At 70.5% G+C, this 229,915-nt stretch carries 210 protein-coding genes, 2 tRNA genes, 3 rRNA genes, 2 other RNA genes and 2 pseudogenes (2 of these 219 cut by a window edge); 84 read left to right on the top strand and 135 right to left on the bottom strand.

Translation table 11 applies throughout. The features are described from left to right. The 4 genes in view from MUY22_RS18895 to hutH are tightly spaced (at most 2 nt apart) and all read right to left on the bottom strand, a layout consistent with a single transcriptional unit that may run on beyond the window. On the bottom strand, positions 1-878 hold the 5' portion of the coding sequence (locus MUY22_RS18895) for a formimidoylglutamate deiminase (RefSeq protein ID WP_247061322.1). It extends 412 nt beyond the left edge of the window; only the first 878 of its 1,290 coding nucleotides appear in the window; it begins with the start codon at positions 876-878; its stop codon lies off the left edge, out of view. Then, the gene (locus tag MUY22_RS18890; RefSeq protein ID WP_247061321.1) at positions 875-2,071 is read right to left on the bottom strand and encodes an allantoate amidohydrolase; all 1,197 of its coding nucleotides are present in this window, start codon (positions 2,069-2,071) and stop codon (positions 875-877) included. Before MUY22_RS18890 ends, MUY22_RS18895 begins: the two co-directional genes overlap by 4 nt. Further along, positions 2,068-3,720: a urocanate hydratase gene (gene hutU / locus MUY22_RS18885; RefSeq protein WP_247061320.1), complete on the bottom strand. Its 1,653-nt coding sequence runs from the start codon at positions 3,718-3,720 to the stop codon at positions 2,068-2,070. The genes MUY22_RS18890 and hutU overlap by 4 nt, the downstream gene beginning before the upstream one ends. A gap of 2 nt (positions 3,721-3,722) precedes the next feature. Next, on the bottom strand, positions 3,723-5,249 hold the full coding sequence (gene hutH, locus MUY22_RS18880; RefSeq protein ID WP_247061319.1) for a histidine ammonia-lyase: 1,527 nt from the start codon (positions 5,247-5,249) through the stop codon (positions 3,723-3,725). 107 nt (positions 5,250-5,356) lie between these two features. Between hutH and MUY22_RS18875 the strand changes: the two genes are divergently transcribed. The 3 genes and pseudogenes from MUY22_RS18875 (at position 5,357) to MUY22_RS18865 (ending at position 8,848) form a co-directional block, all read left to right on the top strand. Beyond that, positions 5,357-6,139 (top strand): IclR family transcriptional regulator, encoded by a 783-nt coding sequence (locus MUY22_RS18875; protein WP_247061317.1) that lies wholly within the window; start codon positions 5,357-5,359, stop codon positions 6,137-6,139. Between the two features lie 169 nt (positions 6,140-6,308). Continuing rightward, a pseudogene (locus tag MUY22_RS18870) lies at positions 6,309-7,470 on the top strand (MFS transporter). A gap of 85 nt (positions 7,471-7,555) precedes the next feature. Continuing rightward, a complete protein-coding gene (locus tag MUY22_RS18865) occupies positions 7,556-8,848 on the top strand; it encodes a diguanylate cyclase (protein WP_247063992.1) in 1,293 nt (430 codons plus the stop codon). Between the two features lie 7 nt (positions 8,849-8,855). Here MUY22_RS18865 and MUY22_RS18860 read toward each other — a convergent pair whose 3' ends face one another. Further along, positions 8,856-9,077 (bottom strand): hypothetical protein, encoded by a 222-nt coding sequence (locus tag MUY22_RS18860; RefSeq protein WP_247061315.1) that lies wholly within the window; start codon positions 9,075-9,077, stop codon positions 8,856-8,858. Between the two features lie 900 nt (positions 9,078-9,977). Here MUY22_RS18860 and MUY22_RS18855 point away from each other — a divergent pair. After that, positions 9,978-10,229, top strand: a complete 252-nt coding sequence (locus MUY22_RS18855) for a resolvase (RefSeq protein ID WP_247061314.1) — start codon at positions 9,978-9,980, stop codon at positions 10,227-10,229. Positions 10,230-10,331: 102 nt separating this feature from the next. Here the strand turns inward: MUY22_RS18855 and MUY22_RS18850 are convergent, their stop codons facing one another. Both MUY22_RS18850 and MUY22_RS18845 read right to left on the bottom strand, forming a co-directional pair. Continuing rightward, the gene (locus MUY22_RS18850) at positions 10,332-10,604 is read right to left on the bottom strand and encodes a hypothetical protein (protein WP_247061313.1); all 273 of its coding nucleotides are present in this window, start codon (positions 10,602-10,604) and stop codon (positions 10,332-10,334) included. Between the two features lie 29 nt (positions 10,605-10,633). Continuing rightward, positions 10,634-10,882, bottom strand: a complete 249-nt coding sequence (locus MUY22_RS18845; RefSeq protein WP_247061312.1) for a DUF2188 domain-containing protein — start codon at positions 10,880-10,882, stop codon at positions 10,634-10,636. Positions 10,883-11,072: 190 nt separating this feature from the next. Between MUY22_RS18845 and MUY22_RS18840 the strand changes: the two genes are divergently transcribed. The 4 genes from MUY22_RS18840 to MUY22_RS18825 all read left to right on the top strand — a co-directional run bounded on the left by MUY22_RS18840 (position 11,073) and on the right by MUY22_RS18825 (position 13,769). Continuing rightward, positions 11,073-11,408, top strand: a complete 336-nt coding sequence (locus MUY22_RS18840) for a helix-turn-helix transcriptional regulator (protein WP_247061311.1) — start codon at positions 11,073-11,075, stop codon at positions 11,406-11,408. A 5-nt stretch (positions 11,409-11,413) separates the two neighbouring features. After that, positions 11,414-11,941: an ImmA/IrrE family metallo-endopeptidase gene (locus tag MUY22_RS18835; RefSeq protein ID WP_247061310.1), complete on the top strand. Its 528-nt coding sequence runs from the start codon at positions 11,414-11,416 to the stop codon at positions 11,939-11,941. Between the two features lie 392 nt (positions 11,942-12,333). Further along, positions 12,334-12,873: a hypothetical protein gene (locus MUY22_RS18830; RefSeq protein ID WP_247061309.1), complete on the top strand. Its 540-nt coding sequence runs from the start codon at positions 12,334-12,336 to the stop codon at positions 12,871-12,873. A 134-nt stretch (positions 12,874-13,007) separates the two neighbouring features. Then, positions 13,008-13,769: a hypothetical protein gene (locus MUY22_RS18825; protein ID WP_247061308.1), complete on the top strand. Its 762-nt coding sequence runs from the start codon at positions 13,008-13,010 to the stop codon at positions 13,767-13,769. Between the two features lie 46 nt (positions 13,770-13,815). Here the strand turns inward: MUY22_RS18825 and MUY22_RS18820 are convergent, their stop codons facing one another. Then, entirely contained in the window at positions 13,816-14,475 is a 660-nt protein-coding gene (locus MUY22_RS18820; RefSeq protein ID WP_247061307.1) for a hypothetical protein, read from the bottom strand. Positions 14,476-14,553: 78 nt separating this feature from the next. Next, complete coding sequence (locus tag MUY22_RS18815) at positions 14,554-14,751, bottom strand: hypothetical protein (protein WP_247061305.1); 198 nt, start codon at positions 14,749-14,751, stop codon at positions 14,554-14,556. Between the two features lie 376 nt (positions 14,752-15,127). On the opposite strand from MUY22_RS18815, the gene MUY22_RS18810 reads away from it, so the two are divergent. From MUY22_RS18810 to MUY22_RS18770, 10 genes and pseudogenes are all read left to right on the top strand, one after another. Next, the gene (locus MUY22_RS18810) at positions 15,128-15,367 is read left to right on the top strand and encodes a hypothetical protein (protein ID WP_247061303.1); all 240 of its coding nucleotides are present in this window, start codon (positions 15,128-15,130) and stop codon (positions 15,365-15,367) included. After that, positions 15,355-15,900 (top strand): DUF6879 family protein, encoded by a 546-nt coding sequence (locus tag MUY22_RS18805; protein WP_371827678.1) that lies wholly within the window; start codon positions 15,355-15,357, stop codon positions 15,898-15,900. Before MUY22_RS18810 ends, MUY22_RS18805 begins: the two co-directional genes overlap by 13 nt. Next, positions 15,875-16,744 carry a helix-turn-helix transcriptional regulator gene (locus MUY22_RS18800; RefSeq protein WP_247061299.1) on the top strand — a complete coding sequence of 290 codons (870 nt, stop codon included), beginning with the start codon at positions 15,875-15,877 and terminating at the stop codon, positions 16,742-16,744. The genes MUY22_RS18805 and MUY22_RS18800 overlap by 26 nt, the downstream gene beginning before the upstream one ends. A gap of 122 nt (positions 16,745-16,866) precedes the next feature. Further along, positions 16,867-18,015 (top strand): radical SAM protein, encoded by a 1,149-nt coding sequence (locus MUY22_RS18795; RefSeq protein WP_247061297.1) that lies wholly within the window; start codon positions 16,867-16,869, stop codon positions 18,013-18,015. Further along, positions 18,012-18,590 (top strand): exonuclease domain-containing protein, encoded by a 579-nt coding sequence (locus MUY22_RS18790; RefSeq protein ID WP_247061295.1) that lies wholly within the window; start codon positions 18,012-18,014, stop codon positions 18,588-18,590. The genes MUY22_RS18795 and MUY22_RS18790 overlap by 4 nt, the downstream gene beginning before the upstream one ends. Beyond that, a pseudogene (locus MUY22_RS49755) lies at positions 18,568-19,134 on the top strand (aldo/keto reductase); the annotation flags it as partial. The gene MUY22_RS18790 and the pseudogene MUY22_RS49755, both read left to right, overlap by 23 nt. A 100-nt stretch (positions 19,135-19,234) precedes the next feature. Next, a complete protein-coding gene (locus MUY22_RS49750; protein WP_371827677.1) occupies positions 19,235-19,432 on the top strand; it encodes an aldo/keto reductase in 198 nt (65 codons plus the stop codon). Beyond that, positions 19,429-20,079: a dTMP kinase gene (tmk, locus tag MUY22_RS18780; protein WP_371827676.1), complete on the top strand. Its 651-nt coding sequence runs from the start codon at positions 19,429-19,431 to the stop codon at positions 20,077-20,079. Before MUY22_RS49750 ends, tmk begins: the two co-directional genes overlap by 4 nt. Next, a complete protein-coding gene (locus MUY22_RS18775; protein WP_247061293.1) occupies positions 20,079-20,435 on the top strand; it encodes a hypothetical protein in 357 nt (118 codons plus the stop codon). Before tmk ends, MUY22_RS18775 begins: the two co-directional genes overlap by 1 nt. Further along, complete coding sequence (locus MUY22_RS18770; RefSeq protein WP_247061292.1) at positions 20,435-20,773, top strand: hypothetical protein; 339 nt, start codon at positions 20,435-20,437, stop codon at positions 20,771-20,773. The genes MUY22_RS18775 and MUY22_RS18770 overlap by 1 nt, the downstream gene beginning before the upstream one ends. Here MUY22_RS18770 and MUY22_RS18765 read toward each other — a convergent pair. Together MUY22_RS18765 and ssrA are read right to left on the bottom strand one after the other, a co-directional pair. Next, complete coding sequence (locus MUY22_RS18765) at positions 20,734-20,979, bottom strand: hypothetical protein (RefSeq protein ID WP_247061291.1); 246 nt, start codon at positions 20,977-20,979, stop codon at positions 20,734-20,736. The two genes, MUY22_RS18770 and MUY22_RS18765, sit on opposite strands and share 40 nt — an antisense overlap. 184 nt (positions 20,980-21,163) lie before the next feature. Continuing rightward, positions 21,164-21,531: a transfer-messenger RNA gene (gene ssrA / locus MUY22_RS18760) on the bottom strand. Positions 21,532-21,693: 162 nt separating this feature from the next. On the opposite strand from ssrA, the gene MUY22_RS18755 reads away from it, so the two are divergent. The 5 genes from MUY22_RS18755 (at position 21,694) to MUY22_RS18735 (ending at position 25,976) form a co-directional block, all read left to right on the top strand. Continuing rightward, on the top strand, positions 21,694-22,368 hold the full coding sequence (locus MUY22_RS18755; protein ID WP_247061290.1) for a sensor domain-containing protein: 675 nt from the start codon (positions 21,694-21,696) through the stop codon (positions 22,366-22,368). Then, the gene (locus MUY22_RS18750; protein WP_247061289.1) at positions 22,365-23,498 is read left to right on the top strand and encodes a sensor histidine kinase; all 1,134 of its coding nucleotides are present in this window, start codon (positions 22,365-22,367) and stop codon (positions 23,496-23,498) included. The genes MUY22_RS18755 and MUY22_RS18750 overlap by 4 nt, the downstream gene beginning before the upstream one ends. 39 nt (positions 23,499-23,537) lie before the next feature. Then, positions 23,538-24,179 carry a response regulator transcription factor gene (locus MUY22_RS18745; RefSeq protein WP_247061287.1) on the top strand — a complete coding sequence of 214 codons (642 nt, stop codon included), beginning with the start codon at positions 23,538-23,540 and terminating at the stop codon, positions 24,177-24,179. A 119-nt stretch (positions 24,180-24,298) separates the two neighbouring features. Further along, entirely contained in the window at positions 24,299-24,532 is a 234-nt protein-coding gene (locus tag MUY22_RS18740) for a hypothetical protein (RefSeq protein ID WP_247061285.1), read from the top strand. 109 nt (positions 24,533-24,641) lie between these two features. Then, positions 24,642-25,976, top strand: a complete 1,335-nt coding sequence (locus tag MUY22_RS18735; protein WP_247061283.1) for an acyltransferase — start codon at positions 24,642-24,644, stop codon at positions 25,974-25,976. Positions 25,977-26,038: 62 nt separating this feature from the next. Here the strand turns inward: MUY22_RS18735 and MUY22_RS18730 are convergent, their stop codons facing one another. The 8 genes from MUY22_RS18730 to MUY22_RS18695 all read right to left on the bottom strand — a co-directional run bounded on the left by MUY22_RS18730 (position 26,039) and on the right by MUY22_RS18695 (position 32,063). Further along, positions 26,039-26,935 (bottom strand): amidohydrolase family protein, encoded by an 897-nt coding sequence (locus MUY22_RS18730; RefSeq protein WP_247061281.1) that lies wholly within the window; start codon positions 26,933-26,935, stop codon positions 26,039-26,041. Further along, complete coding sequence (smpB, locus tag MUY22_RS18725) at positions 26,932-27,414, bottom strand: SsrA-binding protein SmpB (RefSeq protein ID WP_247061279.1); 483 nt, start codon at positions 27,412-27,414, stop codon at positions 26,932-26,934. The genes MUY22_RS18730 and smpB overlap by 4 nt, the downstream gene beginning before the upstream one ends. A 57-nt stretch (positions 27,415-27,471) precedes the next feature. Then, complete coding sequence (ftsX, locus tag MUY22_RS18720; RefSeq protein WP_247061277.1) at positions 27,472-28,365, bottom strand: permease-like cell division protein FtsX; 894 nt, start codon at positions 28,363-28,365, stop codon at positions 27,472-27,474. A gap of 45 nt (positions 28,366-28,410) precedes the next feature. Then, positions 28,411-29,100: a cell division ATP-binding protein FtsE gene (gene ftsE, locus MUY22_RS18715; RefSeq protein ID WP_247061275.1), complete on the bottom strand. Its 690-nt coding sequence runs from the start codon at positions 29,098-29,100 to the stop codon at positions 28,411-28,413. A 180-nt stretch (positions 29,101-29,280) separates the two neighbouring features. Continuing rightward, on the bottom strand, positions 29,281-30,384 hold the full coding sequence (gene prfB, locus MUY22_RS18710; RefSeq protein ID WP_247061274.1) for a peptide chain release factor 2: 1,104 nt from the start codon (positions 30,382-30,384) through the stop codon (positions 29,281-29,283). 64 nt (positions 30,385-30,448) lie between these two features. Next, positions 30,449-30,949, bottom strand: a complete 501-nt coding sequence (locus MUY22_RS18705) for a PadR family transcriptional regulator (RefSeq protein WP_247061271.1) — start codon at positions 30,947-30,949, stop codon at positions 30,449-30,451. 380 nt (positions 30,950-31,329) lie between these two features. Continuing rightward, positions 31,330-31,406: transfer RNA gene (locus tag MUY22_RS18700), tRNA-Met, on the bottom strand. Positions 31,407-31,484: 78 nt separating this feature from the next. Further along, complete coding sequence (locus tag MUY22_RS18695) at positions 31,485-32,063, bottom strand: TetR/AcrR family transcriptional regulator C-terminal domain-containing protein (protein ID WP_247061269.1); 579 nt, start codon at positions 32,061-32,063, stop codon at positions 31,485-31,487. A 92-nt stretch (positions 32,064-32,155) separates the two neighbouring features. On the opposite strand from MUY22_RS18695, the gene MUY22_RS18690 reads away from it, so the two are divergent. Further along, complete coding sequence (locus tag MUY22_RS18690) at positions 32,156-33,577, top strand: FAD-dependent monooxygenase (protein WP_247061267.1); 1,422 nt, start codon at positions 32,156-32,158, stop codon at positions 33,575-33,577. A 132-nt stretch (positions 33,578-33,709) separates the two neighbouring features. Here MUY22_RS18690 and MUY22_RS18685 read toward each other — a convergent pair. Together MUY22_RS18685 and MUY22_RS18680 are read right to left on the bottom strand one after the other, a co-directional pair. After that, positions 33,710-33,783: transfer RNA gene (locus MUY22_RS18685), tRNA-Met, on the bottom strand. A 66-nt stretch (positions 33,784-33,849) separates the two neighbouring features. Then, entirely contained in the window at positions 33,850-36,852 is a 3,003-nt protein-coding gene (locus MUY22_RS18680; protein ID WP_256475967.1) for a UPF0182 family protein, read from the bottom strand. A gap of 152 nt (positions 36,853-37,004) precedes the next feature. Between MUY22_RS18680 and MUY22_RS18675 the strand changes: the two genes are divergently transcribed. Continuing rightward, positions 37,005-37,556 (top strand): PPA1309 family protein, encoded by a 552-nt coding sequence (locus tag MUY22_RS18675; RefSeq protein ID WP_247061266.1) that lies wholly within the window; start codon positions 37,005-37,007, stop codon positions 37,554-37,556. Positions 37,557-37,578: 22 nt separating this feature from the next. Here MUY22_RS18675 and MUY22_RS18670 read toward each other — a convergent pair whose 3' ends face one another. Further along, a complete protein-coding gene (locus tag MUY22_RS18670) occupies positions 37,579-38,694 on the bottom strand; it encodes a PDZ domain-containing protein (protein ID WP_247061265.1) in 1,116 nt (371 codons plus the stop codon). 101 nt (positions 38,695-38,795) lie between these two features. On the opposite strand from MUY22_RS18670, the gene MUY22_RS18665 reads away from it, so the two are divergent. Beyond that, positions 38,796-40,160: a zinc-dependent metalloprotease gene (locus MUY22_RS18665; RefSeq protein WP_247061264.1), complete on the top strand. Its 1,365-nt coding sequence runs from the start codon at positions 38,796-38,798 to the stop codon at positions 40,158-40,160. Positions 40,161-40,466: 306 nt separating this feature from the next. Here the strand turns inward: MUY22_RS18665 and MUY22_RS18660 are convergent, their stop codons facing one another. After that, positions 40,467-40,976 (bottom strand): M48 family metallopeptidase, encoded by a 510-nt coding sequence (locus MUY22_RS18660; RefSeq protein ID WP_247061263.1) that lies wholly within the window; start codon positions 40,974-40,976, stop codon positions 40,467-40,469. Between the two features lie 230 nt (positions 40,977-41,206). Between MUY22_RS18660 and MUY22_RS18655 the strand changes: the two genes are divergently transcribed. From MUY22_RS18655 to MUY22_RS18645, 3 genes are all read left to right on the top strand, one after another. Next, on the top strand, positions 41,207-42,253 hold the full coding sequence (locus MUY22_RS18655) for a hypothetical protein (protein ID WP_247061262.1): 1,047 nt from the start codon (positions 41,207-41,209) through the stop codon (positions 42,251-42,253). Positions 42,254-42,313: 60 nt separating this feature from the next. Further along, on the top strand, positions 42,314-43,654 hold the full coding sequence (locus MUY22_RS18650; protein WP_247061261.1) for an AarF/ABC1/UbiB kinase family protein: 1,341 nt from the start codon (positions 42,314-42,316) through the stop codon (positions 43,652-43,654). 162 nt (positions 43,655-43,816) lie between these two features. Next, a complete protein-coding gene (locus tag MUY22_RS18645; protein WP_247063988.1) occupies positions 43,817-44,704 on the top strand; it encodes a hypothetical protein in 888 nt (295 codons plus the stop codon). Between the two features lie 509 nt (positions 44,705-45,213). Here the strand turns inward: MUY22_RS18645 and MUY22_RS18640 are convergent. The 6 genes from MUY22_RS18640 to MUY22_RS18615 all read right to left on the bottom strand — a co-directional run bounded on the left by MUY22_RS18640 (position 45,214) and on the right by MUY22_RS18615 (position 49,970). Further along, on the bottom strand, positions 45,214-45,399 hold the full coding sequence (locus MUY22_RS18640) for a hypothetical protein (RefSeq protein ID WP_247061260.1): 186 nt from the start codon (positions 45,397-45,399) through the stop codon (positions 45,214-45,216). Further along, a complete protein-coding gene (locus tag MUY22_RS18635; RefSeq protein ID WP_247061258.1) occupies positions 45,396-46,268 on the bottom strand; it encodes a bifunctional 2-polyprenyl-6-hydroxyphenol methylase/3-demethylubiquinol 3-O-methyltransferase UbiG in 873 nt (290 codons plus the stop codon). The genes MUY22_RS18640 and MUY22_RS18635 overlap by 4 nt, the downstream gene beginning before the upstream one ends. 363 nt (positions 46,269-46,631) lie before the next feature. After that, positions 46,632-46,883, bottom strand: a complete 252-nt coding sequence (locus tag MUY22_RS18630) for a hypothetical protein (RefSeq protein WP_247061256.1) — start codon at positions 46,881-46,883, stop codon at positions 46,632-46,634. Beyond that, entirely contained in the window at positions 46,880-47,233 is a 354-nt protein-coding gene (locus MUY22_RS18625) for a WhiB family transcriptional regulator (protein ID WP_247061254.1), read from the bottom strand. Before MUY22_RS18625 ends, MUY22_RS18630 begins: the two co-directional genes overlap by 4 nt. Before the next feature lie 150 nt (positions 47,234-47,383). Next, the gene (locus tag MUY22_RS18620) at positions 47,384-47,644 is read right to left on the bottom strand and encodes a hypothetical protein (protein ID WP_247061252.1); all 261 of its coding nucleotides are present in this window, start codon (positions 47,642-47,644) and stop codon (positions 47,384-47,386) included. A gap of 232 nt (positions 47,645-47,876) precedes the next feature. Then, on the bottom strand, positions 47,877-49,970 hold the full coding sequence (locus MUY22_RS18615; RefSeq protein ID WP_247061250.1) for an ATP-dependent DNA helicase UvrD2: 2,094 nt from the start codon (positions 49,968-49,970) through the stop codon (positions 47,877-47,879). Positions 49,971-50,026: 56 nt separating this feature from the next. Between MUY22_RS18615 and MUY22_RS18610 the strand changes: the two genes are divergently transcribed. Continuing rightward, the gene (locus MUY22_RS18610) at positions 50,027-50,755 is read left to right on the top strand and encodes a DUF4191 domain-containing protein (protein ID WP_247061248.1); all 729 of its coding nucleotides are present in this window, start codon (positions 50,027-50,029) and stop codon (positions 50,753-50,755) included. A 275-nt stretch (positions 50,756-51,030) separates the two neighbouring features. On the opposite strand, the gene MUY22_RS18605 is transcribed toward MUY22_RS18610, so the two are convergent. Beyond that, the gene (locus MUY22_RS18605; protein ID WP_371827675.1) at positions 51,031-51,420 is read right to left on the bottom strand and encodes an RDD family protein; all 390 of its coding nucleotides are present in this window, start codon (positions 51,418-51,420) and stop codon (positions 51,031-51,033) included. Positions 51,421-51,690: 270 nt separating this feature from the next. Here MUY22_RS18605 and glnA (MUY22_RS18600) point away from each other — a divergent pair, with 270 nt between their 5' ends. Continuing rightward, on the top strand, positions 51,691-53,115 hold the full coding sequence (glnA, locus tag MUY22_RS18600) for a type I glutamate--ammonia ligase (protein WP_247061245.1): 1,425 nt from the start codon (positions 51,691-51,693) through the stop codon (positions 53,113-53,115). A 635-nt stretch (positions 53,116-53,750) separates the two neighbouring features. Here glnA (MUY22_RS18600) and MUY22_RS18595 read toward each other — a convergent pair. From MUY22_RS18595 to MUY22_RS18575, 5 genes are all read right to left on the bottom strand, one after another. Then, positions 53,751-54,182: a thioesterase family protein gene (locus tag MUY22_RS18595; RefSeq protein WP_247061244.1), complete on the bottom strand. Its 432-nt coding sequence runs from the start codon at positions 54,180-54,182 to the stop codon at positions 53,751-53,753. A gap of 10 nt (positions 54,183-54,192) precedes the next feature. Beyond that, entirely contained in the window at positions 54,193-57,171 is a 2,979-nt protein-coding gene (locus MUY22_RS18590) for a bifunctional [glutamine synthetase] adenylyltransferase/[glutamine synthetase]-adenylyl-L-tyrosine phosphorylase (protein ID WP_247061243.1), read from the bottom strand. A 39-nt stretch (positions 57,172-57,210) separates the two neighbouring features. Further along, the gene (locus MUY22_RS18585) at positions 57,211-58,344 is read right to left on the bottom strand and encodes an inorganic phosphate transporter (protein WP_247061242.1); all 1,134 of its coding nucleotides are present in this window, start codon (positions 58,342-58,344) and stop codon (positions 57,211-57,213) included. Between the two features lie 94 nt (positions 58,345-58,438). Then, the gene (locus MUY22_RS18580; RefSeq protein WP_247061241.1) at positions 58,439-59,188 is read right to left on the bottom strand and encodes a type 1 glutamine amidotransferase; all 750 of its coding nucleotides are present in this window, start codon (positions 59,186-59,188) and stop codon (positions 58,439-58,441) included. 19 nt (positions 59,189-59,207) lie between these two features. Continuing rightward, positions 59,208-59,657 carry a rhodanese-like domain-containing protein gene (locus MUY22_RS18575; protein WP_247061240.1) on the bottom strand — a complete coding sequence of 150 codons (450 nt, stop codon included), beginning with the start codon at positions 59,655-59,657 and terminating at the stop codon, positions 59,208-59,210. Between the two features lie 112 nt (positions 59,658-59,769). On the opposite strand from MUY22_RS18575, the gene MUY22_RS18570 reads away from it, so the two are divergent. Then, positions 59,770-60,222: an Lrp/AsnC family transcriptional regulator gene (locus tag MUY22_RS18570; RefSeq protein WP_247061238.1), complete on the top strand. Its 453-nt coding sequence runs from the start codon at positions 59,770-59,772 to the stop codon at positions 60,220-60,222. A gap of 761 nt (positions 60,223-60,983) precedes the next feature. Here MUY22_RS18570 and rrf read toward each other — a convergent pair. The 6 genes from rrf to MUY22_RS18540 all read right to left on the bottom strand — a co-directional run bounded on the left by rrf (position 60,984) and on the right by MUY22_RS18540 (position 70,809). Further along, positions 60,984-61,100 (bottom strand): 5S ribosomal RNA (gene rrf / locus MUY22_RS18565). Positions 61,101-61,178: 78 nt separating this feature from the next. Beyond that, positions 61,179-64,301: ribosomal RNA gene (locus tag MUY22_RS18560) — 23S ribosomal RNA — on the bottom strand. Positions 64,302-64,627: 326 nt separating this feature from the next. After that, a 16S ribosomal RNA gene (locus MUY22_RS18555) occupies positions 64,628-66,143 on the bottom strand. The 16S, 23S and 5S rRNA genes sit together here, the layout of an rRNA operon. A 420-nt stretch (positions 66,144-66,563) precedes the next feature. Further along, positions 66,564-68,123, bottom strand: a complete 1,560-nt coding sequence (locus MUY22_RS18550; RefSeq protein WP_247061236.1) for an amidase — start codon at positions 68,121-68,123, stop codon at positions 66,564-66,566. Beyond that, the gene (gene glnA, locus MUY22_RS18545) at positions 68,123-69,466 is read right to left on the bottom strand and encodes a type I glutamate--ammonia ligase (protein WP_247061234.1); all 1,344 of its coding nucleotides are present in this window, start codon (positions 69,464-69,466) and stop codon (positions 68,123-68,125) included. Before glnA (MUY22_RS18545) ends, MUY22_RS18550 begins: the two co-directional genes overlap by 1 nt. Before the next feature lie 62 nt (positions 69,467-69,528). Further along, positions 69,529-70,809, bottom strand: a complete 1,281-nt coding sequence (locus MUY22_RS18540; RefSeq protein ID WP_247061232.1) for an MFS transporter — start codon at positions 70,807-70,809, stop codon at positions 69,529-69,531. A gap of 87 nt (positions 70,810-70,896) precedes the next feature. Here MUY22_RS18540 and MUY22_RS18535 point away from each other — a divergent pair, with 87 nt between their 5' ends. Then, positions 70,897-71,559, top strand: a complete 663-nt coding sequence (locus MUY22_RS18535) for an LppX_LprAFG lipoprotein (protein ID WP_247061230.1) — start codon at positions 70,897-70,899, stop codon at positions 71,557-71,559. Here MUY22_RS18535 and MUY22_RS18530 read toward each other — a convergent pair. Next, positions 71,556-73,046, bottom strand: a complete 1,491-nt coding sequence (locus tag MUY22_RS18530; RefSeq protein WP_247061228.1) for an alpha/beta hydrolase — start codon at positions 73,044-73,046, stop codon at positions 71,556-71,558. The two genes, MUY22_RS18535 and MUY22_RS18530, sit on opposite strands and share 4 nt — an antisense overlap. After that, on the bottom strand, positions 73,043-74,602 hold the full coding sequence (locus MUY22_RS18525) for an alpha/beta hydrolase (protein WP_247063986.1): 1,560 nt from the start codon (positions 74,600-74,602) through the stop codon (positions 73,043-73,045). The genes MUY22_RS18530 and MUY22_RS18525 overlap by 4 nt, the downstream gene beginning before the upstream one ends. A gap of 158 nt (positions 74,603-74,760) precedes the next feature. Here MUY22_RS18525 and secA2 point away from each other — a divergent pair, with 158 nt between their 5' ends. Next, positions 74,761-77,112, top strand: coding sequence for an accessory Sec system translocase SecA2 (gene secA2, locus MUY22_RS18520; RefSeq protein WP_247061226.1), 2,352 nt, complete (start codon positions 74,761-74,763; stop codon positions 77,110-77,112). A 77-nt stretch (positions 77,113-77,189) separates the two neighbouring features. Beyond that, positions 77,190-77,750 (top strand): DUF5565 family protein, encoded by a 561-nt coding sequence (locus MUY22_RS18515; protein ID WP_247061225.1) that lies wholly within the window; start codon positions 77,190-77,192, stop codon positions 77,748-77,750. Here the strand turns inward: MUY22_RS18515 and MUY22_RS18510 are convergent. Then, positions 77,734-78,330, bottom strand: a complete 597-nt coding sequence (locus tag MUY22_RS18510; RefSeq protein WP_247061224.1) for a hypothetical protein — start codon at positions 78,328-78,330, stop codon at positions 77,734-77,736. The two genes, MUY22_RS18515 and MUY22_RS18510, sit on opposite strands and share 17 nt — an antisense overlap. 158 nt (positions 78,331-78,488) lie before the next feature. Here MUY22_RS18510 and MUY22_RS18505 point away from each other — a divergent pair, with 158 nt between their 5' ends. Next, the gene (locus MUY22_RS18505) at positions 78,489-80,210 is read left to right on the top strand and encodes an NAD+ synthase (RefSeq protein ID WP_247061223.1); all 1,722 of its coding nucleotides are present in this window, start codon (positions 78,489-78,491) and stop codon (positions 80,208-80,210) included. Positions 80,211-80,283: 73 nt separating this feature from the next. Here the strand turns inward: MUY22_RS18505 and MUY22_RS18500 are convergent, their stop codons facing one another. Beyond that, on the bottom strand, positions 80,284-80,916 hold the full coding sequence (locus tag MUY22_RS18500; RefSeq protein WP_247061222.1) for a VOC family protein: 633 nt from the start codon (positions 80,914-80,916) through the stop codon (positions 80,284-80,286). Positions 80,917-80,978: 62 nt separating this feature from the next. Here MUY22_RS18500 and MUY22_RS18495 point away from each other — a divergent pair, with 62 nt between their 5' ends. After that, positions 80,979-81,512, top strand: a complete 534-nt coding sequence (locus MUY22_RS18495) for a methylated-DNA--[protein]-cysteine S-methyltransferase (RefSeq protein ID WP_247061221.1) — start codon at positions 80,979-80,981, stop codon at positions 81,510-81,512. A 132-nt stretch (positions 81,513-81,644) separates the two neighbouring features. On the opposite strand, the gene MUY22_RS18490 is transcribed toward MUY22_RS18495, so the two are convergent. The 3 genes from MUY22_RS18490 to lysX all read right to left on the bottom strand — a co-directional run bounded on the left by MUY22_RS18490 (position 81,645) and on the right by lysX (position 86,260). Further along, entirely contained in the window at positions 81,645-82,235 is a 591-nt protein-coding gene (locus MUY22_RS18490; protein WP_247061220.1) for a DinB family protein, read from the bottom strand. 67 nt (positions 82,236-82,302) lie between these two features. Then, positions 82,303-82,872, bottom strand: coding sequence for a hypothetical protein (locus tag MUY22_RS18485; RefSeq protein WP_247061219.1), 570 nt, complete (start codon positions 82,870-82,872; stop codon positions 82,303-82,305). Between the two features lie 64 nt (positions 82,873-82,936). Further along, the gene (gene lysX, locus MUY22_RS18480) at positions 82,937-86,260 is read right to left on the bottom strand and encodes a bifunctional lysylphosphatidylglycerol synthetase/lysine--tRNA ligase LysX (protein WP_247063984.1); all 3,324 of its coding nucleotides are present in this window, start codon (positions 86,258-86,260) and stop codon (positions 82,937-82,939) included. Between the two features lie 253 nt (positions 86,261-86,513). Between lysX and panB the strand changes: the two genes are divergently transcribed. Beyond that, entirely contained in the window at positions 86,514-87,398 is an 885-nt protein-coding gene (gene panB / locus MUY22_RS18475) for a 3-methyl-2-oxobutanoate hydroxymethyltransferase (protein WP_247061218.1), read from the top strand. Here the strand turns inward: panB and MUY22_RS18470 are convergent. After that, positions 87,395-88,264, bottom strand: a complete 870-nt coding sequence (locus tag MUY22_RS18470) for a cytochrome c oxidase assembly protein (RefSeq protein ID WP_247061216.1) — start codon at positions 88,262-88,264, stop codon at positions 87,395-87,397. The genes panB and MUY22_RS18470 overlap by 4 nt on opposite strands. A gap of 11 nt (positions 88,265-88,275) precedes the next feature. Beyond that, a complete protein-coding gene (locus MUY22_RS18465) occupies positions 88,276-89,202 on the bottom strand; it encodes an undecaprenyl-diphosphate phosphatase (protein WP_247061214.1) in 927 nt (308 codons plus the stop codon). A gap of 459 nt (positions 89,203-89,661) precedes the next feature. Here MUY22_RS18465 and pip point away from each other — a divergent pair, with 459 nt between their 5' ends. Both pip and MUY22_RS18455 read left to right on the top strand, forming a co-directional pair. Further along, positions 89,662-90,600 (top strand): prolyl aminopeptidase, encoded by a 939-nt coding sequence (pip, locus tag MUY22_RS18460; RefSeq protein WP_247061212.1) that lies wholly within the window; start codon positions 89,662-89,664, stop codon positions 90,598-90,600. Between the two features lie 43 nt (positions 90,601-90,643). After that, positions 90,644-91,165, top strand: a complete 522-nt coding sequence (locus tag MUY22_RS18455) for a hypothetical protein (protein WP_247061211.1) — start codon at positions 90,644-90,646, stop codon at positions 91,163-91,165. On the opposite strand, the gene MUY22_RS18450 is transcribed toward MUY22_RS18455, so the two are convergent. Genes MUY22_RS18450 through MUY22_RS18430 form a run of 5 tightly spaced genes read right to left on the bottom strand, consistent with a single transcriptional unit; the run spans position 91,160 to position 96,511 of the window. Next, the gene (locus tag MUY22_RS18450) at positions 91,160-91,942 is read right to left on the bottom strand and encodes an ABC transporter permease (protein ID WP_247063982.1); all 783 of its coding nucleotides are present in this window, start codon (positions 91,940-91,942) and stop codon (positions 91,160-91,162) included. The genes MUY22_RS18455 and MUY22_RS18450 overlap by 6 nt on opposite strands. A gap of 25 nt (positions 91,943-91,967) precedes the next feature. After that, positions 91,968-92,807, bottom strand: a complete 840-nt coding sequence (locus MUY22_RS18445) for an ABC transporter permease (protein WP_247061209.1) — start codon at positions 92,805-92,807, stop codon at positions 91,968-91,970. 1 nt (position 92,808) lies between these two features. Continuing rightward, positions 92,809-94,011, bottom strand: coding sequence for an ABC transporter substrate-binding protein (locus tag MUY22_RS18440; protein WP_247061207.1), 1,203 nt, complete (start codon positions 94,009-94,011; stop codon positions 92,809-92,811). After that, entirely contained in the window at positions 94,008-95,081 is a 1,074-nt protein-coding gene (locus tag MUY22_RS18435) for an ABC transporter ATP-binding protein (protein WP_247061205.1), read from the bottom strand. The genes MUY22_RS18440 and MUY22_RS18435 overlap by 4 nt, the downstream gene beginning before the upstream one ends. A gap of 8 nt (positions 95,082-95,089) precedes the next feature. Continuing rightward, entirely contained in the window at positions 95,090-96,511 is a 1,422-nt protein-coding gene (locus MUY22_RS18430) for a gamma-aminobutyraldehyde dehydrogenase (RefSeq protein WP_247061203.1), read from the bottom strand. Between the two features lie 112 nt (positions 96,512-96,623). Between MUY22_RS18430 and MUY22_RS18425 the strand changes: the two genes are divergently transcribed. Together MUY22_RS18425 and MUY22_RS18420 are read left to right on the top strand one after the other, a co-directional pair. Then, positions 96,624-97,352 carry a FadR/GntR family transcriptional regulator gene (locus MUY22_RS18425; RefSeq protein WP_247061200.1) on the top strand — a complete coding sequence of 243 codons (729 nt, stop codon included), beginning with the start codon at positions 96,624-96,626 and terminating at the stop codon, positions 97,350-97,352. Between the two features lie 33 nt (positions 97,353-97,385). After that, positions 97,386-98,093 (top strand): cache domain-containing protein, encoded by a 708-nt coding sequence (locus MUY22_RS18420; RefSeq protein ID WP_247061198.1) that lies wholly within the window; start codon positions 97,386-97,388, stop codon positions 98,091-98,093. Positions 98,094-98,122: 29 nt separating this feature from the next. Here the strand turns inward: MUY22_RS18420 and MUY22_RS18415 are convergent, their stop codons facing one another. Together MUY22_RS18415 and MUY22_RS18410 are read right to left on the bottom strand one after the other, a co-directional pair. Further along, on the bottom strand, positions 98,123-98,293 hold the full coding sequence (locus MUY22_RS18415; protein WP_247061196.1) for a hypothetical protein: 171 nt from the start codon (positions 98,291-98,293) through the stop codon (positions 98,123-98,125). A 46-nt stretch (positions 98,294-98,339) separates the two neighbouring features. After that, the gene (locus MUY22_RS18410; RefSeq protein WP_247061194.1) at positions 98,340-99,794 is read right to left on the bottom strand and encodes a PucR family transcriptional regulator ligand-binding domain-containing protein; all 1,455 of its coding nucleotides are present in this window, start codon (positions 99,792-99,794) and stop codon (positions 98,340-98,342) included. 102 nt (positions 99,795-99,896) lie between these two features. On the opposite strand from MUY22_RS18410, the gene gabT reads away from it, so the two are divergent. Further along, positions 99,897-101,252: a 4-aminobutyrate--2-oxoglutarate transaminase gene (gene gabT / locus MUY22_RS18405; RefSeq protein ID WP_247061192.1), complete on the top strand. Its 1,356-nt coding sequence runs from the start codon at positions 99,897-99,899 to the stop codon at positions 101,250-101,252. After that, entirely contained in the window at positions 101,249-102,676 is a 1,428-nt protein-coding gene (locus tag MUY22_RS18400) for an aldehyde dehydrogenase family protein (protein WP_247061191.1), read from the top strand. Before gabT ends, MUY22_RS18400 begins: the two co-directional genes overlap by 4 nt. A 52-nt stretch (positions 102,677-102,728) precedes the next feature. Here MUY22_RS18400 and MUY22_RS18395 read toward each other — a convergent pair whose 3' ends face one another. Together MUY22_RS18395 and MUY22_RS18390 are read right to left on the bottom strand one after the other, a co-directional pair. Then, positions 102,729-103,499, bottom strand: coding sequence for a helical backbone metal receptor (locus tag MUY22_RS18395; RefSeq protein WP_247061190.1), 771 nt, complete (start codon positions 103,497-103,499; stop codon positions 102,729-102,731). Next, positions 103,496-104,902 (bottom strand): RNB domain-containing ribonuclease, encoded by a 1,407-nt coding sequence (locus MUY22_RS18390; protein ID WP_247063980.1) that lies wholly within the window; start codon positions 104,900-104,902, stop codon positions 103,496-103,498. The genes MUY22_RS18395 and MUY22_RS18390 overlap by 4 nt, the downstream gene beginning before the upstream one ends. Before the next feature lie 129 nt (positions 104,903-105,031). Between MUY22_RS18390 and MUY22_RS18385 the strand changes: the two genes are divergently transcribed. Continuing rightward, positions 105,032-105,976, top strand: coding sequence for an AAA family ATPase (locus MUY22_RS18385; protein ID WP_247061189.1), 945 nt, complete (start codon positions 105,032-105,034; stop codon positions 105,974-105,976). Here the strand turns inward: MUY22_RS18385 and MUY22_RS18380 are convergent. The 11 genes from MUY22_RS18380 to MUY22_RS18330 all read right to left on the bottom strand — a co-directional run bounded on the left by MUY22_RS18380 (position 105,973) and on the right by MUY22_RS18330 (position 121,393). Further along, complete coding sequence (locus MUY22_RS18380; RefSeq protein WP_247061188.1) at positions 105,973-106,158, bottom strand: hypothetical protein; 186 nt, start codon at positions 106,156-106,158, stop codon at positions 105,973-105,975. The genes MUY22_RS18385 and MUY22_RS18380 overlap by 4 nt on opposite strands. A gap of 3,871 nt (positions 106,159-110,029) precedes the next feature. After that, positions 110,030-111,031: a C40 family peptidase gene (locus MUY22_RS18375; protein ID WP_247061187.1), complete on the bottom strand. Its 1,002-nt coding sequence runs from the start codon at positions 111,029-111,031 to the stop codon at positions 110,030-110,032. A 2-nt stretch (positions 111,032-111,033) separates the two neighbouring features. Next, positions 111,034-111,639, bottom strand: coding sequence for a hypothetical protein (locus MUY22_RS18370; RefSeq protein ID WP_247061186.1), 606 nt, complete (start codon positions 111,637-111,639; stop codon positions 111,034-111,036). Positions 111,640-111,642: 3 nt separating this feature from the next. After that, entirely contained in the window at positions 111,643-113,808 is a 2,166-nt protein-coding gene (locus MUY22_RS18365) for a magnesium transporter (protein ID WP_247061185.1), read from the bottom strand. Between the two features lie 88 nt (positions 113,809-113,896). After that, positions 113,897-116,878 carry an ATP-binding protein gene (locus MUY22_RS18360; RefSeq protein WP_247061184.1) on the bottom strand — a complete coding sequence of 994 codons (2,982 nt, stop codon included), beginning with the start codon at positions 116,876-116,878 and terminating at the stop codon, positions 113,897-113,899. A 3-nt stretch (positions 116,879-116,881) separates the two neighbouring features. Beyond that, positions 116,882-117,415 (bottom strand): hypothetical protein, encoded by a 534-nt coding sequence (locus tag MUY22_RS18355; RefSeq protein WP_247061183.1) that lies wholly within the window; start codon positions 117,413-117,415, stop codon positions 116,882-116,884. A 13-nt stretch (positions 117,416-117,428) separates the two neighbouring features. Further along, entirely contained in the window at positions 117,429-117,695 is a 267-nt protein-coding gene (locus tag MUY22_RS18350; RefSeq protein WP_247061182.1) for a hypothetical protein, read from the bottom strand. 455 nt (positions 117,696-118,150) lie between these two features. Next, complete coding sequence (locus MUY22_RS18345; protein ID WP_247061180.1) at positions 118,151-119,011, bottom strand: hypothetical protein; 861 nt, start codon at positions 119,009-119,011, stop codon at positions 118,151-118,153. 104 nt (positions 119,012-119,115) lie between these two features. Beyond that, positions 119,116-119,511: RNase P RNA component class A (gene rnpB / locus MUY22_RS18340), an RNA gene on the bottom strand. Positions 119,512-119,540: 29 nt separating this feature from the next. Then, complete coding sequence (locus MUY22_RS18335) at positions 119,541-120,797, bottom strand: NAD(P)/FAD-dependent oxidoreductase (protein ID WP_247061178.1); 1,257 nt, start codon at positions 120,795-120,797, stop codon at positions 119,541-119,543. Further along, complete coding sequence (locus MUY22_RS18330; protein WP_247061176.1) at positions 120,794-121,393, bottom strand: ferredoxin; 600 nt, start codon at positions 121,391-121,393, stop codon at positions 120,794-120,796. The genes MUY22_RS18335 and MUY22_RS18330 overlap by 4 nt, the downstream gene beginning before the upstream one ends. A 247-nt stretch (positions 121,394-121,640) precedes the next feature. Between MUY22_RS18330 and MUY22_RS18325 the strand changes: the two genes are divergently transcribed. The 5 genes from MUY22_RS18325 to MUY22_RS18305 all read left to right on the top strand — a co-directional run bounded on the left by MUY22_RS18325 (position 121,641) and on the right by MUY22_RS18305 (position 127,962). After that, positions 121,641-122,219 (top strand): sigma-70 family RNA polymerase sigma factor, encoded by a 579-nt coding sequence (locus tag MUY22_RS18325; RefSeq protein WP_247063978.1) that lies wholly within the window; start codon positions 121,641-121,643, stop codon positions 122,217-122,219. Beyond that, a complete protein-coding gene (locus MUY22_RS18320) occupies positions 122,216-122,635 on the top strand; it encodes a hypothetical protein (RefSeq protein ID WP_247061174.1) in 420 nt (139 codons plus the stop codon). The genes MUY22_RS18325 and MUY22_RS18320 overlap by 4 nt, the downstream gene beginning before the upstream one ends. A 31-nt stretch (positions 122,636-122,666) precedes the next feature. Then, positions 122,667-125,471, top strand: a complete 2,805-nt coding sequence (locus tag MUY22_RS18315; RefSeq protein ID WP_247061172.1) for an AAA family ATPase — start codon at positions 122,667-122,669, stop codon at positions 125,469-125,471. Positions 125,472-125,528: 57 nt separating this feature from the next. Then, positions 125,529-126,644: a dimethylsulfone monooxygenase SfnG gene (gene sfnG / locus MUY22_RS18310; protein WP_247061171.1), complete on the top strand. Its 1,116-nt coding sequence runs from the start codon at positions 125,529-125,531 to the stop codon at positions 126,642-126,644. 76 nt (positions 126,645-126,720) lie between these two features. Next, positions 126,721-127,962 carry an SLC13 family permease gene (locus MUY22_RS18305; RefSeq protein WP_247061170.1) on the top strand — a complete coding sequence of 414 codons (1,242 nt, stop codon included), beginning with the start codon at positions 126,721-126,723 and terminating at the stop codon, positions 127,960-127,962. Between the two features lie 141 nt (positions 127,963-128,103). Here MUY22_RS18305 and MUY22_RS18300 read toward each other — a convergent pair whose 3' ends face one another. The 4 genes from MUY22_RS18300 to MUY22_RS18285 all read right to left on the bottom strand — a co-directional run bounded on the left by MUY22_RS18300 (position 128,104) and on the right by MUY22_RS18285 (position 132,732). Continuing rightward, positions 128,104-129,849: a hypothetical protein gene (locus tag MUY22_RS18300; protein WP_247061169.1), complete on the bottom strand. Its 1,746-nt coding sequence runs from the start codon at positions 129,847-129,849 to the stop codon at positions 128,104-128,106. Positions 129,850-130,032: 183 nt separating this feature from the next. Then, positions 130,033-131,166: a bifunctional RNase H/acid phosphatase gene (locus MUY22_RS18295; RefSeq protein ID WP_247061168.1), complete on the bottom strand. Its 1,134-nt coding sequence runs from the start codon at positions 131,164-131,166 to the stop codon at positions 130,033-130,035. After that, positions 131,163-131,900 carry a zinc ribbon domain-containing protein gene (locus MUY22_RS18290; protein WP_247061167.1) on the bottom strand — a complete coding sequence of 246 codons (738 nt, stop codon included), beginning with the start codon at positions 131,898-131,900 and terminating at the stop codon, positions 131,163-131,165. Before MUY22_RS18290 ends, MUY22_RS18295 begins: the two co-directional genes overlap by 4 nt. Positions 131,901-131,910: 10 nt before the next feature. Then, entirely contained in the window at positions 131,911-132,732 is an 822-nt protein-coding gene (locus MUY22_RS18285) for a Nif3-like dinuclear metal center hexameric protein (RefSeq protein ID WP_247061166.1), read from the bottom strand. A 31-nt stretch (positions 132,733-132,763) separates the two neighbouring features. Here MUY22_RS18285 and MUY22_RS18280 point away from each other — a divergent pair, with 31 nt between their 5' ends. The 4 genes from MUY22_RS18280 to MUY22_RS18265 all read left to right on the top strand — a co-directional run bounded on the left by MUY22_RS18280 (position 132,764) and on the right by MUY22_RS18265 (position 135,607). After that, entirely contained in the window at positions 132,764-133,330 is a 567-nt protein-coding gene (locus MUY22_RS18280; protein WP_247061165.1) for a chorismate mutase, read from the top strand. Between the two features lie 235 nt (positions 133,331-133,565). Continuing rightward, complete coding sequence (locus tag MUY22_RS18275) at positions 133,566-134,027, top strand: low molecular weight protein-tyrosine-phosphatase (RefSeq protein ID WP_247061164.1); 462 nt, start codon at positions 133,566-133,568, stop codon at positions 134,025-134,027. A 60-nt stretch (positions 134,028-134,087) separates the two neighbouring features. Continuing rightward, entirely contained in the window at positions 134,088-134,933 is an 846-nt protein-coding gene (locus MUY22_RS18270; protein WP_247061162.1) for an SURF1 family protein, read from the top strand. Between the two features lie 50 nt (positions 134,934-134,983). Beyond that, positions 134,984-135,607 carry an FMN-binding negative transcriptional regulator gene (locus MUY22_RS18265; protein ID WP_247061160.1) on the top strand — a complete coding sequence of 208 codons (624 nt, stop codon included), beginning with the start codon at positions 134,984-134,986 and terminating at the stop codon, positions 135,605-135,607. A gap of 1 nt (position 135,608) precedes the next feature. On the opposite strand, the gene MUY22_RS18260 is transcribed toward MUY22_RS18265, so the two are convergent. Next, complete coding sequence (locus MUY22_RS18260) at positions 135,609-136,499, bottom strand: cobalamin biosynthesis protein (RefSeq protein WP_247061158.1); 891 nt, start codon at positions 136,497-136,499, stop codon at positions 135,609-135,611. Between the two features lie 291 nt (positions 136,500-136,790). Continuing rightward, the gene (locus tag MUY22_RS18255; protein WP_247061157.1) at positions 136,791-137,483 is read right to left on the bottom strand and encodes a FadR/GntR family transcriptional regulator; all 693 of its coding nucleotides are present in this window, start codon (positions 137,481-137,483) and stop codon (positions 136,791-136,793) included. 103 nt (positions 137,484-137,586) lie between these two features. On the opposite strand from MUY22_RS18255, the gene MUY22_RS18250 reads away from it, so the two are divergent. From MUY22_RS18250 to MUY22_RS18230, 5 genes are all read left to right on the top strand, one after another. Continuing rightward, positions 137,587-138,081: a gluconokinase gene (locus MUY22_RS18250; RefSeq protein ID WP_247061156.1), complete on the top strand. Its 495-nt coding sequence runs from the start codon at positions 137,587-137,589 to the stop codon at positions 138,079-138,081. Next, positions 138,078-139,445: a gluconate:H+ symporter gene (locus MUY22_RS18245; protein ID WP_247061155.1), complete on the top strand. Its 1,368-nt coding sequence runs from the start codon at positions 138,078-138,080 to the stop codon at positions 139,443-139,445. The genes MUY22_RS18250 and MUY22_RS18245 overlap by 4 nt, the downstream gene beginning before the upstream one ends. Before the next feature lie 69 nt (positions 139,446-139,514). Beyond that, positions 139,515-139,781, top strand: coding sequence for a DUF2510 domain-containing protein (locus MUY22_RS18240; RefSeq protein WP_247061154.1), 267 nt, complete (start codon positions 139,515-139,517; stop codon positions 139,779-139,781). A 298-nt stretch (positions 139,782-140,079) separates the two neighbouring features. Further along, positions 140,080-140,403, top strand: coding sequence for a helix-turn-helix transcriptional regulator (locus MUY22_RS18235; protein WP_247061153.1), 324 nt, complete (start codon positions 140,080-140,082; stop codon positions 140,401-140,403). Next, positions 140,400-140,906: an SRPBCC domain-containing protein gene (locus MUY22_RS18230; protein WP_247061151.1), complete on the top strand. Its 507-nt coding sequence runs from the start codon at positions 140,400-140,402 to the stop codon at positions 140,904-140,906. The genes MUY22_RS18235 and MUY22_RS18230 overlap by 4 nt, the downstream gene beginning before the upstream one ends. 51 nt (positions 140,907-140,957) lie before the next feature. On the opposite strand, the gene MUY22_RS18225 is transcribed toward MUY22_RS18230, so the two are convergent. The 11 genes from MUY22_RS18225 to MUY22_RS18175 all read right to left on the bottom strand — a co-directional run bounded on the left by MUY22_RS18225 (position 140,958) and on the right by MUY22_RS18175 (position 155,355). Next, on the bottom strand, positions 140,958-141,926 hold the full coding sequence (locus MUY22_RS18225; RefSeq protein ID WP_247061149.1) for an N-acetylglucosamine kinase: 969 nt from the start codon (positions 141,924-141,926) through the stop codon (positions 140,958-140,960). Continuing rightward, a complete protein-coding gene (locus tag MUY22_RS18220) occupies positions 141,923-143,188 on the bottom strand; it encodes a 6-phospho-beta-glucosidase (RefSeq protein WP_247061148.1) in 1,266 nt (421 codons plus the stop codon). Before MUY22_RS18220 ends, MUY22_RS18225 begins: the two co-directional genes overlap by 4 nt. Further along, on the bottom strand, positions 143,185-144,075 hold the full coding sequence (locus MUY22_RS18215) for a carbohydrate ABC transporter permease (RefSeq protein ID WP_247061147.1): 891 nt from the start codon (positions 144,073-144,075) through the stop codon (positions 143,185-143,187). Before MUY22_RS18215 ends, MUY22_RS18220 begins: the two co-directional genes overlap by 4 nt. Further along, on the bottom strand, positions 144,072-145,103 hold the full coding sequence (locus MUY22_RS18210; RefSeq protein ID WP_247061146.1) for a carbohydrate ABC transporter permease: 1,032 nt from the start codon (positions 145,101-145,103) through the stop codon (positions 144,072-144,074). Before MUY22_RS18210 ends, MUY22_RS18215 begins: the two co-directional genes overlap by 4 nt. After that, positions 145,100-146,464: an extracellular solute-binding protein gene (locus MUY22_RS18205; protein WP_247061144.1), complete on the bottom strand. Its 1,365-nt coding sequence runs from the start codon at positions 146,462-146,464 to the stop codon at positions 145,100-145,102. The genes MUY22_RS18210 and MUY22_RS18205 overlap by 4 nt, the downstream gene beginning before the upstream one ends. Before the next feature lie 23 nt (positions 146,465-146,487). Further along, positions 146,488-147,723 (bottom strand): ROK family transcriptional regulator, encoded by a 1,236-nt coding sequence (locus MUY22_RS18200; RefSeq protein ID WP_247063976.1) that lies wholly within the window; start codon positions 147,721-147,723, stop codon positions 146,488-146,490. A 540-nt stretch (positions 147,724-148,263) separates the two neighbouring features. Beyond that, on the bottom strand, positions 148,264-149,283 hold the full coding sequence (gene nudC / locus MUY22_RS18195; RefSeq protein ID WP_247061142.1) for an NAD(+) diphosphatase: 1,020 nt from the start codon (positions 149,281-149,283) through the stop codon (positions 148,264-148,266). Continuing rightward, the gene (locus MUY22_RS18190; protein WP_247061141.1) at positions 149,283-150,674 is read right to left on the bottom strand and encodes a pitrilysin family protein; all 1,392 of its coding nucleotides are present in this window, start codon (positions 150,672-150,674) and stop codon (positions 149,283-149,285) included. The genes nudC and MUY22_RS18190 overlap by 1 nt, the downstream gene beginning before the upstream one ends. Continuing rightward, positions 150,671-151,963, bottom strand: a complete 1,293-nt coding sequence (locus tag MUY22_RS18185) for a pitrilysin family protein (protein ID WP_247061140.1) — start codon at positions 151,961-151,963, stop codon at positions 150,671-150,673. The genes MUY22_RS18190 and MUY22_RS18185 overlap by 4 nt, the downstream gene beginning before the upstream one ends. A gap of 9 nt (positions 151,964-151,972) precedes the next feature. Continuing rightward, entirely contained in the window at positions 151,973-153,607 is a 1,635-nt protein-coding gene (locus tag MUY22_RS18180; protein WP_247061139.1) for a DUF2207 domain-containing protein, read from the bottom strand. Positions 153,608-153,609: 2 nt separating this feature from the next. Beyond that, on the bottom strand, positions 153,610-155,355 hold the full coding sequence (locus tag MUY22_RS18175) for a DUF2207 domain-containing protein (protein ID WP_247061138.1): 1,746 nt from the start codon (positions 155,353-155,355) through the stop codon (positions 153,610-153,612). 868 nt (positions 155,356-156,223) lie between these two features. On the opposite strand from MUY22_RS18175, the gene MUY22_RS18170 reads away from it, so the two are divergent. Beyond that, on the top strand, positions 156,224-157,309 hold the full coding sequence (locus tag MUY22_RS18170) for a neutral zinc metallopeptidase (protein WP_247061137.1): 1,086 nt from the start codon (positions 156,224-156,226) through the stop codon (positions 157,307-157,309). Between the two features lie 117 nt (positions 157,310-157,426). Here MUY22_RS18170 and MUY22_RS18165 read toward each other — a convergent pair whose 3' ends face one another. Continuing rightward, the gene (locus MUY22_RS18165) at positions 157,427-158,446 is read right to left on the bottom strand and encodes an RDD family protein (protein ID WP_247061136.1); all 1,020 of its coding nucleotides are present in this window, start codon (positions 158,444-158,446) and stop codon (positions 157,427-157,429) included. Between the two features lie 32 nt (positions 158,447-158,478). On the opposite strand from MUY22_RS18165, the gene MUY22_RS18160 reads away from it, so the two are divergent. Beyond that, on the top strand, positions 158,479-159,486 hold the full coding sequence (locus MUY22_RS18160; protein WP_247061135.1) for a stage II sporulation protein M: 1,008 nt from the start codon (positions 158,479-158,481) through the stop codon (positions 159,484-159,486). On the opposite strand, the gene MUY22_RS18155 is transcribed toward MUY22_RS18160, so the two are convergent. From MUY22_RS18155 to MUY22_RS18125, 6 genes are read right to left on the bottom strand one after another with little or no spacing between them, the layout of a single operon-like run. Then, positions 159,478-160,233: an RICIN domain-containing protein gene (locus MUY22_RS18155; protein WP_247061133.1), complete on the bottom strand. Its 756-nt coding sequence runs from the start codon at positions 160,231-160,233 to the stop codon at positions 159,478-159,480. The genes MUY22_RS18160 and MUY22_RS18155 overlap by 9 nt on opposite strands. Before the next feature lie 48 nt (positions 160,234-160,281). Next, a complete protein-coding gene (locus tag MUY22_RS18150; protein ID WP_247061131.1) occupies positions 160,282-161,574 on the bottom strand; it encodes a DUF58 domain-containing protein in 1,293 nt (430 codons plus the stop codon). 1 nt (position 161,575) lies between these two features. Continuing rightward, positions 161,576-162,547 carry a MoxR family ATPase gene (locus MUY22_RS49620; protein WP_305879373.1) on the bottom strand — a complete coding sequence of 324 codons (972 nt, stop codon included), beginning with the start codon at positions 162,545-162,547 and terminating at the stop codon, positions 161,576-161,578. Then, positions 162,544-163,683, bottom strand: coding sequence for a DUF4350 domain-containing protein (locus MUY22_RS18135; protein WP_247061130.1), 1,140 nt, complete (start codon positions 163,681-163,683; stop codon positions 162,544-162,546). Before MUY22_RS18135 ends, MUY22_RS49620 begins: the two co-directional genes overlap by 4 nt. Next, positions 163,680-164,321, bottom strand: coding sequence for a DUF4129 domain-containing protein (locus MUY22_RS18130; protein ID WP_247061129.1), 642 nt, complete (start codon positions 164,319-164,321; stop codon positions 163,680-163,682). Before MUY22_RS18130 ends, MUY22_RS18135 begins: the two co-directional genes overlap by 4 nt. Then, complete coding sequence (locus tag MUY22_RS18125) at positions 164,315-165,493, bottom strand: hypothetical protein (protein WP_247061128.1); 1,179 nt, start codon at positions 165,491-165,493, stop codon at positions 164,315-164,317. The genes MUY22_RS18130 and MUY22_RS18125 overlap by 7 nt, the downstream gene beginning before the upstream one ends. Positions 165,494-165,687: 194 nt before the next feature. Between MUY22_RS18125 and MUY22_RS18120 the strand changes: the two genes are divergently transcribed. Further along, positions 165,688-166,767 (top strand): neutral zinc metallopeptidase, encoded by a 1,080-nt coding sequence (locus MUY22_RS18120; protein ID WP_371827628.1) that lies wholly within the window; start codon positions 165,688-165,690, stop codon positions 166,765-166,767. On the opposite strand, the gene MUY22_RS18115 is transcribed toward MUY22_RS18120, so the two are convergent. Together MUY22_RS18115 and MUY22_RS18110 are read right to left on the bottom strand one after the other, a co-directional pair. Next, the gene (locus MUY22_RS18115; RefSeq protein ID WP_247063970.1) at positions 166,760-167,194 is read right to left on the bottom strand and encodes a hypothetical protein; all 435 of its coding nucleotides are present in this window, start codon (positions 167,192-167,194) and stop codon (positions 166,760-166,762) included. The genes MUY22_RS18120 and MUY22_RS18115 overlap by 8 nt on opposite strands. Before the next feature lie 115 nt (positions 167,195-167,309). Then, positions 167,310-168,389, bottom strand: coding sequence for a TrkA family potassium uptake protein (locus MUY22_RS18110; RefSeq protein ID WP_247061127.1), 1,080 nt, complete (start codon positions 168,387-168,389; stop codon positions 167,310-167,312). A 91-nt stretch (positions 168,390-168,480) separates the two neighbouring features. Between MUY22_RS18110 and MUY22_RS18105 the strand changes: the two genes are divergently transcribed. Further along, entirely contained in the window at positions 168,481-168,849 is a 369-nt protein-coding gene (locus MUY22_RS18105; RefSeq protein ID WP_247061126.1) for a hypothetical protein, read from the top strand. Positions 168,850-168,995: 146 nt separating this feature from the next. On the opposite strand, the gene MUY22_RS18100 is transcribed toward MUY22_RS18105, so the two are convergent. After that, on the bottom strand, positions 168,996-172,235 hold the full coding sequence (locus MUY22_RS18100; RefSeq protein ID WP_247061125.1) for an ATP-dependent DNA helicase: 3,240 nt from the start codon (positions 172,233-172,235) through the stop codon (positions 168,996-168,998). Next, positions 172,232-175,405 carry an ATP-dependent DNA helicase gene (locus MUY22_RS18095; protein ID WP_247063968.1) on the bottom strand — a complete coding sequence of 1,058 codons (3,174 nt, stop codon included), beginning with the start codon at positions 175,403-175,405 and terminating at the stop codon, positions 172,232-172,234. The genes MUY22_RS18100 and MUY22_RS18095 overlap by 4 nt, the downstream gene beginning before the upstream one ends. Positions 175,406-175,577: 172 nt before the next feature. Here MUY22_RS18095 and MUY22_RS18090 point away from each other — a divergent pair, with 172 nt between their 5' ends. From MUY22_RS18090 to MUY22_RS18060, 7 genes are all read left to right on the top strand, one after another. After that, positions 175,578-175,901, top strand: coding sequence for an MGMT family protein (locus MUY22_RS18090; protein WP_247061124.1), 324 nt, complete (start codon positions 175,578-175,580; stop codon positions 175,899-175,901). A gap of 28 nt (positions 175,902-175,929) precedes the next feature. Continuing rightward, complete coding sequence (locus tag MUY22_RS18085) at positions 175,930-176,781, top strand: siderophore-interacting protein (RefSeq protein ID WP_247061123.1); 852 nt, start codon at positions 175,930-175,932, stop codon at positions 176,779-176,781. Positions 176,782-176,864: 83 nt separating this feature from the next. Further along, on the top strand, positions 176,865-177,299 hold the full coding sequence (locus MUY22_RS18080; protein WP_247061121.1) for an SRPBCC domain-containing protein: 435 nt from the start codon (positions 176,865-176,867) through the stop codon (positions 177,297-177,299). Beyond that, entirely contained in the window at positions 177,299-177,628 is a 330-nt protein-coding gene (locus tag MUY22_RS18075) for a helix-turn-helix transcriptional regulator (RefSeq protein WP_247061119.1), read from the top strand. Before MUY22_RS18080 ends, MUY22_RS18075 begins: the two co-directional genes overlap by 1 nt. A gap of 21 nt (positions 177,629-177,649) precedes the next feature. Continuing rightward, complete coding sequence (locus tag MUY22_RS18070; RefSeq protein ID WP_247061117.1) at positions 177,650-178,999, top strand: MFS transporter; 1,350 nt, start codon at positions 177,650-177,652, stop codon at positions 178,997-178,999. Next, the gene (locus tag MUY22_RS18065) at positions 178,999-179,211 is read left to right on the top strand and encodes a DUF899 family protein (protein ID WP_247061115.1); all 213 of its coding nucleotides are present in this window, start codon (positions 178,999-179,001) and stop codon (positions 179,209-179,211) included. Before MUY22_RS18070 ends, MUY22_RS18065 begins: the two co-directional genes overlap by 1 nt. A 146-nt stretch (positions 179,212-179,357) precedes the next feature. Next, positions 179,358-179,603: a hypothetical protein gene (locus MUY22_RS18060; protein ID WP_305879372.1), complete on the top strand. Its 246-nt coding sequence runs from the start codon at positions 179,358-179,360 to the stop codon at positions 179,601-179,603. Here MUY22_RS18060 and MUY22_RS18055 read toward each other — a convergent pair. Together MUY22_RS18055 and MUY22_RS18050 are read right to left on the bottom strand one after the other, a co-directional pair. Further along, on the bottom strand, positions 179,563-180,399 hold the full coding sequence (locus MUY22_RS18055) for a uroporphyrinogen-III synthase (RefSeq protein WP_247061113.1): 837 nt from the start codon (positions 180,397-180,399) through the stop codon (positions 179,563-179,565). The genes MUY22_RS18060 and MUY22_RS18055 overlap by 41 nt on opposite strands. Then, on the bottom strand, positions 180,392-181,360 hold the full coding sequence (locus MUY22_RS18050; RefSeq protein WP_247061112.1) for a YafY family protein: 969 nt from the start codon (positions 181,358-181,360) through the stop codon (positions 180,392-180,394). The genes MUY22_RS18055 and MUY22_RS18050 overlap by 8 nt, the downstream gene beginning before the upstream one ends. A gap of 63 nt (positions 181,361-181,423) precedes the next feature. On the opposite strand from MUY22_RS18050, the gene MUY22_RS18045 reads away from it, so the two are divergent. From MUY22_RS18045 to MUY22_RS49475, 3 genes are read left to right on the top strand one after another with little or no spacing between them, the layout of a single operon-like run. Further along, entirely contained in the window at positions 181,424-181,819 is a 396-nt protein-coding gene (locus tag MUY22_RS18045) for a DUF3224 domain-containing protein (RefSeq protein ID WP_247061111.1), read from the top strand. Positions 181,820-181,831: 12 nt separating this feature from the next. Then, complete coding sequence (locus MUY22_RS18040; protein WP_247061110.1) at positions 181,832-182,935, top strand: DNA glycosylase AlkZ-like family protein; 1,104 nt, start codon at positions 181,832-181,834, stop codon at positions 182,933-182,935. A gap of 42 nt (positions 182,936-182,977) precedes the next feature. Then, positions 182,978-183,109, top strand: coding sequence for a hypothetical protein (locus MUY22_RS49475; protein WP_256475966.1), 132 nt, complete (start codon positions 182,978-182,980; stop codon positions 183,107-183,109). A 142-nt stretch (positions 183,110-183,251) separates the two neighbouring features. Here the strand turns inward: MUY22_RS49475 and MUY22_RS18035 are convergent, their stop codons facing one another. From MUY22_RS18035 to MUY22_RS17990, 10 genes are all read right to left on the bottom strand, one after another. Then, entirely contained in the window at positions 183,252-184,355 is a 1,104-nt protein-coding gene (locus MUY22_RS18035; RefSeq protein ID WP_247061109.1) for a uroporphyrinogen-III synthase, read from the bottom strand. Then, positions 184,352-184,696 (bottom strand): nitrite reductase small subunit NirD, encoded by a 345-nt coding sequence (gene nirD / locus MUY22_RS18030; protein WP_247061108.1) that lies wholly within the window; start codon positions 184,694-184,696, stop codon positions 184,352-184,354. The genes MUY22_RS18035 and nirD overlap by 4 nt, the downstream gene beginning before the upstream one ends. After that, positions 184,693-187,197, bottom strand: coding sequence for a nitrite reductase large subunit NirB (gene nirB, locus MUY22_RS18025; RefSeq protein ID WP_247061107.1), 2,505 nt, complete (start codon positions 187,195-187,197; stop codon positions 184,693-184,695). Before nirB ends, nirD begins: the two co-directional genes overlap by 4 nt. A gap of 1 nt (position 187,198) precedes the next feature. After that, complete coding sequence (locus MUY22_RS18020) at positions 187,199-188,554, bottom strand: NarK/NasA family nitrate transporter (protein WP_247061106.1); 1,356 nt, start codon at positions 188,552-188,554, stop codon at positions 187,199-187,201. Between the two features lie 25 nt (positions 188,555-188,579). Next, the gene (locus MUY22_RS18015) at positions 188,580-190,001 is read right to left on the bottom strand and encodes an FAD-dependent oxidoreductase (RefSeq protein ID WP_247061105.1); all 1,422 of its coding nucleotides are present in this window, start codon (positions 189,999-190,001) and stop codon (positions 188,580-188,582) included. Further along, complete coding sequence (locus MUY22_RS18010) at positions 189,998-192,040, bottom strand: molybdopterin oxidoreductase family protein (protein ID WP_247061104.1); 2,043 nt, start codon at positions 192,038-192,040, stop codon at positions 189,998-190,000. The genes MUY22_RS18015 and MUY22_RS18010 overlap by 4 nt, the downstream gene beginning before the upstream one ends. A gap of 121 nt (positions 192,041-192,161) precedes the next feature. Continuing rightward, positions 192,162-192,959, bottom strand: coding sequence for a TIGR02569 family protein (locus MUY22_RS18005; protein ID WP_247061103.1), 798 nt, complete (start codon positions 192,957-192,959; stop codon positions 192,162-192,164). A 144-nt stretch (positions 192,960-193,103) separates the two neighbouring features. Then, the gene (gene moeZ, locus MUY22_RS18000) at positions 193,104-194,279 is read right to left on the bottom strand and encodes an adenylyltransferase/sulfurtransferase MoeZ (RefSeq protein ID WP_247061102.1); all 1,176 of its coding nucleotides are present in this window, start codon (positions 194,277-194,279) and stop codon (positions 193,104-193,106) included. 184 nt (positions 194,280-194,463) lie between these two features. Further along, entirely contained in the window at positions 194,464-195,624 is a 1,161-nt protein-coding gene (locus tag MUY22_RS17995; protein WP_247061101.1) for a DUF3152 domain-containing protein, read from the bottom strand. A gap of 80 nt (positions 195,625-195,704) precedes the next feature. Then, on the bottom strand, positions 195,705-196,604 hold the full coding sequence (locus MUY22_RS17990) for an alpha/beta fold hydrolase (RefSeq protein WP_247063966.1): 900 nt from the start codon (positions 196,602-196,604) through the stop codon (positions 195,705-195,707). A gap of 213 nt (positions 196,605-196,817) precedes the next feature. Here MUY22_RS17990 and MUY22_RS17985 point away from each other — a divergent pair, with 213 nt between their 5' ends. Beyond that, on the top strand, positions 196,818-197,444 hold the full coding sequence (locus MUY22_RS17985; RefSeq protein ID WP_247061100.1) for a TetR/AcrR family transcriptional regulator: 627 nt from the start codon (positions 196,818-196,820) through the stop codon (positions 197,442-197,444). A 94-nt stretch (positions 197,445-197,538) separates the two neighbouring features. Here the strand turns inward: MUY22_RS17985 and MUY22_RS17980 are convergent, their stop codons facing one another. Continuing rightward, complete coding sequence (locus MUY22_RS17980) at positions 197,539-198,450, bottom strand: alpha/beta fold hydrolase (RefSeq protein ID WP_247061098.1); 912 nt, start codon at positions 198,448-198,450, stop codon at positions 197,539-197,541. Then, the gene (locus MUY22_RS17975; protein ID WP_247061097.1) at positions 198,447-199,355 is read right to left on the bottom strand and encodes a diiron oxygenase; all 909 of its coding nucleotides are present in this window, start codon (positions 199,353-199,355) and stop codon (positions 198,447-198,449) included. The genes MUY22_RS17980 and MUY22_RS17975 overlap by 4 nt, the downstream gene beginning before the upstream one ends. Positions 199,356-199,410: 55 nt before the next feature. Here MUY22_RS17975 and MUY22_RS17970 point away from each other — a divergent pair, with 55 nt between their 5' ends. Both MUY22_RS17970 and MUY22_RS17965 read left to right on the top strand, forming a co-directional pair. Next, positions 199,411-200,184: a TetR/AcrR family transcriptional regulator gene (locus tag MUY22_RS17970; RefSeq protein ID WP_247063964.1), complete on the top strand. Its 774-nt coding sequence runs from the start codon at positions 199,411-199,413 to the stop codon at positions 200,182-200,184. Further along, positions 200,181-200,498: a DUF4873 domain-containing protein gene (locus tag MUY22_RS17965; protein ID WP_247061095.1), complete on the top strand. Its 318-nt coding sequence runs from the start codon at positions 200,181-200,183 to the stop codon at positions 200,496-200,498. Before MUY22_RS17970 ends, MUY22_RS17965 begins: the two co-directional genes overlap by 4 nt. A 159-nt stretch (positions 200,499-200,657) precedes the next feature. Here MUY22_RS17965 and MUY22_RS17960 read toward each other — a convergent pair whose 3' ends face one another. The 5 genes from MUY22_RS17960 to MUY22_RS17940 form a co-directional block, all read right to left on the bottom strand. Next, positions 200,658-201,113: a pyridoxamine 5'-phosphate oxidase family protein gene (locus MUY22_RS17960; protein ID WP_247061093.1), complete on the bottom strand. Its 456-nt coding sequence runs from the start codon at positions 201,111-201,113 to the stop codon at positions 200,658-200,660. 58 nt (positions 201,114-201,171) lie between these two features. Continuing rightward, the gene (locus MUY22_RS17955; RefSeq protein ID WP_247061091.1) at positions 201,172-201,561 is read right to left on the bottom strand and encodes a DUF418 domain-containing protein; all 390 of its coding nucleotides are present in this window, start codon (positions 201,559-201,561) and stop codon (positions 201,172-201,174) included. A gap of 216 nt (positions 201,562-201,777) precedes the next feature. Beyond that, positions 201,778-202,047: a hypothetical protein gene (locus MUY22_RS17950; RefSeq protein WP_247061089.1), complete on the bottom strand. Its 270-nt coding sequence runs from the start codon at positions 202,045-202,047 to the stop codon at positions 201,778-201,780. A gap of 223 nt (positions 202,048-202,270) precedes the next feature. Next, positions 202,271-202,501: a DUF3107 domain-containing protein gene (locus MUY22_RS17945; protein ID WP_247063962.1), complete on the bottom strand. Its 231-nt coding sequence runs from the start codon at positions 202,499-202,501 to the stop codon at positions 202,271-202,273. 119 nt (positions 202,502-202,620) lie between these two features. Further along, a complete protein-coding gene (locus MUY22_RS17940) occupies positions 202,621-203,274 on the bottom strand; it encodes a ferritin-like fold-containing protein (RefSeq protein WP_247061088.1) in 654 nt (217 codons plus the stop codon). A gap of 439 nt (positions 203,275-203,713) precedes the next feature. On the opposite strand from MUY22_RS17940, the gene MUY22_RS17935 reads away from it, so the two are divergent. Both MUY22_RS17935 and MUY22_RS17930 read left to right on the top strand, forming a co-directional pair. Beyond that, positions 203,714-205,327: a DEAD/DEAH box helicase gene (locus MUY22_RS17935; RefSeq protein ID WP_247063959.1), complete on the top strand. Its 1,614-nt coding sequence runs from the start codon at positions 203,714-203,716 to the stop codon at positions 205,325-205,327. A 24-nt stretch (positions 205,328-205,351) separates the two neighbouring features. Continuing rightward, a complete protein-coding gene (locus MUY22_RS17930) occupies positions 205,352-206,692 on the top strand; it encodes a hypothetical protein (RefSeq protein ID WP_247061086.1) in 1,341 nt (446 codons plus the stop codon). Positions 206,693-206,823: 131 nt separating this feature from the next. Here the strand turns inward: MUY22_RS17930 and MUY22_RS17925 are convergent, their stop codons facing one another. The 7 genes from MUY22_RS17925 to MUY22_RS17895 form a co-directional block, all read right to left on the bottom strand. Further along, positions 206,824-207,507, bottom strand: a complete 684-nt coding sequence (locus tag MUY22_RS17925) for a hypothetical protein (protein ID WP_247061084.1) — start codon at positions 207,505-207,507, stop codon at positions 206,824-206,826. Between the two features lie 12 nt (positions 207,508-207,519). After that, positions 207,520-208,371, bottom strand: coding sequence for a PD-(D/E)XK nuclease family protein (locus MUY22_RS17920; RefSeq protein WP_247063957.1), 852 nt, complete (start codon positions 208,369-208,371; stop codon positions 207,520-207,522). 162 nt (positions 208,372-208,533) lie between these two features. Beyond that, positions 208,534-211,020 carry an alpha-L-rhamnosidase C-terminal domain-containing protein gene (locus MUY22_RS17915; RefSeq protein ID WP_247061082.1) on the bottom strand — a complete coding sequence of 829 codons (2,487 nt, stop codon included), beginning with the start codon at positions 211,018-211,020 and terminating at the stop codon, positions 208,534-208,536. Between the two features lie 128 nt (positions 211,021-211,148). Beyond that, positions 211,149-211,778, bottom strand: coding sequence for a MarC family protein (locus MUY22_RS17910; RefSeq protein WP_247061080.1), 630 nt, complete (start codon positions 211,776-211,778; stop codon positions 211,149-211,151). 1 nt (position 211,779) lies between these two features. Then, positions 211,780-212,643: a PHP domain-containing protein gene (locus MUY22_RS17905; RefSeq protein ID WP_371827627.1), complete on the bottom strand. Its 864-nt coding sequence runs from the start codon at positions 212,641-212,643 to the stop codon at positions 211,780-211,782. Positions 212,644-212,702: 59 nt separating this feature from the next. After that, on the bottom strand, positions 212,703-213,263 hold the full coding sequence (locus tag MUY22_RS17900; RefSeq protein ID WP_247061076.1) for a PH domain-containing protein: 561 nt from the start codon (positions 213,261-213,263) through the stop codon (positions 212,703-212,705). Positions 213,264-213,284: 21 nt separating this feature from the next. Further along, entirely contained in the window at positions 213,285-213,458 is a 174-nt protein-coding gene (locus MUY22_RS17895; RefSeq protein WP_086677219.1) for a hypothetical protein, read from the bottom strand. Positions 213,459-213,644: 186 nt separating this feature from the next. Here MUY22_RS17895 and MUY22_RS17890 point away from each other — a divergent pair, with 186 nt between their 5' ends. Continuing rightward, on the top strand, positions 213,645-214,058 hold the full coding sequence (locus MUY22_RS17890) for an NUDIX hydrolase (protein WP_247061074.1): 414 nt from the start codon (positions 213,645-213,647) through the stop codon (positions 214,056-214,058). Positions 214,059-214,520: 462 nt separating this feature from the next. Here the strand turns inward: MUY22_RS17890 and MUY22_RS17885 are convergent, their stop codons facing one another. Next, positions 214,521-215,627 (bottom strand): DUF2332 domain-containing protein, encoded by a 1,107-nt coding sequence (locus MUY22_RS17885; protein ID WP_247061072.1) that lies wholly within the window; start codon positions 215,625-215,627, stop codon positions 214,521-214,523. A 7-nt stretch (positions 215,628-215,634) separates the two neighbouring features. Continuing rightward, the gene (locus tag MUY22_RS17880; RefSeq protein ID WP_247061070.1) at positions 215,635-216,138 is read right to left on the bottom strand and encodes a MaoC family dehydratase; all 504 of its coding nucleotides are present in this window, start codon (positions 216,136-216,138) and stop codon (positions 215,635-215,637) included. A gap of 333 nt (positions 216,139-216,471) precedes the next feature. Here MUY22_RS17880 and corA point away from each other — a divergent pair, with 333 nt between their 5' ends. From corA to MUY22_RS17865, 3 genes are all read left to right on the top strand, one after another. Then, on the top strand, positions 216,472-217,560 hold the full coding sequence (gene corA / locus MUY22_RS17875) for a magnesium/cobalt transporter CorA (protein WP_247061068.1): 1,089 nt from the start codon (positions 216,472-216,474) through the stop codon (positions 217,558-217,560). Positions 217,561-217,739: 179 nt separating this feature from the next. Continuing rightward, entirely contained in the window at positions 217,740-218,390 is a 651-nt protein-coding gene (locus MUY22_RS17870) for a metallophosphoesterase (RefSeq protein ID WP_247061066.1), read from the top strand. Then, the gene (locus MUY22_RS17865; RefSeq protein ID WP_247061064.1) at positions 218,387-219,223 is read left to right on the top strand and encodes a chromosome partitioning protein ParB; all 837 of its coding nucleotides are present in this window, start codon (positions 218,387-218,389) and stop codon (positions 219,221-219,223) included. The genes MUY22_RS17870 and MUY22_RS17865 overlap by 4 nt, the downstream gene beginning before the upstream one ends. Here MUY22_RS17865 and MUY22_RS17860 read toward each other — a convergent pair. The 5 genes from MUY22_RS17860 to MUY22_RS17840 all read right to left on the bottom strand — a co-directional run bounded on the left by MUY22_RS17860 (position 219,220) and on the right by MUY22_RS17840 (position 224,792). Further along, complete coding sequence (locus MUY22_RS17860) at positions 219,220-220,014, bottom strand: hypothetical protein (RefSeq protein WP_247061063.1); 795 nt, start codon at positions 220,012-220,014, stop codon at positions 219,220-219,222. The genes MUY22_RS17865 and MUY22_RS17860 overlap by 4 nt on opposite strands. 41 nt (positions 220,015-220,055) lie before the next feature. Next, the gene (locus MUY22_RS17855) at positions 220,056-221,864 is read right to left on the bottom strand and encodes a diguanylate cyclase domain-containing protein (RefSeq protein ID WP_247061061.1); all 1,809 of its coding nucleotides are present in this window, start codon (positions 221,862-221,864) and stop codon (positions 220,056-220,058) included. A 95-nt stretch (positions 221,865-221,959) separates the two neighbouring features. Further along, on the bottom strand, positions 221,960-222,733 hold the full coding sequence (locus MUY22_RS17850; RefSeq protein WP_247061059.1) for a hypothetical protein: 774 nt from the start codon (positions 222,731-222,733) through the stop codon (positions 221,960-221,962). Continuing rightward, positions 222,733-223,227 carry a SigE family RNA polymerase sigma factor gene (locus MUY22_RS17845; protein ID WP_247061057.1) on the bottom strand — a complete coding sequence of 165 codons (495 nt, stop codon included), beginning with the start codon at positions 223,225-223,227 and terminating at the stop codon, positions 222,733-222,735. The genes MUY22_RS17850 and MUY22_RS17845 overlap by 1 nt, the downstream gene beginning before the upstream one ends. Before the next feature lie 65 nt (positions 223,228-223,292). Further along, positions 223,293-224,792 (bottom strand): MFS transporter, encoded by a 1,500-nt coding sequence (locus tag MUY22_RS17840; protein ID WP_247061055.1) that lies wholly within the window; start codon positions 224,790-224,792, stop codon positions 223,293-223,295. Positions 224,793-224,909: 117 nt separating this feature from the next. Here MUY22_RS17840 and MUY22_RS17835 point away from each other — a divergent pair, with 117 nt between their 5' ends. After that, the gene (locus MUY22_RS17835; protein ID WP_247061053.1) at positions 224,910-225,575 is read left to right on the top strand and encodes a TetR/AcrR family transcriptional regulator; all 666 of its coding nucleotides are present in this window, start codon (positions 224,910-224,912) and stop codon (positions 225,573-225,575) included. Between the two features lie 67 nt (positions 225,576-225,642). Here the strand turns inward: MUY22_RS17835 and MUY22_RS17830 are convergent, their stop codons facing one another. After that, positions 225,643-225,837, bottom strand: a complete 195-nt coding sequence (locus tag MUY22_RS17830) for a PspC domain-containing protein (protein WP_247061051.1) — start codon at positions 225,835-225,837, stop codon at positions 225,643-225,645. A 283-nt stretch (positions 225,838-226,120) separates the two neighbouring features. Between MUY22_RS17830 and MUY22_RS17825 the strand changes: the two genes are divergently transcribed. After that, positions 226,121-226,993, top strand: coding sequence for a hypothetical protein (locus tag MUY22_RS17825; RefSeq protein WP_247061049.1), 873 nt, complete (start codon positions 226,121-226,123; stop codon positions 226,991-226,993). A 64-nt stretch (positions 226,994-227,057) separates the two neighbouring features. Here MUY22_RS17825 and MUY22_RS17820 read toward each other — a convergent pair whose 3' ends face one another. The 3 genes in view from MUY22_RS17820 to MUY22_RS17810 are tightly spaced (at most 2 nt apart) and all read right to left on the bottom strand, a layout consistent with a single transcriptional unit that may run on beyond the window. Beyond that, entirely contained in the window at positions 227,058-228,239 is a 1,182-nt protein-coding gene (locus MUY22_RS17820) for an ABC transporter ATP-binding protein (RefSeq protein WP_247061048.1), read from the bottom strand. A 2-nt stretch (positions 228,240-228,241) separates the two neighbouring features. Further along, positions 228,242-229,081: a carbohydrate ABC transporter permease gene (locus tag MUY22_RS17815; protein ID WP_247061047.1), complete on the bottom strand. Its 840-nt coding sequence runs from the start codon at positions 229,079-229,081 to the stop codon at positions 228,242-228,244. Further along, a protein-coding gene (locus MUY22_RS17810) for a carbohydrate ABC transporter permease (RefSeq protein ID WP_305879371.1) crosses the window boundary here: on the bottom strand, positions 229,081-229,915 show its 3' portion. It continues 137 nt past the right edge of the window; the window shows 835 of its 972 coding nt (coding positions 138-972); the start codon falls outside the window, past its right edge; its stop codon occupies positions 229,081-229,083. The genes MUY22_RS17815 and MUY22_RS17810 overlap by 1 nt, the downstream gene beginning before the upstream one ends.

Here is a 229,915-nt window from a genome sequence, read left to right as displayed (position 1 = left end):
CGGGCCGGGCCGATGCCGTCGCCGAGGTCGCGTTCGGTGGTCGGGCAGAAGCACGCCCCGGCACGGGCGGCGCCGAGCCGGTCGATGTCGGACGTCGTCAGGTGCGTGGCGTGCACGGCGACCAGGCGATCGGTCAGCACGCCGTGGTCGTCGAGGAGTTCCGTCGGCGTACGGCCGTAGGCGGCCAGGCACTGCTCGTTCTCGGCGCGCTGCTCGGAGAGGTGGATGTGGACCACGCGAGCACTGTCCACAAGCGACAATTGGTCGGCCGGAACCGCGCGCACGGAATGAATGGCCGCGCCGACGCGGAACAGGTCGTCCTCTTTCAGCTCCCCCACTCGCGTAGCCCAAGCCGAAGCCGAGCCGTCGGAGAACCGCTGCTGGACCTCGTCCGGCGCGACGCCGATGCCTCCGGCGAGGTAGCACGTGTCGAGCAGGGTCAGCCGGATCCCGGCGTCCCGCGCGGCTTCCCGCAGCGCCTCCCCCATGGCGTTCGGCGTCGCGTACGGCGTGCCACCGGGCGCGTGGTGCAGGTAGTGGAACTCGCCGACGCTCGTGTAGCCACCCAGGACCATCTCGGCGTAGACCCCGCGGGCCAGCCGGTGGTACGAGTCCGGATCGAGCCGCGACGCGAGCGTGTACATCCGCGCACGCCACGTCCAGAAGGTGCCGCGCTCGTGGTGCGTCCGCCCGCGCAGCGCCCGGTGGAACGCGTGCGAGTGCCCGTTCGCGAACCCGGGCAACGTGAGTCCATTCAGGACGGTCCCAGTGCGCGGCGAGTCCGGCGTCACCGAGGTGATCTCTTGCCCCGACACGTCGATCCGCACCCCGCGCGCGATCCCGCCGGGCAGCCAAGCCTGCTCGCACCAGTACGTCATCGCGTCAGCTGCTCCAGCGCGGTGGCCAGCGCCTGCGCGCCCGCCTCGACGTCGGCGGCCTCGGCGAACTCCTCCGGCGAGTGGCTGATGCCGGTCGGGTTGCGCACGTAGAGCATCCCGGCCGGGACGAACCCGGCGAGGATCGCCGCGTCGTGACCGGCGCCGGTCGGCAGCTCCGGCACGCCGCCCAGCCAGCCGCCGAGGTCCCGGCGCAGCGCGTCGTCGAACACGACGTCGCCGGAGTACGACTCGCGCGTCACCCGGACCTGGCAGCCCTCTTCCGCCGCCGCGGCCGACGCGGCGCGGCTGATCTCGGCGACCAGCCCCGGGGTGCCCTCGCCGGGCACCCGCGCGTCGAGCCACAGGTCCACTGTGGACGCGATGACGTTGGTGCCGCCGGGCGTCGGCACGAGCCGGCCGACGGTCGCGCGCGCGTCCGGCACGCCCGAAGCGAGCCGGCGGACGGCGGTGACCGTCGCGGCGGCGGGCAGCATCGGGTCCGCGCGGTCGGCCAGCAACGTTGCCCCGGCGTGGTTTCCCTGTCCCTCGAAGGAAAACCGCCACCGGCCGTGCGCGATCACGGTGCTGCCGACGGCCACCGGCGCGCCGAGGTCGATCAGCCCGCGTCCCTGCTCGACGTGCAGTTCGAGGAACCGCCCGATCCGGTCGAGCCGCTCTTCGTCCGGTCCCATCCGCGCCGGGTCGATCCCGGCCTTCTTGGCCGCCTCGGCGAACGTGACGCCGTCGGCGTCCCGCAAGCCACGTGCCTTGTCGGCGTCGATGGTGCCGGTGAGCAGCCGCGAGCCGAGGCACGGGACGCCGAACCGGCCGCCCTCCTCCTCGGTGAACACGACGACCGCGAGCGGCTTGCGCGGCCGGAACCCCTTGGCCCGCAGGGTTTCCACGGCGGAGAGGGCGCTCGCGACGCCGAGCGGGCCGTCGAACGCGCCGCCGCCGGGCACCGAGTCGAGGTGGCTGCCGGTGACGACGGCGTTGCGTCCCGGCGGCCCCCACCAGGCCCAGATGTTGCCGTTGCGGTCGGTCTCGACGTCCAGCTCGAGCCCGAGCGCGCGGTCGACGAACCACTCACGCAGGTCGTGCTCCGGCGCGTCGAAGGCGTGGCGGGAGTAACCGCCCCGCTTCGGGTCGCGCCCGACGTCGTCGATCTCTCCCAGCATCCCGGAAGCGGTCACGCATCCCCCTGCATCGGCACCCGCACGCCCCGCTCGTCGGCGACGTCGGCCGCGCGATCGTAACCGGCGTCGACGTGCCGGATGACGCCCATTCCCGGGTCGTTGGTGAGCACGCGCTCGAGCTTCTGCGCGGCCAGGGCCGTCCCGTCGGCCACGCTGACCTGGCCCGCGTGGATCGAGCGGCCCATGCCGACGCCGCCGCCGTGGTGGATCGACACCCAGCTGGCGCCGGACGACGTGTTGACCAGCGCGTTCAGCAACGGCCAGTCGGCGATCGCGTCGGAGCCGTCGGCCATGCCCTCGGTCTCGCGGTACGGCGAGGCGACGCTGCCGGAGTCGAGGTGGTCACGGCCGATGACGACCGGGGCCTTCAGCTCGCCGCTGGCGACCATCTCGTTGAACCGCAGGCCGGCCAGGTGCCGCTCGCCGTACCCGAGCCAGCAGATGCGCGCCGGCAGGCCCTGGAACGCCACGCGCTCGCCGGCCAGCTTGATCCAGCGGGCCAGGGATTCGTTCTCCGGGAACAGTTCCAGCATCGCGCGGTCGGTCGCCGCGATGTCCTCGGGGTCACCGGACAGGGCCGCCCAGCGGAACGGGCCGTTGCCCTCGCAGAACAGCGGGCGGATGTAGGCAGGCACGAAACCGGGGAAGTCGAACGCGCGCTCGCAGCCGCCGAGCTTCGCTTCCCCGCGCAGGGAGTTGCCGTAGTCGAAGACCTCCACGCCCTTGTCGAGGAAGCCCAGCATGGCCTCGACGTGCTCGGCCATCGACTCGCGCGCGCGGTCGGTGAACTCGTCGGGCTTCTTGGCCGCGTAGTCGTGCCAGTCGGCCACGTCGACGCCCTTGGGCAGGTACGACAGCGGGTCGTGCGCGGACGTCTGGTCGGTGACGATGTCCACCTCGACGCCGCGGCGCAGCAGCTCCGGCAGCACCTCGGCGGCGTTGCCGACGACACCCACCGACAGCGGCCGCTTCTCCCGCCTCGCTTTGGTGACACGGGAAATCGCGTCGTCGAGGTCGTCGGCGACCTCGTCCAGGTAGCGCGTCTCGACGCGGCGGTGCGCGCGCTGCGGGTCGCACTCGATGACCAGCGCGACGCCGTCGTTCATGGTCACGGCGAGGGGCTGCGCGCCACCCATGCCGCCGAGGCCGGCGGTCACGGTGAGCGTGCCCTTCAGGGACCCGCCGAACTTCTTCTTCGCGACGGCGGCGAACGTCTCGTAGGTGCCCTGGAGGATGCCCTGGGTGCCGATGTAGATCCACGAGCCGGCCGTCATCTGGCCGTACATCGTGAGGCCCTGCTGTTCGAGGCGGCGGAACTCGGGCCAGGTGGCCCAGTCGCCGACGAGGTTCGAGTTCGCGATGAGCACGCGCGGCGCCCACTCGTGCGTGCGGAACACGCCGACCGGCTTGCCGGACTGCACCAGGAGCGTCTCGTCGACGTCCAAAGTGGTCAGTTCGCGGGTGATCGCGTCGAAGCTGGCCCAGTTGCGGGCGGCCTTGCCGGTGCCGCCGTAGACGACCAGGTCCTCGGGCCGCTCGGCGACGTCGGGGTCGAGGTTGTTGTGGAACATCCGCAGCGCGGCTTCGGTCTGCCACGACTTCGCGGTCAGCTGGGTGCCGCGGGCGGCACGGACGACACGGGACATGCTCAGACCTCCAGACGAGCGGCGTCGAGGACGGCGCCGGAGCGGACGAGTTCTTCGGCGGCCGCGATCTCGGGCGCCAGGTGCCGGTCGGGGCCGGGGCCCTCGACCTTGGTGCGGAGCAGGTCCCGGACGCGGCCGGTGACCGGCGACGGCTCGAGCGGCGCCCGGAAGTCGAGCGCCCGGGCGGCCGTCAGCAGCTCGATGGCGAGCACGGTCGTCAGGCCGTCGACGGCCTTGCGCAGCTTCCGCGCGGCCGACCAGCCCATGGAGACGTGGTCCTCCTGCATGGCACTGCTCGGGATCGAGTCGACCGACGCCGGGACGGCGAGCCGCTTGAGCTCGCTGACGATCGCGGCCTGCGTGTACTGGGCGATCATGTGCCCGGAGTCGACGCCGGGGTCGTACGCGAGGAACGGCGGCAGGCCGTGCGAGCGGGCCTTGTCGAGCATCCGGTCGGTGCGGCGCTCGGCGATGCTGGCCAGGTCGGCGATGGGGATGGCGAGGAAGTCCAGCACGTACGCGACGGGCGCGCCGTGGAAGTTGCCGTTGGACTCGACGCGGCCGTCGGCCAGCACGACGGGATTGTCCACAGCGGACGCCAGCTCCCGCTCGGCGACGAGCTCGGCGTGCGTGAGGCTGTCGCGCGCGGCGCCGTGGACCTGCGGGGCGCAGCGCAGCGAATAGGCGTCCTGGACGCGGTTGCAGTCCGGGCCGCGGTGGCTCTCGACGATCTTGGAGCCCTGCAGCGCCGTCCACATCCGCGCGGCGGATTTCGCCTGGCCGGGGTGCGGGCGCAGCGACTGCAGTTCGGCGGCGAACGCGCGGTCGGTGCCCAGCAGCGCCTCGACGCTCATCGCGGCGGTGAGGTCGGCGATGTCGAAGAGCCGGTGCAGGTCGGCGGCGGCGAGCAGGAGCATGCCGAGCATGCCGTCGGTGCCGTTGGTGAGGGCCAGGCCCTCCTTCTCGGCGAGCACGACCGGCTCGATCCCGGCGTGCTTGAGCGCTTCGCCGGCCGGCACGACCGCACCGCGGTACTCGACGTCACCCTCCCCCATCAGCGCCAGCGCGACGGCGGCCAAGGGCGCGAGGTCGCCGGAGCAGCCGAGGGAACCGTACTCGTGGACGATCGGCGTGATCCCGGCGTTGAGCAGGGCCGCAAGCGTTTGCGCGGTGCCCGGGCGGACGCCGGTGTAACCGCTGGCGAGGGTCCGCAGCCGCAGCAGCATCAGCCCGCGGACGACCTCGGTCTCGACGGCCGGCCCGGCGCCGGCGGCGTGCGAGCGGATCAGGCTGCGCTGCAGCGCGGTCCGGCTCTCGACGGGGATGTGGCGGGTGGCCAGCGCGCCGAAGCCGGTAGAGACGCCGTAGGTGGGCGTGACGGCGTGGGCGAGGCCCTCGATGTGCTGGCGGGTCGCGGCGAGGTTCTTCTCGGCCGCGTCCGTGAGCCCGACCGGCGCGTGGCCGCGGACGACGTCGACGACCTGGGCGGCGGTCATGGGTTCCGCACCCAGGAGCACTTTTTCCGGCATGGGCCCATTGGACAGCGTCTTTCCCGCTGGTGGGATGCCCCACGGAGTGGTTCCGTCTGGGATCCCAGACATCAGAGTTACGCTGGTCCCGAACGGGGAGGTGAGCGGTGGGCGAGAGCAGCGAGGTCCCGGCGCTGCGGCGCGGGCTGGCGGTGCTGCGGCTGCTGGCGACGCGCCCCGGCCCGGTCACGGCGTCGGCGATCGCCCGCGAGGCCGGCCTCCCCCGCTCGACGACCTACCACCTGCTCAACGAGCTGGAGACCGCCGGTTTTGTCGTGCACCTGCCCGCGGAACGCCGCTACGGCCTGGGCATCGCGGCGTTCGAGCTGGGCTCGGCGTACCTGCGCCACGACCCCCTGGAACGGCTGGCCGGGCCGTTGCTGCGCAAGCTCGTCGACCGCGCCGGGCACACCGCGCACCTCGGCGTCCTGCACGGCAACGAGTCGCTGTACCTGATCAAGGAGCGCCCGGCCCGGCCGGAGACGCTGGTGACGGAGGTCGGCGTCCGCCTGCCGGCCCAGCTGACGGCGTCCGGCCGCGCGATCCTCCGGCACCTGCCCGCCCCGCACGTCCGCGCACTGTTCCCGTCGGCCTCGACGTTCGTCCGCCGCACCGGCCGCGGCCCGGCCACCCTGGCCGACCTGCGCCGCACGCTCACCGCGGAACGCCGCCTGGGCTGGTCGATCGAAGACGGCCACGTCACGGCGGGTTTCGCCTCGGTGGCCAGCCCGGTCTTCGACCACGGCGCCCGCCCCCTGGCCGCGATCAGCGTGACGTTGCGCCACCACTGCACGACAGAGCCGTGCGAAGAGACGTGGCCGGAACTGGCGGCGGAGGTAGCGGCAACAGCAGCCGAACTGACCACCCGCATCGGCGGCCACCCGGGCTGACCTCCACCCGGCGGCGTCCCGGCTGGTGCGATCGGGGCAACTGTCACCGAACGCCTCGATTCCGCTCCGCTCGGTGATTACCGTGGTTGCGCAAGAGGACACCGGTCGTGGGGGCACGAGGGGAACCGGCGATGGACGACGGCGTGGCATCGTGGCAGCCGGGGCACCGATGGTGACCCGGGTGGGCTTCGGCGCGGTCCTGGCCGTCGCCGAGTTCCGGGCGATGTGGGCCGCCGAGCTGCTGTCCATCTGCGGCGACCAGCTCGCCCGCGTCGCACTCGCCGTCCTGGTGTTCCAGCGGACCGACTCGGCCGCGCTGACCGGCCTGACCTACGCGCTCACCTACGTCCCGTCGCTGCTCGGTGGCGTGCTGCTGGCCGGCGCGGGCGACCGGTGGCCGCGCCGGGACGTGATGATCGCGTCCGACCTGGCCCGGGCCGCGCTGGTCGCCGTCATCGCGATCCCCGGCGTCCCGCTGTGGGTGCTGTGCGTGCTGGTCGCGGTGATGACCGCGCTCGGCGGGCCGTTCAAGGCGGCGCAGCAGGCGCTGCTGCCCTCGGTCCTCGAAGGCGAGCGCTACCTCGTCGGGATGGCCCTGCGAAACGTGACGATCCAGGGCGCCCAGCTGGCCGGGTTCGCCGGCGGCGGGCTGCTGATCGCGGCCCTCGCCCCGACGGCCGCCCTGGCCCTGGACGCCGTGACCTTCCTGCTGTCGGCCGCGCTGCTGGCGTCCGGCGTGCGACGACGGCCGGCTGATCTGGCGCGATCCGGCGTTGCGGACGCTGGTCGCGCTCAACTGGCTGGCCGGCTTCTACATCGTCCCGGAGGCGCTGGCCGCGCCGTACGCGGCGGGTATCGGCGCGGGCGCGACGCTGGTCGGGCTGATCATGGCTGCGGACCCGGCGGGCAGCGTGCTCGGCGGGTTCGTCTTCGGCAAGTGGATCCCGGAAGCGACGCAGGTACGCGTGCTCGGCTGGCTGGGCGTCGCGGCCGGGCTGCCGCTGATCGTGTTCGTCGTCCGGCCGGGGCTCGTGCCGGCGGTGGTGCTGCTGGCCGCGTCCGGGCTACTGGCGACCGGCTACAACATCCAGGGCACGGTCTCGTTCATGCGGCGGGTGCCGGACGAGCACCGCGCGCAGTGCGCCGGCGTGAACTCCGCGGGCCTGATCACCGTGCAAGGGATGGGCGCGGCGGCCGCCGGTGTGCTGGCCGACGTGCTGAGCCCGGCGCACACCATCGCGGTGGCCGGCGCGGCGGGGGCCGCCGTGGCCGTGCCGATCGCGCGAGCGTGGCGCCGGGTCAGACTGCTGGACCCGAAGGGAGAGCGATGACATCAGTTGTCGCGACCGCACATGGCGCGCCTCCTTTCGCCGGCTCGACCCGTGCCGCCTGCGTCACCGGGCGGACACCATGAGTATGCGGAACGGCGATGGAGCATCGCGCGTTGTACCACGCTTTCGTGACGTCTTCGTCTCGCCACGGCGCTGGGCGCTGTGGCGGCAAGGCCCGCGCGTGGTCACGTACTGCCTGGTCAGCGAGGTGCTGGCGGTGGTGCTGACGCTGAAGCCGTCGCCCATCGAAGTCGATCGCCGGACGCTGGCGATCCTCGGGGTCCTGCTGGCGCTCGGCGTCCTGCAGTCGGAGACGGGCCGCCGGGTCGAGCGCATCCGCCGCCGCGTCTCGGGCACGCCGCACATCAACATGACGTCGGTCTGGACGTTCGCCGGAGTGCTGCTGTTGCCGCCGCTGCTGCTCGCGGTGCTGGTCGGCGGCTTGTACCTGCACCTGGCGCTGCGCAGCTGGTACCGCCTGCAGCGCGTCCCGGCCTCCCGGACGATCAGCAACGCGGCGATCATCCTGCTGTCCTGCTACGCGGCCCAGGGTGTGCTCCGCCTGGCCGGCCTCGACGACGTCCGCTCGGCGATGAGCCACCCGTGGCCGGGCACCTTCGCGGTAGCAGGAGCCGGCGCGACGTTCTTCGTGGTCAACGCGCTGCTGGTGCTGCCCGCGCGCCGGGAGATCGGCCGGACCTCGGAGGCGCTGTTCGGCACGTGGGCCGACAACGGCCTGGAGGTGGCCACGCTGTGCCTGGGCGCGTTGAACGCGGTGGCGATCGCGATGCTGCCGGGCCTGGTGGTCCTGGTCCTGCCCCCGCTGCTGTTGCTGCACCGCACCGTCCTGGTGAGACAGCTGGAGGTGGCGGCCCACCGGGACGACAAGACGGGCCTGTACAACACGAGCGGCTGGCACGCCCAGGCCGAGCGCACGCTGGCCGGCGCGGCCCGCCAGCGTGGCACGTTCGGGCTGTTGATGCTGGACCTGGACCATTTCAAGCAGGTCAACGACACATACGGCCACCTGGCCGGTGACGCGGTGCTCAAAGCGGTGGCCGAGGCGATCATCGCGGCGGTCCGCGGCCGCGGCGACGCGGTGGGCCGCTTCGGCGGCGAGGAGTTCGTCGTGCTGCTGCCCGGGATAGCCCACCCGGACATCAGCGCGGTGGCCGAGCGAATCCGCCGCGCGATCAGCGCACTGACAGTCCCGGTGGGCAAGCTGCGGGTCACGGGCCTGTCGGTATCGATAGGCATAGCCGCGTACCCCACAGCGGGAACGGCGTTACAACGACTACTGGACGCCGCGGACACCGCTCTCTACCACGCGAAAGCCACGGGCAGGAACAAGGTGGTCCACGTAGCGGACCTGGTCTAGCGGGAAATTATGAGGCGCGGACGAATCGACGCCGCCCGGAAGAGGCATCAAGCCCCAACATGGCGAGCAGTTCGGCACACTCGGTGACGTCCGAGGAGTGCCCGGCAACGGTGATGACGGCTTTGTCGTTCTGCTCGGCAAGCCGTTCGGCTTCTTCAGCCCGGATAACACCCATCCGGCTGTCTTCGTCGTTGGCGGTGGAGCTGCCATTGGATCGGGCCCAGGTCATCTGGCACCTACTTCCGGCACGGGCATCCCCGGCCGAGACTCGACCGGAACCCACGACCATTCGTCGACCCACAGCATGACACCCCGAGTGAAATCACCCACAAGGAGGTCCCCCACAGCACCCACAGTGAACGCTCCAACACGACAACCTGAGCCCCGGTACACCCACAAGAACGGCCCCCCACACCCCCACCAGAACCAGCCGCAAACACCCACACACCCAGCGCAACCACCACACGCCCAGCACGCCAGAAAGCACAACGAGCAGCCAAGTCGACGAGACAAGACCGGCCGCCCAACACAACCGGCCGGGACACCCGCAAACCCAGCGAGGCCAGGCCGACGCTCCAAGACCCCTACCGCAGCCGACGGGTGCCCCAAGACCGCCAACGCGGCCGAACCGACGACATGTTCGAGACGACTACGAAGCCGAGGCGTCGGCCTAGCCGGCCAACCAGATCAGCCTCGACCTGCGGGTATTCATCTATCGACTGCCAACGGGCGTTCCAAGAATCCCAGCAGCTAAACAGATGTCCCAGACCTCCCAGCGAAGCCAGACGGGAGCACCAAGACTCCCAGCGAGACCAGACGGGAGCACCAAGACACCCAGCGAAACCAGACGGGAGATCCAAGACGCCCAGCACAGCCAGACGGAACGTCCAAGACTCCCGAGACCACCAGACAGCGCACCAACACACCCGACTGAGCCGCGGCGGCAGGGGCAAGGGGCGGAGCCCCTTGGCGGGGGTCTGGGGGTCCGACCCCCAGAGACAATGGACGAAACCGAAGAGAAGGCCCAAGCTCCGAAGGAGCGAGAGCCTTCTCGAAGGTGGAGCTTCTCCGGCGTTATTCGAACCGCCCTGACCTCCTGGGACCGCTGGTCAGCGTCTTGCGGCGGGTCATGGAACCCGCCGAAGACGGTCACGAGAAGGTCACGACGATCGAGGGCAGGACAGCCTCACCTGGCTACGTCCGCACCGCCTTGACCGACAACCAAGTCGGCGAGGTCGTCGCCGCCTACAGGTCTGGTGAGACAGCCAAGGAGCTTGCGAGGCGCTACGACGTGCACGTCAACACGATCAAGCGAGCACTACGGAGGCGCGGAGTGCGGAAGCTCGCACTTCACACCAGGGACTCGGACACGTTGGACTGAACCATACGATCGGCCGTATCGGCCACTTCCTAGTCTCACTAGTCTTACAGAGACAAGCACCGCGCCGGCAGCAACGGCGCGGTGCTTTACCCTTTCAGGCCCCTACAGGTTCTTCTGAAGCCAGTCGGTAGCTTCAGCGGACAGTCCGAAACTTGCCCACCCGTCACCCGTCACGTTCATAACGAGCACCTCGTCGTTCGCATCTACGAGACGCTTGATCTCATCCCGCAACTGAGCTGTGGACTTGGAAGTCCTGACCATCCACGTGGAGTCCAGGCAGTGCCACCAGGTGCCTTCAGCCTTGAGAAACTTGATCAGCTCCTCGTAGTTCTGGCCCGGGCGATTCAGGTCATAGGCCACCAACAGCGTATTCACTTGAGTTCTCCAGTCTGCCGAGACCGCGACTACTTGCGGTCTTTCGGCGGGTTCGGGTCGTTGCCCGGCGCGATCGTGTCGGAGTCCCGGATCTTCCCGTTGGCGCCGTGGATGCGGAGCTCGCCACCTCCAGCGTTGTGGACGACCTGTCGGCCGCGGTCGATCGCGTCAGCCTGGGTACCGTGGTGGCTGCTCGCTCGCGAGGCACCTGGCGCCTTCACGTCCCAGCCCCCGCGCTGCTTGTTCGGGACAACGTCCCGATCGTTCTCGCCCGTCAAGCTACACTCCTTATGCAGGTCCAAGCCACGCATGTTGACTCAGACAAACTGTCTGGGCATCTGCCCGTTGGCGATCAACCTACCTCGGGTCACACTGTCCGCGCAAGCCAGTACGGCGCGCCACTCCGCCAGACCTAGAGTTTGCAGGACAAACATGCCAGTATGTGCTACACAAGAAGGGAGGCAAGGCATGGAATGGTCAGAAGCCCAGACGAACGAGTTTTACTCCGTCGTGGGCAACAAGATTAAAGAGATCCGAACCCGCGCAAAGGTTACGCAAACCGATCTCGCGAAGGCGCTCGGGCTCACGAGATCGTCAGTCGCCAATATCGAAGCAGGGCGTCAGCGTCTCCAACTTCACGGGCTTGTACAGGCGGCAACCGTCTTAAGGGTGCCAATCGACCACCTTGTTTATACGCCTGACTTCGACCAGAACAGCCTTGTCGCGATCGCTGACATCGACAAGCAACCCGCCACGACCGCGGACTTCCTTAGCGCGGTCGTCCGACGCGCTGGAAGTGCATAACAGAGATGTATAGGCGCCCGCGTGCAGTTGTAGAAGCTGAGCGGTTTCTTGAGCAATATGGAACGACATCACCCCCCGTTCCCGTAGAGGAGATTGCCGCCTGGCTGGGAATCCAAGTCGTGCGTGCACCCTCCAGCGGCTCCGAGTCAGCCTTCCTTGTAAGAGACGGAAGGAGGACGATCATTGGAGTCAACAGTCGTCAAACTCGCCGAAGGCAACGGTTTTCAATCGCGCATGAACTTGGGCATTGGCAGTTACACGACGGTCGCCCGCTGATTGTGGATCACACGATCAGGATTAACAAGCGGGATGACCTCTCCAGCGCCGCGACTGACATCGAGGAGATTGAGGCAAACTCCTTCGCAGCCGGCCTACTCATGCCTAAGAACTGGGTCCAAGCGTCAGCAGACCGCGAACAACTGCTCGGCGTTGTTGATCGCGACCAATTGACCCTAAGTCTTGCAAAAGAGTTTGATGTGAGCACCGAAGCCATACGCTTCAGGTTGATCAACCTGGGTATCTTTAGCGGCTAAGCTTTAAGGTCTCTCATATGAGCACCCGCCAGGTAACCTAGCTATCTACCAGGGACCATCACTCGCGGATGGCAGCCTTCCTGGTAGGCAGCACCAACTTAGACGCAAGGAAATTACATGGGTAGTTTTCTGATAGGGCTAATGTTGCAGTAGCCTCGGCGCTTGTTGCGTTGGTAGCACTCTGGCGCCTGTCACCAGGCCCACGTGCCTGCCGTGTGAGTAGTTGAAGCAGCTCGCCATACAATACCGACCGATCAGCCGCGCCACGTGATAATCGAGCGCAGCTGAGTTACGAGCACGACAAGGTGTCATGCACGGGAAGATCAGAGCGAGCGAAGGCGGGGACCATGACGAGAGATCCGAAGCTTGACGTAAACGTCAAGCAGTGGCAAGTGCCCGACAGCGTGATCAGCTTAATTCCGCATTCACGACTGATGAGCGACAACATTCTCTTGTTGCCAACGAAAGTGGAAGCTAATAACGTAGCCCTATATCTCGACCAAGACGCAGGGTTTGTCAAGTCTGTCCGCGCAGAGGGCGTCAACCTCTCAATGGCGACAGATAAAGACAAAAACCGGTACCTGAGCGAATACAGCGCAGGTGAAGTAATCGCTCAAATCCTACTTGGCGTAGTTGGCAACCTTTCTACCGACTACCTCAAGATGACCGTGATTGCCACGCGCGTGCGCATAGTATCAGTATTGGCGGGCTTTCCCCTAAACCGCAGCAAGGACAGAGTTCGGATCTCAATCGCCGAACTGAAAGTAACCGAGACAACCCGAGAAGCAAGTGGCGTCACACTAGAAATACCAGTCGGATATTTCACCGAAGGTGATGATACCGTTGCTAATATTCTCGCGCAAGCACTGGGCAAACCAGGCCAGTCGGTTGGGTCAAACCAGGTGATTGACGATCAAGGGGAAACAGCATGAGATTCTCTGCAAGAATACTAACCACCGGCGTGCCATTCCCACCCGCCGGTGGCGAGCTAAGGCGTTTGTTTCTAGCCCAAGAGGGGAGTCTCGCACTCAAAAGGGCCCGAAGACTCTACGGACAGTCGCTTCGAGTGATCACCACGCGTGCACCTCGGGGCCTTCTTAGTCTTCCCTCCAGGTACATTGAATTCGCCTCGTCAGGCGGCGATATTCAAACAAGAACAGATCGACTGCAAACTAGCTACCAGCGTTTTCGAGATACAGTCTCTGTCGAGGATAGCGATCGAGATTTGGCGGAACAACTCGCACGACAAGCCTTAGAAGTGTCCGTTAATGCAGTCAATCTCCTCGAAGATGATTCCCTCTGTCGCGTCGCACATGATCTGCTTCATGAGATTGGGGCGTATGTCGGCGGAATGTTCGGGTGCCAACTTGAGGCTGACGAGGAAGGCGCATATTGGGATAAATGCACAGTGAGCCTTGCACATCGCCGCTTCGGCTTCTCGGTTGGAATGAGTCACGACGTTCTATGCTCCATATGCCATGAGGACATTGACGAATGCGAGCATTTACTCGGCAGAACCTATACAGTTATAGCCGCAAAAAACGCCGAGAACAAATGTACTGCTTGCGGAAGCACTGAATGCCTGCACGAACCAGGCAGTGCCGTGGCCACTTACGCGCAACCGGTTCTATCTGAACCCACACTAAGAGAGGTGACGATCACGCCACGTCCCAGGGATCCGCTCGCACGTCTTGAAGCAGTCGAGATCGCAACTGACCTCCTTATAGAAAAGCTGGGTCGGAATCCCAAGGGGAAGGTTCTTCAGTGCATGAAGTGCCTAGAACCCTGTAGCGGTTTCACCGAAGCATCATTGGATGATGTCGAGTGAACAGCGGCAGCGGAGCCCTGAGAAGCAATTTTCAGGCTAAAACTCCTCATCGACCCGGCACCGCAGCCGGCTTGCCCCACTCCGGTTTCCATGAAGCTTTCTCGCAGCGTATATCAGTCGGCTTAGAGTAGCCGGTGTCAATGCGGAACGAGGTGTAGAAGCAGTACGTTTGCCCTGGCCACAGTGCACTTACGCGAAAATGCACTTTTGCAGGCTGAGCATCATCACGCGTTGCGAAGTGGTACCAATTCCAGCATTGTCCAGGAGCAGCGGCCGGCTGCCGGTGATCGATGTAGTCATCCCCGCTCTCATTCGTGCCATACACTCCCTCTATCGCGATGGCAGCTTGCGTTAGCGGGGTCGGATTAACCCAGCTGACCGTTAAGTCAACCCTTCCCGCCAGCTCTTGACTCGACGTAAAGGCGGAGCCCGCGACGGGCGGCGCCGCAAGTTGAGACTGATGTATGAGTAGTTCGTGAGCCTCGTCAAAGAGGCGAGGGCATTCGACAAGCGCGACATTTTGCTCGCCAGTCGAAGGTTCGTCCTTCAAGACCGTGAGCACGGCAACAACCGATAATGTAACGCATATCAGTACGATCAAGACCTTGTTAGTCAGCTTGGCCGGCTTCGCGAGCCAGTTGATAAAGCCGCCGAGGATAAACCCTAAGATCACAATAATGAGGTCAAGCCTGGTGGCGCCGGTCATCACGCGAGTATGCCACACGACAATCACTACTGGGTAGAAGCTAAGACCGCCGGGAGCCGTAGCACCCGGCGGGTGCGCTCAGCCTTCCCGATCCTTGCCCTTCGCGATCGCCAACCGTGCAAGTGCAACGGCGCACGTAAGGAGCAATACCCAGAAAGAAATGATCAGGAAAACCAGACTCTCATCAACCGGTTTGTCGGCCAGCTTGAGTGCCATCACCAGGCAACCAGCCGAAACGAAAATCGCAAGTAACACGGGCCAGTCTCGTAAACGCACGACGTTCTCCTCTACCGGAGAAACCTAGGCCGTAGGCATCGGGTTCACCCTGTCACAGGAGAACGGCTTGCATTCATATGATTATCTTTACATACTTTTTGACATAGAGTCAATAACTTAAAGGCTGGAGAAGTCGGTTTTGGCGGACTCAAACCCATGTTGCCCAGGCACCACAACGAAGGTGCGAGCAAGCAGTGCGCGAACGCCACGCTGACGACGTATAGCGCGAGCCAGACACGTCCAACCAATCATTCAATCGCCGTTTCCGCACGTCAGAGCAGTAATCACCAACCCCCTCGCCGTCTCTGTTGACGGACGCACCACCCTGCGTCACGATGGACGAGCAGTTTTCTCGAACTTCGAGCTAGGAGGCCCTGTGCGCGCCGAGTTTCTTGGCAAAGACCCCGAGTCCACCGAGGGTGCATCCCCCACGCTGTTCGCCACCGACCGGACTGACCGGGTGACCTACATCGCCCAGGGCTGGAAGGTGACCGACCCGCAGGTGCTCGCGGATGTCGGCCCCGTGCCCGACCACGAGACCCTGATCGAGATTCCCGAAGAGGTCCTGAAGTTCTACGCTCGCCGCTACGCGCAGGAGAAGGGATCGGACAACTGACCTTCATCGAGCCGGGCCCGGAGTTCGCCAAGCTCTTCGAGACCTTCGAGCACACGGCCTACCGGCTGGAGACGCGCGATCAGTACAACATCCCTCGTGAGGCTGAGCCGCTCCGGAAGTTCCTCACCGGAGAGCCGGACGTGTCGTACCACGAGAGCTGGTCGAACATGGTTCGTCAAGCAACGGCCGAAGGGCGCCAGTTCTCCCGTGTGCGGGTGGTGAGCTTCCCGCTTACCGACTACACCCGCTTCGCCATGTGGGTCGCCGGCTACACCCGCGAAGCGGGTGACGACATCCGCTACATCACCCGCGAGCAGGCAGCCAGCCTGCCGGATTACGACTACTGGCTGTTCGACTCCCGCAAGCTGCTCAAGATGCGCTTCACCGACGACGACCAGTTCCTCGGCGGGGAGGTCATCGAAGACCCTGCCGAGATCGTCCAGCACAACTACTGGCGTGATGCCGCTCAGCACCACGCCATCGACCGAGATGAGTTTGTCGCCAAGCATGAGCAACGGGACGACCGGCGTTGACGAAGCACGCAACGCGCTGGGCAAACGACTCCGCGAGCTTCGGATAGCCGCCAAGCTATCCGGTAAAGAGCTCGCGGAGTCTTTGTCATGGGTAGGCTCCAAAATCTCGAAGATCGAGAACGGCAAGCAGTCGCCGACCGATGACGACATCAGGGACTGGACGAGAGCCACAAAATCAGAAGATCAGACTTCAAGCCTTCTCGCCGCTCTCCATAACCTTGAGCTTCAACACGCCGAGTGGCAGCGAGTACTTAAGGCAGGCATGAAGTCCCACCAGCTCACGCTGTCGCAGCTGGACGAAAGGACCAAGTTCTACCGCGGATTCGAGAACACGGTCATTCCCGGACTTACCCAGACGCCCGAGTATGCCCGTGCTCGCTTCGCTCAGGTTGTCATGGTGCACAGGGTGCCTAACGACATTAACGAAGCGGTGAAGGTGCGGATGCAGCGCCAGGAGATGCTGTATCGGCCCGAAAAGCGCTTCCACTTCGTCATCACTGAAGCCGCACTGCGCTACCGGCTGGTCTCGCGGGACATCATGATTGGCCAGCTTGACCGGCTGATGGCCATGACCTCGATGCGTAACGTCAAGCTCGGGATCATCGACTTCAAGACCCAGTACGTCACCGATCCCCGACACGGCTTCTGGGTCTACGACGACCACCTTGTGCAGTTCGAGTCGTACTCGGCGGAGATCAACCTTCGCCAGCCGCAGGAGATCGAGCTGTACTCGGGCATCTTCGAGCACTTGGCAGCCGTCGCCAGCTACGGCAGCGAGGCACGGGCGATCATCAGCCGCGTCATGCACGAACTGGCCGGCGAGGCCGAAGACGCTGGCTCCTAATTTCCGCAGGTCGGACCAGGCAAATTTTTCGAGAAAAACCGAGCAAATTTCTGGCGGCACTGTATCGGCCTGCTTACTCTCCAGAAGCGTCCACCCCGCTGACCTCGGAGAAGAGCCGCCTGATGATCCCGGTACCCCTGCTGACCAAGGACCAAATCACCCGCCTGCCTGAGCGTGCCCGAGAGGTGGTCGAGTACCGCAAGAGCGGTCTGAGCTTGAACCACATCCAGGGCTGTTCGCTCGGGTGTGCCTACTGCATCCGGCACACGTACGGGTTGTGGGACGAGAACCAACCCGTTGCCCTCATGTCCGACGCCCAGGCCGTCGAAGAGCTGGTCAACCACCGCTACTTCCAGCCGCACGTCACGCCGATCCAGGTGTTCAACCGGGCTACCGAGCCCTTCTTGCCGAAGGTGCGGCCACACACCTTCACTGTGCTCGAGGAGCTGGACGCCCGCGAGCTGACCAACCACGTCCTCGTCATCACCCGGCACCAGCTCAAGCCGTACGACATCGACCGGCTGAACCAGCTCCGGCACCTCAAGGTGACGCTGCTGTTCACGTACTCCGGGATCGACAATCAGAAGATCGAGCCGTATCCGTCGCACGTGGCGGCCGACTCGCTGAAGCTCATGAGCGCGCCGTTCCTCAGAAAGTACCGGACAGTCCTCTACTGGCGTCCGCTCGTTCCGGGTCTGAACGACACGGACGAGCACCTGGCCGCTGCCCACGAGTTGAGCAAGCACGCCGACGCCACCGTCTTTACCGGCTTGTTCTACCGGGGCGAGATTGCCGACTACTACAAGGCCAACGGCATCCCCGAGCCTTACGAGGACACCGCCAGGCGGAAGATCGTGCCCGAGACGCTTGAACAGCGCGTGCTTGACACCTTCTCGAACTCGACTGCCCTGTTCCGCAAGACATCCTGTGCCGTCTCGTACGCGCACAACCTGCCGGACTACAACGGCCACTACGGCATCCGGGAACTCTGCGACATCTGCCCGCTGAGTCAGCTTGAACTCTGCGCCAACGCTCACCAGGTGCCGACCGCTGAAGACGTACACCAAGTGGCCCGCGTGTTGCCCGAAGCCGACAAGATTCAGGTCGTAGACATCAGCGAACGGGCGGCCATCGTGCGCGGCCTGGACGTCGAGCAGCCTCGGTATTTCCTTCAGCACGCGCTCGGCTTCCAGGTGCACGACCAACGCCACCCGCACCACGCGAACCGTCATGGACGCGCGGACATCGGATGGAAGGAAGCGACAGCATGACTCACTGGACTTCTCTGAACTACGTCGTCGTGGACGTCGAGGGCAACGGCCAACAGCCGCCCGACCTCGTGGAACTGGCCGCGGTGCCGATCGTGGACGGGGTCATCGGAGAGCCGAAGAGCTGGCTGGTCAAGCCGGACCTGCCGATCACACATTTCGCCAAGAGGATTCACGGAATCACCAACGAGCAGGTGGCCGACTCCCCAGTGTTCGCCTACATCGAAGCGGACGTACTGAAGGCGTTGGACGCCTCGGCACTCATCGCGCACAACGCACACGTCGATGTCGGCGTTCTTCAGCGCAAGCTCGGTGACTGGGAGTGCCCCGAGGTGTTCGACACGCTCAAGCTCGCCCGGCGCCTGCTGCCCGGAAGGAAGACGTACAAGCTCGGATCGCTCGTCGAGGAGTTCGAGCTTGATCACGGCCTCGACGGTGAAGACCGGCCGCACCGCGCTACGTACGACGCCATCGTGACAGCACGGCTGTTCGTTCATCTCGCAGGCCGGCGGAGCCTCGAAGAACTCAGGGATCAGCCGACAGGGGGTGATCGTGATGACGAACCAGCTCTTTTCTAGCTCGAACCGCATCGGCTTCGGCTCCATGCAGCTCACCGGCCCTGGCCATTGGGCCGCACCGGATAACCCGGAACAGGCCATGCAGGTACTCCGGGATGCGGTCGACGCGGGCGTGACGCACATCGACACCGCCGACGCCTACGGCCCGTTCACTGCGGAGAAGTACATCCGCAAGGCGTTGCATCCCTACCCCGAGGGCTTGGTCATCGCCACCAAGGGCGGTCTCACCCGCCAAGGTCCCGACCGGTGGGCACCGTGCGGGCGGCCGGAGTACCTGCGCCAGTGCGTTGAGATGAGTCTCAGGCGGCTTCAGGTCGAACGGATCGACCTGTACTACCTCCACCGCATCGACCCCACCGTTCCCTTGGAAGACCAGCTCGGCGTGCTGCGGGATATGCAGACTGAAGGAAAGATCCACCACATCGGATTGTCCAAGGTGGACCTTGGCCAGATCCGCAAGGCCAGCGAACTGGTCGACGTCACGGCGGTGCAGAACAAGCACAACGTGTCGAACCGGGTGTTCGAAGAGGTTCTTCACTACTGCGAAAACGCCAGCATCGTCTTTGTGCCGTACGCCCCGCTGGCATCAGGTCGGCTGGCAGAGCCTCAAGGCGTGCTTCACGAGCTGGCTTACCCAGTACAGCGTGACACCCGCCCAGCTCGCACTGGCGTGGCTGTTGCACCGGTCCCCGATGATGTTGCCGATCCCCGGAACCAGTTGCAGCGCACGTCTCAACGAGAACCTGGCGGCCCATCAGATCAACCTCACCCGCGAAGCTATGGCCGCTATCGAACTAGCGGCCACCAAGACCGTGCAGCCAGAAGTCGCGAAGGGGCGATGATGAACCTCCGGCCCTCTTCTGACCATCAACGCGGCTTGTTCGTTAGTGTCGACGGACCAGGCGGCGCGGGCAAGACCACGATCGTTCGGCATCTGGCTCAGCTGCTGCTTGCCGAGGGCTACCAGGTTCACGTGACTGCCGAGCCGTCGAGTGGATCTATCGGGAAGCTGGCGTCCGAGTTGACGCCGACCGTCACCGGTCACGCGCTCGCCTGCTTGTACGCGGCCGACCGCTACCACCACGTTGAAACGGAGATCAGGCCGCTCCTGAAGACAGGCCACCTCGTCATCTCGGACCGCTATGTGGCCTCCGGTTTGGTCGTCCAGCGCTTCGACGGTGTTGACCCCGTGTTCTTGTGGCAGCTCAACGAGGAAGCCGAACGGCCGGACCTCGCCGTAATCCTCGAAGCCGACCCGGAAGTGATCGCTGAGCGGCTGGAGGCACGCGGGCCGCACAACCGCTTCCAGCACACACCCGGCAGCAGCCACACCGAAGCCGTCTTCTACCGGCAGGCAACAGAAACGTTGGAAGAAGCTGGCTTCGCCGTGGTCACCGTGGACTGTTCCAGTCGTCCACCTGAGCAGTCCGCGGCGATCATCGCTGGAGAGCTGATGGCGTTGCTCACCCCCAGCGAACCGGTGAGCTGATGAACCAGCCGATCAACAACGAGAATGCCCTTCGTCGCTACCCGGAGCTTCAGCAGCTCGTCACCGTTCGCGAAGCCGGATGGGTCTTCCGCCCGATCCAGGACGACGGCGGTGAGCTGCAAGGCATAGCCGGAAGCTTCAGTCGCGACCAGTACACCGACGCCATCTTCATCTTCGACCGCACCAACGTCAGCGCGGTGCGCGTCCTCGATGACACCTACGGCGACGGGTGCGTCTGGTCGAAGGAAGGTTCCGACCTTCAGGAGGTTGTGTACGAGCTGCTTGGGCTGCCCGAGCCAGGTGAGCCGGGAGCGCCATACCTCGTCAAGCGTTCAAGTCTGCTGTGGACGCCGTGATGACCGCCATCGTTCAGACCAGCGGCGAGCTGCCCATTGAAGCCGAGGTCCCCAGGATGCGTGAACGGCCTCGGTTCTCGGCCGCGCTCGACTTGGTAGCGCTTCCTACGGCCGTCACGGTAGCTCGCATGTTCGTCTCGGATGCATTGCGTCGTTGGGGTGCGATGTTCATCGAGCCAGACATGGAAGAGGTGGCCGCCGAGCTGGTCGCTCTCTCCGTGGCCGCCACCGGGCCAGCCGAAGGAGCGAGCTGGACGGACATCATCGAACTCAACCCGATCACCCTGCGCCTGCTCGGCTACCAGCGACACATCGTCTCAAGGCCAAGCTCGCGGTGATCGAACGTGAGCGTGCAGAGATACAGAGCCAACTGGCCGATACGACCAGCAAGCTCGACACCGGCCGCCAGTTCTTCATGGCTGCGCTCGATCTCCTCGCCGACCCACAAGGCTTCTACCAGCGCGGCGGCAGCACCGTGAAGCGGGCGATCACGAAGGTCATCTTCAGCAAGCTTCATGTCGATGCTGAGGTCATCCAGGGGCACGACCTCACGGACGGCATCGCCGGACTGGTGGAGGCATGCACCCGATCGGGTGAACAGCGCGCGAGTGATGGAGATAACAAAACCGCCTCCACCCTCGATGAGGATGGAGGCGGTTTTGATCTTGCTACCGACGCGGACCTACTCTCCGTGGTCCTTTCGGACCACGGTTCAAGTAAGACCACGCTGGTGGAGGTGCCGGGAATTGAACCCGGGTCCTCTGGCGTATCGACAGGACTTCTCCGTGCGCAGTCCGCTTCGTCTCTACTCGGCCCCTTCAATCACGCGAACAAGCTGAAGTGACGGGCCCAGCCACTGTTTGCTTCACGGCAGGTCCCCGTGGCCGGGACTGCCGCTCAGCCTCCTAGCTGATGCCGGTACCCGGGTCGGAGGCACACCCGGGCCGACAGAGACGCACTCGCTCAGGCGGCGAGGGCGTACTCGCGCTGATTGGAATCGGCGCTTATTCGATTGCGATGACGCTTACGGTGGTCTCTCGCCTGCACCGGCACGCTTCTCCTGGCTCAACGTCCAAAGTCGAAACCGTTCACCCCCTTGGTGGGACACAACCCGTACAGCATAACGCGTGGCGCCAGTCCATTAGTCCAGGGCGGCGGTAGGGCCAGCCCTACCGGCGGGATGCCCGCGCGCACCATGTCGGCCGGCGGTCCGGCGAACGATGCTTGGGGGCATCGTGGGACTGAAGGGAGCCAGGTCATGGCTAGCGAGAGGCGGGATCCGCCGTTCGGCGGTTCGGTGGTTTTCCTGCTGATGAACCTGCCGTTGGGGGTGGCGGCGTTCACGGTCTTGACGTCGTTGACGGCGGCCGGGCTGGGGACGGTCGTGGTGTGGGTGGGGGTGCCGCTGCTGGCGTTGCTGGTGCTGGGGGTGCGGGGCGCGGCGCGGATGGAGCGGGCGCGGGTCTACGCGTTGCTGGACCGGCACGTCGATCTGCCGTACCTGCCGTTGCCGGCGGGGAAGCAGAGCCTGCGCTGGAAGGCGCGGCTGAAGGATCTGTCGACGTGGCGGGACCTGCTGTACTTCTTCGTGTTGTTCCCACTCGGGCTGATCGAGTTCACGCTGGTGACGGCGTTCTGGTCGACGAGCCTGGCGCTGGCGGGGCTGCCGGTCTACTTCCGGTGGCTGCCGGGTGGCGCGTACTACTTCCCGTCGGACGACCTGCGGTGGCTGACCGTGGACTCGACGGTGGAGGCGCTACCGTGGGCGGCGCTGGGGGTGCTGTTCATCGCGTTGTCCGTGGCGCTGACGAAGGCGCTGGCGGGGACGCACGCCCGGCTCGCGAACGCGCTGCTCGGCCCGACCGTGGCCCAGCGCCGTCGGATGGAGCGCTGGTGGGAAGAAGCCGAAGAGAAGCACCTGGTGGCGGGATGACGCCGGAGCAACGCCAGCTCGAGCACCCGCGGCCGCACCCGGCTCGCACGATCGGGTACATGCTCCTGAGCTTCGTCTTCCGGCTCCTGCAGTTCGTGCTGATCGTCACGGGGATCTCGGTGGGGGTCGGCACGGCGGTGGTGTGGGTCGGGTTCCCGATCCTGCTGGCGACGACGAGCTTCATCCGCTGGTCGGCGGATCGGGAGCGCGGCTGGGCCGGGCGGATGCTGCGGGTGCCGTTGCCGCCGGTGGAGCGGCGGGCCTACGACGGCGAGCCGGTGCTGCGGCGGTGGCTGATCCGGCTGAGCGACCCGACGACGTGGCGGGACCTGGCGTACCTGATGGCGGCGTTCCCGCTGGCGTGCGTGGAGTTCGCGATCGCGATCGCGTCGATCGTGCTGCTGCCGATGGCGATCTGGGTGACGCCGTGGCTGGGCTGGCTGCACGGGGAGCTGGCGATCGCGTTGCTGGGCCCGAACCGCACGAAGCGGCTGGAGCAGAAGGCCGAGCGGCTGCAGGCGTCGCGGGCCCGGGGGGTCGACGCCGCCGAGGCGGAACGCCGGCGCATCGAGCGTGACCTGCACGACGGCGCGCAGCAGCGGCTGGTGGCCGTCGCGATGAGCCTGGGCCGCGCGAAGTCGAAGTTCGACCACGATCCCGAGGGCGTGCGGGAGCTGATCGACGAGGCGCACGCGGACGCGAAGCTCGCGGTGTCGGAGCTGCGGGACCTGGCCCGCGGGATCTACCCGGCGGTGCTGGGCGACCGCGGCCTGGACGCGGCGCTGTCGGCGCAGGCGGCGAAGTCGCCGATCCCGGTGGACGTCACGGTGAACGTGGAGCCGCGGCCGCCGGCGGCGGTGGAGACGACGGCGTACTTCATCGTCGGCGAGACGCTGACGAACATCGCGAAGCACTCCGGCGCGAAGGAGGCCGAGGTGAAGGTGTGGCGCGACGACGCGCACGTCGTCGTCGAGATCACCGACAACGGCCACGGCGGCGCCGAGATGCGGCCCGGCGGCGGGCTGGCCGGTCTGGCCGACCGCGCCGCGACGATCGACGGCGTGATCACCGTCGTCAGCCCGGTCGGCGGACCGACCGTGATCCGGGCTGACCTCCCCTGTGAATGGTGAATAGGCTGGGCCCCGATCATCGGAGAACCTGGGGGCCGGATGCGGGTAGTGATCGCCGAGGACGCCGTGCTGCTGCGGGCCGGGGTCACCCGCCTGCTCGCCGACGAGGGCATCGAAACGGTGGCGGCCGTCGACAACGGCGACGAGCTGCTGGGCGCGGTCCTGGAACACCGTCCTGACCTGGCGATAGTCGACGTCCGGATGCCCCCGACGTTCACCGACGAAGGCCTGCGCGCCGCCCTCGCGGCCCGCAAGGAGGTGCCGGGCCTCCCGGTACTGGTGCTCTCGCAGTACGTCGAGGAGTCGTACGCGGTCGAGCTGCTCTCGGGTGGCGCCGGCGGCGTCGGCTACCTGCTGAAGGAGCGCGTGGCGGACGTCGCGGACTTCCTGGACGCGGTCCGCCGGGTGGCGAACGGCGGCACGGCGATCGACCCGGACGTCATCGCCCAGCTGATGGCCCGCGGCCGCCGCAACCCGCTGGACGCCCTGACCGCACGCGAGTCCGAGGTGCTCGGCCTGATGGCCCAGGGCCTGTCGAACACGGCGATCGCGAACTCGCTCGTGGTGTCGCACGGCGCGGTGGAGAAGCACATCGGCAACATCTTCTCGAAACTCGGCTTGGAGGCGAGCGCGGAGGAGCACCGTCGCGTTCGTGCTGTCCTCACCTATCTCGGCCGTTGAGTGGACGTTCAGTGACCAAAAGTCCCGTAAGGTGGACGCTGGGTCACCCGTTCTGACGGCGGCGTCCTCGAGTCCCCTCACCTACCATGAGCGGACCCGCCGACGAGAGGAGTGCGCGGATGTCCGACGAAACCCGCTGCGTCCGCTTCTTCGGCGGTCCGCTCGACGGCCGGGTCCAGGAGCTCGGGGAAACCGAGCCCGTGCCCGGCGCCGTCATCAAGCACATCCACCTCCACGACGGCCCGAAGATCGAGACGCGCTACGAGCTCGGCCTCACCGAGGACGGCTGGGAGTACCGGGTCGCCGCGTCGTCGCGCAGTGAGGCCGAACCCGACGGCATCCGGGAGTCCTGAGCCGTCCGGCGGTAGGGACAACCCCCGCTCCGGCTGGGGGTGAACAGGACCCCGAAGAGGGCGGTCAGCACCGCTGTTCCAGCAGGTCGAAGCGGCCAAGCTCTACTGCATGCAGACAAGCCAGGGGGTCGCACGAGGCGGCCGGGACAGGTTTCTCGACGTCGTCCGGGCGGGGGCCATCCTCGCCGTCATCGCCCAGCACTGGGTCATGCCGGTGCTCTCCTACTCCGGCGGGCAGCTCGCCACCGGAAACGCGCTGGCGACGCCGGGCTGGTGGGCAATTACTTGGTTTTCGCAGGTGATGCCGCTGGTCTTCTTCGCCGGGGGCGCCGCCAACCTCATCTCGCTGCGCCGCGCGGATTCCCCGCGCCAGTGGCTCGCCGCGCGGATCCGGCGCCTGATGGTGCCGGTGCTGCCGCTGCTGGCCGTCTGGCTGGTCGTGCCGGACTTCCTGCGCGGCCTGGGCATCCCGCCGCAACCGTTGCAGGTCGCCAGCGCGATCGCCGCGCAGCTGCTGTGGTTCCTCGCGGTGTACGTCCTGGTCGTGCTGCTCACGCCGGTGATGGTCGCCGCGCACCGCCGCTGGGGCCTCAAGGTGCCGCTGGTGATGGCGGTGGCGGGCGTGCTCGTCGACGTCGCGCGCTTCAACGACCTCGGCTACCTCGGTTACGCCAACGCGATCTTCGTCTGGGTCGCGGTGCACCAGCTCGGCTTCCACTACGTCGAAGGCCGGCTCGGTTCGCTGACCCGCCGCGGCGCGCTGACGCTGTCCGCGGCCGGCTTCGGCGTCACCGCGCTGATGGTCGCGTTCGGCCCGTACCCGGCCAGCATGATCGGCATGCCGGGTGCGCCGGTGTCGAACATGAGCCCGCCGACCGTGCTGCTCGCGTTCCTCGCCGTCGGCCAGATCGGCCTGTTGCTCGCCTTCCGCCCGCAGCTCAACGCGCTCGCCGAGCGACCGGGCGTCGGCTCCGCGCTCAGCTGGCTCGGCGCGCGGTTCATGACCGTCTACCTGTGGCACATGCCGGCGCTGATCGTGGTGGCGGGCGTGACGGTGTACGGCCTCGGTTACGAGACTCCCGCGCCGGGCACGGTGCTCTGGCTGGTCATGGCGCCCGCGTGGTTCGCGGTGTGCGGCCTGGTGCTGCTGGGCCTGCTGCGGCTGTTCGCCCACTTCGAGACCCAGCGCGACACGGTCGCGGTGACGGCGAAGCTGCCGCAGCTGATCGTGGCCGGGCTGATGGTGTCGGGTGGCCTGCTAGGCCTCGCCGCCCACGGTTTCGCACCGCTGTCGGACGGCATCGTGCACGGCCCGGTGCCGTGGGTGCTGCTCGCGACGGCCGGCTTTCTCTTGGCGGGCAAGCACATCCCGGCGACGGAACTGGGCACCCGCCTGCTGGGCCGCGCGGTGGCCGTCAGCGAACAGGCGACCATCAGGCGCTGAGGCCAAAGCCGTGAAGGCCTCCTTACCGGCTCTTATGGCCGGGAAGGAGGCCTTCACGGCTTTCAGGCGTTGAGCAGGCGCAGCGGGGTGTCGTGGAGGACGGCCCGCAGGAACGGCTCCCCCAGGCGATCGTCGGCCGCCCAGCCGGCGATCGCCTGCAGCTGTGTCGCGTAGGAGTACGGGATGTTCGGGAAGTCGGTACCCAGCACCACGCGGTCGGCGACGTCCGCCAGCCGCGACGTCCAGTCCGCCGGCAGCGGCGACATCGCCTGGGCGAACGGCACGCCGACCATCGTGGTGTCGAGGTGCACCCGCGGGTACTTGGCGAGCAGCTCGAACGCGGCGCCGAACTCCGGCATCGCCGCGTGCGCGAGCACCGCCGTCAGCCGCGGGTGCCGCGCCAGCACCTCTTCGAAGACCTGCAACCCGGTGAAGTCGCCCCGCAACGGACCGTGTCCACAGTGGACGACCACCGGCACGCCCGCGTCGGCCAGCGCGCCCCACACCGGCGTCAGGTGCTCGTCACGCGGGTCGTACGCGCCGACCTGGACGTGCGCCTTGAACACCTGCGCACCCGCCCGCAGCGCACCGTCCACAGCGGACCCCGCGCCCGGCTCCGGGTAGAACGTGCCGGTCGGTACCGCGTCCGGGACGCGCGACGCGAACTCGAGCGCCCACTCCGTCAGCCACTGCGCCATCCCCGGCTTGTGCGGGTAGACCAGCGGCGCGAACCGCTGGACCCCCAGCGTCTTCAGGGTGGCGATCCGGTCCTGCTCGTCGGTGCGGTAGTGCACCGGCCACTCGGTGCCGTAGTGCGTCGTGGCCCGGTCGAAGTACGCCCAGACCTTGTCCATCACCGGTTTCGGCAGGAAGTGGACGTGCAGGTCGACCAGGCCCGGCAGGCCGAGCGACGCCGTCCAGCGCGCGACGTCGGCGTCGTCGGCGGGCCCGGCCGTCACTCCGTGAACCGGCCCTTCAGCGCGCGGCCCATGGCCTTGCTGATGTCCCGCTCCGCGTCGCGCTTGGCGAGTGTTTGCCGCTTGTCGTAGGCCTTCTTGCCCTTCGCGAGGGCGATCTCGACCTTGACCTTGCCATCCTTGAAGTACATCGACAGCGGCACCAGCGAGAGCCCGCTCTCCTTGGTCTTGCCGATGAGCTTCTCGATCTCGCGGCGGTGCAGCAGCAGCTTCCGGGTGCGTCGCGGCGTGTGGTTGGTCCACGTGCCCTGCGTGTACTCCGGGATGTGCACGTTGCGCAGCCAGACCTCGCCGTCGTCGACGGTCGCGAACGCGTCGGCCAGCGACGCCTTGCCCTCGCGCAGGCTCTTGACCTCGGTGCCGACGAGCACGAGACCGCACTCGTAGGTGTCGAGGATGGAGTAATCGTGCCGAGCCTTGCGGTTCGACACGATCACCTTCTGGCCAAGTTCCTTGGGCATACGACCACTCTACGTGATGACCTGGGCAACAAGCAGCTGCCTTTTCGGACGGACGCGCTAGTGCCGGACGTACAGGCGCAGCGTCACGTAACCGGTGAGGGCGGAGATCAGCACGGACACCCCGAGCAGGATCGGCGCGACCGGGAACAGCAGTTCCAGCATGGTGATCTTCGGGAACACGTCGCCGGTGAACACCGAGTCCAGGAAGCCGGCCTTGGTGATGATCAGCATGATGATCCCGAGGATCGCGCCGACCGCGCCGGCGACCACCGCCTCCAGGAGGAACGGCAGCTGCGTGTACCACCGCGTCGCGCCGACGAGCCGCATGATGCCGACCTCCGTGCGCCGCGTGAACGCGGACACCTGGATCGTGTTGGCGATCAGCAGCAGGGCGGCGATGGCCATGATGAGCGCCGCGCCGAAGGCCATGTTCCGGACACCGTTGAAGGCGTTGAACACGCGGTCGAGGAACTTCTTCTGGTCGTCGACCTTCCGCACGCCCGGCTTGGTGCTGTAGGCCTGCACGATCGACTCGCTGCGGTCCGGGTCCTTCAGCTTCACGTGCAGTGACGCGGGCAGCGACTCGGGGCCGGTGAGGGCGACCAGCTCGGGCTGGCTCTCGAAGATCTTCTTGAACCGGTCGAAGGCCTGGTCGCGGTTCTCGAACACGACCGACTCGACGCCGTCGTTGCCCTGCAGGTCCGAGCGCAGCGACTCGCACAGCGACTGGGTGCAGTTCTTGTCGTTCGCGCTGATGTCGTCGGTGAGGTAGACCGAAACCTCGACGTCGGCGAGGAAGTTGGACTTCATCTTGTCGATCGTCCGCACGGCCAGCAGGCCGCCGCCGAGCATGGCGAGCGACACGGCCGTGGTCAGCATCATCGCGATGGTCATCGTGATGTTCCGGCGCAGGCCGGTGATTACCTCACTGAAGACGAAACTGGCGCGCATGTCGGGTGCAGGTCCTTGGGGTCGGGGGCGTGCGGGGGTGGGCGGTCAGCGGCCGATGCCGTAGACGCCGCGGGCGTCGTCGCGGACCACCCGGCCGAGCTGCAGCTCGACGACGCGGCGCCGCATGGAGTCGACGATGCCGTGGTCGTGGGTCGCCATCAGGACGGTCGTGCCGGTGCGGTTGATCCGCTCCAGCAGCAGCATGATGTCCTGACTGGTGTCGGGGTCCAGGTTCCCGGTCGGCTCGTCGGCGAGCAGCACCAGCGGCCGGTTCACGAACGCGCGAGCGATCGCCACGCGCTGTTGCTCACCACCGGAAAGCTCGTTGGGCAGCCGGTCCGCCTTGCCGTCGAGGCCGACGAGCTCCAGCACCTCGGGGACGACCTTCTTGATGGTCGGGCCGGGCTTGCCGATGACCTCGAGGGCGAACGCGACGTTCTCGGCGACGGTCTTGTTGGCCAGCAGGCGGAAGTCCTGGAACACGCAGCCGATGGTCTGCCGCAGGCGGGGAACCCGGCGGCGGGCCAGCTTGGCGACGTCGAAGTTGGACACCACCACGCGACCCTTGCTCGGCGTCTCTTCGCGCAGCAGCAACCGGAGGAAGGTCGACTTCCCCGATCCCGAGGGACCGATCAGGAAGACGAACTCACCCTTTTCGATGTCGACGGACACCCGCTCGAGCGCGGGCCGCGTCGAGGTCTTGTAGACCTTGGAAACCTCTTCGAGCCGGATCACGATTCGGCATACTACCCACCGGTCTCGTGAAGCCCCGGTTGCCCGGGCCACCCGGGTGGAGCAAGGGGCGTTTGCGCACTGTGCGTAGTGGGGTCGTACCCCACGCCCCACGCCGGGGGCTCCGCCACCCGGACCCCCGGAAAGCCCCTGTGAGCGGTCACGCGAACACCCCTTGCACCGTTAAACGGCCGCGGACTGCTTCCGCCAGCGGATGCCGGCGTCGAGGAAACCGTCGATCTCGCCGTCGAGCACCGCGGACGGGTTGCCGACCTCGAACTCGGTCCGCAGGTCCTTGACCATCTGGTACGGGTGCAGCACGTAGGAGCGCATCTGGTTGCCCCAGCTGGAGCCGCCGTCCTTGAGCGCGTCCATCTCGGCGCGCTCTTCTTCCTTCTTGCGCAGCATCAGCCGGGCCTGGAGGACCTTGAGCGCGGCGGCCTTGTTCTGCAGCTGCGACTTCTCGTTCTGGCAGGAGACGACGATGCCGGTCGGCAGGTGCGTGATGCGCACCGCGGAGTCGGTCGTGTTGACGCTCTGGCCGCCGGGGCCGGACGAGCGGTAGACGTCGACGCGGATGTCCTTCTCCGCGATGTCGACGTGGTCGACCTCTTCGACCTCGGGCAGCACCTCGACGTGCGCGAACGACGTCTGGCGGCGGCCCTGGTTGTCGAACGGCGAGATCCGGACGAGCCGGTGGGTGCCCTGCTCGACCGAGAGGGTGCCGTAGACGTAGGGGGCGGTCACGGTGAACGTCGCCGACTTGATGCCCGCCTCTTCGGCGTAGGAGATGTCGTAGACGTTGGTCGGGTAGCCGTGGCGCTCGGCCCAGCGCATGTACATCCGGAGCAGCATCTCGGCGAAGTCCGCGGCGTCGACGCCGCCGGCCTCGGACCGGATGGTGACGACGGCGTTGCGGTCGTCGTACTCGCCGGAGAGCAGGGTGCGGACCTCGAGGCCGTCGATGGCCTTGCCCAGCTCGGTCAGCTCGCCCTCGGCCTCGCCCATGCTGCCGGCGTCGCCCTCGTCGCCGGCGAGCTCGTACAGCACGCCCAGGTCGTCGAGCCGCTGGCGCAGGTCGTTGACCCGCCGCAGCTCGCTCTGCCGGTGGGAGAGCTGGCTGGTCACCTTCTGCGCCGCTTCGGGGTCGTCCCAGAGGTTGGGGCTCGAAGCCTGCTGCTCCAGGTCGGCCACCTGCGCGCGCAACGCGTCGAGGTCCATCACCGACTCGATCTGCGTCAGCTTGCCGGTCAGGTCCTTCAATGCCGCGTCGAACTCATCACTCACGTTTGTCGAGGTTACGGCAAAACCCACGACCGGTCGCGAGCACCGGTCGTGGGCGGGGTCGACCTCAGGCCGACGGGATGGCGTCGAGCAGCTTCAGGGCGGCCTTGGCCTGAGCCTGAGCGAACTCGGCGACGGCCTTTTCGTAGGGCCCTTCGGCCGACTTCGTGGCCGTCTTCGCGTCGTCGAGCTGCTGGCCGTAGCTGGTGCGCGCCGACTCGAGCAGCGACCCGCGCTGCTTGGCCGTCAGCGAACCGGCGTGCACGAGCCGCAGGATCAGCGGGCTGCGCAGGTGGTCGGGACCGGCCTCGGACGTCAGCCAGGTCTTGAAGGCCTTCTTGCCGGCGGCGGTGATCAGGTACTGCTGACTGGAGCGCGGGCCCTGCTTGCCGAGCCGGACGAGACCTTCCTTGGACAGCGCCGGGAGCTCCCGGTACACCTGGCTGCGGGTGACGCTGAAGAAGGCACCGAAGCGCTCACCGGCGCCCGCGACGAGCTGCCCGCCGGTGGCGGGACCGTCGTGGAGCAGACCGAGCAGGGCGGCGGCTGTTGCATTCAATTCGGACACGTCCTCTACATTCCCACTTATCGTCGCCTGTGTCCACAGTGGTCAGCGGATCTGTCCATTGTGGCTAGTGAGATCCCCTCGTTCGGCCCAATCCGCTCTGGTCCACAGTGGACCCCGGACACGCAGCGCAACCACGGTGACCACGCATTGGTCCGACCAGCCGCATCCGGACGGTGGTGACAACCACCAGGCAGGTGAGTTCGCCGGGCGGCCGTCCCCGCTTGGCCCACAGTGGACACGCACCGCAACCATCGGGCACGAGAGCCCGGCTGACGGAATCCGTAGCGATTCGACAGTTTCACGGAAAAGTCGGCGGCGAAAGTCGTACGAACATGACAAAAAGAGGCGCGTTCCCGGTTTCCCGAGAACGCGCCTCCTGGTGGTAGCGGGGACAGGATTTGAACCTGCGACCTCTGGGTTATGAGCCCAGCGAGCTACCGAGCTGCTCCACCCCGCGCCGTTGTGGTACTTGAGAAAGATTACACGGCGCGTTCGAGGCGTTTACAGGGGGGTCCTAAAACTCGCTGACCAGGCGTTATGCCAGCCCGAGCCAGCCGCAGGCGCCGCCGAGGACGATCTCCAGGCCGTCCTCGAACCGCGCGTCGACGTCGGTGAGCACCGAGCCGCCGGGCGCGCCCCGGTAGCGCTCGTCCAGCTGCCCCGGCATCGGGTAGACGGCCTGCTCTTCGATGGTGAACCCGACGACGAAGCTGTAGACGGTGAAGAGCACCTGGTCCGCCCGCCGCGCGTCCAGCCCGGCGTCGATGCTCCGGCGGAACGCGTGCTCGCCGACCAGGCTCAGGTCGCCGAGGTAGGTCCCGGCGAAGACCTTCCCGCCGTCGCGGTAGGCCAGCATCATCCGGCGCGCCGCCCGGGCCCGGTAGGCGACGGTCTCCCACTCCCCCAGCGGCTCCGGCGGCTCCCGGTCGGCGTCGGCGTACATCTGCGTCGCCATCTCGTCGAGCAGCTCCTGCTTGTTCTTCAGGTGCCAGTAGAGCGCCGGCGCCTTGACGCCGAGCTCGGTGGCGATGAGCCGCAGCGTGAGGCCGTTCAGGCCGACCTCGTTGAGCAGCCTGAGCCCGGCACGGGCGATATCCCGCCTGGTCAGGGCCATGTCCACGATCTCCTCAGTGTCCGAACTTGACAGCTTAACGATGTTAAGGGCATCCTCGGGGCACGTCAATTTAACGTTGTTAAGGGGATCTCATGGACGAGCTGACGACAGCGGTGGTCGTCGCCGGGGCGGGACCGACCGGGCTGATGCTGGCGAACGAGCTGGCACTGGCCGGAGTGGACGTCGTGGTGCTGGAGCGCCTGGCGGAGCGGACAGGGTTGTCGAAGGCCCTGAACCTCCAGCCGCGCACCGCGGAGGTGCTGGACCTGCGCGGCCTGCTGGGCCGGGCGGAGCGGCGGTCGTTCGCGACGGTGGGCGAAGGCCACTTCGCGATGATCCCGGTGAGCTACGCCGGCTGGGACACGCGCCACCCGTACCAGCTGGGCATCCCCCAGGCCCAAGTGGAAGCCGCCCTGGAGGAGCGCTTGGCGGAGCAGGGCGTGAAGGTCCTCAGAGGCCAGGAGCTGAAGGAGTTCACCCAGGACGAAGAGGCCGTCACGGTCACCACCACGACGACCCGGATCCGGGCGTCCTACCTGGTGGGCTGCGACGGCGGCCGAAGCGCGGTCCGCAAAGCGCTGAACCTCCCGTTCGAAGGGATCGACGGCCGCGGCCACGGCGTGGTGGCGGACGTCCGGTTCGCGGCCACCCCGGCAGGAGCCCAGAGCGAGTGGCGTTCGATGCGCAACATCGTCACCACGGACGGCATCGGCAAGTACACGGGCCTGATCCCGCTGTCGGAACCGAACCTGTACCGCCTGGCCTACGGAGACCGCCTGAACCGCCCGGCGAACCTCCGAGCGGAGGTGACGGACGAAGAGGTCCGCGACGTGATCACCAAGACGTACGGCGCGGAGACGAAGGTCGAAGAGATCCGCTGGGCATCCCGCTTCGGAGACGACTCGAGACTGGCCGCAAAGTACCGGGTAGGCCGTGCACTCCTGGCAGGCGACGCAGCCCACACACACTTCCCAGCCGGAGGCCAGGGCCTCAACCTAGGCGTCCAAGACGCCATGAACCTGGGCTGGAAACTAGCAGCAACCCTGAAAGGCACCGGCCACAAAGACCTACTGGACACCTACGAACAAGAGCGCCGCCCAGTAGCAGAGGCGGTAGTACAAAACGTAGCGGCCCAGTCAGCCCTGATCCCCTCGACCCCAGAACTGTTGGCGCTACGAACAGTCTTCCGAGCAATGTCCGAACTCCCACAAGCCCAGCACTACTTGTCAGGCTTGGTATCAGGCCTGAGCATCACCTACAAGACGGACGAAAACGCCCACCCGGCAACAGGAACCCGCCTACCAGACTTCAAAACCAAGACGGGCAAAGCAAGCGACTGGTTCCACAAAGGAAAGTTCGTCCTACTGACAACAACCCCAACAGAAACCCCCCACCCAGAAATCAAGGTGGCCGCAGTGGACAAACTCCCCTGGCCAGACGTAACCAGGGCTCTGATCCGCCCAGACGGCTACGTAGCAAACACAACAGGAGAAACAGAAGCCTGGCTGAAGTAGGACCCGACCACCCGAAGGGGGGTCCAGGGGCGGCGAAGCCCCCCTGGCGGGGGTCTGGGGGTTCGACCCCCAGGGCAAAATGCGAAGGAGGCCCGGTCGACGTTCTCCGTCGACACAGGCCTCCTGCATCCGTAGCGGGGACAGGATTTGAACCTGCGACCTCTGGGTTATGAGCCCAGCGAGCTACCGAGCTGCTCCACCCCGCGTCGTGTTCCCTACTTTACGCCCTGGTTTCGAAGGGGCGCAAAGCAGGGTCACTTAGGACGTCGACCTCACCCGCCGGGCTGGCTGGTGGGTGTGGTGCTGGGTGTCCCGCTGGGTGTGGTGGCCGGTTGTGCCTTGGCCGACTGGTAGGCCTTCGCGGCCGCGTCGAGGGCGGCCAGTGCCGCGCCTTGGTCGGCGAAGTTGCCGGATTTCTGGGCGGCTTGGAGTTTGACGATGGCCGACTCGATGTCGGCGGCGGCCTTGTCGAGGGCCGCGTTGCCGCCGCCGGTGTTGGGCGGTGTGGTCGTCGGCGTGGTCGGCGTGGTCGTCGTCGGCTGGCCGGACTGGGGCGGTGTGGTGGTGGCCGCTCCGGTGCCGGCGCCGAAGACCTGGTCGAGGGCTTCCTGGAGGGTCGCGCCGTAACCGACCTTGGGACCGTAGGAGACGAGGACGCGGGCCAGCTGTGGATAGCTGTTCTGGTTGCGCTGCCGGATGTAGACGGGTTCGACGTAGAGGAACCCTTCGGCGACCGGGAGCGTGATCAGGTTGCCGTAGATCGGGATGACGTTGGGGTTGTTGAACAGGGTCCGGTCCTGCGCGACGCGTGGATCGCTCTGGAACCGGTTCTGGACCTGGACCGGACCGTCGACCTGGGTGGCGCCGGTGGCCGCGCTGGGTAGCTGGAGGACGCGGATCTTGCCGTAGTCGACCGGGTCGGAGGACACCGACATCCAGGACGCGAGGTACTGGCGTTGGAGGCCGGTGAGGGAGCTGGTCAGCTGGAAGGTCGGCTGGGTCTGGCCCGGGGTGTCCGCGAGGACGTAGTACCCGGGCTGGTTGGCGGCGCCGGCCGCGGCGGGGTTGGCGCCGCCTTCCGCGGTCGGGTCCTGCGGGACGCTCCAGAAGGCCTGCTGGGAGTAGAACTCCTGCGGGTTGCTCACGTGGTAGCGGGACAGGAGCTCGCGCTGGATCTTGAAGAGGTCTTCGGGGTAGCGGAAGTGGGCCCGCAGGTCCTCGGAGATCGCGGAGCTGGGCTTCACGAGTCCGGGGAAGACCTTCTCCCAGGCGTTGAGGACCGGTTCCTTGTCGTCGATCGAATACAGGTTCACGGTGCCGTTGAAGGCGTCGACCGTGGCCTTGACCGAGTTCCGGATGTAGTTGATGGAGCTGTTGCCCTGGCGGGCGACGCCGTTGAGGGAGTCGTTGGTGGCCGCGCCGAGCTGCGTCTGCTGCGAGTACGGGAAGTTGTTGATGGTGGTGTAGCCGTCGATGATCCACTGGATCTTGCCGTCGACGACCGCCGGGTACGGGTCGCCGTCGAGGGTCAGCCACGGCGCGACCTTGCTGACGCGGTCACGCGGGTCGCGGTTGTACATGATCTTCGAGTTGTCGCCGATGGCGTCGGAGAACAGGATGTTCCGTTCGCCGTACTCGGCGGCGAAGGCCAGGCGGTTGAACCAGTTGTCGATCGAGACGCCGCCGGTGCCCTTGTACGTGTAGCGGTCGGTGGCGGTGTCGTACTCGCCGGGCGCGTTGCCCGAGGTGCCGCCGACGATGGCGTAGTCGGAGTCCGCGGCGGACAGCTCGCCGTAGTAGATGCGGGGTTCCTTGACCTCGATGCCGGGGGCGCCCCCGTTGGCGCCGGCGCCGGTCGGGTTCTGGGTGTCGCTGGTGGTGGCGATCGGGTAGCCGCCGTCGGAGTTGGCGTCCTTGACCGCGCGGTCGATCGTGTTGGCCGGCGCGGCGACGAAGCCGTTGCCGTGGGTGTAGACGAGGTGCTTGTTGATCCAGCTGGTCTGGTTGCCGGTCAGGCCCTCGGTCTTGATCTCCTTGGCCGCCACGATGTAGTCCTGCGTGGTGCCGCCGACGGTGTAGCGGTCGATGTCGAGCTTGGCCGGGAAGCCGTAGAAGTTCTCGCGGCCGACGCGCTGGGTGAAGGTGTCGGAGAGGACGTTCGGGTCGAGCAGCCGGATGTTCGACATCGTCCCGGTGTCGGACTTGACCTCGCTCGCGGTCGCGTCGGACTTGCCCGAGTACTGCTGGTACTGGACGTCGGTCAGGCCGAACGCCTTGCGGGTGGCGTCCATGTTGCGCTGGATGGACGTCGCTTCCTTCTCGTTCGCGTTCGGCTTCACCGAGAACTGGTCGAGGATTGCCGGCCAGGCGACGCCGACCAGGATGCTCGACAGGATCAGCAGGACGAGGGCGATGGCCGGCAGCTGCAGGTTGCGCAGGAACGCGCCGGCGAAGAACGCGATCGCGCAGATCACCGAGATGCACAGCAGGATCAGCTTCGCGGGCAGGACCGCGTTCAGGTCGGTGTAGGTGGCGCCGATGAACAGCGGCGCGCCCCGGTCGGACAACAGCAGATTGTACCGGTCGACGAAGTACTCCGCGGCCTTCAGCAGCACGAAGAGGCCGACCGTGATGGCGAGCTGCGCACGGGTCGGGCCGGCGAGCTGGCCGCCCTTGCCGGCGAGGCGGATGCCACCGAAGACGTAGTGCGAGATCAGCGCGCCGAAGAAGGAGATAACGACGGTGATGAACAGCCAGCCGAGCAGCCAGTTGAAGAACGGCAGGTCGAAGGCGTAGAAGCCGATGTCGTTGCCGAACTCGGGGTCGGTCTGGCCGAACGAGGTGCCGTTGAGGAACAGCTGCACGACCTGCCAGTCGCTTTGGGCCGACAGCCCGGCGATGAGGCCGGTGAGCACCGGAATGCCGATGCCGAAGAGGCGGATCCGGGCGACGATCGCGGAGCGGTAGCGCGCCAGCGGGTCGTCGGCGCCGGAGATCGGCACGAACACCGGCCGGGTGCGGTAGGCGATCATCAGGCTGATCGCGAGGGCCCCGCCGACGAGCAACCCGACGGCGAAGAAGAGCACGACGCGAGTGACCACCTGGGTGGTGAACACCGACCGCGCGCCGACTTCGCCGAACCACAGCCAGTCGACGTACGTGTCCAGCAGGCGGGCCCCCAGCAGCAGCGCGAGCACGATCACCGCGGCGATGATGAGGAGGATCCGGCTGCGCCGGGACAGCTTCGGCAGGCTCACCGGGGGCCGAGTCGCCACGGCGCACGCTCCTGTCTTCGTGAATGCTTGTTACACGGAGACGCGTGCGCCTCCTGATGACCTAACTCTACGGATGCCGCAGGAAGTTCCCGGGACCCGCCCAAACCGGACTCGCGACCGCGTCGCGCGGGGGCGCCTGCCACCATGTGCGCATGAACGAACCGCACCCGGCCGTCCCCGGTGTCGCCGCACTCGCCCGTGAGATCGAGGAGTTCATGGCCGCGGCCGGCTGGGACCAGCCGCCCCAGCTGTTCGCGCTGGTGCCGACGGCGGCCCTGCTCGACGAGCAGCCGGAGCTGGCCGGGCAGCTGGACCGGGCCAACCCGCTGACGCCGGTGGCGCAGGAGGCCCTGCCCGAGGGCGACCTCGCCGAGGCGCTGGGCCGGATCGCCTGGCCCGATCTGGTCATCGGGTGCGCGCTGGCGCAGGAGATCATCGTGCTGCCGCCGGGCTCGGAGTCGGAGCTGCCCGACGTCGCCGAGGCGGACGCGGACAGCCTGCGCCGCGCCGCCGCCGACCACCCCCAGCGGACCGAAGCCCGGCTGGTGGCCGCGGTGCTGCGCGAGGGCGGGCGCTCGTGCGTCATGCGCCTGCGCGGGATCGGCACGGCCGAAGACGGCGACGAGTCCGTCGACGAGATCGTCGAAAGCCCGGACCTGGCCCCGAATCTGATCGAAGCGCTGAAGGCGACACTGATGCCCTGACGGCCGCTGGGTGCCCGGCCGCTCAGCACGACGCGGTCGGCCGTCCCGCCTTGAGGTTGGCCAGCTGGGCGAGCGCGTCGTCCAGTGTGGACACCTTGATGAGGTTGAGCCCGGACGGCGCGGTCGTCTTCGCCTCGGCGCAGTTGTGCTCGGGCACGAGGAAGTCGGTGGCCCCCGCCTCCCGGGCGCCGACGACCTTGAAGGAGATCCCGCCGATCGGGTCGACCTCACCCGTCTCGGTGATCTCGCCGGTGCCGGCGATGTGCCGCCCGGCCGCCAGGTCACCGGGCCGGAGCCGGTCGATGATCGCCAGGGTGAACATCAGCCCGGCCGACGGGCCGCCGACGTCCTGCAGCGAGATCGTCACGTTGAACGGCGCGTCGGCCCGGTCGACCGCGGTGAGGCCGATGAAGCCCTCCTTGCGGTCGGGGCGCGAGGCGAGGGTGAGCGGCACGGTCCGCTCCGGCTGGCCGTCGGACTGGAAGGTGATCTGGACGGTCTGGCCGGGCAGGGTGCCGGCCAGCGCGGCCCGCACGTCCGCGGCCTCGACGATCTTCTTGTTGTTGACGGTGATCAGCTTGTCGCCGGGGGCCAGCACGTGGTCCGCGGGGCTGCCGGAGACGATCTCCTTCGCCAGCACCTTGACCGGGTAGCCGAGCTTGCGCAGCGCTGCGACCTGGGCGTTGGTCTGCGAGTCCTGCAGCTGCTGGATGTTCTCCTGCTTGACCTGCTCGTTGGTCTCGCCCGGCTTGAAGTACTCCTCGCGCGGCGCCAGCGCGTACCGGCCGCTCGCCCAGAAGCCGAGGCCCTGGAACAGGGTCACGCCGTCGTGCAGGGAGACGGTCGTCATCCGCAGCTCGCCGGTGGTCTGGAAGGTGTCGTGACCGGCGACCTGGATGACCGGGTTGCCCGCCGCGTCGCGACCGAGCGTGTCGTAGGTCGGGCCCGGGCTGATCGCCACGAACGGCACCGGCACGACCGAACCGAGCACCACGAACACCAGGAACAGCGAGCCGCTGACCACGAGCGTCCAGCCCCGGCGGGTCATCCGCCGGGCCTCCCCGGTCCGCTCCGGCGGAGTTTCCGGCGGGGTGGGCGCGGGGGCGGTCTCGGTGCTCTCCTCGGAGGACTTGGTCACGCCCGACAGCGTACGGTGACCGTGTTCGCTTCTCGGTGAAGGCCACGCACATGGGTCCGGTTGACGCGCTCCGGGGCGCCCGACCCGCGTACGGTGGACCCATGAGCAAACCCCCGTTCGGCTTCGGACCTTCCGATCCCGACAAACGAGGTGAGAACGACCCCTCGGAGGGCGGGCAGCAGTCCGGCGCCGAGGCCTTCAACCAGCTCGGTCAGATGCTGAGCCAACTGGGCCAGATGCTCAGTCAGGCCGGTACTTCCAGCGGGCCGGTGAACTACGATCTCGCCAAGCAGATCGCCCTGCAGAACCTGGGCAGCGCCGGCAACACCGGCGAGAGCCGGCTCGGTTTCTCCGGCAGTGACGACTCGAACGCCGCCGTGCGTGACGCGGCCCACCTAGCCGAGATGTGGCTCGACCCGGTGACGTTCCTGCCCGCGGGCGCGACGTCGACGGTCGCCTGGTCGCCGCGCACCTGGGTGGAGAAGACGCTCCCCACGTGGCAGCGGCTCTGCGACCCGGTCGCCCAGCGGATCTCGGGCGCCTGGATGGAGGCGCTGCCCGAGGAGGCCAAGCAGGCCGCCGGCCCGTTGATGCAGATGATGGGGCAGATGGGCGGGATGGCCTTCGGCTCCCAGCTCGGCAACGCGCTGGCGCAGCTCGCCTCGGAGATGCTGACGTCGTCCGAGATCGGCCTCCCGCTGGCGCCCCCGGGGACATCGGCGCTGCTGCCGGCGAACATCGAGAAGTTCGCCGAGGGCCTGGAGCTGCCGAACAGCGAGATCCTCGTCTTCCTGGCCGCTCGCGAGGCGGCCCACCAGCGGCTCTTCACGCACGTGCCGTGGCTGCGCCAGCGGCTGCTGGCGACGGTCGAGGAGTTCGCCCACGGGATCTCGGTCGACACGTCGGCGCTGGAGTCCCTGGCCGGCCAGATCGACCCGTCGAACCCGGCGAGCATCGAAGAGGCCATGTCGTCCGGGCTGCTGGAGCCGCAGACGACGGAGGAGCAGAAGGGTGCGCTGAACCGCCTGGAGACGTTGCTCGCCCTGGTCGAGGGCTGGGTCGACGTGGTCGTGGCCGAGGCCGTCGATGATCGGCTGCCGGGCGCGGACGCCCTGCGCGAGACCCTGCGCCGCCGCCGCGCGACGGGTGGTCCGGCCGAGCAGACGTTTGCCACCCTGGTGGGCCTGGAGCTGCGCCCCCGCCGCATGCGAGCGGCGTCGACGCTGTGGAACATGGTGGGCGAGCAGCACGGCATCGAGAAGCGCGACGCCCTGTGGTCCCATCCGGACCTGATGCCGACGGCCGAGGACCTCGACGAGCCCCTGGACTTCTCGGCCCGAGTAGGCCAGAGCGGCACGGCGGACGACCTGGACCCGATGGCCGAGCTGGAGCGCACAGAGCGCGAAGAGCGCGAAAAGGCCGCGCCCCCGTCCACCGACACTGACACCCCAGACGACAAGAGCTGAGCTTCACTCACCAGACCGGGCGCCCCGCACCAGCGAGGCGCCCGGTTCTGCATCCAGCCCCACGTCCACCGCGTCGCCCCAATCACCCGTGTCGACTCCCCCATCACGCGAGTCGACCTCCCAGTCACGCGAGCCGACCCTCCAATCACGCGAGCCGACCTCCTAGGCACGCCGACCGACCGTCCGAGCAGGGAAACCACCCCTCCAAGCCTCGAGTTCGCCAACCCCGACCGCCGCCACGCCTCAACGCAACCGGGGTGACCCGCACCTGCGGATCACCCCGATTCCGTCCAAACCGTCACCCGGTCAGTCCTCGGTGGAGAGCCCCCACCCGGCGGCCGCCGACAGTCCTTCCAGGTACCCCATCGCGCGCTCCGCTTTCGGGTACCGCTGCACCAGCGCCCAGAACGCCGCGTCGTGCCCGGGCTCGCGCAGGTGCGCCAGCTCGTGCACCAGGACGTAGTCCAGGACCCACGGCGGAACCTTCCGCAGCCGGTCGCTGACCCGGATGGTCGCGTCGACCGGCGTGCAGGACGCCCACCGCGTGCGCATCGGCGGCACCCAGCGGACGCTCGCCGGCACCGCGGTGCCGCCCAGGTACTTGCCCGACAGCTGCGCGCAGCGCGCCAGCAGGGCTTCGTCCGACGCCTTCGGGGACGCCGGCCGACGTGGTTCCGAGCGCTGCAGCTTGCGCTCCATCTCGGCGACCCAGTGTTTCTCCTCCGCCCTCGTCATCCGCGCCGGGATGAGCACGACGAGCGTGTCGTCGTTCCAGTACGCGGTGACCGTCCGGTGCCGGCGCTGGCTGCGCCGCACTTCGACCTTGTGTTCGGGTGTGTCCGACGAGGGGTTCTCGTCCCCTCGGCTCCTCAGTGAGGGCATCCGTGCTTCGACCACTCGACAACGGTAAGGCCACCCACCGACAACTCCGAGCGCCTTAAGGTCACAGACCCGAGTTATCCACAACTACCTCCACTTGTGGACAACTCGGCCGTTCCGGGGCCTTCCGAGGTCCGGGGGTCGCCGGCGGATGCGATTCTGCGGACATGCTGCTCTCCCCCGCGGACATGCCACCGGTCCCGCTGCCCGCCTTCCCGGCCCTGCTCCCGGGCCTGACCGTGCTGGAACGCGGCCCGGACGAGATCCAGATCGGCCTCGACCCGCGCCACGGCGTGGCCATCGAAGGCCTGCCCCCGAACCTCGTCACGCGGTTGCGGTTGCTCGACGGCCAGGCGCCCGTCGAGCGGATCCTGCTCGCCGAGAGCGAACACCGTGATCAGCTGCGCACGCTCCTGCTCCAGCTGACCGCCCTCGGCCTGGTCACCGAGGCCGGCGCGCCCGACAGCGCCGTGCTCCGCGGCGAGATCGGCCTGTGGTCGCTGCGGGCCCGCCACCACCAGGCCGCGCTGGCCGACCGGCGGCGCGCGACGGCGATAGCGGTCCAGGGTGACGGCCGCGTGGCGGTCGCCGTGGCCGTCCTGCTGGCCAACGCCGGGATCGGGCACGTCGAACCGCGGCTGCCCGGCGCGGTGACCGAGCACGACCTAGGCTCCGGCTTCACCGAGGCGGACCTGGGCCGGCCGCGGCGCCACGCGCTCGCCGACCTGATCCGCCGGATCGACGCGCGGGTGCGCGTCACGCGGCTCCACGACCGCTACCCCGATCTGGTGCTGCTCACCGACGCCATCGTGCCCGCGCCCGAGGTCGTCGCCGAGCTGATGGACGACGGCGTCCCCCACCTGGCGGTCCGCGTCCGCGACGGGACCGGCATCGTCGGGCCGCTGGTGGTGCCGGGCCGGAGTTCGTGCCTGCGCTGCGCCGACCTGCACCGGACCGACCTCGACCCGTGCTGGCCGCGCGTCGCCGGCCAGCTCGCCGGGCGGCACCAGCGGCCGGACCTCGGCGCGGTCCAGGCGTGCGCGTCGCTGGCCGTCGCGCAGTCCATGCGGCTGCTCTCCCCCGCCGAGCTGGCACCGCCGTCGTGGAACGCGACCCTCGAGATCGACGCCTTCGACGGCCGCATCCGCCACCGCGGCTGGCCGCCGCACCCGAGGTGCGGGTGCGGTCCACCCGCGGCGCAACAGGAGACGTAGGCCACTAAGACGCCGCGAGCAGGCTGCGCGCGGACGCGTGCGCAAGGCAGAATCGACGAGGTGACCGACTTCCGCGACGCCGCCGATCGTGACACCGCGATGCCGAGCAAGGGTGCGGCCCGCACCGCCAAGCTCGCCAGCCTTCCGCTCGGGATGGCCGGACGGGCGGTCAGCGGCTGGGGCAAGCGGCTGGCCGGCCAGAGCGCGGAGCAGGTGAACGCGACGCTGTCGGCCAAGGCCGCCGAGCAGCTGTTCGAGGTGCTCGGCACGCTCAAGGGCGGGGCCATGAAGTTCGGCCAGGCGCTGAGCGTGTTCGAGGCGGCGGTGCCGGACGACATGGCGAAGCCCTACCGCGAGGCGCTGACGAAGCTGCAGGCCGCGGCGCCGCCGATGGCGGCCCGGCAGACCCACCGGGTCCTCGCCGAGCAGCTGGGCCGGACCTGGGCCGGCCGCTTCACCTCGTTCGACGACGAGCCGGCGGCGGCCGCGAGCATCGGCCAGGTGCACCGCGCGGTCTGGCACGACGGCCGCGAGGTCGCCGTCAAGGTCCAGTACCCGGGGGCCGACGAGGCGCTGCGCAGCGACCTGCGGCAGCTGCAGCGGTTCAGCAGGCTGTTCCAGGCGTTCGTGCCCGGCACCGAGGTCAAGCCGCTGCTGGCCGAGCTCGCCGCGCGGATGAACGAGGAGCTCGACTACCAGGCCGAGGCCCAGCACCAGCGGGCCTTCGCGAAGGCGTTCGACGGCGACCCCGGCATCCTGGTGCCGCGCGTCGTCGCCAGCGCGCCGAAGGTCGTCGTGACGGAGTGGGTCACCGGCACACCGCTGTCGAAGGTGATCGCCGACGGCGACCGCGCGACGCGGAACCTGGCCGGCCGGCTGCTGGCGGAGTTCCACTACTCCTCACCCGAGCGCGTCCACCTGCTGCACTCGGACCCGCACCCGGGCAACTTCATGATCACCCCGGACGACAGGCTGTGCGTCATCGACTTCGGCGGCGTCGCGCGGCTGCCCGAGGGCATCCCCCGTCACCTGGGCGAGATGACCCGGCTGGCCCTCGACGGCGAGTCCGCCGAGCTGATGCGCCTGCTGCGGGAGAACCGCTTCATCCGGCCGGACAGCGACCTGACCGCGGACGAGGTGCTCGGCTACCTGGCGCCGTTCACCGAGCCGCTGGCCGAGCCGACGTTCCACTTCACGCGCAAGTGGATGCAGCGGCAGGCGTGGCGGGTCGGCGACAGCCGCGGCAACGACTTCAAGGTCGGCCGCTCGCTCAACCTGCCGCCCGAGTACCTGATGATCCACCGGGTCACCGCGGGCTCGACGGGCATCCTCTGCCAGCTCGACGCGGAGATCCCGGCGCGGGGCATCGTGGAGCGCTGGCAGGCCGGTTTCGCCGGCTGAGTTGTCCACAGGCCGGGCCGCGAACGGGCGGATTCCGGCGAGTTGTCCACAGCTCGGGGAAACGGGGTTCCACCCGGTTGGCGGAGCGTTCATGCTCGATGCATGACCGCTACGCATCGCACCGACCCACTCGCCCTCGGTAACCCTGGCGCCGGCGAGGTGATGAACCTCGAACAGCTACGCAGGGCCGGGGTGTCCGATCGAAGAACCCGGCGGCTCTGCGGCCCCGGCGGGCCGTGGCGCCGCCTGCACCCCGGTGTCGTCCTGCTGCGCAACACCACGCCGACGCGGCAGCACCTGCTGCACGCCGCGATCGCGCGTTACGGGTCGAAGGTGGTGATCAGCGGCGCCGACGCCCTGCGAGCCCACGGCGTGAAGTGCCCGGCGACCGGCGAGATCGAGCTGCTGGTGCCCGACTACTGCCGGGTGATGGCGAAGGCGGGAATCCACGCGACCCGCACGTCCCGGCTGCCGGACCCGGTGCTGGTCGACGGCCTGCCGTTCGCCCCACCGGCCCGCGCGGCGCTCGACCTGGCGCGGGCGGAACCCGACCCGGCGCAGATCCGGCAGCTGCTGACGCTGCCGCTCTACTGGGGCCTGTGCGACCGCCAGCAGCTGCTGGCGGAGCTGGAGGCGGGCCCGCAGCGCGGCTCGTCGGCGGTCCGCAAGGTACTGCGCCGCCTGGACGAAGGCCCGATCCGCGCGCACGGCCTGGCGGCGCGAGTGCTGGACACGGCCCTGCTCCCACCGCCGAGCTGGGACGTCACGATCTGCGACCGCCGAGGCCGCCGCATAGGCGAGGCCGACGCGTGGTGGGACGAGATCGGTTTGGCCTGGCAGTACCGCTGCGGCCCCAGCTCCACGGGCGGCTTCACCCACCTGGCCTTGGCGGCTACGGGAATCATCCTGGTCCGCTGCACGGTCCGGCAGCTACGCCAGGTCCCCCGCGACGTGGCGAAGGAGCTGGTCCAGGCCTACGGCGAAGCATCGAGAACACCACGCCCGCGAGTGCAGGTATTGACCACACCGCTGACCGGAGACGCGGCATGAACCGGGCCAAGACATCCACGCCACTCGAGACACGCCCGCGAGCCCAGCACAACTCCAGCCTCGACCGACGACGCAGCACGGGGCCCGCCAGAGGCATCGACGCCATTCGGGAACACGGCCCTCGTCCCAGCCACCTGCCTGGCCCTTGTCGACGACACGGCACAAGCCGACCGAAGGCATCCGCACCAGGCGCCGAACCGGGGACGAGTCCGAATCCTGCTCAAGCCGTCGGTCGTCAGGTCGGCGGCACGGCGGCATGGCAGGGCGGACGGCGCAGCAGCGCGAGCAGCGCGGCGGCGCAAGCAGTACGGGCAGCGCGAGCGGCGCGGCAGCGAAGCCGAGGCCACGTCTGCCGACCTGCTCGTTGATGATCTTCGCCGGCCCGGCGAAGGCGCATGAACCCGCCCCGATAGCCGGCCCGCCCGTCAGCGCGACTCAGCCAGCCGCCGAGTCAGCCGCTGCTGAACCGCACCAACCCGACAGCCGATTCCCGCGGAGGAACCTCGTGATCACCAGTACTCGTCAGGCAGCTTGCCCTCGATGTCGCGCACGTGCTGCCGCGCGCAGTCCGGGCACAGCCACCGCAGCGTGCCGCGCTCACGGGTGGACACCCAGGCGAGCGCCGTAGCCGGGTCGTCGTCGGCACCGCGGGTGCGCCCGCAGCGTGTGCACGCGGCCGGTTCCGGCGCGCTCACCGGGACCGTCCACTGTGGATCGCCTTGGCGCCCAGCAGGTACAGGTCCGCACGGTGGCCGAGGAAGTCCGGACCGGCTGGGTCGGTGAGGGCGGCGATCGTCGCGCGGTCGTCGGCGTCGAGGCGGTCGCCCGCCGACCCGGCGAGCCAGCCGACGCGGTGCACCACGTACTCGCGCAACAGGTCCGAGCCGGGCATCGGGTGGTCGATGAGCGCGCCGAACGACTCGACGTCCTCGAGCCCGGCCTCGCGAAGCGCGCGCGGCCAGCCGTAGGGCATGGCGACGCTGCCCGCGATGCCGGCCCGCATCCCGGCGAACCACTCGGCCCGCGCGGCGAGCAGCCGATGCTCCAGCCCGGGCCGTCCGATTCCGAGATCCCAAGGGAGGCAACGCATTTCGAGCCCGCCTTCGGAGATGGCGAGCACCGCACCCGGCCGCAGCAACCCGGCGAGCGTCCGCAGCGCGGCCTGCTGATCGCCGACGTGGTGCACCACCCCGGACGCCCACACGAGGTCGGCGGCCGGCACCCGGTCGGCCAGCTGAGGGTCGGCGAGATCACCGTGTACGCCGACGACCTCGACGCTCTCACCGGCGACCGCGGCCACAGCCCGCTGCGCTTCGGCGAGCAACGCGGGTGTGGCGTCGAGCAGCACGACGGTGCCCCCATCACCAAGGGCCAGCTCACGCGCGAAGTGCACGCTCATCCCGCCGGCCCCACACCCGACATCAACTACGGTCGGCCGACCGGCCGCCCCGGAAAGGAGCCGCCGCGCGACGGGCGCGAGTGCCTCGGCATCGAGGGCGTCGGCCATGCGCAGCTGGGCGAGGCGGTCCGCCCAGTCGATGTCGTCGTGGGTGTGTCCGGGCATCACCCCATTCAACACCGCCACCCGGCAGAAAGGCGCGCTCGAACAACCAGACACCAACCAGACGAGGTGGGGTGGGGGCGGGGCGGCGGGGGCGGGGGCGGGGGGGCGGGGGCGGGCCCCAGGGGGATCGTGTCTCCCCACTGATCAGCGCCCGACCCCACTCTCACCGGCGACCACCGGCTCGCACCGGCGACCACCGGCTAGCGCAAGCCGTCGCCGGTGCGAGCGCGATGAGGGCGCGCCGCCGAAGGCCGGCCCCGCGGCGTCGACAACCAGAGCCAGCCGACACAACCACACGCAACCCCATTGACCTGCGCAAACCCAGGCAGGCCCCTGCCGCCGTGGGGCGGCAGGGGCCTGCTCTCAGCTCTGGTTCTCGTACCGCTCCGCGCGCTGGGCCGCCCATCGGGCTACTCGGCTCCACCGGCGGATGGCACGGGCGCTACCTCGGGCCCGCTGGGTGCGGATGCCCTCCTCCAGATCCCGTATTCGGGCCCTGGACAGTTCTTCGTAAAGCAACATCTCGCTGATCTCCTCGATCTCGGTCTTCGTCAACTGCAGGTGCACGCGTTTGCGCGCTTCGTGGTCCCTCGTGGTGATCGGTTCGACGCTCATGCGGCGGCGCTCCGGTGCTCGCCGCTCTTGGCGGCGACGGGCTCGACGGTGGCGTTCTTGCGCGGACGGCCACGGGGCCGCTTGCGCGCGATCACGACGCCGCGCTCGAAGATCTCGCCACCCCAGACGCCCCACGGCTCACGCCGCGCCAGTGCGCCGGCCAGGCAGGCCTCGCGAACCGGGCAGTCGGCGCAGGACGCCTTGGCGCGCTCGAGCTCGGCCGGGGACTCGGCGAACCAGAGGTCCGCGTCGCCCGAGCGGCAGGGCAGAGCCACGTCCGGGACGGTGACGGGGTCGAGCAGGTCGGCGAATATTGCCTCACCCGCGGTGTAGGCGATGGCCGAAGACATGGGGGTTCCTCCTGGTGTCGTACGGGTTTCGGTTTTGGGCGTGGAGCTGGGCAATGCTGTTCCTCTTGGGTTGTGCAGCCAAAACACGAAGGCCGCGGATCCGGGTTTTCCGGTTCCGCGGCCTTCGTGAGCCTCAGTGTCCTGACTGGGTCAGGAACTTCGCTCCCGTATCGACAACGGAACACGGAACTGCTTGATGGTCGGCAGATCGGCCTGCGGGTACGCGGCGAGAACGCCCTCGGTCCCGAAGACGACGACATCGCCGGTGGTCCAGCCCCGCATGACGCGACGCGTGCCACGGATCTCGTGCGCGCTCACGGGCAGACCGGTGCCCGGGCGCTGTGCAGCCGCGACTTCCGCGGCGCAGGACAGACGGGTGCCCGGGTTCGTGAGCGTCAGATTGATGGTCATTTCACCGGCACCTCCTTCGTCTGTACTCTGCACACGCGGCCGCGGAGCGGCACTTCACGTGGATCCCCAGCCGAGCCCTTCGGGCTCGGTACTGGCAGGTTATTGCCCCCCACCACACCGGGGCAACTTAATTACGGGGAAAATCCTCGAAGATACGAAGATCGCCCCTGAGCAGCGGGTTCGCCGCGTGGATCATGGTCCGGACGCGGTCAAGACCTCATCAGGACCGCCGTCAGGACCCCATCGACGCGCGGACGACGCCGAGGATCTCCGTGCCGAAGCGTTCGAGCTTGGTCGCGCCGATCCCGGAGATCGACACCAGTGCCGACTCGTCGACCGGGCGCTGCTCGGCGACGGCCATCAGCGTCGCGTCGGTGAACACGACGAACGGCGGCACCTTCAGTTCCCGGGCCCGGTCGGCGCGCCAGGACTTCAACCGCTCCAACAGGTTCTCGTCCACCGACGACGGGCAACGACCGCAGCGGCCGAGCTTGACGTCGAGGGTTTCCAGCAGCGGCCCGCCGCACACCCGGCAGCGCGTCTTCACCGGCGCGGCCTGCTTCTGCTGCGACCGCGCGGCCCGGGCCGCCGGGTGGTCCTCCGGGATCAGGCCGTAGAGGAACCGGCTGCGACGGCGGTTGCGGCGCGCGCCCGGCGTGCGGGCCAGTGCCCACGACAGCCACAGGTGCTCGCGGGCCCGCGTGACGCCGACGTAGAACAGCCGCCGCTCCTCCTCGATCGCCGCCTCGTCGTTGTCGGCGTGCAGGATCGGCACGGTGCCCTCGGCGAGGCCGACGAGGAACACCGCGTCCCATTCGAGGCCCTTCGCCGCGTGCAGCGACGCGAGCGTCACTCCCTCGACCGTCGGCGGGTGCTGCGCCGCCGCGCGCTGCTCCAGCTCGGCGTTGAAGCGCGGCAGGTCGGCGTCGGCGATCGTCGAGGCGAGCTCCTCGGCCAGCTCGACGATCGCCAGGAGCGCGTCCCACCGTTCCTTCGCGGCGCCACCGGCGGGCGGCGACTCGGTGAGGCCGACGCGGGAGAGCACCGAACGCACGGTCGTGACCAGGTCGGAGCTGCCGTCGCCGCTCGCGGTCCGCAGCGCGGACATCGCCTGCCGGACCTCGGGCCGGTTGAAGAACCGCTCGCCGCCGCGGACCAGGTACGGGATGCCGAACTCGGACAGCGCCGACTCGTAGGCCGCCGACTGGGCGTTCACCCGGTACAACACCGCGATCTCGCTCGCCGCGACGCCGCCGTCGAGCAGCTCGCGCACGCGCCGCGCGACGGCGCCGGCCTCTACCTGCTCGTCGTCGAACTCGGCGAAGCGCGGCTGCGGGCCGGACGGACGCTGGCCGATCAGCTTCAGCCGCGAGCCCGCCGGCCGGCCGCGGGCGGCGCCGATCACCTGGTTCGCCAGCGCGACGACCTCGGGCGTGGACCGGTAGTCGCGTTCGAGCCGGACGACCGTCGCCTCCGGGAAGCGCCGGGTGAACTCCAGCAGCGACCGCGGCGACGCGCCACCGAAGGAGTAGATGGTCTGGTTGGCGTCGCCGACCACCGTCAGGTCGTCACGGCCACCGAGCCACGCGTCGAGCAGGCGCTGCTGCAGCGGCGTGACGTCCTGGTACTCGTCGACGACGAAGCAGCGGTAGCGGTCACGGAACTCCTCGGCGACGACGCCGTGCTCCTCGAGCACCGCCGTCGTGTGCAGCAGCAGGTCGTCGAAGTCGAGCACCTGCGCGGCGTTCTTCAGCTCTTCGTAGTTGCGGTAGACCTCGGCGACCTGCGCGGCCGGGGCGGGGATGTCCCGCTGGGCGCGCGCGGTGACGGCCGGGTAGTCGTCCGGGCTGATCAGCGACGCCTTCGCCCACTCGATCTCGCTCGCCAGGTCGCGCAGGATCTCGATCTCGGTGCCGAGCTTGGCCCGGGTCGCGGCCTGGCCGACGTAGCGGAACTTGTTCTCGAGCAGGTCCCACGGCTGGCCGCCGACCACACGTGGCCAGAAGTAACGCAGCTGACGGCGGGCGGCGGCGTGGAACGTCAGCGCCTGCGCGGCGTCGACGCCGAGGCCGCGCAGCCGGGCGCGCATCTCCCCCGCGGCGCGCGTCGTGAACGTGACGGCGAGCACCTGACCAGCGGAAACGTGCCCGGACATGACCAGGTGGGCGATGCGGTGGGTGATCGTGCGGGTCTTGCCCGTACCGGCGCCGGCCAGGACACAGACCGGCCCCCTCGGGGCACTGGCGGCGGCGCGCTGCTCGGGGTCGAGGCCATCGAGCAGACGGGTGCGGCTCTTCGGGGAAAGTACGCCAGTCACGTCCCGCATCCTCGCAGAGGGGGACGGGGAATCCGGGCAGGGGCACGCGGCCGTATCCTGGTCAGATGGCGGGACAGCAGGACAAGGAAGCGGCCAAGCAGGCCAAGAAGGAGAAGCGCGCGGCGAGCAAGGCCCGGCGTGGCCAGCTCTTCGAAGCCTTCAAGATGCAGCGCAAGGAAGACCCTTGGCTCATCCCCTGGATGGTCGGCTCGATCGTCGTCGTCGCAGGTGTGGCCTTCGGGATCGGCTTCCTCTTCGACTCCCAGTGGGTGCTGCTCCCGCTGGGCATCATCCTCGGCGCGCTCCTCGCCATGATCATCTTCGGCCGGCGCGTCCAGAAGACGGTCTACTCGAAGGCCGACGGCCAGCCCGGCGCGGCGGCGTGGGCGCTCGAGAACCTCCGCGGCAAGTGGAAGGTGACGCCGACCGTCGCCGCGACGACCCAGCTCGACGCCGTGCACCGGGTGCTCGGCGGCCCGGGCGTGGTGCTCGTCGCCGAGGGTGCGCAGCACCGCGTGAAGACGCTGCTCGCCCAGGAGAAGAAGCGCGTCTCCCGGCTGATCGGCGACACCCCGATCTACGACGTCACGATCGGCCACGAAGAGGGCCAGATCCCGCTGAAGAAGCTCCAGGGCTTCCTCATGAAGCTGCCCCGCAACCTCAAGCCGGCCCAGGTCGACGCCCTCGAGGCGAAGCTGGCCGCGCTCGGCAACCGCGGCGCGGCGATGCCCAAGGGCCCGATGCCCGCCGGCGCGAAGATGCGCAACGTCCAGCGCACGATCCGCCGCCGCTGACCCGAGCCCGCGCAGACGACAAAAGGCCCCGTCCGGTGGACGGGGCCTTTCTCGTGCGGGGGTGCCGGGCAGCGGTTTCGGCGGCGGGTTTCGGATGGGACGCACCCAGGACCGCCGATGGTGCGGTGCCGACGCCGGTACCAAGGGACGCCCTCCGGGAGCGCTGCTCCGGCCAAGCTGGGCAGCCAGCCGATGTCGGGCCTACCGGGCCGAGGCTGCTGGCAGAGCAGGTCGACCAGGCGGCGTCCGCTGCGGCGGTCCGGCGCGGCGCGCGGTCAGCGCAGCCGGATGACGACGGTGCCCGTCAGCCGGTCCAGCCAGCTGCGGCCGTCGGCGTTGCGGACGGCGGCCGGGATGATCACGAACGTGAGGACCGCGCGGACCAGCGCCCGCAGCGGGCCGACCAGGGCGGCGCCGTCGAGGCGGGCCACCCGGATGCCCACCACGCCCATCCCGGGGGTGAACCCGAAGAAGCCGGCGGACACGACGGAGATGACCGCCCAGACTCCGCCGGACCACAGGTTGAAATTCTGCATGGCGACCGGGTCCGGCAGGTCGGGGTGCACGAAGATGGCCGTGACCAGGGCCGCGACCACGAGGTCGGCGAGCAGCCCGAGCAGCCGGGTCCCGCCGCTCGCCGCCGAGCCGACGCCGGATTCGGGCAGACCGAACTTCTCGCCCGGCCAGCGCGCGCCGTCCTGATCAGTACTCTGGCCACCGTCACCCGTGCCGGGCAGCCATTCTCCGGTCCATCTCGCCACCCGTCCAGGGTATGCCGGTGGCGCGGACCACATCCGACCTGGTCGGATACCCGGTATCCACCCACCCGTTAACACCGGCGAAACATACGGGTGACGGTCGGGCAACACCGCGCTTTTAGCGTGAGCCGAAGAGAGCACTGCCGCACGAGCTCGAACGAGAAGGAGTCACCGAGGGTGCCCACTACTCCAGACGACATTCAGCGCCTCATCACGGACGAGGACGTCGAAGTCATCGACGTCCGGTTCTGTGACCTGCCCGGCGTGATGCAGCACTTCACGGTCCCGGCGAAGGCCTTCACCGAAGAGGCCTACGAAGAGGGACTCGCGTTCGACGGCTCCTCGGTGCGCGGTTTCCAGTCGATCCACGAATCGGACATGCTGCTGCTGCCGGACCCCGAGACGGCGCGCATCGACCCGTTCCGCAAGGCGAAGACGCTCTCGCTGAACTTCTTCGTGCACGACCCGTTCACCCGTGAGGCGTACAGCCGCGACCCGCGCAACATCGCGCGCAAGGCCGAGCAGTACATCGCGGAGTACGGCGTCGCCGACAACGTGTACTTCGGCCCCGAAGCCGAGTTCTACATCTTCGACTCGGTCCGCTTCGACTCCGCCGAGCACGCCTCGTTCCACGAGATCGACTCCGTCGAGGGCTGGTGGAACACCGGTACCGAAGAGGTCGGTGGCAACCAGGGCTACAAGACGAAGTTCAAGGGCGGCTACTTCCCCGTCCCGCCGGTCGACCACTTCGCCGACCTGCGCGACGACATCGTCCGCGCGCTGCAGGGCTCCGGTTTCGAGATCGAGCGCGCGCACCACGAGGTGGGCACCGCCGGCCAGACCGAGATCAACTACAAGTACAACACGCTGCTGCACGCGGCGGACGACTTGCAGCTGTTCAAGTACATCGTGAAGAACACCGTGTTCGCCGCGGGCAAGACCGCGACGTTCATGCCGAAGCCGCTCGCCGGCGACAACGGCTCGGGCATGCACTGCCACCAGTCGCTGTGGAAGGACGGCACGCCGCTGTTCCACGACGAGTCCGGTTACGCGGGCCTGTCCGACACGGCGCGCCACTACATCGGCGGCCTGCTCAAGCACGCCCCGAGCCTGCTGGCCTTCACGAACCCGACGGTGAACTCCTACCACCGCCTGGTCCCGGGCTTCGAGGCCCCGGTTTCGCTGGTCTACTCGCAGCGCAACCGCTCGGCCTGCGTCCGCATCCCGATCACGGGCAACAACCCGAAGGCCAAGCGCGCCGAGTTCCGCTGCCCGGACTCCTCGGGCAACCCGTACCTGGCGTTCTCGGCGATGATGATGGCCGGGCTCGACGGCATCAAGAACAAGATCGAGCCGGCGGACCCGATCGACAAGGACCTCTACGAGCTCCCGCCGGAAGAGGCCAAGAACGTCAAGCTGGTCCCGGGCGATCTGGGCACGGTCCTCGACACGCTGGAAGCCGACCACGACTACCTGCTCGAGGGTGGCGTGTTCACGCCGGACGTGATCGAGACGTGGGTCTCGTACAAGCGCGAAAACGAGATCGACCCGCTGCGCCTGCGCCCGCACCCGTACGAGTTCGCCCTGTACTACGACGTGTGATCGGCGTGGGGCTTTGACCAGGCGTTTCACTGGTCAAAGCCCCGGCCAGGCCGTCACCAGGCCGTGAAGGTCAGCGGGTGACGGCGCAACAGACACGGGACGGCGGTCGAGTGGGCATCGGCTTGGCCCTGGGCGCGCTCGTGTCGACCAATCGAGAGCACGGCACCGAGCCGGTCTTGCCGGCGATGACCAGGGTCTTCGCCCAAGTTCGGCAATCCATACGTCGCATCGTCGGTCGCAACCGTGACGTCGACGTGCGCGTCGCGGCCGGAGCCGCCATGGCCGCAGGAGCGGTGCTCCACGCCGAAGGAGTCGTGTCGCGTGGACCCGCGCCAGCAGACCTATCCGTGGACGAGAAGCCATCGGCGACGCCGAGCATCAAATACGCGAGGTCGAGAACGCCAGCCGGGAGCTGGCCCGGTCCGTAGCCATCGGAACTGTCAGGCTCCAGATCGCCAGCCTGCTGTGCGTCGGCGTGGGGACAGTCACCTTGGCCATCCCGGGCTTCATAGCGTAACGGTCGGTGGCCGTGGCAGACCTCGACGTGTGATCCGCTGACGCGTCCCTTGGGCACGCCGGCGGCGAGGAGCGGAAACGCCCTCGCCGCCGGCGTTCTTGCGTCCGAGGCTACGAAGTCAGACGCCCTCAGCGGTCGACAGCAGCTTCAAGTCCGCGCCCGCCTCGGCGAAACGGCCTCGGGGGTCCGTCGCCAGCTTGCGGCGTTCCAGGTCCATCAAGCCCAGCGTGCACGTGATCTCCGCGGCCAGTGTGCCGTCGGCCTTGTAGATGTTCGAGTCCATCGAGAACGTCTTGCCGCTGCCGAACTTCGCGTCACACGTCACGTCGACCACGTCGCCCGCGCGGATCTCCCTGCGGAACACGATGTGGGACTCCAGGAGCACCGCCGCGAAGCCCTCGACGCCGTTGAGCGCGCCCGCCTGTTCCAGCAGCTCGAGCCGCGAAACCTCGCCGTACGAGTGGTAGACGGCGTGGTTGAGGTGGCCCAGGGTGTCCAGCTCGTAGTGGCGGACCTTGATCCGGGTCCGGAACGGCTCTCGATCGGTCACGCGCCCCACCTTAATCAGCCTCGTAGAACAGGTGCTCCACCACCGTGTGCGCGCGGCGCGTGATCCGGCGGTACGTGTCGAGGAACTCACCGGGGTCGTCCGCCGCGGTCTGGCCGAGCACCCGCGCCACCGCGACCAGGTCGCGGCCCGAGCTGGGGACCTCGTCGACGGCCTTGCCGCGCACCAGCATCCCGGCGTTGCGCACCCGCGTCGCCAGCAGCCACGCCTCGGTCAGCTCGGCCGCTTCGGACTGCTCGGCCAGGCCCGCGCCGGGGAGCAGCGCCAGGGCGTCCAGCGTCGACGTCGTCCGCAGCTCGGGAACGGCGTGGGCGTGCTGCAGCTGCAGGAGCTGCACCGTCCACTCGACGTCGGCGAGGCCGCCGCGGCCGAGTTTCGTGTGCCGCGTCGGGTCCGCGCCCTTCGGCATCCGCTCGGTCTCGACGCGTGCCTTGATCCGGCGGATCTCGCGGGCCTTCGTCGCGTCCAAGCCGCCCTCGGGGTAGCGGATCGGGTCGATCATCGCGATGAACCGCTGCCCGAGGTCGTCGTCGCCGGCGATGAAACGGGCCCGCAGCAACGCTTGCGCCTCCCACACCTCGCCCCAGCGCGCGTAGTAGGCGCGGTAGGACTCCAGCGTCCGCACCAGCGGGCCGCTGCGCCCCTCCGGCCGCAGGTCGGCGTCGACGACCAGCGCCGGGTCCGGGCTCGGCGCGCCCAGCATCTTCCGGACCGTCTCCGCGACCGACGACGCGAACTTCACGGCGTCGGAGTCCGAGACGCCTTCATTCGCTTCGCACACGAAGAGCACGTCGGCGTCGGAGCCGTAGCCGAGTTCGGCGCCGCCGAGCCGGCCCATGCCGATGACGGCGATCCGGGCCGGCGTCCGGCCCAGCTCGGCCTGGCGCTGCCGGAACGCGGCCGCCAGCGCGCCCTGCAGCACCGCGACCCAGACGCTGGACAGCGCCGCGCACACGGCCCGGACGTCGAGCAGGCCCAGCAGGTCCGCGCACGCCACGCGCAGCAGTTCGTGCCGCCGCAGCGAACGCGCCGCCGTGACCGCGGGGTTCAACCCGGGCTGACGCCGGACGGCCGCCCGCAGCGACGTCGCCACGTCGGCCGGCGTGCGGCCCAGCAGCCGCGCCGGGTCGCCGAGCAGCTGCAGCACCTCGGGCGCGCGGACCAGCAGGTCGGGCACCAGCCTCGACGTGCCGAGCAGGATGGCCAGCCGTTCGACGACCGTGCCTTCGTCGCGCAGCACCCGCAGGTACCAGGGCGTGTCTTCCAGCGCTTCGGAAACCTTGCGGTAGGACAGCAGCCCGCCGTCCGGGTCGGGGGTGTCGGCGAGCAGGTCGAGCAGCACGGGCAGCAGCGCCTGCTGGATCGCGGCCCGCCGGGAGACGCCCGCGGTGAGCGCCTTGATGTGCTGGAGCGCGCCGTCGGGCGCGGTGTAGCCGAGCGCGGCCAGGCGGCTGGCGGCCTGCTTGGTCGTCAGGCGCAGCGCCTCGGTCGGCACGTTCGCGACCGACTGCAGCAGTGGCCGGTAGAAGATCTTTTCGTGCAGCCGCCGGATGCCCTTGCCGTGCTTGCGGAACTCCGCCAGCAGCGCTTCGCCCTCGCTCTTTCCACCGGTCGGTTTCACGCCGCTCGCGCGGGCGAGGATCCGCAGCTCGTCGGTGTCGGACGTCGCGGGGAACAGGTGCGTCCGGCGCATCCGCCGCAGCTGCAGCCGGTGCTCCAGCATCCGCAGGAACTCGTACGACGCGCCCAGCTCGGCCGCGTCCTTCCGGCCCACGTAACCGCCTTCGCCGAGCGCCGCGAGCGCGTCCATCGTGGACGGCGACCGCAGCTCGTCGTCGACCCGGCCGTGCACGAGCTGCAGCAGCTGCACCGCGAACTCGACGTCACGCAGGCCGCCACGGCCCAGCTTGAGCTCGCGCTCGGCGTGCTCGGACGGCACGTGCCCCTCGACCCGGCGGCGCATCTGCTGCACCTCGGCGACGAAGTTGTCCCGGTCGGCCGCCGACCACACCAGCGGCGCCACCATCTCGGCGTACTGCCGCCCGAGTTCGACGTCGCCGGCGACCGGACGGGCCTTGAGCAGCGCCTGGAACTCCCAGGTCTTGGCCCACTTGAGGTAGTAGCTCTGGTGGCCTTCGAGGGTGCGGACGAGCGCGCCGGCCTTGCCTTCCGGGCGCAGCGCCGCGTCGACCTCGAAGCACGCGTTCCCGGTGACGCGCATCGTCGTGCTCGCCAGCCGCGTCGCGACGCCGAGATCGCCCGCGCCGACGAAGATGACGTCGACATCGCTGACGTAGTTGAGTTCCCGGCCGCCGCACTTGCCCATCGCGATGATCGCGAACGTGTCGTCGGCCGAGGCGCCGACCTCGGCCTCGGCGACCACGAGCCCGGCGGCGAGCGCGGCCTCGGCCAGCTCGGTCAGCTGCGCGGCGACCTCGGCGTAGCGCGGCTGCTCGAGCCCGCTCTCGACGAGGTGGCCCAGGTCCGCGGCGGCGATGCCGAGCAGCAGGCTGCGGTAGGCGACCTTGAGCGTCTGCTCCGCCTCGAGCTTGGTGATCACGGTGCCGTCTTCACGCACGAGCGCGGTGCGCAGGGCTTCGCGGTAGCCGGCGGGGTTCGTGCTCTTCTTGCCGGTGAGCGAGTGCCACTGCGCGGGGTTCGCGCACAGGAAGTCGGCCAGCGCGGTCGACGTCCCCAGCACACCGAGGAGCCGGCCGCGGAACGTCCGGTTCTCGCGGAGCTGCTCTTCGAGCCGTGCCCACTCGTCGCCGTCGGCCTCGCGGATGCGGTCCAGCCCGCGCAGCGCGAGATCGGGATCGGCGGCCCGGGACAACGCCGAGAGGACGTCGGTCGCCGCGGCGACCGGGCCGGCGTCGTCCCACCAGCCGGCCGCGCGCAGCTGACCCTCGGCACGGGCGTCGGTGAAGCCGTACCTCGCCGCCGAAGCGGTCGTTCGCGCGCGGTCTGCCATCACGAACCACCGTAGCCGCAACGGCCTCGTGATTCCGGCTCAGGCGGCCAGGCGTCCCGGCTCGGTGTCGGCCGGCGTCGGCTCGGGGACCTGGAAGCTGTGCGCGGTGACGGGGTGGCGGCGCGAGAGCAGCCAGATCCCGGCACCCACACCGATTCCGACCACGCCGACGGCGATGGTGCCCGCGCTGCCGAGCGAAGCGATCTTGCCCGAGACGGCGCCGACGATCGCGGCCGCGGGCAGGGTGAACAGCCAGGCGATCACCATCCGGCCCGCCATCCGCCAGCGGACCGGCGCCTCGCGGCGGCCGACGCCGGAGCCGACGATGCCACCGGAGCACACGTGCGTCGTCGACAGCGGGAAACCCAGCCGCGACGAGACCAGGATGACGAGCGCGGAGCTCGTCTGGGCGGCGAAGCCCTGCGGGCCCTCGATGTCGGTCAGGCCCTTGCCGAGGGTGTGCGTGATGCGCCAGCCGCCGAGGTAGGTGCCCGCGGCCAGCGCGCAGGCGGCGCTGATGATCACCCACACGGGCGGAGCGGCGCCGGGCGGGAGGCTACCGGCGGTGACCAGCGTGAGCGTGATCACGCCCATCGTCTTCTGCGCGTCGTTCGTGCCGTGGGCCAGCGAAACCAGCGACGCCGAGACGATCTGGCCGACCTTGAACCCGCGCGTGGCCGGCCGGTTCCGGACCAGGAAGCGGTAGACCAGGTACGTCCCGGCCAGCGCCACCAGGCCGGCGATGACCGGCGACGCGGCCGCCGGCAGCAGGACCTTCTCGACGATCTTTCCGAAGTGGACCGAGTCCGCGCCCGCCGAAACCCAGGTGGCGCCGACCAAGCCGCCGAACAGCGCGTGCGACGAGCTCGACGGGAGCCCGACGAACCACGTCACGAGGTTCCAGACGATCGCGCCGATCAGCCCGCCGAACACGATCGACGGGCCGATCTTCGTGTCGTCCACCAGGCCGCTGGAGATCGTCTTGGCGACCTCGACCGACAGGAACGCGCCGACCAGGTTCAGCACCGCGGAGATCGCGACGGCCACCCGGGGCTTGAGGGCCCCGGTGGCGATCGACGTCGCCATCGAGTTCGCGGTGTCGTGGAACCCGTTCGTGAAATCGAAGACCAATGCGGTGACGACCACGATGACGACCAGCAACGAGGGGTCCACCCCGACCTCCGAACCCTTGTGGGGACTTAACCGCAAGGTACCTGACGAGGGACGCGGGTTGTTAACAGCCCGTTGCCGATTGTGACGCTGTCCGTTAAGCCAGCGGTAACGAGCGTTGACTGTCGGCGGCGGGCTGGAGCTCCCCGGACGCCAATCGGACGAACCGCTGCGCGAACGGCCGCCACGTCTCGGCGATGTCGTTGTGCACGGTGATCAACTTGTCGTGGTCGAGCGCTCCCGGGCGGGCCAGCTCCGCCATTTCGGGCTCATCCGCGGCCCAGCTCTCGACGATCTCGGGCGTCGTCTCGATGTGGAACTGGACACCGTAGACACACCGGTTGAACCGGAAAGCCTGAAACTGGTAGCGCGGAGCGGATGCGAGCAGTTCGGCGCCGGGCGGGAGCCGGGTGATCGAGTCGTTGTGGAACTGCAGGACGTCCTGCATGAGCGGCAGTTCGGCGAAGAGCGGGTCGGTCCACGCCGCGTCCTTCTTCGAGACGAGGTGCGGGCCGATCTCCGGCCCGTCGCGCCCGACCTCGACGCGGCCCCCGGTCGCGACGGTCAGCAGCTGGGCGCCGAGGCAGATCCCCAGCGTCGGGAGCTGCCTCGACGCCGCTTTCGCCAGCAGGCGCCGCACTTCGGCGAGCCACGGGTGCTTCGCGTCGTCCTCCGCACCCATGTTGCCGCCGAGGCAGACGACGCCGGCGTAGCCGTCGAGATCGGCAGGCAGGTCCTGCCCGGGCGGGAGCCGGACGTCGAGGTCCGCGCCGGCCTCGGTCAGCCAGTCACCGAGGGGACCGAGCGGGTCCGAGACGTCCGGCTGGATGATCAGCAGTCGTGTCACGCCTTCCAGGGTAGGTGCGTCAGCAGGCGCAGCGAATCCCGGCCGCAGACTGCGTTGCTTCGCCGGCCTGGTGGTCCGTCCTATCGACCGGGTAGCCGGCGGCGATCCAGCTGGTGATGCCGCCGGAAAGCCGTTTCACCTGGAAGCCGAGCTCGGCGAGCTTGAGCGCCCCCTTGGTGGCGGCGTTGCAGTTGATGCTTTCGCAGTAGCAGACGTAGACGAGGTCGCGATCGAGGTGCGCGGTGCTCTCGGGCGTCATGTCGCGGTAGGGCAGGTTGATCGCGCCGGGGATGTGCGCCTGCGCGAAGGCTTCGGGGGCACGGGTCTCGACGACGACGTAACCCTCGACGCGGCCGGCGTCGAGATCCCGGGCGAGGTCGTCCGGATCGACCTCGAAGCCGAGTTCGGCGCTGAAGTAGGCAACGGCCTCGACGGGCGCGGCGGCGGGGAAGGCAAGTGTGCGTGTCATGGGGACAATCCTGCTGATCACGACGTCGCGGACACAGGGCAGAATCGGGGTGAAGGCCGTCGCCGGCCTGGGATTTCCCTGTTTCCGCCCCTGCTGACCTGGGAGATGTGCGGTGGACCTCGACGACGTCGACTGGCACCTGATCGAGCTCCTCCAGGACGACGGCAGGCTGAGCTTCACGGAGCTGGGCCGCCGGGTCTCGCTGTCGGGGTCCGCGGTGACGGAACGGGTCCGCCGTCTCGAGGAGCGCGGAGTGATCACGGGCTACGCGGCGACCGTGGACACGACGAAGCTGGGGCTGCCGATCGAGGCGTTGGTCCGGGCCCGGGTCCGCAGCCTGGACACACCCCGCTTCCGGACGGCGGTGCTGCCACTGCCGGAGGTCATCGCCGCGGACCACATCACGGGTGACGAGTGCTGGATTCTGCGGGTGCTGTGCCGGAACACGGCGGAGCTGGAGGAGTTGGTCGAGAAGGTGCAGCGCTACGGCGAGACGACGACATCGCTGGTGCTGTCATCACCACTGCGCCGCCGCCCGCTAGCCCGGCGGGGACGGGCGGACTGAGCCATCGCGGGTGATGGGGGGAGGCATCGCGGGTGATCCGCGGGGCATCTCTCGTGACCGGGCGGGCATCACCGGTGATCCGGCGGGCATCACTCGGATCGGACATCACCCGGATTGTGAGGCCGGAAGCAGGGCGCTGCGGTGATCGGAGCCGCAACTCGCGTGATCCCGCACGGATCCCGCGTGATTCTGGCCGGATCTCGCGTGATCCCAGGCGGGACTCGTGTGATCCGGCCAGGATTCACGTGACTCCGGACGGATCTTGCGTGTGTGAAGCCGGATCTCGCGTGATTGAGGCCGGAACTCGCGCACCGCGCGAGGGCAGCTCGCACGCCCGAAGAGCCGGCTCGCGTCCCCAGCCGGTCAGCTCACGTACCCAGCCAGTCGACTCACATACTCGGACAGTCGGCTCACGTCCCGAACGGTCGGCTCGCGTACTTCGACGGTCGGCTTGCGTACCTAGACAGTCGGTTCGCGTACCCGGACGGTCTGCTCGCGTGATTGAGGCGCCGGCACCCGTGATCAGAAGGTCGACACCCGTGATTCACGGGTCACCACGTGACCAGACAGCCGACCCGCGTGTGCGAAGGGTCAACTCGCGTGACTGGAAAGTCGACACGTGATTCAGAAGCCGGCGCGCGTTATCGGGGTCGGCACGAGGTCGTCGTGGTGCCGGCGGCACCTGGTTTTGGGCATAAAAAGAGGGCCTGGCCCGGGAGAACCGTGGTTCTCGACCGGGCCAGGCCCTTCTTCAACGAAATGTTCGGCGGTGTCCTACTCTCCCACAACCCTTCGGTTGCAGTACCATCGGCGCTGTCAAGCTTAGCTTCCGGGTTCGGAATGGGACCGGGCGTTTCCCTGACGCTAAAACCACCGAAACACTATCAAACACCCACACCCCCAAAAAGAGGGTTGTGTGGTGTTTCAGAACCGTAGAGTGGATGCGTAACACCTTCGTAGACAAGTCCTCGGCCTATTAGTACCAGTCAACTCGACAACACATTACTGTGCTTCCATATCTGGCCTATCAACCCAATGGTCTATTGGGGGCCTTAACCCACAAAGGGTGGGATACCTCATCTTGGAACAGGCTTCCCGCTTAGATGCCTTCAGCGGTTATCCCTTCCGAACGTGGCCAACCAGCCATGCCCCTGGCGGGACAACTGGCACACCAGAGGTTCGTCCGTCCCGGTCCTCTCGTACTAGGGACAGCCTTCCTCAAGTATCCTACGCGCGCGGCGGATAGGGACCGAACTGTCTCACGACGTTCTAAACCCAGCTCGCGTGCCGCTTTAATGGGCGAACAGCCCAACCCTTGGGACCTACTCCGGCCCCAGGATGCGACGAGCCGACATCGAGGTGCCAAACCATGCCGTCGATATGGACTCTTGGGCAAGATCAGCCTGTTATCCCCGGGGTACCTTTTATCCGTTGAGCGACACCCCTTCCACCAGGTGGTGCCGGATCACTAGTCCCGACTTTCGTCCCTGCTCGACATGTCTGTCTCACAGTCAAGCTCCCTTGTGCACTTGCACTCAACACCTGATTGCCAACCAGGCTGAGGGAACCTTTGGGCGCCTCCGTTACTCTTTAGGAGGCAACCGCCCCAGTTAAACTACCCATCAGGCACTGTCCCTGAACCAGATCATGGCCCGAGGTTCAGATTCCCAATTCGACCAGAGTGGTATTTCAACAATGACTCCACAGTAACTAGCGTCACCGCTTCACAGTCTCCCACCTATCCTACACAAGCCGAACCGAAAACCAATACCAAACTATAGTAAAGGTCCCGGGGTCTTTCCGTCCTGCCGCGCGTAACGAGCATCTTTACTCGTAGTGCAATTTCGCCGGGCCTGTGGTTGAGACAGCCGGAAAGTCGTTACGCCATTCGTGCAGGTCGGAACTTACCCGACAAGGAATTTCGCTACCTTAGGATGGTTATAGTTACCACCGCCGTTTACTGGCGCTTAAATTCTCAGCTTCACCCCCGAAGGGATTAACCGGTCCTCTTAACGTTCCAGCACCGGGCAGGCGTCAGTCCATATACATCGTCTTGCGACTTCGCATGGACCTGTGTTTTTAGTAAACAGTCGCTTTCCGCTGGTCTCTGCGGCCACCCACCCCTAGCTCGCGAAGAGCTTCAGGATGTTTGGCCCCCCTTCTCCCGAAGTTACGGGGGCATTTTGCCGAGTTCCTTAACCACAGTTCACCCGATCGCCTTAGTATTCTCTACCTGACCACCTGTGTTGGTTTGGGGTACGGGCCGTGCATGCACTCACTAGAGGCTTTTCTCGGCAGCATAGGATCACTCTACTTCGCCTCAAACGGCTACGCATCACGTCTCAGAGTATATAAAGCACGGATTTGCCTATGCTTTCTCCTACACGCTTACACCAGGACAACCATCGCCTGGCGGAGCTACCTTCCTGCGTCACCCCATCGCTTGACTACTACGAAATCAGGTCCCACGCTCCACACACACCCCTCCATCCGAAGACTTCAGGATATGGCTTTGGGTGGTTAGTATCAAACGCCTCGTCATGGGCGCACATGCTCGGGTACGGGAATATCAACCCGTTGTCCATCGACTACGCCTGTCGGCCTCGCCTTAGGTCCCGACTTACCCTGGGCGGATTAGCCTGGCCCAGGAACCCTTGGTCATCCGGCGGCAGAGTTTCTCACTCTGCATTCGCTACTCATGCCTGCATTCTCACTCCCACACCCTCCACCGCTAGCTTCCGCCACGGCTTCCCTGGGTGCAGGACGCTCCCCTACCCATCAACACGACTACACACAAACCTCAAGGGCTCGCATGGATCTATTGTGTCAATGACACAGCTTCGGCGGTGTGCTTAAGCCCCGCTACATTGTCGGCGCAGGACCACTTGACCAGTGAGCTATTACGCACTCTTTCAAGGGTGGCTGCTTCTAAGCCAACCTCCTGGTTGTCTGGGCAATCCCACATCCTTTCCCACTGAGCACACACTTAGGGGCCTTAGCTGGTGTTCTGGGCTGTTTCCCTCTCGACGACGAAGCTTATCCCCCGCCGTCTCACTGCCGCACTCTCACACCACGGTATTCGGAGTTTGGTTGATTTCGGTAACCCGGTAAGGCCCCTAGACCATCCAGTAGCTCTACCCCCGTGGTGAAACATACGACGCTGCACCTAAATGCATTTCGGGGAGAACCAGCTATCACGGAGTTTGATTGGCCTTTCACCCCTACCCACAGCTCATCCCCTCAGTTTTCAACCTAAGTGGGTTCGGGCCTCCACGACGTCTTACCGTCGCTTCACCCTGGCCATGGGTAGATCACTCCGCTTCGGGTCTAGACCACGCGACTATATTCGCCCTATTCAGACTCGCTTTCGCTACGGCTACCCCACACGGGTTAACCTCGCCACGCAGCACTAACTCGCAGGCTCATTCTTCAAAAGGCACGCCATCACCATTACAGCTCTGACGGCTTGTAGGCACACGGTTTCAGGTACTCTTTCACTCCCCTCCCGGGGTACTTTTCATCTTTCCCTCACGGTACTAGTCCGCTATCGGTCTTCAGGAAGTATTTAGGCTTACCGGGTGGTCCCGGCAGATTCACAGCAAATTCCACGAGCTCGCTGCTACTCGGGAACACCACCAAGAACAACAACACAAGTTTTCGCGTACGGGGCTCTCACCCACTCCGGCCGCCCATCCCAAGGCGTTCCACTAACCCATGCGTCAATTCCGAAGAAATGTCAGTTCCTTCAAGGCGGGTCCCACAACACCGACTACACAACCCCTGACAGGTATCACATGCAATCGGTTTAGCCTCTTCCGCTTTCGCTCGCCACTACTCACGGAATCACGGTTGTTTTCTCTTCCTACGGGTACTGAGATGTTTCACTTCCCCGCGTTCCCTCCACACACCCTATATATTCAGGTGCGGGTAACACCACATCACTGGTGCTGGGTTTCCCCATTCGGAAATCCTCGGATCACAGCTCGGTTGACAGCTCCCCGAGGCTTATCGCAGCCTCCTACGTCCTTCATCGGCTCCTGAAGCCAAGACATCCACCATGTGCCCTTAACAACTTGACCACAAAGATGCTCGCATCCACTCTACAGTTCTCAAACACCACACCAGAAACAAACCACATTCCCAGGCTGTGTAAGCCCTAAGGCGTGTTGCCTCAGGACCCAACAGTGTGCTTCGCGAACAACCCACCACTCGACTCTGCGAGCGTCCTCCACGACCCCGAAGGATCAGTACTAACAGCCGGCGTCTGTCACCGCGATGAGCCATAACCAGTAGTTCCACAATTCCTTGAGCAAGCCCGGCAACACTGCATTCGAGTGTTAAACCGCGCCCACCCCACGCCCTTGATCCGGGTATCCCGGGAACGTGGATGTGTTGTGCTCCTTAGAAAGGAGGTGATCCAGCCGCACCTTCCGGTACGGCTACCTTGTTACGACTTCGTCCCAATCGCCAGTCCCACCTTCGACCACTCCCTCCCCGAAGGGTTGGGCCATGGGCTTCGGGTGTTACCGACTTTCATGACGTGACGGGCGGTGTGTACAAGGCCCGGGAACGTATTCACCGCAGCGTTGCTGATCTGCGATTACTAGCGACTCCGACTTCACGCAGTCGAGTTGCAGACTGCGATCCGAACTGAGACCGGCTTTAAGGGATTCGCTCCACCTCGCGGTATCGCAGCCCTCTGTACCAGCCATTGTAGCATGTGTGAAGCCCTGGACATAAGGGGCATGATGACTTGACGTCATCCCCACCTTCCTCCGAGTTGACCCCGGCAGTCTCCCACGAGTCCCCGCCATAACGCGCTGGCAACGTAGGATAAGGGTTGCGCTCGTTGCGGGACTTAACCCAACATCTCACGACACGAGCTGACGACAGCCATGCACCACCTGTACACCAACCACAAGGGAAGCCCCATCTCTGGGGATGTCTGGCGCATGTCAAGCCCAGGTAAGGTTCTTCGCGTTGCATCGAATTAATCCACATGCTCCGCCGCTTGTGCGGGCCCCCGTCAATTCCTTTGAGTTTTAGCCTTGCGGCCGTACTCCCCAGGCGGGGTGCTTAATGCGTTAGCTACGGCACGGACAACGTGGAATGTCGCCCACACCTAGCACCCACCGTTTACAGCGTGGACTACCAGGGTATCTAATCCTGTTCGCTCCCCACGCTTTCGCTCCTCAGCGTCAGTATCGGCCCAGAGACCCGCCTTCGCCACCGGTGTTCCTCCTGATATCTGCGCATTTCACCGCTACACCAGGAATTCCAGTCTCCCCTACCGAACTCAAGTCTGCCCGTATCGACTGCACGCTGAAGGTTAAGCCTCCAGATTTCACAGCCGACGCGACAAACCGCCTACGAGCTCTTTACGCCCAATAAATCCGGACAACGCTTGCACCCTACGTATTACCGCGGCTGCTGGCACGTAGTTAGCCGGTGCTTCTTATCCAGGTACCGTCACTTGCGCTTCGTCCCTGGCGAAAGAGGTTTACAACCCGAAGGCCGTCATCCCTCACGCGGCGTCGCTGCATCAGGCTTTCGCCCATTGTGCAATATTCCCCACTGCTGCCTCCCGTAGGAGTCTGGGCCGTGTCTCAGTCCCAGTGTGGCCGGTCACCCTCTCAGGCCGGCTACCCGTCGTCGCCTTGGTAGGCCACTACCCCACCAACAAGCTGATAGGCCGCGGGTTCATCCTGCACCGCCAGAACTTTCAACAACACTCCATGCGAAGCGTTGTGATATCCGGTATTAGACCTCGTTTCCAAGGCTTATCCCAGAGTGCAGGGCAGATTACCCACGTGTTACTCACCCGTTCGCCACTAATCCACCCGAAGGCTTCATCGTTCGACTTGCATGTGTTAAGCACGCCGCCAGCGTTCGTCCTGAGCCAGGATCAAACTCTCCAACAATGAATAGTTTGATCGAGACTATGTACTCAATCAATCTCAAAGGAACCTCAATACGAGGTTATATATAAGCTCTACTGGCTTAGTTCACTAGCACACTGTTGAGTTCTCAAGCAACACACTCCGGAATCACCCACGTTATCCGCGGGCTCAACCTCGGCGATTGTTTCAAGCTATATTCACAAACTTTTGGTCGAGCATACCCAGTCCGTAAGGACTCGGCGGCCGCTCGTGGGCCGACGCTGAACATTACCCGGTCCGATTCGCGGTGTCAACCCGCTCGTCCCGCCCTGATCTCCGGGGCTTGCGGCCCCGGTGTGACCCGGTGTTCCTGGCGACTTGGAGAACTTTACATGCCCCGAAACCGGTCCCGACAGGGGGGTCACTTAACGGTGTCATCGCAGGTCAGAACTGTACGCAGGGCTACCGCGGCAACGTCGGCAGATACCGCGGCGGGACGCGGGCCGGCGCGACCCGCTCGAAGTCCGCCGCGAGCGCCAGCATCCGGCCGTCGGACCACCGCGCACCCATGAACGAGATACCCACGGGCAGGGGTCCGGCAAACCCGGCCGGCACGGTGACGTCCGGGTAGCCCGCGACCGCGGCCGGCGTCGAGGACGGGATCACGTCGTCGTCGCCCGTCGCGCAGTCGGTCTTCCACGCCGGCGGGTTGGTCGGCGACGCGATCGCGTCGAGGTGGTACTTCGCCAGCGTCTCGTCGAGCGACCGGCGCGCGAGGTCCGAGAGTTCGGCGCGGCCCGCGAGGTAGCCGGGGTCGGTCGGCGGCGGCGCGGCCAGTGCCTGCTCGAACAGCTCCTGGCCGGCGAAGCAGGTCCGCTCCAGCGGGTCGGCGCGGTTGTAGGCGATCAGCCCGGCCAGGTTCCGCGGCCCCTGCGGGCAGGTCGCCAGGTAGGCGTCGATGTCGCGGTGGAACTCCGTGAGCAGCGCCGGGAACTCCAGCTCGCCGAGCCGGTCCTGGTACGGCGGGGTCACTTCGACGACCGTCGCACCGGCCTTGACCAGGGAGTTCCGGGCGGACGTCATGACCGCGTCGGTCTGCGGGCCGAGTACCGGCAGCCGCCAGAGGCCGATCCGCGCGCCGCGCAGGACCCCCGGCCGGAGCAGCTTCGCGTAGTCCGTCGGCTGGGTGCGCGGGTACTGCGCGGTGGCCGGGTCCGCCGGGTCCCGCCCCTGGAGGGCGGACAGCGTGAGCGCGACGTCGACGACGTTGCGGGCGATCGGGCCGGCGGTGTCCTGCTCGGCGGAGATCGGCACCACGCCGGTGCGGCTGACCAGGCCGAGGCTCGGTTTGTGGCCGACCGTCGCCGTCATCCCCGCCGGGCAGACGATCGAGCCGTCGGTCTCGCTGCCGATCGCGACCTGGGCCAGCGACGCGGCGACGCCGGCCGCGGAGCCGGCGGACGACCCGCACGGGTTGTGGTCCAGGACGTACGGGTTGTTGGTCTGACCGCCGACGCCCGACCAGCCCGACGTCGGTTTCGCGGCGCGGAAGTTCGCCCACTCGGACAGGTTCGCCTTGCCGAGGATCACCGCGCCCGCGTCGCGCAGCCGGGTGATCAGCGTGGCGTCCTTCGCCGGGTGGCTGCGCAGGGCCCGCGAGCCGGCGGTCGTCCACTGGTCGCGGGTGCCGACGTTGTCCTTGACCAGCACCGGGATGCCGTCGAGCGGCCCGCGCAGGCGGTGCGCGCGACGGCGGGCGTCACTTTCGCGAGCCTGCCCCAGCGCCGCCGGGTTGACCGCGAGCACGGCGTTGACCTTGCCGTCGACCCGGTGGATCCGGTCGAGGTAGAGCCCGGTGAGCCCCACCGCGCTGAGCCGGCCGGCCGCCATCCGCGCCTGCAGCGCCGGGATGTCGGCCGAGTCGAGGTCGAAGCGCGAAGGGGACGCCGACGAGGCGGGCGCGGCGGGGACGAGCAGGAGTGCGGCGGCCAGGATCGCGAGGAACACCGGCCGCCGCCCCATCAGAGCACCGGCAACAGCGTGCGGAGCTCGTACGGGGTGACCGCGCTCCGGTAGTTGTCCCATTCGGCGCGCTTGTTCCGGAGGAAGAAGTCGTAGACGTGCTCGCCGAGTGCTTCCGGCAGGAGCTCGGACTTCTCCATCTCCGACAGGGCTTCCCCCAGGTTCTGGGGCAACTGCGCGTAACCGGCGGCGCGCCGCTCGGAGTCCGACAGCTGCCAGATGTTGTCCTCGGCAGGAGGCGGCAGCTCGTACCCCTTCTCGATCCCCTTGAGCCCGGCGGCCAGGATGACCGAGTACGCGAGGTACGGGTTGCACGCGGAGTCCAGGGTACGGACTTCCACCCGACGGGATGACGCCTTTCCGGGTGAATACATCGGCACCCGGACGAGCGCCGAGCGGTTCGCCCGCCCCCACGAAACGGTCGTCGGCGCCTCGCTTCCGCTGATCAGGCGCTTGTAGGAGTTCACCCACTGGTTGGTGACCGCGGAGATCTCCTTGGCGTGGTGCAGCAGGCCGGCGACGAACGCCTTGCCGGTCTCCGACAGCTCGTGCGGGTCCTCGGCGTCGTAGAAGGCGTTGCGATCACCCTCGAAGAGGCTGACGTGGGTGTGCATCCCGGAGCCGGGCTGGTCGGTGAACGGCTTCGGCATGAACGTCGCGCGCACGCCCTGGGTCAGCGCGACCTCCTTGACGACGTAACGGAACGTCATCACGTTGTCGGCCATGGTCAGGGCGTCGGCGTAGCGGAGGTCGATCTCCTGCTGGCCCGGCGCGCCCTCGTGGTGGCTGAACTCGACCGAGATGCCCATCGCCTCGAGGGTCTCGATGGCGTGGCGCCGGAAGTGCGTCGCCGTGGCGTGGCTGGCCTGGTCGAAGTACCCGCCGTTGTCCGCCGGCTCCGGCTCGCTGCCGTCGTCGGGCAGGTTGGCCAGGAGGAAGAACTCGATCTCGGGGTGCACGTAGCAGGTGAAGCCCGCTTCGGCCGCCTTCGAGAGCTGACGTCGCAGCACGTGCCTCGGGTCGGCCCACGACGGCGAGCCGTCCGGCATCGCGATGTCGCAGAACATCCGGGCCGAGTACGGGCTGCCGTCCGGGGTCTCCCAGGGCAGCACCTGGAAGGTGGCCGGGTCCGGCTTGGCGACCATGTCGGATTCGTAGACGCGCGCGAACCCTTCGATGGCCGAGCCGTCGAAGCCGATCCCCTCGGTGAAGGCGCCCTCGAGCTCGGCCGGCGCGACCGCGACGGACTTGAGGAACCCCAGCACATCGGTGAACCAGAGACGGACGAAACGGATGTCGCGCTCCTCGAGCGTGCGGAGCACGAATTCCTGCTGGCGATCCATGGCCGCACCCTAACGACAGCGTGTTAACGGGATGTTTCACGACGCGCCGAGGGTGACGAAGGTCAGTTCGCCGGCACCGGAACGGGCTTCTTCGCGCGCTTGACGGCCAGCGACGCGACGGACGCGATGATCGCCAGGACAGCGGCCGAATACCAGGCCAGGGTGTAGTTCCCGAGCTGGTCGCGGACCAGGCCCGCGGCCGACGCGGCGAACGCGGCGCCCAGCTGGTGGCAGGCGAAGACCCAGCCGAACACGATCGGGCCGGCCTCGCCGAAGGCGCGGACGCAGAGCGCGACCGTCGGCGGGACCGTGGCCACCCAGTCGAGGCCGTAGAACAGGATGAACGCCCACATGCTCGGCTGCACGGAGTCGGTGAACAGCTGCGGCAGCATGGCCAGCGAGAGCCCGCGCAGGGCGTAGTAGATCCCGAGCAGGATCCGCGGGTCGACGCGGTCGGTGAGCCAGCCGGAGAAGATCGTGCCGACGACGTCGAAGACGCCGACCAGGGCCAGCAGGCCCGCCGCGGTCGTCTGGGGCATGCCGTGGTCGTGGGCGGCCGGGACGAAGTGGGTGCCGACCAGGCCGTTCGTCGTCGCACCGCAGATCGCGAAGCCGACCGCGAGCAGCCAGAACGTCCGGGTGCGGGCCGCCGTCTTCAGGACGGACAGGGCGCGGCGGGCGGAGCCGGTCTTCGGCGCGGGGCGGGCGACCTCGGCGCCGGCGGGCGCGCCGTAGGCCGTGGTGCCGACGTCGGCGGGGTGGTCGCGGATGAGCAGCAGCACCACCGGGACGACGGCGAGCGCGGCGATGGCGATCACCAGTGACGCGGTGCGCCAGCCGGAGCCGACGGCGAGGTTGGCGATGAGCGGCAGGAAGATCAGCTGGCCGGTGGCGCCCGCCGCGGTCAGCACGCCGGTGACGACGCCGCGGCTGCGGACGAACCACCGGGCCGCGACGGTCGCCGCGAAGCTCATCGCCATCGAGCCGGTGCCCGCGCCGATCAGCACGCCCCAGCAGAGGATCAGCTGCCAGCTCGCGGTCATGAACACCGTGCCGGCCGCGCCGATGGCGATGACGAACAACGCCGTCGCGGAGACCCGGCGGATGCCGAACCGCTCCATCAGCGCGGCCGCGAAGGGCGCGAAGAGGCCGTAGAGCACGAGGTTGACCGAGACGGCCGAGCTGATCGTGGCCGTCGACCAGCCGAACTCCTGGTGCAGCGGGTCGATGAGGACGCCGGGGGCGGACCGGAAGCCGGCGGAGGCGAGCAGCGCGACGAACGCGGCACCGGCGATCAGCCAGGCGCGGTGCAGCTTCGGGGCAGGGCGGGTCTCGACAGTCACCTCAGCAGTGTTGTCGGGCGCGCATCCTGGTGGAAGTGGCCTGAAGGACATCTGCCGCAAGGATCCGGCCACGGCTAGGCTTGGCGGATGTCCCGCATCGCCCTGCTGCTCGTGGTCCTGTTGACGGCCGGGTGCGCCGGCTCGCCGGACACGCGCGGGCCGTTCCCCGCGGGTGCCGAGCTGGTCCGCGACGCGGCGACGTCGTTCGCGTCGGTGCGGAGCGTGCACTTCGCGGCCGGCGTCAACGGCGTCCTGCCCGGCTTCCCGCTGCGGCAGATCGACGGCGACGCGACCCTCGACGCGGGCGGCGGCGCGACCGGCACGGCCGACGTCCAGGACGGCGAAGGGCACGTCAAGTTCCGCTTCACCGTGCGCGACGGGCTGGTGAGCACCGATCCCGACGTCGCGCGCGGCCGGATCCCCGAGACGGACGCCGTGGGCCGCTTCCTCGGGCCGTCCGCCGGGCTGAAGCGGCTGCTCGACGGCGTGACCGATGCGAAGACCGAGGGCAAGGAGAACGTCGACGGCGCCGCGGCCCTGCGGGTCGGCGGCCGGGTGCCCGCGGCCGTCGCGCACAGCGTGTTGCCGCAGGTGAACGCCGACGTCATCGTCAAGGTGTGGGTCTCGGCCGACGGGCCGCGGCGGTTCGTCCGGCTGTGGGTGCAGGTGCCGCCGGCCGGTGACCACCTCAGCCCGGTGATGTTCGAGCTGTCGCTGACCGGGCAGAACGAGCCCGTCGACCTCGGTTAGCAGCGGATCGCGGCGGCGGTCCCGTCGATCAGGTACGCGACGCCCGCGCGGTCGACGCACGCGTTGCCGTCGAGGAAGACCGTGTGCTGCACGCCTTCGTAGGTGAGCAGGACGCCGCCGAGGTCCTTCGCGAGGTCGACGCCCTGCTGGTACGGCGTCGCGGGGTCGTGCGTGGTCGAGACGACCAGGGGTTTCGGCAGGCCGTCGGCGTGCGGCGCGTGCTCGGCCGACGTCGGCGGGACCGGCCAGGTCGAGCAGATGTCCAGCTCGCTGGTGTCCGGGCTGCCGCCGGCCAGGAACGGCGCGCCGGCCAGCATCCGCTGGTGCGCGCGGTCGATCGCGGCCCGGTCGGCGAGCCGGGCGCGGTCGACGCAGCGGACGGCGAAGTAGGCGTCGGTCCCGCCGCCGTAGTGGCCGTCGCGGTCGCGGCCGTAGTAGCCGTCGGCGAAGACCAGCAGGGCCCGGCCGGTGCCGCCGGCCAGCTCGGTGAGCGCGCCGTCGAGCGCGGGCCAGTCGCCGCGGGCGTAGAGCGCGGCGAACGTCCCGGTGACGGCGTCCTCGAAGGAGAGCTTCCGGGAGCCGGCCGGGACGGGCTTCGCGACCAGCGGCCGCACGAGCCGCTGGAAGGCCTCGGTCGTGCGGGCGGGGTCGCGGCCGAGGGCGCAGTCGCGGCGGGCCGCGCACCACTCGCCGAACTCGGTGAAGGCGTCCTGGAAGCCCGCCATCTGCGTGACCAGGGATTCCGCGATGTCCTGCGCCGGGTCGACGGCGCCGTCGAGCAGCAGCGCGCGGACATTGCGCGGGAACGTCTCGGCGTAGGCCGCGCCGATCTGCGTGCCGTACGAGTAGCCGAGGTAGGTCAGCTTCTCGTCGCCGAGCGCCGCGCGAAGGACGTCGAGGTCGCGGACGACGTCCCGCGTGCCGGCGTTCGCGAGGAACGCTTTGCCGTACTTCGTCGCTTCGGCGCACTTCGCGCCGTACGCCGTGGTCTCGGCGAGCTGCTTCTTCACCCCTTCGGGCGACATATCGCTTTCGACGTCGGCCGCGCGGTCGGCGTCCTGCTCGGCGTCGGTCCTGCAGGTGATCCGCGGCTCGCTCGTGCCGACGCCCCGCGGGTCGAAGCCGACCAGGTCGAACCGGTCCAGCAGCGGCGCGGCCGCGGGCGACTTCGCCAGGGACGCGGCCATCGACGTCCCCGCGCCGCCGGGCCCGCCCGGGTTGACGACCAGCGAGCCGATCCGCTGCTTCGCGGCCTTGTGCCGCAGCAGCCCGACGGTCACCGTGTCCCCCGCCGGCTTCGCGTAGTCCAGCGGCACCCTCAGGTGCGCGCAGTCCAGCGACGCGTCCGCCGTGCACGACGTCCAAGCGAGCTGCTGCCCGGAGAACTTCCGCAGGTCAGGGGCCTGGGACGACGACGGCCCGGGTGCCGGAGCGCTCGTGCACGCCGTCAGCACCAGGGCCGCGCCCAGCAGCGCGGCCGTCCTCACTGGCCCTTGCAGCGCGTGCCTTCCGCCGGGAGCGTGCCGTCGACCAGGTAGTCGTTGCCCGCCTGGTCGACGCACGAGATGCCCTGCAGGAACACCGTGTGCTGGGTGCCCTCGAAGGTGAGCAGCGCGCCCTTCAGGCCCTTCGCGAGGTTGACGCCGGCCTGGTACGGCGTCGCCGGGTCGTTCGTCGTCGAGATGACCAGCGTCTTCGCCAGGCCTTCGACGTTCGGCACGTGCGGCTCCGAGGTGTTCGGGACCGGCCAGAACGCGCACGCGTCGCGGGCCGCGCTCGCCGGGCGGCCGTCGTCGAGGAACGGCGCGACCTGCACGTACTCCTCCTGCGCCTTGAGGATGACGGCCGGGTCGGTGACGCGCGGGTCGTCGACGCAGCGGATCGCGGTGAAGGCGTCCTGCGTGGTGCCGTACTTGCCGCTGGTGTCGCGCTCGTTGTAGATGTCGGCGAGCTTCTCCAGCGTCGCGCCGCGCTGCTGCTTGAGCTCGTTGAGGCCGGTGTTCAGCGCGTCCCAGAGGCTCTCCTGGTAGAGCGCCTGGATGACGCCGGTGGTCGCGTCCTCGTAGGAGAGCTTGCGGCCGTCGCCGACCGGCACCGGGAAGTCGATCAGCGGCCGGACGAGGTCCTGGAACACCTTCACCGCGGCGGCGGGGTCCTGGCCGAGCGCGCAGTCCTGCTGAGCGGTGCACGACTTCGCGAACTGCGTGAACGCGCCGCCGAAGCCCTGCCCCTGCGCGACCAGCGAGTCGACGGCGTCCTGGTCCGGGTCGACCGCGCCGTCGAGGATCATCGCGCGGACGTTCTTCGGGAACGCCTCGGCGTAGGTCGACCCGATCCGGGTGCCGTAGGAGTAGCCGAGGTAGGTCAGCTTCTCGTCGCCGAGGACCGAGCGCAGGACGTCGAGGTCCTTCACGACGTCGCGGGTACCGACGTTGGCGAGCAGCCCGGTGCCGTCGTCGGTGCGCTGGGCGCACTTGGCGGCGAAGTCCTTTTCCTGCGCTTCCTGCTTGAGCACGCCCTGCGGCGAGCCGTCGGTCTCGCTGTCGTCCGCGCGGTCGGCGTCCCGCTCCTGATCGGTCAGGCAGCGGATGATCGGCTGGCTCGCGCCGATCCCCCGCGGGTCGAAGCCGACCAGGTCGAAGCGCTTGGCGAGGTCCGTGTTCGACGCTGGCTTGATCAGCCCGGCGGCGGCGACCATGCCCGAGGCGCCCGGTCCGCCCGGGTTGACCACCAGCGACCCGATCCGCGCCCCCTCGTCGGTCGCCTTGTGCCGGAGCAGGCCGAGCGTGATGGTCGTTCCGTCCGGTTTCGCGTAGTCCAGCGGAACGGTCAGCCGCGCGCACTGGATGTCTTTCGCCTGGAACGCCGACCTCGCGTCCTCCGACGTCGCGTAAGGTGCGCAGTCGGCCCAGGTCAGGCTCTGACCGTAGAACCGCTCCAGCCCCGCGGGCACCGGCCCGGACGGCGGGTGCGACTCGGTCGTCGGCGACGGCGGCGTGGTCTTGCCGGTGGACGTGCAGGCGGTCAGCGAGGCCGCGAGCAGCGCGGACACCGCGATCGCGGTGATCGTGCGACTACAGGACCTGGCGCTGGGATGAAGGAACACGGTTGGATCGTCCCATCCGGCCGCGGAACTCGAACGCACCACCGCCACGTTGGGTGGGGCAGGCCGGTCGAGCGAGAGAGAACGGGAGACCAGGGGTGGCAGCACTGATCAGCCGGGTGGGCAAACGGCTCCGCCGGATCATCCAGCGTCCGGGCAGCGTCGAGCTGACCCGCTACGAAGCACTGCTGCCCGCAGTCGAGAAGCTCGAACCCGAGCTCGAGAAGCTCTCCGACGAGGAGCTGACCGAGCGGGCCGGGAAGCTTCGCGCGACGCTGAAGGACACCGCGTTCGGCGACAATCACCTGATCGAGGTGTGCGCGCTCGGTCGTGAGGCCGCTCGGCGGGCGCTCGGCGAGCGCGCGTTCGACGTCCAGATCCTCGGCACGATGGGCCTGCTCAGCAAGCACGTCGTGCAGATGGAGACCGGTGAGGGCAAGACGCTCGCCGGGGCGCTGGCCGCGGCCGGGTACGCGCTGCGCGGCAAGCGCGCCCACGTCGTCACGGTCAACGACTACCTGGCGCGACGCGACGCCGAGTGGATGGGCCCGGTCTACGCGCTGCTCGGCGTGTCGGTCGGCTGGGTCGAACCGGCGCACTCCCAGGAGGAGCGCAAGGAGGCCTACGCCAAGGACGTCACGTACGGCGCGGTCGCCGAGATCGGCTTCGACGTCCTGCGCGACCGCTTGGTCTCGAAGGTCGACGACCTGGTCCAGCCGGACCCCGAGGTCGCGATCGTCGACGAGGCGGACTCCGTGCTGGTCGACGAGGCCCGCGTCCCGCTGGTGATGGCCGGCTCGATCGACCACACCGACGCCGACGACGAGGTCGCGAAGGTCGTCCGGCGGCTGCGGCTCAACCTGCACTACGAGACCGACAGCGAAGGCCGCAACGCCTGGCTGACCGACGCCGGTGCCTCGGTGGTCGCGAAGTCGCTCGGCCTGGAGGTCGACGACCTCTACGGCGACGCGGCCTCCGACCGGCTCCCCGCGGTGAACGTCGCGCTGCACGCGCACGCGCTGCTCACCCGCGACGTCGACTACCTCGTCCGCGACGGCAAGGTCCAGCTCATCAACGCCGCCCGCGGCCGCGTCGCCGAGCTGCAGCGCTGGCCGGACGGCCTCCAGGCCGCCGTCGAGGCGAAGGAGCAGGTCACCGCGACCGACCGCGGCGAGATCCTGGACTCGATTACCGTCCAGGCGCTGCTGGCGCGCTACCCCGAGGTCGCCGGCATGACCGGTACCGCGGTCGCGGTCGCCGAGCAGCTGCGCGAGTTCTACGAGCTCGAGGTCGCGGTCATCCCGCCGAACACCCCGAACGTCCGCGAAGACCAGGAGGACCGGGTCTTCGCGTCGCCGTCGCAGAAGCTGCGGGCGATCGAGGAGGAGATCCGCACGGTCCACGAGACCGGGCGGCCGATCCTCGTCGGCACGCAGGACGTCGCCGAGTCGGAGGAGCTGGCCGAGAAGCTGGCGAAGGTCGACCTCGAGTGCGTCGTGCTCAACGCGCGCAACGACGCCGAAGAGGCGTCGATCATCGCCGAGGCCGGAAAGAAGGGCGCGGTCACCGTCTCGACCCAGATGGCCGGGCGCGGTACCGACATCCGGCTGGGCGGCACCGACGGCGCGACCCGCGAAGAGGTCGTCGAGCTGGGCGGGCTGCACGTCATCGGCACCGCGCGGTACCCGTCGAGCCGGCTCGACGGGCAGCTGCGCGGCCGCTCCGGCCGCCAGGGCGACCCGGGCAGCGCGATCTTCTTCGCCAGCCTCAACGACGAGCTCGTGCTGTCGAACGCGCCGGACGTGCCCGAGGGCATCACCGACGACGAGGAGACCGGCGAGATCACCGACAACGCGGCGCTGCGGCAGCTCAACCACGCCCAGCGCGTCGCCGAGGGCGTCGACCTGGAGATCCACCGCAACACCTGGCGCTACACGCGGCTGATCGAACGGCAGCGGCGTGACCTGCTGACCCACCGCGACAAGGTGCTTCGCACCGGGTACGCGGCGGAGCAGCTGGAGAAGGCGCACGCCGAGAAGTTCGGTGAGCTGAAGGAGAAGCTGGGCGACGACGAAGAAGGCCGGGAGAAGGTGGAGCAGCTCAGCCGCGAGGTGCTGCTGTTCCACGTCGACCAGCTCTGGTCGGACCACCTGGCGTACCTGACCGACGTCCGCGAGAGCATCCACCTGCGGGCGCTGGCCCGGGAGACGCCGCTCGACGAGTTCCACCGCGCGGCGATCCCGGAGTTCCACAAGATCATCAACGAGGCGAACTCGCGCGCGGCGAAGACCCTCGAAGAGGCCGAGCTGACCGACGACGGCATCGACCTCGGCGACGCCGGCGTCCGGCGGGCGAACACGACGTGGACCTACCTGGTGCACGACAACCCGTTCGACTCCGACTTCGAGCAGACCATCAAGAAGGTCCGGAGCATGATCAAACGGAAGTAGCGTTCGGCTCGGAAAACCCCCGCTCGGTTCGGCCGAGCGGGGGTTTTCTCGTTTGCCCGGGCCGGGAGAATCGGGGCATGCGCAAGATCCCGACGCTGTTCCGTCGCGACCCCGAAGACCTCCGGCGGGTGACCCGCGAAGTGCACCCCGCGTGCCAGTGGGTGCTCGACGGCCAAGGCGTGCCCACCCGCAAGTACGACGGCACCTGCGTCCGGCTCGACGAGTCCGGCGAGTGGTGGGCGCGGCGCGAGGTGAAGGCGGGCAAGAGCGCGCCCGCCGGGTTCGAGGCCGTCCAGACCGACCCGGAGACGGGGAAGACCGTCGGCTGGGAGCCGGTCGCGCAGTCGGCGTTCGCGAAGTTCTTCGACGAGGCCCGCGAGGGCCTCGTCGGCGAGGTGCCGGGCACCTACGAGCTGTGCGGCCCGAAGGTCAACGGCGATCCGGAGCAGCTCGGCGTCCACCGGCTGGTGCGGCACGCGACCGCGGAGGAGTTCGGCGATGTGCCGCGCGACTTCGACGGGCTGATGACGTGGCTGCTGGCGCACCCGGAGTTCGAGGGCGTCGTCTGGCACCACCGCGACGGGCGGATGGCGAAGCTCAAGTACCGCGACGCCGCGGCGGTCACGACGGCGTCGTGACCGCGGAGATGCAGTAGTGCTCCTGGATGCGCGTCACCTGCAGTTCGCCGTGCACCGGCCGGCTGCTGATGGTGCCGTCGAGCGGGACGCGGATCTCGTCGTCGCCGGTCTGGACCGGTGAGCCGGCGGTGAGGTGCGCGTTGCGGCTGCCGAGTGTCCGCACCGCGGCGGCGGCGACGCCCTCGGCGGACGCGCAGGCGGCTTGGCGACCTATGACAGCGTCGTCGCCCAGGACGGCGAGGATGAACTTGCCCGCGGCGACGCTGCCCGAGTTCAGGTCGAGCGGCGGACCGGTGCGGGCGGCCGGTTTGCCGTCGGAGACCAGGAAGCCGGGCGCGATGAACCCGGTGATCAGGAAGATCACCACCAGCAGGCCGCCACCGCCGGCGAGCAGGCCGATGAGCAGGCCGTTGCCCTTCTTCGGCGGCGGATAGCCCTGGTAGCCCTGCTGGGGATAGCCCTGGCCCGGGTAGCCCTGCTGCGGGTAACCCTGTTGTGGGTAGCCCTGGCCGGGCTGCTGCTGCGGGTAGCCCTGTTGCGGGTAGCCCGGGCCGGGCGGCGGCTGCGGCGGATACGTCAAGGTGGTCCCTCCCCTACGGCGAACCCGGCTGCCCGGTTCGTCCGATCAGCGGCAACCTACCCGGGTGGGCGAAGGCGCCGCAGGGGATCGGCTCGCCGGGGTGGCATTTCGCCCACATTCGCTCGGCTGGGCGGGTGGCGGTGCGTCAGAATGGCGGCATGCCGCAACTGCGCATCGCGCTCGCCCAGGTCAACCCCACCGTCGGTGACCTCGACGGCAACGCCGACCTGCACGTCGAATGGACCCGCCGCGCCGCCGAAGCCGGCGCGCACGTGGTCGTCTTCCCGGAGATGTCGCTGACCGGCTACCCGGTCGAGGACCTCTCGCTGCGCCGCACCTTCGCCGAGGCCTCCCGCCTGGGCGTCGAGGCGCTGGCGCGCCGGCTGGACGACGCCGGCTGCGGCGAAGTGCTGACCTACATCGGTTATCTCGACCTCGACGAGGCCGGCCCGCGCGACGCCGCGGCCGCGCTCTACCGCGGCGAGGTCGTCGCGCGGCAGTTCAAGCACCACCTCCCGAACTACGGCGTCTTCGACGAGCACCGCTGGTTCAAGCCGGGCACCACACTCGACGTCGTCCGCTTCCGCGGGCTCGACATCGGCATGGTCATCTGCGAGGACATCTGGCAGGACGGCGGGCCGATCTCGGCGCTGGGCCGGGCGGGCGTCGACCTCGTCGTGGCGCCGAACGCGTCGCCGTACGAGCGGTCCAAGGACGAGCAGCGGCTGCCGCTCATCGCCCGGCGCGCCGCCGAGGCCGGGGCACCGCTGGTCTACACCAACCAGGTCGGCGGCCAGGACGACCTCGTGTTCGACGGCGACTCGCTCGTCGTCGGCGCGGACGGCACGGTGCTGGCGCGCGCGCCGCAGTTCGTCGAGCACCTGCTCGTGCTGGACACCGACCTCGCCGCGGGCGGGCACGCCGGGGACGGCGAGCTCGACGGCCTGCACGTCCGGCGCCGGGTGCTGAGCGAAGAGCCGCTGCCCGCGTACGAGCCGACGGCGTCACCGGTGATCAGCGAACCGCTCGCCGACGAGGCCGAGGTGTGGGCGGCGCTCGTCGTCGGGCTGCGGGACTACGTGCACAAGAACGGCTTCTCGTCGGTGACGTTCGGGTTCTCCGGCGGCATCGACTCGGCGGTCTGCGCGTCACTCGCGGCGGACGCCTTGGGCGGCGGCAACGTCTACGGCGTCTCGATGCCGTCGAAGTACTCGTCGGGGCACTCGAAGGACGACGCGGAAGACCTCGCGCGGCGGATCGGCGCGCACTACCGGGTCGAGCCGGTCGAGGACATGGTGCGCGTCTACGTCGACCAGCTTTCGCTGACCGGGCTCGCCGAGGAGAACATCCAGGCGCGCACCCGCGGCATGCTCCTGATGGCACTGTCCAACCTGGACGGTCACCTCGTGCTCGCCACCGGCAACAAGACCGAGCTGGCCGTCGGATACTCGACGATCTACGGCGACGCCGTCGGCGCGTTCGCCCCGATCAAGGACGTTTTCAAGACGCACGTGTGGCAGCTGGCTCGGTGGCGCAACGATTCGGCGGTCCAGCGGGGCGAGACCCCGCCGATCCCGGAGAACTCGATCTCCAAGCCGCCGTCGGCCGAGCTGCGGCCGGGCCAGATGGACTCCGACTCGCTGCCGGACTACGCGCTGCTCGACGACATCCTCGACGACTACGTCGAGGGCGACCGCGGGTACGCCGACCTCGTCGAGGCCGGCTTCGCGCCGGAGACGATCGACCGCGTGGTGCGGATGGTCGACAAGGCCGAGTACAAGCGGCGCCAGTACCCGCCGGGCACGAAGATCACGCTCAAGGCGTTCGGCCGCGACCGCCGGCTCCCGATGACCAACGCGTGGCGCGAGGGCAAGGCCTGACGCTTCCCCGCGGCAAAAGCCGTGAAGGCCTCCTTACCGGCTCTTATGGCCGGGAAGGGGGCCTTCACGGCTTTCAGCTCAGCGCGACCTGGCGGCCCTCCGGGGTGCGGACGGCCGCGTTCAGGGCCGCGCGGTCGGCGCGCCGGACGAGCAGCTCCAGGCCCAGCGCGTCCGTCACCGCGAGGACCGAGTCCGGGTCGGGGTGCGCGCCCGTCACCATGAGCAGCGGGAGGGACGGCAGGCCGCGCGTCGTCGGGTGCGGCGTGGCGCCCCAGTCGATGAGGAACGGCGTGAGCGTGCCCGGGCGGCTCGGCGGGGTCAATCGCCAGCGCAGCAGCTCGCCGTCGGCCGTCTCGCGGGACATCTCGATCGCGTCGCCCGGGTCGAAGCCGTGGGCGCGGGCGTGCGCGATCGTGGCGTCGAGGTCCGTGGTGCGCACCGCCCAGGCGACCAGGGCCGGCTCGGTGAGGTCGTCGATGCCGAACGGCCGGGGTTGCGCGGGCTGCGGCTGCGCCGGGTCCGGGCCGATCACCTCCAGGTAGGCCCCCGCGCCGAGGTCGGCGAGGTGGTTGGCCGTGCCCAGGCCGACGTGGCTGCCGCCGGGCGCGGGCGTGACGCCGGGCGCGGGCGTGACGCCGGTGAGTTCCTTGACGCGCGCGACGGCCTCGGCGAGGTCCGGTCCGGCGTAGACGAGGTGGTCCAGCACCGGCACATCATCCCGTGGCCGGGCCGCGGCCGACAGCCTCCCTTCGGTCGTAGGCTGAGCGCATGACTGTGGGGTTCACAGTGTTCGACACAGCGATCGGGCCGTGCGGGCTCGCGTGGCGCGACGACGTCGTGATCGGGACGACGTTGCCGGACGGCAACGCCCCCGGGACGCGCGCCAAGCTGGCCCGGTGGTTCCCGGACGCCGTCGAAGGTCCGCCGCCGCCGGCCGTGCGGGCGGCGGTCGACGGGATCGTCGCGCTGCTGGCCGGCGACCGCCGCGACCTGGCCGAGATCGAGCTGGACCTGGCCGCGGTGCCCGAGTTCAACCGGCGCGCGTACGAGATCGCGCGCACGATCCCGCCGGGCAAGACCCTCACCTACGGCGACATCGCGCACCGGCTCGGGATGCCCGGGTCCGCCCAGGCGGTCGGACAGGCCATGGGGCACAACCCGTTCCCGATCGTGGTGCCGTGCCACCGGGTCCTCGCGGCCGGCGGCCGCGACGGCGGGTTCTCGGCCCGCGGCGGGGTCGCGACGAAACGCCGGATGCTCGTGATCGAAGGCGCGCTGGCGGACGAGCCGACGCTGTTCTGACCCGCCCGACGCCGGTTCGCCGGTGCCGAGCCGTGATCAGAACACCGGCACGCGTGATCGCCGGGTCGACTCGCGTGATTGAAGGGTCGACACGGCTCGGCCGGCCGGGCCGCCGGGACGCGAACGGTCGGGTCAGGCTGGTTGGGGGGTCGGTTTCCAGGGCTTCATCCAGGGGGACTCCGGCCAGTTTTCGGCCGCCGCCATCAGCGGGAAGGCCGTGGCGCCGTCGACGTGCTCGCGGATGATGTCCGCGTGGCCCGCGTGGCGGGCGGTCTCCTCGATCAGGTGCAGCAGGACCCAGCGGACCGACCACGCCTCGACGTCGTCCGGGTACCAGGGGACGCCCTTCGGCACCGGGACCGGGCGGCCGAGGTCGTCGATCCGGCCGATGACCTCCGCCGTGCGGGCCGCGACCTCGTCGTAGCGCTCCAGGACGCTCTGCAGCGTCTCCTCCGGGCCCAGCCGGTACGCCTCCTCGTAATCCTGCATGCCCTCGCCGAACGGCTTCTGGGGCAGCTGCAGGGCGATGTCGATCCAGCCGTCCTCGGTGCCGGCGACGTGCTTGATCAGCCCGCCCACCGACAGCGCGCTCTTCGTCGGCGTGAGCCTCGCCTGCTCGTCCGTGAGGCCGTGCGCGGCCAGCTTCAGGACGTACCGCTGCTGTTCGAGGTACCGCAGCAGCCCGTCACGCTCGTCGGCCACCGGGGGCACGTTTCCCGCCATGTCGATCTCCTCCTCCGGGAATCGGGAACCCGATGGTCGCATCCGGCACCGACAAAATCCGGAAGAACTAGATCCGGGGCGCGTGCCGAGGCGCGGGCTTGATGAAGGCGTACGCCCCGCCCGTGCCGAACAGCACCGCACGCACCACCAACTGGACGCGGCTGAACACGCCTTCGAACTCGCCGAGCTGCGCCGCGAGCACCACGGCCACCCAGGTCGCCAGCACCAGCACCAGGCCCGCGACGGCGAACCGGCGCCAGCCCGGCGGCCACCACAGCACCAGGCTGATCACCCCGACCAGCAGGATGACGCTCAGCAGCGACGAGATGACCCCGCTGCTCTCCGGGTAGGCCGCCTGGACCAGCACGACGGCGCCGAACACGCTCACCGAGATCGAGCTCAGCCGCGCCGGCCACTGGACCGGGCCGAGCCGGTGCAACGGCGGCCCGGAGAGCAGGAACGCGACGCCCGAAACCGCGAGCAGGACCCGGAACACCGGCGGCCCGGCGAGCAGGGCGTCGGCCGGGTCGCGCACCGGGGACACGCCCGTCGGGACGGCGAACTCCAGCAGCCATCCCGAATAGGCGAGCACGGCCAGTCCCATGAGGAGGGCCGAGGCGATCCGAGCCGTGCGCACGTGGCACACATTAAGCGACCGCTTGCCATTGTGCGGCCCCGGCATGATCACGGCGACCCAGTCGTTATGCCTGCGGACGGACGAACGGGAACAGGACCGTCTGGCGGATCGACGCTCCCGTCAACATCATGAGCAGGCGGTCCACGCCCAGGCCGAGGCCACCGGTCGGTGGCATTCCGTGCTCCAGCGCCAGCAAAAAGTCCTCGTCGAGTTCCATCGCTTCGACGTCACCACTGGCGGCGCGCAAGGACTGCGCCTCCAGCCGGCGCCGCTGCTCGATCGGGTCCGTCAGTTCGGTGTAGGCCGTGCCGACCTCCGAACCGAACGCGATCAGGTCCCAGCGCTCGGCCAGCAGCGGGTCGGTCCGGTGCTGGCGGGTCAGCGGCGAGACGTCGGTCGGGTAGTCCGTGTAGAACGTCGGCAGCACGGTCGCACCCTCGACGAGGTGCTCGTGCGCCTTCAGCACGAGGTCGCCGTGGCTCGGGTCCTCCCCGACCGGCACACCGGCGGCGAGGCAGAACCGGCGCAGGTCCGCCACCGACGTCCCCGAGCCGACGTGCTCCCCCAGCGCCGTCGAGACGGCTTCGTGCACCGGGACCACCGGCCAGTCACCGGAGATGTCGTACTCGACGACCTTGCCGCCGGCGTCGGGCCGGCGCACGACCTGGGCGCCGTACGCCGCTTCGGCCGCGTGCTGGACGAGCTCGCGCGTCAGCTTCCGCATGGTGTCGTAGTCCGCGTACGCCTGGTACGCCTCGAGCATCGTGAACTCGGGGTTGTGGGTGGCGTCGACGCCCTCGTTGCGGAAGTTGCGGTTGAGCTCGAAGACGCGCTCGACGCCGGCCACGCACAGCCGCTTGAGGTACAGCTCGGGCGCGATCCGCAGGTACATCCGCATGTCGTAGGCGTTGATGTGGGTGACGAACGGCCGCGCGTTGGCGCCGCCGTGCACCGTCTGCAGCATCGGCGTCTCGACTTCGAGGTAGTCGGCGTGGTGCAGCCGTTCGCGCACCGCGCGGACCACTGTGGACCGCAGCCGCAGCATGTTCGTCGAGTCCGGGTTGACCGCCAGGTCGAGGTAGCGCTGCCGCACCCGCGTCTCCGGGTCGGTGAGGCCCTTCCGCTTGTCCGGCAGGGGGTGCAGGCACTTCGCGGTGACCGTCCACTCGTCGACGAGCACCGAGAGCTCGCCACGCTTCGACGTGACGACCTGGCCGCTGACGCCGACGTGGTCGCCGAGGTCGACGCCGGTCCGCCAGCCCGTGAGGTCCAGCTCCGCCGCGTCCAGCATCAGCTGGATCTCGCCGCTGAAGTCCTTGACGCGCGCGAAGCACAGGCCGCCGAGGATGCGCATCGCCAGCACGCGCCCGGCGATCCGGACCCGGTGCCCGGTCGTGGTGTCCGGCTGCAGGTCGCCGAACTTCCTGACGACGTCGCCGATGTGGTCGTCGCGGCGGAACCCGACCGGGTACGGGTCGATCCCGGCCTCGCGCAGCTTGTCGAGCTTCGCGACGCGCACGCGCACCTGCTCGGGCCGCCGCACGGCCTTGGTCGCCGGCACGGCGGCCGACTCCTCGATCTCCCGGACGCGGGCGACGAAGCCGTCGGTGACCGTCTCCAGCCGCAGCGACCGCGACCGGCCGGTCGGGACGAACCCTTCGAGTGCGCCCGCGACGATGCCGACCCGCGGGAGCCGCCGGGCCGAGGAGTAGCAGAGGAACCGCGGCTCCCAGTCCGGCCCGTACTTGGCGTTGGAGCGGTACAGCGACTCCAGCTGGAAGAACCGCGAGGCGACGCTCAGGATCCCGCGCCAGGCGCGCAGCACCGGGCCCGCGCCGATCCGCTCCCCCTCCGAGAAGACCGCGCGGAACATGGCGAAGTTGAGCGAGATCCGCTGCGCGCCCAGTACCGGCCCGGCCGCGACGACCACGGCGATCATGTACTCGTTGAGGCCGTTCTCGGCGTCGCGGTCGCGGCGCATGAGGTCCAGTGAGAGCCCGCGCCGGCCCCACGGGACGAACGACAGCAGCCCGCGCAGCTCACCGTGGGCGTCGTAGGCCTCGACCATCACGCTGCGGCCGTCGCTCGGGTCGCCGAGCCGGCCCAGCGCCATCGAGAACCCGCGCTCGGTCTCGGCGCCGCGCCAGGCCTGCGCCCGGGCCAGCAGCTCGGCCATCTCGTCGTCGGGGATCTCGCCGTGGCGGCGGACCCGCGAGGTGTAGCCGGCGCGCTCGATGCGCTTGACGGCCTGGCGCACCGAACGCCGTTCCGGCCCGGCGAGGCTGAACTCGCGGACGTCGAGCACGGCCTCGTCGCCGATCTCCAGCGCCCGCAGGCCGGCGTCGGTGTACGCCTTCGCGCCGCGTTCGCTGGCTCCGAGCACGCCGGGCGTCCAGCCGTAGGTGCGCGTCTCGTCGAGCCACGCGCGCACGGCGTCCGGCCAGGCTTCGGTGTCACCGATCGGGTCCGCGCTGGCGACGCTGGTGCCGCCGAGCACGCGGTAGGTCACCGCGGCGCGGCCGTTCGGCGCGAAGACGACGCTCTTGTCGCGACGGGTGGCGAAGTAGCCGAGGGAGTCGTCCTCGCCGTGCTCGGCGAGCAGCTCCCGCAGGCGCAGCTCCTCCTGGTCGGTCCGCAGGCGGCGGCTGCGCACCCCGCGGAAGAGCATGTACAGCGCGGCCGTGGCGACGACGGTCGCGCTCAGGTCGAGGAAGACGTCCAGCCAGGCCGGCCCCTCGCCGACACCGATCCGCCGCAGCTGCAGGTTTTCACCGGTGGCGTGGTTGACGACCCAGGCGAAGCGCTCCCACGCGTCGCCGAGGTGGCCGGGGAAGGCCTCGGTGAGGCCCCAGCCGACCAGGATGACCACGGCGAAGCCGCCGAACAGCATGGTGAGGCCGTCACGCCAGGCGCTCGGCGCGAGCCGGGCCGGGAAGGCCGGGCGCAGCGTGAGCAGGAACACGATCAGCCCGATCGAGAGCAGGTCGGCCGCGGTCAGGGCCCACAGCTGCGCCGGGATGTGCCGGACCTGCTTCGGCCCGAGCGTCAGCAGATCGGGTGACCACAGCAGGGTCGCCTGCAGGGCCAGGGTAAGCAGCAGGCCGCCGACCTGGAACAGCACGAGCGTGTAGAGCGCCGCCTTCTTGCGGCGGCGCAGCGCTCCGCCCAGCACCACCAGCAGCAGCACCATGACCAGGCTCGCGCTGGTCGGCACGCTGAGGGCGGAGAAGCCCATGTCGATGCCGTTCATCAGGCGCCCGCGCGGGCCGCCGGTGAGCAGCAGGAGCACCGAAAAGACCGCGGCGAGCTGCACCACGGTGGCGACGATGCCGCCGCTCTTCGCCTTCCAGGCGGGGATGCGCGTGCGCGCGTGCGCGGTGGTACCCATCGTCGCCGTTGTCGCCTTTCGCGGCCGTTCGGTCGCCATGCTCTTCATGACCTCTTCTTGACGTCAGTGAACACAGGTTGGTTGTCCCCCGACATCAACCTGAAGGCTGACGCCGGCTCGTCCCGCCGCACGACGGTGTGAAGCTGGTCGCACGGGGTCGAGGTCGGTGCGGGTGCGTGTCACGCTTTGAGACGCCTCTGCTCCACGACCCGGGGACCTCACCCAGGCCCCGAGGGAAGGACGGTCGACGACGATGTCAGCCACCGAGAAGACCCCCTCCGACGAAGTAGCCGCGCCGTACGGCACCGGATCCGCCGCGCCCGCGGCACCGAGTCCGGGCCGGAAGGTCCGCGTGCACCACCTGCGGGAGCTCAAGGAACGCGGCGAGCCGTGGCCCATGCTCACCGCGTACGACATGTACACCGCCGCGCTGTTCGACGAGGCCGGGATCCCCGTGCTGCTCGTCGGCGACTCCGCGGCCAACAACGTCTTCGGCTACGACACCTCGCTGCCGGTGACGGTCGATGAGCTGCTGCCGCTGGTGCGGGCGGTGACGCGGTCGGTCAAGCGCGCCCTCGTGGTCGCCGACCTGCCGTTCGGCTCCTACCAGCTCTCGCCGCAGCAGGCGCTGGAGACGTCCGTGCGGTTCATGAAGGAGGGCCGCGCGCACGCCGTCAAGCTGGAGGGCGGCCGCCGGTTCGCCGCGCACGTCGAGGCGCTGACCGCGGCGGGCGTGCCGGTGATGGGCCACATCGGGTTCACCCCGCAGAGTGAACACAACCTCGGTGGTTACCGGGTGCAGGGGCGCGGTGAAGCGGCGGACGTGCTGCTCGCCGACGCGCTGGCGCTGCAGGAGGCCGGGGCGTTCGCGGTGGTGATGGAGATGGTGCCCGCCGAAGCCGCGAAGCGCGTCACCGCGGAGCTGGCGATCCCGACCGTCGGCATCGGCGCCGGGCCGGACTGCGACGCGCAGGTGCTCGTCTGGCAGGACATGGCCGGGCTGCGGCGCGGCAAGGCACCGCGGTTCGTCAAGCGCTACGCCGACGTCGCGACGGTGCTGCAGGGCGCGGCGACGGCGTTCGCCGAGGACGTCCGCCGCGGTGAGTTCCCGGCACCCGAACACGCTTTCCACGACTAACCCCGGCCCTTGAACCGCTCGGCCAGTGCCGGGTCGTTCTCCCACCAGAGCCCCGACGTCGACGCGGCGCCCGCGGCGGCTTCTTCGTCCAGCTGGACGTCGATCTGCTTCGCGCGCCGCTCGTCGTCGCGGGCCCAGCGGACGAACAACGCGATGACGAACGGCAGGCCGGCGACGTCGCCGCCGATCCACAGCACGCCCGCGCCGATGATCTGGTCGGTGCGCGGGTCCGGGCCCCGGCCCGGGTGCGCCGCCGCGTAGTGCGCCGGCGCGAGCAGCGGGCCGAGCCACAGCACCAGCCCGAGCGCGCCGTCGAAGACGACCTCGGTGAAGGCGATCCACACCGACACCAGGTGCGGGTCCGTGCGCGGCGTCGGGTCGAGCCCGAGGCGCGTCCAGAAGTAGAGGAAGCCGGACAGGACGAGCATCGCCCGGGCCAGTCCGTCGACCACCGGTTCCCGGAGCGTGAGGTCGTAGAGCGGGGTCAGGTAGAGCGCCAGGACCGGGGCGACCAGGGCGAGCGTGATCACCGGGGGGAAGGTCAGCGCACGGGTCACCGGGCCGCGGCCGTGCCGTCGCAGCCAGCGGGCCGGGGTGACGTCGAGCAGCAGCCGGATCGGTGCGCCCAGAGCCAGCAGCAGCGGCGTGATCATCAGCAGCGTGACGGTCTGGACCGCGCGCACCCAGAAGAACGTCCGGTCGTAGAAGGCCAGCGGCGAGCAGGTGACGACGAGGATGGTCGCGAGCCCGGTGAGGAACGCCGTCGTGCGGCCCGGTGGCCACCGGCGGTGGCGCGTCGCCCGGAGGTAGAGCCCGCCCAGGGCGAGCACCACGAGCACCGCGGGGACGTCGAAGGTCAAGGGCATGGTCGTCACGCTCAGACCGCGAAGAAGATCAGGCTGGCGATTCCGGCGATCACGCAGTAAATCGCGAACGGCGTCAGCGTGCGCGTTTCGAAGTAGCCCGTGAGGAAACGCACGGAAATGTAGGAAGCGACGCCCGCCACCACGCTGCCGACGAGTGCCGGGCCGAGCGACGCGTGGTTCTCCGGGGCGAACAGCGTCGGCATCTTGAGCACGCCGGCGGCCAGGATCACCGGCGTGGCAAGGAGGAACGCGAACCGCGCGGCGTCTTCGTGACCCAGCCCGCGGCGCAGGCCGGCGACCATCGTGACGCCGGAGCGGCTGATGCCCGGCAGCAGCGCGAAGATCTGCGCGGCCCCGATCACGACCGCCTCGCCGACGCCCAGTTTCGCCAGCCGGACGTCGGTCGCCTCCTCGACGGAAACCGCGCGCATGACCAGCGTTTCCTCGGCCGAGAAGTCCACTGTGTCGTCATTCTCTTCGGGACGCCGTCGCGAGAACTTCTCGGCGGCGTAGAGGACTCCGCCGTTGAGCGTGAGGAAGATCGCGGCCGGCACGGGCTTGCCGAGGTAGTCGCGCAGCAGGCCCTCGAAGAGCAGGCCGGCCAGCCCGACCGGGATGGTGGCGAGCACGAGCAGCCACGCGAGCCGCTGGTCCGGCGTGCGGACCTCGCGGTCGCGGACCGACGTCCAGAGGCCGGCGATGATCCGGACCCAGTCCTTCCGGAAGAACAGGACCAGCGCGAGCGCGGTCGCCACGTGCATCGCCACGAGCACCGCGAGGTACGGCGAATCCTTGCCGATGCTCAGGTCCTGCTGCCACTGGCCGCCGAGCCAGGCGGGCAACAGGATGCTGTGGCCGAGACTGGACACCGGAAACAATTCCGACACCCCTTGCAAGGCGCCGACGACAATCGCCTCGACATAGGTCACCGCGGACATTCCGTGCCTTTCCGTACAGCGTTTCCTCGACCCAGATACCGGAACGTACCGGCGCATTCGTTAACGGCGGGCAAGGGGGACCTCGACGCTCAGCGTGCTCTCAGCGCGTGTTCACATCCATGAACATCAATCATGTCCTTGACTGGTGTTCGGCTTGTGGCTTAGCGTCTAGCCCGTCGCCGCCACGACAAAAGTTCGAACCCTCGACGAGGAGGACGGGAATGCGTGAGCGGGAACTGACCTTCACGGCCGCACCGACGGCCCTCGTGCGCCGCCCTCCGAGATTCGCGCCGGCCCTGCGCTGACGCGTCACAGACTGGGGGCCCGCTCAGCCCGGCGGCGGGGGCGGGCCCCCACTTTTCTCGGTCGCCGTCCCGAGTCCCGGCGGCGGGGCACCTCGAGGCGGCGACCGAGCACCACCTTCTCCCCCGCGGCACCGGTTCCGGCAGAGTGTCGGGCATGGACGAGCTCTACCCGCCGATCGCCGCGCGCGCCGAAGGGTTCCTCGACACCGGCGACGGGCACCGCATCCGGTGCCAGGAGGCCGGCAACCCCGGCGGGAAGCCGGTCGTCGTCCTCCACGGCGGGCCGGGCAGCGGGATCGCACCGATGGCACGCCGGCACTTCGACCCCGACGCCTACCGGATCATCCTGTTCGACCAGCGCGGCGCCGGACAGTCCACGCCGGGCGCCGCCGACCTCGCGGCCAACACGTTGTGGCACCTGGTCGCCGACATGGAACTCCTGCGCGAACGGCTCGGCATCGAGCAGTGGCAGCTCTTCGGCGGCTCGTGGGGCGCGACCCTCGCACTGGCCTACGCGGAGACGCACCCGTCGCGCGTCAGCGAGATCATCCTGCGCGGCGTGTTCACCGTCCGGCAGAGCGAGCTGGACTGGATCTACCGCGGCGGCGCGGCCAACCTGTTCCCGCGGGAGTGGGAGGCCTTCCTGGCGCCCATCCCGGAGGACCGGCGCGGCGATCCTTTGGCCGCGTACACCGACCTGCTCGCCGACGCCCGGGTCCGCGACGCCGCGGCGATCGCGTGGAGCAAGTGGGAAGGCGCGACGGTTTCCCTGTACCCGCAGGAGTCTTTCGTGCAGCAGTACGCCGAACCGGCGTTCGCCCTGACCTTCGCCCGGCTCGCGGTCCACTACTTCAGCCACGGGGCTTGGCTGTCGGACGGCCAGTTGATCCGCGACGCGGGCAAGCTGGCCGGCATCCCGGGCGTCATCGTCCAGGGCCGGTACGACGCGGTCTGCCCACCGACCACGGCGTACGAGCTGCACCGGGCGTGGCCGGGATCGGAGCTGAAGCTGATCGAGGGAGCCGGACACGCGGTGACCGATCCGGGGATCCTGGCCGCGCTGCGGGCCGCGACGGACGCGTTCCGCCCCTGAACCCCGGGACCGGTCCCCGCTCGTGAGCTGGATCATCCCGGAGATGCGAACGGTGCGGCTCCTCCTGGCGACCCTCGGGGTGATCGGCCTGCTCGCCCTGATCGTCGCCGGCGGCACGGGCGTGGTGCTCGGGATCGTCGAGCAGGCGGAAGCAGGCGACCTCTACGAGGTCCACTTCGCCGAGGACGGCGACAGCTGTTCCGGCAGCGGCGTCTACTTCGCCGAGTTCGACGGCGCGCCGCTGGAGTGCGGGCCCGTCGCCGGGCAGCCGCTGACCGTGCACCCGGCGTTCCCGGGCTTCGGCCCCGAACAGAACACGGCGGTCGAGGACCTCGCGCACGACCTCGGCCGGGACGGCCCGGGCCTGACCGGCGACGACGAGCAGCGGATCCAGGACGAGGTCGACCGGCTCGCCGCGAGCCTGCCCGAGGCGAGCCGTCCGCGGCACGGCCGGGAAGTCCTCTTCGACTCGTGGTGGGGCGCCGACCTCGCCTGGAGCGCGGGCGCCGTCGGGCTGGCGGCGGGAACCGGGTTCTTCCTGGTCATCCGCAGGCTGCCGCTATAACCGCCCGCCTGAGGCCGTGTCGCCCGACAGCCTCTGCGCCAGGTACACCGGGACCGTCGAGGCCACGATCAGCACCGCCGCCACCACGTTGACGATCGGCGCTTGGTTCGGGCGGAACAAGTTGTTGTAGATCCAGATCGGCAGTGTCTCCATGCCCGTGCCCAGGGTGAACGTCGTCACGATGATCTCGTCGAACGACAGCGCGAACGCCAGCAGCCCGCCCGCCAGCAACGCCGACCGCAGCATCGGGAACGTCACCAGCCGGAACGTCGTGAAGCCCGTCGCGCCCAGGTCCATCGACGCTTCCTCCAGGCTGCCGCCCATCCGCCGCAACCGCGCGACGACGTTGTTGAACACCACCACGATGCAGAACGTCGCGTGCGCGATGACCGCCGTCAGCAAGCCCAGGTTGATGCCCAGGATCGTCCGGAACGCGTTGTTCAGCGCGATGCCCGTGACGATCCCCGGCAGCGCGATCGGCAGGATGATGAGCAGCGACACCGGGTTCCGGCCGAAGAACCGGTAGCGCTGCAACGCGAACGCGGCCATCGTGCCGAGCACCAGCGCGATCGCCGTCGCCGCCAGGCCCGCTTGGACGCTCGTCCACAGCGCGTTCAACGCACCTTCGTTCGAGGACGCGCGGCTCCACCACTCCAGAGTGAAACGAGTGGGCGGCCAGCCGAACGTCGTGTCCGCGTTGAACGAGTTCAGCAGTACCATCAGCAGCGGGAAGTAGATCACCGCCAGGCCCAGGCCCAGCGCCGTCCACAACAACATCCGAGACGTCCGCACGGCGCAGCTCCTAGAGGTTGTCCAGCGCGCCGGTGCGGCGCACTGCGGCCAGGTACACGAGCATGATCATCACGGGCACCGTCGCGACCGTCGCCGCGAACGGCAGGTCGTTCGCCGCGCCGATGTTGTCGTAGACGACGTTGCCGAGCATCTGCGACGTGCCGCCGACGATCTTCACCGCGATGTAGTCACCCAGGGACAGCGAGAACGTGAAGATCGAGCCCGCGACGATCGCCGGGAACGTCAACGGCAGGATCACCGACCGGAACGTCCGGAACGAGCGCGCGCCGAGGTCACCCGACGCGTCCACAAGGGAATCCGGCAGCCGTTCGAGGCCCGCGTAGATCGGCAGGATCATGTACGGCAGCCACAGGTACGACAGCGTGATGATCGTCGCCGTGACGCCGTAACCGGGCGACAGCCAGCTCAGGGCGCCGTTGCCCGACAGCATCGAGCGCCACGCGTACGCCTTCACCAGGTAGCTCGCCCACAACGGCGTCATCACGGCGATCACCAGGATCCGCCGCGCCCGCGGCGACGCCAGCTTGGCCATCGCGAACGCCATCGGGAACGCGATGACGGCGTCGATCACCGTCACCAGCGCCGCGATCCCGACCGTGCGGAAGGTGATCGTGCGGTACACCGCGTCGCTGAACAACGTCGTGAAGTTGTCCAGCGACCACTCGATGACGACCTGGCCGGTGAACGCGTCGGTGTGCCAGAACGCCGTCACGAACAACGCGGCCAGCGCGCCCAGGTAGGCCAGGCCGAGCCAGAGCAGCGGGGCCGAGAGCAGGAAACCCAGGCGCAGCTTCGGTTTCCGGTAGAAGAAGGCCGAGAGCGCGGTCATGTCAGCCCTTGATCTCGGTCCACGCCTTGGTCCACTCGCCGTAGTCCTTGCACTTGACGTCCGTGCGGCCGTCGAGGCACTGCGGGATCGGCGTGGTCCAGTACGCGATCTTCGACGCGTAGGCCGAATCGCTCGCGTGGTAGGTGTCGCAGAGCGTCTTGTCCGTCATCTCCGCGCACGCCTTGGTGTTCGCCGGCGCCTCGCCGAAGTACTCGGCGACCTGGGCGTTCACCCTGGGGCTCACGATGTAGTCGAGCCACTTGTACGCGCACGTCTTGTGCGCCGACTTCGCCGCGACCATCCAGGTGTCCGACCAGCCCGTCGCGCCTTCGCTCGGCACGGCCGACTCCAGCGGCGCGCCCTCGCCCTTGGTCAGGTTGACCGTCACCTGCCAGGCCGTGCCGACGACGGCGTCGCCGTTCTTCAGCGCCTGCGACTCCTTGAGGTAGTCCGACCAGTACTCGCTCACCAGCGGCCGCTGCTGCTTGAGCAGGTCCACGGCGGCGGCGAACTGCTTGTCGTCCAGCGCGTACGGGTTCTTGATGCCCAGGTCCGGCTGGTGCGCCATCAGGTACAGCGCGGCGTCGGCGATGTAGATCGGCGAGTCGTAGGCGATCACCTTGCCCTTGTACGGCGAGTTCGCGTCGAACATCACCGACCACGAGCTCGGCGCCGGCGTCACCTTGTCGGTGCGCCAGGTCAGCAGGTTCGCACCCCAGCCGTGCGGGATGCCGTAGGCGACACCGGCGACGCTGTTCCACGACTTGTCCTTGAGGAACGGCTGGACGTCGGCGTAGTTCGGCACCAGCGCGGTGTTCACCGGCTCGACGTCACCCGAGGCGACCAGCCGCAGCGACGCGTCCCCGGACGCCGACACGACGTCGTACTGGCCCGTCTTCATCAGCGTGACGGCCTCGTCGGACGTCCCGAACGGCTTGACGTTCACCTTGCACCCGGTCTGCTGCTCGAACGGCGTGACCCAGTTGATCTTCGGGTCGTTCGAGCCGTTCTCCGCGTACCCGGGCCAGGCCAGCACGTTGAGCTGGCCCTCCGGCTGCCCGAGCGCTTTCAGCGCCTCCAGCTTCGGCGGGGTGAACCCCTGCGCGCCGGGCGGCGCGGACGCGCTCGTGCCCGACGTGCCACATGCAGCCAACAGCAGGCCGGCGCCGACGATTCCGGCAAGCCGCGTCTTCCTGTTCTTCATGGCGAACCCTCCACTTGGAAGCTGTGTTCGTGGCGCCAGCTCAGCCGGACGCGGCCGGCCGCCAACGCGCCGTCGGTGTTCTGCCGGACGACCGAAAGCCGGCCGCCGGCGTCGAGCGCGACGGTGTACCGCACGGTCGCGCCCGCGTAGACGACGTCGGTGACCGTGCCGGTCGCGCTGGTCTCCCCCGCCGCCGCGGGCTCGGACAGCTCGTCGTCGATGCGGATCTTCTCCGGCCGGATGCTGAACAGGCCCGGCCGGCCGATCACCGACTCGGCGCCGCGCCCGCCCAGCAGGTTCGACGTCCCGACGAAGCCCGCGACGAACGCGCTCGCGGGCCGTTCGTAGACCTCCTCGGGCGGCCCGACCTGCTCGATCTTGCCGTCGTTGAAGACCGCGATCCGGTCGCTCATGGTGAGCGCCTCGTCCTGGTCGTGGGTGACGAAGACGAACGTGATGCCGACGTCACGCTGGATCTGCTTGAGCTCCAGCTGCATCGCCTGCCGCAGCTTGAGGTCGAGGGCGCCGAGCGGCTCGTCGAGCAGCAGCACCTTCGGCCGGTTCACCAGCGCGCGGGCGAGCGCGACGCGCTGGCGCTGCCCGCCGGAGAGCTGCGACGGCTTGCGCGAGCCGTAGTCCTCCAGCCGCACGGTCTCGAGGGCCTCGAGGGCGCGCTCACGGCGTTGCTGCTTCGGGACGCGCTTCACGCGCAGGCCGTACTCGACGTTCTGCTGCACGGTCATGTGCGGGAACAGCGCGTAGTCCTGGAACACCGTGTTGACGTCGCGCTCGAACGGCGCCAGCCGGCTCACGTCGCGGCCGGCCAGCTCGATCGCGCCTTCGGTGGGCAGCTCGAAGCCGGCGATCATGCGCAGCACCGTCGTCTTGCCGGAGCCGGACGGGCCGAGCATGGAGAAGAACTCGCCGGGCGGGATGTCGAGGTCGACGCCGTCGACGGCGTGGACGTCGCCGAAGTGCTTGCGCAGCCCGGAAAGCCGGACTGCGGGCTGGTCGTCGTCGCTGGTCGACGCGGGTTCGGCCCGGGTTTCGGAAGGCGCTTGGTTCGGCATCGCCAGCCTCACAGGGCGCTCATGACGTGCTTGATCCGGGTGTAGTCCTCGAGGCCGTACAGCGAGAGGTCCTTGCCGTAGCCGGACTTCTTGAAGCCGCCGTGCGGCATTTCGGCGACCAGCGGGATGTGCGTGTTGATCCAGACGCAGCCGAAGTCGAGCTTCGCCGCGAAACGCATCGCGCGCTGGTGGTCGCGGGTCCAGACCGAGGACGCGAGGCCGTACTGGACGGCGTTCGCGTCGGCCAGGGCCTCGGCCTCGTCGGAGAACCGCTGGACGGTGATGACCGGCCCGAAGATCTCGTTCTGGCTGATCTCGTCGTCCTGCTTCACGCCGGAGACGACCGTGGCCTCGTAGAAGTAACCCTCGTCGCCGACCCTCCTGCCGCCACAGTGGACGGTCGCGTGCTCCGGCAGCCGGTCGATGAACCCGGCCACCTTGTCCAGCTGGGCCGCGTTGTTGAGCGGACCGTAGGCGACGTCTTCGTCGTCCGGCTTGCCGGTCTTCGTGCCCTCGGCCTGCCGGGCCAGCGCGCCGACGAACTCGTCGTGCACCTCGTCGGCGACCAGCACCCTGGTCGCGGCGGTGCAGTCCTGGCCCGCGTTGAAGTAGCCCGCGACGGCGATGGCCTCCGCGGCGGCTTCGAGGTCGGCGTCGCCGAAGACGATGACCGGCGCCTTGCCGCCCAGCTCCAGGTGCACGCGCTTGACGTCGTTCGCGGCGGACTTGGCCACCTCGATGCCCGCCCGGACCGAGCCGGTGATCGACACCATGGCCGGGATCTCGTGCTCGACCAGCGCGCGGCCGGTGTCGCGGTCGCCGCACACGACGTTGAACACGCCCGGCGGCAGGAACTCCCCGGCGATCTCGGCGAGCAGCAGCGTCGACGCCGGGGTCGTGTCGGACGGCTTGAGCACGATCGTGTTGCCCGCGGCCAGCGCGGGCGCGATCTTCCAGATGGCCATCAGCAGCGGGTAGTTCCACGGCGTGACCTGGGCGCAGACGCCGATCGGCTCACGGCGGACGAAGGACGTGTGGCCTTCCATGTATTCGCCCGCCGAGCGCCCTTCGAGCACGCGCGCGGCCCCGGCGAAGAAGCGGACCTGGTCCAGGACCATCGGGATCTCTTCGGCCAGGGTCAGCGCGATCGGCTTGCCGGTGTTCGCGGATTCGACGCGCACGACCTCGTCGGCGCGGGCTTCGAGCGCGTCGGCGATCTTCAGCAGGGCGAGCTGGCGCTGGGCGGGCGTCGTCGCGCGCCAGGTCTCGAACGCGGTCGCGGCGACCCGCAGCGCGTGGTCGACGTCGTCCGGCCCGGCGATCGGCGCGGTGCAGTAGGGGCGCCCGGTGACCGGGTCGGTGATCTCCGCCGTCCGGCCCGACTTGGACTCGACGTACGCGCCGCCGACGTAGTGCTTCAGCTCCTGCACGTTGCCTCCATCGGGGTTCACAGGAGCTAAAACATATAAGTTCATATGTAATAGGACAAGTGGATCAGGCAAGATTGGTGCGAACGGGTTCTCCGACGGCCGAAGGGGCACGATGCGCCAGGGGATGTCGCACAGCGCGCGCTCCGCCATGTTCGCCCCGCTCGGGCAGGTCGGGCGGGCGGAGGCGGTGGCGGCGCGGCTCGTCGACGCCATCACCCTCGGCCTGCTCGCCGACGAGGAGCAGCTGCCCAGCGAGGCCGACCTGGCCGCGCAGTTCGGCGTCTCGACCGTGACGGTCCGGGAGGCGCTCGTGGCGCTGCGGCAGCAGGGCCTGGTCGAGACGCGGCGGGGGCGCAGCGGCGGCAGTTTCGTCCGCACGCCGGCCAACCCGCCCGCGGACGTCTGGCGCGAGCGGCTGCGGGAGGTGTCGCTGTCCGACCTGCGCGACGTCGGCGACCACTACCTCGCGATCGCCGGGGCCGCCGCGAAGCTCGCCGCCGAGCGCAGCTCCCCCGAAGACGTCGAGCGGCTGCGCCTGGCCACCGACGACCTCCGCACGGCGCGCGGCATCGACTTCACGCGGGCGGAGCGCCAGTTCCACCTGGAGATCGCCGCGGCCGCGCAGTCGCCGCGGCTGACGCACGAAGAGGTGCACCTGCAACGGGAGCTGGGCGGCCTGCTGTGGCTGCCGCTCGGGGCTCATCCGCACGAGGAGCACGCGGCGATCACCGCGGCGATCGCGTCGGCCGACGGCGACCTGGCCCGCAAGCTCACCGAGGAGCACCTCCTCGGCGCCCTCGACCGGCTCGCGGACGTGCACCTCGACCTGCTCACCCCCTAAACTCGGCATACTCCGCGCATCGAGGTGAGCACCGTGACCGACACCCGCACGCTGGCCGGCGACGAGGTCGTCGAGCACGTTTCCGCATTGGTGGAAGGGGTTTTCGACCGGCTGAAGCCGCTCTTGGCGGCCGCCGAGTCGGTGCTGGCCGACGCGCCGGCCGCCTCGGCGTTGCACCGGATCCGCCCGGCCGTCACCGAGGCCCTCGGCGGCCTGATCGTCGGCGCGGGGTTCGTCAGCGCGCCCCGGGTGCTCGCGGACTCGGAGTTCGGCTTCGAGTGGTGGACCGGCTCCGCCGGCGAGCCGCCGTCCCAGTTGTTCATCAGCCTCGACCCGGGCAGCGAGAACTTCCTGGACTACACGCGCCAGTCGTGGTTCACGGTCCCGCGCGACACCGGCCGCCGGCACATCAACGGCCCGTACGTCGATTACCTGTGCACCGACGAGTACACGCTGACGTTCACCATCCCGGTGGTCTCGGCCGGCACTTTCGCGGGCGTGGTGGGCGCGGACGTGTACGTGCGCGAGTTCGAGCGCGCGGTCCGCCCGCGGCTGCGGTCGCTCGGCCGCGGCGCGGCGTTGCTGAACGCGCAGGGCCGGGTGATCGTGTCCAACAGCGTCCGCCAGGCGACGGGGTCGCTGGTGCGCGAGGTGGACGTCCCGGCGTGGTGGTCGTCGGGCGCGGAGCCCGGGCCGGGGCTGCGCCGGTGCGGGGACTCGCCGATCGTGCTGGTGCGCTAGGTCCGAAGCCGGCGGTCAGGGACCACCCATCAGCGCATACCCCACATAGCAGTCCGAACCGGCTCGCCGGCGTGCTGGATGCGGTACGGCAGCCCGCGATCGCCCGGCAGCGCGTAACCGAAGTGGTTGGCCGTCCAGGGCAGGAACGTGAGCCCACCCGCCGCCGGCAGCAGCACAACCACCGAAGCCACCAGTGCCATGCGCTTGCAGGCCATGCGAAGGAGACGTCCGACCCACCGTTTGTGCTCAGGTCTGCAACGCCACCCAGAGTTCCGCGCGGACGCCGGGTGAGTCGAGGTCGCGGCCGAGCAGCTCTTCGGCCTTCCGGATGCGGTTGCGCAGCGTGTGGCGGTGGACGCCGAGCCGCGCGGCCGCGGTGTCCCAGTGGCCGTGGTGCTCCAGCCAGCAGCGCAGTGAGCCGACGAGGTCGCCGCGGCCGGTTTCGTCGTGCTCGCGCAGCGGGGCCAGCAGGCCGTGGGCAAACGCTTGAGCCACCACCGGATCGATGAGGGACAGCAGGCCGCGGCCGGTGTGCTCCGCCGCCGACAACAGGATCTTGTCCTCGGCTTCCGCCGCGCGGGCCGCCAGCTCCGCCTGTTCCAGGCCGGCCGCGAAGTCCGCCGCGGCCACCGGCCCGGCGACGCCGCCGTTGAGGCCGCCGATCCGCAGCGCCGCCTCGGCCACCACGTCGACCACCGTGCCCGAGCCGAAGGCGACCACCAGCGCGTCCCAGCGCGCCGCGAACAACGCCTCGCCCTCCAGCGCTTCCAGCAGTTTCCGCCGCGAGGCGGCCGCCCCGGCGAACACCAGCACCGACCACGGCGCTTCCGGCGGCTCGGCCCCCGTCGTGGTCAGCACCCGCAACGCCAGCTCGTCCTGTCCGTCGGCGAGCAGCTCCAGCAGCCCCGACCGCAAAGCCTGCCGCGCCGCGGCCTGCGCGCGATCCTGTTCCAGCGCAAGGGAAAGCAACGACACCGCGGTGTTCACGATGTGCCGCCCCGCCGTGTCGAGCGGCACCGCGGTACCGACCGCCAGCACCCGTCGCGCGCTGGTGTCGAGTGTCTGCAGCACCACCTCGTCCTCCCCCACCGACACCACGCGCGTGCCCGTGCGAAGGCGCTCCAGCTCTTCGCGCAGCGAAGCGCCGTACGCTCGCGCGCTCGCCGGAGCGGCTTCGGTGACGGTGGTGCGGTCGAAGAGCAGGACCCAGCCGTCGATCAGCTTGGCCAGTTTGCGCAGCACCCCCGCCGGGCCGCCCTTGCCGACCGCCGTGCGGGTCAGTTCCTGCTGGGCCGTGCCGATGCGGACCGTCGTGGCGTACTCGTCCGCCGCCACCGCTCGCGAGACCGCGCGGGTGATCGCGATGAACGGCGTCTCGCGCGGTACCTCCAGCACCGGCAGTCCCACCTCGGCGGCGGTGGCGACCAGCGCGTGCGGCACCTCGTCGTGGCTCAGGCCGACGCCGAAACCGAGCCCCGCGACCCCGGCGTCCACCAAGCGGCGCACGTAACCCGGGGACGTCCGCTCGTCCAGGGTCAGGCCGGTCGTCAGCAGCAGCTCGCCGCCCTCCAGGAAGGCCTGCGGGTCGGTCAGCTCCGTCGGGTGCACCCAGCCGATCGGCCGGTCCAGGAGATCGTCGCCGGTCAGCACGCGCAGGCCGAGCGGGCGGTCGGCGGCCAGTCCGCGCAGCGTGAGTGCCATAACGGCCAATTCTACGCCCTAAAATAGCCAGAACGGCCAGCTGACGGCAGCCGCGTCGCCGCTCATCCTGAGGACGTCCACCCCCGTCCGGAGGAGCACGCCGTGACCGCAAGCACCACCGCCGAGCCGCAGGCCCCGGCACCCCGGCAGCGCCGGCTGCGCACCGAGATCCCCGGTCCCGTCTCGCGCGAGCTGCAGCAGCGGCGTGCCGCCGCCGTCGCCGCCGGGGTCAGCTCGGTGCTGCCCGTCTACGTCACCTCCGCCGGCGGCGGCCTGCTGACCGACGCCGACGGCAACGTCCTGATCGACCTCGGCTCCGGCATCGCGGTGACCAGCGTCGGGCACTCCGTCCCGGCCGTCGTCGACCGCGTCCGCGAGCAGGCTGGGCTGTTCACCCACACCTGTTTCATGGTCACGCCGTACGAGGGTTACGTCGAGGTGTGCGAAGCCTTGGCCGAGCTGACGCCGGGCGACCACGCGAAGAAGTCGGTGCTGTTCAACTCCGGCGCGGAAGCCGTCGAGAACGCCGTGAAGATCGCGCGCGTCGCGACCGGGCGCCAGGCCGTCGTCGTGTTCGACCACGCCTACCACGGCCGCACCAACCTGACCATGGGCATGACCGCGAAGTCGGTGCCCTACAAGCACGGCTTCGGCCCGTTCGCCCCCGAGGTCTACCGCGTGCCGGGGTCGTACCCGTTCCGCGACGGCCTGTCCGGCGCCGACGCCGCCGCGCTGGCGATCGACCGGATCGAGAAGCAGATCGGCGGCGACCAGGTGGCCGCCGTCGTCCTGGAGCCGATCCAGGGCGAGGGCGGGTTCATCGAGCCGGCACGCGGCTTCCTGCCCGCGTTGTCGCGCTGGTGCACGGAAAACGGCGTCGTGTTCGTCGCCGACGAGGTGCAGACCGGCTTCTGCCGCACCGGTTCCTGGTTCGCGTCGAACGACGAGGACGTCGTCCCGGACCTGGTCGCGACGGCCAAGGGCATCGCGGGCGGGCTCCCCCTCGCGGCGGTCACCGGCCGCGCCGAGCTGCTCGACGCCGTCCCGCCGGGCGGCCTCGGCGGCACGTACGGCGGCAACCCGATCGCCTGCGCCGCCGCGCTCGGCTCGATCGAGACGATGAAGGCCGGGAACCTGGCCGCGTCGGCGAAGCGCATCGAAGGGGTTGTCCTGCCGCGGCTGCGCGCGCTGGCCGACGAAACCGGGGTGATCGGCGACGTCCGCGGCCGCGGCGCGATGCTGGCCGCGGAGTTCGTGCGGCCGGGCACGACCGAGCCGGACGCCGACCTCACCAAGCGCGTCGCGGCGGCCTGTCACCGGGCCGGCGTCGTCGTGCTGACCTGCGGCACCTACGGCAACGTCGTCCGCCTGCTGCCGCCGCTGTCCCTGTCCACCGACCTGCTCGACGAGGGCCTCGCGGTCCTCGAGCACGCTGTCCGCACGGAGGCTCGCTCGTGACTTTCCCCTTCTGGGTCGCCGGAAAGCCGGTGACCGGCGGTGCTACGGCTGACGTCCGCCACTCCTTCGACGGCTCTCTCGCCGGTTCGCACTTCGTACCGTCCACTTCGGACGTCGAGGCGGCGGTGCAGGCCGCGCACGACGTCCGCGACGAGTTCGCGACGCTGCCCGCGCACGTCCGCGCCGGGGCGCTGGACCACGTGTCCCGGGCTTTGGGCGAGCGGTCCGAGGAGATCGCGTCTTTGATCACCGATGAGTCCGGCAAGCCGCTGAAGTGGGCGCGCGGCGAGGTCGGCCGCGCGGTGTCGACGTTCCGCTGGGCCGCCGAGGAGGCCCGCCGCTTCTCCGGCGAGCTGCAGCGCCTCGACACCGACCCGGGCGGCACCGGCCGGTTGGCGCTGGTCCGGCGCGTGCCGCGCGGGCCGGTGCTGGGCATCACGCCGTTCAACTTCCCGCTGAACCTGGTGGCGCACAAGGTGGCCCCGGCGATCGCGGTCGGCGCGCCGATCGTGCTCAAGCCCGCGCCCGCGACGCCGCTGACGGCGTTGCTGCTGGGCGAAATCCTGGCCGAGACGGATCTTCCGGCGGGCTCGTGGTCGATCCTGCCGGTGGACAACGAGACGTCGTCGCGGCTGGTCCGGGACCCGCGGCTGCCGGTGGTGTCGTTCACCGGCTCGGTCCCGGTCGGCTGGAGCATCCGCGACAGCGTGCCGCGCAAGCACGTCGCGCTGGAACTGGGCGGCAACGGCGCGGTCCTCGTCTGTCCCGATTGGACGGACCTCGACTTCGCGGCGCAGCGCATCGCGACGTTCGCCATGTACCAGGCCGGGCAGTCGTGCATCTCGGTGCAGCGGGTGTACGCGCACACTTCGGTCTACGACGCGTTGGTCGAAAAGGTCCTTTCGCAGGTGCAGGCGTTGCGGACGGGCGACCCGCGCGCGGAGGGCGTGGACGTCGGCCCGATGATCAACGACGACGCGGCCGCGCGGGTTTCCTCGTGGGTGTCCGCTGCTGTTGCCGCGGGCGGTCGCTTGCTGACCGGCGGCGGGCGTTCGGGCGCGACCTTCGAGCCGACGGTGCTCGCGGACGTCCCGGAGGACGCGTCGGTGATGGCGGACGAGGTCTTCGGCCCGGTGGTCTCACTGGTGCGCGTCGCCTCCGTGGAGGAGGGAGTGGCGCGGATCAACGCGTCACGCTTCGGGCTACAGGCGGGCGTGTTCACGCGAGACCTCCCGACGGCGTTCGCGGTGTCTTCTTCGCTCCAGGTCGGCGGGGTCCTGGTGGGCGACGTCCCGAGCTTCCGAGCCGACCAGATGCCGTACGGCGGAGTGAAGGACTCGGGCGTCGGCCGCGAAGGCCCGGCATCGGCGATGGCGGACTTCACGGAGGAGCGAGTAACGGTCCTGACCGGCCTGACGCTGTAGCCGAAAGCCGTGAAGGGCACCTTCAGGGACTCTATGTCCCTGAAGGTGCCCTTCACGGCTTTGGCAGGGCCTCCAGCAGTGCGGCGTGCGCGTCGACCAAAGACGGGCCGTACCACGTGAGGTGCCGTCCCGAGACCAGGACGTACCGCTCGTCCGGGAAGTGGTCCGGGCCGTCGTTGTCGGTGAACAAGTACGGCTCGTCCGGCAGCACCAGCAGGTCCGCGTCCGCCGCGAAGTGCGCGCGCAGCTCCTCGACGTCCGGCCTCGGGTAGCGCTCCTCGGACGCCGCGTAGACGTTCGCCACGCCGACCCGGCGCAGGACGTCGCCCGCGAACGTCTCGCGGCCCAGCACGATCCACGGCTTGCGCCACACCGGGACCACCGCGTGGAACCGGACCGGCCGCACCTCGCGCCAGATCTCCTCGGCCTCGACCAGCCAGGCCGGCTCCGGCAGGTCGTACGCCTGGGTCAGGATCCGCCGCAACGAGCCCAGCGCGGCCGGGACCGAGGCCGACGCCGCCATCACCCACACCGGGATCCCGTTGGCGCGCAACCTTTCGACGTCCTCCGGGCGGTTCTCCTCCGAGTTGGCCAGCACGAGGTCGGGCGCCAGGTCCAGCACCCGGTCCAGCTTCGGGTACTTCGACCCGCCGACCCGCGGGACGTCCAAAGCAGCCGGATGGGTGCAGTAGTCCGTGACCCCGGCGAGCCGCCCGGGCGCGCTGACCTCGACGGCTTCGGTCAGCGACGGCACCAGCGACACGACCCTCGAAGCCGGTCCTGCCAGCGGAACCGGTTCGCCCAAGTCGTCGGTCAAAGTCATGCGCGTTCGAACGACACCTTCCGCTTCTCGACGTCCACCGCGGTCAGCCGCACGCCGATGCGCGCGCCCGCGGTCAGCTTCTCCCCCGCGCACTTGGCCATCACCGTCGGGTCCTCGACGAGGATCTCGGCCTTGTTCTCGTCCGCCCGCAGCACGACGGCGCTGAACTCGCCGCCGACGTGCTCGGCCAGCACCCACGCCTCGACCTGGTCGATGCACGCCCGCTCGACCTTCGCGGCGAGGGTGTCCGACGCCGTCATGCGGTCCGGGACGTCCGTCAGCGCCGCGTGGACCCACTCCGGCACCTCGCGATCGGCCGAAACCGCGAGGCAGATCTCCGTCGCGAACCGGTCGACCAGCCGCCGGATCGGCGCCGTCACGTGCGCGTACGCGCCGCCGATGCCCGCGTGCGTCGTCAGCGCGGGCAGCTCGCCGTCGAAGGCCGTGTAGCCCGCGCCGCGCAGCAACCGCGTCGTATCGGCGTAGATCGCCATCGACGCGGGCTGCCGGGGATCCAGCCGGGACAGGAACTCCGAGACGGTGTCGGCCGCCGGCCAGGCGATGCCGACCGCCTCGGCGGAGCGGCGCAGCCAGTCGACGGCCTCGGGTTCCGGGTCGGGCAGCGTGCGCAGGACGCCGATCTTCGCGTCGATCATGATCCGCGCCGCGGCCATCCCGGTGAGCAGCGAGATCTCGGCGTTCCAGGCGTCGACGACGGTGCGCGGACGGCGGGCGAGCACCCAGCCGCCGTCCGGGTCGCCGCTGATCTCCTGCTCGGGCAGCTGCAGCTCGACGGCGCCGCGCCGGACGGCCAGCTCCCGCCGTCGCCGTCCCAGCTCCGGCAGCGCGGCCACCGAAGGGTGCGGGTCGCCGGCGTCGAGGGCGGCCTGGACGGTCTCGTAGTCGAACTGCTCGGTGGACCGGACCAGCGCGCGGCGCACCCGGGTCGCCGTCGGCTCGCCCGCTTCGTCGGTCTCGATGGTCCAGAGCACGGCGGGCCGGATCTCGCCGGGCAGCAGGCTCGCCGCGCCCTCGGACAGCACCGGCGGGTGCAGCGGGACGTTGCCGTCGGGCAGGTAGAGCGTCTGCCCGCGCCGGCGCGACTCCCGGTCCAGCGCACCGCCGGGCGGCACGAACGCGGCCAGGTCGGCGATCGCGTAGTGCACGCGGAAGCCGTGCGCGGTGCGCTCGACGACCATCGCCTGGTCGAGGTCCTTGGAGCCGGGCGGGTCGATGGTGACGAACGGCAGGTCCGTGGCGTCCTCCCGGGGCCCGGCCGCGGCCAGGGGATCCAGGACCGCGGCTTCGGCCTCGGCCAGCACCTCGGGCCCGAAGGACTCCGGCAGCGAAAACTCGGCACGAAGGGGGCCGAAGTCCCCGCCCGCCGAGTGTGTCCTGATCACGAGGGGAGGCACCCCCCAACCCTAACCCGCGAAAGGCCGATGATCGCCCGATCGGGCGCGGGCCGGTCGGGTGTACGTTGATCGCGTCAGTAATGAAAACCGTCTTCATTCCCAGGAAGGGTCTCGACCGTGAAGATCGCGTTCGTCGGCAAGGGCGGGAGCGGCAAGACCACGCTGTCGTCGTTGTTCGTCGCGTACCTCGCCGCCGCCGGCAAGCCGGTGCTGGCCATCGACGCCGACATCAACCAGCACCTCGCGGTGGCGCTCGGCGCGACCGAGGAGGAAGCACTCGCCTGGCCGACGCTCGGCGACAACATGACCCTGATCAAGGACTACCTGCGCGGCGACAACCCGCGCATCCCGGATGCCGCGTCGATGATCAAGACGACGCCACCGGGGCGCGGGTCGCGGCTGGTCAGGCCGTTCGAGGACAACCCGGTGTTCGACACGTGCTTCCGGCAGCTGGGCGGCGTGCGCCTCGGCGTGACCGGGCAGTTCGACGAGGACGACCTCGGCGTCAAGTGCTACCACTCGAAGGTCGGCGCGGCGGAGCTGCTGCTGAACCACCTGGTCGACGTCGACGGCGAGTACGTCGTGATGGACATGACCGCGGGGGCCGACGCCTTCGCGTCGGGGCTGTTCACGCGGTTCGACGTGACGTTCCTGGTGTGCGAGCCGACGGTGCGCAGCGTGGGCGTCTACCGGCAGTACGCCGACCACGCACGCGACTTCGGCGTGCGGCTCGTGGTGGTCGGGAACAAGGTGACCGACGACGAGGACGTCGAGTTCCTGCAGGAGCAGGTCGGCGGGGCGCTGCTGGGCTGGATGTCGGCTTCGGGCCACGTGCGCGCGGCCGAGCGCGGCGCGACCCGCCCGATCGGCGAGCTGGAGCCGCGCAACCTGTCGACGCTGTGCGCGATGCAGGCGGCGGTCGACGCCGAGCAGCGCGACTGGGCGCGCTACCAGCGTCAAGCCGTCGAATTCCACCTGCGCAACGCCAAGGCGTGGGCGGGCGCCGACCTCGTCTCCCAAGTGGACCCCGAGTTCGTGCTGGGCCCGCAGGTGACGGTCTAGTCGGCGTCTTCGGCGTCGGCCTGCCGGGTCCGTTCCCGCGCGATGTCGAGCGCGCGGCGGGCGGTGGCCTCATCGGGGTACGGGCCGAGCAGGTCGACGCCGCGGGAGCGTTCGAGGTGCTCGACCTGGTTGGTGCGGGTGTTGTAGTACCAGCCAGGGTCCGGGTTCGCGTCTTTCGCCATGTCCCCAAGCCTGGCATCCCGGGGCGAGTCTGTCAGCGCTTGTACCGGTAGGGGATCTCGGTCGGCAGCCCGGTGGGCCCGAACTCCTGAGGTTCCTCGGGGTCGGCGGGCTGCTCACCGATCTCGTCGAACCAGCCACGCGAGGGCATGGCGGTCCCGCGCGGAGGAGTGTCGGCGTCCTGCGCGCTCGGCTGCGGAAGGGGCTGGGGCTCCCGCCCGGGAAAGACGGGCGGAGCCTGCGGATTAGGCGGCGGCGTGGAGTTCGGCCCCGGGAAGACGGGCCGCACCGGGGCGGCGTGCCGGGCCGGGAAGGGCTGAGGGGTCGATTCCGGACCGGGGAAGACGGGCTTGGCGGGCTGGCTGCGAGTGGGGCCGGTGACTGGCCCAGGACCCCACTGCTGGGGCGGCTGGGGTTGGCCCGTAGGCGGCTGGGGTTGGCTTGTCGGCGGCTGAGGTTGGCCCGTAGGCGGCTGGGGTTGGCCCGTAGGCGGCTGAGGTTGGACTGCTGGCAGCCGGGACTGGCCCGTCGGCGGCTGGGGTTGGCCAGCTGGCGGCTGGGGTTGGCCCGTAGGCGGCTGAGGTTGGACTGCTGGCAGCTGGGACAGGCCCGTCGGCGGCTGGGGTTGGCTTGTCGGCGGCTGAGGCTGAACCGCTGGCGGCTGGGGCTGACCTGCTTGGGTCGCGGCCTGGTTCGGCTGAGGTTGAGCGGGCTGCGGCCCGGCCTGCGTCGGCTGCGGCTGACCGAGCGGCGGCGAGGCCTGGATGGAGTGCTGCTGAGGCTGGCCGAGCTGCGGTGCGGCCTGGTTGGGCTGCTGCTGAGCGGTCGGAAGCACGGCCGGACTTGACTGCTGCTGAGGCTGGCCGGGCTGCGGACCAGGAGGCGGCGCGACAGGCTGAACCCCCTGCGGCGCCGCAGGCTGAACCGGCTGCGGCAAAGACGCCGCGGCCGGCGGTACAGCGGAATGGCCGTGCTGCGGCGAAGGTCCCCCAGGCTGCGGACCGGCCTCAGGCACCGGGTGCGGCACCACGAGGCCGCCGGGCTGTGGCGAGCCGGGGCCGGTGGGTGCGCCGGGCTGCCAAGCCTGCGGTGCAGCCGGCGGAACAACGGGCTGACCAGGTCGCCAACCAGCCGGCGATGTCACGGGCTGATCGGGCGAGGCAGGCGGCACCGCAGCCTCCTCGGGAAGCCGCCGAGCGGACTCGCCGGCGAGCGAGGTCGGCAAATCGACCCCCGGAGCAGCCTGTGGCTCTTCGGATTGCGGCAGCTGCGAGTCAGACGGCTCTGGTCGCTGCGGAGGAGCCTCCGCAACGGCCGCGTCCGAGTACGACGCCGGATCGGCATCAGGGACTGTCGCCGGCCCGGCGGGCTCCACAACGGGTGCCTCAGACCGCGAGACCGACGCGCCCTCCCCGACCGTCGTCGACTCGACGGGCCGGCCAGGTTCCGGCACGGACTGGCCAGGCTCCGCGACGGGCACACCGGAATACGAGTCGGCCTGCGTGACCGTAGGTGGCTCGGCGGACTGGTCGGGTTGTGTCGTCTGCTCGACAGGCAGCGACCGAGACTCATCACCCTGCTGAGCGGACGACCCCACCGGCACCACGGGCTCGGACGCCACAGGCTGGGCCGTCACCTCGGGCGCGGGGGCCTGTTCTGCCTGCGCCTCTTCAGCGGCCGCTTCAGGCTGCGACGCAGGTTCTGTCCGGAACTCCGCAGCAGGTTCAGGTTGCTGCGCCGGTGCCGCCTCGAACTCCGCAGCGGGAGCTTCGGGTTGCGTTGCCACCTCTGTCTGGAACTCCGCAGCGGGCGCCTCAGATTCCGGCGCCGGTTCCGCCTGGAACTCCACGACAGGAACGTCAGACTGCGGCGCCGATTCTGCGCGGAACTCCGCAGCGGGAGCCTCAAGTTCCGACGCACGCTCCGCATCGAACTCCGTGGCAGCCTCGCGTACCGGTGCCGGTTCGGTTCGGAACTCCGCGACAGGGGCCTCGCGATCCGGCGCCGATTCTGCGCCGAACTCCGCAGCGGGCGCCTCGGATTCCGGCGCCGGTTCCGCCCGGAACTCCGTGGCGGCAGCTTCGGGTTGCGATGCTGCCTCTGCCTGGAACTCCCCCGTGGGAGCTTCAGGCTCCGGCGTTGGTTCGGCCTGAAACTCGGTGACCGGCGCTTCGGGCTCCGGCGTCGGTTCCGGCTCCCTGGTGAGAGGCGCCGGTTCGACCGGTGACTCCAACTTCGGATCGGCCTCGGGTCGCGCGGACTCGCTCGTCGCTGGGACAGCCGAGGGCTCCGGGTGGAACTCGCCGGACTGTGCGGCGCCTGCCGGCTCCGGGACGGGCTGGTCGGCCAGTGCCGGCTCGCTCGGGGCCGACTCGGCGGGAGGCTCCGGGTGGTGATCCTCCGCGGGGAGGTTTGGCTGAGCCGCTTCCGGCGGGCGGAGATCCGACTGGATGGGGGCTGCCGGTGACTTCACCGCGGGCATCTCCGGCTGGGCGCCTTCAGGCCGCGCGGACGCTGTCGGCACCTCGAGCTGCTCGGCTGGGGGTGCATGCCGTGACTCGCCCACGTACGGCGGTAGTGGGCCGGCGGGCTCGGATGTCTCCGGGGCCGCGTGGCGAGCCGTCTGATGGGGGGCCACCGGGCTCGGGAGGTCCGCCTCCGCGGTTACCGACCACTCCGGCTCCGGGGCGCGGTGCTCCCAGCTCGGCGGGGGTTCCGGGCGGTGGCGGCTCGGCGACGCGTCCTCCATGTGGCCCCACGACGGGCCCGTGATCGACGCCCCGGACCCCGCGGGCGGCTCGGGCTCGGCCCGGCCCGGCCCTTCCGGCCGCGACTCGGCGAACCCCGCCGGACGGCTCGCCGCTCCCGGCCGTGGCTCAGCGGGCGTCTCGACGCCCGCCGGACGCCCCGGCTGGTACTCCGGAACCGACGGAGCCGCGGGCATCGAGGGGGCCTGGGCAGCTGAAGGAACCGAAGGAGCTGCTTGACCAGAAGGAGCCGCCTGAGCCGAGGGGGTCTGAGCGGCCTGGGGAGCTAGGGGAACCGACGGAGCCGCCTGGCCAGAAGGAACCGACTGGCCCGAGGAGGCCTGGGGAACAGCAGGTGCCGACTGGCCCGAAGAAACCGCAGGACCAGGCTGCCCCGAGGACACGGGCTGTCCCGACGTCGCCGGCTGTCCCGGCTGGCCGTGCGGCATCGTGCGCCACACCGGTGCGGGGCCGATGTTCATCGCCGCCGGCGCTTGCCCAGGCGGCGGTGGTGCTCCCGGTGGCGGAGCCTGAGGTCGCGCCGCCGGCTTGGGGATCGGGTCCAGGCTCGACACCAGGACCGTCGTGTTCATCGGGTCTTCCACCTTGCGGCCGCTGCGCTCGCGGTAGACCATCTCGCCGTCGGCGTCCATCTCGACCAGGTAGCCCGCCTCCGCCAGCTGCTCCTCGTCCAGGTCACCCAGCTTTTCGTAGCGGGACGGGACCACCCGGTAGATCGGCCACGCCAGGCGCGCGTTCTCGGCGTGGAACTGGGCCAGCAGCGCCGCCATCTGCTGCTGCCACGGCAGCGACATCCCCTCGGCCAGCGACCGGGGCAACACGACGTACCCCGCGTCGACGCCGGGGTAGCCGACGCTCAGCTGGTCGGCCAGCGGGGTGCTGGAGGCGGGGCGAGCCGACTGCCGCGGCGGCTGGGGCGCGCCGAACAGCGACGCGGGGTCCTGGGGACCGCCGGGCTTGCCTCGCTTGCCGAATTTCCGTCCCACGTGCTCATCCTCTGCCAGTACGCGGCCACCTGCTGGTGGAGGCGCCGCGACGTCGGGTGAATCGGTTCCGTTGTCGGCCCATCCGCCGGCCCGCTCGTGTCAAGGGGCTTTAACCCATGCTAAACGCCGGGCCGGACCGCCTGCGGCACCACTTCGGCCTCATCGAACGAGAACGCCCGTGTGTGCACCGGGACACCGGTCTGCTGGGCCTCGACGACCTTGCCGTCACCGAGGTACATCATCACGTGGTGGATCGTGTTGGGATCCGCCGGATTGTTCGCGAGGAACAGCAGGTCACCGGGCTGCGCCTCACGCACCGGCAGCATCGCGCCCGCGTGGTACTGATCACGCGAGACGCGCGGCAGGATGATCCCGGCCGACTCGTAGGCCCGCAGCATCAGACCCGAACAGTCGTACGAGCCGGGCCCTGTGGCGCCCCACACATACGGCTTCCCCTGCTCACCCAGCGCGAAACTGATCGCCTTCGCGGCGGCCTGGCTCGGCGGCAGCAGCTGGCCCAGCCCGGTGCCGCAGGCGACGACGTCGACGACTTGGCCGACGTTCTCCACCAGCGTCGCCGCCATCGGCTCCCACTTGTGGTAGCGGTCCGGGAACCCCGAGCGCTCGACCCGCTGCGCGGCGTCCCCCGGGCGCATGTTCTCCCAGTCCGGCACCGCCAGCAGGACGTCGAAGAACTTGTTGACCTCGTACGTCGGGTCGGTGACCTGCGCGTACGTGCCCCAGCCCATCGACGGGCGCATCTGGAAGATGCCGAGGGAGTCGCGGTCGCCGTAGGTCAGGTTGTGCAGCCCCGACTCGGTCATGCCGGCCTGGATCGCGACCTGCCAGGCCCGCGGCGCGAGCGACCGCTGCTTGCCGATCGAAACGATCAGCGCGACCGTGCCGCGCTGCTCGTCGTCCAGGTTCGACGCGTCGACCGTGCCGCGCTCGCCCTCACCGGGCTGGGTCGGGCCGACCGAGGCGTCGCAGCTGGTCAGGGAGACGCCCCGGGCCTGCGCCTGCTGGTTGTCGATGACGACCTTGGCGGCGACGGCGGTGACGATGAGGGCGCCGATCGCGACGAACACGACCAGTCCCAGCCACAGCCCCAGCCGCCGCACGGTCAGCTCGCCTGGTCGTAGTCGGCGACCCGCCAGCCCGCGTTGGTGCTCACGACCGTGATGCTGAGCTTCGGCCCGTCCGTGGGGATCGTCAGCTGCACCGAGCTGGTGTAGGACGTGCCGACCGTCGGCTCACCGGTGACCTTCGTGGCCGGGACGTTCGCCGGGTCGACCGACGACATCACCGGCAGGTACTCCTCGGTCGTGAAGGGCTTCAGCTGCTCCAGCCACTGCGCCGACGTGATGCCCGCCGGGTGGTTCACCCAGGCCGCTGCCCATTCCTTCGCGACGCGGACGGCGTCCCCGTTCGGCGCCGCCGTCGTCGGGGTGACCAGCGGCTGGGACAGGCGCGTCGGCAGGTTGGACGTCGGCACCGAAGCGGCGACGCCCGGCTGCGTCGCCGTGACCGACGTGGTGGTCGTGCCGGGGGCGAGCGGCGACGCCTTGGCCGGCTGCTTGCCCATCACCTTGGGCACCACGATGCCGAGCACGGTGACCAGGATGGCCAGGAACACCAGCGTCCCGATGAGGTGGCGCGGCGAGCGCAGCGGAAAGCCCCACAGGCGGCGGTAGACCGCGGCGCGGCCGCGGTTGGTCCGGATCGGCATCCGTCACCGCCCCATCACTTGGTCGGTGTCACGCGGTTCCTCGCGGACTTCGATGCCCCGCGACGGCCGGTACAGCACGAAGACCGGCTTGCCCGCGACGACCTCGGGGTCGACGCGACGCGGCGTCGCCCGCACTCCCGGAGCCCGCGGCGCTTCCGGCGGGGTGTAACCGCTGAAGTCGGCTTCGGGCGTGCGCAGGTCGGAAGGGACGACGACGGGCTCGGGCTCGTCGTTCCAGCGCCGGTCGGCCACCGGCGAGGTGTCGACGCGGCGGCTTTCCTCGCCCCGCACGGTCGGCCGCCCCCCGGCGCCGACGACGACGTACTCGCCGGGGTCACCGCCGGCCGGGTTGTACTGGCCGTACACGGGAGAGCCCGGGCGGCCGCCCGAGGGCAGGGCACCGGCCGAGCCACCGCCGATGGCCCCCGGCCACGCGCCGGACCACGCCGCGGCCGGCCGGGACGCACTGGTGCCGTTGTTGTCGAGCCGCTGGGCGTTGGCGAAGATCGTCGCCTCCGGCCGGAACCGCCCCCCACCGACGGTCGCCCCCATCGGCCCGCGCTGCTCGCCGTCGACGACGTCGTCGGTCTCGCGCACGTTCTGCCAGAACGCGTCCTGCGGCGTCGGGCCATTGTTGTTGCGCCGGAACCGGGAGAAGATCCCGCCACTCGGCGACGGCACGGCGGCGCCGACCATGCTGACGGACATCTCGACCATCTGCCACAGCCGCCGGACAGGGCGGCCGACCATGAACAAGAGGACGGTGATCAGCCCGGCGAGCACCATCTGGGTGAGCATGTTGAGGGAGTTCCCGGCACCGAAGATCGCTTGGAGCAGCAGCATGTGCACGCCGGCGAGTACCGAGAGCACGATCAGGTTGAACGCCACTCCCCCGGCGACCTTGAGCACGCGGGGGAGAACCTGCGGCTGGAGCAGTGCGATCAAGCCGATCAACGGGGCGGTCAAGGCGAACAGCCGGATCAGCACCTGCGCGAGCAGGATGGATGCCTTGGCCAGCAGCTGGAACAGCGAATACACGAGCGCCTGGCCGAGCGAAAGGAACCCGGCACCGGTGCGGCCACCGGCCTCGCCGGTGAAGTACCCCGTGGCGGGGCCGAGCTTCGTGGAGATGTCCTTGTAAGCGGCCTTCTTCGCGTCCACGAGGCCGGCGTCGCCGTCGCCACCCTTCTGGATCTGGTCCCAGGTGAAGGCACGCGCGTCCAGCAACGGGGCACCGAACTGCTGCGCCTGTGGTGCCGTCGCGGAGCCGAACTCGCCCCGCAGCCAGTTCTCGTAGACGATCTGGCAGTGCAGGTCGGTCGGCAGGATGTCCCAGGTCGGCCGGCCGGCCGTGGTTCCCTTGTTCTGGCAGGAGATCTGGCCCTGCGCCGGATCTTGCGGCGGCGGCGCCGTCGGCGGCCCGGCGTCGACGAAGCCGGCCTGGATGTTGGTCGTGGTCTGCACGATCGCGTTGTCGATCGGGTCGAGGTACCGCAACAGGGCCAGCGAAGACGCGGCGAGCCAGACCGCGGCGAGCCCGTAGAGGGCACGTTTGCTCACGGCCGCGAGGTCGCCCCGCCAGATGTTGCGGAACATCATGATCGACATGATCAAGGCGACCAGGCCAAACAACTGGGCGTAGATGTTGTTGTAGATCTTGTCCGCGCCCGCCTTGACGGCGTTGTAGAGCGGGCTGAGCAGACTGCCCTGCAGAACCGTGTAGTGCAGCGAGTTGGTCGCCCCGACGATGTTCTTGCCGAGGCTGAACAGCTGGTTGCCGGCCCAGGTGTCGATCGCCGAGTTCGGCGAGCCGATCCCCGACAGCGGGCCGCAGTCGGTTTCGAACGTGTCCCAGACCATGCCGGCGTAGCCGTACGCCCGATACGGGCTGAAACCCTCACCGTGCACGCCGTCCGGCGGGTCGAGGGCACCGACCATGCCCGCGCCCGGGCGTTCCGGGTTCGGCGCCTCACCGCACGCCGCCGCGCTCGCCGCTGGGGCCGTCGCGATCGCCTGCAGGCCCAGGACCAGCATGACGGCGAACATCGTCGCCTTGCGGCTCGGGGTGCGGCGGCCCGGTCGGCGTGGGCCTTCCTTGATCCGCCGCTTCAGCGCGTGCCACCCGGCGGCCATCGACAGCAGGACCGCCAACGTCAGCAGGGTGCTCATGCGCCACGCTCCGCGGTCGCCGGGTCGGCGACGCCGGTGGCGAAGCCGCTGCTACGACCGGCACCGGTACTTCGGCTCCGGGCGGCGGTCATGCGGCGTCCCGGCCGGTGCCGCCCTTCCCGCCCGTGCGGGCGTGTTGCTGCCCGCCGTGTCCGTTGCCGTTCGCAGGCTGCTGGACGTCGCCCTGGACTTCGCCCGTTTCCGAGGCCAGTGGGTCCGGTGCGCCCAGCAGGTTCTCGTCGGCCAAGCCGACCTCCAGCTCCGCCGCCAGCTCGAAGTCCTGCTCCAGCTCGATGTCGTCTTCCGGTGGGGCCGCCACGAACGGCTTCTTCTCCTCCGTGTGAGGCAGGGCCAGTTCCGTGCCCGGGCGGCGGGGCTTCTCCGCGTCCTTCGAGCCCGGCGTCGTGTCCATCACCCGGCGCAGGTGGTCCAGGTGCGGGCCGGAGAAGTCGACGCGGATGCGCTCCACGCCGCCCGCGCCGTCGCCGAAGATGAACTGGCGGGGCTCGATGTCCCGCTCCAGGCCGCGCTGCTGCGCTCCCGGGCGGCGGCCCAGCGCCGCGACGACCTGCTCGTAGCCGACGCCCACCGGGACCTTCAGCAGCCGCAGCGCGTCCGCCTGGGCGTCGTCGTCGTCCAGGCGCCCGACGAACACCGAGTCCAGCAGGGTCACGAAACCCTGGATCTTCAGGAAGTCCGCCGGGATCTGCGACGACAGCAGCACGCGGACGTTCCACTTGCGCGAGTCACGCGCGAAGCGGTTCATCAGCACGCGCCCGGTCGGCACCTCCGACAGGAAGAACGCCTCGTCGATCCAGACGCCCTTGCGCATCTCCTTCGGCTTCTCGTAGACCGACCGCTGGGTCAGCCACGCCGCCAGGTTCAGCATCTCGACGCCGAGGGACTCCGCGTCCGTCCAGTACTCGCGCGGGACGCCGTCCTTCGGCAGGGTCAGCCCGGCCATGGTCAGCACCGTCAGCCGGTCGTCGCGGGTCTCGGCGTACGGGTCGGCGTCGGTCTCCGGGATGAGCAGCGCCATCCGCTCGCGCATCTCGTCGAGGAAGTCCGCGACGACGCCCGCGTGCTCGTGGTGCTCGCTCGAGTCGCGCCGCAGGGCGTCGATCACCTGGCCCGGGTCGGCGTCGAACCGGCCGCCGACGGTGCGGACCGCGCGCAGCAGCACGATCCGGGTCTGCGCCATCCGCGACACCTCGTACGGCAGGACGCCGGTGAGGACGTCCAGCACGAGACGCCGTCGCGTCGCGCCCGCGAGGGCCTTCTCGCGGCGCCACGAGCGCTCGGGGTCGTCCTCGTCCATGAAGTGCTCGATCAGCGGCTCGGCGACCACCCGGTACGGGTTGAGGATGCCGGGCTGGGCGTTGAGCAGGTTGATCGGCCGGGCGTAGGGCCGCAGCTCCGGCAGGTCGCACAGCCGCGACAGCGGGCCCGACGGGTCGAGCAGCGTCCAGCTCGCCCCGGCGCGCAGCGTCTTGTAGACGATGCCGCCGCCGAGGAACGACTTGCCGGCACCCAGGCCGGCGACCATCGCGGTCAGGCCCGAGCCGTCGCGGATCTCCTGGGCCATCCACGGGTCCCAGGCCACCGGGCGCCGGGTCGCCGTGCAGGTCTCGCCGAGCAGAATGCCGCGCCGGTCGCCGACCTCCGCGGTCGCCGTCGGCACCGCGGACGCGCCCCAGACGACCGAGCCGCGGCGCATGTAGGCCGCCGAGGCCAGCGGCTCGCCCGGGATGAACTCCCGCGCCAGCGCGTACTGGGCTTCCGGGTGCTCGATGGCGATCTTCGGCTTGTACAGGTCGAGCAGCTGCTGGGCCAGGCGCAGCGCGTCCCGTTCGGTCGGGCCGGACACCGCCAGCCGCCACCACGAGCGCACGCGGGTGGCGAGCGCGGTGAAGCCCGACGTCATCTCGTCGTCGATCTCCAGCACCCGACCGGCCTGGCGCGACAGCGACTGCGGCGGCTCCAGCTCGTGCTCGTCGGTGTAGTGCTTGACCTGCGAGCGCACCTTGTTCATCTGGCGCGCCAGCTCGCCCGCGACCTCCTCGGGGCGCCGGACGTAGATCCGCGCGGACACCTCGACGGCGGCGGGCAGCCGGTCGGCGTGCTGGATCCACGGGTCGTCGACCTCGGGGATCTGCAGGCCGTGCATCTGCCCGACGGTGAGGATCGCCAGGTGGCGCGAGACGCCGGCGTTGGAGCCGGTGCGGCCGCGGACGGTCACGGTCGGCGCGTACGGGTCGGCGTAGTAGTCGGCGGCGTCGGTGAAGCTGGCCAGGTCCTCGGGCTCCCAGGCCGCGCCGGGCACCGCGGGCATGTTCCGCGGCGCGGGCAGGCCGAGCGAGCACGAGCGGTGCATCAGCCAGGACATCTCCTCGGCGTGCACCGGCCGGCCTTCCAGCCCGGCGCTGCCGATGACCTGGTCGAGGTGCTCGACCTCGGAGTCCAGCGCGGTCAGCTCGGCGTCGACGGCCTCGGGCAGGATCTTGCGCAGCACCGGCGCGGCCCGCTCGACCGCGCGGTCGACCATCCGCCGGGTCTGCACCTGGACGCCCAGGTAGACCTCTTTTTCGGCCATCGAGCGGCCCATCAGCTGCTGCTGCTCGCCGATCAGGTAGTCGTCGAACGACAGCGCGCCCGGGACGTCGTTGGGGCGGCCGTGCGCGTTGTAGACGTGCGCCTCGGCCCACATCCGGATCGGGTACGGCCGGTTCGTGACGCGCAGGTGCAGCCAGCGGCCCTGCAGCTCGGCGTACTGGCCGGCGATGGCCGCGACGAGGTCGCGGCGCTGCGAGTCGGAGCGGAACGACCAGCGCTGCGGCGCCAGCCGGTACCAGGCGTAGACCTCGTACCCGCTGCGGACCAGGTGACCGTCGATGCTGCGCACCGCGATCGACGGGGTGTACGCCGGAATCGCCTGCTCACCGGGCAGGCGACGGCCCTTGGTGCTGCTGCCACCCGAACCGTTCCGCGCCGCGCGGACCTGCTCGGGCGGTTGCCACGCGCCCGAGTGTGCGTCCCGACCTTTACCTCGGCTACCGCCGCGACCGAACAACGACTACCTCCCGGCCCGGGCCGCACCGCGGCGGCTCGGGCGCGCTCGTGGGGTTCCTCTGACAGACACCGCGGCGCGTAGCGCTTCCGTTGAGGCGGTGGTGGGGGCATGGGTGGCCACGGCACCCGGCTGCGGGCCGTGGTGCCGGTACTGCCGTCTCCGGCGGTGCTTCGGCAACGGGCGCTCGGCCCGCACCCGGACGCGGCTGGCGCTGACGGCGCCGCCCGTGCCCGTGGTCGCCTGCCGCGGCGTGTTGAGCTCGCGCCCGGCCATCGAGACCACGGTGCCGAGCGGCCGCTCGTGGCTGATCTTGGCCGTCAGCAGCCGGGTCACCACGATGGTGGCGATGAACGCCCACGCCGTCGAGAAGAACCCGAAGCTCCACCCGGCCCAGCGCTCGACGCCGAGGACCACGAAGAACACCGGGATGCCGATGAGCCACGCGACGTAGCGGGCCCGCCAGGGAAAAGTCGCTTTCGGGGGGCCGAGCCAGACGGCGTCGACCCGGTAGACCTCGTCATCAGTCCTGATGCGCACGCGGGCCCCTGCCTCAGCCGGTGAACAGGCCGGCGATCCACTGGCCGACGTTGACGCCGGCGCCGCTGACCGCGAGTCCGATGATCGCCAGCGCGATGACCACGCCGGCGAGCCTGCGCATCACGCCGGCGTTGTCGCCCTTGCCGCCACCCAGCCACAGGAGCAGGAGCGCGACGGACAGCAGCACCAGGGGGATGACGTTGTCGAGCAGCCACTGGCGCACGTTTCCGGTGCCCAGCTCGCCTGCGGCCAGCGTGTCGAGGGTGGTCAAGGTCATCATCGCGTTACTCCCGGTGCGCGGTGGGGGCCGCGCGGTTCTGGCTCAAGCAGTGCTTCGAACAACATCATGGCGGCTACGAGGGGTAGCGGTCAAAGCGCGCTGAGTAGGTACCGGCTCGCTGCTCAACCGGGACGGCGCGCTTATTACCCGAAATCTCCACGCCCACCATCATCGCGGCAAGGGTCCTCCGGTCAAAGCCCGGCCGCCCATCGTTTTTGTCGCAGTGCCGAACTCACTCTCTTGGCAGAGAATCGCTCACTTTGCGTGCCCGGCTTGTGACCGTCGCCGGGCCCGAAACAGTGTGACACGACCCGAACGGCGGGCTTGCAGGAGTCCACACTGTGACGCCGAGTGGACCGGTCCGCCGAGATCCCGATCTTGGCGGCCGCGAACGTCCGTCACTAGGTGTTCAAGACCTCACACAAGTTTCACTACATAGCGTGATCTTGCTCCATTCAGACGCGCCGGCGGCCGGCGAACACGCCTTCCGGGAAGGCACCGGCCTCGACGGCCTGGCGGCTGAGAGCGCGGCACAGCAGCTCGAGCCGGGCCGTCTTCTCCGGCCCCAGGAGGTCCCACGGCCCGGTCGCGGCGGCCTCGGTGGCGACCTCGACCCGGTCGCGCAGCGCGACGCCCGCCTCGGTGAGCGCGCCCTCGGCGTCGAGGATCCCGCGGCCGGCCAGCCCGGCTTCGGCGGCGGCCCACTGCTCGTCGCTCCAGCCCCGGGTGAGCTTGGCGACCTCGGGCACGAACCCGTCGCCGGTGGCGACGTGCGTGATCAGCGCCTCGATGTTGCCGAGGCCGTTGAGCACGAGCGCGGCGATGTGGCCGTCGCCGCGGTACTCGCGCAGCAGCGTGATGGCGTGCCAGAGGGCGAGGTGCGGCTGGTCGGGCCAGGGCAGCGCCGCGTGCGCGGCGTAGAGGGGACGGCCTTCGGCGGTGCAGCCGGCCGAGGCCTCCCGGGCGAGCTCGGCGGCCTCGGCCACCTCTTCGCTCTTGAGGGTGTCGTCGCCGAGCAGGCGGGTCAGCACCTTGTCGACGCCGTCGAGGCGGGCTTCGAGGACCTGCTCGGGCGTGGCCAGCGTCCAGGCCCGCGGGATCACCCGCGCGACGACCTCGGGGTTGAAGTTGTAGAAGGTGGCCGCGACGACCTCGGCGCCGACGGGCCCCATGGCGGCGGAGCGGCCGGCGAAGTAGGGCATCCGCCCCGGTCGCAGCCCGATCCCGGTGAGAGCGGCGTCGACCTCGGGCGCGAAGTACGTCAGCGCGTGCAAGGAGTCGAAAGCCGACTTGAACTGCTTCTCGTTTCCCGCCATGCGGGCACCCTACCCCCGGGTAACCACTTGGCACGAGCCTCCGCGGCACCCGGTCGTGGGTGTTCAGGGCGGTGAGAACCGCCCTGAACACCCACGACGGGGTGCGGACGAGCTGGCGTGTAAGCCGGATCCTGTTCCCCGGTCGCCTTGCGGCTCGCGGGGCGGCGGTCATCCATCTCGGCCTGCCGTCGCCGGCAGGCTCCAGCGGCCTACCCGCAGACTCGGACGGGCCGTCCTCGAGCGCCTGCGCAGGAGCCGAAGCTCCCTCTTGGCCTTGCTCCGGGTGGGGTTTACCTAGCCGTCCCGGTCACCCGGGACGCTGGTGGTCTCTTACACCACCGTTTCACCCTTACCCCGGCCCTCGCGGGCCGCGGCGGTCTGTTTTCTGTGGCACTTTCCCGCGGGTCACCCCGGGTTGCCGTTAGCAACCACCCAGCCCTGTGGAGTCCGGACTTTCCTCGAGCCGGGTCGCCCCGGCCCGCGACCGCCCTGCCAGCTCGTCCGCGCCGGGAATCGTACCCGGGCGCGCTCACCACCCCGCGATGGCGCCGCTGTGGTCGCGGTCGCCGCCATGGCGCGGGCGGACGATCTCGGGCGCGGGCTCCCCGCCGGGCGAACGCAGCCGGCGCGCCAGCTCGGCCGTCCAGTGCAGGACGGCGGCGGGGCTGTCGAGGCCGATCAGCCCGACGAGCGCGCCGTCCCGGACGAAGCCGGTGATCGGGCGGGTGCCGGGCGCCGGGGACTCCAGCAGCACCGTGTCGGTGCCGAGCATGGGCCGGCCGGCGACCTGGATGCGGACGCCGTGCTGTTCGGACCAGTAGCGCGGCACCGGCGTGTACGCCGGTGAGCCCTGCGGCCCGGCGAGCAGGTTCGCGGCGGCCGCGCGGCTCATCTCGACCGCGTTGAGCCAGTGTTCGTCGCGCCGCGGCACCGGGTCGAAGCGCAGGTTCGGCCAGCGGGCGACGTCGCCGGCCGCGACGATCGTCCGCGAGCCGACGACGTGGCAGGTCGGCCCACAGACGACGCCGTCGTCGAGCGGGAGCTTGGCACCGCGCAGCCACGACACCGCCGGCACGCTGCCGACGGCGACCACGACGCAGGCGACGTCGAGGGCGCGCCCGTCGGTGAACTCGATCCCCACCGACGCCGCGGTGGGCCGCCACCGCCGGACCGCGGTGCCGAGCTCGAGGCGGACGCCGCGGGCGGTGTGCAGCGCCGTGAGCCACTCGCCGATGTCGGGCCCGAGGACGTCGGCCAGCAGGGCCCGCGCGCGGCCGATGAGGACGACGTCGCGGCCCATCTCCCGGAGGCTGGACGCGACCTCGCAGCCGATGAAGCCGTCGCCGACGACGGCGACCGGGCCGGGACCGGTGGCCAGCGCGCGCTTCAGGGCGATCGTGTCGGCCAGCGTCCGGACGACGACGACCCGCTGGTGCCCGTGCGGGGCGCCCGGCATCCGGCGGGGTTCGACGCCGGTGGCGATGATCAGCCCGTCGTAGCGCAGTTCCTCGCCGCCGAGGTGGACGACCTGGCGGTTCGGCGACAGGCCCGTGACGGTGGTGGCGAAGCGCCACTCGGCGTCCACTTCGAGGGGGTCGGCCAGGAGCGTGTCGGCGCGGCTGACGGCGCCGGTGAGCAGGTGCTTGGACAGCGCCGGGCGGTGGTAGGCGATGTCGGGCTCGGCGCCGATGACGACGACCTCGCCGTCGAACCCGAGTTCGCGCACCCGCTCGGCGGCACGCAGGCCGGCGAGGCCGGCTCCGGCGATGACGATCCGTTCGCTCATCGGATGGCTCCCACCAGGTGGATGGCTCGCATGGGACAGGCGCGGGCGGCGGCCCGGACGTGGGGTGTCAGCCGGGCCGCCGGCCGTTTCTCGTACTCCAGCCGGCCGTCGTGGCCGAGCCGGAAGACCTGGGGCGCCTCCGACTGGCAGACGCCGTAGGAGTGGCAGAGGTGGCTGTCGACGTCGACGCGCAGGGTGTCCGCGTCCGGGACCGGCGCGATCAGCCCGGCGCGCACGAGCGCCGACGCGGGCAGCACGCGCAGTGCCGACAGCACGACCGGTGGGACCAGCAGCGTGATCCCGGCGAGCCAGAAGGCGGCGAGGTGGCCGCTCCGGATCGCGCCGAGCCAGGCGTACGCGGCGAGCAGGCCGATCGCCGGGTAGCCGAGCCGGTGGAAGCGGAGCCAGCGCGGTCGAACTCGGCACCCGAAGCCGCGGCGATCTCGGCTGGCCGGCACCGCCCACAGGGTGTGCTGCTTCAGCCGCGTCAGCAGGGTGCGGCCGGTCTGCTGCAGCTCCCCGGCGGCGGCCGGGAGAACGGCGCCGAGCAGCGGCGCGGCGGTGGCCGCGAACAGTGCTGCGAATCGGAGCGGCATTCCGTGTCCCCTCGTGGAGTGGTCCTTACCGGGAGCTACGCGTGAAAGGTGCGGCACGGTTCTCGATGTCACCTTTTAGAGACTGTGATGTGCATCACAAGACAGCTTTTGAACCGTTCACGCGAACACATCGTGGCGACCGGGAGCCGAATAGCCGGAGAAACTGATGCATATGGCCTATCAAGTATTTCTGCGCTACGCTCTGCTGGCCCTTACGGTCCGCCAGTCAGGTGAGGTTGCGAGCTTTATGGAAGCACCGGGCAGAACAGGTATCGGCCACACCGGCCCCTCCTCGTCCGCCGCCGCGGCCGTCCTCGCGGCGGACCCGGTCGACGACCTGGTCCCGTTGCTGTACAAGAACTTTCGCGCCACGCTGTTCAGCCAGGTGTTGTCCCTCACCAACTACGACCGGCAGTGGACCGAGGACGTGGTGCAGGAGACCATGATCCGCGCCTGGCAGCACTCCGAAACCCTTGAGCGCGAGCCTGGCATGCTGCGAGGCTGGCTGCTCACGGTGGCCCGCCGGATCGTCATCGACGGCTGGCGGAATCGCCGGGTACGCCCGCAGGAGGTCGCTCTGGAGATCCCCGACAACGCCGAGTCAGCCGACCGCACCGACAGTTCGTTAGCCGCACTAACGATTTCCCGCGCATTGACGGAACTGGACGAGAAATACCAGTCCGTCATCTCCCAGACGTACCTCGCCGGAAATACCGTTCGCCAAGCCGCGACCATTCTCGGAATTCCGGAGGGAACCGTGAAATCGCGGTTGTACACGGCGATGCGGCAATTGCGTAAGGCGCTCGGGGAAGTGACGGTGCGATGAGGGCGGGGAAAGGGGTGCACCGGGACGCCGCGGCCTACGGGCTCGGCGTCCTCGACGATCCGGGGGAATTCGAAGCGCACCTGAGCGGGTGTGCCCGCTGCCGGGTCCGCGTCGCCGAGTTCCGCTCGGTGACCGGGGTGCTCGCGCGAGCGGCCGAGCTCGGCTACCTGCCCCCGGGCGACGGGACGGCCCCGCGCCGGAAGTCGTGCCGGTTCGGCGGCCGGCGGCCCGGCTCGGCGACCGGCACGCTCCTGCTGCTGGCCCTGGGCGTCGGCGTGACGGCCCTGTGCGCGACGGGCGCGGCCTTCGGGAGGGACGGGTTCGCAACCGCTGCGTCCATCGTCTCCCCTGCTCGCTTCGTCGCCGGCACCGGCGCCCACCTGCGGGTTCTCCCGAGTTCGGCCGGTTACCGGTAGTCTGCCCGAACCCAACATGAAAGTCCTTACGGTGGATACCGAAGTAAATCCCGAGAACCCCGTCAGCGGGGCTTCGGTACCGAAGCGTCCGGCTCCGCGGCTCCCCGGCCGCGAGCCCGAGCTCAGCCGCTTGACCAGGCTCTTCCCGGTCGCGCTGGGCGGCACGGCGGCGAGCGCGGTACTGGCCGGCGAGTTCGGCATGGGCAAGAGCGCCACGCTGCGCGCCGCCGCGGCGCTGGCCGCGGACTCGGGCTTCACCGCCGCGATCGCCACCGGGTCACGGCTCGAGAGCCACCTGCCCGGCGGGGTGGCCCGGCAGCTGGCCGAAGCCCTGCAGGACATCACCGCCGACCCGGCCTCACCGCGGCCGCGCCTGCCGCACGCCGCCGAGCAGTGCGGCCCGGCCGGCGAGAGCGAAGCGCTCGAACGCTTCTTCCACCTCGTCCGCGAGGCGGCCGAGCGCGGCCCGCTGTTCCTCGGCATCGACAACGTCCACCTCGCCGACGCCTGGTCGATGCGGTGCCTCGCCTACATCCGGCACCGCGTGCTCGACCTGCCGGTGCTGATCGTCCTCACCGCCCTGATCGGGCACCCGCCCCACCGCGAGGTGGCCCTGCTGGAGATGGCGGGCTGCACGCCGGCCACGATCACGCTCAACGGCCTCGGCGACGCGGCCGCCGCCGAGATCCTCGGCCTCGCCCCCGGCGAGCTGGCGTCCACCTGCCGCGAGGCCACCGGCGGCAACCCGTACCTGCTGCACGCGCTGCGGCCGCGGCTGCTGCCCGGCGCGGACCCGCACGCGCTCGGCTCGTCGCTGATCGGCCAGGTCCTCCACACCCGGATGCACGAGTTCCCGAACGCCCCCGCGATCCTGCACGCGGCCGCGATCGCCGGCGAGGACGCGAGCTTCGACCTGCTGGCCCAGCTCGCCGGCATCGACGAGCTGGACGCGCTGCCGGCGATCGACACCATGGTCCGGCTGCACGTGCTCGACAACAGCAGCCGGCCGACGCTGTCCTACTCCTTCGTCCGCAACTCCGTGCTCAAGGACATGCCGCAGACGACGCGGGCGGTCAACCACGCGCGGGCGGCGAAACTGCTCGCGGAGACCGGCGCGCCGATCGAGCGCGTCGCCGCGCACCTGCTCGAGGCCACCGCGATCCGGATCCCCTGGGGCGTCGACATCCTGCGGCAGAGCGCGCGCACCGCCCTGTTCGCGGGCGACGCCGAACTGGCCTCGCGGCACCTGCGGCGCGCGCTCGACGAGCGGCTGAGCTCCGGGCGGCGGGTGGCCGTGCTGCTGCAGCTGGCGCACGCCGAGTTCCAGGTCGACCCGCCCGCGGCCGCGGTGCGGGTGCGCGAGGCCGTCGACAACATCGGCCGCCGCGAGACCGCCGCGTTCATCGCCAACGCCATGCTGCTCTCGCTGTGCGGCGGTCAGGACGCCCGGCTCGCGATCAGCGCGGCCGGCCAGATCGCGGCGCGGCTCGACGCCGGCGGCCCGGACGCCGTCGGGCCGCTGCTGAGCATGACCTACCTCGCCGAAGCCGGCAGCCGGCTCGGGCCGCCGCCGGAGTTCCGCGACTTCGAGGAGCAGTGGGCGCCGCTGACCGACCCGGCCGCGCGCCGGAGCCGCTCGGCCCTGCTGGCGCTCGACACGGTCCGCAGCGGCGAGTCCGCGCAGGACGCCATCGCGCACTTCGCCGACGCCTTGGCAGGCGACGACGACGGCGATTTGTTCGAGCAGCACTACTTCTTCACGCTGGCCACCGCGGTGCTCGCGGACGAGCCGGCCCACGTCGACCGGCTGTGCCGGATCCTCGACGTCGAGCGCGAGCCGTGGGACGTGCACGTGCCGCAGGGCGCGCTGCCGACCCTGGCCCGCGGGATCGCGCTGCAGGCCGGCGGCGACCTGCAGCGGGCGAGCGTCCACTTCGAGTCGCTGCTGCGGCGGTTCGACGAGCGCGGCGCGACGACGACGTGCCCGGTCGGTGTGCTGTGCGCGGCCAAGCTCGTCGAGTGCTGGGTCGACCTGGGCCGGTTCGAGGCGGCGACGTCGCTGCTGGACCGGATGGACTTCGTCGCCGGCCAGGGCCTGTTCACCCACACCTACCTGCTCTACGCGCGCGGCCGCCTGCGCGTCGCCACCGGCTACACCCGCTTCGGCTTCGAGGACCTGCTCAGCTGCGGCCGGCGGCTCGCGCACCACGGGATGCGCTTCCCCGGGTTCGTGCCGTGGCGCGCACACGCGGCCCGCGCGGCGCTCGCGCTCGGCCAGGGCGAGGACGCGGCCCGGCTGGCCGAAGAGGACCTGTCCGCGGCGACCCGCTGGGGCGCGGCGCGCCCGCTCGGCACCGCGCTCACGACGCTCGGGCTCGTCCGCGAGGACGACGAAGCCGAGCGGTCCCTGGCCAAGGCGATCACGGCGCTGAGCGCGTCACCGGCCCGCCTGCAGCTGGCGACGGCGCTGACCGAGCTCGGCTCGCTGCAGTCGCGCCACGGCCAGTCCGAAAAGGCCATCGAGACGCTGCGGCAGGCCGTCGAGCTGAGCGAGCACTGCGGCGCGCGCCCCCTCGCGCGGCGCGCGGCGGAGGAGCTGCGCTCGTCGCGGCGCGCGTTGACCCCGGCGAAGGACAACGAGCACGGCTTGACGCGCCAGGAAAGCCGCATCGCCGTGATGGCCGCACAAGGCCTGACGAACCGCGAGATCGCGACGGCGTTGCACCTGACGCGGCGCACGGTCGAGCTGCACCTGTCGGGCGCGTACCGGAAGCTCGGCATCCCGGGGCGCGCGGAACTCGGTGGCGCACTGGCGAAGTCCCACCGCGGCGGGTGAGGTCCCACCGCGTGGACGCGCGTTGACCGCCCCAGGCGTCGTTGCTCTACTCGGGCCATGTCTTCGCCCGAGGAACCTCTGAAATTCGCCTACTGGGTCCCGAACGTGAGCGGCGGGCTCGTCACGAGCGACATCGAGCAGCGCACGGACTGGGGCTACGAGTACAACCGCGAACTGGCGGTGCTCGCCGAGAACAACGGGTTCGAGTACGCCCTCTCCCAGGTCCGCTACACGGCGAGCTACGGCGCGGCCTACCAGCACGAGTCGACCGGGTTCAGCCTGGCGCTGCTGCTCGCCACCGAGCGGCTCAAGGTGATCGCGGCCGTGCACCCGGGCCTGTGGCACCCCGGTGTGCTGGCGAAGTTCATCGCGAGCGCCGACGTCATCTCCGGCGGCCGCGCGGCCGTGAACGTCGTCAGCGGCTGGTTCAAGGACGAGTTCACCGGCCTGGGCGAAGCGTGGCTCGAGCACGACGAGCGCTACCGGCGGTCGGAGGAGTTCATCCGCGTGCTGCGGGAGCTCTGGACCAGCGACCACGCCGAGTTTCGCGGCGACTTCTACCGGATCCACGACTTCGACATCAAGCCGAAGCCGGTCGTCACACCGCACCCGGAGATCTTCCAGGGCGGCAACTCCACGGCGGCGCGCAAGCTCGCCGGGCGCGTCTCGGACTGGTACTTCAGCAACGGCAAGGACTTCGACGGCTTCAGCGAGCAGGTCGCGGAGGTGAACGGGTACGCGGCGGAGAACGACCACACCGTCCGATTCGGACTGAACGGCTTCCTCATCGCCCGCGAGACCGAGAGCGAAGCGAAGGCCGTGCTGCGCGAGATCGTCGACAAGGCCAACCGCCCCGCCGTCGAGGGCTTCCGCAACGCCGTCAAGCAGGCCGGAAAGTCCACTTCGGACACCAAGGGCATGTGGGCAGACTCGGAGTTCGAGGACCTCGTGCAGTACAACGACGGCTTCCGCACCCGGCTGATCGGCACGCCGGAGCAGATCGCCGACCGCGCCATCGAGTACAAGCGGCGCGGGGCGAACCTGCTGCTGCTCGGCTTCCTGCACTACCTGGAGGACGTCGAGCACTTCGGCGAGCACGTGCTGCCGGTGATCCGGGCGAAGGAACGCGACCTCGCCCGCGGCGCCGCGACCCCGGAGCCGCTGAGCGTCTGAGATGTCCTGAAGGGCACCCTCAGGGAAACCTGGTCCCTGAGGGTGCCCTTCACGGCACTCCGGCTAGCGTGCACTGGTGAACTTCTGGGCGGGTGCCGCGAGCCTGGTGCTCCTGATCGGGGTGCTGGTCTTCGCGATCGTCCGGCCGCGCGGCTGGCCGGAGGCGGTCGCCGCGGTGCCGGCGGCGGGGCTGGCGCTCCTGCTCGGGCTGGTGCGCCCGGCCGCGGCCGGGCACCGGGCCGTCGAGATCCTGCCGACGCTCGGCTTCCTGGCCGCGATCCTCCTGCTGTCCTTTTTGGCCAGTGTCGACGGCGTGTTCGCCTGGCTCGGCAACCGCCTCGCCGAGGCGTGCCACGGCAAGCCGAAGCGGCTGCTGGTGCTGACGTTCGCCGCGGCGGCGGGCGTGACGGCCGTGCTCAGCCTGGACGCCACGGTCGTCCTGCTCACCCCGGTGGTCCTCGCGACGGCGTCCAGCCTGAAGATGCCCGCGCGGCCGCACGCCTACGCCTGCGTGCACCTGGCGAACTCGGCCTCGACGCTGCTGCCGGTGTCCAATTTGACCAACCTGCTGGCCTTCGCCGCGTCCGGGCTGACGTTCGCCGGGTTCACGGCGTTGATGGCGCTGCCGTGGCTGGTGACGATCGGCATCGAACTGCTCGTCTTCCTGCGGTTCTTCGCCACGGACCTGAAGCCGCAGGAGACGGCGGAGCCGCGGCAGCACCTGGAGACGCCGACGTTCGCGCTGGTCGTCCTGGCGCTGACGCTGGTCGGCTTCGGGCTGGGCCCGCTGGGCCACGTCGAGCCGGTCTGGATCGCGACGGCCGCGGCGCTGGTCCTCGGCGTGCGCGCGCTGGCGCGGGGCAAGATCAAGCCGTGGCAGCTGATCAGCGAGGCGGCGCCGCAGCTGTGCCTGTTCGTGCTGGGCCTGGCGGTGGTCGTCGAGGCGGTGTCGGAACACCTGCTGGGCGGCCTGCTCCGCGACGTGCTCCCGACGTCGACGGGCCTGGTGGACCTCCTGCTGGCGGCCGGCGTCGCGGCGCTGCTGGCCAACCTGGTCAACAACCTCCCGGCGACGCTGATCCTGCTGTCGGTCCTGGGCACGCACCCGGCGCCGGGCGTGCTGCTGGCGGTGCTGCTGGGCGTCAACATCGGCCCAAACGCGAGCTACCTGGGGTCCCTGGCCACGCTGCTGTGGCGCCGAGCCCTCCCGCGGCACCCGTCGGCGAAGACGTTCCACGCGCTGGGGGCCCTGACGACCCCGCTGTGCCTGGCCGCGGCCACGGTGGCCCTCTGGCTGGGCCTCACCGTCGCGACGTAACCCGTCACCCGCGTGATCGCGGCCGGATCTCACGTGACTGAGGCCGGAACTCGCGAGTTCCGGCCTCAGTCACGCGGGTCACGGGCCCGATCACGCGAGTGACGGGCCGGGTCACGCGGGTTACGGGCCGTGTCACGCGGGTTACGGGTTCGGGACCGTCAGGGTCTGGCCAGGCTTCATCGTCGCGCCGCAGTCGTCCAGCGGGCCGCCGAAACGGTCGGCCGCCACGGCCGGGATCGTCACCTTCGCGTAGTCCTGGGCCGCCTTGAGCTTGGCCGGGTCCGTGACCGCGTCCTTGCGGACCCAGTCGCCGTTGCGCAGGCCCTCGATCGGCGACGAGTAGACCAGCACGTAGTCGCGGTCCAGGCGCGGGTCCAGCGCGATGCCGTTGCCCGCGGCCCACGGGCCCCACGAGTGGATGAACGTCGGCTTGACCGTGTCGAACACGTAGTTGCGCAGGCCCGCGAGGTCGTTGTCGTGGACCAGGTCGGCGATCGGCTTGTTGACCAGGCCGGCCATGTCCACCAGCTCGAGCCGGCTGGTCATCGACGAGCCGCCGAGGTCCGGCAGCAGCAGCGACGCCTTCTGGATGCCCAGGATGTCCGCGTACGTGTTGAAGCCGCGGCCGAAGCGGTCCGCGACCAGGCACGCCGTGATGTTCGGGTTCTTCGCGAACTTGTCCGCGGCCTGGGCGAACCCGACGGCCGACGGGACGAACGCGCCGACCAGGACCACGACGATCCCGATCCGCAGCAGCGCCCGGCGGTGCTTCAGCAGCTCACCCGCCGACAGCGTCCCGGCGATGACCGCCAGCGGCCAGATCGGGCTGGCGAACCGGTGCTGGTACATCCAGTCGGCGACCATCACGCCGTACGCGACGATCCCCAGCCCCAGCGGCACCAGCAACGCGGTCAGCGAGCGCCGCCACGGCGCCTTGACCAGCGCGAACACGATCACGAGCAGCAGCAGGACGACGCCGGCCCAGCCCGCGTAGCCGGCCAGCTCGAAGGGCCGCTTCACGGCGTCGAACCCCGGCAGGCCCTGCTGCTTCGCGACCGACGGGTTGGCCAGCAGCCTGCCGAACTCGGCGTGCCGCCAGACGACGTACGCGCCGAACGGGACGGCGAACGCGGCCACCGACAGCAGCGCGAGCCGGAAGCTCTTCCAGAACAGGCCCGACCGCAGCAGGAACAGCGCGGCCAGCGGGTACGCGCCCGCGTAGATCAGGCCTTCCGGCCGGGTCAGCGCGGCGAACGCGACCATGACGCCGGCCCACAGCGCGACCTTCGGGGTCAGCAGCTTGTCCCGCTTCACCGAGACGAACAGCGTCACGCCCAGCGTGACGACGACGAAGGCGAACAGCGAGTTCTCCAGGCCGGACACGACCCAGATGACGAACGACGGGATCGTCGCCAGCGTCAGGCCGACGACCAGGGTGGCCAGCCAGGCGAAGCGCGTGAAGATCTGCTTCGCGGCGATGTAGCAGGCGGTCAGGATGCCGCCGGTGAACAGCAGGCCCAGCAGCTTCGGGAACAGCACGTAGTCGGGCAGGCCGAAGAGCAGGCCGTGGTCGAAGAGGCCGACGAGCTTGCCGACGCCGAGCAGCACCATCCACGTCGGGTCCGAGAAGCCCTCGACCGGCGGCGCGCCCGGCTGCAGCACCGGGCCGAGGCCGTCGGCGAAGCTGCGGGCGTAGGAGAAGGTGATGGCGGCGTCGTCGACGATCCAGTGGCCGTAGCGGGTGGCGTGCGCCGCGACGGCGGCCACCCCGGCGAGCACGGCCAGTACCGGTGCCAGGCGCGCGCCCCAGCCCCGCGTCGTGGTGGTGGCCACGGGGTCGTCGGGGACGTCGCTCTGGGAAGTCTCGGTGAGTGCGCTAGCCGTCATGTCCTCGTCACTGTTCCGCCCGCAGGCCTCTGCCGGTGGGTTACGCACGAGCCGGCGCCCCATGAATGGACCCGAGGCCGGGCCCACCGCCGCGGCGCCGCGGTCGAGCCACTGTAGCCAATACCCCATCGGGGGTCGGCCACGCGTCGCCGTTGAGCGTGATCCACCCCACAGTTGCCCCGGTCAGCTCAGGTGCGACGTGTCGTTCACCAGCCGGACCGACGCGTTGCCGTCCGGATAGAACTCGACGATCGACAGCGACGCCAGGTCCAGGTGCAGCCGGAACAGCAGCGACGGCCCGGCGTCCAGGCCCATCCGCAGCAGCGTCTTGATCGGCGTCACGTGGCTGACCAGCACCAGCGTCCGGCCGCCGTGCTCGGCGATCAGCTCGTCGCGGGCCTTGCGGACGCGCTGGTGGACGACGTCGAAGCTCTCGCCGCCGGGCGGCGGGACCGAGCTGTCGCCGATCCAGGAGCGGTGCAGGTCCGGGTCGCGGTCGGCGGACTCGGCGAACGTCAGCCCCTCCCACTCGCCGAAGTCGGTCTCGATGAGACCGGGGTGGGTCTCGACGCGGCCGCCGAGCGCGTCGGCGACGGCCTGCGCGGTCTGCTTCGTGCGCGTGAGCGGCGAGGAGATGATCGGGACGGACTCGCCGTCGACGATCAGGCCCTCGGTCGCGGCCAGCCGCTTCGCCGCCGCGGCCGCCTGCGCGCGGCCGAGTTCGGTGAGCGGGACGTCGCCGCGGCCGGAGTAGCGCCGCAGCGCCGACATCTCCGTCTGGCCGTGGCGCAGCAGGAGCAGCCGGGTCGGGGTGCCGCGGGCGCCGGTCCAGGCGACGACGGCGCGGTCCGGCTTCCGGGTCGGCAGCTTCGGCGCGGCCGGGGCGGGCTTGCCGGCGGCCGGCTTCCCGGTGGCCGCGTCCATCGCCTCGTTGGCGAGCCGGTCGGCATGCGAGTTCTGCGCGCGCGGGATCCACTCGTAGCGGACGCGCGTGAAGCCGGCGGCGATCTCCTTGGCCTGCGCGGCGAGCGGCTGCATGTCCGGGTGCTTGATCTTCCAGCGCCCGGACATCTGCTCCACCACGAGCTTCGAGTCCATCCGGACGTCCACAGTGGACGCTCCGAGCTCGGCCGCGGCGGCCAGCCCGGCGATCAGGCCGCGGTACTCGGCGACGTTGTTGGTGACGACGCCGAGGCCTTCCTTGCGCTCGGCGAGAACCTCGTCCGTCGCGGCGTCCTTGACCACCGCGCCGTAGCCGGCGGGGCCCGGGTTGCCCCGGGAACCGCCGTCGGCCTCGATCACGACGTGCTCGGTCACAGGCCGGACTCCACGGTCCTGACCAGGATCGCGCCGCAGTTCTCGCACTGCACGACGTCGTCCTCGGGGCCGCCCTTGATCTCGTTGACGGTGTTGCGGTCCAGCTCGAGCTGGCAGGCGCCGCACCGGCGGGCGCGCAGCAGCGCGGCGCCGATCCCCTTGTGCTCGCGGACGCGCTCGTACAGCTTCAGCAGCGGCTCCGGGAAGCGCGGCAGCAGCTTCGCGCGGTCTTCGTCGCGGCGGGCGCGGGTGGTGTCGAGGTCCTTGAACGCCTCGTCACGGCGGATGATCGCGGCGGCGACCTCGGACTCGGCCTTGTCGACCTCGGCGCCCGTGCGCTGCGCGTCCAGGCCCAGCGCCTCGCGCTGCTCCATCAGCTCCAGGAGGTCGTCTTCCAGCGCGCTCTGCCGGCGCTGCAGGGTCTGCAGCTCGTGCTCGATGTCGGTCATCTGCTTGGAGTTCACGGATCCGGACGCCAGGAGCTTGCGGTCGCGGTCCTCGCGGGCGCGCACCGACTCGATCTCCTTCTCCTGCCGGGCCACCTCCCGGTCGAGGTCGGACGCGGCGGTCTCCGTGGACACGAGCGCGTCGCGGCGATCCCGGACGGTCTTCTCCCCGGCGTCGATCTCGGCCAGCTCGGGAAGGGTGCGGCGACGGTGCGCGGTGCGCGAGAGCTCGGCGTCCACCTTGGCGAGCTCGAGCAACTGGCGCTGCACGGCGGGTTCGGCCTTCACGGTGCTCCTCTTAATTCGATGTGCGCTCGGCGCGGACGTTCCACGGGTCGGTGCACCGCGTGGAGACGCAGATGTCGACGTTACCCGCAAACGCTCGCGCCACGACCGCCGAGGCTTGCCTGCACCAGGGCCATTCGCTGGCCCAGTGGGTCAGCCCGACCAGCGCGGGCACCGGGCCCGGGCTCGCCAGGTGCTCACCCGCGGGGTGATGCCGCAGGTCGGCGGTGACGTAGGCGTCGACCCCGGCTTCGGTGGCCAGCGCGAGGTAGGAGTCGCCGGCCCCGCCGGAGACGGCGACGGTGCGGATCGGGCGGTCTTCGTCGCCCGCGCCGAGCACGCCGGGGACGGTCGCGGGCAGGGCGTCCGCGACGCGCTGCACGAAGACGCCGAAGGGTTCCGGCTCCGGCAGTTCGCCGATGCGGCCGAGGCCCGTGACGCCGTCCGGCTTCGGGTCGAGGGGCCGCAGGACGCGGAGGCCGATCGCTTCGGCGAGCGCGTCGGAGACGCCGGGGTCGGCGGAGTCGGCGTTGGTGTGCGCGCAGTAGAGCGCGATCCCGGCGCGGATCATCCGGTGCACGAGCGCGCCCTTCGCCGTGTCGGCGGGGACGCCGTGCACGCCGCGCAGCAGCAGCGGGTGGTGCGCGACGATCAGCTGCGCGCCGAGCTCGGCGGCTTCGTCGAGGGTGTCGGCGCCGGGGTCGACGCAGAAGAGCACGCGCGTCACGGACTCGGCCGGGTCACCGCAGACGAGGCCGACGGCGTCCCACGACTCGGCGAGCGCCGGCGGGTACGCCTGCTCCAGCACGGTGATGACTTCGGAAAGGGCGGGCATCCGGGGATCTTCGCATGTAGCGTTTCGGGCCATGCGGCTTCGGTCCTGGCTCGTCACGGTGATGGTGGCGCTGGCGGCGCTCCTGGCCTGCACGGCCCCCGCTTCGGCCGCGGCGCCGTCGTTGTGGCGCCTCACGGATCTCGCGGCGCAACGCGTCCGGATCGCGGACCAGGTGGCGGCGGCCAAGTACGGCACGCCGTCCCCGATCGACGACCCGGTGCGCGAGCAGCAGATCTACCACACGGTCGCGGCGCGGGCCCCGCGGCTGGGCCTGGACCCGGCGGACGCGGTGCGGTTCTTCCGCGCCCAGATCGAGGCGAACAAGGTGGTCCAGCGCGGCCTGTACGCCCGCTGGGCCACGCACCCGTCGGAGGTCCCGGCGACCCGCCCCGACCTCGGCGAGATCCGCCCGGTGATCGACCGCCTCAACAACGGCCTGCTGACAGAGCTGGCGGCGACGCTTCGGGCACGAACGGCCCGTTCGTGCCCGCAGCGTCAGCTCCTCGCCGCCGGCGTCGCGGACGTCGTCCACCGCTTCGACGCCCTGCACGCGCGAGCGTTGGAAGAGGCGGTCTCGGCGACCTGCCTGCCGCGTTAGGGGGCGCTCCGGCGGCGGGTCACCGCCGCCGCGAGCGCCGTGCGGGGGTCAGTTGCAGTTGCCGCAGCAGCCGCAGCCCTGGCCAGTGCACTTCGAGCAGCACCCGTGCATGATCGCTCTCCTTCCGGTTCGCGTCCTCGCGCGATCGACGCTAGGTGCCCGGTGCGGGCCGGTGGTACCGCCGAGCGGTGAGCTGACCAGGTGAACCCGGCGGGCCGGTGGTTACGCTCGCCGCATGCTTCGGATCGTCGTTGTCTGCTCCGGCAACATCTGCCGCTCTCCCATGGCCGAGCTCGTCCTCCGGAAGGAGCTCGACGACGCCGGCCTCGCCGACGCCGTCCGCGTCACCAGTGCCGGGACCGGCGGCTGGCACGAAGGCGAACCCGCCGACAAGCGGGCCCGGGCGACCCTCGAGGCCCACGGCTACCCCACCCGGCACGTCGCGTCCGAGGTCTCCGACGAGGACCTCGGCGCCGACCTCCTGCTCGCCGCCGACGCAGGGCACGCCGGGTTCCTGCGGGCCCGCGTCGACGATCCGGCGAAGGTGCGGCTGCTGCGGTCGTTCGACCCGTCGGCCCCGGACGGCGCCGAGGTGCCGGACCCCTACTACGGCGGTGACGACGGCTTCGAGGACGTCCTCGGCATGATCGAACGCACGGTGCCCGGTTTGCTGGATTGGGTGCGTTCGCACCCCTGAGACGTCACATTGGCCGAGGTCGGCGGGCGGGCCGGACCGGGCACGGCCTACCGTGGTGGGGTGCGGTTGCGGTTCCTGCTCCGGCCCGGGTGGCTGGCTCTGACGGTGGTGGTGTTCGCCTTCGCCGTCTGTTGCTTCACGCTCTTGTCGCCGTGGCAGTTCGGCCGCAACACCGAGCGCGAGCAGCAGAACTCCTCGCTCGAGACGTCGTTCACGGCCGCGCCGGTGCCGCTCGACCAGCTGCTGGCGCCGGGCGCCGTGCCCGACCAGCGCACCGAGTGGCACCTCGTGTCGATCACCGGCCGGTACCTCCCGGACAAGGAGGTCATCGCCCGGCTGCGGACCGTGCAGGGCGAGGGCGCCTACGAGGTGCTGACGCCGCTGCGGACGACCGACGGCACGGTCGTGCTGATCGACCGCGGGTTCGTCAAGCTCGACAGTAAGTCCGGCGTGCTGCCCTTCGCGCCGGCGCCGGGCGGGATCGTGCAGGTCACCGCGCGGGTGCGCAGCGACGAGACCGACCCGAAGAACCGTGACGCCTTCGCCGACGCGTCGACCGACGGGCGGCTGCAGAGCTACGTCGTCGACTCGAAGGTCGTCGCGCGGGCGGGCCGGATCGACATCCGGCCCGGGTACTTCCAGCTCGACACCGATCAGCCCGGCGTGCTGGGCGCGCTGCCGCTGCCGCAGACCGACTCGGGGCCGTTCTTCTCCTACGCGCTGCAGTGGATCGCGTTCGGCGCGATGGCGGTGCTGGGCTGGCTGTACTTCACCGTCCGCGAGCTGAAGCCGGGTGGCGCGCTGACCGCGCCGAAGGAGCCGGGCGAGCGGACGCGGCGGAAGTCCGTCTCGGAGATCCTGGCCGAGGACGAGGCCGAGTACGCCGAAAGTGGCCCTTCGAAGTAAGCCGGAAATGGCCCTGGGGCGAGGCCACTTGCGGTCCTCATACTGGGTTCATGCTGATCCACCCCTGGGACGCCGCGAAGGACGACGCCGAGTGGCGGGACTGGCTGGCCGGCCACGACTTCGGCCAGCTGATCGCCGGCGGCACCGGCCGCGACCTGCCGGTGGTCACGCCCGCGCACTTCGCCTACGACGGCGACCGCACGATCGTCACGCACCTGGCCCGCCCCAACCCGATCTGGCCGCTGCTGGAGGAACACCCGCGCGCGCTGCTGACGGTGGTCGACGACTACGCCTACATCCGCGCGGACTGGAACACGGCGTCCGGCGCCGACCCGGCGCGCGGCGTGCCGACGTCGTACTACGCGACGGTCCAGCTCGAGGGCGACGTCCGCTTGGTCGACGACCCGGCGGCGAAGGCTTCCTTGCTGGACAAGCAGTTGCGCCACTTCGAGGCCGACGGAGCACGCGCCCCGGTGAGCGCGACGGACGCCCCCGACCGGCGGCTGCTGCCCGGGATCCGCGGGATCGAGTTCACGATCACGGGCGTCCGGGCGAAGTTCAAGTTCGGCGGAAACCGGACGGAAGAGGACCGCGAGCGGATCGGCGCCCAGCTGGCGGAGCGGGACGGACGGCTGGACGCGGAGGCCTTGGCCCAGCTGCGGCGCCGCGGCTGACTCAGCGGTTGCGGTGCCAGAGGCCCGCGACCACCGCGAGCAGCACCGACGTGACGCCCGCCAGCCAGCCGACCACACGGGACAGTTCCACTGCGCGTGTCACGTGACCGGCGTCCGGGTTGCGGCCGACGCCCAGTACCGGGCGCTCCTCGATGCCGTGCGGGTACACCGTCCGGCCGCCGACGCGGATCTCCAGCGCTCCCGCGAACGCCGCCTCCACGCGGCCCGCGTTGGGGCTGGGGTGCGCGATCGTGTCGCGGCGCCACGCGCGCCACGCGCCGCCCGCCGAGCCGCCGACCACCGGGGCCGCCAGCACCGTCAGGCCCGCCGCGATGCGGGTCGGGACCAGGTGGACGAGCTCGTCGAGACGGTCGAGCGCCCAGTGGCCGGGGCGGCCGCCGCGCGTGCGGCGCAGCAGGCTGACCGCCCGCGCGCCGAGCAGGCCCGGGACGCCCGCCACCGCGCCCCACACCAGCGGCGCGACGACGGCGTCGGATGTGTTCTCCGCCAACGTTTCCACCGAAGCCCGCGACAGCGCGACCGGGCCCAGCCCGTCGGCGACGCGGGGGTCCAGTTCGGACAGTGTCGAGCGGGCCGGCTCGAACCGGCACTCCTCGAGGTCGCGCGCGAGCTCGGTGCCCTGCAGCGCCAGGCCCGCCGCGCCGAGCACGGCCCACGTCGTGACGGCGGTCGCCGAGGCCTGCACCAGCGGACGACCACGCCCGGCGCGTTCGAGCACCAGGCCACCCAGCACGGCGGCCACGGCCACCGCGGCCCCCGGCGCGGGCCCGAAGCGGCGGAAGGCCGTCACCGGCGGACGCCGGCGGGGGTCGCCGAGGGCGCCGTCGGCCGCTACGCCCAACACCAGTCCGATCGCGCGCGCCGCGCTCACCTGTGCCCCCCGGCAGAAAGAATGTCCAGTTCGAGGAGAGGCTACTCGCCCCACCGGACCACCGAACGGCCTACTCGACGAGCGCCGCGATCGCCGGACCACGATGTCCCGCTCGGGGATCACCGAGCGCCTGACCAGGGCCGTGATCGCCGAGGCGCCCGGACCACCCGGCCGCCGCCGGACGACACCACCAGCACCACACCCTTCCGACGTGCGGGTCGGTGTCCGAAGTGCCCGGAGCGGTCGCGGTCAAGCCGGTCAGTGTGAGCTGCGTGGTGCGGAATCGTGCGGTCACTCCACCAGCGCCGCGATCTCCTCGCGCGCCTGGACCACGATGTCGCGCATCGCGCGTTCGGCCCGGTCCGCGTCGCCCGCGGCGACCGCGGCCGCCACCTCCAGGTGCAGGGCCACCGCCTCGGGCTGGGGTTCCGGGGGCATCAGGCCGTGGCCGGTCCGGCCGGTCAGCACCTCCGCGACCACCTCGGACAGCTGCGCGAACATCGGGTTCCCGGACGCCGTGAGCAGCACGTCGTGGAACGCGATGTCGAACCCGAGGAACGCCGAGAGGTCGCGCGCTCGAGCCGTCCGCGCGAGCCGCTCGCCCAGTGCGCCGAGGCGGCCGCGCTCCTCCGGGGTCGCGCGCAGGGCCGCGTAGCGCGCCGCGCACGGCTCGATCGCCGAACGCAGCTCGTTCAGCGTGGCCAGGGCGGCCGGGCGCGACGGGCCGTCGAGCTGCCAGCGGATCAGCTTCGGGTCGTAGTGGTTCCACTCCCCCGGGTCCCGCACGATCACCCCGACGCGCCGTTTGCTGCTGGTCAGGCGCATCGTCTCGAGCACTCGGACCACTTCACGCGCTACCGTCCGCGAAGCACCGAAGCGTTCCTGGAGCTCTTCGGACCGCAGCACCGTCCCCGGCGGCAGCGAACCGTTCGCGATCGCCGCGCCGAGCTCGTCCAGGACCTGGTCGTGCCTGTCGTTCCCCACGCCCCCAATCTAGCGAACTGACTCGATTAAGTAGCACTTAATCTTGAATAAGTAGTACTTTTGAGTTTGACTCACCCGAGCACAACGAAGTGGGAGGTGCGGGATGACCGTCATCGTGGTGATGGGGGTGTCGGGCTCCGGGAAGACGACGGCCGGCACGGCGCTGGCGAACGCGCTGGGCGTCGAGTACGCCGAGGCCGACACGTTCCACCCGCAGGCCAACATCGACAAGATGACCGCCGGGACGCCGCTGACCGACGCGGACCGCGCCCCCTGGCTCGAGGCGATCGCCGGCTGGATCCGCGCGCACCAGGACACCGGCGGCGTCGTGACGTCGTCCGCGCTCAAGCGCCGCTACCGCGACGTCCTGCGCACCGGCGGCAACGTCTGGTTCGCGCACCTGCACGGCGACCGCGAAATCCTCGCCGAGCGCATGCAGACCCGCAAGGGCCACTTCATGCCGGTGTCCCTCTTGGACTCGCAGCTCGCCGACCTCGAACCCCTCGAGCCGGACGAGCCCGGCGCGATCTTCGACATCCGCGACACCCCCGGTGAGATCACCGAAGCCGCGTTAACCGCCTTCCGGGAGCTCGCATGACGTCCGTCCTCGCCGGCGCCTGGACCGGCCACGACACCCGGCTGATCGGTGCGACCGTCGTCGCCATCGCGGTGATCGTCGTGCTGATCACCAAGGTGAAGCTGCACCCGTTCCTGTCGCTGGTGCTCGGCTCGCTGGTGCTCGGCCTGGCCGCCGGGATGCCGGTCGACAAGCTGATCAAGAGCTTCTCCAACGGCGTCGGCAGCACGGTCGCCTCAGTCGGCATCCTGATCGCGCTCGGCGCGATGCTCGGCAAGCTGCTGGCCGACTCCGGCGGCGCCGACCAGATCGTCGACACGGTGCTCGGCAAGGCCCGCGGCGCCGCGCTGCCGTGGGCGATGGCCCTGGTCGCGGCGCTGATCGGGCTGCCGATGTTCTTCGAGATCGGCCTCGTCATGCTGATCCCGGTCGTGCTGCTGGCGGTCAAGCGCACCGGGAAACCGTTGATGCTGCTGGGGATTCCCGCCCTCGCCGGGCTTTCGGTGCTGCACGGCCTGGTCCCGCCGCACCCCGGCCCGCTCGCCGCGGCCGGCGCGCTGAACGCGAACGTCGGGATCACGCTGGCGTTCGGCCTGCTCGTCGGCATCCCGACGCTGGTCATCGCGGGCCCGCTGTTCGGCAAGCTCGCCGCCCGGATGGTGCCGGACGCCGTGGCACCCGCGCGGCTGGTCCCGGAGCGCGCCGACACGGACAAACCGCGGCCCAGCTTCGCCGCGACGCTCTCGACGGTCCTGCTCCCGGTCGTGCTCATGCTCGCGAAGGCACTGTCGGACATCCTGCTGGACAAGGAAAGCCAGGCGCGCAAGATCCTGGACTTCATCGGCGACCCGCTGATCGCACTGCTCGCGGCGGTGCTGGTGGGCATGGTCCTGCTCGGCCGCCCGGCCGGCCTGGGCCGCAGTCGGCTGTCCACTGTGGTCGGTGACGCACTGGGCCCGATCGCCGGGATCCTGCTGATCGTCGGCGCCGGCGGCGGCTTCAAGCAGACCCTGGTCGACGCCGGTGTCGGCGACGTCATCACGGGCCTGGCCAAGGACGCGAACCTCTCGCCGCTGCTGCTGGGCTGGCTGGTGGCGGTGGCGATCCGCCTGGCGACGGGCTCGGCCACGGTCGCAACGGTCTCGGCGGCGGGCATCGTCGCACCACTGGCCGCCACGATGGACCCGTCGCACAGCGCGCTGCTGGTGCTGGCGATCGGAGCCGGGTCACTGTTCTTCTCGCACGTGAACGACGCGGGGTTCTGGCTGGTCAAGGAGTACTTCGGGCTGACGGTCGGGCAGACGCTGAAGAGCTGGTCGGTGATGGAGACGCTGATTTCGGTGGTGGCGATCGCGCTGATCCTGCCGCTGTCACTGGTGGTGTAGTCCGACCGCCGTAACGCGACGGACGTGGTTGCCGACTTCCCAGTACTCCCGACGGGAAGGTGGGACCACGTGGGACTCATCCGCAAGACAATGATGGTCGGCACGATGGGTGCCGTCCGCGGCAGCAGCAAGAAGCAGCGAGTGGCGAAGGCCCAGCTGAAGGAGCTGCGAGTACAGACCAGGCTTCAGAAGACCCAGCTCGAGCAGCAGAAGCAGGCTCGACACGCGCCGCCGGCCGCGCCGCCCCCAGGCTGGTACCCGTCGCCCACGCAGCCAGGGTCGACGCAGTGGTGGGACGGCGCGCAGTGGACGCCGTCGTACGCCCCGGCCCAGTAGCCGAACAACGGCACGCAGTCGCGACTCCAGCCGGACCGCCGCACTTACCCGCATGAAGGCCGCTACCGGACGCCCGGTGGCGGCCTTCGTCGTGTCGTCCCTCCAGTCACGCGTGTCGACTCCCGGATCACACGTGTCGACCCCTCCGTCACACGGCGATGTCGAGCTGCCTCGATCCGAGCCGCCCGGCCCGTGATCAGAAGGTCGACACGCGTGACTGGAGGGACGACACGCGTGACTGAGGAGTCGACACGGCCGCCCGTTGACATGTGACCTTTTGGTCACCTATTCTTCCGGCGTGCCCGACGACGACCTGGTGTTCAAGGCGCTGGCGGATCCGACCCGCCGGTTCCTGCTCGACCTGCTCTTCGAGCGTGACGGGCGCACGCTCACCGAACTCGAAACGCGCGTCGACATGAGCCGCTTCGGCGTCATGAAGCACCTCAAGCTGCTCGAAGAGGCCGGCCTGGTCGTCGCGCGGAAGGAAGGGCGGGAAAAGCTGCACTTCCTGAACCCCGTGCCGATCCGGGAGATCCACGACCGGTGGATCGACAAGTACACCGAGCGCCGGGTGACCGCGCTGCTCGACCTCAAGAACGAACTGGAAGGCGACGAACCATGACGAACACCGTGCAGGTCAACCGCATCTACATCAAGGCAACCCCGGAGCGGATCTGGGAAGCCATCACCAAGCCCGAGTGGACCCGGAAGTACGGCTACACCGGCCTCGTCGACTTCGACCTGAAGGCGGGCGGCAAGCACCGGACCCACCCGACGCAGGCCTTCATCGACGCGGGCTTCACCGGCGACCTGATCGACGGTGAGGTCCTCGAGGCCGATCCGCCGCGCAGACTCGTCATCACGTGGAAGCTGCTGATGGACCCGACGATGGCGGAGGAGCCCTACACGACCGTCACCTACGACATCGAGGCCACGCAGACCGCCGGCACCAGGCTCACCGTCACCCACGACGTCACCGGCGCGCCCGTCACCGGGGCGATGGTCGGCGGGGAGCACGAGGACGTCGACGCCGCGCCCGGCCAGGGTGCGGGCGGGGGCTGGGCCTGGATCCTCTCCGACCTCAAGACCCTGCTGGAGACCGGCGACGTCATCGTGCCGGCCTGACGAGGTCCCGGTGGGCCGGCTCGCGCCGCTTCGAGCCGGCCCACCGGGGGTCTACGCGCGCTGGGTCGCGGCCTTCAGCGCAGCCTTCGCGGACGCCGGCGCGTCCAGGGTGTCCAGCCCGAACAGGGCCGCCCCCACCACGGGGTTGACGTCCACCACGCGGACCACCGCGCGCGGTGCCACCTTCAGGCACCGCCGCTCGATCTCCGCGATCACCGGGGTGCCGATGCCGGTCAGGACTCCGCCGCCGAGGACGATCTCCGGGGCGTCCTCCGTGAGGTCCAGCTTCCGGAGGATCACCGCGGCGAACACGCTGACCTCCTCGACGAACCTCGTCACGATGTCCGCCGCCACCTCGTCGCCCGCCGCGGCCACCTCGAACAGCAGCGGGCAGAGCCCGTGGATCGAGGCGGCCGGGATCTCCTCAAAGTGCAGGCCCTGGACGACGTCGAACAGCGTCTCCCGGCCGAAGAAGCCGGCGACGGCCTCGCGAAGCGACGTGCGCGGGCCGCGGCCGTCCTCGGCGCGGACCGCCCACCACAGGGCCTCCTCGCCGAGGCGGTAGCCGCCGCCCCAGTCACCGGAGATCTTGCCCAGCGCGGGAAAGCGGTGCACGCGCCCGTCCGGGCCGACGCCGGCGCCGTTGATCCCGGCTCCGCACACCACCGCCACGCCGATCCCCGCGCTGCCCGCCCGGAGCAGCGCGAGGGTGTCGTTGCCGACGGTCAGCGTGTCGCTCCACCCGCGGGCCGCCAGCGCCGCGTGCAGCGCCTCTTCCTCACGCGGGAAGTCGAGCCCGGCCAGGTACGCCGACGTGTGCACCGCGAACGGCTTCTCCCCGGCACCCGGGAAAGCCTCCAGCACCAGGTCTTCCAGCGCCGCGACGCAGGCCACGACGCCGACGTTCTGCGGAGAAGCACCGGGACCGCGCGACTTTCCCAGCACGACGCCTTCGCGGGACACCACGAGGACTTCGGTTTTGCTGTTGCCGCCGTCGATCGCGATGATCGCTGGCTTCATCCGCGGGCCCAGGGCAGGTACTCACGGTTGATCTGCACCAGCGAATCGGCGAGCGTGTCGGCCTTCGTGTACTGCCCGACCAGCGGGTGCGCGAGCAGCGCGTCGGCCACGCGGTCGCGGCCGCCCTTGACCGCCGCTTCCAGCGCGAGGAACTCGTACGCCGTCGTCGCCGCGATGAGCCCGGAGAACTGCGGCTCCACCGGCGGCTGCGGGATCGGTGTGGCGCCGGAGGAGTCCACAGTGGACCTGGTCTCGATGACGGCGTCGTCGGGCAGGAAGGGAAACGTGCCGTCGTTGCGGACGTTCACCACGTGCTCTTCGGCCGGACCACCCGCGGTCAGCGCGTGCACCAGCTGCACCGCGGCCTCGGAGTAGTACGCCCCGCCGCGCTTCTCCAGCGACTCCGGCTTCGTGTTCTCCTCCGGGTCGAGGTAGATCTTCAGCAGCTCTTCCTCGACGTCGCTGACGACGTCCGCCCGCGGCCGCTCGGTGCGCTGCTTGGTGACCTGCTCATCGTGCGCGTAGAAGTACTTCAGGTAGTACGACGGCACGACGTTCATCCGCCGCAACCACTTCTCCGGCACACCGACCTCGTTGGACAGGTAGTCCAGGTGCTGCTCCAGCAGTTCCGGCAGCCGGTCGACGCCGTCGACGAGCGCGCCGCGCTCCCAGCTCAGGTGGTTCAGTCCGGTGTGGACGAGCTTGACGTCGTCCGCGCCGACGCCGAGCAGCTTCCCGAACTGACGCTGCAGGTTGATCGCGACGTTGCACAGCCCGACCGCGCGGTGACCCTCGTTGAGCAGGGCGCGCGTGACGATGCCGACCGGGTTGGTGAAGTTGACGATCCACGTGTCGTCGCCGGCGATCTTGCGGACGCGCTCGGCGATGTCGAGCACCACCGGCACCGTGCGCAACGCCTTCGCGAGCCCGCCCGCACCGGTCGTCTCCTGGCCGACGCAGCCGCAGGCGTGCGGGAACGTCTCGTCGGAGCGCCGCGCCCGCTGTCCGCCGACACGCAGCTGGATCAGCACGGCCGACGCGCCGTCGACGCCCTCTTCGAGCGACTGCGTCGTCCGGACCTGCGCGGGGTGACCGGCGTGCGAGAGCAGCCGCCGGCTGAACCCGCCGACGGCTTCGACGCGGTAGGCGTCCGGGTCGACCAGCACGATCTCGTCGACGTCCAAAGTGGACCGGCGACCGGCGATCCCGTCGATCAGCTCCGGCGTGTAGGTGGACCCGCCACCGACGACTGCCAGCTTCATCCCTTGACTCCCGTGAATGTGATGCCCTTGACGAACGACTTCTGCGCAAATATAAACAGCACAATCACCGGCGCCATGATCAATGCGGTCGCCGCCATCGTCATGTTCCACTCGACGTGGTGCATGCCGCGGAAGGACGCGATCGCCAGCGACAGCGGCCAGTGGTCCTGGTCCTCGCCCGTGTAGAGCAGCGGCCCGAAGTAGTCGTTCCAGGTGAACAGGAAGCAGAACATCGCGGTGGCCGCGATCCCCGGCTTCGCCATCGGGATCAGCACCCGGTACATCGCCTGGAACTCGTTGCAGCCGTCGATCTTCGCCGCTTCGAGGTAGTCCTTCGGAATGGTGAGGAAGAACTGCCGGAGCAGGAAGATCGAGAACGCGTCGAAGAAGAAGTACGGCGTGATCAGCGGCACGAGCGTGCCGGTGAGCCCGAGCCGCACCCACAGGTCGTACAACGGGACGACGGTCACCTGCGGCGGCAGCATCATCGCGGCCACCGTGAGCATGAAGAACAGGTTCTGCCCGCGCCACCGCAGTTTCGCCAGCGCGTACGCCGCCGGGATCGCCGAGAGCAGCGCGCCGATCGTCGCCAGCCCCGAGTACAGCAGGCTGTTGCCGAAGTACTCCAGCAGCGGCGCCTTCCGGAACACCGTCACGAAGTTCTCGAAGTGCCACACGCTCGGCCACAGGCTCGCCGTCATCGCCTGGTCGTCCGCCATCACCGCGGTGAGGAAGACGAACAGCAGCGGCAGCATGAAGATCACACCGAGCGCGATCCCGGTCGCGTGCAACGCGATCCAGGACAGGCGCTTGTCCCAGCTCCGCTTGAACCGCACCTTCGGGTGCACACCCGCCGGCTTCTGCGGTGCTTCCGCCAACGCGGTCATGTCCCCTCCTCCTGGTGCTGGGACTTACGCAGCTGCCGCACCAGAATCCAGGTGAAGCCCGCCGAGACGATGAACAGCAGCACCGCCATCGCCGCCGCGTAACCCATGTTGAAGTAGCGGAAACCCTGGACGTACAACCAGATCGGGTACGTCAGCGTCGAGTTTTCGGGCGCGCCGATGAGCTTCGAGTTGCCGGCGACGTCGGCCGTGCCCGCCGAGGCGGACGCCGCGACGATCGCCTGCGTGAAGAACTGCAGCGCGTAGATGATCGAGTTGACCACGCCGAACAGCAGCACCGGCGAGATCGACGGCAGCGTGACGTGCCAGAACTTGCGGACCGAGCCGGCGCCGTCGAGCTCGGCGGCCTCGTACTGCTCGGTCGGGACGTCGAGCAGCGCGGCCAGGATGATGATCATCAGCTCGCCGGAGCCCCACAGCGCGAGCAGCGTCAGCGCGGGCTTCGACATGGCCGGGCTGTTGAACCACAGGCCGCCGTCGATGCCGATGAGCCGCAGGAACCGGTTCACCGGGCCGAACTCGGGGTTGAACACGAACACGAACGCGAGCGTCGCCGCCGCGGGCGGGGCCAGCGTCGGCAGGTAGCAGAGCGTTCGCACCAGGCCGACGCCCGACTTCAGCCGGGAGATCACCGACGCGATGCCGAGGGAGAACAGCACCCGGCACGTCGTCAGGATGACCACCAGCCACAGCGTGTTGTACGCCGCGACGCCGACGAGCGGCTCGGTGGTGAACATCCGGACGTAGTTGTCGAACCCGATGAACTGCGGCGGGTTGATCAGGTCGTACTTGGTGAAGGAGTAGTAGACCGTGGCGATCAGCGGGTAGCCGAAGAAGACCAGGAACCCGATGAGCGCCGGGGCCATGAAGAACAACGCGGTCCGGCGGCGCTTGGCCCGGCGGGCCCCCGCCCGCGCCTTTGCAGGCGCGGACGGGGAACCCTGGGACTGTTCGGCGAGGGTGCGGGGCGAGGCACTCTTTACCGCCGAGACCCCATCGGACAGAGTCATCCGCCCGCGCCCTTCTGCTTCAGTTCGTCGTCGATCTGCGCGTCCACCTTCTTCAGGCCTTCGGTCAGATCGGGGATCGAGCCGGCCTGCCACTTCTCGGCGAAGTCGTTGACCGCCTTGAGGTGCGCGTCACCGATCGGGGTGGTCTGGTTCGACACGAGCTTGCCGCTGTCGTACATGTCGAGGAACGTCTTGAACTGCGGCTGCAGGTCGAGGCGCGGCGACGTCAGCGAGGCCTTCGTGCTGGGCACGTTCTTCAGGCCGTTGGCCATGTCCACCAGGGTGTCGGTGTCCAGGGTGGCCTGCTTGATCAGCTCCCACGCGGCGCCCGGGTTCTTGGCGCCCTTGGGGATCGCGATGATCGTGCCGGTGGTGAAGGCGCTGCCGTACTTGTCGGCCATGGTGCTGAGGACCGGGGCGGGCGCGGTGGCGTAGTTCAGCGTCGGCGCCTGGTCCTTGATGAACGCGGTGCGGAACTCACCGTCGTAGATCATCGCCAGCTTGCCCTTCTGGAAGCCGTTGTCGGCGGAGTACTCGTCACCGAGACCGGCCTTGAACTTCTCGACCTTGTCGTGGCCGCCGAGCGCGTCGATCAGCTTCTGCTGGAACTCGAACATCGCCTTCCAGCCCGGGTTGCTGGCGAGGTCCGACTTGCCGTCCGGGCCGATGAACGGCGCGCCGAAGTTCGGCGCCCAGTACTGGGCCTGGTTGCCGTAGAACGGCATCGACGGCAGGAAGCCGGCAACCTTGATCGAGCCGTCCGCGTTGTACTCGGTCAGCTTCTTGGCGTCTTCGAGCCACTCGTCGGTGGTCTTCGGCGGCGACGTGATGCCCTTCGCCGCGAACAGGTCCTTGTTGTAGTACAGGCCGTAGACGTCGGCGAGCATCGGCATCGCGCAACGCTTGCCTTGGTACTCGGTGTAGTTCCGGACCGCCTCGGGGATCTGGTTGAGGTCGATCTTGTCGCGGTCGATGTAGGGCTTCAGGTCCTGGAAGCTGCCGTTGGAGCACCAGGCGCCGAGGTTGTCGGTGTAGAACGAGATCGCCACATCGGGCGGGTTGCCACCGCGGATCGACTGCGTGAGCTTGTCGTCGTCCTGGTTGCCCTCGTGCTTGATCTCGATGTTCGGGAACTTCGCCTTGAGCTTGTTCAGGCCCGCGGTGACGACGCCGTACTCGCGGTCGGTGAACTTGCTGTAGACGGTGATCGTGAGCTTGTCGTCCTTGCCGGGCGCGGCGGCCGCGTCACCACTTCCACTACTGGGCGCGGCGGCGCCGGAACAGGCGCTGGTCAGCAGGACGGACGCCGCGGCCACGGCGATTAACGCTGCGCCGCGACGGGTCCGGTTGGTAGGGCGCATGGCCCTCCTCCTCATCGGTTGGGCTACTCGGTTGGGGACGGGGCGGGACGGGTGTTCGGGACCGCCGCTTTACCGGGCGAGGGTCCGACCGCGGGTCGGCGCGACCCGAGGAGCGTGGGGGTGACGACGCCGAAGACGTCCTCACGGGTTTTGGCGAGCGCGGACTGCAGCGCGCCCGCGCGGACGGCGTTGCCCTGCACCGACGCGCAGCCGACCGGTGTGCGTGGCAGGACGAGGTCGTGCAGCCTTTGCTGGACGAGCCCGGCGAAGTTCTCGCCGCCGGCGCGGCTGGTGTCCCCGCAGAGCAGGACGAGCTGCGGGTCGGCGACGGCGACGAGGTTCGCGATGCCCCCGGCGACGCGCCGCGCGAGGTCGTCGAGGAAGGGGTGGGCTTCGCCGGCCTGCTCGACGGCGTCCCAGGCGGTCGCGGCGGTGATGCCGTGCGCGGCGGCCAGCCGGCAGATGGCGGGCGAGTCGACGAGGTTGCCGAACCGGGCGCCGGCCTCGGGCCAGACGTCGCCGGTGTCGACGGTCGCCGGGTCGGGCACGCGCATCCAGTCGATCTCGCCGCCGCCGCCGGTGGCGCCGCGCAGCAGCCGCCGGCCGATGACGACCGCGCCGCCGACGCCTTCGGACAACCACACCATGACGAAGTCGTCGACGTCCTGGGCCTTCCCGGCGCTCATCTCCTCGACGGCGACGAGGTTGACGTCGTTCTCGATCAGGACGTCGACGCCGAGTTCGTCGCTGAGCTTCTGCGGGACGTCGAAGCCGAGCCAGCCGGGGATGTGCGGCGCGGAGGAGAGCAGGCCGGTGCGCGGGTCGAAGGCGCCCTGCGCGCCGATGACGACGTGGGCGAGCTCTTCGCGGGTGATCCCGGCCGCTTCGGCGACGTGGCTGAGGGCCTCGCCGAAGGTCCCGACGACGTCGGCGCCTTCGTGGACGGGCAGCGCGACCTGGTGCTCGGCGAGGATCGTCCCGGCGACGTCGGCGACGACGAAGTCCGCGACGTGCGGGGTGAGATCCACGGCGGCGACGCGGGCGAGGCCGCCGTTGGCCGACCAGAGCTGGGCCCGCGGCCCGCGGCCGCCACCCCGGACGCCGGCCTTGATGACCAGGTTGTCCTGCTCGAGGCGGGTGAGCAGCTGCGCGGTGGCGGGCTTGGAAAGACCGATGGCCAGCTCGAGCTCGGCGCGCGTCAGCGGCCCCTCCCGCAGGAGGACCTCGATGGCGGCGCGATCGTTGATCTCGCGCAGCATCCGCGGGCTACCGGCTCGCACTGTCGTCGCTCCCGACTTAATTAGGATACTTTACAGACGGTTTCCGGGGACTGTAGTGAGCCGCGGCACAGCCGTCAACGGGCTCGGGAAACGGCCAGGTAACGCTTGAAGTCGCGCGTGTGACACGGCGGATCCCACTAGCCCGGCCGCCGTTTCGGCTGGTGGGAGATTTGCGGCGGGGCGTTTGCGCCGGTCAGCGCGTCACCGGAAAGCGGCTTGCGGGGGCTGGGGATCCGCCACCAGACCACGCGGATGCGCAGGTCCTCTGGGGAACGTCGATGAGCCGATCGGCTTCGAGCTATGGTCCGCTTTGCGCCCGATCGGCGATTTGGACGGCGTCACGCTCCGGGAGCGGGACGGTGTGCTGGATCCAAGTCGCGGCCGGCACCGAGCGGCCAGGCGCAGCCGATGGGCCACGCGCCCCAAGGCCGCCTTGGCGGCGCTCGGGGCCGAACGCACTGAAGGCCACCATGAGGGACTTAGATGTCCTCATGGTGGCCTTCGGAGAAGCCTACGGACTTACTCCTCCGCGTCCGCCCAAGCCTTGAGCATGACCCGGGCGATGGACGAGTTGCCCGGCAGGAGGATCTCCGCCGCGCCGTCCGCTATCGGGGTCGGCTTGGCGCCTTCGTTGCGCAGTGAGCTGTTCTCGAACGCCGCGCGGACCTCCGCGCGTGATACCCACAGCGCTTCCTCGATCTCGCCGTCTGCCGGGACCAGTGGCAACGTGCGATCCGCCCGGGCCGTGAAGCCCAGCATGATCGAGCGTGGGAACGGCCATGGCTGGCTGCCGAGGTACCGGACGTCCGAGACCGACGCACCCACCTCTTCGCGGATCTCGCGGAGCACGCACGCCTCCAGCGACTCGCCCGCCTCGACGAAACCGGCCAGCACCGAATAGCGGCCGGCCGGCCAGATCGGCTGGCGGGCCAGCAGGACGTGGGATCCGTTCGTGCCCTCCAGCGAGTGGACCAGGCAGATCACCGCCGGGTCCGTGCGCGGGTACTCCTCGCGGCCGTCGTTGGTGCACTTGCTCGCCCAGCCGAACTGGATCAGCTCCGTGGGATTTCCGCAGCGGGTGCAGAACTTGGCCTGGCGACGCCAGTTGCGCAACGCCTGCGCCGTCGTGAACAAGCCGGCCGACGTGTCGTCCAGCAGGTCGCCGTAGCCACGCAGCTCGACCCAGATCTCGCCGTCGACGCGCGGGACCTCTTCGACGAAGCCCCAGCTCCCGGCCATCTTCACCGTGTCGGCTTCGCCCGTCGGGCCGCCCGGGAGCGACCAGTAGTCGACGTCTTCCCACTCGCCGAGGAATACGGCGTCGGCGGGCGGCGAAGAACCGAAGTCGACGGCCTTGCGGAACGCCAACACGGACGAACCCTCGACGACCGGGGTGCGCCCGGTGTCGTCCAGGAGGACGACCCGGGCGTTGGCCCAGCGCGACACCAATCGCGAAGGGTTGGTGCGCAAGCCTTCCTGGCGGTCCACAGTGGACCGGGACAGGGTCGGCAGGGCACCGAGGGAGAACGGGACGGACATCAGGCCGGCTCGCCCACTACGACGTCGCCGAGCGCGAGGAGCTTGCGTTCGAGGACGCCCGCGTCGCCGACGACCACGCCGGTGAACCGCTTGGGCGCGAAGAACTTCAGCGCCGCGTCGGCCACCTCTTCGGCGGTCACGGCGGCGACCCGCGCCGGGTGCTCGTTGAGCCACTCCAGGCCCAGCCCGGTCGAGGCCAGCGCCAGCACCTGGCCGGCCAGGCCGGACTGCGACGACGTCGAGGTCAGCAGCGAGCCGATCGCGTACTGCCGCACCGACTCCAGCTCGTCGCCCGCCGGCGGGACCTGGCCGAGGCGGCCCAGCTCGTAGCGGGTCTCCAGCAGCGCCGGTGCGGTCGCGTCGGTCGCGGTGTCCGCGTCGACGTTGACCACCGCGGTGCCGTCGGTGAACTCGAAGCCGGAGTGCGCGGAGTAGGTGTACCCCTTGTTCTCGCGGATGTTCTCGACCAGCCGCGACGAAAAGTACCCGCCGTAGGCCAGGTTCGCCAGCTGCAGCGCCGCGTACCCCGGGTCCGTGCGCGGCACGGTCTGCGCGGACAGCCGGATCTGCGACTGGACGGCGCCGGCGCGCGGCACCAGCAGCACGCTCGGGCCGGTCAGGTCCGGCAACGCCGGCAGCCGCACGGCCGAGCGGTCCGACGCCCAGGCGCCGAGCACCTTCTCCAGGTCGCCGATCACCGCGGTGGGGTCGATGTCGCCGACCAGCACCAGCACCGAACCGCGCGCCTGCACGGACGCCTGGTGCAGCGCGCGGACCTGCTCGGGCGTCACGACGGCGACGTCCTCGGCCTGCGGCACCTCACGGGTGGCCGGGTGGTCGCCGTAGCGGTGCTTCTGCAGGGCTTCGCGGGCGATCGTCCGCGGCTGGGTGCGGGAGACGGCGATCCGCTCGACCAGCCGCTCCTTCTCGCGGGCGATCTCCTCGTCGGCGTAGGTCGCGCCGGTGAGGACGTCGCCGAGCACGTCGAGGAACGTCGGCAGCTTGCCGGCGAGCGCGGAGCCGGTCAGCACCAGGCGTTCCGGGTCGACGCCGCAGCCGATGTCGCCGCCGATCAGCGCCAGCTCGGCGTCGATCTCGATGCGGTTGCGGCGCGCGGTGCCGGTGAGGATGGTCTCGGCGAGCACCTCGGCGATCGCCGGGTGCAGCTTGTCGTCACCCGCGAACGGGATCCACAGCCGGGCCTCGACCATCGGCACGGTCGCCTTGCGCACGGCCACCACGCGCAGGCCGTTGGCCAGCGTGGTGTCCACATGGGACAGGTCGGCGGCGGACCGCTGCGCGCCGAGCGGCGGCAGCGGACGCGGCCCCCGCTCGGTGCGGCCGATCTCCTCGGCGCTGCGGTGCGTTGCAGAAGTCGTGGGGGAGCTCACTGCTCGTCGGTCCCTTCCGAAGCGGGCTTGACCACCAGGACGGCGCGCGCGTCGGGGCGCAGCGCCTTCGCCGCCGCCGAAACGGCTTCCGAGGTGACGGCGGACATCCGGTCCGCGAGCTGGTAGACCAGCGAGGCGTCGCCGTAGAGCAATTCGAACGAGCCGAGCGCGAGGGTCCGGGACACCAGGCGGTCGTGCTCGGAGTGCAGGCTCGCGGTCCAGCGCGCGGTGACCTTGCGCAGTTCCTGCTCGTCCGGCGGGTTCTCGGCGATCTTCTCGAGCTCGTCGTCCAGCGCCGCGAGCACGCGCTCGCGCGGCACCTCGTGCGGGTGGATCAGGGTGATGGTGAACGTGTCCGGGTCGCGGGCCTCGAACGGGCCGAACAGCCCGGCGCCGGCGCCGATGTCGACGACCAGGGGCTCCTTGTGCACCAGCCGCTGCTGCAGCCGGGAGCCGTCGCCGTCGGTCAGGACGCCGGCGAGCACGAGGTAGGCGAGGTAGCCGCCGACGTCGTTGATCGGGTCCGGCATCCGGTAGCCGACGGCGAGCGCGGGCAGCGGGGCGTGCGGGTCGATCGTCTCGCCCAGCAGTTCGCTGGTCGGCAGCGGCTCGGCGAACGACGGCCGCTGCGGCGCCGGCCGGTGCGGGACGTCGCCGAAGTTCTTCTCGATCAGGTCCTTGGCGTCGGCGATCTCGAAGTCGCCCGCCACGGTGAGCACGGCGTTGGCCGGCGAGTAGTAGGTGTCGAAGAACGCGGCGCAGTCTTCGACCGTGGCGCTCTCGAGGTCCTCGAAGCCGCCGTAACCGTTGTGCGCGTTGGGGAACGTCGAGTACAGGACCGGCGGCAGGGTGATCCACGGGAACCCGCCGTACGGCCGGTTCAGCACGTTGAGCCGGATCTCCTCTTTCACGACGTCGATCTGGTTCGCCAGGTTCTCGGCGGTCAGCTTCGGCGCGCGCATCCGGTCGGCTTCGAGGAACAGCGCGCGTTCCAGCGCGGCGCTCGGCAGCACCTCGAAGTAGTCGGTGTAGTCCGGATGGGTGGACCCGTTGAAGGTGCCGCCGCTGGATTGGACGTGCCGGAAGTGGGCGAGTTTCTCCAGGCTCTCGGAGCCCTGGAACATCAGGTGCTCGAAGAGGTGCGCGAAACCGGTGCGCCCCTCCGGTTCGGAGCGGAAACCCACGTCGTAGTGCACGCTGACGCCGACCACCGGCGCGGTCGCGTCGGGTGCGAGGACCACGCGCAAACCGTTGTCTAGGGTGTATCGGACGAGCTCGGGATCGGCCATGGCCCCACCCTACGACGGCTCGCCTGCTCTCCGCGTCCCGCCTCGTGGGTGGTGATTCGGGTTCTGACCCGAATTACCACTCACGAGGCCCTGCAGGCGACCACGATGGGCGCCGGCGAACGTGCCCGCGAGCGCCGTCGCGAAGGATCCGGCCTGGTCAGGGCTGATTTCGCCGGCGTGCCAGTAAACCGGCGGCGGGTGCGGGAGACCGTCGAAAGCGGCCACCCAGCCGCTGAGTTCGCCCAGAGCTGACGCGTACGGCAGACCGCGTGAGAACACCAGTTCCCGTTGCGGCTTGCCGAGGTCCTTCACCTTCACGGAACCCAGTTTCGCGGCGACGCCGCGCAGCCGCCGGGCGACGTCGGTGCCCGCCCGGCGGCGCGCGGGCAGCGCCGCCGAGACCACTGCGGCGGCCGCCCCGGCCAGCACGAGGATGACGCCGAGCTGGGCGTACCCGGCGGTCAGCGCGAGCAGGACGGTCAGGAAAACGCCGTAGCAGACCACCCGGACGCCGGCCCGGCCGAGCCGCCGGGGCCGGGCCGCGAACCAGCCGCGGCGGACGACGTCGGCGTACAGCTCCGGCGGTGCGATATCGACGTGCCGCTGCCGCAGTTCGGCAAGCGTCACCGAGTCTTCCGGCAGGACGGCCGCGAACACCGCACGCTCGAAGGGGGTCAGGTGCTCGTCGGCCGGGTTGCGCCGGCTCAGCCGCCAGCCGCCGTCCTCGGCGCTCACCCAGACGTAGTTGCGGACGGCCAGGTCGAGCACCGTCGCCGCGAGGTCCGCCGCGCCGGTCCGGCCGTGCAGCAGCAGGCCGACGTGGCCCGGCAGCACGCCTTCCGGTGACGCGAACTCGCCGTTGGCCGAGACCAGCTCGGCCTTCGGCGGCTCCCCCGCGCCGACGTCACGACGGCGCGCGAGCCAGACGAACGCGGCCGCGACCAGCAGCAGCGCGCCGAAGCCGGCCCAGGCCCAGCCGACCGGGGCGGTGAGGACGAACGCGCCCGCGAGGGTCTTGGCCGGCACCAGCCGGGCGTTCGCCGGGACGGTGCCCGCCGGCAGCTCGACGGTGGCCGTCATCCGCTGGCCCGCGAGGAGGTTCTGCTGGCTGAACCGGGTTAGCCCGGCGTGGTCGATCTGCGCGGCGCCGCAGGAGAAGTCCGAATCGGCCGGTCCGGCCAGGCAGTCGACCGCCGTCGGGATCCGGGGCGCCGCGAAGGACGCGCGGAGGAACTTCAGGTCGGTGCTCCAGCCGCCGGCCAGCTCCCAGGTGACGCGGTTCCCGTCGACCGCACCGTCCACTGTGTACCGGACGGTCGAGGTGCCGGACGTCAGGTGGATCGTGAAGGCGTCCTGGTCCACCGAGGCCGTGCCGCTGCCTTCGAGGACGACGTCGCGCACGCCGTAGACGCGGTCGCGGTGGTGCGGCGCCGGGACCCGCAGCGGGACCCGGCGGTCCATCGTGACGCCGTTGGGGACCGCCACCGCCTCGGCGACCGAAAGCGAGCCGTCGCGCTCCACCTTGAGCTGGATCTCGGCGCTCTGCGGCAACGCGGGCGGCGGTGGCTGGTCCTGCGCCGTCGCGGGCCCGGCGACGGCCACGAAGAGCGTCAGCACCGCCGCGGCGACGACCCGGCCGCGCACGGTCAGCGCGTCGACGTCGCGCGGCCGGACTCGGTGAGCAGTCCGTCGAGCGCGGTCAGGAACGACGGGAAGTGCGTGCCGAACCGGCGCAGGTCGCTGTCGGCCTCCATGCCGCCGTACCAGTAGAGCCCGGCCGTGCCGTCCGACGCCGGGTTGAGCGCGGCGAAGGCGCCCAGCCAGCGTTCGGTGTCGCCCAGCACCACCGCGTACGGCAGCGACCGGGAGAACACCATCTCGCGGTCGCCCGGCGGGATGTCCTCGGCCTTGGCGTGGTGCAGGTAGTGCAGCAGGCCGCGGACCTGGCCGACCAGCACCCGGCCGCGCGCGGTGCGCGAGGGCAGCAGCGCGGCCGCGGCGGCGACGCCGAGCCCGGCGAGCGCGACCGCGACACCGAGCAGCGCGTACCCGACGGTGAAGGTGAGGATCGCCGTGACGACCAGGCCCAGCGCGAAGATCCCGGCGCCGAGCCCGGTCAGGCGGCCACGCGCGGTGTCCGGGCGACGGGAGAACCAGCGCTTGGTGACGACGTCGGCGTACATCGCGTCACTGATCCGGCGCAGGTCGAGGCCGCCGCGGGCGCGCAGCTGCGACACGAGCACGGCGTCGGTTCCCTCGGGGAGGAGCGTTTCGTAGACGGCGCGCTCGAAGTCGTGGAGGTGCTCGTCCGGCGAGTTGCGGCGGGCGAGCTGCCAGTCGGGCCCTGGTACCTCCGCGAGCCACAGGTAGTTGCGGACGGCCAGGTCGACAACGGTGGCGCTGATGTCGACGACGTCGACGGTCTCGTCGATCACCGTGCCGACCTGCCCGGGCAGCACGCCGTCCGGGGAAGCGAAGTAGACGCGGTCGCCGTCGCGCAGCAGCACCTCGACCGGGCCGGTCGCGGCGGTGAGCGCGCCCGCGTCCTGCTTGCGGCGGCGCACCACGAAGACCGCGGCGGCGACGAGCAGCACCAGGAGGACGGCGAAGGCGACGCCGGTCAGCGGCGTCAGGGCGAAGGCGTTGGCGAGCAGGCCGATGCCGGCGAACTTCGCGGTGGCCGGCGCGGTGTTCGCGGGCAGGCCGACCAGCAGGTCGACGCGGTCGCCCGGCTGGACGTCGTTCTGCTCCAGGCGCACGACGCCGGTGTGGTCGAGCTCGCTGAGCGTGCAGCGCCGGCTGGAGCCGATCGGGCCGGCGAAGCAGTCCACAGGGGACAGCTCCGGCGACGGCGCGATGAAGGACGCGGTGAGCTTGGCGACCGGGCCGTCGAAACCGCTCGCGGCCTGCCAGCGCGCCTGCTGCCGGCCGCCTTGGTCGGCGACGACGCCGTCGACCAGGTAGGTGACGCTTCCGCTGCCCCCGGCGAAAGTCAGGACGAGCTGGTCGCCGGTGAGCTGGCCGGTGGCCGCACCTTCGGTCTTGACGTCGCGGACGGCGAAGACGCGGTCCTGGTCGTCACCGGCCGAAACCCGCAGCGGGACGCGGGAAACGAGCTGCTGCCCGCCGGGGACGGTGACCTTTTCGGTGACGGAGAGGGAGCCGTCGCGCAGGAGCTTGAGCGCGACGTCGGCGGTGGCGCCGTCCGGGGCCTGGACGCCCGGGACGTCACTGCCGAGCAGCTGCGGCTTCTTGACCTGCTCGCTCGGCTGCGCGGGCAGGGGCGGCCCCGCTGTCGGCCCGGTCGGCGCCGTCGGCCCGGCGGCGGCGGCCGCGGGCCCGGCGGCGGCCAGCACGCCCGCCGCGACGACGAGCCCCAGTTTCCTCAACACAGCACCACACCCTAGAGCACTGGATCTATGCTGACGGCCGGAACGGCGAGATCAGCGCAGGTACGCCGGTTCCGACGGGGTGAGTCCACGGGGGGGTTCCACACAGATGTCCCAACCGCCGCAGGGTCCGCACGACCCGCGACGTCCGACGCCGCCGCCGGGCCGGCCGCCGTTGCCGCCGCCGGGGGCCCGGCCGTTGCCGCCACCGGCGAACCGGCCGTTGCCGCCGGGTCAGCCGGGTCAGGGTCAGCAGCCGGGTCGTGGTCCGCAGGGCCAGCCGCCTGGGCAGGGGCCGGCCGGGCCGCAAGGTCAGCCAGGGCGTGGTCCGCAGAGCCAGCCGCCCGGGCAGGGCCCGACCGGGCCGCAGGGTCAGCCTGGGCAGCCGAGTCAGCCAGGGCAGCCGGGGCAAGGGCCGGGTGGACCGCAAGGTCAGCCGGGGCAAGGACCCGCCGGACCGCCGCGGGAGCCGAGTGGACCGGCCGGGGGGCCACAGAGCCCGCAGGGGCAGCCGGGGCAGCCGAGTGGACCGCAGGGACCCGCCGGACCGCCACCGCAGAATCCGCACGGGCCGGGCGGTTCGCCGCCGCAGAATCCGCACGGGCCGCCGAATCCGCAGTCACCCGGTGGTCCGCCGCCGGGTTCGCGTGGTCCGCAGGGGCCGCCGCAGCAACCCGGCCGTCCGCCGCAGACCCCGCCGGGGCCCCAGAGTCCGCAAGGGCCGCAGGGCACTCAGGGGTTTCCCGCGCCGGGACCGCCGTCCGGGGCTTACCCGCGTCCCGGGGGCTTCGGCGGGCCGCCGACCGGGGCGCAGTTCCGTCCGCCGCCTGCCGGGGCTCCGCTGCCGCCGCCCGTGACGGCGCCTGCGCCCGTGTTCACCCCCGGGTACGCCGGGCCGCCGCCCGCGATGGGGTTCGGGCCGCGGTTCGCGCCCGGGTACCGGCCCTACGTCGCGAAGAAGTCGAACACCGGCGTGATCGTGGCCGTGGCGATCATCGGGATCGTGGCCGTCGTCGGCGGGGTGATCGCGGCCGTCGCGCTGACCGGCGGGCACTCGCGGCACGTCGCCGACGCCGGCTACTCCAGCACCTACCCGACCGACACCTACTCCGAGACCACCAGCGACGAAACCACGTCCACGACGTCGTCCACCGACGAGACGACCACGCGCCAGACCCGCACGTCGGGGCGCGAAACGCCGACGTCCCAGACCCCGGCCGGCCCCCACTCGGTCTCGGCCACCGGCACCAACCCGCTGTTCGGCAGCGCGAACTTCGGGCTGCAGAACGTCCCGTGCACGCTGAGCCGCTGGGCGACCGACCAGAACAGCGTCACGAAGTTCTTCCAGTCCGGCATCGCCTGCCTCGACGCGATGTGGTCGAAGGCCCTCGGCGGCGCGGACCTGCCGTTCGAGACGCCGAACCTGTCCGTGCCGCGGTCGCTCTCGGAGTCCTCGACGCCGTGCGGCAGCGGCGGCACGACCACCGGCGTCACGCCGTTCTACTGCCCGTCGAACAACACGATCTACATGCCGATGGACCGCATCGAGATCGAGACGTGGGGCAACCACCCCGGCCCGTACCTGTCGATCCTCGCCCACGAATACGGCCACCACGTGCAGAACATGGCCGGCATCTCCGACGCCTACGGCGAGCAGCGCTACGACGCGGGCGCGGACTCGGCCGTCGGCCTGGAGCTGTCCCGGCGGATGGAACTCGAGGCGCAGTGCTTCTCGGGGATGTTCCTGGGCTCGGCGTCGGTCTCGGGCGGCTCGGTCGACAAGAACATCTACAACGAGGCCTGGAACGCCCAGGACCGCGGCGACGACTACGCCCGCAACGGCAAACGCGACCACGGCAGCGCCAAGCACAACATCTCCTGGTGGCAGCACGGCGCGACGACCAACCGCAACCAGCAGTGCAACACGTGGACGGCCTCCGGCGGCGACGTCTCGTAGCTCAGCTCGGCGGCCTCGGCGGTAGTCGACGCTGGGGTGAAAGCCGTGAAGGCCTCCTTACCGGCTCTTATGGCCGGGAAGGAGGCCTTCACGGCTTTTCGGCCGTGGGGCTGGGTCTCAGCTCGGCGGGGTGAACGGGTTCTCGGCGGGCGCCGCCGGGGTGCCGCGCGGTGGGGTCGGCTCGGAGGAGCCCGCGTATTCGGGTGCGGCCGCCTGCGCCGGGAAGGGCTGCGATTGCGCCTGCCCCGGGTAGGCCTGGGCCGCGTTCGCCTGCGCCGGGTAACCCTGTGCCGGTCCCGCGGACGCCTGCGCCGGGTAACCCTGACCCCGGGCCGCAAACGCTTGCGTCTGCTGGGCTCGGGCCGCCGCGTACGCCTGGAAGGCGCGGGCGTGGTCGCGGTTGCGGCGTTCCGCCAGCACCGCCGCGAGGAACGCCCACGGCGGCACCCCGGGCGGCACCGCCGCACCCAGCGCGTTGCCGACCTGCTGCGCGAGCCCCCAGCCGAGCGCGTGCGAGGCCTCCGGGCGCAGCTCGGTGAACCGGGCGAGGAACTGGCGGCTCGCCAGCGCGAGACCGTCGGGCAGCCGGGTCAGGTCGAGCTGGGACGCCCAGCCCTCGAGGCCCGGCGGCATGCCGATCGCCGGGTAGCCGGCGCTCTCCGGGACGCGTTCGCGCACCACGAGCGTCCCGGCCAGGAAGTCGCCGACGCGGCGGCCGTCGGAGGAGCACAGCGACACGATCACCGCGACCGCGCCGAACAGCCCAAGCGTCCAGAAGTCCACGACGAACCCGGCGAGCCCGCGGGTCAGCGCGTGCCGGAAGCGGATCGGGCCGCCGTCGACGCGCACCACGCGCAGGCCCACCGCCATCTTGCCCAGCGAGCGGCCCCGCGAGAGCGTCTCGAACAGCACCGGGTAGCCGACCATCACCAGCACCAGGAACACGAGGAAGAGGGTCAGCGCGAGTGAGCCGTCGCCGGCCGGGACGGCCAGCGTCAGCACGAAGACCGCGCCGAGCAGCAGCGCGAACTGCACGACGACGTCGAGCGCCATCGCCAGGGCGCGGCTGGCGAGCTTGGCCACGTGCAGGTCGAGGACGACGGCTTCGCCGGTGACCAGCTCGGATTCCTCGTGCACCGGGCCAGCGTATCGACGGATAGGGTGACCGGGTGGATGTGGACGTCTTCGTCGCGGCGCACTCGGCGGAGTGGCACCGGCTCGGTGAGCTCAGCCGCCGCGGCGGGAAGCTCACCGGCGCGGAGGCCGACGAGCTGGTCACGCTCTACCAGCGCACGGCGACGCACCTCTCGATCGTCCGCTCGGTGGCCCCCGACCCGGCGCTGCTCGGCCGGCTGTCCGGGCTGGTCGCCCGCGGCCGCAGCGCGATCTCGGGGTCGCACAACCCGGCGTGGCGCGAGGTCGCGCTGTTCTTCACGCGCCGCTTCCCGGCCGCCGTCTACCTGTCACGGCGCTGGTGGATTCCGGCCGCGCTGGCGTCGATCGCGGTGATGGTGGTGATCGCGGTGTGGGTTTCGGGCGACCCGCACGTGCGCGCGTCGATCGCGACGCCGGACGAGCTGAACCAGCTGACCAAGCCGGGCGGCGAAGCCGAGACCTACTACTCGACCGGGCCGGCGACGTCGTTCGCCGCGCGCGTCTGGACGAACAACGCCTGGGTGGCGGCGACCTGCCTGTTCCTCGGTGTCGCGCTGGGCCTGCCGGTGATCGGCGCGCTCTGGATGAACGCGCTCAACGCCGGCGTGATCATCGGCGCGATGAGCGCCGCGGGCCGCGCCGACGTGATGATCGGCCTGCTGCTGCCCCACGGTCTCCTGGAGCTGACGGCGGTGTTCATCGCGGCGGGCGCCGGGTTGCGGCTCGGCTGGACGGTGATCGACCCCGGACGCCGATCGCGCACCGCGGCGCTGGGCGAGCAGGGCCGGTCGGTCGTGGTGCTGGCGCTCGGGCTGGCGTGCGTGCTGTTCGTGTCGGGCGTCATCGAGGCGTTCGTGACGCCGTCGGGCTGGCCGACGTGGGTCCGCGTCGGGATCGGCGTCGTCGTCGAGGTGGCGTTCCTGGTCTACGTCTTCACGCTCGGCCGCCGCGCCGCTCGCGAAGGCGAAGTCGGCGACCTCGAAGCGCGCGACATCGGCGACGCGCTGCCCGAGTCAGCATAAGCACGAGCCCTCGAAGGCGATGGACGATCCGTCGTCCAGGCTCGCGGTTCCGACGAACCGGGCCTCGAACTCGCCCACCTCCGTCAACGTCAGCTTCGGGCTCGACGCGGAACCGTCCGCGCCCGTCTTGACGGTCACCGTTTCCGCGCCCCCTTCGAAGACCAGGAGGTTCTTCGGGCGGGCCGCGCGGACGAAGAACGTCACCGGGACGTCGGCCGCCGGCTGGCCGTTTTCGCCGATCACGCGGACCACGAACGGTGCGCCCGGGTCCTTCGTCGCCAGGCGCTGGCCGTTGCCGGACAGGATGGCGAGGGTGCGCCCGCCCGCGGCCCAGGTGTTCGGGATTCCGGTCAGGGAGCAGACTTCCTGGTACAGCCGCGCGCCCGCGACGGCGCCTTCCGCGGTGAGGCACCGGGCCGTGGCGACGTTCGCGATCTCGACCAGGCCCGGCAGCCCGGCCACGCGCCGCCAGGCCTGGTGCTCGTCCTTGGCGTCACAGGCCGCCAGTTTCACCGTGACCCCGTCGACCGGGCTCACCGCGGCGAGACACTGTCCATTTTGGACGTTCGTGAAGCGCTGACCGGCATATGTCCACTTCGCACTCGCGTCTCCCGCGTCGGCCAGCACGGGCTTGCCGTCGGCCACCGCGAGTGAGAGCTTGCCCCCGCCGTCGGCCAGGTACACGGGCGCGCCGTCGGCCGCGGGTGCCGAAGTGATCGCCAGGGCCACCACCATGAACTTGAGCATCCTCCGGGCTTAACAGGCCGGGCGGACGTCCACCACCGGAGTCACCCGTCAGAGCCGTCCGGCGGCTTTCAGCGCCAGGTACCGGTCCGCCAGCGCGGGCGGCAGCTCCTCCGGAACCGCGTCGACGACGCTGACCCCGTGGCGCGCCAGCCTTTCCGTCACGCGGCCGCGCTCCGCCATCGTCCGCGACGCCGCCGCCGCGTCGTACACGGCTTCCGCGTCGCCGCGCCCCGCCAGCATCTCCGCGACCCGCGGGTCCGCGACGGACGCGATCACCAGCTCGTGCCGCGACGTCAGCGAGCTCAGCACCGGGAACAGCCCCTCCTCCAGCGGCGCCGCGTCCAACCCCGTCAGCAGCACCACCAGCGCGCGCCGTCGCGTCCGCCGCAGGATCTCGGCGACCATCCCGCGCGCGTCCGTCTCGATCAGGGACGGCTCCAGCGGCGCCATCGCGTTGACCAGCGACGTCAGCAACGCCGCACCCGAGGAACCCTGCACCGCCGCGCGCAGGCGGCGGTCGTAGGCCAGCAGGTCGACGCGGTCGCCGACTTTCGCGGCGAGCACCGCCAGCAGCAGCGCCGCGTCCATCGCCGCGTCCAGGCGCGGGGCGTCGCCGACCCGGCCCGCCGAGACGCGGCCGGTGTCCAGCACCAGCACCACGTGCCGGTCGCGTTCCGGGCGCCAGGTCCGGACCATGACGTCCGCCGCGCGCGCCGTCGCCCGCCAGTCGATCGAGCGGACGTCGTCGCCGATCACGTACTCGCGCAGCGAGTCGAACTCCGTGCCCTGGCCGCGGATCAGCACCGCGTTGCGGCCGTCGAGCTGCTGCAGCCGCGCGAGCCGCGACGGCAGGTGCTTGCGGCTGTGGAACGGCGGCAGCACGCGGACCGTCCACGGCACCACGTGCGAACCCTGCCGCGCGGCCAATCCCAGCGGCCCGACCGAGCGGACCGTCACGCGCGCCGCCATCCGGTCGCCGCGCCGCGACGGCCGCAGAGAAGTCACCAAAGCGCGCCGCTCCCCCGCCGGAACGCGCAGGACGTGCCGGTCGGCGGCACCCGCCGAAGGCGGCCACGCGTCGCGCAGCTGCCCGCGGACCGCGCGGCCACCGGGGTTCGCCACCACGAGCGTCACCTCGCACGGCTCCCCGAGCCGCACCGACGTGTCGCCGGAGCGCGCGAACGTCAGCGGCCGGACGCTCCCGGCCAGCACCAGGTCCACCACGACGAGCACCAGCAGCACCCCGCCGACGGCCAGCAGGCCGGTCCGCGACGGCAGGAGCAGCCCGACCACCAGCGCGCCGAAGAGCGCCAGCAGCCCGAGCCTTCCGGTGACGGCCATGTCAGCGCGGCACGGGCACGGACGCGAGCACCCGGTCCAGCACGCCGTCCGCGGTGACGCCTTCGAGCTCGGCCTCGGGCCGGACGTCCAGGCGGTGCCGCAGCGCGGGCCGGGCCAGCGCCTTGACGTCGTCCGGGGTCGCGTAGTCGCGCCCGGCGAGCCACGCCCAAGCGCGCGTCACCGCGAGCAACGCCGTGGCACCACGGGGAGAAACGCCGATCCGCACCGACGGCAGCTGCCGCGTCGCCCGGCAGAGGTCGACGACGTAGCCGATCACCTCGGGGCCGATGGTGACCTTCGCGACGGCTTCGCGGGCCGTGGCGAGTTCCGCCGCCCCCGCGACCGGCTTGAGGCCCGCCGCCGCGAGGTTGCGCGGGTCGAAGCCCTGCGCGTGCCGCCAGAGGATGCCGATCTCGTCCTCGCGCGACGGCGTCGGCATGGTCAGCTTCAGCAGGAACCGGTCCAGCTGCGCCTCCGGCAGCGGGTAGGTGCCCTCGTACTCCACCGGGTTCTGGGTGGCGATCACGATGAACGGGTCGGGCAGCGGCCGCGACTCGCCGTCGAGGGAGACCTGCCGCTCCTCCATCGCCTCCAGCAGCGACGACTGCGTCTTCGGCGGCGTCCGGTTGATCTCGTCGGCGAGCAGCAGGTTCGTGAACACCGGGCCCTCGCGGAAGGAGAACTCGCCGCTGTGCGCGTCGTAGACGATCGAGCCGGTGACGTCGCCGGGCATCAGGTCCGGCGTGAACTGCACCCGCTTGGTCTCCAGGTCCAGCGCCGCCGCGAGCGCCCGCACCAGCAGTGTCTTCGCGACGCCGGGGACGCCTTCGAGCAGCACGTGCCCCCGGCAGAGCAGGGCCAGGATCAGCCCGGTGACGGCGGCGTCGTTGCCGACGACGGCCTTCGCGACCTCCGCGCGCAGCGCGATCAGCGCGTCGCGGGCCCCGGTCGTCCCTTCGGTACCGCTGCTCAAGTTCGCTCCACCTCTCGTTCCACCCTGTCCAGTTCGCCGGCCAGCCGCACCAGCGCGGGATCGCCGGTCACCGGCGGCCCGTACAGCACGGCGCCGACGTCGTTCGCGGGCCGGCCGGCGCGCTCGCTCACCGACGTCACCAGCGCCGCCGCGTCGGCGTCGCGGGGCAGGCCGAGCGTGGTCCGCAGCCGGGATCGGGCCGCCTCGCGCAGGGTCTCGCCGGCGTGGTCCGCCGCCTTCGCGCGCCGGTACAGCCGCGCGCGGCCCTCGGCGGTTTCCGCCGCGCGGACGACGACCGGCAGCGGCTCGGTGACGACCGGGCCGAGCCGCCGGGCCCGCCACAACGCCAGCAGCGCGACCGCGATGCCCACCTGCGCGGCGCCGAAGTACCAGCCGTCCGGGATCAGCTCGAAGATCGACTTCCGCGAGTCGTCCAGCGCCGGGTCGGTCGCCGACGGCAGGTACCAGACCAGCTTCGGGTGCTGCCCGAGCAGGCGCAGGCTCAGCGCCGCGTTGCCCTCGTCGGCGAGCCGGCCGTTGGTCAGCGGCGCCGACGTGCCGAGCAGCGTCGTCGTGCCGCCGGCGTCGGCGAGCTGCAGCAGCGTGCCGCCGCCGTCCTCGCCGAGGTAGCACGAGCGCGCACCCGGTGCGGCGTAACCGATCCCGCCGAGCGTGGCGTCGCCGGCCGCGACCGCGGCGGCGACCGTGCACTGCGGGCTGAGCGTGCCGACGTCGTTCTGGCCGACCGGCCGGACCAGCGGCAGGGAGTCCTTGAGCGTCGGCGCTCCCGGCGTCACGAGGACGACGTCGGCGGCGCGCCGCCGGGCCGCGTCGAAGCGCTTCGCCGGCACCAGGTCCGGCTGGGTGACCAGCAACGTCGTGTTCTCGCCGAGCGCGTCGTCCGCCTCGTCGATCGTGTGCGCGATCCGGACGTCGACGCCTTGATCGGCCAGCAGCTTCGCGAGCGCGTGCGCGCCGCCGGGTTCGTAGGAACCGGGTTCGAGCGCGCCGTGCGTCTGCTCGCCGCGGCCGAGCAGCAGCAGCGCGCCGGCGGCGACCACCAGCGCGAGCAGGGCGAGCGGAATCCGGGAGCCGCGCCAGATCCGGCGCGCGTCCGGCGAAACGGAGGTGCTCACGAGGCCGTCATCACCACCGGCCGCTCCCGGCGGCAGCGTTCGTCCAGCTCGGTCAGCGTGCGGTACGCCGTTTCGGTGCCTTCGCGGCCGCCGTAGTGGACGTCGTCGAACAGCCGCGCGCCGTGCCGCAGCTCGGTCGCGACGTTCGGCAGCAGCACCCCGGCCTCCGCGGCGGCCTCGTCGGCCGTCCGGCCGGAGCGGGCGTCCAGCAGCGCGCGTTCCTCCAGGGCCCGCACGAGCGCACGGAAGCGGTCGCGGACGGCGTCGTCGTAGCGACCGGCGGCCGCGGCCTCGGCGGCGGAACGGCGGTAGTCGTCGGCGCTCTGCCGCTTCCCGTCGAAGACCAGCCGGTCCGCCCGGGCCGCGCGGGCGATCTTGCCGGTGCGCAACCGGATCACGACGACGAGCACGATCAGCAGCACGAGGATCAGGACCAGGCCGAAGATCCCGCCCGGGACGACCGACGACAGGCCGTTCAACAGCTTCTCCAGCTGCTCGCCGAGCCACTGCGCGACCTGCTGCAGCACACTCGGGCGCGCCTGCTGGTACTTCGGGTCGCTCAGCTCCTCCTGCGCGGCGCGGCGCGCGGTGTCCCGGTCGATGTCGACCGGGACGTCCATCAGGAAGGCCGTCACCATGCCTGCGGCGGCGTCACCCCGGCGGCGCGGGCCAGCTCGATGTCCATGCCTTCGCGGCGCATACGCTGGTCCAGGTAGATGATCACGGTGACCAGCGCGACGAACGGCGTCGCGATGGTGCCGGAGATGACCTGGCCGACCGACGCCAGCAGCAGGTCGCCGGTGCTCGGCACGACCGCCGCGGCCGACGGGTTCAGCACCTGCTGGAAGACGCCGGTGCCGAGGGTGAACGGCAGCTGGATGATGTTGGTGAAGAGGTACTCGATGATCCAGGCCAGCGCCAGGATGCCGAGCACGCGCCAGAACGAGCCCCTGACGAGCTTGACCGAGCGGGAGAACGCCTGCTTGAACGTGCCGCGCTCCAGGATCAGCGCCGCGCTGGCGAGCGCCCAGAACACGTACGCGAGCACCCCGGGGACGATGCAGAGCATCAGGCCGATCGTCGTGACCACCGAGTAGACGAGCCCGATGCCCAGCAGCGGCAGCAGCCGGGGCTGAACCTCGGCCCACGCGATCGAGAAGGTCACTTCGCGCCCGAGTGCGGCGCGGCCCATGACGGCGGCGAGGAACCCGTTGAGCAGCGTCGTCAGCAGTGTCGTGAGCGCCGCCGTCGGCAGGAGCACCAGGAACACGTCGCCGAACACGCCGAACACGGCGTCGCGCGCCTCCGCCTCGGTCGCGCCCGGGCCGAGCGCGGCGACCGAGGTCAGCTCGTCCAGGTCCGCGAAGAGGAACTTCTGCACGAGGAAGGTGATCGCGGCCGAGATCACCGCCAGCACCGCGCCGACGCCCAGGATGAGCAGCGGGTGCCGGCGGATCGCGGTGATCGAGCCGTCGAGGATGTCGCCGATGTTCAGCGGGCGCAGCGCGATCACGCCGGGCTTGCCCAGCCCGTGCGGGCTGAAGGCGCGCTGCTGCGGGAACTGCGGGTACTGCGGCGGCGGTCCGCCGTAGGGCATCTGCGGCGGGGTCTGCGGCTGCCACCCGGGCGGCGGCTGCGCACCGCGCGGGTCCGGGGCCTGCCAGCCGGTCGGCGGCGTCGGCGGTGACTGATCGTGACTTTCCGGTGGCTTCGCCTCACCCGATCCAGGAGCGTGAGCCCGGGGCAAGCCCTGGCTCGGTGTCGGCGTGTCGGCGCCCTCTTCGCCGGACGCGCCACCGGTCTCTGTCATCGAAGCCCCTCGCCTGCGGTACCTGCTTGCGGACACTCTCTCAGAGCGGGTTGCACCCAGCCAGACCTGGGGTGACGTCGGTGCGCCGCGACCCTGCGCACACGGACGGGTGCGGGAGGCACCGTTCCCCCGGTAGGCTGAACGCCGGGATCGGGTACCCCCGGTCCGTACCGAGACCCTTCGGGACTGCCTAGATGACGCAACCGCCCCACGGCCAGGTACCGCCCAGCGGTTCCGTCCAGCCGCCGCCGGTGCCGGATGCGCAACCGGCTCCCGCGTGGCTGGGTCACCCGCACACCGTGCCCGCCGCGCCGCGACGTCGTTCGCCGGCCGCGATCATCGGGGTGTGCCTCGGCGCCGTGGCCGTGCTGGTGCTCGGGCTGGTCGCCATCGTGGCGCTCAACCGCCAGGACACGCCGCTCGCGAACCCGGCCTACCGCGACACGCCGTCGTCCCAGGACGTCCCCTCACAGCTGCCCGGGGGCGCGGGTGCCCCGGCGTCGGCGTCGCCCGGCCCGTCGACCGAGCTGTCCACGCCGAGCGCGACCGGCCCGCAGAAGATCCTCAAGCTGGCCGACCACCCGATCCTGCAGGACCCGAACGCCGGGCTGCAGAACCGCGTCTGCACGCTGCCGGCCTGGCAGAGCACCCAGGCGGGCGCGGAAGCGTTCTTCACCGCCGCCAGCAAGTGCCTGGACGCCGCGTGGGGCCCGTTCCTCACCGCCTACGGCCTGCCGTTCACGCCGCCGGCGCTGCACTTCCCGACCGGCGCGAGCTTCGAGACCGAGTGCGGCACCATCCAGGTCGGCATCGCGACCGCCGCGTACTACTGCGAGAACAACCTGTACGTGCCCTTCCGCGGGCTGCAGACCGACCAGTACGGCAACAACCCCGGCGTCTACCTGGCCCTGTTCGCCCACGAGTACGGCCACCACGTCCAGGAGGTCGCCGGGCTGATGGACGCGGCCTGGCAGAAGATCTACGAGGCCGGCCAGAACAGCCCCGCCGGGCTCGAGATGTCGCGGCGCAAGGAACTGCAGGCCCAGTGCTTCTCCGGGATGTTCCTCGGCGCGCACGTCGACCAGGGCGGCACGATCAACCGCGACATGTACAACAAGGCCTGGAACGACCAGGAGACCCGCGGCGACAACACCTCCCGCAGCCACGACCACGGCACCAACGCGCACTACGCGTCGTGGTGGCGGGCGGGCGCGACGAGCAACCGGATCTCCGACTGCAACACCTTCGCGGCGCCGTCGTCCGAAGTCAGCTGACCTTCGCGGGCTTGGCGGCTTTCGGTTTCGGCGGCAGCCGCAGCCAGGTGTAGACGAAGATCCCGCCCGAGAAGCAGGCGAACACCAGCAGCGCGAGCCCGAGCGGGCGCCGCGCGTCCGACGCGCCGGCCGACGTGTCCGCCACCTGGACGGCGACCGTGCCCTGGTCCGGGAGCTCGTCCGGGACGCCGACGTCGACGCGCTCGTTCTGGCCGTGGCCGCAGCCGTTGAGCGTGCCCTCGTGGGTCTTGCCGGCGACGGTGAACCGCACGGTCTCGACCGGGTCCAGGCGGTCGCACGGCGCGGGCTTGGTGACCTCGGCCGACACCGGTGCGCCGAGGTCGTCGTTGCTGATCCCGAGCAGCCCGGGCCCGGCCAGCCAGGCCAGCAGGACGACGAGCACGCCCGCCGCGGCGGGGATCGCCACCGAGGGCCACTTCAGGGCGAGGGGTCGCGGGGGCACCCGGTCATGGTTCCAGATCCCGCTGGCAAAACCCAGGCGGCACGGTCTCGGCTCCGCAGGTCGGCCGGGCGAACCGGACCTACCGCTCGATCTTCTCCGTCTGCGTCACCTTCTTGACGTAGAGCAGCTTGTCGCCGGGCTCGATGGCGTCGGCCTGCGGGGAGTCGACGCGGTAGAGGACGCCGTCGCGGACCAGGCCCAGGACGAGGTCCGACAGGTGCCGCGGCGACCCGCCCTCCTCCGAAGGCTCGACCGCGCGTTCGGCGATGGCCAGCCCGGACTCCGGGGTGAGCAGGTCCTCCATGATGTCCACGACCAGCGGCGTCGACGTCGCCATGCCGAGCAGCCGCCCGGCCGTCTCGCTGGAGACGACGACCTGGTCGGCGCCGGACTGCTTGAGCAGGTGGACGTTCTCCGCCTCCCGCACCGACGCCACGATGTGCGCCTTCGGGGCGAGCTCGCGCGCGGTGAGCGTGACGAGCACCGCCGTGTCGTCGCGGTTCGGGGCGACGACGACCGCGCGCGCGTGCTGCACGGCCGCGACGCGCAGGACGTCGGACCGGGTGGCCGAGCCGTGCACGGCGACCAGGCCGAGCGCGCTCGCGGCGTCGAGGGCCTGCTGGTCGGTGTCGACGACGACGACCTGGCCCGGGGCGACGCTCTCGTCGCCGAGCAGCGCGTTGACGGCGGACCGGCCCTTGGTGCCGAACCCGACGACGACCGTGTGGTCGCGCACCTTCGTCCTCCACTTCTGGATCTTGAACGCCTGCCGGGAGCGCTCGGTGAGCACTTCCAGGGTGGTCCCGACCAGGACGATGAGGAAGAGCACCCGCAACGGGGTGATCACCAGCACGTTCACCAGGCGGGCGGACGAGGTGGCGGGCGCGATGTCGCCGTAGCCGGTGGTCGAGAGCGAGACGGTCGCGTAGTAGAGGCTGTCCAGCAGGGACAGGCCGTCTCCGTTGGCGTCGCGGTACCCGTCGCGGTCGACGTAGACGATGATCACCGTCAGCAGCAGCGCCAGGGTCGCGCCGATGACCCGCTTCATGATGGAGCGAAGGGGGCTGACCGTCAGCTCGGGCATCCGCAGGACGCCGACGAGCTCGTGGTCGGGCCGATCGGTGAGACTGCCGAGCGGCAGCCGCCTCAGGGCCCTCATGCACTGGCTCCCGCAGGCAGGTGTCGAGCGTCACTCACGCCCGGAGGATAGCCGAACCGGACGGCGGCCCGCCGCGTGGAACGATGAGCCGATGGCTACTTCACAACGGCCCGCGCACGTCATGGCAGGTGCGCTGGGTTTCATGGGCGCTCTGCACTTCGCGGTCCCGAAGCCGTTCGACGGCCTGATCCCCCGCTCGCTCCCGGGCTCACGCCGGGCGTGGACGTACGGCTCGGGCGTCGCCGAGCTGGCCGTGGCGGCCGCGGTGGCGGTCCCGCGCACCCGCCGCCTGGGCGCCCTGGCGGCGGCCCTGCTGTTCCTGGGCGTCTTCCCGGGCAACGTCAAGATGGCGGTCGACGCCCGCCGGGCCCCGCTGCCACAGCGAGCGATCGCGTGGGGCCGGCTACCGCTGCAGTGGCCGCTGATCGCCTGGGCCCTGAAGGTCCGCGACGCCGCGTAACCCGCGTGTTTCGAGCCGGAACTCACGTGATTGGGCCCGTATCCCGCGTGATCGGAGCCGTAACTCGCGAGTTACGGCTCCAATCACGTTGGTTCCGGCTTTGATCACGCGAGTTACGGCTCTGATCACGCGGGTTACGGTTTCCGTCACGACTCGGGGAGGTTGCGGAGCAGGCTTCGGATGCCTTCGGCGTCCAGGAGGTCGGCCGGGCGGATCGTGTGGTTGGCTCGGACGTAGTGGAACGCCGCGCGGACCTGCTCCACTGGGACGTTCTTCAGCGCCGCCCAGGCCATCCGGTAGGCCGCCAGCTGGACCGACAGCACCGCCTGCCGGGACTTCGGCGGGACCGAGCCCGTCTTCCAGTCGACCACTTCCCAATAGCCGTCGGGATTCCAGAAAACGGCGTCCATGCGGCCGCGCAGGGTGATGCCCTCGACGTCCGCCGAGAACGTGATCTCGACGGCGTGCGGGACGCGCGCGGCCCACTCGCTCTTGTCGAACTGCGTCTGCAGCTCCTCGAGGCCGGGGTCCGGGATCTCGGCGAAGTCGGCGGCGCCCGGGAGGTCGTCGATCTCGATGAGCTGGTCGCCGCCGAATCGGCGCTCCAGCCAGCTGTGGAACTCCGTGCCGCGGCGGGCGAAACTGTTGGGCGCCATCGGCAACGGCCGGCGCAGGTCCGTCGCGAGCTGCGCGGAGTCCTCGGCCAGCGCGACCAGCTGGCTCACCGAAAGCCGGGACGGCAACGGGACCCGCTTGATCTGGTCGTCCTTGCGCGCCCACTCCTCCAGCAGGACGTCGGTGTCGGTGAGCCAGCCGTCGGGATCGTCCTCTTCGGACGCTTCTTCGTCCGAAGACGCCGACAGCGCCTCGGAAACCAGGTCCACTCCACCTTGGACGCCGGTGCGGCGGTCGGCCAGCGGGTCGATCGGCCAGCGGGCCTTCCGCGAGTCCGAGACGAGCGGGTTCTCGTCGTCCGCCCCAGGCTCCGGCGCCCAGTCGCCGAGCTGCCCGACGCCGGATTCCCGGATGACGCCGGCCATCTCGGTCAGGAATTCCGACGGCCCCTTCGCCCGGCTGCTGCTCTCGTTCCACCAGTGCCCGGACACGATCAGCGCGTGCTCCGACCGCGTCAGCGCGACGTAGCAGAGCCGCCGTTCCTCCGACTGCTCCCGCTCGACGAACCCCGCCTCGTGCAGCTCCAGTCCTTCTTGGACTTCCTTGCGGTCGTAGCCGTCGGCGATCCGCAGCTCGGGCAGGTCCTGGGAGTCACCACGCAACGCCGCGGGCAGCGACGTCGCCGTCCGCAGCCACGACGACGACCGCCGCCGGCCCGGGAAGACGTCCTGCACCAGGTGCGGCACGGCGACGACCTCCCACTCCAGACCCTTCGCCGAGTGCACGGTGAGCACCTGCACCCGGTCCGGCACCACCTCGACCTCGCCCGGGGTCAGCCCGTCTTCGGCGTGCGCCGCGGTGTTCAGGTAGTCCACAAAGGACAACAGGGTCGCCGTCGGCGCCGTCTCGGCGTAGTCGGTGACGACTTCGGCGAACGCGTCCAGGTGCGCTCGCCCTGCGGATCCCGGCCGCGCCAGCGACTCCACGTCCAGCAGCAGCGTGCGCTCGACGTCGGCGACCAGCTCCGGCAGCGACTGGTCCAGCCGCCGCCGCAGCGCGGCCAGCTCCCAGCCGACCCGCCGGATCCGCTTGTACCCCTCTTCCGAATACCGTTCCGGCGAGCCGGGTTCGTCGATCGCGTCGATCAGCCCGGCCTGCTCGACGCGCTCCACGACCAGCTCCGGGCCGTCCGACTTCTCGGGACTCGACAGCTCCCCCGCGCGCCGCCACAACGCGGCGACGTCGGCGGCCGCGAGCCGCCAGCGCGCGCCGGTCAGCAGCCGCGCCGCCGCGCTGCCGGAGAGCGGGTCGGCGAGCACGCGCAACGTCGAGACGAGGTCCGCGACCTCGGGTTCGTCCAGCAGCCCGCCGAGGCCGACGACCTCGACCGGCAGCCCGCGCGCCCGCAGCTCGGCGGCGATCGGGGCCATGTCGGCACGACGCCGCACCAGCACCGCCGCGGTCGGCGGCTTGCCGGTCTGCTCCTGCACGGCGTACCAGCGCCGGGCGAGCGCGTCGGCCACCCACTCGCGCTCGGCGCGGACGTCCGGCAGCAGCGCGCACGCGATGTCCGCGGGCCCGGCGCCCTCGCGCGCCCGCAGCCGCTCGACGCCGAGGCCGCGCGCCCGCAGCGGTTCGGCGATCGCGTTGGCGAGGTCGAGGATCTCCGGCGGGTTGCGAAAGCTGGTCAGCAGGCCGAAATCACGGGCGGGGACGAGCCTTTCGCCGTCGAAGCGCGGGAAGTCCGTGGTGAAGCGCGGCAGGTTGGCCGCGCTGGCGCCGCGCCAGCCGTAGATCGCCTGGGCCGGGTCGCCGACGGCGGTGACCGGCATCGGCGGGTTCTCGACGCCGCCGAACAGCGCCCGCAGCAGCACGCGCTGGGCGTGCCCGGTGTCCTGGTACTCGTCGAGCAGCACCGAGCCGAACCGCTCCCGCTCGCCGCGCACGACCGACGGGTACTCGCTCGCCAGCTGCGCGGCCAGCGACATCTGGTCGGCGAAGTCCAGCGCGCCTTCGTTGCGCTTGCGCCGGTGGTAGGCCTCGACGAGCGGCAGCAGCGCGAGCCGGAAGTGTTGCGCGGCCATGATTTCGGTGAGCTTCTGCGGCAACGCGGCCCGCTGTCCCTTGGCGCGCGGGGCGTTCTCGATGACCTGGCACATCCACGACGTGTACTCGGCGAGTTCCTCCGTGGACACCAGGTGTTCGCCGAGTTCGCCGGCCAGGGCCAGGACGTCGGCGGTGACCGTCGGCGGGACGCGGTCGGTGTCCAGCTCGTTGTCCCAAGTGGACACCACGCGGTGCGCGAGCTGCCACGACGACGTCTCCGACAGCAGCCGGACGCCGGGCTGCACCGGCAGCCGGAGCCCGTGTTCGGACAGCAGGCGGCCGGCGTAGGCGTGGTAGGTGAGCACGGTCGGTTCGCCGGCGACCACAGTGGACCGCAGCCCGCCGGACGGGTCGAGCCGGTCCAGCAGCCCGGATCCGGCCAGCCGTCGCAGGCGCGCGCGGACGCGTTCGCCGAGCTGACGCGCGGCCTTGCGGGTGAAGGTGAGGCCGAGGACGCGGTCCGGGCTGACGATCCCGTTGGCCACCAGCCAGACCACGCGCGCGGCCATGGTCTCGGTCTTCCCGGCCCCGGCGCCCGCGACCACAAGGGACGGTTCGACGGGCGCGGCGATGACCGTGGCCTGCTCGGGAGTCGGCCGGTGCAGGCCGAGCGCGTCGGCGAGTTCGGCGGGCTCGACGGTGTTCGCGATGACAAGCGGGCTCACGGACCGGGCACCTGCCTGCCCTCGGGGCGCAGCGGGCAGCAGCCGCGCGCCGGGCAGCGGTCGCAGTCCACGTTCTCCTGCGCCTGGTAGTCCGGCCCCGCCGCCGACGCCGCCGCGCCGCGGACCAGGTCCAGCCACTGCTTGCCGCCCACCTCGTCCATCGGCGGCTGTGACCGCTCGGTCGCGCCGGTCTTGTTGTTGGCCTTCGCGACGTACACCAGCCGCGCGCCGCCGGCCTCCGTGCGGCCCTCGATCGCGCCCAGCAGCACCGCCAGCTGGTACGCGGCCAGCTGCGGGTGCTCCTCCGCGTCCTTGCCCGACACCGGGACCTTGCCCGTCTTGATGTCGACGATCACCGGCCGCCCGTCGGCGTCCAGCTCCACCCGGTCGACGCGGCCGCGCAGCAGCACCCGGACCTCGTCGGCGCCCCCGGCCGGCAGCTCGACCTCGATGTCCTGCTCGACGCCGGCTTCCTTCAGCTCCGCCCGGCTGCGCTCCAGCCAGGTGACGAAGTTCTGCAGCATCCCCTCGACCCGCCGGCGCTCCCGCTTCGAGAACCACGGCGCGCCCGCGTCGACGCGCACCCAGGCGTCGTCCAGCGCGGCCTGCAGCTCGGTGTCTGTGCTCCCGGACGCGACGGCCTGCGCGAGCCCGTGCACCAGCGTCCCGGTGACGGCGGCCAGCTGCGCCGGGTCACTCCCGCCGTGCCGCTCGATCATCCACCGCAGCGGGCACTTCGTCAGGATTTCCACTGTGGACGGTGAGATCCGGATCAGGTCGCCCGGCGGGTGCACCGGCGCGTCGGTGGACGCGGGAAGCAGGCCGTACCACGTCGAAGGGTGCGCGCCGGGCACCTTGGCGTCGGCCAGCCGCGCGAGCTGTTTCGCCGCACGGCGCCGGCGCGCCGGGTCGGCCTTGTCGTCGCAGACGACCTCGCGCAGGTCCCCCACCAGCTCGGCGAGCACCAGCGACCGGCCCGGCGGCTTCATCCGCGAGTCGAGGCCGCCGTCGTCGGCGCCGTTCTCCTCCAGGTCGTCGAGGAAGCGCGACGGCTGTTCGTCCTCGCCGGACACCGCGGTGACCAGCAGCGTCTCCTTCGCGCGGCTCATCGCGAGGTAGAACAGCCGCCGTTCCTCGGCCAGGATCGGCGCGGTCTGGGAGACGGCGTCATCGTCCACTCCGGACATCAGGTCCTTGAGCCGTTCCACGCCCAGCACGGATCCGCGCAGCCGCAGGTCCGGCCAGGCGCCCTCCTGGACCCCGGCGACGGCGACGACCGTCCACTCGCGACCGGCGGCGGAGTGCGCGGTGAGCAGCGAGACACCGTCGGCCGGGACGGCGGCCGGCGCGAGCGTGTCGCCCGCGATCTGTTGCGCACCAAGGTAATCCGCGAAGGACGCGACACTGGACCGCGGCAGCCGGTCGACGTACCGGCCGGCCGCGTCGAACAGCGCGACGACGGCGTCGAGGTCGCGGTCGGCCTGCGCGCCCAGCGAACCACCACGCTCGGTCTGCTTCAGCAGCTTCTCCTGCAGGCCGCTTTCGTTCCACAGCTCCCACAGCACCTGCTCGACGCCGTCGCCGCGGGCGACGGCCTGGTGCGTGACGCGCAGCAGGCCGCCGACGCGCCGCACCGGCTCGGCCTCGGCGTCACCCAGCCCGATGAGGATGTCCCCGCCGCGCAACGCTTCCACGAGCAGGTCGTCACTCGAGCGCTGCCCGCCGCCGGCCAGCTCCAGCCGGCGCAGACCGCGCCGGAGCCGTCGCAGCGCCAAGGGGTCCGCGCCGCCGAGGGACGACGACAGCAGCATCTCGGCGAGGTCGATGTCGAGCAGGTCCGGCGACGGCGCGAGTTTCAGCACGGCCAGCAGCGGCCGCACCGCGGGCTGGCGCGCCAGCGGCAGTTCCTCGGTGGCCGACCCGATCGGGACGCCGGCCGCGCGCAAAGCGCGTTGCAGCACCAGGAAAGTCCGCGCCGGCGACCGGACGAGCACCGCGATCTCCGACCACGGCACGCCGTCGACGAGGTGGGCGCGGCGGAGCTGGTCGGCAATCCAGCTCGCCTCGGCGGCGGGCGTCGGCATCACGCGCACGCGGACGTTGCCGCCCGTGGCCCCGGCGGGCGGGACGATCTTGCGGTGCTGGGACAGCCCGGGCAGCGTCGCGCCGATCTTCGCGACCGCCAGCCGCACCGCCGGGGCGAGCCGGTGCGACGTCGTCAGCGTGATCGTGCGGCTGCCGTCCGGGTCGGCGTCGGCGAACAGGCTCGCGTCGGCGCCGCGGAAGGAATAGACGTTCTGGTCGGGGTCGCCGGCGACGACGAACTCGGCCGCGGTGTGCCCGATCATCCGGACCAGGCTGGTCTGCAGCGGGTCGAGGTGGTGGGCGTCGTCGACGAACAGGTGCCGCACGCGCGTGCGCTCCCGTTCGCGCAGCTCGTCGTCGTCCTCCAGCGCGAGCAGCGCGGAGGTGACCAGCTCGGCGGCGTCGAGGGCCGGCGCGCTCGCGACACCCAGCGCGTTGCCGCCCGCGCCCTGCAGCTGCGTGACCTCTTCGTACTGGGCCCAGAAGAGCCCGGCGGCGAGCCACTCCTCGCGCCCGCGGCGGCGGCCCAGCTCGGCGAGGTCCGCCGGGCCGAGCCCACGTTCGGCCGCGCGCATCAGCAGGTCGCGCACCTCCTCGGCGAACCCGGGGACGATGAGCGCCGGGCGCAGCTGCTCCGGCCAGTTCTCGGCGCCCTCGTCGAGGTCGCCGGCGAGCAGCTCGCGGACGACGACGTCCTGTTCGGCGCCGGCGAGCAGCCGCGGCGCCGGCAGCTCCGCGCCCATCGCTTCCAGCCGCAGCAGCGAATACGCGTACGAGTGGACGGTCCGGACGAGCGGCTCGCGGACGGTCCGGGGCAGCGGCCGCGCCAGGTCGGGATCGGCGGTGAGGCTGCGGGTGATGTCGGCCCGCAGCGCGTCCGCGGCCTTGCGCGAGGTGGTCAGCACCAGCACGCTCTCCGGGTCGGCGCCCTCGGCGATCCGGCGGGTCGCGGCCGACGCCAGCAGCGTCGTCTTCCCGGTGCCGGGCCCGCCGAGCACCCGCAGGAAACCCCCGGGTGCGGACAGTACGCGCCGAGCGCCGGAATCCCAGGTGAACGTGGGCAGGTCGGCGACCGGCGGGCGCACCAGCCGCGCGTTCGCCGGTCCCGTTCGCCTGCCGTTCACCCCGCGATGGAACCACGTCCGGAGTAACGGGCGTCGCACCGGCACACCTAAGCGACGGCGTGTTCGGTGAAGGTCACCGCTGGTGCGATGGGCGGCTACCAAAAGTGTCGTACCCATCGGGCAGAGTGGGGGCATGGACGACGTTCTGCACGAGCGGGTGCGGGAGATCATCGAGTCGGTGCCGGCCGGCACGGTCGCGACGTACGGCGACATCGCGGCGCTCTCCGGCGCGCCCTCACCGCGGATGGTCGGCGCGATCCTCGCGGAAGACGGGCACGACCTGCCGTGGCACCGGATCCTGCGCGCCAACGGCACCCCGGCGCCGCACCTGGTCCACGACCAGCTCGAACGGCTGCGCGCGGAAGGCGTACTGGCCGACGGCCAGCGCGTCGACCTGCGGAAATACCGTTGGCAACCGGAAGGTGCCGATGACTCCGAGCCAGGAGGGCTGTTCTGACGCCTATGGATTAGGTTAGCCTCGCCTAATGACGACGCAGGTGGCGCGACCGGCACTGACGTACCACCGGGCCCGCGTGACGATGGTCCGGCCGATCACGCCGCACACGGTGCGCGTGACGTTCGAGGCGGCGACCTTCGCCGAGGTGCCCGCCGGGGCGCCGGACCAGTACGTCAAGGTCTTCTTCCCGCGCCCCGGCCAGGAGACGCCGAACCTGCCGGACACCGGTTCCGACGTCCTGTCGTGGTACCGCACGTACCTCGCGATGCCGGACGGCGTCCGCCCGCCGATGCGGACGTACACGGTGCGCGCGCACCGGCCGCGCTTCGCCGAGATCGACGTCGACTTCGTGCTGCACGGCGACACCGGCCCGGCCTCGGCGTGGGCGTCCCGCGTGACACCGGGCGACCGCGTCGCCTTCCTGGGCCCGCACGGCCTCTACGACGTCCCGGCCGGCACCGATTGGCAGCTGCTGACCGGCGACGAGACGGCGTTGCCCGCGATCGGCGCGATCATCGAGCAGCTCCCGGCCGGCGCGCGGCTTTCGGCGTACATCGAGGTCTCCGGGCGCGAAGAGCGTCAGACGTTCGAGACGCGCGGAGCGGTCGAAGTCCACTGGCTGGTGCGCGGCGCGCGACCGCACGGCGAGGCGTTGCTGGAGGCGGTCCGCGCGGCGACCTTCCCCAGCGGGACGCCGTATGCGTGGGTGTCGGGCGAGGCGGGCGTGGTGAAGCTCGTGCGGCGGCACCTCGTGCGCGAGCGCGACGTCGACAAGCGGCGGATCTGCTTCACGGGCTACTGGCGGCTCGGGATGAGCGAAGAGGCCGCGAGCCGGGAGTCGTTCCGCGCAGTGGAAGCGGGCGAACTTCCCGAGGACTGACGCCGTAAGTGCAACCCTGGGGTTGCACCGCACTCCGTCATGTGCAACTGTGGCATTGCACATGAGACGACGAAGGAGTGCGCATGAGCACCGACAGCATCGAACGCGAGATCGTGATCGCCGCGAAGCCGGCCAAGGTCTGGCCGCTGGTGGCCGAGCCCGGTTTCTGGGCGACCGACGACGAAACCGTCCAGGGCACCATGGCCGAAGAGGGCCAGACCCTGGTCGTCACGCACTCGGAGCACGGCGAGTTCCCGCTGCGCGTCGAGAAGGTCGACCCGCCGCACTACCTGGCCTACCGCTGGGTCAGCGCGTTCCCCGGCGAGGAGCTGCGTGAGGACAACTCGACGCTCGTCGAGTTCACCCTGACCCCCGAGGGCGACGGCACCCGCCTGCGCGTCGTCGAGAGCGGCTTCGCCACCCTGCCGACGTCCGACGAGAACCGCCGCAACGTCGTCAAGGACCACACCGGCGGTTGGGAGCAGTGCTTCACCACCCTCGCCGCACGCGCCGAATAATGGCTCACGACGTCGTCGACGGCGTCCTGGCCGCACTGGCCGATCCGACCCGTCGTCAGCTGCTGGACCTGCTCGCCGCCCACGGCCAGGCCACCGCGACGACCCTCGCCGGCGGCCTCCCCGTGTCGCGCCAGGCGATCGTCAAGCACCTCACCGTCCTCGACTCGGCCGGGCTGGTCGGCAGCGTGAAGATCGGCCGTGAGGTCCGCTACGCCGTGCGTTCGGAAGCCCTGGACGCGACGGCCCGCTGGATGACCTCGCTCGCCGCCGACTGGGACCGCCGGCTGGCCAAGATCAAGCGCCTCGCGGAGGCCGCCGAGCAGGACTGACTTCCTCTCAAGGAGAACCCCGTGTCCGTCGTTGCGCTACCCCCTGCCCGTTTCACGCCGAGACAGCGCGCCGTCCTGGCCGTGCTGCTCGGTGCCGGTTTCCTGCTGTCGATCGACTTCTCGATCCTGAACGTCGCGTTGCCCCAGGTCGGCGCGGGTGTCGGGCTGGACCTGACGTCGCTGCCGTGGGTCAGCACGGCGTTCGTCCTGCCCGCCGCGGGTTTCACCCTGGTCTGCGGCCGCCTCGGGGACCTGTTCGGCCGCCGGCGGCTGTTCCGGTCCGGCATGGCCCTGCTGGCCGCGGCGTCGCTGCTGGGCGGTCTCGCCACGACGCCGGAGCTGCTGCTGGCGGCCCGCGCGTTGCAGGGCTTCGCCACCGCGATGACGCTGCCCTCGGCGTTGTCGCTGTTGACCACGACGTTCGCCGAAGGCCGGGCGCGGGACCGCGTCCTCGGCCTCAACGGCGCCCTGCTCTCCGGCGGCTTCACCGTCGGCGCCCTGGTCGGCGGCGCTCTCGTCGGCCTGCTGAGCTGGCGCGCGGCGTTCTTCATGAACGTCCCGGTGGCCGTCGCCATCCTGGTCGCGACGCCGTTCCTCGTCCCCGAGTCGACCGTGGCCGGCCGCGCCCGGCCCGACCTGCCCGGCGCGTTGACGGTCAGCGGCGGCCTGCTGGCGCTGGTCTACGCCGTGATCGACAAGAGCGTGCTCGCCGCCGTCGTCGGTGTGGTGCTGCTGGCCTCCTTCTGGCTGATCGAACAACGCTCGCCCGCACCGCTCGTGCCGCCACGGATCCTGGCCCGCCGCACGGTCAAGTGGGGCAACTTCGCCGGGCTCGTGCTGTTCGCGGTGGAACCCGCGGTGATCTTCCTGACGACCCTCTACCTGCAACGGATCCTGGGGCTTTCGCCGTGGGCGACCGGCCTGGTCTTCGGCGTGCCGGGTCTGGCGTCGGTGGCCGCGGGCGTGCTCGCCGGGCGGGCGATCGGCCGCTTCGGCAGCCGTGTCCTGCTGGCCGCCGGGCTGACCGTCCAGGCGCTGGCGACGCTGCCGTTGCTGTTCCTCGGGCCCGGCCGCGGCGCGCTGCTGATCCTGCTCCCGGCCCTGTTCGTCGGGTTCTTCGGGCACGTCGCCGCGATCGTGGCGTACACCGTGACCGCGACGTCCGGGCTGCCGGACGAGGAGCAGGGCTTGGCCACCGGGCTGACGTCGATGACGCAGCAGGTCGGCATCACCGTCGGCATCCCGGTCCTGAGCGCCGTCGCCGCGACGCAAGCCGCCGAGCTGACCGGCATCCACCTCGCGCTGGGCGTGGCCGTGGTCGTCACCCTGGCGAGCGTCGTCCTGCTCACCGCCAAGCTGAAGGAGTCCTGATGACCATCGTCGACCGCGAGACGTACCAGGCCGAGCTGGATGTCTTGCGCGCCAGGGAAAAGGCCCACACCCACGAAGGCGACGCGATCGCCGCGGCCCGCCGCCGGCTGCCGATGGCCGAGGTGGACGCCACCCTCGAACTGCTCGGCCCGGACGGGCCGGTCACCCTGCTGGACGCGTTCGAAGGACGCCGCCAGCTGATCGCCTACTAAGCCGCGGTAGCGCAGGCTTTCGGCGTACGACGTCTCGGCGTCGGCCGGACCGGTGGAAACGTTGCGGCCCTGGGAGAACACCGCGTACGTGATACCTGCGCGACGGCGACCACGTCTTCGAGACGTACTGGACGAAACGCCGTGGGGTGGAAGCGATGGACTACAGCTACGCGCTGATGGACCTGACGATCCACGGCCGCCGGGAGTCCTGGGAGGACTCACCGGACGGCTGGCCACAGGACCGCACGAACGTCCGGACCGACACCGGAGCGCCCACGTGGACACCGGGCCCGGGCCGGCCCATCGCCCAGTGGCCACGGCTCGCGGCCGGCCGCTCCGACGACCTCGGCGTCACAACGGCGTCGGACCAGCCGCCCCACCAGTGCCACTGAGCGTCGTGACCAGCAGTTTCACCAGCGCTCCCAGGCGCTGCCGGTCCGGTTGCCGCGTGCGCACCCCGGCTTCTTCGAGGGGCGCCGCCGTCACCGGGCCGACGCACGCGCACACCACCGGGCCGCGCAACGCCGTCAGCAGCTCGTCGTAGCGGCCGTAGTCCTGGGCCAGGGTCAGGAAGTTCGCCGCCGCGGGGGCGCTGGTGAACGCGATCGCGCCCAGCTCCCCGGCGATCGCCGCGTCGATCAGGGCGTGCACCGGGGTGACGTCCGGCGGTGAGTACCAGCGGTACGGCTGGACCGCGACCAGCCGCGCGCCCGCCTGTTCCAGGGCCGACGTGTGCTCCGGCAACGGCGTCCCGTGCAGCTGGACGGCCACGCGCTCGCCCGCCAGCCCCGCCGAAGCGAGAGTCCCGAAGAGTTCCGCGTTGGACTCCGAAGCGGCCGAGAAGGACTCTCGCAGCCCGGCGCCGCGCAGCGCGCCCACGGCCTTCGGGCCGCGCGCGTAGATCCGGGACTCCCCCAGCGCCGCCAGCAGCCGGTCGCGCAGGCCCCAGCCGTCGGCGGCGGCCAGCCAGCCGCGGAAGCCCGCGCCGGTCGTGATCGCCGTGAAGCCGACGGGGGACGCCAGCAGCGCCTCGGTGCCCGCGCGCAGGTCGGGGTCGGCGTCCAGGGGGACGATGGTGATCGTCGGGGCGTGGCGGACGTCGGCGCCGTAGCGTTCGAGGGCCTCGATGAAGTCGTCAGCCCGCCGTTCGGCCGTGACGCCGATCGCGACCCCGCTCAGCTCACCCATAGATCGCGCCCATCCCCTCGATCGCCGCCGCCAGCTGCGCCCGCAGGTCCGCCGGCTCGAGGACCTCCAGGTGCGGCCCGAAGCGCAGCAGCTCGCCGATGGCCGGCTCGCCCGGCTCCACCGGCAGCTCCATGGTGAGCCAGCCGTCCGCGGCCGGCTCGTTCGGGCACTCGCGCAGGGCCCGGGCCCCGACGGCACCCGCGTAGAACGGTACGAGAGCCTGCGCCCGCGGCGACAGCCGCACCACGGCGACACGCGGGTACATCCGCCGTTCGAACTGCTCGGACCACTCCTGCCAGTACGCCGCGAGGTCGAACCCGGCCGGCCGCTCGAACTCCTCGCCGAGGTCGGTCAGCTCCTGGATCCGCGAGATCCGGTACGTCCGGTCGCTGCCCTCGCAGCGCCCGGCGAGGTACCAGTTCCCGGCTTTGAGGATCAGCCCGAGCGGCTCGAGGTCCCGCTCGACGACGCGCTGCCCCCAGCGTTCGTAGCGGATCCGGATCCGGTGCGACGACCACACGGCGTCGGCGACCGCGGACAGCGTCGGCAGGCTCTCGATGCCCCGGTGCCAGCCGGGAACGTCCAGGTAGAACCGCTCGGCGACGCGGCCGGCGCGGTCACGCAGCTCCTGCGGCAGCGCGGCGTACAGCTTGAGCTGGGCGGCCGCGAGGACCGTGCCGAGGCCCAGCTCGGCCGCGGCGACCGGCAGCCCGGCCAGCGACAGCGACTGCGCCTCCTCCTCGGTCATCCCGGTGAGCCGCGTCCGGTAGCCGTCGACCAGGCGATACCCGCCGGTCCGGCCGCGGTCGGCGTACACCGGGACGCCGGACGCCGAGAGCGCGTCGATGTCCCGGTAGACCGTGCGCACCGAGACCTCCAGCTCCTCGGCCAGCTCTTCCGCCGTCATCCGGCCGCGGTTCTGCAGCAGCAGGAGGACGGACAGGAGGCGGCTGGCGCGCATGAACACCAGTATGACCGAAATACCTGACACAAGCTGACAGGTATCTCCGGCAGGGTGGTCCTCATGAACGCATTCACCATGAAGAACTGGGAAGAGAACGTCGTCAGCGGCTCCGAGCACGGGCCGCGGGTGGCGTACGCGCACGCGTCGATGGCCTACGAGGGGGTCATCGAGGGTGAATCGGTCTGCGACCTGCTGCTGTACTACGCGGGCGAGGGCTACGACAGCGGCTCGACGACGTCGCCGAGCCTCGAGCGGGTCGACGGCGAGGTCGACGGTCGCGAAGGGACGTTCATCGTGCGGCACGAGTTCACGTTCGACGCCAAGGGCATCGCGTCGACGTTCAGCGTGGTCCCCGGCTCGGGCACCGGCGCGCTGACCGGGCTCACCGGCACCGGCACGGTCGGCGGCGCGATGGGCGAGGAGAAAATGGGGTACACCTTCGAGTACAGCCTCTAGGAGGAGTCGCACGTGGACCGTCGCCAGGTACTCGCCTACCGCATCGCCGAGCACGGCCTGCACCGTGGTTCGACGGACGTCGCGGATCTCGCCGTCGTCCGGGCCGGGCTGCAGGACAGCACGCGCGACACCGCGCTGCTGGCCGCGGTGGCCCGGGTGGCCGGTCCGGTGTCCCTTGTGGACGACGACCGCCTGGTACTGGCCTGGACGTTGCGCGGCGCGCCGCACTACCACCTCCGTTCCGACCTCACCGAGGCGACGCGCGCGCTGGTCCCGCTGGACGACGCGGACGCGCTGGCGAGGATGCTGTGGCAGCGCAAGGAACTGGCGGCGACGGGCGTGGCGGCGCCGGAGGTGGTCTTCACGGCGGCGGCCGCCCTCCGGAAGGTCGTCACTTCGGAGATGACCAAGGGCGCGGTCTCGACGGCGGTGACGAAGCTCGTACCGCCGGAGTTCTCGCGCTGGTGCCGAGGGTGCAACGCGACGCACATCCACGAGCAGCTGATGCGCATCGCGACCCCGTTGGGCGGCATCCGCCTGGTCGCGGGCGCCACCCCGGCGACCTTGGCGCCCCTCGAAGGCCGCGGCCGCATGCGCACGACGCCGGACCCCGCGGCGGCGACGTCGGTGGTCACGTCGTACCTGCGGCTCAACGGCCCGGCGTCCCCGGGCGACGCGGCGGAGTTCGTCGGGACGTCCCGCGCGGTCGTGGACCGGACGTGGCCGTCCGACCTGGCCGAGGTCGACGTGGAAGGCAAGACCCGCTACCTCCCCGCAGCGCGGCTGCCGGCTCTGGAGAACCCGCCGGAGCCCGACGTCGTGCGCCTGCTGCCACCGTGGGACCCGTTCATCCAGGCGCGCGACAAGGCCCTGCTGGTCCCGGACCCGGCGCGGCGCAAGGAAGTCTGGAAGATGCTGGGCAACCCGGGAGTCCTGCTGGCCGAGGGCGACATCGCGGGCACGTGGCGCACGAAGTCGAGCGGCGCGAAGCTGACGTTCACCCTGGCGGCGTTCGACCCCCTGCGCCCGGCGGCCCGGGAGGCCGCGGAGGCGGAAGCCGCGCTGGTGGCGACGGCCCGCGGCTTCGAGAAACACGCCGTCACCTGGGCGGTCTGAGAATCGTCAGGGCGACTTTCGACGCGGGCGTGCACAAAGTTCATGCTGCAGCGGTATCGCGACTCCGGGATGATCTTCGGGCTGCCCTCCCCCGGCAATCTGCGCGAGCAGCGCGGCCTCGGCCGGTTCGTGATCGACGTGGCTCATTTCGCTGCCAGGCCGCGAACCGAGTGAGGCGGACGAGGAGCGGGACGCGCTCTTCCTCGACCCCATGCGGACGCGCACCCGGTGGGAGGTCGTCAAGGACTTCGCCGTCCCGATGTCGGCCTTGACCGTCTCCCTGTTGTCACTCGTCGTCGCGCTGAGCCGCTGACCCTCACGCGTCCACCGCCAAGCGGTAGCCGCGCTTCACCACCGTCTGGACCACCCGGCCGCCGCCCAGTGACGTTCGCAGGCGACCGATCGCCGTCTCCACCGCGTGTTCCTCGCCGCCGCCCGGCAAGGCCGCGATCAGCTCGCGGCGCGAGACCACCCGGCCCGGGGACGCCGCCAGTGCCCGCAGCAGCGCCATCGGTGCCGGTGCCACCTCGCACCACTCGCCGTCCACGATCGCCGCTTCGCCGCGGAGTTCCAGACACCGGCCGCCCGCCTGCAGCCTGGGGGAACGAGCCACCAGCGTCTCCGCGAGCGTCCGGGCCAGCGCACCGATCCGCGCACGGTGCGGCTGGACCGTCGGCACCCCCAGCGCCGCCAGCGGGCCCGCCGTGATCGGGCCGACGCACGCCGCCACCACCGGGCCCGAGAGTGCCGAGATCAAGCCGGGAAGGCGACCCGTCCGGCGGGCCAGCGCCAGCAAGGAAGCAACCGCGGGCGCGCTCGTGAACGGCAGAGCGTGGATCGAGCCCTCCAAGACGCCGTCCAGCAGGCGGTCCACCGGGCCCGGGTCGACCGGGCCGACCCAGCGGTACACCGAGATCTCGATGACCTCCGCGCCCGCCTCACGCAGCGTGTCCACGAAGTACGGCAGTGGCTCGCCGTGCAGCTGGACCGCGATCCGCCGGCCGGAGACGCCGGTCGCCAGCAGGTGCTGCAGCAGCTCCGCGTTGCTCTCCGACGCCGGCGAGTAGTCCTCCGACAGCCCCGCCGCGCGGATCGCGCCCGTCACCTTCGGGCCGCGCGCCAGCAGCGACGACGTCGAGAGGCGCGCGACCAGCGCCTCCCCCAGGCCCCAGCCTTCGGCCGCCTCCAGCCAGCCGCGGAAGCCGATGCCGGTCGTCGCCACCACCGCGTCCACCGGCGCGTCGAGCAGCCGCGCGGTCGCCGCGCGCAGCTCGGTGTCGTCCGTCAGCGGCACGATCCGGATCGCCGGGCCGTACCGGACGCCCGCCCCCTTGCGCACCAGCAGCGCGCCGAGCTCGTCCGCCCGGCGCGCCGCGGTGATGCCGATGACAAAACCGGCCAGCGGGAGCACTTCCGTCACGGCGACTCCACTTCGACCACGCCCTCTCGCACGCGCACCTCGTACACCGGAACCGCGACGCCATCGACGTCCAAACACCGTCCATTGTGGAGCGCAAACCGTTCTTTGTAGACCGGCGACGCGACCACCGGCACCCCACCGGCGTCCCCGACGATGCCCCGCGAAAGCACCGCCGCGCCACTGCACGGGTCCCAATTGGACAGTGCGTACCACCGCGCACCGGGCAGCCGGAAGATCGCCACCTGGACGCCGTCGCCGAGCAGGGCCGCGACACCCGAGTACTCCGGCACCGCGTCCACCGGGCACACCGCCGTCCACGTCCGTTCGAGAGACGTCGTCATCGCCGCACCTCCGGGACACCCAGCATGACCGGCACCTTCTGCTCCCGCTCGGACCGGAACGAGATGGCCGGGTCCGGCGTCCCCGGCGCGTTGACGAACGACGTGAACCGCGCCAGCTTCTCCGGATCCTCCAGCACGCCGCGCCACTCGTCGGCGTAGTTGTCGACGTGCTTGGCCATCGCCGCGTCGAGGTCCTCGCAGATGCCGAGCGAGTCGTCGACGATCACCGCGCGCAGGTGGCCGAGCCCGCCGTCCAGCTCCTCGATCCACGGCGCCGTCCGCTGCAACCGGTCGGCCGTGCGGACGTAGAACATCAGGAACCGGTCGATGGTCCGGATCAGCGTCGAAGTGTCCACATCGGACACCAGCAGTTCGGCGTGACGCGGTGTCGTACCGCCGTTGCCGCCGACGTAGAGGTTCCAGCCGTTGTCCGTCGCGATGATCCCGAAGTCCTTGCTCCGCGCCTCCGCGCACTCCCGCGCGCACCCGGACACCGCCGACTTCAGCTTGTGCGGCGACCGCAGCCCGCGGTACCGCAGCTCCAGCTCGATCGCCAGCCCGACGCTGTCCTGCACGCCGTAGCGGCACCACGTCGACCCGACGCACGACTTCACCGTCCGCAGCGCCTTGCCGTACGCGTGCCCGGACTCGAACCCGGCGTCCACCAGCCGCCGCCAGATCAGCGGCAACTGGTCCACGGTGGCCCCGAACAGGTCGATCCGCTGTCCGCCGGTGATCTTGGTGTACAGCCCGAACTCCTTCGCCACCTCGCCGATCGCGATCAGCTTGTCCGGCGTGATCTCGCCGCCGGGGATCCGCGGGACGACGGAGTAGGTGCCGTTGCGCTGGATGTTCGCGAGGAACCGGTCGTTGGTGTCCTGCAACGTCAGCTGCTCGCCGCCGAGCACGTGCCCGCTGCCCAGCGTGGCGAGGATGGACGCCACCGCGGGCTTGCAGATCGCGCAGCCGGTACCCGTGCCGTAGCGGGCGATGACCTCGCTGAACGTCGAGATCCGGGTGGCCCGGACGATCTCGAACAGCTCCGCGCGCGACTGTCCGAAGTGCTCGCACAGCGCTTTCGACTGCTCGACGCCGGCCGCGGTCAGCAGCCGGCCGAGCAGCGGGACGCAGGAGCCGCACGACGTCCCGGCGCGGGTGCACGCCTTGAGCTTGCCGACGGTGTCGCAGCCGTCCTCGTGGACCGCCCGCGTGATCGCGCCCTTGGAAACGGCGTTGCACGAACAGATCTGCGCCGCGTCCGGCAGCGCGTCGACACCGACCGCCGCACCGCCACCGGCCGGGGCGAGGATCGCGGAAGGCTCCGCGGGCAGCGGACGGCCGACCAGCGCCCGCAGCGTGTTGTACTCCGCCGCATCGCCGACCAGCACGCCGCCGAGCAGGGTCTTGCCGTCGTCGGTGACCACGAGCTTCTTGTACGTCCCGGCGACCGCGTCGTTGACGGCGACTTCCAAAGCGCCTTCGGTCGTCGCGTGCGCGTCACCGAAGGAGGCGACGTCGACGCCCATCAGTTTGAGCTTCGTGGACGTGTCCGGTTCCGGGAACGTCCCGGACCCGCCGGTCAGCTGCGCGGCGACGATCTCGGCCATCGCGTACCCGGGCGCCACGATGCCGTAGACGCGCCCCTCGACCGCGGCGCACTCGCCGATCGCGTACACCGAGGGATCGCCCGTACGACAAGAGGAATCGACCAGCACACCGCCGCGCGGACCGACATCCAAACCGGACTGCCGCGCGAGGTCGTCCCGCGGCCGGACACCCGCCGAGAACACGACCAGGTCGACGTCCAGCTCCGTCCCGTTGCCGAGCCGGGCCACCAGCCGCGAACCGTCGGCCTCGATCGCGTCGGTCGACGTTCCCGTGTGGACGGTCACGTCCAGCCCGGTGATGAGCCGCCGCAGCAGCGAGCCGCCACCTTCGTCCACCTGCAGCGGCATCAGCCGCGGTGCCATCTCGACGACGTGCGGCGAGAGTCCCATTTCCCGCAAAGCCTTTGCGGCTTCCAGACCGAGCAGGCCACCGCCGATGACGACCGCCGCACGCCGGCCGCGGCCCGGACGCAGAGCCGCCGCGCGGATCGCGTCCAGGTCTTCGATGGTCCGGTAGACGAAACAGCCGGGCAGGCCGTGGCCGGGCACCGGCGGCACGAACGGCCGCGAGCCGGTGGCCAGCACCAGCGCGTCGTACGAGACCGTGGCGCCGGACGCGGTGACGACCGTGCGAGCGGCGCGGTCCACCGAGGTGACCAGCTCGCCCAGCCGCAGGTCCACAAGGGAGTCGCCCGCGTAGTCCGAGCCGGGCAGCGCCAGCGACGCGGGGTCCCAGCCGTCCACATAGGACGTCAGGGCCACCCGGTCGTACGCCGGGCGCGGCTCCTCGGCCAGGACGACGATCCGCCAGTGCCCGGCGCTGTCGGCGGTGCGCACCGCCTCCACCAGCCGGTGCGCGACCATGCCGTGTCCAGCGACGACCAAGGTGGGCATCTCAGACCTCCGCTCCCGCGAGCGCCCGACCGCGCTCACTCGGCTGTTCGGCGGGCTTGCGCAGGTAAACCGCCCAGGTCACGGCGAAGCACAGGCCGTAGAAGACCAGGAACCCGACGAACGCGGGCACGCCGCTCTTGGCGTCGGCGAACGACTGCCGGAAGGCGAGGTTGATGAACAGCCCGCCCTCCGCGCCGATCGCGCCGGCCAGGCCGATCAGCGCGCCGGACCGCCGGCGCGCCTTGAGCAGTTCGGCCGCCTCCTCGGCGCCGTTCGCGATCGCCGTACGGGCTTTCGCGCGGAAGATCGCCGGGATCATCTTGTACGTCGAGCCGTTGCCGACGCCGGTGAGCACGAAGAGGACGATGAACGCGATCGTGAACAACGTCAGGGACTTCGACGTCGACGCCAGGATCAGCACGACCGTCGCGAGGGCCATCCCGACGAACGTCGCGAAGGTGACCTTGCCGCCGCCGATCCGGTCGGACAGCCATCCGCCGGCCGGGCGTGCGAGCGAGCCGAGCAGCGGGCCGAGGAACGTCACCGCGGCCGCCTGCAACGGCGTCCGGCCGAACTGGTTCTGCAGCACGAGCCCGAAGGCGAAGCTGTAGCCGATGAACGAGCCGAACGTGCCGACGTAGAGGAACGACATCACCCAGGTGTGCCGGTCCTTGACGATCTCGCGCATCGCCTTGGTGTCGCCGCGGACCGTCGCGAGGTTGTCCATGGAGCGGTACGCGCACGCCGCGGCGATCACGATCAGCGGGATGTAGACGTACAGCACGATCCGCGGCGCGGTCGCGCCCGCCGTCCCGATCACGAGCAGCCCGACCAGCTGGATCGCGGCGACGCCGAGGTTGCCGCCACCCGCGTTGAGCCCGAGCGCCCAGCCCTTGTGCTTCTCCGGGTAGAACGTGTTGATGTTGGTCATCGACGACGCGAAGTTGCCGCCGCCGACGCCACCGAGGGCCGCCACCAGCAGGAACGTGCCGAGTGACGTCCCCGGGTGCAGCACGACCGCGGCCAGGATCGTCGGGATCAGCAGCAGCAACGCGCTGACGACCGTCCAGTTGCGACCGCCGAACTTGGCGACGGCGAAGGTGTAAGGCAACCGCATCAAGCCACCGATGAGCGTCGGCGTCGAGACGAGCAGGAACTTGTCGGCGGCGTCGAAACCGTAGTCCTTGCCCATGAACAGGACGATGACCGACCACAGTGTCCAGACGGAGAAGCCGATGTGCTCGGCCAGCACGGAGAACCAGAGGTTGCGACGGGCGACCTGCTTGCCGGTCTCCTCCCAGAACGTCTCGTCTTCCGGTTCCCAGTGCTCGATCCAGTGCTTCCCTCGGTGGGCCATCACGTTCTCCTCGTCTGTCGGGTCGTCATTGCGCGGCGAGCCAGCTCGCGACGGCGCCGACGGTGTCGGTGCACCCGCCGCAGCCCGTGGTGGCCCGCGTGGCCCGCGCCAGTGCGGGAGTCTCGGTGGCGCCGGCCTTCCAGGCGTCGATCAGCCGGGCCTTGGTGACGTTGTTGCAGCGGCAGATCACGGCCGTCGCCGGCAGCTCGGCCGGGCTGGCCGCCTGCCCGGCACCGGCCGGCAGGGCCCGGCCGAGCAGCACCGCGAGCCGGTCTTCCGGCAGCGGCGTCCCGCGGTCGTGGTACTGGGTGATCGACGCGGCCGCGTCGGGCAGGCCGAGCAGGATCGCGCCGGTGACGCGGTTTTCGCGGACGACGAGCTTGCCGTACCGCCCACCGGCCGGGTCGGTGAACGTCAGCACCTCGGCGTCGTCGTCGGTGGCCTCGACCTGGGTCTCGCCCAGCGCGGCGAGGTCGACGCCGCGTGCCTTGAGCCGGGTGACGGCGGTCGTGCCGCGGTAGCGCGCGGCGGCGTTCGTGCCGGTCAGGACGTCGGCCAGCACCTCGGCTTGCTCCCACGCCGGCTGGATCAGCCCGGCCGGGGCGCCGGGGTGGCGGGCGCAGTCGCCGAGCGCGTGGATCCGGCCGTCGCTGGTGCGCAGGACGTCGTCCACGACGACGCCGCGGTCGACGTCGAGCCCGGCGTCCTCGGCGAGGCTCGTCTCGGCGCGGACGCCGGCGGCGACCACGACCAGGTCGGCCGGGACGAAGCTGCCGTCGTCGAGCTTGAGGCCGTCGCCGGGCAGGTAGCGGGCGGCGGTAGCGCCGAACCGGAAGGTGACGCCCATGCCGGTGAGCTGCCGGGCCAGCACGTGGCCGGCGACGGGGTCGAGCTGGCGTTCCATGACGTGGCGGTTCGGGTGCACGACGGTCACCTGGTTGCCGCGCCCGGCGAGGCCGCGGGCGGCTTCGAGGCCGAGCAGGCCGCCGCCGAGCACCGCGACCGGCGCGCCGAAGCGGGCGGCGTCGAGGATCTCGGCGCAGTCGTCCAGCGTCCTGAAGGTGACGACACCGGGTCCGAGGCCTTCGACCGGCGGGATCCACGGGTTGGCGCCGGTCGCGAGCACCAGCGCGTCGTAGTCCACTGTGGACCCGTCGGTCAGTTCGACGCGGCGCTTCGCGCGGTCGATCTTGGCGGCGGCCACGCCGAGGCGGAGGTCGACGTGCGTCCGCGCGGCCCAGTCGTCGTCGTGCAGCCGGACGCTCGCCGGGCTCATTCCCCCGGCGACGACGGCCGAGAGCAGCACCCGGTTGTAGGCCGCGTGCCGCTCGGCGCCGAGCACGGTCAGCCGGACGCGCTCGGCGGCCGGGTCGCGGCGGCGGATCTCGTCGGCCAGCCGGGCCCCGGCCATGCCGTAGCCGACGATCACGACGTCCCGGGCGTTCATGCCACACCATCCAGAGTGGACAGAGAGACGGCGCACACCTTGAACTCCGGCATCCGGCTGACCGGGTCGAGCGCCGGGTTGGTGAACAGGTTCGCGCGCTGCGCGCCGGGGAAGTGGAACGGCACGAAGACCAGGTCGGGCCGCAGCGACGGCACGAACCGCACCTTCGCCGTCGTCTCGCCGCGGCGGGACCGGATCCGCGCCCGGTCGCCCTCTTCGAGCCCGGCACGCTTGGCGGTGTCCGGGTGGACCTCGACGAACGCCTCCGGCACGACGTCGTTCAGCTCGTCGACGAGACGCGTCTGCGCGCCCGACTGGTAGTGCTGCAGCACGCGGCCGGTGGTGGCCTGCAGCGGGAAATCGTCGTCGGGCAGTTCGGCCGGGCCGGTGTGCTCGACGGGCGCGAACCGCGCGCGGCCGTCCGGGTGGGCGAAGGCGTCGAGGAACATCCGCGGCGTGCCGGGGTGGTCGTCGGCCGGGACCGGCCAGTGCAGGGCCTCGCCGGCGCGCAGGCGGTCGTAGCTGACGCCGGAGTAGTCGGCGATGCCGCCCTTGGACGCGATCCGCAGCTCCTCGAACACCGTCTCGGGCTCGGTCGGGAAGTGCCCGCGACCGAGCCTCGTGGCGAGTCCATTGAGGAGGTCCAAATCGGACTTCACGCCCGGCGGCGGGTCGAGCGCTTTGCGTCGAAGCAGGATTCGACCTTCGAGGTTGGTGAGCGTGCCGTCTTCCTCGGCCCACTGCGTGACCGGGAGGACGACGTCGGCGAGCGCTGCTGTCTCCGACAGGACGAAGTCCGCGACCACCAGGAAGTCCAATGCGGACAGTCGATCTTGGACACGCTGAGAGCGTGGCGCCGAGACGACCACGTTGCTGCCGAACACCATCAGCGCCTTCGGGCCGCCGTCCTGGCCGAGGGCTTCGAGGAGTTCGGACGCGGACCGGCCGGGTCCGGGCAGTGAATCCGGGTCGACGCCCCAGACCCCGGCGACGTACTCGCGGGCGGCCGGGTCGTCGAGCTTGCGGTAGCCGGGCAGCTGGTCGGCCTTCTGGCCGTGCTCGCGGCCGCCTTGGCCGTTGCCCTGGCCGGTGAGGCAGCCGTAGCCGGAGCCCGCCCGGCCCGGCAGGCCCAGGGAGAGGGCGAGGTTGATCCAACCGCCGACGGTCGCGGTGCCGGTAGCGTGCTGCTCGGTGCCACGCGCGGTGAGGATGTAGGCGTTGCGGGCGCCGGCGAGCTTCGCGGCGGCCAGGCGCATGTCGGCGGCCGAGACGCCGGTGACGCGCTCGGCGCGTTCGGGCCACCAGGACGCGGCGATCCGCCACACCGGTTCGAAGCCGTTCGTGCGCTGGTCCACATAGGACTGATCGAGGTGGCCGTCGGCGACGACGGCGTGCAGGATGCCGAGCGCCAAAGCGAGATCGGTACCGGGCGCGGGCGCGAGGTGCAGGCTCGCGAGTTCGGCGGTCGGCGTCCGCCGCGGGTCGACGACGATCAGGTCGGCACCCCGCAGGTGCTGGGTGAACGGCGGCATCGTCTCGGCCGGGTTGGCCCCGGCGAGCAGCACGACGTCGGCGTGACCCAGATCGGTGACGGGGAACGGCATCCCGCGATCGGCCCCGAAGGCCCTGCTCCCCGCGGCGGCGGCCGAGGACATGCAGAACCGGCCGTTGTAGTCGATCTGCGACGTCCCGAGCGCGACGCGGGCGAACTTGCCGAGCAGGTAGGCCTTTTCGTTGGTCAGCCCGCCGCCGCCGAAGACCGCGACGGCATCCGGGCCGTGTGCTTCCCGGAGTTCCTTCAGCTTCCGCGCGACGACGTCGAGCGCGAAGTCCCAGCCGACGGGCGCGAGGACGCCGTTCTCGCGCACCATCGGGCTGGTCAGGCGCCTCGGCGACGTCAGGAGCTCGCCGGCCGTCCAGCCCTTCTGGCACAGGCCCCCGGCGTTGACCGGGAAGTCCCGCGGCGTGACGCGGACGCCGTCGAGGCGCATCCCGCACTGCAGCGCGCAGTACGGGCAGTGCGTGTCGACCTGCGGCACGGGCCACCTCCGGCGTCGTTCGGGATGACCCGACGCTAAGGAGGCCGTGTTACTCGGAATCGACCGAATGTTTCAGGCAGTTGACATTGCGGCGCGACTCACGCGCCCCGCACGGTGAGGTTCAGAGCACTCCGCTGACTTCGCGGGCCGCTACGCGGAGGCCGTCCAACGCGGCGCGCGTTGATCTCGGGTTCAGGGCGTTGGCCGCCAGGCGGAACAGCACCGCGCGCAGCAGCAGCTGCGGCCACTCCGGCAGGTGCGCCCAGCGCTCCAGCAGCTCGCGGGTCGCGCCGCCCCAGGCCAGGGCGTCGACCGCGACGATCGCCGCGCCGTACTCGCCCGGGCGGTAGTACGGGACGAAGTCGACCAGGCCCGGGGTCGCGTCGCCGTCGAAGAGCAGACCCGCCAGCAGTTCGCCGTGCGCGACCTGGGACGGGAGCTTGATCGGGCGGCGCGCGCCGGCCAGTACCTCGAACCAGCGGCCGCCCTTGGTCTCCTCCAGCGGGACTTCGAGTTCTTCCCAGGCGATGCGGTCGGCGACGGCGTCGACGTCCTTGCGCAGGGCGATGAAGTCCGGCCGCGGCAGCCCGGCCGTCGCCCGGTGCAGCTTCACCGCGGCCAGCACCGAGGCGTCACCGCGGTGCTCGGCGGTGCCGGCGACGAACCGCGACGCCGTCCAGCCGCCGACGATCCAGCGGCCGTCGGTCGAGCGCACCGGTTTCGCGACCCGCAGGCCCGGCTCGTCGACGTAGTCGAGCGCGCGGGCGGTCCACAACGTCTTGGCCTTGTCGGCGACCGGCTTGAGCACGAGGTCGCCACAGCGCCACGCCGCCGAGTCCGGCAGCGCTTCGCCGTTGTCGGCGAGCCCGCCGAAGGCCGCGCAGACGTGGCCGGGAGGGCGTTCGAGGGTTGACCGCACAAGGACCGACGGTACCCGGCCGGGTGGTCCACGATCGAGAAGACGCGCTGGTCACAGACGGTTTTGAGAACCGGGACGAAACGCCGTGAGGGGCACCCCCACGGCCACGGGAGCCGGGAGGGTGCCCCTCACGGAGCACAACTGTCAGTAGGTCGGCAGGCTCGGGTCGATCTGTTTGGCCCAGGCCAGCACGCCACCGCCGAGGTGGGTCGCGTCCTTGAAGCCGGCCGCGTGCAGGGCCGCCAGGGCCTCCGCCGAGCGGGCACCCGACTTGCAGTGCAGGACGATCGGCTTGTCCTGCGGCAGCTCCGCCAGCGCCTCGCCCGAGAGGATGCGGTCCTTCGGGATCAGCGTCGCGCCCTTGATGTTGACGATCTCGTACTCGTGCGGCTCGCGGACGTCGATCAGGGCGAAGTTGTCGCCGTTGTCGAACTTGGCCTTGAGCTCCGCCGGGGTGATAGTGCTACCCGACGCCGCCGTCGCCGCCTCGTCCGACACCACGCCGCAGAACGCCTCGTAGTCGATCAGCTCGGTGATCTTCGGGGTCTCCGGGTCCTTGCGGATCTTGACCTCGCGGTACTTCATCTCCAGCGCGTCGTAGCTGATGAGCCGCCCGAGCAGCGGCTCGCCGATGCCGGTGATCAGCTTGATCGCCTCGGTCACCATGATCGAGCCGATGGACGCGCACAGCACGCCCAGCACGCCACCCTCGGCGCAGGAGGGGACCATGCCCGGGGGCGGCGGCTCCGGGTAGAGGTCGCGGTAGTTGAGGCCCAAGCCGTTCGGCGCGTTCTCCCAGAACACGCTGACCTGGCCCTCGAACCGGAAGATCGAGCCCCAGACGTACGGCTTGCCCAGCAGCACCGCGGCGTCGTTCACCAGGTAGCGCGTGGCGAAGTTGTCCGTGCCGTCGACGATCAGGTCGTACTGCCCGAAGATCTCCAGCGCGTTCGACGAGTCCAGCCGCTCGGTGTGCAGGTAGACCCGGACCAGCGGGTTGATCTCGGCGATCGACTCCTGCGCGGACGCGGCCTTGAGCTTGCCGACGTCGGACTGGCCGTGGATGACCTGGCGCTGCAGGTTCGACTCGTCGACGACGTCGAAGTCGACGATGCCGAGCGAGCCGACGCCGGCCGCGGCCAGGTACAGCAGCGCGGGGCTGCCGAGGCCGCCGGCGCCGATGACCAGGACCTTCGCGTTCTTGAGCCGCTTCTGCCCGGTCACCCCGACGTCCGGGATGATCAGGTGACGGCTGTACCGGGCCACCTCTTCCTTGGTGAGCTCGGCAGCCGGCTCGACGAGCGGCGGCAGTGCTGACATCGGGTCCTCCATCTCGCGCGGAACACGTCCATCCCACTATGCACAACGCGCGCGGGCGAGCAGACCTTCCCACGTGCACAACGTGCGTGGGCGGATGAACGTCATACGTCCAGATATTGGGATTACAGCCGCTTACGGGGGTTCCGGGTGGCGGAGCCCCCGGCCCGGGGCGCAGCCCCGGATGTCACGGCGTGGGGTTGGGCCAGGAGTTGGTCTTGCAGATGAGACCGTCCTTGGCCACCTTCCCCTTGTCGCCGCCGGGGATGTCGTTGAGCATCGAGACGTAGTCGTCGTTGACGCCGAAGGACTGCTGCATCATCACCGGCGCGGGCTGGCCGTTGCCGCCGCAGCCGACGTGCTGGTTGCCCAAGGCGTGGCCGACCTCGTGGTTGATGGCGTACTGCCGGTACCCGGTCATGTCGGCGCCGTAGGCCTTCGCGCCGCGCACCCAGCGGGCCAGGTTGATCAGGACGCGGCCCATGCTCTTGCGGTAGCAGGACGCCTCGAACTTGATCTGGAACCCGCAGGCGTCCGCCCGGTGCGTCGTCTCCGGCGTGGTGAGGCTCACCTTGAACGACGGGTTCGGGAAGTTCGCGTCCACGCGCTGGAAGGCGACCTTGCCGTCCCACGTCCAGCTCTTGGGATCCGACAGCGTGCCCTGGACGGCCGAGGCGAAGGCGTCGTCACCGGCGTAGCTCGCCGGGTCGATGCCGTCCTCGACGTCGACGGTGTAGGTGTACAGCTTGCCGCTGCCGACCTTCGGGCCGGTGCCGGGCACGGTGTGCCACGCGCCCGCGCCGGCCTGGGTGAAGGGACTGCCTTCCGGCAGGTCCGCCGTCGGGACCTTGAGGTCGACCGGGGTCGCCGGGTTCTCCGGGATGCCCTGGCCGTCGGCGCCGTCGATGGAACCGCCGGACGTGTCGCCGCCCGCCGACTCGATCCCGGAACCGGCGCCCTGCTCGGCGATCGGCTCGGCCGGGCTGTTCGCGGTGTTGACGACGACGAGCACGGTCAGCACGACGAGGATCGGCAGGGCGTAGACGCGCCAGCCGTAGGTCTTGGTGAGCTTGGCGAAGGCGGTCTGCGGGGGCTCTTCGGCCTGCTTGGCCTCGCGCGCCTGCTCGTGCGGCTTCCAGGACGCGCTCAGCGGCTCGGCGGAGGTCCGGCGGCCGCCGGGGCGGTAGCGGTCCTCGCTGACGCGCTGGGCCGGCGCCTTCGCCGGGCGGTACTGCCCGGTGCGCGGCGGATCTTCGGACTCGGGGGCACCTTGCGCGGGCCGGCGGGCCGACGCGCGGTGGGGAGCCCGCCGATCTTCGCCTCGCGCGTCCTGCTTCACCCGGTCCACCGCACCAGGGTGCCACAGCGCCGAAGCGGCGCCCTCGGCGACTGGCGGATCACGCAGCGATCAGTTGTCACCCGATCGGGCTACCAATTTCCGGCTTCGACGTGCTCCCACATGCCCAGAACCGCCTTCGCTACGACGATCGGCCGCTCCATCTGAGCCACGTGGCCGGTGCGCGGGAGCACGAGCAGCCGGGCCCGCGGGAGCGCGCGGGCGGTGCGCATGGCGCGTCGCACCGAGATGACGCGGTCCTCCCGGCCCCAGACGACCAGCGTCGGCACCTGCACCAACGGCGCGAGCGACCACAGGGACGCCTTCCCGACCGCCGACCACGCCCGGAAGATGCCGAACGTGCTGCGCGCCATCGCCGGGGCGGCCCAGGCGAAGGCCGCGCGGGCGCCGTGTTCCTCGGTCAGCTCGTCGAGCCGGCTCTCCGGGAACCGCGACGGGTCCGCGAAGCAGAGCTTGATGACCTGGGCGGCGCGTTCGCGCGGGCCGAGCGCGGCGAGCTGGGCGCGTACCCGCGCGCCGACCAGCGGCAGGTAGGCGAACGCCATCCGCGGGTCCGACAGCCGCCGCGGGTCGGGGCGCCGGTCGGGCATCGCGGGCGAGATGAGTGTCAGCGTCTTGACGAGCTCCGGGTGCCGCGCGGCGACGATGAGTGCGATGGCGCCGCCCATGGAGTTGCCGAGCAGGTGGACGGGCGCGCCGACGTCGCGGATGTGCCGCGCGACGACCTCGGCGTGCGCTTCGAGGCTGAAGTCGAACCCGGCCTCGGGCTCGGAACTGCCGAAGCCGGGCAGATCCGGTGCGGTGCCCCCGGCGACCGGAGCGAGCAGCGCCGCCAGGTCGGTCCAGTTCGTCGACGAACCGCCGAGGCCGTGGAGGTAGACGGCCGGCACGCCGTCCGGGCCCGGCGTGCGACGGACGTGGAGGCGGGCGGTGCCGACCTCTTCGAACGTCGCCGGCCAGGGCGGCAGCACCGGCTCGAGCGACGGCAAAGCCCTGGTCGAAAGGGGTACGTGGGTCACCGGCGGCCGGGCCGCGCCGACGTCTCCCGGGCCGTGGGCGGAGGTCTTCACGGCTCCAGGATGCCCGACACTTGGCACAGCACGCGTACCGGCGAGTAATCTTCAGGTCGACTTCACGCGGTGGCGACCCCGCCCGTCGAAGGTGGCGAAGACGGGAGGAAGAGCATGACGGAGATGACGCGGTTGCAGCAACGAGGGGTGCGCTTGCCCCGGACCGAGCGCCGGGCCCAGCTCCTCGCCGCGGCGCAGCGGGTCTTCGCCGAGAACGGCTACCACGCCGCCGCCATGGACGAGATCGCCGAGGTCGCGGGCGTCAGCAAGCCGGTGCTCTACCAGCACTTCCCCGGCAAGCTCGACCTGTACATCGCGCTGCTCGAAAGCCATGTCGACGAGCTGGTCAGGCGCGTGCAGGCGGCGCTGGACTCGACGACGGAGAACAAGCAGCGCGTCCCGGCCACGGTCGGCGCGTTCTTCGACTTCGTGAGCAGCGACGCGGGCGCGTTCCGCATGGTGTTCGAGTCCGACCTGCGCGGCGAGCCGGCGGTCCAGGAAGCGGTGGACCGCGCGACCTCGGCGAGCGTGGACGCGATCACGGACACGATCACGGCGGACGCCGGTCTCGACGAGGACAAGGCGCGGCTGCTGGCGGTCGGGCTGGTCGGGATGAGCCAGGTCAGCGCCCGGTTCTGGCTGCAGCACCACCAGTCGATGAGCCAGGAGGAGGCAGTCGCCCTCACGGCCAACCTGGCCTGGCGCGGCATCGGCGGCGGCTTCCCGCTGAAAGACTCCTGACCCGGCCGAAAGACGTCACTTTCGTCGGGAAAGTTCCGTTTCCGGGCCCCGGAAGCGGAGCTTTCCCTAGGAAAGATGCATTGTTTACGGCGCGTCAACGAGGGGCGGCCGTGCGGACCAGGGCCGAGATCTGCCGGGCCACCTCGTAGGGGCGTTCCTGCGGCAGCATGTGCCCGGCGCCCGGGTAGCGGACGAACTCCGCGTGCGGCAGCTCGTCCGCGATCACCTTCGCGTGCGACAGCGGGCAGAGGCGGTCCTTCTCCCCCGCCAGCACCACCGACGGGACGTCGCAGAGCGCGCCCAGGCCGCCGACGCCGCGGTGGGACGCGATCGCGGCCAGGAACAGCCCGGCGCTCGCCGGGTGGCTGCACAGCAGCTGCTCGACGACGCTGTCGACCTGCGCGCGGCCCGGCCGGTCGCCGAAGACCAGGCGCCGCGAACCGGACCGGACCATCCCCGGACGCAGGCGCAGCGTGTCCGACCGCAGCCCGGCCAGCAGGCGAGCCAACCGTGGCTCGAAGCGGGTGACGCCCCGGCCGACCAGGCCCGGGAAGCCGAGCGTCAGCCGGTCCATGTCGCCCGACGACGTCGCGACGAACGCCGCCCCGGCGAGCCGCGACGCCACGAGCGAAGGGTGCCGTTCGGCGAGCACCATCAACGTCATGCCACCCATCGAGTGACCGGCGAGCACGAGCGGGCCGTTCGGGACGCGGTCGGCGATCAGCTCGGCGAGGTCGTCGGCGAGCCGGGCGATCGACGCCGAACCCGGGCGCGCGGGCGCGGAACCGCCGTGACCGCGCAGGTCGTACCGGAGCACCCGGACGCCGGGGTCGAGGTGCGGCAGCACGAAGTCCCACGTGCGGTGGTCCTGCGTCCAGCCGTGGACGAGCACCAGCGTCACGGCCGAGTCGGCGGGGCCGGACTCGGCGACGTGCAGCGCGGCGCCGTCGCTCGCGACGAACCGGTGCGCGAGCGACGGGTCGCGCAGCCGCGACGCGGTGGTCACCGGCCCGCCGGGAGCAGGAAGGACTTGCGCCAGAAGAACTTCCCGGGCAGCCCGACCAGACCCGACTCTTCGAGGAACGGCATGATCTTCTCCCCGGCCCAGGCGATCGTGCCCTGCCAGTTCGGGTTGTTGAGGGCGGCTTCGACGCCGTCGCGCGGCCGGATCCCGACCGCCTTGTAGACGTTCGGGTTGATGAACGCCCGCGTCACGAAGTACGAAATGAGCGCGATGACGAACTGCTGGTAGGCGATCTCGGCCTTGGACAGCTTCGCCATGCCGCGCGTGACCTCTTCGCGGGCGAAGGTGACGTGCCGGGCCTCCTCCAGCACGTGGATCCGGTTGACCATCCGGACCAGGGGCTGGATGCCGTCGTCGTTCATCTGCTCGCGCTGCAGCCGGTCCAGCACCTCTTCGGCGACCAGGATCGCGCCGTAGCGCGCCGGGCCGTAGGAGATCGTCGGCATCAGCTTCGCGAGCTTCCGCAGCCACGGCACCGGGCCGTAGGCGGGGCAGCCGATCCGCGACGCCATCCGCGCGAACATCGTCGAGTGCCGGCACTCGTCGGCGATCTCGGTGAGCGCGAACTGCGCGTGCGCGGACGTCGGGTCCTGCTCGTAGACCTCCTTGAGCAGCATCTGCATCAGGAGGATCTCGAACCACAGCCCGGTGGTCGCGACGCTGGCGACCTCGTGCTTCCCCAGCTCGATGCGCTGCTCCGGCGTCAGCTCGTCCCAGAGCTTCGTGCCGTACAGCGACGAGCGCTCGTCCGGGATGAACCGCTTGCCCTCGACCAGCGGCGCGGTCCAGTCGATGTCGACGTCGGGGTCGTAGAACTTGTTCGCCGACGACTTGAGCAGCCGCTCCGCGGTCTTTTCGCGATCCGGTTCCTTCAGCGTCCGCGTCATCGCCGACAACCCCTTCCGAAACATGTAACTTGAGGTAACAGTTACCTCTGGTAGCATCCCTCTCGTGATCGAACGTGTCAAGCGCTCCGGCAAGCCGTCCAAGCCTTCGTCGCGCGGCGAGGAGGCGACCGGCGACGCCCGCCGGGACCGCTGGCGCAAGCACCGGATCGCGCGGCGCAAGGAGTTCGTCGAGGCCGCCCTGCGCGCGCTCGACACCCACGGCCCGGACCTCGGCATGGAGGACGTCGCCGCCGAGGCGGGCGTCACGAAACCCGTGCTGTACCGGCACTTCGACGACAAGGCCGACCTCTACGTCGCCCTCGGGCAGCGCGGCACGGAGATCCTCTTCGAGCGGCTGATCCCGGCGATCAACGCCGAACTGGCGCCGGTGCCGCGGATCCGGATGGCGCTCGACGCGTTCTTCACCGTGATCGAGGAGCACCCGAACCTGTACCGGCTGCTCGCGCACGGGCGCCCGGAGAAGCCGGCCGGCTCCGACGTCGTGGCGGAGGACAAGGAACTCATCGCGACGGCGCTGACCGCCCTGCTCGGCGACTACATGCGGATGTTCAACATGGACTCCGGCGCGGCCGAGCCGTGGGCGCACGGCATCGTCGGGATGGTCCAGAACACCGGCGAGTGGTGGCTGGACCGCCGGTCGATGGGCCGCGACGCCGTCGTCGAGTACCTGACGCAGATCATCTGGGCGGCCATCGACGGGCTGAGCCGCCAGCACGGCGTGGTCATCGACCCGAACCAGCCGCTGGAAGCGAACAAGGTGGTCCAGCTGGGCCGCACGGAACCCGTGCCTGTTGAGGAGACGTCATGAGCGACCACGACGAAGACGGCTACAGCGGCGAAGCGACCCTGGTGGTCGACGGCGTCTCGCTGACGGCGCAGGTGGAGCTGCGCGGCTACTTCCAGCCGATCGACGGCTTCTACCGCTGGTACGGCCGGGTGGCGGTGCACGAAGAGCTGGCGAAACTGGCCGGCGGCAAGAAGAAGGCCGTCGAGATCCACGCGGGCGCGCACACCGCGACGGGCGAGCTGTCGGACCCGGACCCGTGGGGCCGCTACCGGATCACGGGCACCAGCACGCCCCCGTTCCACGTGCCGACGTCGCTGGAAGAGCTCAACGCCTGAAGTCCGTGAATGCCACATTCACGGACACTAGGTCCCTCGATGTGGCATTCACGGACTTTCGCAGCCGCCCGCGACGACGCTCGCCCGTGAAGGCGCCGCCGCGGGCAGCGCGGTGGAACCGGCTCGGCCACCCGCGCGGTGGCCGTGCCGGTGTACGGCTCAGGGATTCCGCGGGCTCGGCAGGTCGCGGCCGGGAAGCCAGCCGTTCGCGATGTCCGTCGCGCGCCAGCCGCGGACGCTCAGGCGGACCGCCACCACCGGGGCGTCCAGGAACGGCGCCGCCTCCGGGACCTTCGTCACCAGCGTCTCACGCACCTGCGTGTCGTCCTCACCGGCGACGACCTCGGCGAGCGCCCGCGCCTGCAGGAACGGCTGCATCGGCGAACCGGTCGACACGACCACCGACACCACCGGGTTCTCGCGGATCGCGGCGAGCGTCCGGCCGCGGCGCTCCAGCACCAGGTTCAGCGTGAACGCGTCGTCCTCGGCGAAGTAGACGCCGCCGACCCACGGGCCGTCACTGCCCGAGGTCGCGAGGAACAGCGACTTGTGCGTCGCGAGGGTGCTCCGCACGAGGTCCGCCACGGCGGTCGTCGTGGGCTCGACAGTGGTCATCGACTTGCTCCGGAGTGGGTGTCGGTCCGGGCCCCGTGGCGCCGGATCGCCGACGAAGCTAAGCCGGGAAACCCCGACACACCAAGGAAAGCGCACCGATCCGGTGAACCTGGCGGAGGACCTGGTCCGGCCACCGCGAGAACCGCGCCATCGCCCATTCGAGGGGCCCGCGCCCGATCCAGCGACGCCAGGCCACCGAAGCGAGGAGCGCGACCGCCGAGAAGGCCACGAAATGGGTGAGCGCGAACACGTCCGTGCCGTCGCCGGCACTGTCCCAGATGAACCGGATCGCCACGAAGTGCAGCACGTACGCGGAAAGCGCGCGGCCGCCGAGGTCGGCCAGGAGCCGCTCGAAGCGCGGCGCGAGCAGCTCCCACGCCCACGTCGTGGTCGGCGGTGTGCCGTGGATCCAGGACTCGTCGAGGTGCAGCAGCGTCTCCGAGCTCATGCCGTAGCTCGCCGCGGCCGGTTCCAGGGCCTGGTGGACGGCGTCGAGGCCGCCGAAGACGCGCGTCGCGAGCCACGAGACGGCGTACGCGCCGAGAGCCAGCGCCGCTCCGCCGAAGCACAGCGCGGGCGACCACCGGGGAGCGAAGGTCGAGCCGCCCGATCGCCATCCCGGCGAAGAGGTAGGCCATCAGGGTGACCGCCGGGAACGTCCCGGTCAGCAGCAGCACGCCGGCCGCGCGCCGAGGCCGTGCCGGGTCGCGAAGTCGCCCCACGCGACGTCCGGCGCCTCGAAGGCCCGGGTCGCCGGCCGGAGCGCGACGCGCGTGCGAGCGCGGCCCCGCTTTGGGCCGCCGCCGCCGGACATCAGCGCGATCGAGACGCCGGCCGGCACCGCGAAGAGCGCGGCGGAATGGCCATCGAAGGGCTTGAACCAGGCGGCACCACCGCCGTCGAGCGGGCTCGGCCCGAGGTGCACCGTGTACATCCTCAGCACCGCGGCCCCGCGGGCCACGTCGATCCCGGTCAGCCGGACGGCCGGTCCGCTCCGGGGAGCGGGACCGGCCGTGGGCTGGTGTTCGCGGCTCCGTGCCGGAGCCGTTGCCACCGCGTGGACGCCGTCCACCTCATCTCTCGCCCACCCCGCCCGAACCCCTGCCGGGGCACGGTGACGGAAGGGGCTGAGACCGGACGGTTACCGCGGTGTGGCGTCAGTCGCCGACGCCGAAGCCGACCTTGCGGGTGTCGGACGGCGCGATCTCAACGTAGGCGATGCGGTCGGAGGGGACGATGTACTTGCGGCCCTTCTCGTCGCTGAGGCGGAAGAGCCCGTCACCGGCCGTCAGGGCCTCGGCGACCAGCTTCTCCACCTCGTCGGGAGACTGGCCACTGGACACCACCAGCTCGCGCGGGGTGTCCTTGATGCCGATCTTGACCTCCACGTGGGACCTCCGCTGGAAATTCGAAAGGGATGTGCTCGGCAAGGCTAACCGAACCGGGTCGTTGCGGTGCCGCATGTCCGCGCCCGGCCACGTCGTCGTGTCCTGGTACTCCATCGGGGTCAGCCCAGGCCGAGGGCCTGCATGCGCTTCGTGTGCCCCTGTTGCAACCGCCGGAACAGTGCCGCAATTCCGGAGAGGTCACCCGATCCGCCGATGATGAGCTCGGCCAGGCCGTCTCGTTCGGCGACGACGTACTGGGCCTGCGTGAGCGCTTCGCCGAGCAGGCGGCGCCCCCACAGAGCGAGCTTGTCGCGGGTCTTGGGGTCGGCTTCGATCCCGGCCGCCACCTCGCGCTCGGCGAAGGCGGAGTGTCCGGTGTCGGCCAGCACGGTGAGCACCAGGTCCTTGGTCTCGGGGTCCAGCCAGCTGGCCATCTCCCGGTAGAGGTCGGCGGCGAGGCCGTCGCCGACGTAGGCTTTGACGAGCGACTCCAGCCACGACTTCGGCGGGGTCGAGGCGTGCCAGTCGTCGATGTGCTTCGGGAACGGCGCCATCGCGTCCTCGATCGCGACGCCGTGCCCGGCCAGGTGTGCGGACAGCAGGCCGTAGTGACCGATCTCGGCGGCCGCCATGGCCGCCAGCGCGGCCCGTCCGGCCAGGGTGGGGGCGCTGCGCGCGTCCTCGGCCAGCCGGTCGAACGCGGACAGCTCGAGGTAGGCGATCACGCCCAGAAGGTCGACGACGCCTTCGGTGATCTCTTTCGGGTCGGTCACGGCAGCAGGGTATCGCCGAAGCACCCGGGCGTGTCGGGACGAGACCGATCCCACTGCCTCCGGCGTGCCGGGTACTGTCGAAAAACTGCTGACCAGGTACACTGCGTTTGATATCGAAGCTTCCGTACGTCACTTCAGGCGTCGGGATCAGGCAGGCCACGAGGCCCGCCGACGTACTGCAATGTGCGTGCACGCCTCTTCCGGCATTCCCGGGACGGACCGGTTCCGCGCTTCACTTCAGCGCTGGGGACCAGGGTTTACTCCCGGTCGAGTGTCGAAACGGGACTCAGGGTTGTGCGCGCTGGTCACGAGAGAGGCGATCACCCTGACCGCAGAAAATCCCACAACCGAACAGAACTCCCCCGCCGTCGCGCTGGAACACAGCGAGACCGGCCCGGCCGCGCTCGACACGTCGCACCCGCTGCAGGCGGGCGTCGAGGTGGAGCCCGAGGCCCCGACCTTCGCGTCCTTCGGCGTCAAGCCGGAGATCATCAAAGCACTCGCCGAAGTCGGCATCGAGCGGACCTTCGCGATCCAGGAGCTCACGCTGCCGCTGGCGATGGCCGGCGACGACCTCATCGGCCAGGCCCGCACCGGCATGGGCAAGACCCTGGGCTTCGGCGTCCCGCTGCTGCACCGCGTGGAGGTGCCGGGCGACGGCACCCCGCAGGTGCTGGTCGTGGTGCCGACCCGCGAGCTGTGCATCCAGGTCGCCAACGACCTCAAGGGCGCCGGCAAGCACCTCGGCATCCGCACCCTGGCCATCTACGGCGGCCGCCCGTACGAGCCGCAGATCGAGGCCCTGCGCAAGGGCATCGACGTCGTGATCGGCACCCCGGGCCGGCTGCTCGACCTGGCCGAGCAGAAGCACCTGGTGCTCGGCAAGGTCCGCGGGCTGGTCCTCGACGAGGCCGACGAGATGCTCGACCTGGGCTTCCTGCCCGACATCGAGCGCATCCTGCGGATGGTGCCGGACAAGCGCCAGACGATGCTGTTCTCGGCCACCATGCCGGGCCCGATCATCACGCTGGCCCGCACGTTCCTGAACCAGCCGACGCACATCCGCGCCGAGGAGAACGACGCCAGCGCGATCCACGAGCGCACCACCCAGTTCGTCTACCGGGCGCACTCGATGGACAAGCCCGAGGTCATCGCCCGGATCCTGCAGGCGGCCGACCGCGGCCTCACGATGATCTTCAGCCGCACCAAGCGCACCGCGCAGAAGGTGGCCGACGACCTGGTCGAGCGCGGCTTCGCGGCCGCCGCCGTGCACGGTGACCTGGGCCAGGGCGCCCGCGAGCAGGCTCTGCGCGCGTTCCGCTCCGGCAAGGTCGACGTGCTGGTCGCGACCGACGTCGCCGCCCGCGGCATCGACATCGACGACGTCACGCACGTGATCAACTACCAGTGCCCGGACGACGAGAAGACCTACGTCCACCGCATCGGCCGCACCGGCCGCGCGGGCCGCACCGGTGTCGCCGTCACGCTCGTCGACTGGGACGAGATGCCGCGCTGGAAGCTCATCTCGGACACCCTCGGCCTCGACAAGCCGGAGCCGGTCGAGACGTACTCGTCGTCGAAGCACCTGTTCGAGGACCTGGGCATCCCGGAGGGCACCACCGGCCGGCTGCCGCTGGCCAAGCGCACCCGCGCCGGCCTGGGCGCCGAGGTCGAAGAGGACCTCGGCGGCAAGCGCCGCGGCCGTGGCGCGCAGGGCCGTGGCAACACCGCCGCCGGCGGCCCCGAGTCGCCGTCGCCGGAGACCGAGGAAGCACCGCGCAAGCGCAACCGCACCCCGCGCAAGCGGACCCGCGGTGCCGCGCGCACGGGCGAGACGGGCGAGGCCACCGACACCGCGGCCACGTCCGGCTCGGAGCCCGGCGAGGCTGCTGCCGAAGGCCGCACCCGGACCCGGCGCCGCACCCGCGGCACCGCCCCGGAGACGGCCGGCCCGGTGGAGAAGGAGTCCGGCGAGAACGCCGAACGCCCGGCTCGACGGCGCCGCCGTCGCCGCCCGGCCGCGACTTCTGATACACCTGCGTCGGCAGACTGAGGCTTTAGCGCGGGGAGCAGGTACGTGAGCGACGAGGACAAGGCTGCTTCTTCCGTGCCCGAGGAAGAACCGGAGCAGCCTTCGGAAGCCGTTCCGGGCTCCGAGGACGTCCTCGACGACGTCGAACCTGCTCCACCCGCGCCGCGGGTCAAGGCCCGTCGTTCGCCTTGGAACCGCGGCCGGGACCGGGTGCTCGCCGCGGTGATCGCGGTGGTCGTCGTCGCGGTCGCGCTGGTCGTCGGCGCGACCAGCGACAGCGAAGGCACCGACCGGACCGAGGCCGACCCGCCGTCGCCGCTGCCCGCGGCGCCGAACACGGTGCCCGGTTCGCTGGCCGAGATCTGGAGCGCCCGCAGCGGCGCGACGCCGGTCCCGGTGGCCACCGGCGACACCGTCGTCACGGCGGACGGCGGCGAGGTCGCCGCCCGCGACCCGCTGACCGGGCAGATCCGCTGGCACTACACGCGTGACCTGCCGTTGTGCACGCTCAACGAGACGTGGGGGCGGGTCAACGCCGTCTACCACAAGACCGAGAACTGCAGCGAGGTCACGCAGCTCGACCCGGGCACCGGCCGGATCACCGCCCAGCGCAACGGCAACGCCGAGCTGGGCACCCGGCTGGTCAGCGACGGCTCGCACGTGACCACCACCGGCAAGAAGCTGCTCGACACCTGGCGCGACGACCTGGTGCAGAGCGCCGAGTACGGCCAGGTCCCGGCGCTGGTCAACGCGGGCAAGCAGCCGCGCACCGGCTGCACGTACGGCACGGTCGCGGCGGCGTCGGGCAAGGTCGGCGTCATCGAGCGCTGCCCGGGTGACCCGGCGGACCGCCTGAGCGTCTACAAGGCGGCGCCGGAGAAGGACGACGAGCCCCAAGTGGCGTTCAGCTCGGTGCTGGCGGGCAAGCGGGCGCGCGTGATCGCGATGTCGGGCGACCTGGCGGCGGTGGTCCTGCCGGACCAGAAGCTCCTGGTGATCTACAACGGCGACGGCTCCCAGCGCGCGGCGTACCCCTTGGACGTCCCGCCGGCCGACCTGGCCGCGGACCCGCAGGGCGGCGTCGAGCAGACGTCCCAGACCGCGGCGAACGTCTACTGGTTCAGCGGCTCGAAGGTGCTGGCCCTCTCCCGCGACGACCTGTCCCCGCGCTGGACGCTGGGCAGCGCGATGGGCCCGGGCGTGACGTTCGCGGGCCAGCTGGTCGTCCCGATCAAGGGCGGCTTGGCGGTGCTGAACGAGAACGACGGCTCCACGATCCGCACGGTGGGCGTCGACCGCCGCGGCTACACGGGCCCGGTCCGCCTGGGCACGGCCGGCCCGGTCCTGCTGGAAGAACGCGGCGACACCGTCACGGCCCTGAAGTAACCCGTATCTCGCGTGATTGAGCACGTAATCAGCGTGATTGAGGCCGGAACTCGCGAGTTCCGGCCTCAATCACGCGAGTTCCGGGTCTGATCACGCGAGTTCCGGGCTCGGTCACGCGAGTTACGGGTTCGTCAGGTGAGCCAGAAGAGGGTCAGGGCGGAGACCACGAACAGGACCACGGCGATCCCGGCGCCGGCGGCAGGAAGGCCGTTGCGACGGTCGGCGACCCGCTGGGCCAGCAACGCCAGCACCGCGGCGATGGGGTGACCGATCAGCAGCACCGGGCCGGGGCCGGGTGCGTCCGTGTACAGGCAGACTCCCGCGACCACGAGGACGCCGACGGCCAGGACCGTGAGGCCCGCGGCCAGTGAGCCGGTGAAGCCCCGCCACCAGCGGCCGCGCGGCTTCGCGGGTTTCGCGGGCTCGGCCGCGGCTTGCTCGACGGCCGCCGGCGAGGTGGCGTCGGCCTCGGTCGGCGCCGCGTCGGCCTGCTCGGCCGCCGCCGCGTTGCCCGCGGTCGGCGCGGCGGCCTCGGTCGAAGCGTCAGAGGACAGCGCCGCCGGGTCGATGACCTGGTGGGGTGCGGTCGCCGCGTCGGCCGGGTCCGTGATGACCTGGTGGGATGCGGTCTCCGCGTCGGCCGCCGAGGCAGCCGACCCCGCGACCTGCCCGTGGGGTGCGGTCTCCGCATCGGAAGCCGCGTCAGGCGACGGCGCCGCCGGGTCCGTGATGACCTGGTGGGGCGTCGTTCTGTCGTCCGGCCGCGGGGTCGGCAGCGGGACCGTTGCCAGTTCCTCGGTGTCCGGTGAGGCCACTTTCTCTCCTGTTCAGGGCGCGAGCAGGTCCCACGGCTGCATCTGCGGGGCCGTTTCCCGGCCCACCGCGCAGCTCGGCCTGAAGTCGCACCAAGCGCAGCGCCGGTCGGGGCGGGGTGGGAACACCACGTCCTCGTCGCCGCCCGCGTTCAGGGTATCCGTGGCCAGCCTCAGGTCCCCGGCGGTCTCTTCGGCGCGTTGCAGGTGCCGGCGCAGGCTCTCGGGCGTGTGCTCGGCCGCCGCGATCGTGCCGCTCGGGAGGTGGTGCAGCTCGACCGTGGTGCACGGGGTCCGCAGCGTGCGCGCCGACGCCACCGCGTACAGCGCCAGTGCCTGCGACGCCCTCGCCTCGTACTCGTCCGGCGCGCGGCGGCCCGTCTTGTAGTCGACGACCACCAGCTCGCCGTCACGCTGGTCGATGCGGTCCGCGCGGCCCTCGATGATCATCGAGGGCCGCTCCCCCGGCGTCGAGTTGACCGGCGCCGACACCCAGCGCTCGAGCCCGACCGGGTCGTGCGTGACGTCGTTGTCCTCGACGTACTCCGCCACCCAGCCCTTGGCCCGCGCCCGGTAGCGCGCGGCCTGCTCGGCGTCCTCGAACCCGGCGTCCTTCCAGTACTCGGCGACGAGCGCGACGGCCTTCTGCGGCACGCGCTTGAGCACCGGCAGGTCGAACAGCGCCCGCAACGCGTTGTGCACCACCGCGCCGAGCGTGCTGTGCGCCCACGGCCCGGTGCGCTGCGGCGTCGGCCGCTGCAGGTACGCGAGCCGGTACCGGCGCGGGCAGTCGTCGAAGGTGGCCAGCCGCGCCGGCGACACCTTCGTCAGCCGCACCGGTTGCGCGACACCGAAATCGAAGCCCATCTGCTCCTTCACGGTTCCCCACGCTACGCACCACCACCGACACTTTCCGCGCCGGACCCGCGCCGGCCGCCGCGCCCGCACCACCGCGCAAAGCCGCGAAGGCCTCCTTCCCGGCCATAAGAGCCGGTAAGGAGGCCTTCACGGCTTTTCCTACCGCACCACCTACCGCACCACGAGCACCGTGTGGGTGCCGCCGGTCGCGGCCACCGTCACCGTGCCGTTCACCGCCGCGGTGCGGACGACGTGGCCGTCCAGCAGGACCAGGTGGCCGGCCGGCACCGCCAGCGAGCCGGACGTCCCGCGCGGCGCCGTCACCGTCAGGGAGAACACCGGACCCTGCTGGCCCCACGAAGCCGACAACGCGCCCTTCGGCGTCGGCACCGCTCCGCGCGCCCACGCGACCGAGCCCGGCTTCGGCGAAACCTGCCACGTCGCGAAGCCGGGTGACGTCGGCGAGACGCCCAGCAGCTCGTTCGTCAGCGCCGGGACGACGCCGGTGGACCAGCCGTGCGCCGCCGACGTGTAGCCCTGCTCGTAGTGCGAACCGCCATCGCCGATGCCCTCCCAGTCCGTGATGCCCGGGTCGTGGCTGGTCATCCAGCCGTACATCCGCTTGATCTGGTCGATCGCGGACGCCGCCTGCCCGGTCTGGAACCGCGCCACCAGCTCCGGGTACGACGTGAACGCGTAGACGCGCTTCGTGCCGTCCGAAACCAGCGTGTCGTTGTCCATGAACGGGTTCCCGTACGGCAACGCCCCGGCCGCCAGCCGGGCCAGCGAGGACGAAGACCGCGCCGGCGACGCGATCCCGGCGACGATCGCCTGGCTGTTGCCGTCCTGGCCGTGGCGCACCGCGCCGGTCGCCGAGTCGAGGTACGCCCCCGCCGCCGGGTCCCACAGGTACTGGTTCACCGCGGCCGCGACGCCGGAAGCGCGCGACAGCCACCGATCGGCGTCGGCGGCGTGCCCCGTCGCCCGGGCCATCCCGGCCGCGCCTTGGAGCGCGCGGACGTACAACGCGTTGTAGTACGTCACTTCGCCGGTGCGCGGGAGGAACGCGTAGTCGCCGTAGCCGCCGGTGCCGTTGAGGCCCTTCGACAGCAACCCGTGCGCGTCGGTGACCGACGGGTACCACGCGTCGAGCGTCTTCACGAGCTTCGCGTAGTACGAAGACGCGTACGCGGTGTCGCCCGTATAGAGCACGTAGTCCCAGCTCGCGGTGACCCACCAGAGCGGGTAGTCGAACAGCGGGAGCGTGTAGCCGTTGATCGACGCGGGCGGGATCCAGCCGTCCGCGCGCTGGTGGTCGGCCAGGTCGGCGAGCACGTTGCGCGCCGCCGTGCCGTCCTGGTGCGTCAGGTACTCGGTCAGCCCGGAGATCGCGACGTCGCCGACGTACGGGTCCCGGTCGCGCTTGGCGCCGTCGTGCAGCACGACCTTCCCGTCGAGCGACGGCGAGAACGCGCCGCGGGGGTCCACATCGGACGCCCGGAACGTGTCCATGCCCAGCTCGTTGGTGTAGGAAGCGTTGTACCAGTAGCGGTTCAGGTCTTCGTCGGACGACTCGAACCAGCCCTTGTAGGTGTCCGGCGTACCGAGGAACGGCGTGAAGTCGAGCGAGACGCCGGTGATCCGCACCTCACCGGACGGCTGCGTGAGCGGCGCGTCCGACGCGAGCGCGTCGAGGCTGATCCGCAGGTAGCGGAAGCCGCGCAGGCCGTCCGCGCACACCTGCGTGCCGCTCTGGCAGCCCGCCGCGTCACGCCAGACGGACGGCGTCGCGGGCACGGCGATCTGGTCGCTGCCCGGCCCGTTCGAGAAGTCCGACCGGCTGAAGTCGGAGCGTTCGCCGAGGTACTGCTGGGTTTCCGAGGTGGACACGCGGATGCCGGGGTGGTTCGCCGACGCGCCCGCGAAAGAGATCTTCGGGTAGCCCGAGACGACCTTGCCGAAGTCGAGCACCGCGACCGGCGTCGGCGGATCGGCGACCAGTCCCGGCCAGACCTCGGTGACCCTGCTGAACTCGCCCGAGGGCGTGGCCTGGTCCTTCGTCACGGTGATCCGGACCTGCGTGGTAGTAACCGCGCGGTCGAACGTCACCGCGCGCTGCACCGCGGTGTTGCCGGTGACCGTGGCCGCGGTGCGCCACGCGCCGCCGTCCAGCACGTCGACCGTGAAGTCCTGCGGCACACCGTCCACACTGGACAGCACGGTGACGCCGGGGAGCGCGACCGCCGCGCCCGAGGTGATCGTCAGGACGTCCGGGTAGGCGCCGAGCGTGTCGTCGTTCCAGAACGTGTCGGTGTTGCCGTCGACGGCGTTGCCCGGGCCGTACGTCCGTGGCTGGCCGTTGCCGCCGTTGTTGGGCGCGTGGAACGACGACGCGGCCGCCGTCGTCCCGCCCGGCCAGGCCGGCTTCGGCGGGGGCGCCTGCCGCTTCAGCGTCGCGACGCCCTGCCCCAGCAGGCCCTTCGGGTTGGTGACGTCACCGGTGGTGGACAGCACGCGCACCGGCCGGACGTCCCGGCTCGTGGGCGCGACGACGTACTTCTGCCAGCCCGGCGCCGCCACGGCGGACGTGGCGGGCACCGCGGCCACGCCGCTCGCCACCAGGACCGTGACCGGCAGGACTGCTCTGAGCCACTTCATCGAGGCCTCCGCAAGGCGCGTTTGAATCGTTTCAACCGCTGAGCTGAGATTCAGGCTGCGGGAGGCGTGGCAACGATGTCAACGCGCGGGCGGGATCCTGTCCGGCAGGACAACCCGAGTGGCGGGGGTCAGTTGCCGCCGGCGATGAAGCCGCGCACGGAGTTCGCGACGAGCTCGACGGCGATCGCCGCGAGCAGCAGGCCGGCCACCTTGGCCAGCAGCGTGATGCCGCTTTCCTTGATCAGCCGGATGACGACGCCGGAGTAGCGCATGCAGATGTAGATGATGAAGTGCGTCATCACGATCGCCAGCGCCAGCGCGATGTACGCGCCGATGTGGCCGTCGGCCTGCCGGACGAACACGATGGTCGCGGCGATGGCGCCCGGCCCGGCCAGCAGCGGCGTGCCGAGCGGCACCAGCGCGACGTTGACGTCGTCGGTGGCCGCCTCGGCCTCGTGGCCGTTGCCGGTCAGCAGCTGCAGCGCGATGAGCAGGAGCAGCAGGCCGCCCGCGCCCTGCAGCGCCGGGATGCCGATGCCGAGGTAAGCCAGGATCGCCTGGCCGGCGACGGCGAAGAGGCTGATCACGAGCAGTGACACCAGGACGGCCTGCCGGGCGGCCCGGGCGCGCGTCGCCAGCGGCTTGCGGCCGACGAGGCTGAGGAACACCGGCACCGTGCCGGGCGGGTCCATGATGACGACGAGAGTGATCGTCGCGCTCATGAAGAGCTTGGCGTCGAAGAAGTCGGCGATCGCCATCTCAGCCCTTCACGACCTGGAAACCGGTCGCGCGCGCCACGAGCTCCGCCAGCTGCCCGGGGTCGGTGGTGCATTCGCCGAGGGCGATGGTCTTGTTGGTGCCGTGGTAGTCGCTCGAGCCGGTGACCAGCAGGCCGAGCTCGCCGGCGAGCTCCCGCGTGCGGGCGCGCGTGGCCGGGTCGTGGTTCGGGTGGTCGGCCTCGACGCCGGTGAGCCCGTGCGCGGCCAGGCCGGCGAGGGTGTCCTCGCTGATCGTGGCGCCGCGGCTGAAGGCGAAGGGGTGCGCGATGACCGTGACCCCGCCGGCCGCGGCGATCATGTCGATGGCGTCCTCGACCGGGGTGTCCCGGCGCGCGACGTAGTAGTCGCGACGGCTGTTCAGGTACTCGGCGAAGGCCTCGTCGACGCTCTTGACCAGCCCGGCGCGGACCAGCGCCTGCGCGAGGTGCGGGCGCCCGGCGGGCGAGTCCGCGGGCAGCAGGCCGAAGATCTCGTCGGCGTCGATGGGCAGGCCGTCGGCGGCCATCCGCTCGGCCATCTTGCGCAGCCGGGTGCGGCGTTCGATCCGCAGCCGGGTCTGCTCGGTGACGACGGCCTCGGCGGCCGGGTCGAAGAGGTAGGCCAGCAGGTGGACGCTGATCTGGCGACCGGTCTCGGGGTCGGTCGAGACGGTGGACAGCTCGGCGCCGGGCACCAGCGTCAGGCCTGGTGGGAGGGCGTCGGTGGCCGGGGCCCAGCCTGCCGTGGTGTCGTGGTCGGTGATCGCGACGACGTCGAGCCCGGCTCTCGCGGCCGCGGCGACGAGGCCGGCCGGCGTGTCGGTGCCGTCGGAGGCGGTGGAATGGGCGTGCAGGTCGATGCGCATCGGGTCCATTGTCGACGATGCGCTGGGTCACACCCGCGCCGGGACCTGCCCAGCGCGCGTCAGCCGACGGGCTTCTTGCCCCGGGCGGCCCGCTGGGCCTTGATCATCGAGAAGCGCTCGGCCTGCTTCTGCTTGTCGCCGAAGACCAGCTCGGAGATCGTGTCGTAGAACTCCTCCGGCCGCGGCAGGAAGTCGATCTTGTTGAGCGCCTGGATCTGACCGGCGGACTCGACCACCATCGTGCCGTAACCCATCATGCGGCCGGTCGCCGTGCGCACGTAGCTGAGGTCGGTGACCTTGCTGATGGGCATCATCAGCACCTTGGTCGTGAACACCCCGGTGGTCATGACGAACCGCTTGTCGGTGACCACCAGCCGCTCGACCCACCACTCCATCACCACGTAGGCGAACCGCAGCACCACGATCAGCGCCACGTACCAGAGCAGGTTCTGGCCGATGTAGAGCGCCGGTGGCAGCAGGTAGGACACCAGGACGCAGATGGCGAGCAGAGCCGCCGCCTCGAAGGTGTCCCACAGCAGCACCGCCCAGTGGCGGCGGATCCGGATGACCCGCCGCTCGGTGTCGAGGAGGTACTCGTCGGGGTCGCGTGGCGCGAACATGGTTCGAGGGTAACCCCCCTATCAGCCCTTGAACACGTTGCTGACGAAGGTGATCACCGATTCGGCCGAGCTGCGCAGGAAGTCGACGATGTTGCCGACAAGGCCCGCGGCCTGACCGGGCTGGGCAATGACGAAGAACAGCACCAACGCGATACCGGCGAGGCCCGCAATCTTCTTCACGTTCACCGCGATCAATTCCCGTCTCTTACGGTGACACCGGACAACAGCAAAAAACTGACTTTTTACGTTGTACCGCACTGAAGGGGCGCGAGGGAGGAAAGTCCCGCGCTTGGGTCAGCACGCCGTCCGGAGTGTACCGTATGGCTACTCTCCGTGTACAGGACATCGGTTTTCACCTCGATGACGTCTACCCTTCGGGACATGAAGGGCTCCACGGGCACCACCGTCCGCTGCGTCGGCGGGATCGCGTACGACGACCAGGGCCGATTACTGCTCATCCGGCGGGCCAACGACCCCGGCTCGGGCCAATGGTCGCTGCCAGGCGGCCGAGTCGAACCGGGCGAATCAGACGAAACGGCCGTGATCCGCGAGATGCGGGAGGAAACGGGCCTCGACGTGATTCCGGGCACACTGATCGGCACCGTGACCCGCGAACCCTACGAAATCCACGACTACGCCTGCCGAATCGCGGGCGGCACGCTCACCCCGGGTGACGACGCCACGGACGCCCACTGGGCCGATGCGGCAGACCTTTCGGACATGGAGACGGCCGGCGCGCTCGTGGATCTCCTGTACGTGACGCTGCGTGGCTGGAACGCCCTGCCCCGCACCTGAGCAAGACGGCGTTGGAGCTAACCGGAGCCGGTTCGATCTACGCCGGAGCCACATCGGCGGGCGGAAAGGCCGACGCGCTCCTGCGGCCAAGATCGCGAAGCACGCGCCGGCGCGATCCGATGCTCGCCGCCGCCGCGTGCCGCAGCGCGACCTCGCGCCGGGGGCGAATCCATCCAGCGCGGCCGCGAGGTGACCGGCAGCGTCGGGCGACAGGACCGAAGGCATAGCGCGGCGAACTTCGCCCGGTGCCGGGTCGCGTGCGCGCGGCGCTCGGCACGCCGGCCGTCGCCGCGATCGCGCAGTCCGCAGCCGGGCTGCCGTGGCCGCGCCGGCCGGGCCGGGCTGCTCATCGCCGCCCGGCCGGCCCGCCATGTCCGCGACCTCGCGCCGGGGCGGTGCCGAGCCCGGCGACCCTTCGCGCGCGACGAGACCGGCAGCCGACCGGTCTCGTCCGTCGCCGAGCTAGGCCGGGAGCCAAGTCATCCGCTGGCCGTGGGGGGCGGTGCGGGCCAGTGCGCAGGCCTCCGGCTTGCCCTCGGCCCACCGGACGACGCCCAGCGTCGCCAGGCCGTCCGCGCCCGCGAGGTCCGTCCGGCCGGGCAGGACGCCCTCCAGCGCGGCGCCGTAGAACTCCTCCGACACCCACCACAGCGGCCGGGTGGCCGCCAGCGCGGCGAGGGCGTCGACGAAGGCCGCCCGGCGCTCGGCCGTGAAGTACGCCAGGACGTGGCTCGTCAGCACCACCAGCGGGGCCTCCGCAGGCAGCGTCGCGGCCGCCGCGGCCAGGTCGTCGACGCCGTCGCCCTCGATCAGGGGTGGGCGGTGCTTGGCCTGCTCGGCCGCCGCCGTGCGCAGCAGCCTGATGCGGTCCGGCTGGTCGGCCCAGACGCACGCCTCCAGCCAAGCCAGCTCGTCCTCGTCGGAGAGGTCCACCGGGGACCGGTCCAGCCCGGCCCGCGCCACCACCGCGAGCTTCTTGGGCAGCTTGGGCGCCACCGCGCCCGGCGCCAGGTCGAGCGCGCAGTGCAGCCCGACCGCGGCCTTGGCCGGGCCCGCCGTCAGCTGCTCGCCGCCGTCGCACTGGTAGCGGTAGCCGAAGCGGTCGAGGCCGAGCAGCAGGCCGGCGCTGCAGCCGACCTCCAGCAGCGCGACCTTCCCGCCCGCTTCCTTCGCCGCCCGGGCCACGGCCGGGTACAGCAGCGCGGCGCGGCGCACCTCATTCGTCTGGGTGTAGCGCGACGCGATGAACGCCCGCGCCTTGTCCGCCCGCTCCAGCAGGAACGACCGGAACAGCGGCCACGTCTCGGAGTCGACGCCGTCGAAGCCGCCCAGCGACGGGTAGTACCGCGACAGCGGGTGGATCGGGTCGGCCTGGACGAGCCGGTGCGCGGTCGCCATCAGCAGCGTCGCGCGCGCTTCGCCGTCGCGGGCGGCCGTCAGCAGCCCGGCGACGTCGTCGTCCTCGGCCGCCTGCGTCGCGAGGTGGTCGTACAACGGGGACACGCCACGCGCTTCGACTTCCGCGAACGTGCGCAATGTGGTTTTGACGCGGTCCAGTTCGATCGTCATCGGAGCCTCATTCGTGCGGGGTCGGCCGGCCCGGCTGCTCGCCGCCACGGGCTTCCCCGTAGGAGCGCTTCGGCACCATGACCTTCCGCCGGAAGGTGCACACGATCAGGCCGTCCTGCTTGTAGCCGCGGGTCTCCACGTAGACGACGCCGCGGTCGTCCTTGGACTTCGACGGCGTCTTGTCCAGCACCTCGGTCTCGCCGTAGATGGTGTCGCCGTGGAAGGTCGGCTTGACGTGCTTCAGCGACTCGACCTCGAGGTTCGCGATCGCCTTGCCCGAGACGTCCGGCACGGACATGCCCAGCAGCAGCGAGTAGACGTAGTTCCCGACGACGACGTTCTTGCCGAAGTCGGTCGTCTCCTCGGCGTAGTTCGCGTCCAGGTGCAGCGGGTGGTGGTTCATCGTGATCAGGCAGAACAGGTGATCGTCGTACTCGGTGACCGTTTTGCCCGGCCAGTGCTTGTAGACCGCACCGACCTCGAACTCCTCGTAGTACCGCCCGAACTGCACTCGTCTCTCCTGTCCGCGTAACACCGCGTGAGCCTGGTACGACACGCATCCGTAGTGAGGAGTACCCTCAACCATTGGTGTTCGCTCGTCAACGCGAGCCCCACCACTCTCCACGTCACACGTCCGTGCCTGGCCCGAAGGAGGTGAGGAACCCCGATGAGTAGTGGCGATAGTCCGCTCCCTAGTAGTCCCAGCGTTCCCACCTCACCGGCCGGCCGGCTCATCTCCTGGTAGGTCTTCCCGCGGCTTCGGGAGCGCTGGTGTTGCCGGGCGGACCCCGTTCCGCCTGGTCAGTCGTCCTCGCACGACCACGCACGACGCCCAGGAGACCTCATGCCTGCCATTCCCTCGCTCGGCGGCCTTCGCGGCCGCGGCAACAGCCGGGCCAAAGGCGTCCCCGTCCGGCCGATCCCGGTGCCGCTGTCCGCGTACGTCGTGGACTGTGCGGTGTACGTCGGCGGCAAGCGCCTGCCCGGCCGCTGGACGCACATCGAGGCGATCAAAGAGGTCCGCAAGCGCCACGAGGGGTTCGTCTGGATCGGGCTGCACGAGCCCGACTCCGACCAGATCCAGGGCATCGCGGAGACGTTCGGGCTGCACGAGCTGGCCGTCGAGGACGCGCTCGAAGCACACCAGCGGCCCAAGCTGGAGCGCTACGACGACACGCTGTTCCTCGTGGTCAAGACCGTCCGGTACGTCGAGCACGAGTCGCCGACGACGGCCAACGAGATCGTCGAGACCGGCGAGCTGATGGTGTTCCTCGGCCGCGACTTCGTGATCACCGTCCGGCACGGCAACCACTCCGGGCTGGCCCGGCTGCGCCGTGAGCTGGACGACGACCCGGAGCGGCTGCAGCTCGGCCCGGCCGCGGTCGTGCACGCGATCGCCGACCACGTCGTCGACCACTACCTCGACGTCACGGGCCGGATCGAGAACGACATCGACGTGATGGAGGCGCAGGTCTTCGCGCCGCGCTCGCTGGTCAGCGCCGAGCAGATCTACCTGATGAAGCGGGAGGTCCTGGAGCTGCGCCGGGCGGTGATGCCGCTGGCGACGCCGGTCCAGCGGCTGGCCGAGGGCTACACGCGGCTGGTGCCGGACGAGGTCCGCTCCTACTTCCGCGACGTCGCCGACCACCTCACGACCGTGTCCGAGCGCGTCGCGGCGTTCGACGAGCTGTTGTCCACCCTGGTCGACGCGACGGTCGCGAAGATCTCGCTGCAGCAGAACACCGACATGCGCAAGATCACGTCGTGGGCGGCGATCATCACCGTGCCCACGATGATCGCCGGCATCTACGGCATGAACTTCGACTACCTGCCCGAACTGCACTGGAAGTTCGGGTACCCGCTGGTGATCACCGTGATCCTGGCGATCTGCCTGTTGCTGTACCGAATATTCCGGAAGAACGGCTGGCTCTAGGTCCCCTTTTTCTTTACGCCGGAATCGGAGAATTCGTGATGCCTCGCATGCTGTCCAACCTCAAGGCCTGGGCGCTCGCGCTCAGCCTCCTCTGGATCTTCGTCATCACCTTCGTCATCGTCGCCGACCCCGGGTTCGCGCACGGCATGAAATAGCGCTCGGCGTCGTACCCTGGGGGCGTGCCGAAAGCGCTGGTGGTCGCGGACGAGGTGGACGAGCGGTTGTGGACCGACGCGGTCCGCACCCGCCCCGTCGACCTCGTCATCGGCGCCGGCGACCTCCCCTACGACTACCTGGCCTTCCTGGCCAGTGCCCTGGACGCGCCGTGCGTGTTCGTGCCGGGCAACCACGACCCGGACCTGACCGGCTACACGCGGTACGGCGGACTGTCCATGAAGGACGGTTTCCCGACGGTCTGGCCGGGCCCGGCGGGCGGCGTCAACGCCGACGGCCGGGTCGTCGACGTCGCCGGCATCCGGTTCGCCGGGCTCGGCGGGTCGATCCGCTACAACGACGGCCCGAACCAGTGGACGCAACGCCAGCAGGCGCGCCGGTCCCGCGCGCTGGAGCGGCGCGCACGGAGCCGGCGCCGGCGCGACGGCCGTGACGTCGACGTCCTGCTGACGCACTCGCCGCCGCTGGACCTCGGCGACCGCGAGGACCCGCCGCACCGCGGGTTTTCCTGCCTGCACGAGACGATCGACCGCTTGCGCCCGAAGTGGTTGCTGCACGGTCACATCCACCTCCACGGCGAGCCGGTGCCCGACCGGGTCGTCGGCGACACGCGGATCCGCAACGTGGTGGGCCACCGGATCATGGAGTTCTCATGAAGGAAACGGGATTCCCGCGCGCGGACGCCGAAAACGACTTCCTGCGCGCCCGGCGTCAGCAGGTGCTTTCGCGGCTGTCGACGTGGCTGCGCCGCGAGCCCGACGACGTCAACATCATGCTGCCGTTCCACGAGGTGGTGGAGGCGCTCGGTTACCTCGGCGAGAGCCGGATCGGCCCGCGGGTGATCAAGCTGGACTCGATCGCCGGCACGGTCGACCGCAGCCGCGACTTCGACCGCCGCTTCCGCCCGACGTCCGGCCGCGTCCGCGAGCGCTGGGAAAGGCTGGCCCTGGCCGCCCGCCGCGGCGAGGACATCCCGCCGATCGAGGTCTACCGGGTCGGCGAGCTGCACTTCATCATCGACGGCCACCACCGGGTCTCGGTCGCCCACGCGCAGGGACTGTCCACAATAGAGGCTTCGGTGACGGTGGTCCGCACCAAGCTCGACCCGAGCGGCATCCGCTACCGGGGCGACCTGATCGTCAAGGACTACCGGAGGCTGTTCCTGGAGCGCGTCCCGCTGACGGGCCACGCGCGGGCGTCGGTGATCGTGTCGGACCCGTGGGACTACGCGAAGCTGGGCGAGCACGTGGAGGCGTGGGGGTTCCGGCTGATGCAGGACGAGGGCAAGTTCTGCGACCGGGCGAGCGTGGCCCAGCGCTGGTTCGAGGAGGAGTACGTCCCGGTGGTGGCCATGCTGCGGCAGGCGGGCATGGTGGGCGACAGGACGGACGCCGAGGCGTACATGTGGGTCGCGGCGGAGCGGTACCGGCTGATCCGCACGCACCGCTGGGACGACGAGGTCATCGAGCAGCTGCGGACGAAGCGCTAGCGCTTCAGGACGTACCAGGTGTGGCCCTGGAGCAGCCAGATCCGGTCGCCGCGGCACACCCACCGCAGCGGCTTCCTGAGACTGGTCCCGCCCGGCAGAGCGAGCGGCACCGGCTCCTCCGGAACGACCTCGTCCTCGGTCAGACGGGCAGGTTTGAGGTGCCAGTAGTAGCCGCCGGGCTCCTCGGCGATCGAGAGGAACACGGCCTCGGCGCCGGAGACGGCCACCCCGCGCGGCCGCCGCAGCGGTGACTCGCGGACCGACCGGATGCCGTCGAGGCCCACCTCGACCAGAGGCACCTTGGTGTAGGGCACGGCCCACGCCCGTCGCTCTCCCACATTGAGGACGTAACAGTCCAGCCAATAGAGACCTGGCTCGTGCACCGCACGCCACGCCGGCTCGCCCGCCGTGGTCCACCGGATCAGGCCGGGGTGGGCCCGGCGTTCACCCCCGTCGAAGATCGAAGCCTCGTCGAAGTAACTGATCCAGATGTCCCCGCCCGGACCGGTGACCACGGCCTCGATCCCGTCACCGGCGTGGAACTCCGTCACGGTGCGGCCGGCGGCGTCGAGGATCCGGCCGTTGCGCGGTGCTTCGAAGCCGCTCCGGATCCGGCACCGGCTGTCGACCAGCACGAAGCCGTCACCCACGGCGTCGATCATCGGGTACCGTCCCGGCTCGGTCACCCGGCCGCACGACGTCCCGTCCACCAGCAGGTTCCCGTCGGCGTACAGCGCGATCACCCGGCCGAAAGCGTCCACTGTGGATGCGACGACGTCGCCGTCCGGCAAAGTCCCCAGGATTCCAGCACGCCGGGATCCTCGCAGGTCACCTAGCCCATCGGGAAGGTGCGGCCCACCCAGGTCTCCGCCTCCGAGCTGGTCTGGTACTCCGGCTGGTAGCTGCCCGAGGCGACCACCACGCCCAGCCCGTACAGCAGCTCCGCCTGCGTCTGGGAGACCACCCCGTACGCGCCCACCTTGACGCCCATCTCCTCCGCGCGCTCCACCAGCTGGCGCACGTTCCGGCGGGCCCACGCCGGGGCGTCGTCCGCGGCCAGGACGTCGACGATCGGGCCCCTCAGCATCACCGCCGGGGCCGGGATCGCGTGGGCCGGGACCAGTTCCAGCTCCGGCAGGCCCGTGATGTTCAGGACGAACAGCACGCCGAGGCGCGCCAGGTGGCCCAGTGCCTCGACCAGGTCGCCGCGGTCGTCGATCAGGGACTCCGCGTCCGCGCACAGCATCAGGTGCCTCGGCTCCAGGCCCGCCCGGTCCAGCTCCGCGCGGACCATGCCGACCAGGTCGGCGTCGATGGCCATCCGGCGGGGCAGCGTCAGGCACACCATCGGGGAGCCGTCGCCGAACCTGGACACCCAGCTCGCCTTCGTCTCCAGCGCCTTCGCCAGCAGGTGCTTGCCCAGCGGGACCGTCATGCCGGTCGTCTCCGCGAGCGGGTAGAACTCCTCCGCGCGCAGCCGGCCGCGGGTGGGGTGGTTCCACAGCAGGGCCGCGTTGAGCGACGTCACGATCCGGGCGTCCGGCAGCACCACGTGCGGCTGGTAGACCACGGTGATCTCGCCGAGCTCCAGTGCTCCGGCGATGGCCGACGCGAGCCGGTAGCGGTCGCGGTCGGCCTGGCCCGACCCCGGGTCGAACAGCACCCACTGCGCCTTGCCGAGCTCTTTCGCCCGGTGCAGTGCCACCTCCGCCGAACGGATCAGCTCGCCGTGCTCCGCCCCCGGCACCTCCGCGACGACGATGCCCGCGCTCGCGCTCACCCCGACTCCGACGCCGTCCGCGTAGACGGGCTTGGCCAGCTCGGCGATCGTCTGCTCGACCAGCTTGACCACCGACGCCGGCTCGAGGTCGCCGCGCAGCGCCACCGCGAAGCCGTCGCCGAAGAGACGTGCGACAAAACCTTTGCCCGGCGCGAAAACCTCGCGCAACGTTCCCGCGACGCCACGCAGCACCTGGTCGGCGACCTCGGTGCCGAGGCCGTCGTTGACGACCTTGAAGCCGTCGATGTCCAGCAACAGCAACGCGATCCGGCCCTGGCCGTGGTCGGCGAGCATCCCTTCGAGCTTGGAGCGGAAGTGCGCGTTGTTGGGCAGGCCGGTCAGCGGGTCGTGCAGGCTCTGGTGCTGGATGGTCTCCTGCAGCTGCCGAAGTTCGTGCGTGTCCTCGAACATCAGGATCGGGTACTGGTCACGCTCGCCGGGCAGCGTCTTGACCGTCAGCCGGACGACGCGCGAAGCCTCGGGCCGGGAGTGGATCGCGAGCCGGTCCAGCACCCGGTCGCCGGACTCCAGCGCCGCGCGCAGCGCCGAGCGGTCCCGCATGGTCGCCCCGAGGTCTTCGGCGCGCGTGCCGACGAGCCCGGCTTCCCCGGCGGCGTGCGCCAGCCGCAGGAACGCCGGGTTCGCCGCCCCGACAACACCTTCCGGGTCGACAAGAACGACGCCGGACGGACAATGTTCGTAGAACGCGGCAAACCGCGCTTCGGCACCCCGCGAAGCCAGGACTTCCCGCGCGAACCCGACGGCCATCGCCTCCCGGTCGGCGGCTCCGGCCCCCGCCATCGCGGTGGCCAGGCGCCGGGCGGCGTCGACGAGATCCGGCGCCACCTCAGGCTCCCGCAAGGTTCACCCCTTCGCACTCGATCGGGTTTTCCACCGCACCATGCGAACAGTTCGGTGTCTACCACCCGATCGGGTGCCCCGTCCAAAGTGGATCTTCAGCCGAGGCCCGGCGTGAGCGCCAACCCCCTGACCTGTACGGCGTTCAACGTCGGTTCCGGCCGCTGGACCGGCAGCGGGACGCCCTTCTGTTCCAGGACACCGCTGTTGCTGGACCAGAACTCGACGTTCATCCCCGGCGCGGTCAGCGACGCGCGGTACGTCAGCACGCCGTTCGCGCGCTCGGTCACCTTCCGCAGGCCGCCTTCCTTCAGCTGCTCGACCTCGCAGCTCACCTGGTTCGGGACGGCGGTGCCGCACCGCACCATCGAGGAAGCACCGCCGCTGGAAGCGTCGTCGAGCAGCGCCAGGAAGTAGACCGACCCGGTGCCCCGCTCGTCGGTGACCCGGACGCCCATGTGGAACAGGGCGTCCCGCGGCGCGGTCCCCACCGGGTCGGCGATCAGGTGGAACGGGTTCGGCGGCGGCGTTTCCCCCGGGATCGTCAGGCGTTCGACCTTCGCGCCCGGCGGCAGCATCGAGCGCACCGCGTTGTCGACGACGCAGCTCAGCCGGTCGACGATCTGCGCCCGCGTCTCCCCCGCCGACGCCGACGGGCAGCTCGGGCCGGCGATCTCGCCCTGACGCGGCGACGTGAGCACCGTCGCGCCGATGGCCAGCAGCACCACCAGAACCCCCGCCGACGCCGCCAGCAGCCGGTTGCGCCGGGAGCGGCGGCCCCGCGCCAGGATCCGGGCGCCGTCCAGGCCGATCGGGGGTTCGTCTTCGGTCACGTACGCCGTGAGCGCGGACCGGACGTCGAGGTCTTCCATCACCGCTCCTCCGTCATCGGCGCGGGGAGGGCAGCGCGCAGCGCCTCGACTCCGCGGGCGGTCTGGCTCTTCACGGTGCCTTCGGCGACACCGAGCAGGGCCGCGACTTCGGCCACCGGCAGGTCTTCGAGGAAGCGCAGCACGACCATCGCGCGCTGCCGCGGCGTCAGCCCGGTCAGCGCGCGCTCGAGGTCGACGCGGACGTGGCTGTCGTGGTCCGGTGTAGCCGCCCGTTCGGGTGGCTCGGACGTCACGTGCTCACGGCCCGCTTTCCTGCGCCCGGCGAGGAACGCGTTGAGCAGGATGCGCCGCGCGTAGGCGTCGACGGTGTCCGGCCGCACCCGGCGCCACCGCCGGTACAGCTGGACGAACATGGCTTGCACGAGGTCTTCGGCGCTGTGCCAGTCCCCGCAGAGCGCGAACGCCACCCGCCGGAACCGCTGCACCCGCGCGGCGAAGTACTCGCTGAAATCGAGCTCTCTCGACGCCCCCACCCGGCCCTCCTTCGCACATTCTCACCCCTACTAGTGCGCGGAGGGCCGGGAAGGTTCAAGCGGACCTACATGTGCACGACGCCCGGCGCCGCCTCACCCTTCGGCGCGCCCGAGCGCAGCAGCAGGCCGCTGAGCACCGCGCCGGCCGCGAAGATGAAGCCGGCCCAGGTGAACGCCGTCGTGTAGCTCTCGATCGAGGCTTCGGCCGCCAGCTGCGGCGTCGGCACCTTGCCCGCGAGGTACGACGACGCCGCGTTGCCGGCGAGGGTGCTGAGCAGCGCCGTGCCGATCGAGCCGCCGACCTGCTGCATCGTGTTGACCGCCGCCGACGCGACCCCGGCGTCGTGCGCCTCGACGCCGAACGTCGCGACGCTCATCGCCGGCGCCATCGCCAGGCCGATGCCGAAGCCCATCACCAGCAGCGGGCCGAGGACCCCGCTGGCGTACGTGCTTTCGAGGTCGATGCGGCTGAGCCAGAACAGCCCGACCGCCGCGATCGCCATGCCCGTCGGCACCAGCGGCCGCGGGCCGAAGCGCGGGAGCAGGACGGCCGTCGCCGTGGTGGCGGCCAGCATCAGCGTCGCCACCATCGGCAGGAACCCGACGCCGCTCTGGATCGGCGTGAACCTCAGGTTCTGCTGCACGTAGAACGTCAGGAACAGGAAGATCGCGAACATGCCGATGGCGAGCAGGAACATCGCCAGGTACGAGCCGCCGCGGTTGCGGTCGAGCAGCACGCGCAGCGGCAGCAGCGGGTGCGAGACGCGCTGCTGCAGCCACACGAACACGCCCAGCAGCACCACGCCCGCCGCGAGGAAGCCCCACACCGAGACCGACGACCACGAGTCCGACTCGGCGTTCGCGAAGCCGAAGACCAGCGCGAACAGGCCCGCGGACGCGGTGACCGTGCCCGGCAGGTCGAGCTTCGGGCGCGGGCCGGCGTCACGCTGGTTGCGCAGCAGGATCGAGCTGCCCGCGAACGCGACGACGGCGAAGATGATGTTGACGAACATGCACCAGCGCCAGTCGAGGTACTCGGTCAGCACGCCGCCGAGCAGCAGGCCGACGGCCGCGCCGCCACCACCGATGGCCCCGAACACGCCGAACGCGCGACCGCGTTCCTTCGGGTCGGTGAACGTCGTGGTCAGCAGCGAAAGCGCGGCCGGCGCGAGCAGCGCGCCGAACACGCCCTGTGCCGCACGGGCGATCAGGAGCATCTCGATGTTGCTCGCCGCGCCGCCGAACGCGGACACCGCGGCGAAGCCGGCCAGGCCGACGAGCAGGGTGTTCTTGCGGCCGAAGAGGTCCGCGAGCCGCCCGCCGAGCAGCAGCAGGCTGCCGAACGCGAGCGCGTACGCCGTGACGACCCATTGCCGCGCGTCGTTGGAAAAGCCCAGGTCGAGCTGGGCGGAAGGCAGCGCGATGTTCACGACGGTCGCGTCGAGAACGACCATCAGCTGGGCCAGGCCGATCATCACGAGGATCAGCCACCGTCTGGCGTGGTGGGGGTTCTCGGCGGCGCGCGCGTCCCCCGACGGCGCGACGACGAGCGTGGACTCGGTCATGGGTGTCCTCACTGAAAGTGATCAGGAAGCTATGTGGAGTAGGTATCTCCCCTTACGTGGCCCAACGTACACAAGAACCGGAGAAGGTGCCTCTACTTCATTGGTAGAGTGGGACGCATGACACGGGACGCGAGTCCCGCCGCACCGGCGCGGCCGCTGCGGCGTGACGCCGAATTGAACCGCCGCCGCATCCTCCAGGCCGCCCGCGAGGTCTTCGGCCGACGCGGCCTGGAAGCCACGCTCGACGACATCGCGCACCACGCCGGCCTCGGCGTCGGCACGGTCTACCGGCGCTTCCCCAGCAAGGAACACCTGGTCGAAGCCATGTTCGCCGAGCGCATGGAGGAAATCGGCGACCTCGCGGCGGAAGCGCTGAAGGCCGAAGACGCGTGGGAAGCGTTCGTCAGCTTCACGTGGAAGGCGGCCGAGCTGCATTCGACGGACCGCGGGCTGCGCGAGATCATGCTGTCCAACAAGTTCGGCCACGAGCACGTCGCGGACGCGAAAGCGCGCATGGTGCCGTTGATCACACAGCTCGTCGAGCGGGCCAAGGCGGCGGGCGGCCTGCGCGCCGACTTCTCCCCCACCGACATCCCCCTGCTGCACATGATGGTCGGCTCGGTGGTCGAGTTCACGTGCGCGGTGGACCCGTCGCTGTGGCGCCGGTGCCTGGGCATGCTGCTGGACGGCCTGCGCGCGGAACCCGGCAAGACGACGGAACTGCCGCACCCGCCGCTCGACGAGCAGGAGATCGACGAAGCGATGTGCTCCTGGCGGCCCTGAGGACCACCGGCACCACAAAACCAGGCGGGTGTCGAAGCTCCCGCCTGGTTCGGCTTCCCCGCTCCCGTCACTCGGCCGGGATGACCGCCCACAGGATGAGGTAGGCCACGAACTGGGGGCCGGGCAGCAGGCAGGACAGCACCGCCAGCAGCCGGACCGTGTTGGGCTTCATGCCGTACCGCTGCGCGAGACCGGCGCAGACGCCGGCGATCATGCGGCCGTGGCGGGGGCGGCTCAGTCGCCGGGTGACCGGTGCGCTCATCGTCTTCCCTTTCCTCGAACTTCCGATATACCCACCTCACCACCCGGCCACCCGGTTCCGCATCACTCGCGGGAAGGATCGTTCCCTTAGGGGACGGCGAAAGCGAAAGTCCTTCAGGCACTGCGGAAACCGCAGCTCGCGCACCGGAAAACCGAGGACCTGCGCGTTTGTCGCTCACCCAGCGGAAAATAGTGAGAGATGTCCCCGTCAGGGGTGGCTTTTCGGCCGGATGTGGTGATACTTGCACCCCGTGTACCCGCGTTCGAAATCTTTGGTCGTCGTGATGTTCTGCGCCCTGCTTTCGGCAGGCTGCGCCACCACGCAGGCCGCGTCCGACCCGGCCGAGGGCTCGGGGCCGACGCCCCTGACCGCGTCCGCCGCGCTCGGCGACTTCGGCACCGTCGACTACTGCAGCATGCTCGACGTGCCCAAGGTCGCGGCCGGCGCCGTCGCCGTGCCGACGTTCGAGAGCTGCCAGGCCGACCTCGGCTGGCGCACGATCCTCGTCGGGCCGCTGGCCTTCGACTCCGACCCGAACATCAAGCCCTACGACTACGCGGGGCCGGTGCCCGACGGCGTCTCGGTGCAGCAGTCGATGTTCAACGACCACACCGCCTGCACCCGCACGATCATCTTCGCCGACGGCAACCGGCTGGACGTGTCGGTGACCGACAGCGGTCCCGCCGACCAGCCCGGCCGCTGCGAGACCGCGGACGCCACCGTCGGCTCGGTGCTCGCCGCGGTCACCGCCGGCAAGGTCGGGCGGCTGACGTTCCCCGAGCGCTCGTGGGGCCGGGTCGCGCCCTGCGCGCTGCTCGACAGCCACGACCTCGACGACCCGGCCGGCGCCGGCAGCCAGCCGACCATCGGCCTGGCCGGGCACAGCTGCATCCGCGGCAAGGTCGGCTTCAAGCTCACGGTGGACACCGCGGGCACGAACGGCCCGGTCGAGACGCTCGGCGGGCGCGCGGCCCAGGTCCGGCTCGCGGGCGCGTTCTGCCTGGTCGACAGCACCCAGCCGGCGCCGGGCCTGCCCGGACGGCGTGAGCTGGCGGAGATCAGCGTGGTCGAGACGGCGGGCACGGCCGGCGACGGCACGTGCGCGCTGGCCCGCACCGCGGCGACGTCGATCTACTCACGGCTGCCGAAGGCCTGAAACGCCCTGAAGGGCACCCTCAGGGACTTGGAGTCCCTGAGGGTGCCCTTCACGGCACTACCGTTCAGTCCTCGTAGGTGAGGTTCTTGCCGTTGGCCGGGTCGAAGAGCTTGACCTTGTCCGCGTCGAACCAGACCTGCAGGTCCGAGTTCTCCTTGGCGGCCGATTCCGCCGAGAGGCGGGCCACGATCTGCGACGCCGACCCCGGGACGTCGGCCGAGCCGCTGTCCGCCGCCAGTTCCGCGAGCTCCGCGGACGTGGCGGTTTCCCCGTCGACGGTGAAGTGGGCGAACTTCTCCGAGCCCATCGACTCGAGGACGTCGACGTGCGCGGTGAACGTGCCGCCGCCCGTCTTCTGGCCGGCTTCGACCAGCGCCGCGTCCTCGAAGTGCTCCGGCCGGATGCCGACGAGCACCTCACGCGGCGCGTCCGCCTTCTCCACCAGCTGCCGGATCCGATCCGTGAGCGGCGTGGTGCCCAGCGGCGTGCGCAGCTCGTTGTTCTCCAGCGTGGCCGGCACGAAGTTCATCGACGGCGAGCCGATGAACCCCGCGACGAACAGGTTCGCCGGGTTCTCGTAGAGGAACTGCGGCGCGCCGATCTGCTGCACGAAACCGCCGCGCAGCACCACGACCCGGTCGCCGAGGGTCATGGCCTCGGTCTGGTCGTGCGTGACGTACAGCGTCGTCGTGCCGAGCTGCTTCTGGATCTTCGACACCGACGTCCGCATCTGCCCGCGGAGCTTGGCGTCCAGGTTGGACAGTGGCTCGTCCATCAGGAACGCCTTGGGGTTGCGGACGATCGCCCGGCCCATCGCGACGCGCTGGCGCTGGCCACCGGAGAGGTTGGCCGGCTTGCGGTCCAGGTGCGCGGTCAGGTCGAGGATCGTCGCCGCTTCCTCCACCTTCGCCCGCACCGTCTTGTCGTCCACCTTGGCCAGCCGCAGCGGGAAGGCCATGTTCTCGCGGACGCTCATGTGCGGGTACAGCGCGTAGGACTGGAACACCATCGCGATGTCCCGGTCCTTCGGGGCCTTCTCGTTGACGCGCTTGCCGTCGATGCGCAGCTCGCCGGAGGAGATGTCCTCCAGGCCCGCCACCATGTTCAGCATGGTCGACTTCCCGCAGCCGGACGGACCGACCAGCACGAGGAACTCGCCGTCGCCGATGGTGATGTCCACTTCGGACACCGCGAGCGCGCCGTCGGGGTACTTCTTCGACACCTTGTCGAGGACGATTTCTGCCATGACTACCCCTTCACCGCACCGGAGGTCAGCCCCGCCACGATGCGACGCTGGAAGAACAACACGAACACAATGATCGGGATGGTGATCACGACCGCGGCCGCGCTCACCTGCCCGGTCGGGTCCTCGAACTGCGAGGACCCGGTGAAGAACGACAGCGCCGCCGGCACCGTGCGCGACGCCGTCGTCGACGTCAGCGAGATGGCGAACAGGAAGTCGTTCCAGCAGAAGATGAACACCAGGATCGCGGTGGTGAACACACCCGGCGCGGCCAGCGGCGCGATCACCTTCCGGAACGCCTGGGCCGGCGTCGCGCCGTCCATCTTCGCCGCCTTTTCCAGCTCCCACGGGATTTCCCGGAAGAACGCCGACAGCGTGTAGATCGACAGCGGCAGCGCGAACGTGATGTAGGGCAGGATCAGCCCCGGCCACGTGTCGAACAGCGCCAGGTTCCGCTCGATGTTGAACAGCGGCGTCACCAGCGACACCTGCGGGAACATCGCGATCAGCAGGGAGAGCCCGACCAGCAGCTGCTTGCCGGGGAACTCCAGCCGGGCGATGGCGTAGGCGGCCATCGTGCCCAGCACCACGGCGATCACCGTGGAGATGATCGCGATGCCGATCGAGTTGACCAGTGCCAGCAGGAACTCCGACGTCTGGAAGATGTCCGCGTAGTTCTGCCAGGTCCACGACTGCGGGATGAAGTACCCGTCGGTCAGCGTGTCCTTGGTCTTGAACGAGAGCGAGACCACCCAGAGCACCGGCACCAGCGCGAACACCAGCACGAGGATGTCGACGAGCCCCCAGCGAAGCTTGCGGCCCGTCGTGACGGTTCCCATCACCATCAGCGCTTACCCCCAGTGTCCGAACCCGGTGCGGCCGTGCCGAACACCTTGATGAAGATGAACGCGATGATCGCCACCGTGATGAAGATCAGCACCGCCATCGTCGACCCGATCCCGAGGTTGAGCCCCTTGACCAGGTTGTCGTAGGTCTGCATGGACACCGACCCGGTGTCCTGCGCGCCGCCGGTGAGGACGTAGATGTTGTCGAAGATCCGGAACGCGTCGAGCGTGCGGAACAGCAGCGCCACCAGGATCGCCGGCTTCATCACCGGCAGCATCACCTTCGTGAACCGCTGCCAGCCGTTCGCGCCGTCCATCGCGGCGGCCTTGAGCAGGTCGTCGGGCACCAATGCCAGACCCGCCATCAGCAGCAGCGCCATGAACGGCGTGGTCTTCCACACCTCGGCGCCGATGATGATGAACAGCGACGGCCACTGCTCGGTGAGCGGCGCGCCGTCCGAGGCGAGCCAGTTCGCCAGGTAGCCGGTCTTCGGCGTCCACGCGTAGTACCACGAGAACGCCGCGACGACCGTGACGATGCCGTACGGGATCAGGGCGACCGTCCGGACGAGACCGCGGCCGACGAGCGTCCGGTGCATCACCAGCGCCAGCGCCATGCCGAGGACGAACTCGATCGCCACGGACACGACCGTCAGGAGCATGGTCGTCCCGAACGCCGTCCACCAGTACGAGTTGGACAGCACGGCGCCGTAGTTGTCGAAGCCGACGAACTGCTGCTGCGCCGGGAACCGCAGGTCGTACCGCTGCAGCGACAGCCAGATCGAGTAGACGATCGGGTAGCCGGTGACGGCGATCATCACGACGAACGCGGGC

The sequence above is a fragment of the Amycolatopsis sp. WQ 127309 genome (assembly GCF_023023025.1).
Classification (GTDB): domain Bacteria; phylum Actinomycetota; class Actinomycetes; order Mycobacteriales; family Pseudonocardiaceae; genus Amycolatopsis.
Note: the sequence above shows the minus strand (reverse complement) of the source record. Positions and strands in the feature narration are given on the sequence as shown.

Coding starts and splice junctions, on each gene's coding strand:
- MUY22_RS18755 (WP_247061290.1), top strand. CDS start 21,694: ATGGCTAGCGAGAGGCGGGATCCGCCGTTCGGCGGTTCGGTGGTTTTC.
- MUY22_RS18440 (WP_247061207.1), bottom strand. CDS start 94,011: ATGAAGAACAGGAAGACGCGGCTTGCCGGAATCGTCGGCGCCGGCCTG.
- MUY22_RS18155 (WP_247061133.1), bottom strand. CDS start 160,233: ATGCTCAAGTTCATGGTGGTGGCCCTGGCGATCACTTCGGCACCCGCG.
- MUY22_RS18325 (WP_247063978.1), top strand. CDS start 121,641: ATGGAAGCACCGGGCAGAACAGGTATCGGCCACACCGGCCCCTCCTCG.
- MUY22_RS18085 (WP_247061123.1), top strand. CDS start 175,930: ATGACGACGCAGGTGGCGCGACCGGCACTGACGTACCACCGGGCCCGC.
- nirB (WP_247061107.1), bottom strand. CDS start 187,197: ATGCCCACCTTGGTCGTCGCTGGACACGGCATGGTCGCGCACCGGCTG.
- MUY22_RS18225 (WP_247061149.1), bottom strand. CDS start 141,926: ATGAAGCCAGCGATCATCGCGATCGACGGCGGCAACAGCAAAACCGAA.
- MUY22_RS18300 (WP_247061169.1), bottom strand. CDS start 129,849: ATGACGGCTAGCGCACTCACCGAGACTTCCCAGAGCGACGTCCCCGAC.
- MUY22_RS18320 (WP_247061174.1), top strand. CDS start 122,216: ATGAGGGCGGGGAAAGGGGTGCACCGGGACGCCGCGGCCTACGGGCTC.
- MUY22_RS18370 (WP_247061186.1), bottom strand. CDS start 111,639: ATGCCGATCCGGACCAACCGCGGCCGCGCCGCGGTCTACCGCCGCCTG.
- MUY22_RS18410 (WP_247061194.1), bottom strand. CDS start 99,794: ATGGCACTCACGCTGCGCGGACTGGCCGCCGACCGCCCGCTCGGCCTG.
- moeZ (WP_247061102.1), bottom strand. CDS start 194,279: ATGTCAGCACTGCCGCCGCTCGTCGAGCCGGCTGCCGAGCTCACCAAG.
- MUY22_RS18490 (WP_247061220.1), bottom strand. CDS start 82,235: ATGGCGGGAAACGTGCCCCCGGTGGCCGACGAGCGTGACGGGCTGCTG.
- smpB (WP_247061279.1), bottom strand. CDS start 27,414: ATGCCCAAGGAACTTGGCCAGAAGGTGATCGTGTCGAACCGCAAGGCT.
- MUY22_RS18205 (WP_247061144.1), bottom strand. CDS start 146,464: ATGCGCCCTACCAACCGGACCCGTCGCGGCGCAGCGTTAATCGCCGTG.
- MUY22_RS18065 (WP_247061115.1), top strand. CDS start 178,999: ATGACCATCGTCGACCGCGAGACGTACCAGGCCGAGCTGGATGTCTTG.
- MUY22_RS18590 (WP_247061243.1), bottom strand. CDS start 57,171: ATGGCAGACCGCGCGCGAACGACCGCTTCGGCGGCGAGGTACGGCTTC.
- MUY22_RS18535 (WP_247061230.1), top strand. CDS start 70,897: ATGTCCCGCATCGCCCTGCTGCTCGTGGTCCTGTTGACGGCCGGGTGC.
- MUY22_RS18550 (WP_247061236.1), bottom strand. CDS start 68,123: ATGGGGCGGCGGCCGGTGTTCCTCGCGATCCTGGCCGCCGCACTCCTG.
- MUY22_RS18635 (WP_247061258.1), bottom strand. CDS start 46,268: ATGCCCGGACACACCCACGACGACATCGACTGGGCGGACCGCCTCGCC.
- tmk (WP_371827676.1), top strand. CDS start 19,429: ATGATGAACCTCCGGCCCTCTTCTGACCATCAACGCGGCTTGTTCGTT.
- MUY22_RS18735 (WP_247061283.1), top strand. CDS start 24,642: ATGCAGACAAGCCAGGGGGTCGCACGAGGCGGCCGGGACAGGTTTCTC.
- MUY22_RS17975 (WP_247061097.1), bottom strand. CDS start 199,355: ATGACGCGGACGCTGAAGGAACCGGATCGCGAAAAGACCGCGGAGCGG.
- MUY22_RS18345 (WP_247061180.1), bottom strand. CDS start 119,011: ATGGCGGGAAACGAGAAGCAGTTCAAGTCGGCTTTCGACTCCTTGCAC.
- MUY22_RS17900 (WP_247061076.1), bottom strand. CDS start 213,263: ATGTTCGCGCCACGCGACCCCGACGAGTACCTCCTCGACACCGAGCGG.
- MUY22_RS17825 (WP_247061049.1), top strand. CDS start 226,121: ATGTTCTGCGCCCTGCTTTCGGCAGGCTGCGCCACCACGCAGGCCGCG.
- panB (WP_247061218.1), top strand. CDS start 86,514: ATGTCAGCCACCGAGAAGACCCCCTCCGACGAAGTAGCCGCGCCGTAC.
- MUY22_RS18220 (WP_247061148.1), bottom strand. CDS start 143,188: ATGAAGCTGGCAGTCGTCGGTGGCGGGTCCACCTACACGCCGGAGCTG.
- MUY22_RS18795 (WP_247061297.1), top strand. CDS start 16,867: ATGATCCCGGTACCCCTGCTGACCAAGGACCAAATCACCCGCCTGCCT.
- nirD (WP_247061108.1), bottom strand. CDS start 184,696: ATGACGACGTCTCTCGAACGGACGTGGACGGCGGTGTGCCCGGTGGAC.
- MUY22_RS17985 (WP_247061100.1), top strand. CDS start 196,818: ATGACGGAGATGACGCGGTTGCAGCAACGAGGGGTGCGCTTGCCCCGG.
- MUY22_RS17840 (WP_247061055.1), bottom strand. CDS start 224,792: ATGACCGAGTCCACGCTCGTCGTCGCGCCGTCGGGGGACGCGCGCGCC.
- MUY22_RS18835 (WP_247061310.1), top strand. CDS start 11,414: ATGTATAGGCGCCCGCGTGCAGTTGTAGAAGCTGAGCGGTTTCTTGAG.
- MUY22_RS17850 (WP_247061059.1), bottom strand. CDS start 222,733: ATGGAAGACCTCGACGTCCGGTCCGCGCTCACGGCGTACGTGACCGAA.
- MUY22_RS18435 (WP_247061205.1), bottom strand. CDS start 95,081: ATGCCGAACCAAGCGCCTTCCGAAACCCGGGCCGAACCCGCGTCGACC.
- MUY22_RS18265 (WP_247061160.1), top strand. CDS start 134,984: ATGCTGATCCACCCCTGGGACGCCGCGAAGGACGACGCCGAGTGGCGG.
- MUY22_RS18015 (WP_247061105.1), bottom strand. CDS start 190,001: ATGAACGCCCGGGACGTCGTGATCGTCGGCTACGGCATGGCCGGGGCC.
- MUY22_RS17915 (WP_247061082.1), bottom strand. CDS start 211,020: ATGAAGTGGCTCAGAGCAGTCCTGCCGGTCACGGTCCTGGTGGCGAGC.
- MUY22_RS18110 (WP_247061127.1), bottom strand. CDS start 168,389: ATGAGGGCCCTGAGGCGGCTGCCGCTCGGCAGTCTCACCGATCGGCCC.
- MUY22_RS18130 (WP_247061129.1), bottom strand. CDS start 164,321: ATGGTGACGGCCTTCCTGATGGACGTCCCGGTCGACATCGACCGGGAC.
- MUY22_RS18250 (WP_247061156.1), top strand. CDS start 137,587: ATGACCGTCATCGTGGTGATGGGGGTGTCGGGCTCCGGGAAGACGACG.
- MUY22_RS18690 (WP_247061267.1), top strand. CDS start 32,156: ATGGACGAGCTGACGACAGCGGTGGTCGTCGCCGGGGCGGGACCGACC.
- MUY22_RS18620 (WP_247061252.1), bottom strand. CDS start 47,644: ATGACCATCAATCTGACGCTCACGAACCCGGGCACCCGTCTGTCCTGC.
- pip (WP_247061212.1), top strand. CDS start 89,662: ATGGACGAGCTCTACCCGCCGATCGCCGCGCGCGCCGAAGGGTTCCTC.
- MUY22_RS18200 (WP_247063976.1), bottom strand. CDS start 147,723: ATGCTGCGCGAGATCAACGATCGCGCCGCCATCGAGGTCCTCCTGCGG.
- MUY22_RS18150 (WP_247061131.1), bottom strand. CDS start 161,574: ATGGCCGTCACCGGAAGGCTCGGGCTGCTGGCGCTCTTCGGCGCGCTG.
- MUY22_RS18790 (WP_247061295.1), top strand. CDS start 18,012: ATGACTCACTGGACTTCTCTGAACTACGTCGTCGTGGACGTCGAGGGC.
- ftsX (WP_247061277.1), bottom strand. CDS start 28,365: ATGCGCGCCAGTTTCGTCTTCAGTGAGGTAATCACCGGCCTGCGCCGG.
- MUY22_RS17955 (WP_247061091.1), bottom strand. CDS start 201,561: ATGAGCTCGGAGACGCTGCTGCACCTCGACGAGTCCTGGATCCACGGC.
- MUY22_RS18840 (WP_247061311.1), top strand. CDS start 11,073: ATGGAATGGTCAGAAGCCCAGACGAACGAGTTTTACTCCGTCGTGGGC.
- MUY22_RS18820 (WP_247061307.1), bottom strand. CDS start 14,475: ATGACCGGCGCCACCAGGCTTGACCTCATTATTGTGATCTTAGGGTTT.
- hutU (WP_247061320.1), bottom strand. CDS start 3,720: ATGTCCCGTGTCGTCCGTGCCGCCCGCGGCACCCAGCTGACCGCGAAG.
- MUY22_RS18455 (WP_247061211.1), top strand. CDS start 90,644: ATGCGAACGGTGCGGCTCCTCCTGGCGACCCTCGGGGTGATCGGCCTG.
- MUY22_RS17820 (WP_247061048.1), bottom strand. CDS start 228,239: ATGGCAGAAATCGTCCTCGACAAGGTGTCGAAGAAGTACCCCGACGGC.
- MUY22_RS17865 (WP_247061064.1), top strand. CDS start 218,387: ATGAAGGAAACGGGATTCCCGCGCGCGGACGCCGAAAACGACTTCCTG.
- MUY22_RS17950 (WP_247061089.1), bottom strand. CDS start 202,047: ATGTACACGGTGCACCTCGGGCCGAGCCCGCTCGACGGCGGTGGTGCC.
- MUY22_RS18090 (WP_247061124.1), top strand. CDS start 175,578: ATGGACGACGTTCTGCACGAGCGGGTGCGGGAGATCATCGAGTCGGTG.
- MUY22_RS18055 (WP_247061113.1), bottom strand. CDS start 180,399: ATGGGTGAGCTGAGCGGGGTCGCGATCGGCGTCACGGCCGAACGGCGG.
- MUY22_RS18380 (WP_247061188.1), bottom strand. CDS start 106,158: ATGGCGAAAGACGCGAACCCGGACCCTGGCTGGTACTACAACACCCGC.
- MUY22_RS18365 (WP_247061185.1), bottom strand. CDS start 113,808: ATGAGCACCCTGCTGACGTTGGCGGTCCTGCTGTCGATGGCCGCCGGG.
- sfnG (WP_247061171.1), top strand. CDS start 125,529: ATGTCTTCGCCCGAGGAACCTCTGAAATTCGCCTACTGGGTCCCGAAC.
- MUY22_RS18125 (WP_247061128.1), bottom strand. CDS start 165,493: ATGACAGAGACCGGTGGCGCGTCCGGCGAAGAGGGCGCCGACACGCCG.
- MUY22_RS18445 (WP_247061209.1), bottom strand. CDS start 92,807: ATGACCGCGCTCTCGGCCTTCTTCTACCGGAAACCGAAGCTGCGCCTG.
- MUY22_RS18505 (WP_247061223.1), top strand. CDS start 78,489: ATGCCGCAACTGCGCATCGCGCTCGCCCAGGTCAACCCCACCGTCGGT.
- MUY22_RS18865 (WP_247063992.1), top strand. CDS start 7,556: ATGCGGAACGGCGATGGAGCATCGCGCGTTGTACCACGCTTTCGTGAC.
- MUY22_RS18275 (WP_247061164.1), top strand. CDS start 133,566: ATGCTTCGGATCGTCGTTGTCTGCTCCGGCAACATCTGCCGCTCTCCC.
- MUY22_RS17885 (WP_247061072.1), bottom strand. CDS start 215,627: ATGACGATCGAACTGGACCGCGTCAAAACCACATTGCGCACGTTCGCG.
- MUY22_RS18515 (WP_247061225.1), top strand. CDS start 77,190: ATGCGCAAGATCCCGACGCTGTTCCGTCGCGACCCCGAAGACCTCCGG.
- MUY22_RS18630 (WP_247061256.1), bottom strand. CDS start 46,883: ATGAGCGTCGAACCGATCACCACGAGGGACCACGAAGCGCGCAAACGC.
- MUY22_RS18800 (WP_247061299.1), top strand. CDS start 15,875: ATGAGCAACGGGACGACCGGCGTTGACGAAGCACGCAACGCGCTGGGC.
- MUY22_RS18575 (WP_247061240.1), bottom strand. CDS start 59,657: ATGACACGCACACTTGCCTTCCCCGCCGCCGCGCCCGTCGAGGCCGTT.
- MUY22_RS18450 (WP_247063982.1), bottom strand. CDS start 91,942: ATGTTGTTGTGGACGGCGCTGGGCCTGGGCCTGGCGGTGATCTACTTC.
- MUY22_RS18335 (WP_247061178.1), bottom strand. CDS start 120,797: ATGAGCGAACGGATCGTCATCGCCGGAGCCGGCCTCGCCGGCCTGCGT.
- MUY22_RS18280 (WP_247061165.1), top strand. CDS start 132,764: ATGCGGCTTCGGTCCTGGCTCGTCACGGTGATGGTGGCGCTGGCGGCG.
- MUY22_RS49475 (WP_256475966.1), top strand. CDS start 182,978: ATGCTGCAGCGGTATCGCGACTCCGGGATGATCTTCGGGCTGCCCTCC.
- MUY22_RS18105 (WP_247061126.1), top strand. CDS start 168,481: ATGGCTACTTCACAACGGCCCGCGCACGTCATGGCAGGTGCGCTGGGT.
- MUY22_RS18860 (WP_247061315.1), bottom strand. CDS start 9,077: ATGACCTGGGCCCGATCCAATGGCAGCTCCACCGCCAACGACGAAGAC.
- MUY22_RS18740 (WP_247061285.1), top strand. CDS start 24,299: ATGTCCGACGAAACCCGCTGCGTCCGCTTCTTCGGCGGTCCGCTCGAC.
- MUY22_RS18050 (WP_247061112.1), bottom strand. CDS start 181,360: ATGCGCGCCAGCCGCCTCCTGTCCGTCCTCCTGCTGCTGCAGAACCGC.
- MUY22_RS17815 (WP_247061047.1), bottom strand. CDS start 229,081: ATGGTGATGGGAACCGTCACGACGGGCCGCAAGCTTCGCTGGGGGCTC.
- MUY22_RS18350 (WP_247061182.1), bottom strand. CDS start 117,695: ATGATGACCTTGACCACCCTCGACACGCTGGCCGCAGGCGAGCTGGGC.
- corA (WP_247061068.1), top strand. CDS start 216,472: ATGCCTGCCATTCCCTCGCTCGGCGGCCTTCGCGGCCGCGGCAACAGC.
- MUY22_RS18745 (WP_247061287.1), top strand. CDS start 23,538: ATGCGGGTAGTGATCGCCGAGGACGCCGTGCTGCTGCGGGCCGGGGTC.
- MUY22_RS18230 (WP_247061151.1), top strand. CDS start 140,400: ATGACGAACACCGTGCAGGTCAACCGCATCTACATCAAGGCAACCCCG.
- MUY22_RS17905 (WP_371827627.1), bottom strand. CDS start 212,643: ATGCGCATCGACCTGCACGCCCATTCCACCGCCTCCGACGGCACCGAC.
- MUY22_RS18665 (WP_247061264.1), top strand. CDS start 38,796: ATGAGCAAACCCCCGTTCGGCTTCGGACCTTCCGATCCCGACAAACGA.
- MUY22_RS17920 (WP_247063957.1), bottom strand. CDS start 208,371: ATGGGCTTCGATTTCGGTGTCGCGCAACCGGTGCGGCTGACGAAGGTG.
- MUY22_RS18215 (WP_247061147.1), bottom strand. CDS start 144,075: ATGACCGCGTTGGCGGAAGCACCGCAGAAGCCGGCGGGTGTGCACCCG.
- MUY22_RS18245 (WP_247061155.1), top strand. CDS start 138,078: ATGACGTCCGTCCTCGCCGGCGCCTGGACCGGCCACGACACCCGGCTG.
- MUY22_RS18470 (WP_247061216.1), bottom strand. CDS start 88,264: ATGCCCTTGACCTTCGACGTCCCCGCGGTGCTCGTGGTGCTCGCCCTG.
- MUY22_RS17830 (WP_247061051.1), bottom strand. CDS start 225,837: ATGAGCGCACCGGTCACCCGGCGACTGAGCCGCCCCCGCCACGGCCGC.
- MUY22_RS18770 (WP_247061292.1), top strand. CDS start 20,435: ATGACCGCCATCGTTCAGACCAGCGGCGAGCTGCCCATTGAAGCCGAG.
- MUY22_RS18285 (WP_247061166.1), bottom strand. CDS start 132,732: ATGCCCGCCCTTTCCGAAGTCATCACCGTGCTGGAGCAGGCGTACCCG.
- MUY22_RS18625 (WP_247061254.1), bottom strand. CDS start 47,233: ATGTCTTCGGCCATCGCCTACACCGCGGGTGAGGCAATATTCGCCGAC.
- MUY22_RS18750 (WP_247061289.1), top strand. CDS start 22,365: ATGACGCCGGAGCAACGCCAGCTCGAGCACCCGCGGCCGCACCCGGCT.
- nudC (WP_247061142.1), bottom strand. CDS start 149,283: ATGTCCGTCCCGTTCTCCCTCGGTGCCCTGCCGACCCTGTCCCGGTCC.
- MUY22_RS17890 (WP_247061074.1), top strand. CDS start 213,645: ATGAAGGGCTCCACGGGCACCACCGTCCGCTGCGTCGGCGGGATCGCG.
- MUY22_RS18395 (WP_247061190.1), bottom strand. CDS start 103,499: ATGACTTTGACCGACGACTTGGGCGAACCGGTTCCGCTGGCAGGACCG.
- MUY22_RS18210 (WP_247061146.1), bottom strand. CDS start 145,103: ATGACTCTGTCCGATGGGGTCTCGGCGGTAAAGAGTGCCTCGCCCCGC.
- MUY22_RS18675 (WP_247061266.1), top strand. CDS start 37,005: ATGAACGAACCGCACCCGGCCGTCCCCGGTGTCGCCGCACTCGCCCGT.
- MUY22_RS18695 (WP_247061269.1), bottom strand. CDS start 32,063: ATGGCCCTGACCAGGCGGGATATCGCCCGTGCCGGGCTCAGGCTGCTC.
- MUY22_RS18465 (WP_247061214.1), bottom strand. CDS start 89,202: ATGTCCGCGGTGACCTATGTCGAGGCGATTGTCGTCGGCGCCTTGCAA.
- MUY22_RS18185 (WP_247061140.1), bottom strand. CDS start 151,963: ATGGCCGATCCCGAGCTCGTCCGATACACCCTAGACAACGGTTTGCGC.
- MUY22_RS18610 (WP_247061248.1), top strand. CDS start 50,027: ATGGCGGGACAGCAGGACAAGGAAGCGGCCAAGCAGGCCAAGAAGGAG.
- MUY22_RS17910 (WP_247061080.1), bottom strand. CDS start 211,778: ATGGCGATCGCCGACTTCTTCGACGCCAAGCTCTTCATGAGCGCGACG.
- MUY22_RS18020 (WP_247061106.1), bottom strand. CDS start 188,554: ATGGCCCACCGAGGGAAGCACTGGATCGAGCACTGGGAACCGGAAGAC.
- MUY22_RS18775 (WP_247061293.1), top strand. CDS start 20,079: ATGAACCAGCCGATCAACAACGAGAATGCCCTTCGTCGCTACCCGGAG.
- MUY22_RS18075 (WP_247061119.1), top strand. CDS start 177,299: ATGGCTCACGACGTCGTCGACGGCGTCCTGGCCGCACTGGCCGATCCG.
- MUY22_RS18655 (WP_247061262.1), top strand. CDS start 41,207: ATGCTGCTCTCCCCCGCGGACATGCCACCGGTCCCGCTGCCCGCCTTC.
- MUY22_RS17960 (WP_247061093.1), bottom strand. CDS start 201,113: ATGACCACTGTCGAGCCCACGACGACCGCCGTGGCGGACCTCGTGCGG.
- MUY22_RS18425 (WP_247061200.1), top strand. CDS start 96,624: ATGCGCCAGGGGATGTCGCACAGCGCGCGCTCCGCCATGTTCGCCCCG.
- MUY22_RS18330 (WP_247061176.1), bottom strand. CDS start 121,393: ATGCCGCTCCGATTCGCAGCACTGTTCGCGGCCACCGCCGCGCCGCTG.
- MUY22_RS18080 (WP_247061121.1), top strand. CDS start 176,865: ATGAGCACCGACAGCATCGAACGCGAGATCGTGATCGCCGCGAAGCCG.
- MUY22_RS18415 (WP_247061196.1), bottom strand. CDS start 98,293: ATGGCACTGGTGGCTTCGGTGGTTGTGCTGCTGCCGGCGGCGGGTGGG.
- glnA (WP_247061234.1), bottom strand. CDS start 69,466: ATGGATCGCCAGCAGGAATTCGTGCTCCGCACGCTCGAGGAGCGCGAC.
- MUY22_RS18045 (WP_247061111.1), top strand. CDS start 181,424: ATGAACGCATTCACCATGAAGAACTGGGAAGAGAACGTCGTCAGCGGC.
- MUY22_RS17835 (WP_247061053.1), top strand. CDS start 224,910: ATGACACGGGACGCGAGTCCCGCCGCACCGGCGCGGCCGCTGCGGCGT.
- MUY22_RS18855 (WP_247061314.1), top strand. CDS start 9,978: ATGGAACCCGCCGAAGACGGTCACGAGAAGGTCACGACGATCGAGGGC.
- lysX (WP_247063984.1), bottom strand. CDS start 86,260: ATGGGTACCACCGCGCACGCGCGCACGCGCATCCCCGCCTGGAAGGCG.
- MUY22_RS18495 (WP_247061221.1), top strand. CDS start 80,979: ATGACTGTGGGGTTCACAGTGTTCGACACAGCGATCGGGCCGTGCGGG.
- MUY22_RS18120 (WP_371827628.1), top strand. CDS start 165,688: ATGACGCAACCGCCCCACGGCCAGGTACCGCCCAGCGGTTCCGTCCAG.
- hutH (WP_247061319.1), bottom strand. CDS start 5,249: ATGCCGGAAAAAGTGCTCCTGGGTGCGGAACCCATGACCGCCGCCCAG.
- MUY22_RS17965 (WP_247061095.1), top strand. CDS start 200,181: ATGAGCGACCACGACGAAGACGGCTACAGCGGCGAAGCGACCCTGGTG.
- MUY22_RS18615 (WP_247061250.1), bottom strand. CDS start 49,970: ATGCGGGACGTGACTGGCGTACTTTCCCCGAAGAGCCGCACCCGTCTG.
- MUY22_RS18645 (WP_247063988.1), top strand. CDS start 43,817: ATGAACCTCGAACAGCTACGCAGGGCCGGGGTGTCCGATCGAAGAACC.